Annotated in this window: 204 protein-coding genes, 5 tRNA genes and 6 pseudogenes (2 of these 215 only partly in view); 114 read left to right on the top strand and 101 right to left on the bottom strand. The window is 73.6% G+C overall.

The window, feature by feature from the left end; translation table 11 throughout:
• Positions 1-189, bottom strand: the 5' portion of a protein-coding gene (tatA, locus tag ACQP04_RS05540; protein WP_433505986.1) for a Sec-independent protein translocase subunit TatA. 63 nt of this gene lie to the left of the window's left edge; only the first 189 of its 252 coding nucleotides appear in the window; its start codon is at positions 187-189; its stop codon lies beyond the left edge, outside the window.
• A gap of 258 nt (positions 190-447) precedes the next feature.
• On the opposite strand from tatA, the gene ACQP04_RS05535 reads away from it, so the two are divergent.
• Positions 448-669: a hypothetical protein gene (locus ACQP04_RS05535; protein WP_433505985.1), complete on the top strand. Its 222-nt coding sequence runs from the start codon at positions 448-450 to the stop codon at positions 667-669.
• 227 nt (positions 670-896) lie between these two features.
• Here ACQP04_RS05535 and ACQP04_RS05530 read toward each other — a convergent pair whose 3' ends face one another.
• Positions 897-1,643 (bottom strand): DUF899 domain-containing protein, encoded by a 747-nt coding sequence (locus ACQP04_RS05530; RefSeq protein ID WP_433505984.1) that lies wholly within the window; start codon positions 1,641-1,643, stop codon positions 897-899.
• 115 nt (positions 1,644-1,758) lie between these two features.
• On the opposite strand from ACQP04_RS05530, the gene ACQP04_RS05525 reads away from it, so the two are divergent.
• Positions 1,759-3,426 carry an FAD-binding dehydrogenase gene (locus ACQP04_RS05525; protein WP_433505983.1) on the top strand — a complete coding sequence of 556 codons (1,668 nt, stop codon included), beginning with the start codon at positions 1,759-1,761 and terminating at the stop codon, positions 3,424-3,426.
• 256 nt (positions 3,427-3,682) lie between these two features.
• Here the strand turns inward: ACQP04_RS05525 and ACQP04_RS05520 are convergent, their stop codons facing one another.
• Positions 3,683-4,105: an ATP-binding protein gene (locus ACQP04_RS05520; RefSeq protein WP_433505982.1), complete on the bottom strand. Its 423-nt coding sequence runs from the start codon at positions 4,103-4,105 to the stop codon at positions 3,683-3,685.
• Between the two features lie 196 nt (positions 4,106-4,301).
• Here ACQP04_RS05520 and ACQP04_RS05515 point away from each other — a divergent pair, with 196 nt between their 5' ends.
• Entirely contained in the window at positions 4,302-4,850 is a 549-nt protein-coding gene (locus ACQP04_RS05515) for a GNAT family N-acetyltransferase (protein ID WP_433505981.1), read from the top strand.
• Between the two features lie 14 nt (positions 4,851-4,864).
• Here ACQP04_RS05515 and ACQP04_RS05510 read toward each other — a convergent pair whose 3' ends face one another.
• The gene (locus ACQP04_RS05510; protein ID WP_433505980.1) at positions 4,865-5,464 is read right to left on the bottom strand and encodes a mycothiol-dependent nitroreductase Rv2466c family protein; all 600 of its coding nucleotides are present in this window, start codon (positions 5,462-5,464) and stop codon (positions 4,865-4,867) included.
• An 11-nt stretch (positions 5,465-5,475) separates the two neighbouring features.
• Positions 5,476-6,003, bottom strand: coding sequence for an N-acetyltransferase family protein (locus ACQP04_RS05505; RefSeq protein ID WP_433505979.1), 528 nt, complete (start codon positions 6,001-6,003; stop codon positions 5,476-5,478).
• 159 nt (positions 6,004-6,162) lie between these two features.
• On the opposite strand from ACQP04_RS05505, the gene ACQP04_RS05500 reads away from it, so the two are divergent.
• From ACQP04_RS05500 to ACQP04_RS05490, 3 genes are all read left to right on the top strand, one after another.
• Positions 6,163-7,335 carry a serine hydrolase domain-containing protein gene (locus ACQP04_RS05500; RefSeq protein ID WP_433505978.1) on the top strand — a complete coding sequence of 391 codons (1,173 nt, stop codon included), beginning with the start codon at positions 6,163-6,165 and terminating at the stop codon, positions 7,333-7,335.
• A gap of 61 nt (positions 7,336-7,396) precedes the next feature.
• The gene (locus ACQP04_RS05495; protein WP_433505977.1) at positions 7,397-8,359 is read left to right on the top strand and encodes an alpha/beta hydrolase; all 963 of its coding nucleotides are present in this window, start codon (positions 7,397-7,399) and stop codon (positions 8,357-8,359) included.
• A gap of 64 nt (positions 8,360-8,423) precedes the next feature.
• Entirely contained in the window at positions 8,424-9,479 is a 1,056-nt protein-coding gene (locus ACQP04_RS05490; RefSeq protein ID WP_433505976.1) for a helix-turn-helix domain-containing protein, read from the top strand.
• Positions 9,480-9,483: 4 nt separating this feature from the next.
• On the opposite strand, the gene ACQP04_RS05485 is transcribed toward ACQP04_RS05490, so the two are convergent.
• A complete protein-coding gene (locus tag ACQP04_RS05485) occupies positions 9,484-10,281 on the bottom strand; it encodes a sulfite exporter TauE/SafE family protein (RefSeq protein WP_433505975.1) in 798 nt (265 codons plus the stop codon).
• A 64-nt stretch (positions 10,282-10,345) separates the two neighbouring features.
• On the opposite strand from ACQP04_RS05485, the gene ACQP04_RS05480 reads away from it, so the two are divergent.
• Entirely contained in the window at positions 10,346-10,810 is a 465-nt protein-coding gene (locus ACQP04_RS05480; protein ID WP_433505974.1) for a hypothetical protein, read from the top strand.
• 90 nt (positions 10,811-10,900) lie between these two features.
• Here ACQP04_RS05480 and ACQP04_RS05475 read toward each other — a convergent pair whose 3' ends face one another.
• Positions 10,901-11,368, bottom strand: a complete 468-nt coding sequence (locus ACQP04_RS05475) for a hypothetical protein (RefSeq protein ID WP_433505973.1) — start codon at positions 11,366-11,368, stop codon at positions 10,901-10,903.
• Positions 11,369-13,306: 1,938 nt separating this feature from the next.
• On the opposite strand from ACQP04_RS05475, the gene ACQP04_RS05470 reads away from it, so the two are divergent.
• Entirely contained in the window at positions 13,307-13,945 is a 639-nt protein-coding gene (locus tag ACQP04_RS05470; protein ID WP_433505972.1) for an HNH endonuclease signature motif containing protein, read from the top strand.
• Positions 13,946-14,085: 140 nt separating this feature from the next.
• Here the strand turns inward: ACQP04_RS05470 and ACQP04_RS05465 are convergent, their stop codons facing one another.
• Positions 14,086-14,466, bottom strand: a complete 381-nt coding sequence (locus ACQP04_RS05465; RefSeq protein WP_433505971.1) for an alpha/beta fold hydrolase — start codon at positions 14,464-14,466, stop codon at positions 14,086-14,088.
• A gap of 79 nt (positions 14,467-14,545) precedes the next feature.
• Positions 14,546-15,259: a TIGR00266 family protein gene (locus ACQP04_RS05460; protein WP_433505970.1), complete on the bottom strand. Its 714-nt coding sequence runs from the start codon at positions 15,257-15,259 to the stop codon at positions 14,546-14,548.
• Positions 15,260-15,399: 140 nt separating this feature from the next.
• On the opposite strand from ACQP04_RS05460, the gene ACQP04_RS05455 reads away from it, so the two are divergent.
• Both ACQP04_RS05455 and ACQP04_RS05450 read left to right on the top strand, forming a co-directional pair.
• Positions 15,400-15,828 (top strand): ester cyclase, encoded by a 429-nt coding sequence (locus tag ACQP04_RS05455; RefSeq protein WP_433505969.1) that lies wholly within the window; start codon positions 15,400-15,402, stop codon positions 15,826-15,828.
• Positions 15,829-15,910: 82 nt separating this feature from the next.
• Positions 15,911-16,567 (top strand): maleylpyruvate isomerase family mycothiol-dependent enzyme, encoded by a 657-nt coding sequence (locus ACQP04_RS05450; RefSeq protein ID WP_433505968.1) that lies wholly within the window; start codon positions 15,911-15,913, stop codon positions 16,565-16,567.
• Between the two features lie 132 nt (positions 16,568-16,699).
• Here ACQP04_RS05450 and ACQP04_RS05445 read toward each other — a convergent pair whose 3' ends face one another.
• Positions 16,700-17,341 (bottom strand): LysE family translocator, encoded by a 642-nt coding sequence (locus ACQP04_RS05445; RefSeq protein ID WP_433505967.1) that lies wholly within the window; start codon positions 17,339-17,341, stop codon positions 16,700-16,702.
• Between the two features lie 166 nt (positions 17,342-17,507).
• Here ACQP04_RS05445 and ACQP04_RS05440 point away from each other — a divergent pair, with 166 nt between their 5' ends.
• From ACQP04_RS05440 to ACQP04_RS05430, 3 genes are all read left to right on the top strand, one after another.
• Positions 17,508-17,891, top strand: a complete 384-nt coding sequence (locus ACQP04_RS05440) for a cupin domain-containing protein (protein WP_433505966.1) — start codon at positions 17,508-17,510, stop codon at positions 17,889-17,891.
• A 157-nt stretch (positions 17,892-18,048) separates the two neighbouring features.
• Positions 18,049-19,518, top strand: a complete 1,470-nt coding sequence (gene rox, locus ACQP04_RS05435; protein WP_433505965.1) for a rifampin monooxygenase — start codon at positions 18,049-18,051, stop codon at positions 19,516-19,518.
• The gene (locus tag ACQP04_RS05430; protein ID WP_433505964.1) at positions 19,515-20,057 is read left to right on the top strand and encodes a dihydrofolate reductase family protein; all 543 of its coding nucleotides are present in this window, start codon (positions 19,515-19,517) and stop codon (positions 20,055-20,057) included. Before rox ends, ACQP04_RS05430 begins: the two co-directional genes overlap by 4 nt.
• Before the next feature lie 17 nt (positions 20,058-20,074).
• On the opposite strand, the gene ACQP04_RS05425 is transcribed toward ACQP04_RS05430, so the two are convergent.
• The 4 genes from ACQP04_RS05425 to ACQP04_RS05410 form a co-directional block, all read right to left on the bottom strand.
• Positions 20,075-20,147: transfer RNA gene (locus ACQP04_RS05425), tRNA-Leu, on the bottom strand.
• A gap of 98 nt (positions 20,148-20,245) precedes the next feature.
• Positions 20,246-21,607 carry an NAD(P)/FAD-dependent oxidoreductase gene (locus tag ACQP04_RS05420; protein ID WP_433505963.1) on the bottom strand — a complete coding sequence of 454 codons (1,362 nt, stop codon included), beginning with the start codon at positions 21,605-21,607 and terminating at the stop codon, positions 20,246-20,248.
• 79 nt (positions 21,608-21,686) lie between these two features.
• Entirely contained in the window at positions 21,687-22,400 is a 714-nt protein-coding gene (locus ACQP04_RS05415; RefSeq protein WP_433505962.1) for a uracil-DNA glycosylase, read from the bottom strand.
• Positions 22,401-22,444: 44 nt separating this feature from the next.
• The gene (locus tag ACQP04_RS05410) at positions 22,445-23,389 is read right to left on the bottom strand and encodes an exopolyphosphatase (RefSeq protein ID WP_433505961.1); all 945 of its coding nucleotides are present in this window, start codon (positions 23,387-23,389) and stop codon (positions 22,445-22,447) included.
• Positions 23,390-23,499: 110 nt separating this feature from the next.
• Between ACQP04_RS05410 and ACQP04_RS05405 the strand changes: the two genes are divergently transcribed.
• A complete protein-coding gene (locus ACQP04_RS05405) occupies positions 23,500-25,116 on the top strand; it encodes an acyl-CoA dehydrogenase family protein (protein WP_433505960.1) in 1,617 nt (538 codons plus the stop codon).
• A 42-nt stretch (positions 25,117-25,158) separates the two neighbouring features.
• On the opposite strand, the gene ACQP04_RS05400 is transcribed toward ACQP04_RS05405, so the two are convergent.
• The 3 genes from ACQP04_RS05400 to eno are packed head-to-tail and all read right to left on the bottom strand — an operon-like array spanning position 25,159 to position 27,459.
• Positions 25,159-25,641, bottom strand: coding sequence for a DUF501 domain-containing protein (locus tag ACQP04_RS05400; protein WP_433505959.1), 483 nt, complete (start codon positions 25,639-25,641; stop codon positions 25,159-25,161).
• Positions 25,638-26,165 (bottom strand): FtsB family cell division protein, encoded by a 528-nt coding sequence (locus ACQP04_RS05395; RefSeq protein WP_433505958.1) that lies wholly within the window; start codon positions 26,163-26,165, stop codon positions 25,638-25,640. Before ACQP04_RS05395 ends, ACQP04_RS05400 begins: the two co-directional genes overlap by 4 nt.
• A gap of 4 nt (positions 26,166-26,169) precedes the next feature.
• Positions 26,170-27,459, bottom strand: coding sequence for a phosphopyruvate hydratase (gene eno / locus ACQP04_RS05390; protein WP_037047520.1), 1,290 nt, complete (start codon positions 27,457-27,459; stop codon positions 26,170-26,172).
• A gap of 177 nt (positions 27,460-27,636) precedes the next feature.
• On the opposite strand from eno, the gene ACQP04_RS05385 reads away from it, so the two are divergent.
• The 4 genes from ACQP04_RS05385 (at position 27,637) to efeB (ending at position 31,577) form a co-directional block, all read left to right on the top strand.
• A complete protein-coding gene (locus ACQP04_RS05385; RefSeq protein WP_345383331.1) occupies positions 27,637-28,047 on the top strand; it encodes a tetratricopeptide repeat protein in 411 nt (136 codons plus the stop codon).
• Between the two features lie 202 nt (positions 28,048-28,249).
• Complete coding sequence (gene efeU, locus ACQP04_RS05380; RefSeq protein ID WP_433505957.1) at positions 28,250-29,074, top strand: iron uptake transporter permease EfeU; 825 nt, start codon at positions 28,250-28,252, stop codon at positions 29,072-29,074.
• A 20-nt stretch (positions 29,075-29,094) separates the two neighbouring features.
• A complete protein-coding gene (gene efeO, locus ACQP04_RS05375; protein ID WP_433505956.1) occupies positions 29,095-30,258 on the top strand; it encodes an iron uptake system protein EfeO in 1,164 nt (387 codons plus the stop codon).
• A 92-nt stretch (positions 30,259-30,350) separates the two neighbouring features.
• Positions 30,351-31,577, top strand: coding sequence for an iron uptake transporter deferrochelatase/peroxidase subunit (gene efeB, locus ACQP04_RS05370; protein ID WP_433508303.1), 1,227 nt, complete (start codon positions 30,351-30,353; stop codon positions 31,575-31,577).
• A gap of 178 nt (positions 31,578-31,755) precedes the next feature.
• On the opposite strand, the gene ACQP04_RS05365 is transcribed toward efeB, so the two are convergent.
• From ACQP04_RS05365 to ACQP04_RS05350, 4 genes are all read right to left on the bottom strand, one after another.
• Positions 31,756-32,445 carry a lytic murein transglycosylase gene (locus ACQP04_RS05365; protein WP_433505955.1) on the bottom strand — a complete coding sequence of 230 codons (690 nt, stop codon included), beginning with the start codon at positions 32,443-32,445 and terminating at the stop codon, positions 31,756-31,758.
• Positions 32,446-32,630: 185 nt separating this feature from the next.
• Complete coding sequence (locus ACQP04_RS05360; RefSeq protein WP_433505954.1) at positions 32,631-33,542, bottom strand: MazG family protein; 912 nt, start codon at positions 33,540-33,542, stop codon at positions 32,631-32,633.
• Positions 33,543-33,576: 34 nt separating this feature from the next.
• Entirely contained in the window at positions 33,577-34,488 is a 912-nt protein-coding gene (locus ACQP04_RS05355; RefSeq protein ID WP_433505953.1) for a SurA N-terminal domain-containing protein, read from the bottom strand.
• A gap of 50 nt (positions 34,489-34,538) precedes the next feature.
• The gene (locus tag ACQP04_RS05350) at positions 34,539-35,132 is read right to left on the bottom strand and encodes an RDD family protein (RefSeq protein ID WP_433505952.1); all 594 of its coding nucleotides are present in this window, start codon (positions 35,130-35,132) and stop codon (positions 34,539-34,541) included.
• Between the two features lie 244 nt (positions 35,133-35,376).
• Here ACQP04_RS05350 and ACQP04_RS05345 point away from each other — a divergent pair, with 244 nt between their 5' ends.
• Entirely contained in the window at positions 35,377-36,105 is a 729-nt protein-coding gene (locus ACQP04_RS05345) for a VOC family protein (RefSeq protein ID WP_433505951.1), read from the top strand.
• On the opposite strand, the gene ACQP04_RS05340 is transcribed toward ACQP04_RS05345, so the two are convergent.
• The 9 genes from ACQP04_RS05340 to ACQP04_RS05300 form a co-directional block, all read right to left on the bottom strand.
• Positions 36,102-36,740 (bottom strand): response regulator, encoded by a 639-nt coding sequence (locus ACQP04_RS05340; RefSeq protein WP_433505950.1) that lies wholly within the window; start codon positions 36,738-36,740, stop codon positions 36,102-36,104. The genes ACQP04_RS05345 and ACQP04_RS05340 overlap by 4 nt on opposite strands.
• A complete protein-coding gene (locus tag ACQP04_RS05335) occupies positions 36,722-37,834 on the bottom strand; it encodes a hypothetical protein (RefSeq protein WP_433505949.1) in 1,113 nt (370 codons plus the stop codon). Before ACQP04_RS05335 ends, ACQP04_RS05340 begins: the two co-directional genes overlap by 19 nt.
• The gene (locus ACQP04_RS05330; protein WP_433505948.1) at positions 37,831-38,871 is read right to left on the bottom strand and encodes a sensor histidine kinase; all 1,041 of its coding nucleotides are present in this window, start codon (positions 38,869-38,871) and stop codon (positions 37,831-37,833) included. The genes ACQP04_RS05335 and ACQP04_RS05330 overlap by 4 nt, the downstream gene beginning before the upstream one ends.
• 123 nt (positions 38,872-38,994) lie before the next feature.
• Positions 38,995-42,558 (bottom strand): transcription-repair coupling factor, encoded by a 3,564-nt coding sequence (gene mfd / locus ACQP04_RS05325; protein ID WP_433505947.1) that lies wholly within the window; start codon positions 42,556-42,558, stop codon positions 38,995-38,997.
• A gap of 105 nt (positions 42,559-42,663) precedes the next feature.
• A complete protein-coding gene (locus ACQP04_RS05320; protein ID WP_433505946.1) occupies positions 42,664-46,017 on the bottom strand; it encodes a S41 family peptidase in 3,354 nt (1,117 codons plus the stop codon).
• A gap of 48 nt (positions 46,018-46,065) precedes the next feature.
• Entirely contained in the window at positions 46,066-46,335 is a 270-nt protein-coding gene (locus ACQP04_RS05315; protein ID WP_433505945.1) for a DUF2277 domain-containing protein, read from the bottom strand.
• Positions 46,336-46,380: 45 nt separating this feature from the next.
• The gene (locus ACQP04_RS05310; RefSeq protein WP_433505944.1) at positions 46,381-47,412 is read right to left on the bottom strand and encodes an NAD-dependent epimerase/dehydratase family protein; all 1,032 of its coding nucleotides are present in this window, start codon (positions 47,410-47,412) and stop codon (positions 46,381-46,383) included.
• A 61-nt stretch (positions 47,413-47,473) separates the two neighbouring features.
• The gene (locus tag ACQP04_RS05305; protein ID WP_433505943.1) at positions 47,474-48,145 is read right to left on the bottom strand and encodes a PIG-L deacetylase family protein; all 672 of its coding nucleotides are present in this window, start codon (positions 48,143-48,145) and stop codon (positions 47,474-47,476) included.
• A gap of 127 nt (positions 48,146-48,272) precedes the next feature.
• The gene (locus tag ACQP04_RS05300) at positions 48,273-49,502 is read right to left on the bottom strand and encodes a methyltransferase domain-containing protein (RefSeq protein WP_433505942.1); all 1,230 of its coding nucleotides are present in this window, start codon (positions 49,500-49,502) and stop codon (positions 48,273-48,275) included.
• Positions 49,503-49,668: 166 nt separating this feature from the next.
• On the opposite strand from ACQP04_RS05300, the gene ACQP04_RS05295 reads away from it, so the two are divergent.
• A tRNA-Gln gene (locus ACQP04_RS05295) sits at positions 49,669-49,739 on the top strand.
• Between the two features lie 223 nt (positions 49,740-49,962).
• Here the strand turns inward: ACQP04_RS05295 and ACQP04_RS05290 are convergent.
• Both ACQP04_RS05290 and ACQP04_RS05285 read right to left on the bottom strand, forming a co-directional pair.
• Positions 49,963-50,400 carry an OsmC family peroxiredoxin gene (locus ACQP04_RS05290; protein ID WP_433505941.1) on the bottom strand — a complete coding sequence of 146 codons (438 nt, stop codon included), beginning with the start codon at positions 50,398-50,400 and terminating at the stop codon, positions 49,963-49,965.
• A gap of 113 nt (positions 50,401-50,513) precedes the next feature.
• Positions 50,514-50,954, bottom strand: coding sequence for a L,D-transpeptidase (locus tag ACQP04_RS05285; protein ID WP_433505940.1), 441 nt, complete (start codon positions 50,952-50,954; stop codon positions 50,514-50,516).
• 180 nt (positions 50,955-51,134) lie between these two features.
• Between ACQP04_RS05285 and glmU the strand changes: the two genes are divergently transcribed.
• Together glmU and ACQP04_RS05275 are read left to right on the top strand one after the other, a co-directional pair.
• Positions 51,135-52,631 (top strand): bifunctional UDP-N-acetylglucosamine diphosphorylase/glucosamine-1-phosphate N-acetyltransferase GlmU, encoded by a 1,497-nt coding sequence (gene glmU / locus ACQP04_RS05280; protein WP_433505939.1) that lies wholly within the window; start codon positions 51,135-51,137, stop codon positions 52,629-52,631.
• Between the two features lie 5 nt (positions 52,632-52,636).
• The gene (locus ACQP04_RS05275; RefSeq protein ID WP_433508302.1) at positions 52,637-53,608 is read left to right on the top strand and encodes a ribose-phosphate diphosphokinase; all 972 of its coding nucleotides are present in this window, start codon (positions 52,637-52,639) and stop codon (positions 53,606-53,608) included.
• A 126-nt stretch (positions 53,609-53,734) separates the two neighbouring features.
• Here the strand turns inward: ACQP04_RS05275 and ACQP04_RS05270 are convergent, their stop codons facing one another.
• Complete coding sequence (locus ACQP04_RS05270; protein WP_433505938.1) at positions 53,735-54,382, bottom strand: PadR family transcriptional regulator; 648 nt, start codon at positions 54,380-54,382, stop codon at positions 53,735-53,737.
• A 72-nt stretch (positions 54,383-54,454) separates the two neighbouring features.
• Here ACQP04_RS05270 and ACQP04_RS05265 point away from each other — a divergent pair, with 72 nt between their 5' ends.
• The 4 genes from ACQP04_RS05265 to pth all read left to right on the top strand — a co-directional run bounded on the left by ACQP04_RS05265 (position 54,455) and on the right by pth (position 57,434).
• On the top strand, positions 54,455-54,856 hold the full coding sequence (locus tag ACQP04_RS05265) for a VOC family protein (RefSeq protein ID WP_433505937.1): 402 nt from the start codon (positions 54,455-54,457) through the stop codon (positions 54,854-54,856).
• Positions 54,857-54,872: 16 nt separating this feature from the next.
• Complete coding sequence (locus ACQP04_RS05260) at positions 54,873-55,934, top strand: NAD(P)H-dependent flavin oxidoreductase (RefSeq protein WP_433505936.1); 1,062 nt, start codon at positions 54,873-54,875, stop codon at positions 55,932-55,934.
• Between the two features lie 219 nt (positions 55,935-56,153).
• A complete protein-coding gene (locus ACQP04_RS05255; protein ID WP_433505935.1) occupies positions 56,154-56,834 on the top strand; it encodes a 50S ribosomal protein L25/general stress protein Ctc in 681 nt (226 codons plus the stop codon).
• Positions 56,835-56,837: 3 nt separating this feature from the next.
• Positions 56,838-57,434 carry an aminoacyl-tRNA hydrolase gene (gene pth, locus ACQP04_RS05250; RefSeq protein WP_037047575.1) on the top strand — a complete coding sequence of 199 codons (597 nt, stop codon included), beginning with the start codon at positions 56,838-56,840 and terminating at the stop codon, positions 57,432-57,434.
• A gap of 126 nt (positions 57,435-57,560) precedes the next feature.
• Here the strand turns inward: pth and ACQP04_RS05245 are convergent, their stop codons facing one another.
• Positions 57,561-59,228: a fatty acyl-AMP ligase gene (locus ACQP04_RS05245; protein ID WP_433505934.1), complete on the bottom strand. Its 1,668-nt coding sequence runs from the start codon at positions 59,226-59,228 to the stop codon at positions 57,561-57,563.
• Between the two features lie 49 nt (positions 59,229-59,277).
• Between ACQP04_RS05245 and ACQP04_RS05240 the strand changes: the two genes are divergently transcribed.
• Complete coding sequence (locus tag ACQP04_RS05240) at positions 59,278-60,633, top strand: dipeptidase (protein ID WP_433505933.1); 1,356 nt, start codon at positions 59,278-59,280, stop codon at positions 60,631-60,633.
• Positions 60,634-60,693: 60 nt separating this feature from the next.
• Positions 60,694-63,777 (top strand): BTAD domain-containing putative transcriptional regulator, encoded by a 3,084-nt coding sequence (locus ACQP04_RS05235; RefSeq protein WP_433505932.1) that lies wholly within the window; start codon positions 60,694-60,696, stop codon positions 63,775-63,777.
• Here ACQP04_RS05235 and ACQP04_RS05230 read toward each other — a convergent pair.
• Both ACQP04_RS05230 and ACQP04_RS05225 read right to left on the bottom strand, forming a co-directional pair.
• Positions 63,759-64,589 carry an ABC transporter permease gene (locus tag ACQP04_RS05230; RefSeq protein ID WP_433505931.1) on the bottom strand — a complete coding sequence of 277 codons (831 nt, stop codon included), beginning with the start codon at positions 64,587-64,589 and terminating at the stop codon, positions 63,759-63,761. The genes ACQP04_RS05235 and ACQP04_RS05230 overlap by 19 nt on opposite strands.
• Positions 64,586-65,548 (bottom strand): ATP-binding cassette domain-containing protein, encoded by a 963-nt coding sequence (locus ACQP04_RS05225; RefSeq protein ID WP_433505930.1) that lies wholly within the window; start codon positions 65,546-65,548, stop codon positions 64,586-64,588. Before ACQP04_RS05225 ends, ACQP04_RS05230 begins: the two co-directional genes overlap by 4 nt.
• A 304-nt stretch (positions 65,549-65,852) precedes the next feature.
• Between ACQP04_RS05225 and ACQP04_RS05220 the strand changes: the two genes are divergently transcribed.
• On the top strand, positions 65,853-67,403 hold the full coding sequence (locus tag ACQP04_RS05220; protein WP_433505929.1) for an MFS transporter: 1,551 nt from the start codon (positions 65,853-65,855) through the stop codon (positions 67,401-67,403).
• A 74-nt stretch (positions 67,404-67,477) separates the two neighbouring features.
• Here ACQP04_RS05220 and ACQP04_RS05215 read toward each other — a convergent pair whose 3' ends face one another.
• The 4 genes from ACQP04_RS05215 to rsmA all read right to left on the bottom strand — a co-directional run bounded on the left by ACQP04_RS05215 (position 67,478) and on the right by rsmA (position 72,661).
• Positions 67,478-69,265, bottom strand: coding sequence for an ABC-F family ATP-binding cassette domain-containing protein (locus ACQP04_RS05215; RefSeq protein WP_433505928.1), 1,788 nt, complete (start codon positions 69,263-69,265; stop codon positions 67,478-67,480).
• 10 nt (positions 69,266-69,275) lie between these two features.
• Positions 69,276-70,250 (bottom strand): 4-(cytidine 5'-diphospho)-2-C-methyl-D-erythritol kinase, encoded by a 975-nt coding sequence (locus ACQP04_RS05210; RefSeq protein ID WP_433505927.1) that lies wholly within the window; start codon positions 70,248-70,250, stop codon positions 69,276-69,278.
• A 9-nt stretch (positions 70,251-70,259) separates the two neighbouring features.
• Entirely contained in the window at positions 70,260-71,738 is a 1,479-nt protein-coding gene (locus ACQP04_RS05205; RefSeq protein ID WP_433505926.1) for a DHA2 family efflux MFS transporter permease subunit, read from the bottom strand.
• A 74-nt stretch (positions 71,739-71,812) separates the two neighbouring features.
• Complete coding sequence (gene rsmA / locus ACQP04_RS05200) at positions 71,813-72,661, bottom strand: 16S rRNA (adenine(1518)-N(6)/adenine(1519)-N(6))-dimethyltransferase RsmA (RefSeq protein ID WP_433505925.1); 849 nt, start codon at positions 72,659-72,661, stop codon at positions 71,813-71,815.
• A gap of 43 nt (positions 72,662-72,704) precedes the next feature.
• On the opposite strand from rsmA, the gene ACQP04_RS05195 reads away from it, so the two are divergent.
• The gene (locus ACQP04_RS05195) at positions 72,705-73,385 is read left to right on the top strand and encodes a VOC family protein (protein ID WP_433505924.1); all 681 of its coding nucleotides are present in this window, start codon (positions 72,705-72,707) and stop codon (positions 73,383-73,385) included.
• Positions 73,382-74,038: an HAD-IA family hydrolase gene (locus ACQP04_RS05190; protein WP_037047592.1), complete on the top strand. Its 657-nt coding sequence runs from the start codon at positions 73,382-73,384 to the stop codon at positions 74,036-74,038. Before ACQP04_RS05195 ends, ACQP04_RS05190 begins: the two co-directional genes overlap by 4 nt.
• Positions 74,039-74,116: 78 nt before the next feature.
• On the opposite strand, the gene ACQP04_RS05185 is transcribed toward ACQP04_RS05190, so the two are convergent.
• The 3 genes from ACQP04_RS05185 to metG form a co-directional block, all read right to left on the bottom strand.
• Positions 74,117-76,186: a transglycosylase family protein gene (locus ACQP04_RS05185; RefSeq protein WP_433505923.1), complete on the bottom strand. Its 2,070-nt coding sequence runs from the start codon at positions 76,184-76,186 to the stop codon at positions 74,117-74,119.
• 203 nt (positions 76,187-76,389) lie between these two features.
• Positions 76,390-77,271, bottom strand: coding sequence for a TatD family hydrolase (locus ACQP04_RS05180; RefSeq protein WP_433505922.1), 882 nt, complete (start codon positions 77,269-77,271; stop codon positions 76,390-76,392).
• A gap of 67 nt (positions 77,272-77,338) precedes the next feature.
• Positions 77,339-79,129 carry a methionine--tRNA ligase gene (gene metG / locus ACQP04_RS05175; RefSeq protein WP_433505921.1) on the bottom strand — a complete coding sequence of 597 codons (1,791 nt, stop codon included), beginning with the start codon at positions 79,127-79,129 and terminating at the stop codon, positions 77,339-77,341.
• Between the two features lie 96 nt (positions 79,130-79,225).
• Between metG and ACQP04_RS05170 the strand changes: the two genes are divergently transcribed.
• Positions 79,226-79,816 (top strand): TetR/AcrR family transcriptional regulator, encoded by a 591-nt coding sequence (locus ACQP04_RS05170; RefSeq protein ID WP_433505920.1) that lies wholly within the window; start codon positions 79,226-79,228, stop codon positions 79,814-79,816.
• 133 nt (positions 79,817-79,949) lie between these two features.
• Here the strand turns inward: ACQP04_RS05170 and ACQP04_RS05165 are convergent, their stop codons facing one another.
• A complete protein-coding gene (locus tag ACQP04_RS05165; protein WP_433505919.1) occupies positions 79,950-80,864 on the bottom strand; it encodes an SCO6745 family protein in 915 nt (304 codons plus the stop codon).
• Positions 80,865-81,087: 223 nt separating this feature from the next.
• On the opposite strand from ACQP04_RS05165, the gene ACQP04_RS05160 reads away from it, so the two are divergent.
• Entirely contained in the window at positions 81,088-81,570 is a 483-nt protein-coding gene (locus ACQP04_RS05160; RefSeq protein ID WP_037047604.1) for a cation:proton antiporter regulatory subunit, read from the top strand.
• Positions 81,571-81,573: 3 nt separating this feature from the next.
• A complete protein-coding gene (locus ACQP04_RS05155; protein ID WP_433505918.1) occupies positions 81,574-82,767 on the top strand; it encodes a cation:proton antiporter in 1,194 nt (397 codons plus the stop codon).
• A 40-nt stretch (positions 82,768-82,807) separates the two neighbouring features.
• On the opposite strand, the gene rsmI is transcribed toward ACQP04_RS05155, so the two are convergent.
• Entirely contained in the window at positions 82,808-83,629 is an 822-nt protein-coding gene (gene rsmI, locus ACQP04_RS05150) for a 16S rRNA (cytidine(1402)-2'-O)-methyltransferase (RefSeq protein WP_037047606.1), read from the bottom strand.
• A 75-nt stretch (positions 83,630-83,704) separates the two neighbouring features.
• Here rsmI and ACQP04_RS05145 point away from each other — a divergent pair, with 75 nt between their 5' ends.
• Positions 83,705-85,291: a dolichyl-phosphate-mannose--protein mannosyltransferase gene (locus tag ACQP04_RS05145; protein WP_433505917.1), complete on the top strand. Its 1,587-nt coding sequence runs from the start codon at positions 83,705-83,707 to the stop codon at positions 85,289-85,291.
• Between the two features lie 48 nt (positions 85,292-85,339).
• Here the strand turns inward: ACQP04_RS05145 and ACQP04_RS05140 are convergent, their stop codons facing one another.
• A complete protein-coding gene (locus ACQP04_RS05140) occupies positions 85,340-86,170 on the bottom strand; it encodes an EamA family transporter (RefSeq protein ID WP_433505916.1) in 831 nt (276 codons plus the stop codon).
• Between the two features lie 106 nt (positions 86,171-86,276).
• Here ACQP04_RS05140 and ACQP04_RS05135 point away from each other — a divergent pair, with 106 nt between their 5' ends.
• Positions 86,277-86,891: a helix-turn-helix domain-containing protein gene (locus ACQP04_RS05135; RefSeq protein WP_051737648.1), complete on the top strand. Its 615-nt coding sequence runs from the start codon at positions 86,277-86,279 to the stop codon at positions 86,889-86,891.
• Positions 86,892-86,998: 107 nt separating this feature from the next.
• Here ACQP04_RS05135 and ACQP04_RS05130 read toward each other — a convergent pair whose 3' ends face one another.
• The 6 genes from ACQP04_RS05130 to ACQP04_RS05105 all read right to left on the bottom strand — a co-directional run bounded on the left by ACQP04_RS05130 (position 86,999) and on the right by ACQP04_RS05105 (position 92,345).
• A complete protein-coding gene (locus ACQP04_RS05130; protein ID WP_433505915.1) occupies positions 86,999-87,595 on the bottom strand; it encodes a hypothetical protein in 597 nt (198 codons plus the stop codon).
• Positions 87,596-87,789: 194 nt separating this feature from the next.
• Positions 87,790-87,865: transfer RNA gene (locus tag ACQP04_RS05125), tRNA-Ala, on the bottom strand.
• Between the two features lie 45 nt (positions 87,866-87,910).
• Positions 87,911-89,317, bottom strand: coding sequence for a divisome protein SepX/GlpR (gene sepX / locus ACQP04_RS05120; protein WP_433505914.1), 1,407 nt, complete (start codon positions 89,315-89,317; stop codon positions 87,911-87,913).
• A gap of 239 nt (positions 89,318-89,556) precedes the next feature.
• A complete protein-coding gene (locus tag ACQP04_RS05115; RefSeq protein ID WP_037047617.1) occupies positions 89,557-90,219 on the bottom strand; it encodes a GNAT family N-acetyltransferase in 663 nt (220 codons plus the stop codon).
• Positions 90,220-90,223: 4 nt separating this feature from the next.
• Complete coding sequence (gene glp, locus ACQP04_RS05110) at positions 90,224-91,453, bottom strand: molybdotransferase-like divisome protein Glp (RefSeq protein ID WP_433505913.1); 1,230 nt, start codon at positions 91,451-91,453, stop codon at positions 90,224-90,226.
• A 4-nt stretch (positions 91,454-91,457) separates the two neighbouring features.
• Positions 91,458-92,345, bottom strand: a complete 888-nt coding sequence (locus tag ACQP04_RS05105) for a UTP--glucose-1-phosphate uridylyltransferase (RefSeq protein WP_433505912.1) — start codon at positions 92,343-92,345, stop codon at positions 91,458-91,460.
• 34 nt (positions 92,346-92,379) lie between these two features.
• Between ACQP04_RS05105 and ACQP04_RS05100 the strand changes: the two genes are divergently transcribed.
• The 4 genes from ACQP04_RS05100 (at position 92,380) to mscL (ending at position 94,703) form a co-directional block, all read left to right on the top strand.
• Positions 92,380-93,066 (top strand): 5-formyltetrahydrofolate cyclo-ligase, encoded by a 687-nt coding sequence (locus ACQP04_RS05100; protein WP_433505911.1) that lies wholly within the window; start codon positions 92,380-92,382, stop codon positions 93,064-93,066.
• A 51-nt stretch (positions 93,067-93,117) separates the two neighbouring features.
• Entirely contained in the window at positions 93,118-93,441 is a 324-nt protein-coding gene (locus ACQP04_RS05095; protein WP_433505910.1) for an FmdB family zinc ribbon protein, read from the top strand.
• 97 nt (positions 93,442-93,538) lie between these two features.
• Positions 93,539-94,237, top strand: a complete 699-nt coding sequence (locus ACQP04_RS05090; RefSeq protein WP_433505909.1) for an SAF domain-containing protein — start codon at positions 93,539-93,541, stop codon at positions 94,235-94,237.
• A 46-nt stretch (positions 94,238-94,283) separates the two neighbouring features.
• Positions 94,284-94,703 (top strand): large conductance mechanosensitive channel protein MscL, encoded by a 420-nt coding sequence (gene mscL / locus ACQP04_RS05085; protein WP_433505908.1) that lies wholly within the window; start codon positions 94,284-94,286, stop codon positions 94,701-94,703.
• 27 nt (positions 94,704-94,730) lie between these two features.
• Here mscL and ACQP04_RS05080 read toward each other — a convergent pair whose 3' ends face one another.
• Complete coding sequence (locus tag ACQP04_RS05080) at positions 94,731-94,904, bottom strand: hypothetical protein (protein WP_433505907.1); 174 nt, start codon at positions 94,902-94,904, stop codon at positions 94,731-94,733.
• 91 nt (positions 94,905-94,995) lie between these two features.
• Between ACQP04_RS05080 and ACQP04_RS05075 the strand changes: the two genes are divergently transcribed.
• Positions 94,996-95,511 carry an Rv0909 family putative TA system antitoxin gene (locus ACQP04_RS05075; RefSeq protein ID WP_433505906.1) on the top strand — a complete coding sequence of 172 codons (516 nt, stop codon included), beginning with the start codon at positions 94,996-94,998 and terminating at the stop codon, positions 95,509-95,511.
• Between the two features lie 60 nt (positions 95,512-95,571).
• Here ACQP04_RS05075 and ACQP04_RS05070 read toward each other — a convergent pair whose 3' ends face one another.
• Both ACQP04_RS05070 and ACQP04_RS05065 read right to left on the bottom strand, forming a co-directional pair.
• Positions 95,572-96,063, bottom strand: coding sequence for a MogA/MoaB family molybdenum cofactor biosynthesis protein (locus ACQP04_RS05070; protein ID WP_372463029.1), 492 nt, complete (start codon positions 96,061-96,063; stop codon positions 95,572-95,574).
• Between the two features lie 245 nt (positions 96,064-96,308).
• Positions 96,309-97,631: a S1C family serine protease gene (locus tag ACQP04_RS05065; RefSeq protein WP_433505905.1), complete on the bottom strand. Its 1,323-nt coding sequence runs from the start codon at positions 97,629-97,631 to the stop codon at positions 96,309-96,311.
• A 143-nt stretch (positions 97,632-97,774) separates the two neighbouring features.
• Here ACQP04_RS05065 and ACQP04_RS05060 point away from each other — a divergent pair, with 143 nt between their 5' ends.
• Positions 97,775-98,428 (top strand): ArsR/SmtB family transcription factor, encoded by a 654-nt coding sequence (locus ACQP04_RS05060; protein ID WP_433505904.1) that lies wholly within the window; start codon positions 97,775-97,777, stop codon positions 98,426-98,428.
• A complete protein-coding gene (locus ACQP04_RS05055) occupies positions 98,425-99,081 on the top strand; it encodes an SRPBCC family protein (protein WP_433505903.1) in 657 nt (218 codons plus the stop codon). Before ACQP04_RS05060 ends, ACQP04_RS05055 begins: the two co-directional genes overlap by 4 nt.
• 1 nt (position 99,082) lies before the next feature.
• On the opposite strand, the gene ACQP04_RS05050 is transcribed toward ACQP04_RS05055, so the two are convergent.
• Both ACQP04_RS05050 and ACQP04_RS05045 read right to left on the bottom strand, forming a co-directional pair.
• Complete coding sequence (locus ACQP04_RS05050) at positions 99,083-100,510, bottom strand: sensor histidine kinase (protein WP_433505902.1); 1,428 nt, start codon at positions 100,508-100,510, stop codon at positions 99,083-99,085.
• Positions 100,507-101,205: a response regulator transcription factor gene (locus tag ACQP04_RS05045; RefSeq protein WP_037047633.1), complete on the bottom strand. Its 699-nt coding sequence runs from the start codon at positions 101,203-101,205 to the stop codon at positions 100,507-100,509. Before ACQP04_RS05045 ends, ACQP04_RS05050 begins: the two co-directional genes overlap by 4 nt.
• Positions 101,206-101,458: 253 nt before the next feature.
• Between ACQP04_RS05045 and ACQP04_RS05040 the strand changes: the two are divergent.
• Positions 101,459-102,403: pseudogene (locus tag ACQP04_RS05040) on the top strand (metallophosphoesterase); the annotation flags it as partial.
• 185 nt (positions 102,404-102,588) lie between these two features.
• On the opposite strand, the gene ACQP04_RS05035 reads toward ACQP04_RS05040, so the two are convergent.
• Positions 102,589-103,761, bottom strand: coding sequence for an MFS transporter (locus tag ACQP04_RS05035; RefSeq protein WP_433505901.1), 1,173 nt, complete (start codon positions 103,759-103,761; stop codon positions 102,589-102,591).
• Between the two features lie 131 nt (positions 103,762-103,892).
• On the opposite strand from ACQP04_RS05035, the gene ACQP04_RS05030 reads away from it, so the two are divergent.
• Both ACQP04_RS05030 and ACQP04_RS05025 read left to right on the top strand, forming a co-directional pair.
• Positions 103,893-103,968, top strand: a tRNA-Arg gene (locus ACQP04_RS05030).
• Between the two features lie 90 nt (positions 103,969-104,058).
• A complete protein-coding gene (locus ACQP04_RS05025; protein ID WP_433505900.1) occupies positions 104,059-105,480 on the top strand; it encodes a tyrosine-type recombinase/integrase in 1,422 nt (473 codons plus the stop codon).
• 1,187 nt (positions 105,481-106,667) lie between these two features.
• Here ACQP04_RS05025 and ACQP04_RS05020 read toward each other — a convergent pair.
• On the bottom strand, positions 106,668-108,365 hold the full coding sequence (locus tag ACQP04_RS05020) for an alkaline phosphatase PhoX (protein WP_433505899.1): 1,698 nt from the start codon (positions 108,363-108,365) through the stop codon (positions 106,668-106,670).
• Between the two features lie 6 nt (positions 108,366-108,371).
• Positions 108,372-108,827, bottom strand: coding sequence for an Rv3235 family protein (locus ACQP04_RS05015; RefSeq protein WP_433505898.1), 456 nt, complete (start codon positions 108,825-108,827; stop codon positions 108,372-108,374).
• Between the two features lie 53 nt (positions 108,828-108,880).
• Between ACQP04_RS05015 and ACQP04_RS05010 the strand changes: the two genes are divergently transcribed.
• Positions 108,881-109,432, top strand: a complete 552-nt coding sequence (locus ACQP04_RS05010) for a carbohydrate ABC transporter permease (protein ID WP_433505897.1) — start codon at positions 108,881-108,883, stop codon at positions 109,430-109,432.
• A gap of 15 nt (positions 109,433-109,447) precedes the next feature.
• Positions 109,448-110,329, top strand: coding sequence for a carbohydrate ABC transporter permease (locus ACQP04_RS05005; RefSeq protein WP_433505896.1), 882 nt, complete (start codon positions 109,448-109,450; stop codon positions 110,327-110,329).
• 28 nt (positions 110,330-110,357) lie between these two features.
• Here ACQP04_RS05005 and ACQP04_RS05000 read toward each other — a convergent pair whose 3' ends face one another.
• A complete protein-coding gene (locus ACQP04_RS05000; RefSeq protein WP_433505895.1) occupies positions 110,358-110,567 on the bottom strand; it encodes a hypothetical protein in 210 nt (69 codons plus the stop codon).
• Positions 110,568-110,839: 272 nt separating this feature from the next.
• Here ACQP04_RS05000 and ACQP04_RS04995 point away from each other — a divergent pair, with 272 nt between their 5' ends.
• From ACQP04_RS04995 to ACQP04_RS04975, 5 genes are all read left to right on the top strand, one after another.
• The gene (locus tag ACQP04_RS04995; protein ID WP_433505894.1) at positions 110,840-111,703 is read left to right on the top strand and encodes a thermonuclease family protein; all 864 of its coding nucleotides are present in this window, start codon (positions 110,840-110,842) and stop codon (positions 111,701-111,703) included.
• A gap of 168 nt (positions 111,704-111,871) precedes the next feature.
• A complete protein-coding gene (locus ACQP04_RS04990) occupies positions 111,872-112,315 on the top strand; it encodes a hypothetical protein (protein WP_433505893.1) in 444 nt (147 codons plus the stop codon).
• A 257-nt stretch (positions 112,316-112,572) separates the two neighbouring features.
• Positions 112,573-112,932: a hypothetical protein gene (locus ACQP04_RS04985; protein ID WP_433505892.1), complete on the top strand. Its 360-nt coding sequence runs from the start codon at positions 112,573-112,575 to the stop codon at positions 112,930-112,932.
• Between the two features lie 645 nt (positions 112,933-113,577).
• On the top strand, positions 113,578-113,769 hold the full coding sequence (locus ACQP04_RS04980) for a hypothetical protein (RefSeq protein ID WP_433505891.1): 192 nt from the start codon (positions 113,578-113,580) through the stop codon (positions 113,767-113,769).
• A 182-nt stretch (positions 113,770-113,951) separates the two neighbouring features.
• Positions 113,952-114,545, top strand: a complete 594-nt coding sequence (locus tag ACQP04_RS04975; protein ID WP_433505890.1) for a class I SAM-dependent methyltransferase — start codon at positions 113,952-113,954, stop codon at positions 114,543-114,545.
• Positions 114,546-114,572: 27 nt separating this feature from the next.
• Here the strand turns inward: ACQP04_RS04975 and ppk2 are convergent, their stop codons facing one another.
• Entirely contained in the window at positions 114,573-115,559 is a 987-nt protein-coding gene (gene ppk2 / locus ACQP04_RS04970; RefSeq protein ID WP_433505889.1) for a polyphosphate kinase 2, read from the bottom strand.
• 357 nt (positions 115,560-115,916) lie between these two features.
• On the opposite strand from ppk2, the gene ACQP04_RS04965 reads away from it, so the two are divergent.
• The gene (locus ACQP04_RS04965) at positions 115,917-117,557 is read left to right on the top strand and encodes a GMC family oxidoreductase (RefSeq protein WP_433505888.1); all 1,641 of its coding nucleotides are present in this window, start codon (positions 115,917-115,919) and stop codon (positions 117,555-117,557) included.
• 232 nt (positions 117,558-117,789) lie between these two features.
• A tRNA-OTHER gene (locus ACQP04_RS04960) sits at positions 117,790-117,878 on the top strand.
• 140 nt (positions 117,879-118,018) lie between these two features.
• On the opposite strand, the pseudogene ACQP04_RS04955 reads toward ACQP04_RS04960, so the two are convergent.
• Together ACQP04_RS04955 and ACQP04_RS04950 are read right to left on the bottom strand one after the other, a co-directional pair.
• Positions 118,019-118,198: pseudogene (locus tag ACQP04_RS04955) on the bottom strand (YciI family protein); the annotation flags it as partial.
• A gap of 120 nt (positions 118,199-118,318) precedes the next feature.
• Positions 118,319-119,296, bottom strand: coding sequence for an NAD(P)-dependent oxidoreductase (locus ACQP04_RS04950; protein ID WP_433505887.1), 978 nt, complete (start codon positions 119,294-119,296; stop codon positions 118,319-118,321).
• Positions 119,297-119,662: 366 nt separating this feature from the next.
• Between ACQP04_RS04950 and ACQP04_RS04945 the strand changes: the two genes are divergently transcribed.
• Entirely contained in the window at positions 119,663-119,908 is a 246-nt protein-coding gene (locus ACQP04_RS04945; RefSeq protein ID WP_433505886.1) for a DUF5615 family PIN-like protein, read from the top strand.
• A gap of 183 nt (positions 119,909-120,091) precedes the next feature.
• Here the strand turns inward: ACQP04_RS04945 and ACQP04_RS04940 are convergent, their stop codons facing one another.
• Positions 120,092-120,628 carry a CAP domain-containing protein gene (locus ACQP04_RS04940; protein ID WP_433505885.1) on the bottom strand — a complete coding sequence of 179 codons (537 nt, stop codon included), beginning with the start codon at positions 120,626-120,628 and terminating at the stop codon, positions 120,092-120,094.
• Between the two features lie 604 nt (positions 120,629-121,232).
• On the opposite strand from ACQP04_RS04940, the gene ACQP04_RS04935 reads away from it, so the two are divergent.
• The 3 genes from ACQP04_RS04935 to ACQP04_RS04925 all read left to right on the top strand — a co-directional run bounded on the left by ACQP04_RS04935 (position 121,233) and on the right by ACQP04_RS04925 (position 126,072).
• The gene (locus ACQP04_RS04935; protein ID WP_433505884.1) at positions 121,233-122,888 is read left to right on the top strand and encodes a LuxR C-terminal-related transcriptional regulator; all 1,656 of its coding nucleotides are present in this window, start codon (positions 121,233-121,235) and stop codon (positions 122,886-122,888) included.
• A gap of 94 nt (positions 122,889-122,982) precedes the next feature.
• Entirely contained in the window at positions 122,983-123,846 is an 864-nt protein-coding gene (locus tag ACQP04_RS04930; protein ID WP_433505883.1) for a class I SAM-dependent methyltransferase, read from the top strand.
• A gap of 390 nt (positions 123,847-124,236) precedes the next feature.
• A complete protein-coding gene (locus ACQP04_RS04925) occupies positions 124,237-126,072 on the top strand; it encodes a SpoIIE family protein phosphatase (RefSeq protein ID WP_433505882.1) in 1,836 nt (611 codons plus the stop codon).
• 406 nt (positions 126,073-126,478) lie between these two features.
• Here ACQP04_RS04925 and ACQP04_RS04920 read toward each other — a convergent pair whose 3' ends face one another.
• The 7 genes from ACQP04_RS04920 to ACQP04_RS04890 form a co-directional block, all read right to left on the bottom strand.
• The gene (locus tag ACQP04_RS04920) at positions 126,479-126,808 is read right to left on the bottom strand and encodes a J domain-containing protein (protein WP_433505881.1); all 330 of its coding nucleotides are present in this window, start codon (positions 126,806-126,808) and stop codon (positions 126,479-126,481) included.
• Positions 126,805-127,224: a hypothetical protein gene (locus tag ACQP04_RS04915; protein ID WP_433505880.1), complete on the bottom strand. Its 420-nt coding sequence runs from the start codon at positions 127,222-127,224 to the stop codon at positions 126,805-126,807. Before ACQP04_RS04915 ends, ACQP04_RS04920 begins: the two co-directional genes overlap by 4 nt.
• Before the next feature lie 127 nt (positions 127,225-127,351).
• Entirely contained in the window at positions 127,352-127,783 is a 432-nt protein-coding gene (locus ACQP04_RS04910) for an Hsp20/alpha crystallin family protein (RefSeq protein WP_433505879.1), read from the bottom strand.
• A 946-nt stretch (positions 127,784-128,729) separates the two neighbouring features.
• Complete coding sequence (locus ACQP04_RS04905) at positions 128,730-129,167, bottom strand: SPW repeat domain-containing protein (protein WP_433505878.1); 438 nt, start codon at positions 129,165-129,167, stop codon at positions 128,730-128,732.
• 106 nt (positions 129,168-129,273) lie between these two features.
• A complete protein-coding gene (locus ACQP04_RS04900; RefSeq protein ID WP_433505877.1) occupies positions 129,274-130,194 on the bottom strand; it encodes a DMT family transporter in 921 nt (306 codons plus the stop codon).
• 140 nt (positions 130,195-130,334) lie between these two features.
• Positions 130,335-130,817, bottom strand: coding sequence for an STAS domain-containing protein (locus ACQP04_RS04895; protein ID WP_433505876.1), 483 nt, complete (start codon positions 130,815-130,817; stop codon positions 130,335-130,337).
• Entirely contained in the window at positions 130,817-131,605 is a 789-nt protein-coding gene (locus tag ACQP04_RS04890) for an acetate uptake transporter (RefSeq protein WP_433505875.1), read from the bottom strand. Before ACQP04_RS04890 ends, ACQP04_RS04895 begins: the two co-directional genes overlap by 1 nt.
• A 486-nt stretch (positions 131,606-132,091) precedes the next feature.
• Between ACQP04_RS04890 and ACQP04_RS04885 the strand changes: the two genes are divergently transcribed.
• Positions 132,092-132,415 carry a YrhK family protein gene (locus ACQP04_RS04885; protein ID WP_433505874.1) on the top strand — a complete coding sequence of 108 codons (324 nt, stop codon included), beginning with the start codon at positions 132,092-132,094 and terminating at the stop codon, positions 132,413-132,415.
• Between the two features lie 24 nt (positions 132,416-132,439).
• Here ACQP04_RS04885 and qcrA read toward each other — a convergent pair whose 3' ends face one another.
• From qcrA to qcrB, 3 genes are read right to left on the bottom strand one after another with little or no spacing between them, the layout of a single operon-like run.
• Complete coding sequence (gene qcrA / locus ACQP04_RS04880; RefSeq protein WP_433505873.1) at positions 132,440-133,579, bottom strand: cytochrome bc1 complex Rieske iron-sulfur subunit; 1,140 nt, start codon at positions 133,577-133,579, stop codon at positions 132,440-132,442.
• Positions 133,558-134,349, bottom strand: coding sequence for a cytochrome bc1 complex diheme cytochrome c subunit (qcrC, locus tag ACQP04_RS04875; RefSeq protein WP_433505872.1), 792 nt, complete (start codon positions 134,347-134,349; stop codon positions 133,558-133,560). Before qcrC ends, qcrA begins: the two co-directional genes overlap by 22 nt.
• The gene (gene qcrB, locus ACQP04_RS04870) at positions 134,346-135,803 is read right to left on the bottom strand and encodes a cytochrome bc1 complex cytochrome b subunit (RefSeq protein ID WP_433505871.1); all 1,458 of its coding nucleotides are present in this window, start codon (positions 135,801-135,803) and stop codon (positions 134,346-134,348) included. The genes qcrC and qcrB overlap by 4 nt, the downstream gene beginning before the upstream one ends.
• Before the next feature lie 358 nt (positions 135,804-136,161).
• Here qcrB and ACQP04_RS04865 point away from each other — a divergent pair, with 358 nt between their 5' ends.
• The 10 genes from ACQP04_RS04865 (at position 136,162) to ACQP04_RS04820 (ending at position 147,473) form a co-directional block, all read left to right on the top strand.
• On the top strand, positions 136,162-136,848 hold the full coding sequence (locus tag ACQP04_RS04865; RefSeq protein ID WP_433505870.1) for a cytochrome c oxidase subunit II: 687 nt from the start codon (positions 136,162-136,164) through the stop codon (positions 136,846-136,848).
• Positions 136,845-138,500, top strand: coding sequence for a cytochrome c oxidase subunit I (locus ACQP04_RS04860; protein WP_433505869.1), 1,656 nt, complete (start codon positions 136,845-136,847; stop codon positions 138,498-138,500). The genes ACQP04_RS04865 and ACQP04_RS04860 overlap by 4 nt, the downstream gene beginning before the upstream one ends.
• A complete protein-coding gene (locus ACQP04_RS04855) occupies positions 138,497-139,150 on the top strand; it encodes a hypothetical protein (protein ID WP_433505868.1) in 654 nt (217 codons plus the stop codon). The genes ACQP04_RS04860 and ACQP04_RS04855 overlap by 4 nt, the downstream gene beginning before the upstream one ends.
• The gene (locus ACQP04_RS04850) at positions 139,147-139,614 is read left to right on the top strand and encodes a hypothetical protein (RefSeq protein WP_433505867.1); all 468 of its coding nucleotides are present in this window, start codon (positions 139,147-139,149) and stop codon (positions 139,612-139,614) included. Before ACQP04_RS04855 ends, ACQP04_RS04850 begins: the two co-directional genes overlap by 4 nt.
• A 2-nt stretch (positions 139,615-139,616) precedes the next feature.
• On the top strand, positions 139,617-139,796 hold the full coding sequence (locus tag ACQP04_RS04845; protein ID WP_433505866.1) for a hypothetical protein: 180 nt from the start codon (positions 139,617-139,619) through the stop codon (positions 139,794-139,796).
• 3 nt (positions 139,797-139,799) lie between these two features.
• A complete protein-coding gene (gene fdh, locus ACQP04_RS04840) occupies positions 139,800-143,156 on the top strand; it encodes a formate dehydrogenase (protein ID WP_433505865.1) in 3,357 nt (1,118 codons plus the stop codon).
• A complete protein-coding gene (locus ACQP04_RS04835; RefSeq protein ID WP_433505864.1) occupies positions 143,153-144,085 on the top strand; it encodes a 4Fe-4S dicluster domain-containing protein in 933 nt (310 codons plus the stop codon). The genes fdh and ACQP04_RS04835 overlap by 4 nt, the downstream gene beginning before the upstream one ends.
• Positions 144,082-145,119 (top strand): NrfD/PsrC family molybdoenzyme membrane anchor subunit, encoded by a 1,038-nt coding sequence (gene nrfD, locus ACQP04_RS04830; RefSeq protein ID WP_433505863.1) that lies wholly within the window; start codon positions 144,082-144,084, stop codon positions 145,117-145,119. The genes ACQP04_RS04835 and nrfD overlap by 4 nt, the downstream gene beginning before the upstream one ends.
• 184 nt (positions 145,120-145,303) lie before the next feature.
• Complete coding sequence (locus tag ACQP04_RS04825) at positions 145,304-146,095, top strand: response regulator (RefSeq protein ID WP_433505862.1); 792 nt, start codon at positions 145,304-145,306, stop codon at positions 146,093-146,095.
• Complete coding sequence (locus ACQP04_RS04820) at positions 146,082-147,473, top strand: sensor histidine kinase (RefSeq protein ID WP_433505861.1); 1,392 nt, start codon at positions 146,082-146,084, stop codon at positions 147,471-147,473. The genes ACQP04_RS04825 and ACQP04_RS04820 overlap by 14 nt, the downstream gene beginning before the upstream one ends.
• Positions 147,474-147,801: 328 nt before the next feature.
• Here ACQP04_RS04820 and ACQP04_RS04815 read toward each other — a convergent pair whose 3' ends face one another.
• Both ACQP04_RS04815 and ACQP04_RS04810 read right to left on the bottom strand, forming a co-directional pair.
• A complete protein-coding gene (locus tag ACQP04_RS04815) occupies positions 147,802-148,239 on the bottom strand; it encodes a phage holin family protein (RefSeq protein WP_433505860.1) in 438 nt (145 codons plus the stop codon).
• Positions 148,240-148,426: 187 nt separating this feature from the next.
• Complete coding sequence (locus ACQP04_RS04810) at positions 148,427-149,539, bottom strand: enolase C-terminal domain-like protein (RefSeq protein WP_433505859.1); 1,113 nt, start codon at positions 149,537-149,539, stop codon at positions 148,427-148,429.
• A 182-nt stretch (positions 149,540-149,721) separates the two neighbouring features.
• On the opposite strand from ACQP04_RS04810, the gene ACQP04_RS04805 reads away from it, so the two are divergent.
• From ACQP04_RS04805 to ACQP04_RS04795, 3 genes are read left to right on the top strand one after another with little or no spacing between them, the layout of a single operon-like run.
• Positions 149,722-151,536, top strand: a complete 1,815-nt coding sequence (locus ACQP04_RS04805) for a thiamine pyrophosphate-requiring protein (protein ID WP_433505858.1) — start codon at positions 149,722-149,724, stop codon at positions 151,534-151,536.
• Positions 151,533-154,559, top strand: a complete 3,027-nt coding sequence (locus ACQP04_RS04800) for an FAD-binding and (Fe-S)-binding domain-containing protein (RefSeq protein ID WP_433505857.1) — start codon at positions 151,533-151,535, stop codon at positions 154,557-154,559. The genes ACQP04_RS04805 and ACQP04_RS04800 overlap by 4 nt, the downstream gene beginning before the upstream one ends.
• Positions 154,556-155,572 (top strand): SDR family oxidoreductase, encoded by a 1,017-nt coding sequence (locus tag ACQP04_RS04795; RefSeq protein WP_433505856.1) that lies wholly within the window; start codon positions 154,556-154,558, stop codon positions 155,570-155,572. Before ACQP04_RS04800 ends, ACQP04_RS04795 begins: the two co-directional genes overlap by 4 nt.
• 142 nt (positions 155,573-155,714) lie before the next feature.
• Here ACQP04_RS04795 and ACQP04_RS04790 read toward each other — a convergent pair whose 3' ends face one another.
• Both ACQP04_RS04790 and ACQP04_RS04785 read right to left on the bottom strand, forming a co-directional pair.
• Positions 155,715-157,469 carry a glycoside hydrolase family 15 protein gene (locus tag ACQP04_RS04790; protein ID WP_433505855.1) on the bottom strand — a complete coding sequence of 585 codons (1,755 nt, stop codon included), beginning with the start codon at positions 157,467-157,469 and terminating at the stop codon, positions 155,715-155,717.
• A gap of 144 nt (positions 157,470-157,613) precedes the next feature.
• Positions 157,614-158,969 (bottom strand): N,N-dimethylformamidase beta subunit family domain-containing protein, encoded by a 1,356-nt coding sequence (locus tag ACQP04_RS04785; protein ID WP_433505854.1) that lies wholly within the window; start codon positions 158,967-158,969, stop codon positions 157,614-157,616.
• Between the two features lie 296 nt (positions 158,970-159,265).
• Here ACQP04_RS04785 and ACQP04_RS04780 point away from each other — a divergent pair, with 296 nt between their 5' ends.
• Both ACQP04_RS04780 and ACQP04_RS04775 read left to right on the top strand, forming a co-directional pair.
• Complete coding sequence (locus ACQP04_RS04780) at positions 159,266-160,066, top strand: alpha/beta hydrolase (protein WP_433505853.1); 801 nt, start codon at positions 159,266-159,268, stop codon at positions 160,064-160,066.
• 96 nt (positions 160,067-160,162) lie between these two features.
• A pseudogene (locus tag ACQP04_RS04775) lies at positions 160,163-160,906 on the top strand (DUF998 domain-containing protein); the annotation flags it as partial.
• A 19-nt stretch (positions 160,907-160,925) separates the two neighbouring features.
• Here ACQP04_RS04775 and ACQP04_RS04770 read toward each other — a convergent pair.
• Together ACQP04_RS04770 and ACQP04_RS04765 are read right to left on the bottom strand one after the other, a co-directional pair.
• Complete coding sequence (locus ACQP04_RS04770; RefSeq protein ID WP_433505852.1) at positions 160,926-162,065, bottom strand: CHAD domain-containing protein; 1,140 nt, start codon at positions 162,063-162,065, stop codon at positions 160,926-160,928.
• Positions 162,046-162,462 (bottom strand): CYTH domain-containing protein, encoded by a 417-nt coding sequence (locus ACQP04_RS04765; RefSeq protein ID WP_433505851.1) that lies wholly within the window; start codon positions 162,460-162,462, stop codon positions 162,046-162,048. The genes ACQP04_RS04770 and ACQP04_RS04765 overlap by 20 nt, the downstream gene beginning before the upstream one ends.
• A 137-nt stretch (positions 162,463-162,599) precedes the next feature.
• Here ACQP04_RS04765 and ACQP04_RS04760 point away from each other — a divergent pair, with 137 nt between their 5' ends.
• The gene (locus tag ACQP04_RS04760; RefSeq protein WP_433505850.1) at positions 162,600-162,797 is read left to right on the top strand and encodes a hypothetical protein; all 198 of its coding nucleotides are present in this window, start codon (positions 162,600-162,602) and stop codon (positions 162,795-162,797) included.
• 132 nt (positions 162,798-162,929) lie between these two features.
• Complete coding sequence (locus ACQP04_RS04755; RefSeq protein ID WP_433505849.1) at positions 162,930-164,108, top strand: AI-2E family transporter; 1,179 nt, start codon at positions 162,930-162,932, stop codon at positions 164,106-164,108.
• Positions 164,109-164,234: 126 nt separating this feature from the next.
• Here the strand turns inward: ACQP04_RS04755 and ACQP04_RS04750 are convergent, their stop codons facing one another.
• Positions 164,235-164,930 carry a helix-turn-helix transcriptional regulator gene (locus tag ACQP04_RS04750; RefSeq protein WP_433505848.1) on the bottom strand — a complete coding sequence of 232 codons (696 nt, stop codon included), beginning with the start codon at positions 164,928-164,930 and terminating at the stop codon, positions 164,235-164,237.
• A gap of 92 nt (positions 164,931-165,022) precedes the next feature.
• Here ACQP04_RS04750 and ACQP04_RS04745 point away from each other — a divergent pair, with 92 nt between their 5' ends.
• Together ACQP04_RS04745 and ACQP04_RS04740 are read left to right on the top strand one after the other, a co-directional pair.
• The gene (locus ACQP04_RS04745) at positions 165,023-165,460 is read left to right on the top strand and encodes a hypothetical protein (protein WP_433505847.1); all 438 of its coding nucleotides are present in this window, start codon (positions 165,023-165,025) and stop codon (positions 165,458-165,460) included.
• Positions 165,457-166,734 carry an NAD(P)/FAD-dependent oxidoreductase gene (locus ACQP04_RS04740; RefSeq protein WP_433505846.1) on the top strand — a complete coding sequence of 426 codons (1,278 nt, stop codon included), beginning with the start codon at positions 165,457-165,459 and terminating at the stop codon, positions 166,732-166,734. Before ACQP04_RS04745 ends, ACQP04_RS04740 begins: the two co-directional genes overlap by 4 nt.
• Here ACQP04_RS04740 and ACQP04_RS04735 read toward each other — a convergent pair.
• Both ACQP04_RS04735 and ACQP04_RS04730 read right to left on the bottom strand, forming a co-directional pair.
• Positions 166,724-167,923: a YncE family protein gene (locus ACQP04_RS04735; protein ID WP_433505845.1), complete on the bottom strand. Its 1,200-nt coding sequence runs from the start codon at positions 167,921-167,923 to the stop codon at positions 166,724-166,726. The two genes, ACQP04_RS04740 and ACQP04_RS04735, sit on opposite strands and share 11 nt — an antisense overlap.
• 15 nt (positions 167,924-167,938) lie before the next feature.
• Positions 167,939-168,766: a polysaccharide deacetylase family protein gene (locus ACQP04_RS04730; protein ID WP_433505844.1), complete on the bottom strand. Its 828-nt coding sequence runs from the start codon at positions 168,764-168,766 to the stop codon at positions 167,939-167,941.
• 593 nt (positions 168,767-169,359) lie between these two features.
• Between ACQP04_RS04730 and ACQP04_RS04725 the strand changes: the two genes are divergently transcribed.
• Positions 169,360-169,815, top strand: coding sequence for a GNAT family N-acetyltransferase (locus ACQP04_RS04725; protein ID WP_433505843.1), 456 nt, complete (start codon positions 169,360-169,362; stop codon positions 169,813-169,815).
• 44 nt (positions 169,816-169,859) lie between these two features.
• Here ACQP04_RS04725 and ACQP04_RS04720 read toward each other — a convergent pair whose 3' ends face one another.
• Positions 169,860-170,462 carry a DUF5701 family protein gene (locus ACQP04_RS04720; protein WP_433505842.1) on the bottom strand — a complete coding sequence of 201 codons (603 nt, stop codon included), beginning with the start codon at positions 170,460-170,462 and terminating at the stop codon, positions 169,860-169,862.
• Positions 170,463-170,723: 261 nt separating this feature from the next.
• Between ACQP04_RS04720 and ACQP04_RS04715 the strand changes: the two genes are divergently transcribed.
• The 4 genes from ACQP04_RS04715 to ACQP04_RS04700 are packed head-to-tail and all read left to right on the top strand — an operon-like array spanning position 170,724 to position 177,977.
• Positions 170,724-174,737: a Pls/PosA family non-ribosomal peptide synthetase gene (locus ACQP04_RS04715; protein ID WP_433505841.1), complete on the top strand. Its 4,014-nt coding sequence runs from the start codon at positions 170,724-170,726 to the stop codon at positions 174,735-174,737.
• Positions 174,737-175,384: a BPL-N domain-containing protein gene (locus ACQP04_RS04710; RefSeq protein ID WP_433505840.1), complete on the top strand. Its 648-nt coding sequence runs from the start codon at positions 174,737-174,739 to the stop codon at positions 175,382-175,384. The genes ACQP04_RS04715 and ACQP04_RS04710 overlap by 1 nt, the downstream gene beginning before the upstream one ends.
• Positions 175,381-176,592 carry a heparan-alpha-glucosaminide N-acetyltransferase domain-containing protein gene (locus ACQP04_RS04705; RefSeq protein ID WP_433505839.1) on the top strand — a complete coding sequence of 404 codons (1,212 nt, stop codon included), beginning with the start codon at positions 175,381-175,383 and terminating at the stop codon, positions 176,590-176,592. The genes ACQP04_RS04710 and ACQP04_RS04705 overlap by 4 nt, the downstream gene beginning before the upstream one ends.
• Entirely contained in the window at positions 176,589-177,977 is a 1,389-nt protein-coding gene (locus ACQP04_RS04700; protein WP_433505838.1) for a M1 family aminopeptidase, read from the top strand. The genes ACQP04_RS04705 and ACQP04_RS04700 overlap by 4 nt, the downstream gene beginning before the upstream one ends.
• Before the next feature lie 41 nt (positions 177,978-178,018).
• Here the strand turns inward: ACQP04_RS04700 and ACQP04_RS04695 are convergent, their stop codons facing one another.
• From ACQP04_RS04695 to ACQP04_RS04680, 4 genes and pseudogenes are all read right to left on the bottom strand, one after another.
• On the bottom strand, positions 178,019-178,777 hold the full coding sequence (locus ACQP04_RS04695; protein ID WP_433505837.1) for a ZIP family metal transporter: 759 nt from the start codon (positions 178,775-178,777) through the stop codon (positions 178,019-178,021).
• A 332-nt stretch (positions 178,778-179,109) separates the two neighbouring features.
• Positions 179,110-179,226 carry a hypothetical protein gene (locus ACQP04_RS04690; protein WP_433508301.1) on the bottom strand — a complete coding sequence of 39 codons (117 nt, stop codon included), beginning with the start codon at positions 179,224-179,226 and terminating at the stop codon, positions 179,110-179,112.
• Between the two features lie 26 nt (positions 179,227-179,252).
• A complete protein-coding gene (locus ACQP04_RS04685) occupies positions 179,253-179,387 on the bottom strand; it encodes a hypothetical protein (protein WP_433508531.1) in 135 nt (44 codons plus the stop codon).
• Positions 179,388-179,484: 97 nt separating this feature from the next.
• Positions 179,485-179,664: pseudogene (locus ACQP04_RS04680) on the bottom strand (AAA family ATPase); the annotation flags it as partial.
• 520 nt (positions 179,665-180,184) lie between these two features.
• Between ACQP04_RS04680 and ACQP04_RS04675 the strand changes: the two are divergent.
• The gene (locus ACQP04_RS04675) at positions 180,185-181,777 is read left to right on the top strand and encodes a SpoIIE family protein phosphatase (protein WP_433505836.1); all 1,593 of its coding nucleotides are present in this window, start codon (positions 180,185-180,187) and stop codon (positions 181,775-181,777) included.
• Between the two features lie 294 nt (positions 181,778-182,071).
• Here ACQP04_RS04675 and ACQP04_RS04670 read toward each other — a convergent pair whose 3' ends face one another.
• The 3 genes from ACQP04_RS04670 to ACQP04_RS04660 form a co-directional block, all read right to left on the bottom strand.
• Positions 182,072-182,509 (bottom strand): pyridoxamine 5'-phosphate oxidase family protein, encoded by a 438-nt coding sequence (locus ACQP04_RS04670; protein WP_433505835.1) that lies wholly within the window; start codon positions 182,507-182,509, stop codon positions 182,072-182,074.
• Between the two features lie 332 nt (positions 182,510-182,841).
• On the bottom strand, positions 182,842-183,588 hold the full coding sequence (locus ACQP04_RS04665; protein WP_433505834.1) for a class I SAM-dependent methyltransferase: 747 nt from the start codon (positions 183,586-183,588) through the stop codon (positions 182,842-182,844).
• Between the two features lie 90 nt (positions 183,589-183,678).
• Entirely contained in the window at positions 183,679-183,879 is a 201-nt protein-coding gene (locus ACQP04_RS04660; protein WP_433505833.1) for a cold-shock protein, read from the bottom strand.
• 282 nt (positions 183,880-184,161) lie between these two features.
• Between ACQP04_RS04660 and ACQP04_RS04655 the strand changes: the two genes are divergently transcribed.
• Positions 184,162-184,365 (top strand): cold-shock protein, encoded by a 204-nt coding sequence (locus tag ACQP04_RS04655; RefSeq protein ID WP_037047683.1) that lies wholly within the window; start codon positions 184,162-184,164, stop codon positions 184,363-184,365.
• A gap of 176 nt (positions 184,366-184,541) precedes the next feature.
• Here the strand turns inward: ACQP04_RS04655 and ACQP04_RS04650 are convergent, their stop codons facing one another.
• A complete protein-coding gene (locus ACQP04_RS04650) occupies positions 184,542-185,744 on the bottom strand; it encodes a cytochrome P450 (RefSeq protein ID WP_433505832.1) in 1,203 nt (400 codons plus the stop codon).
• 171 nt (positions 185,745-185,915) lie between these two features.
• Here ACQP04_RS04650 and ACQP04_RS04645 point away from each other — a divergent pair, with 171 nt between their 5' ends.
• A complete protein-coding gene (locus ACQP04_RS04645; protein WP_433505831.1) occupies positions 185,916-187,214 on the top strand; it encodes an aspartate aminotransferase family protein in 1,299 nt (432 codons plus the stop codon).
• Here the strand turns inward: ACQP04_RS04645 and ACQP04_RS04640 are convergent.
• Together ACQP04_RS04640 and ACQP04_RS04635 are read right to left on the bottom strand one after the other, a co-directional pair.
• Entirely contained in the window at positions 187,183-188,199 is a 1,017-nt protein-coding gene (locus ACQP04_RS04640) for a metallophosphoesterase family protein (RefSeq protein ID WP_433505830.1), read from the bottom strand. The two genes, ACQP04_RS04645 and ACQP04_RS04640, sit on opposite strands and share 32 nt — an antisense overlap.
• Positions 188,200-188,235: 36 nt before the next feature.
• Positions 188,236-188,676 (bottom strand): ArsR/SmtB family transcription factor, encoded by a 441-nt coding sequence (locus tag ACQP04_RS04635; protein WP_433505829.1) that lies wholly within the window; start codon positions 188,674-188,676, stop codon positions 188,236-188,238.
• A gap of 266 nt (positions 188,677-188,942) precedes the next feature.
• On the opposite strand from ACQP04_RS04635, the gene ACQP04_RS04630 reads away from it, so the two are divergent.
• The 12 genes and pseudogenes from ACQP04_RS04630 (at position 188,943) to ACQP04_RS04575 (ending at position 201,071) form a co-directional block, all read left to right on the top strand.
• A complete protein-coding gene (locus ACQP04_RS04630; RefSeq protein ID WP_433505828.1) occupies positions 188,943-189,206 on the top strand; it encodes a hypothetical protein in 264 nt (87 codons plus the stop codon).
• A 141-nt stretch (positions 189,207-189,347) separates the two neighbouring features.
• On the top strand, positions 189,348-190,700 hold the full coding sequence (locus ACQP04_RS04625; protein ID WP_433505827.1) for an ammonium transporter: 1,353 nt from the start codon (positions 189,348-189,350) through the stop codon (positions 190,698-190,700).
• Between the two features lie 168 nt (positions 190,701-190,868).
• Positions 190,869-191,393: a dimethylamine monooxygenase subunit DmmA family protein gene (locus tag ACQP04_RS04620; RefSeq protein ID WP_433505826.1), complete on the top strand. Its 525-nt coding sequence runs from the start codon at positions 190,869-190,871 to the stop codon at positions 191,391-191,393.
• 236 nt (positions 191,394-191,629) lie between these two features.
• A pseudogene (locus ACQP04_RS04615) lies at positions 191,630-192,226 on the top strand (PDR/VanB family oxidoreductase); the annotation flags it as partial.
• A gap of 94 nt (positions 192,227-192,320) precedes the next feature.
• Positions 192,321-193,298, top strand: a complete 978-nt coding sequence (locus tag ACQP04_RS04610; RefSeq protein ID WP_433505825.1) for a heme-dependent oxidative N-demethylase family protein — start codon at positions 192,321-192,323, stop codon at positions 193,296-193,298.
• Between the two features lie 104 nt (positions 193,299-193,402).
• Positions 193,403-194,779, top strand: a complete 1,377-nt coding sequence (gene glnT / locus ACQP04_RS04605; RefSeq protein ID WP_433508300.1) for a type III glutamate--ammonia ligase — start codon at positions 193,403-193,405, stop codon at positions 194,777-194,779.
• Positions 194,780-194,808: 29 nt separating this feature from the next.
• Positions 194,809-195,720, top strand: a complete 912-nt coding sequence (locus ACQP04_RS04600) for a glutamine amidotransferase (protein ID WP_433505824.1) — start codon at positions 194,809-194,811, stop codon at positions 195,718-195,720.
• Positions 195,717-196,400: a glutamate synthase gene (locus tag ACQP04_RS04595; protein WP_433505823.1), complete on the top strand. Its 684-nt coding sequence runs from the start codon at positions 195,717-195,719 to the stop codon at positions 196,398-196,400. The genes ACQP04_RS04600 and ACQP04_RS04595 overlap by 4 nt, the downstream gene beginning before the upstream one ends.
• Before the next feature lie 13 nt (positions 196,401-196,413).
• On the top strand, positions 196,414-197,745 hold the full coding sequence (locus ACQP04_RS04590; RefSeq protein ID WP_433505822.1) for an FMN-binding glutamate synthase family protein: 1,332 nt from the start codon (positions 196,414-196,416) through the stop codon (positions 197,743-197,745).
• On the top strand, positions 197,738-198,916 hold the full coding sequence (locus ACQP04_RS04585; RefSeq protein WP_433505821.1) for an NAD(P)/FAD-dependent oxidoreductase: 1,179 nt from the start codon (positions 197,738-197,740) through the stop codon (positions 198,914-198,916). The genes ACQP04_RS04590 and ACQP04_RS04585 overlap by 8 nt, the downstream gene beginning before the upstream one ends.
• A gap of 19 nt (positions 198,917-198,935) precedes the next feature.
• A complete protein-coding gene (locus tag ACQP04_RS04580) occupies positions 198,936-199,613 on the top strand; it encodes a helix-turn-helix domain-containing protein (protein ID WP_433505820.1) in 678 nt (225 codons plus the stop codon).
• 336 nt (positions 199,614-199,949) lie between these two features.
• Positions 199,950-201,071 carry a hypothetical protein gene (locus ACQP04_RS04575; protein ID WP_433505819.1) on the top strand — a complete coding sequence of 374 codons (1,122 nt, stop codon included), beginning with the start codon at positions 199,950-199,952 and terminating at the stop codon, positions 201,069-201,071.
• 21 nt (positions 201,072-201,092) lie between these two features.
• Here ACQP04_RS04575 and ACQP04_RS04570 read toward each other — a convergent pair whose 3' ends face one another.
• Positions 201,093-202,379, bottom strand: coding sequence for an Nramp family divalent metal transporter (locus ACQP04_RS04570; RefSeq protein ID WP_433505818.1), 1,287 nt, complete (start codon positions 202,377-202,379; stop codon positions 201,093-201,095).
• 118 nt (positions 202,380-202,497) lie between these two features.
• Between ACQP04_RS04570 and ACQP04_RS04565 the strand changes: the two genes are divergently transcribed.
• The 7 genes from ACQP04_RS04565 to ACQP04_RS04535 all read left to right on the top strand — a co-directional run bounded on the left by ACQP04_RS04565 (position 202,498) and on the right by ACQP04_RS04535 (position 211,478).
• Complete coding sequence (locus ACQP04_RS04565; protein WP_433505817.1) at positions 202,498-202,860, top strand: DUF1330 domain-containing protein; 363 nt, start codon at positions 202,498-202,500, stop codon at positions 202,858-202,860.
• Positions 202,861-202,964: 104 nt separating this feature from the next.
• Positions 202,965-204,194 (top strand): PP2C family protein-serine/threonine phosphatase, encoded by a 1,230-nt coding sequence (locus ACQP04_RS04560; protein WP_433505816.1) that lies wholly within the window; start codon positions 202,965-202,967, stop codon positions 204,192-204,194.
• Positions 204,195-204,459: 265 nt separating this feature from the next.
• Positions 204,460-204,561, top strand: a complete 102-nt coding sequence (gene kdpF / locus ACQP04_RS04555) for a K(+)-transporting ATPase subunit F (protein WP_037047721.1) — start codon at positions 204,460-204,462, stop codon at positions 204,559-204,561.
• A 1-nt stretch (position 204,562) separates the two neighbouring features.
• Positions 204,563-206,224 (top strand): potassium-transporting ATPase subunit KdpA, encoded by a 1,662-nt coding sequence (gene kdpA / locus ACQP04_RS04550; RefSeq protein WP_433505815.1) that lies wholly within the window; start codon positions 204,563-204,565, stop codon positions 206,222-206,224.
• On the top strand, positions 206,221-208,251 hold the full coding sequence (gene kdpB, locus ACQP04_RS04545; RefSeq protein WP_433505814.1) for a potassium-transporting ATPase subunit KdpB: 2,031 nt from the start codon (positions 206,221-206,223) through the stop codon (positions 208,249-208,251). Before kdpA ends, kdpB begins: the two co-directional genes overlap by 4 nt.
• Before the next feature lies 1 nt (position 208,252).
• Positions 208,253-208,876 carry a K(+)-transporting ATPase subunit C gene (gene kdpC / locus ACQP04_RS04540; protein WP_433505813.1) on the top strand — a complete coding sequence of 208 codons (624 nt, stop codon included), beginning with the start codon at positions 208,253-208,255 and terminating at the stop codon, positions 208,874-208,876.
• 37 nt (positions 208,877-208,913) lie between these two features.
• Complete coding sequence (locus ACQP04_RS04535; RefSeq protein WP_433505812.1) at positions 208,914-211,478, top strand: DUF4118 domain-containing protein; 2,565 nt, start codon at positions 208,914-208,916, stop codon at positions 211,476-211,478.
• Here ACQP04_RS04535 and ACQP04_RS04530 read toward each other — a convergent pair.
• Positions 211,460-214,513, bottom strand: a complete 3,054-nt coding sequence (locus ACQP04_RS04530; RefSeq protein WP_433505811.1) for an ATP-binding protein — start codon at positions 214,511-214,513, stop codon at positions 211,460-211,462. The genes ACQP04_RS04535 and ACQP04_RS04530 overlap by 19 nt on opposite strands.
• Before the next feature lie 173 nt (positions 214,514-214,686).
• On the opposite strand from ACQP04_RS04530, the gene ACQP04_RS04525 reads away from it, so the two are divergent.
• Positions 214,687-216,279: an FAD-dependent monooxygenase gene (locus ACQP04_RS04525; protein WP_433505810.1), complete on the top strand. Its 1,593-nt coding sequence runs from the start codon at positions 214,687-214,689 to the stop codon at positions 216,277-216,279.
• A gap of 7 nt (positions 216,280-216,286) precedes the next feature.
• On the opposite strand, the gene mdlC is transcribed toward ACQP04_RS04525, so the two are convergent.
• A complete protein-coding gene (gene mdlC, locus ACQP04_RS04520; protein WP_433505809.1) occupies positions 216,287-217,888 on the bottom strand; it encodes a benzoylformate decarboxylase in 1,602 nt (533 codons plus the stop codon).
• Between the two features lie 93 nt (positions 217,889-217,981).
• Between mdlC and ACQP04_RS04515 the strand changes: the two are divergent.
• The 3 genes and pseudogenes from ACQP04_RS04515 to ACQP04_RS04505 form a co-directional block, all read left to right on the top strand.
• Positions 217,982-218,032, top strand: a pseudogene (locus ACQP04_RS04515) (hypothetical protein); the annotation flags it as partial.
• Between the two features lie 230 nt (positions 218,033-218,262).
• Positions 218,263-218,670: a LysR substrate-binding domain-containing protein gene (locus tag ACQP04_RS04510; protein ID WP_433505808.1), complete on the top strand. Its 408-nt coding sequence runs from the start codon at positions 218,263-218,265 to the stop codon at positions 218,668-218,670.
• 108 nt (positions 218,671-218,778) lie between these two features.
• Entirely contained in the window at positions 218,779-219,072 is a 294-nt protein-coding gene (locus ACQP04_RS04505; protein WP_433505807.1) for an isoamylase early set domain-containing protein, read from the top strand.
• Between the two features lie 20 nt (positions 219,073-219,092).
• On the opposite strand, the gene ACQP04_RS04500 is transcribed toward ACQP04_RS04505, so the two are convergent.
• Entirely contained in the window at positions 219,093-220,046 is a 954-nt protein-coding gene (locus tag ACQP04_RS04500; protein ID WP_433505806.1) for a glycosyltransferase family 2 protein, read from the bottom strand.
• Positions 220,047-220,417: 371 nt separating this feature from the next.
• Here ACQP04_RS04500 and ACQP04_RS04495 point away from each other — a divergent pair, with 371 nt between their 5' ends.
• The 4 genes from ACQP04_RS04495 (at position 220,418) to ACQP04_RS04480 (ending at position 227,006) form a co-directional block, all read left to right on the top strand.
• Positions 220,418-223,123 (top strand): LuxR C-terminal-related transcriptional regulator, encoded by a 2,706-nt coding sequence (locus tag ACQP04_RS04495; protein ID WP_433505805.1) that lies wholly within the window; start codon positions 220,418-220,420, stop codon positions 223,121-223,123.
• 276 nt (positions 223,124-223,399) lie between these two features.
• Entirely contained in the window at positions 223,400-225,970 is a 2,571-nt protein-coding gene (locus tag ACQP04_RS04490) for a LuxR C-terminal-related transcriptional regulator (RefSeq protein ID WP_433505804.1), read from the top strand.
• Between the two features lie 100 nt (positions 225,971-226,070).
• Positions 226,071-226,307 (top strand): hypothetical protein, encoded by a 237-nt coding sequence (locus ACQP04_RS04485; RefSeq protein WP_433505803.1) that lies wholly within the window; start codon positions 226,071-226,073, stop codon positions 226,305-226,307.
• A 159-nt stretch (positions 226,308-226,466) separates the two neighbouring features.
• Positions 226,467-227,006, top strand: coding sequence for a hypothetical protein (locus ACQP04_RS04480; RefSeq protein ID WP_433505802.1), 540 nt, complete (start codon positions 226,467-226,469; stop codon positions 227,004-227,006).
• 45 nt (positions 227,007-227,051) lie between these two features.
• Here ACQP04_RS04480 and ACQP04_RS04475 read toward each other — a convergent pair whose 3' ends face one another.
• Entirely contained in the window at positions 227,052-227,858 is an 807-nt protein-coding gene (locus ACQP04_RS04475; RefSeq protein WP_433505801.1) for a M48 family metallopeptidase, read from the bottom strand.
• A 155-nt stretch (positions 227,859-228,013) separates the two neighbouring features.
• Positions 228,014-228,425 carry the 3' portion of an SHOCT domain-containing protein gene (locus ACQP04_RS04470; protein ID WP_433505800.1) on the bottom strand. 23 nt of this gene lie beyond the right edge of the window, so only the last 412 of its 435 coding nucleotides appear in the window; the start codon falls outside the window, past its right edge; its stop codon occupies positions 228,014-228,016.

Genomic DNA, 228,425 nt, shown 5'->3' with positions numbered 1-228,425 from the left:
CGTCGGGGCCGGCGGCTGGGCGTTCACCGTGGGTTCGGGGGCGTCGGCGCGCAGCCCGCGCATCTCCCCCTTGAAGATCCGGGCGCTCTGCCCGACCGAGCGGGCCATGGTCGGCAGCCGCTTCGCCCCGAAGAGGAGCAGCAGCACACCGACGAGGATGACGATCTCCCAGCCACCGAGGTTCGGCACGACATGGTCCTTCCGTGTCGCGCGGGCCGGCCGACCCGCGCGGTCCGGCGGCCCGGCCGCGGTCGCCGTCGACCGCGGCCGTCGCGGGCCGCCCTTCTTCCCCGTGCAACGACCCGGACGCGCGGGGGTCACCCCCGTGCCCCGGTCGCGCGACGCCGGGGTGACGGGATCTCCACGGTGCGGCCCGTCGGCGCGCGTCCTAACCTCACGGTCCCGCCCGGGAACGCCCCGGGCACGACCCCCAGGAGCACCGGACCGATGTGGGCCTTCTTCTCCCGCCGCCTGCGGATGTGGCTGATCCTCGCGATCGCCGTCCCGGTCGGCGGCTGGCTGACGGGCAAAGTCGCGGACCTGATCGAGAAACGCCGCGGCCCCAACACCGTGAGCCGCACGCTGAACCAGGCCCGCGGCTGGTTGCAGCGCCGCTCGAAGGGCCCGCTCGGCGCGCGGACCACCGAGAAGGACCGGCCGGCGCGGTAACCGGCCGGCGCGGTAACCGGCCGGCGCGGTAACCGGCCGGCGCGGTAACCGGCCGGCGCGGAGAAGGGGCGCCGCGATCCTCCCGAGGGTCCGGATCGCGGCGCCCGGCAGCGCGTGCTCGCTCCCCAGCAACACGCGGTGTGCCCGTACCTCGTGCGGTGCGGGACCGGCGTTACGCGAATGGACGGGCGTACGTCGAAATGATGACGTCGACGTGATGAGAACGCTCAGCCCGCGAAGCTCGGGCCGGTGCGCCGCGCGGCCGCGGACCGCCCCTTCGGCTCCTCCCACTCCTCCTGCCGCCCGAGGGCGGTGAGGTCCAGGAAGGCGTAGGACCCGCCGGTCCACTCGGCGCCGCGGGCGTACTGCGAGTAGGTGTGGAAGACACGCTCGCCGTCCCGCAGGAAGCAGGACAGGCCGGGCCCCTCGATCGGGAAGTCGCCCTCCACGTAGTAGCCCGTGCCGGCCGCGGCGTGCTCCTCCGCGGTGCGGAAGTTGTACTCGACCGGGGCGACGGCGGGGTCGAGCGTCACGTGGAAGTCGTAGTTGAAGTCGCTGCCGTACGACGAGTACCAGGGGAAGGTCCACCCCTTCTTCGCCTTGTACCGCTCGATCTTCTCGAGGGGCGCGCGCGAGACGTAGGCGAGCGTGGTGTCCCGGACCGCGAGGTGTTCCCGCAGCCCCTCGTTGACCTCGTCGGCGCCCGCGGAGCAGCTCGGGCAGCCGTCCTCCCACTCCGGCTTGAACATGAAGTGCCCGACCAGCAGCTGCAGGCGGCCCTCGAACAGGTCGAGCAGGCCGGCCCGGCCGTCGGGGCCGGTGAACACGTAGTCCTTCTCGACCTCGACCATCGGCAGCCGCCTGCGGTCGGCGCTCAGCGCGTCGCGCGCCCGGGTCAGCTCCTTCTCGCGCTCCAGCAGCGCCAGGCGGGCCGCCCGCCACTCCTCCCGGGTCACGATCTCCGGCAGGGTCATGGGTCTCCTCCTCGGATCGGTGTCACGAGGGTCGACCCCGCGCGTCCCCGTAAGTCATCGGTCATGGCGATTTGTCGGGATTGCCGCCGGGGCCGAGGGGGGCCAGGGTGGGACCGTGAACGTCGACGTGATCGTCGTGGGGGCCGGTCTGGCCGGTCTCGTCGCGACCGCCGAGCTCGCCGCCGCGGGCCGCAAGGTCGTGCTGGTCGACCAGGAGCCGGAGACGAACCTGGGCGGCCAGGCGTTCTGGTCGTTCGGCGGGCTGTTCCTCGTCGACTCCCCCGAGCAGCGCCGGATGGGGATCCGGGACTCGGCCGAGCTGGCCCTGCAGGACTGGCTGGGCAGCGCGGGCTTCGACCGGGAGGTCGACGACCCGGCCGGCGAGGACTTCTGGGCCCGGCAGTGGGCCACCGCCTACGTCGACTTCGCCTCCGGCGAGAAGCGTGCCTGGCTGCACGGCCTCGGCGTGCGCTGGTTCCCGCTGGTCGGCTGGGCCGAGCGGGGCGGCTACCTCGCCGACGGGCACGGCAACTCCGTCCCGCGTTTCCACGTCACCTGGGGCACCGGGCCGGGGCTGGTCGAGCCGTTCGCGACCGCGGTGCGCGACGCCGAGCGCGCCGGCCTGGTCGAGCTGCGGTTCCGGCACCGGGTGGACGCCCTGACCAGCACCGGAGGGGTGGTCGACGGCGTATCCGGCGCCGTGCTCGAGCCGAGCCCGGCCGCACGCGGGGCGGTCAGCTCACGAGTCGAGACCGGGACCTTCGAGCTGAGGGCCCAGGCGGTGATCGTGACCTCGGGCGGGATCGGCGCGAACCACGACCTGGTCCGCGCGAACTGGCCGGCGCGGCTCGGCACGCCGCCGGAGCACATGGTCACCGGCGTCCCCGCGCACGTCGACGGCCGGATGCTCGGCATCACCGAGGCGGCGGGCGGGCGGATCGTCAACCGCGACCGGATGTGGCACTACACCGAGGGCATCCGCAACCACACCCCCGTCTGGGCGGGGCACGGGATCCGGATCCTGCCGGGGCCGTCGTCGATCTGGCTCGACGCGACCGGCCGTCGGCTGCCCGCGCCGTACTTCCCCGGCTTCGACACCCTCGGCACGCTGCAGGCGCTGCGCGCCACCGGTCACGACCACTCCTGGTTCGTGCTGACGCAGAAGATCATCGAGAAGGAGTTCGCGCTCTCTGGCTCGGAGCAGAACCCGGACCTCACCGAGAAGGACGTCCGGGCGACGCTCGGCCGGATCCGGCCCGGCGCTCCCGCGCCCGTCGAGGCGTTCAAGGAGCGCGGCGAGGACTTCGTGGTCGCCACGACGCTCGCCGAGCTGGTCGACGGGATGAACAAGCTGACCACCGAGCCGCTGCTGGACGCGGCCGAGATCGAGCGGCAGATCGTGGCCCGGGACCGCGAGATGACCAACCCGTTCACCAAGGACCTGCAGGTGAGCGCCATCCACAACGCCCGGCGCTACCGCGGCGACCGGCTGGGACGGACGGCGTCCCCGCACCGGATCCTGGATCCGAAGGCGGGCCCGCTGATCGGTGTCAAGCTCCACGTGCTGACCCGCAAGACCCTCGGCGGGCTGCAGACCGACCTGTCCGGCCGGGTGCTCGACATCGCGGGCACGCCGGTGCCCGGACTGTTCGCGGCCGGCGAGGTGGCCGGCTTCGGGGGCGGCGGCGTGCACGGCTACCGCTCGCTCGAGGGCACCTTCCTCGGCGGCTGCCTGTTCAGCGGGCGCGGGGCGGGCCGGTCGGCCGCCCGCGACACCGCCTGAGGGCGGCGCACGAGGGCCGAGAACGGGGGCGCGGCCCGGCCGCCGTCGAGCCGGCCGGGCCGCCTTACCTCCGGGGGTGCGCGCGTAGCTCCCCAGTTGCGCGCGCGAGGCAGATCCGGAGTCGTCGCGGGCGCCGGACCCCCGGCTCCGTGGCGCCGGTACCGAGTCTGGTCCACGGCGATCACGTTTCGGCTACCCCTCCGCGCCGGAACGGAAACGGCGTTGCCAGAAATTCGTCGATCGTCCGGATCGGCTCTCAGGCCAGCTCGAGCGTGGCCCAGACGGTCTTGCCGGTGCGGGTGCGGCGGACGCCCCAGCGCGAGACCGCGTTGACGATGGTCAGGCCCCGGCCGCGGTGCGTGCCGAGCCGTGACTCCCCCACCGTCAGCGGGTCGCCCGCGCCGGCGTCGTCGACCTCGATGCGCATCCGGACCCGGTCGAGCACGGTGACCCGCAGCCGTCGCGGGCCGCCCGCGTGCTCGACGGCGTTGGTCACGAGCTCGGTGCAGACGAGCTCGGCGTCGAGCAGGGTGTCCGTGGGTGCCAGCTGCTCGCGCAGCCAGGCGCGCAGACCGGGCAGGCAGCTGGCGTCCCGGAACGCGGCGACGAGCGAGGCGGGCCGGCCGTCCACGCGACGTCCGGCCACGTCCGTCCTCTCGTTCGCCTCGACCATGGTCATGATGCGGCAGTACCCCGTTCGGCCGTCCTTCACGCGTCCGGTGGAGCACACCCCTCGACCCGGTCGACCGGAGGTGCCTCCGCCCGGTGTCCGACATCCCGTCCGGACCGACGTCGCCGCAAGATCACCATGCCCGTGACCGGCCGGAACGGGGCTCCATCCGGCCGTCGGCGGCGATCTCTGCGAGGGTCGGGGCGTGCAGTGGAGTGCGTGTCGCGAGGGCAGGATCACGGTGGGCGAACACGCGGAGCTCGCGGTCCTGCTCCGCGCGGCCTACGCGCACCTCCCCGAGTTCTTCGGCGGGGTGCGGACGTGGTCCTACGTGCGGCCCGAGGCCCGGGTCATGGGCCGGGACGGCGAGGGCCCCGCCGCGCACGCCGGGGTGCTGCGGCGGTTCCTGCAGGTCGACGGCACCGACCAGCTGACCGCGGTGGTGGGCCTCGTGGCGGTGCGGCCCGGGTTGCAGCGGCAGGGCGTCGGCCTGGCGCTGCTCGACCGGGTGCGCGCCTTCCTCGGCGAGCTGGCGGTGCCCTTCGGCCTCCTCATGTGTGCCGAACACCACGTCGCCTTCTACGAGCGCGGCGGCTGGCGCCGGCTCTCGCCCCGGCGCTCCGTCTACTCGCCGGACGACACCAGGGAGCCGCGCCCCTTCGTCGACGAGATCACCAGGACCACGCTCGTCCTGCCCGTCACCCGGGAGGACTGGCCGGACGGGGAGATCCACTGGAACGGCGCGACGGTCTGACCGGTCGGTAGCGGTCAGTCGAACCGGAGCTCGCCGGAGCGGGTGCGCTTGAGCTCGGAGAAGTACGGGTTGCGGGCCAGGAGGAGCGCCCCGTCGAAGAGGTCGACCGCGTCCTGTCCCCGGGGGATCGCGCTGAGCACGGAGCCGAAGAACGCGACGCCGTCCACGTGGACCGTGGGAGTCCCGACCTCCAGGCCCACGGGCTCCATCCCGGCGTCGTGGCTCTTCCGCACGCAGTCGTCGTACGCGGGGTCGTCGGCGGCGGCGATCAGGTCGGCCGCGTCGAGCTGCGCGAGCGCCTCCCGGATCACCCGGTCCCGGGGCCGCACGCGCTCGACGTGGAACAACCGGCCGAAGGCCTCGTAGTAGCGGCGGAGCCCCGCCTGCCCGAGCCGCTCCTCCACCGCGGCCGCCGCGCGGACCGGCCGCCAGCCGCTGTCGAGGCCCTTCTCCGCCTCGGGGACGCGCCCCTCGCGACCCTCGTTGAGGGCGGCGAGGCTCATGATCCGGACGGTCAGGTCGATCGGCTGCAGCCGCTCGACCTCGGAGATCCAGCCGTAGGTGATCCACGCGAACGGGCAGACCGGGTCGAAGTAGAAGTCGACCGTGTGCACGGTAGCCAGTCTCACACCCGGCGGGCCGTCCCGCCGGTTCTGCGCAGGTCGAGGCTCATCCCGAGCTCTGGCAACACGAAGCCGTCCGGCCGCTCCTCCCGCTGCCGCCGCCCGTCCGGGATCCATCCACGGGCGCGGTAGAAGGCCGCCGCGCGCTCGTTGCCGTCGAGCACCCAGAGCTCGGCCCGCGCGCACCCCTGCCGGGCCAGGTGCTCGACTGCCGCGTTGTGCAGCAGCGTGCCGATCGTGCGTCGCCACTGCGAGGGGGCGATGTACAGGGCCAGGAGCTCGCCGACGTCCGGATCGCCCGGGCGGGGACGGACCGCCACGAACCCGACGACGGCTGCGCCGGGCTCCTCCGCGACCAGCACCGCGGCGCCCGACGAGCCCAGCACCCCGCGCCACATCCGTTCCCGCTCGTCGATCGAGAGCGCGGCGAGGAGCTCCGCGGGCATCAGGCCCTCGTACGCGCTCCGCCACGACTCGACCTGCACGCGCGCGATCGCCCGCGCGTCGGTGACGGTGGCTCGCCGGACCATCCCCCGATCCTGGCGACGGCGGGGCCGCTCCGGCAGTCCCTTCCGACCCGCCGAATGGCGGGCGCCGCACCCGAAGCTGCGCGTGATCGTCGGTACCGCCGGGCGGGCCGGGTCGGCACGATCGACCCGATTCCCCCGACATGACCAACGGAGGTCAGCATGAGTCCTGCCATCGACGGAAGCGGCATCGACCGGGTCCTGCGGGAGGCGGTCGAGTCCGGCGCGGTGCCGCACGTCGCGGCGATCGCCGCGGACCGCGACGGGATCATCTACGAGGGCGGGGCGGGTCCCCGCATCGTCGGCGAGGCCACCGAGGAGGTCTCCACCTCCACCCAGTTCCGGATCATGTCGATGACCAAGATGGTCGCGACGACCGCGGCGCTGCAGCAGGTCGAGCGGGGCGCGCTGGAGCTCGAGGCGCCCGTCGACACCTACTGCCCGGAGTTCGCCGAGATCCAGGTCCTCGAGGGCTTCGACGGCGACACCCCCAAGCTGCGCCCGGCCGGTAGCCGCGCCACCGTGAAGCAGCTGATCACGCACACGTCGGGCCTCGGGTACTGGTTCTGGAACGAGGCGCTCGACAAGTACCAGAAGGTCACGGGCCTGCCGAACGTCCTGGGCGGCGCCGAGGCGTTCAAGGCACCGTTGGTCGCCGACCCCGGCACGCAGTACGTCTACGGGATCAACACGGACTGGCTGGGCAAGGTCGTGGAGGCGGTCGCCGGCCAGGGCCTGGACGTGGTGATCAAGGAGGGCATCACCGGCCCGCTCGGCATGGACGACACGATGTTCCTGCTCGACGACGGCCGCCGCGAGAACTGCGTGACCGTGCACGTCCGGGGTGAGGACGGGAACTGGACCTCGGCCGGCGAGCTGCTGCCGCAGCAGCCGGACTGGTACGCCGGCGGCCACGGCCTCTACTCCACGCCGCGCGACTACATCCGCTTCGAGCGCGCCCTGCTGCGCGGCGGCGAGCTCGACGGCACGCGGATCCTCACCGAGCAGACCGTCGACGCCGCCTTCACCAACCAGATCGGCGACCTGGACTTCCCCGCCGAGATCCCGACGGTCGACCCGCCGATCACCGACGCCCTGCGCGTCGGGCCGGGGTGGAAGTGGGGCCTCGGGCTCCTGCTGAACACCCGGGACGTCCCCGGGGGCCGACGCGCGGGCACCGGGGCGTGGGCGGGGCTGTTCAACACCCACTTCTTCGTCGACCGCGCGTCCGGGGTCTGCGCGTCGATCTACACCAACTCGCTGCCGTTCATCACCGAGAACGAGGCCTGGAAGCTCTACGGGGACTTCGAGTCCGCGCTCTACGCCGCCCTCTGATCCCCGCCCGCCGCGGCCGGTGCGCCGGCCGCGGCGGGCCCGTCCGGCGGAGGTCCCGACGATGACGGCGGTCGCGCGCCCGGAGTTCGACCCCGAGCTGAAGGCCGGCCTGGCCGTGGTCGGCGGGGTCTTCCCGCCGACGATCACGCCCGACCTGATCGCCTTCATGCGGCGCTCGTACGCGTCCCCACCGATCGAGGAAACCCTGCGCGGGCGGGCGATCGAGCGGAGCGAGCACGTGATCGCGGGGCATCGCGGGGACCCGCTCGCCGTGTCCGTGCTGCGGCCGGCCGGGATCGACACACCCCGGCCCGGCGTGCTCTTCGTGCACTCCGGCGGGCTGATGTTCGGCGACCGGTTCAGCGGTGCGGACCTCGTGCTGGACTGGGTCGACGGGCTCGGCGCGGTGCTCGTGACCGTCGAGTACCGGCTGGCGCCCGAGTTCCCCGACCCGTACCCGCGCGAGGACTGCTACGCGGCGCTCGAGTGGGTCGCGGCGAGCGCCGAGGTGCTCGGGATCCGGCGCGACCGGCTGCTGGTCGCGGGCGCCAGCTCCGGCGGCGGCCTCGCAGCGGGGATGGCCCTGGCCTCCCGGGACCGGGGCGGCCCCGCGCTCTGCGGGCAGGTGCTGGACTACCCGATGCTCGACGACCGGGGCGGCACGCCGTCGACCCGGCAGTTCGACGGCGTGGGCGTGTGGGACCGGGTCAGCAACGAGACCGGCTGGACCGCGCTGCTCGGCGAGGCCCGCGGCGGCCCCGGCGTCTCGCCCTACGCCGCGCCCGCCCGGGCCACCGACCTGCGCGGACTGCCGCCGGCGTTCGTCGACGTCGGGGCGGCGGAGATCTTCCGGGACGAGGCGATCGCCTACGCCGACCGGATCTGGGCCGCGGGCGGCGACGCCGAGCTGCACGTCTGGGCGGGCGGCTTCCACGCCTTCGACATCTTCGCCCCGCACACCGCGCTCGCCCGCGGGATGATCCGCACCCGCAACGCCTGGGTGGAGAAGATCCTGGCCGACTGACCCGTACTGACCGGTGACCCGGGCCACTACACTCGGCCCCTCGGAACGACGTCGTGAGGTGGTCGTGCAGGAGCTCCTGGGCCGCATCTCCGCCCTCGACCCCCAGGCCAGCGTGAGCCTGCGGGTGATCGCCTGCTTCGACGAGCTCGTCGTCGGCAACGTCAACACCCGCGGCCTGCTCAGCGCGGCCGCCTCGCTCGCGGGCTGCACGGCGGGGTTCTGCCAGGACCTGCCGCCGAGGGCCGTGCGGGTCACACCCAAGGGCGAGCTCGCCGAGGGGCACGCACTGCCACCAGCGGACTCGTCGATCCGCTGCGACGGCCTCGCGGTGTGGCTCGAGCGCGAGGGACCCGCCCACGCCAACGACTCGATCATCCTCGACCGGCTCGCGCTGGCCGTGCGGATCCGGCACGGGCGGGGCCGGCGGGACGCCGACAACCGGCGCGAGCTGGGCCTGCTGCTCGACCGCTCGGTCCCCGTGGAGGAGCGCCGCACCGCCGCGGCCCGTCTGCACCTCGCGCCGGGGGCGAAGTACCGCGTGCTCGCCGCGCCGCTGTTCGCGGTGTGGGCGGAGCACCCGACCGGCGCCGAGGACGTCGTCGCCACCCCGTACGGCCCGATCCACGCGCTCGTCGTCCCGCAGGACCGGGCACCCGGCAGCGCGAGCCCGTCGGGGATCGGAATCGCGACCACGGTGGAGCACCTGCACCGCTCGTTCCGCACCGCCGTCGTCGCGCTGCGGTTGTGCGCGCCGCCGGCCACGCCCTGCGTCCTCGCCGACCGCTACGGCGGGGTGATCGAGCTGCTCGCCGACGCCCCGCTCGACGCCGACCTCCCGGACGTCGACTCCCTCGACGAGGTCATGGGGCACGCCTGGGGCCCGGCCACGCTCGACGCGCTGGTCCGCGCCGGGTCGGTCCGGCAGGCCGCGCGGCTGGCCGGGGTGCACCACAGCACGCTGCAGACCCGGCTCGACGCGATCACGGACGTCGTCGGGTTCGACCCGTTCGACGGCATCGGCCGCACCCGGCTCGGGATCGCGTACCTGGTGTGGCGGCAGCGCAACTCGCGGGTGCTGGACCTGCCCGCGCCGACCTACACGGCCTCCACGGCGGGCTGACGCGCTAGCCGCGGGCGGCCTGGACGAGGTAGGTCACCGCGAGCCCGATCGCGAGGACCCCGAGCAGCGTGCGCAGCGCCGTCTCCGGGACCCGCGGCTGGAGGCGGGCGCCGAGGTAGCCGCCGATCAGGCCCCCGGCGCCGCAGCACAGCCCGGTGACCCAGGCGGGCCCCACCGGCCCGTCGACGACCAGGGACAGCAGGCCGTAGGTCGCGACGCCGGCCACCGAGGTGAGGAACGTGGCCGCCAGGGCCGCGGGGGCGACCGTCGCGACGGACATGCCGGCTCCCACCAGGATCGGCCCGATCAGCGACCCGCCACCGATGCCGTAGATCCCGCCGACGACCCCGACGACGGCGCCGAGCCCGGTCACTACCGGCCCCCGCAGCTCGCGCGGGGGAGCGGGGCGGTCCCGGATCCGCAGGCACAGCCAGATCCCGATGCCGAGCAGCAGCGCGGCCGCCAGCACGCGGAACACCCGGTCACCGGGCGCGAGGAACACCCGCAGGAGGGTCCCCACGACGACACCCGGCAGCGTCCCGGCGACGAGCCGCCGGGTGAGCGGGCCGCCGAGCGCGCCGGTGCGGTGGTGGCGGAGCAGGGCGCCGGGAGTGGCGACGACGTTGTACAGCAGGTTCGTCGGGGTGACGGCCGGACTGGGCACCCGCAGGAGGTCGAACTGCACCGGGAGCAGGAAGACCGCGCCGGACACCCCGACGGGCGTGGTCACCACGGCGACGACCAGCCCTGCACCGAAGGCGAGCAGCGCCGCGAGCGGGGACACGGGGGGATCCTCGCTCATCGGTGGTCCCGAACTGTCGGTCCTCCTCCGTACGGTCCGGTCCGGACGGACGAGGAGGGCGAAGGTGGAGCAACCGGACCCGGTGATGGCGGAGATCGCGCAGGTGGTCGAGCTGGGGCAGGCCGGCTCGGCGGCGGAGGCGCGAGCGCGGTTCACGCAGCTCTGGGAGCGGTTGGGGCCCCTCGGCGACCCGCTGCACCGGTGCGCGCTCGCGCACCACGCGGCGGACGTGCAGGAGGACCTGGCCGAGGAGCTGCGGTGGGACCTCCGCGCGCTCGCGGCCGCGGACGAGCTGACGGACGAGCGCGCGCAGCAGCACCACCACTCCCTCGCGGTGGCGGGCTTCTACCCGTCGCTCCACCTCAACCTCGCCGACGTCCACCGCCGCCTCGGCGACGCCGGGCGCGCCCGCGATCACCTCGCCCGGGCCGAACGGGCGGTCGACGTCCTCGGCGACGACGGGTACGGCCGGATGATCAGGCAGGGCATCGCCCGGTGCGCCGAGCGCCTTGCCGTGGAAGGACGATGACCGCGGAACCGGGGCAGCTCCGTCAAGGGCCCGGGGCGGTTGCCGGGAGCCGGGGCCCGAGACCGGGGGCGGGGACGGGCGCGCTGCCGATCAGGTGAGCGTGCGGTAGGCGAGGTCGAAGTCGTGCTCCCAGGTCGCGCCGCCGTCGTGCGACTTCTCCCATCGGCCCGTGATCGTCCGCCCGTCGTCGCCGAACGTGCCCGTGTAGCGCTGCGCGAAGTCCAGCGGGGTGAAGTCCGGCCGGTCCCGGAGAAGGGTCCACTCGCCGTCGCGCAACGTCATGCGGTAGACGCGGACCACGCCGCGCGAGTCGAAGTAGTGCTGCACGTACTCGTGCCCGTCGCCCTCCTCGGCCACCGACAGCAGGGCGTGGACGTCCGGCGCCGCCGGATGGTCCGTGGTGGACCGCTGCTGCAGGAACTGCCCGCCCAGCTTCCACGCGAAGGTGAGGGTCCCGCGGATCGGCTCGGGGGTGAAGGTGAACCGCGCCTCGACCGCCCACTCCCCCACCAACGGCTCCAGGCGCTCCAACGCCGCGGTGCGGGTGGCGTCGTCCATCTCGTCTCCTCCTCGGTCCGGGTCCGGGTTCGGGCTCGGAGGAGGGACTCGACGACGCCTCGTTCCTCATCGGCCGAGTCGGGCGCCAGCGACTGTGCGGGTCACCGCCGTAGCGGACGTGCGGCACAGCGGTCGAACGGGCTCCTGATGAGCGCGGGGTGTACGGCGGCAGTGCTCGGAGCGGGTGAACACAGCAAAGCCTGGGCGAAGGGGAGCCCAGCGAGCAGAGGCGGCACCGCTCGGGAACCAGCGGGACAGCGAGCGCCGGAATTGTCAGTGGTCGAATGCATGTTCGGTCCGTGCGGCAGATCGAGCCCCTCCAGGACCTGGCGGACCTCCCGCCGGGCCCGGCGCTCGCCGCTGCGCTGGCCCGGATCGACCCGATGACCCTGCCGCTGCCCGACCGGCTCACCGTGGTCGAGGCCTGGCATCGGCCGCACAGCCACTCCCGGGCCGGGTTGTACCGGGCTTTGGTCGGTCTCGGCACCGACGACCCCACCCAAGCGGGCTGGAGCGAACGGGACTGGTCCGACGAAGTCCGGGCCGCGCCGGCCTGGACCCGCCGCGCCGCACGCCCGCGCCGACGACGCCGTCACCGTTGTCGTCGACCTCCCCTTGGTGTGGGCCGCCCTCGATGCCGGACGGATCGACCCGCCCAAAGCCGCGGTGCTCGCCCAACACCTGACCGGAATGCCCGCCGCGCGGATCGCCCACCTCTGCCGCTCGTGCTGCCCCGTGCACCCCGGGTGGACCACCACCGAGATCTCCCGCCGGCTCCGCCGACTGATCATGGAGATCGATCCCGCGCACTACGAACGGCTCTATCCGCCGGGCCCCCACGCCCGCCGCGGGATCTCCGCGTGCGTCACCGAGGACGGCACCGCCACCATCACCGCCACCGGCCTGGCCCCGGACTCCGCCGACGCCGCGGTAGAGCGCATCGACCGGCTCGCCCCCCGCGTCAAGCGCGCCGGACACTGCGGTGGGCTCGACCAGATCCGGGTCGACCTGTTCATCGGCCTCCTCGGCGGCTCCCTGCACACCCTCACCGACGACCAGATCACCGAAGCCATGCTCGCCAGCCTGACCCGGCCGGCCGAGCCTCCGCGGCGACGGCGCAGCGGGCGCCCGGGCCCGGCACGGGCTCGCACCAGCGGCGGAGGCGCGCCCGCTGACCCAGGAAGGCCACAGTCGGAGGAACCCGACAACGACACGCACAGCCCTCCCGCCGAACTCGCCAACAGAACCACGCAGACAGACGCGCCGGACCGCGCCACCGCGAGCTTTGCCGGCGCCGCGTCCTCCCCTGGAGCGGTGCCTCCGCCGGTCGCTTCGACCGAGCACACCCAGCGGACGGAGCCGGCCGAGCGACCCGAGCCCGGGAAGCCCACGCGACCGACCGAGCCGACCGATCCGACGGAGCCCGCGCGAGCGGCCGCGCCAGCCGATCCGGCTGAGTCCACGCAACCATCCGAGTCGAGCGACTCCGAAGCGCCTGCCCCGATCAAGCCGACTCAGGAACACCCGCCTCTCCCGACCAGGCTGCCCCAGGACGACACGCATGCTCCGACCGAGTCGGCGGAGTCCGACCTGGGGCCATCAAACCGGCCCGGACGGACCGAGGGGCCAGGGACGCCGGCCGGGCCGACTGCATCCAGCGGACCGAGCGGGCCAGGTCAACCGACCGTGAGGCGGCGCGGGGTGCACCTGCAGGTCTCCCTCGCAACCCCCCTCGGGCTCGACGACCGCCCCGCCGAACTCCCCGCCCTCGGAGCCATCCCCGCCTCCCGCGCCCGGGACCTCGTCCGCGTCCAACACCGCGCACCCTGGCGATTCGCCCTCACCGACACCGACGGCCGACTCCTCCGCGCCGGCACACTCCGACGCCGACCCACCGCCGAGGACCTCACACCGCCCCCACCGAGCGAGACATCGCCCGTGCGGCCTCGCCGGTCCCACCCACCGACCCGGCCGCCCCAGGACTGGTCGACCTCCTCGTCCGCCGCACTCCTGCGGAACCTCACCACCGACCCCACCGCGGTCCCGCCCTCCTGGCGGCCGGTCCTCGACGAAATCGCCGCCGCCCGCGGACGCCCGCTCGACGACTCCCCCACCGACCGGTTCCCGCACGCGGCGCTGCGCCGCCATGTCGAGTTCCGCGACCGCACCTGCACCTTCACCGGCTGCCTCGCCCCTGCCCACCACACCGACCTCGACCACACCCGCGACCATGCCCACGGCGGCCCCACCACCGCCGACGACCTCGGACCCGCCTGCCGCCACGACCACGGCCTCAAACAGCGCGGCTGGACCCTCACCCCACCCCAGCCCGGCATCGTCGTCTGGCGCAGCCCCCTCGGCCGCGAATACCGCACCCGAGCCGACCCCCTGCTCCCGCCACCACCGCCGCCGCTCCCCGTCGCCGACGAGGACGACGCCTGTTGCGTCGGCCCGCTCGACGACCTCGACCGATGCGCACCCCCTATCGTCTGGCGCCCCGCCACCGACGACCACGACGACGAACCCCGACCCCCACCCCACCCCGCCACCGACCTCGACGAACCCCCACCCTTCTGACGACCCGCCCCGAGGCACGGGCGGGCCGGCGAACGGCCGTGCCCGCGCGGAAACTCCTGCCCCTCAGGTCGAGCGTGGCCCCGGCGGCGGGAGCTCGCCCCTCAGCCGGTGGACGCCGGGTGTCCGGGTCGACGGGATCGTCAGGCTCCGGGGCGTGCGGACTCGGGCGGCTTCCGGAGAATCGGCCGCAGCACCTCCGCCAGCGCCCGGGGATGGGTGACCTGAGGGACGTGGGCACCTGGGGTCTCGATGAACGGCGCGTCGAGTGTGTCGGCGAACCAGCGCGAGGCCTCGCAGAACCAGTGATGCTCCGAAGCCGGGTCGCAGTTGTCCGCGCCGGCGGCGACCACGCACGGAACCCCGACCTCGGCGAGTTCTGCCTCGCCGGGCAGGTAGCTCATCACATCCGCGAGTTCCAGGCCGAAGAAGACCTCGCCGTTGCCCAGCATCCGGGTGCGCAGGTCGTCGTCGAGCGCCTCGAACACCTCATCACCCGCGACCCAACGGAGGAACTTCTCCATGGCCACAGGCGGGCCGCCCTGTCCACCGCCGGATGGCCGACGACGTGGCGTCCGTTCTCCGTCCGCCCGGGGCCGGGGATCAGCCGTTGTCGGAGGGCGACGGCCGCTCCGGCAGGTAGGGCTGGATCGCGGAAGCGAGCTTCTCGGCCGTCATCGACTGGAGCCAGACGTGTCCCGGGCCGTGGATCTCCGCCAGCATCAGCGAGTCCCCGAACAGCTTGTTCTTCACTCCGCGCACGGAGGTGAACTGGAGCTCCATCCCGGCGCGGTAGAGAGCCAGGTGCCCCGGGTGGATCCACATCGACTGCCCGGCCGGGATGTCGTACTCGGTGATCTCGCCGGCGAGCTGCACCCACGCCACGCCGTCGCCCGCCAGCTTCTGGAACACCACCCCGGCGCCACCGAAGATCCCGGCACCGAGCTTCTTCTGCAGCCCGACCGACACCTCGACCTTCGCGGTGCTGGCCATGTAGGCGCCGGACTGCACCATGAACTCGTCCGCGGCGTCGACGCGCAGCTCCCGGATCGTGCCCGGGAGGTCGGTCGCGAAGGCCACGAACCCGCCCGCCCGCGGGGCGGTGTACTCGGTGAGGAACAGCTGCCCGCCGCCGAGAGCCCGCTTCAGACCGCTCATGAAGCCGCCCCGGCCGCCCGAGCCGAACCGGGTGGACGTCTCGAGGTCGAACCCCGAGGACAGCCAGGCGACGTCCCCGCCCTCGGCGATCACCTGCTCGCCGGGACCCATGGTGATCTCCAGGACGGGCATCGTCGTGCCCATGATCCGGGTCTGCATGGCAGGAACGTAGAGGTGGCGCGCCGGCACCGGAAGGGTCCCGGACGCCCGAGGACAAGGGCCGAACGGCGGCAGCCGGACGCCGATCCGTCGCAGTACCGTGTCCGCCCCGCCCACCGGCCGCTCCCCTCGAGGAGGCCATGTTGACCACGACGACCACGAGCTCGCGCAACGAGACCGCGCTCGCCCGGGCCATCGAGCGCTGGAACGCCGGTGACCTCGAGGGCTACCTGGGGATCTACGCCGACGACATCCGGCTGCACGGCATGTCCCCGGAACCGCTGGACAAGCAGGGCGTGCGCGCGACGTACCAGGCCATGTTCGCGGCCTTCCCGGGGAACCACCTGGAGCTGCACGAGACGTTCAGCGAAGGCGACCGGCTGACCTGCCGGTTCACGCTGACGGGCCGGCACGACGGCGACTACATGGGCATCCCGCCGACGGGGCGCGACATCAGCCTGCCGGGCATCACGATCCTGCACTTCCGCGACGGCCGGTGCGTCGAGCGCTGGGTCTGCGCCGACACCCTCGGGCTGCTCGTCCAGCTCGGGGTCGTCCCGCCGCCCTGACGCCCGCGGGCCCGGCCCGCCGATGAGTTCCGCACCCGCCCGCGGTCTGCCCGTCCGAGAGCCGAGAGTGGGGAGATCGAGCGTGCCCGAGCCCGTCCTGCTGACCACCCGCGACGAGCTGTGGGCCGCCGTCCACGCGGAACGCGCCGCCCTGGCCGAGGACCTCGCCGAGCTCGACGACGACGAGTGGGCGGCGCCGTCGTTGTGCGGCCGCTGGACCGTCGAGGAGGTCGTCGCGCACCTCACCACCGCCGCGAGCACCGGCACGGTCCGGTGGATCACGAGCATCGTCGGCGCGCGATTCGACGCCGACCTCCACAACGCCCGGCGGCTCGCGGAGCACCGCGGCGCCACCCCGGCCGAGACCCTCGCGCGCTTTCGCGCCGTGGTCACCAGCACCCGCGCGGCGTCCGGGCACACGCCCGCGTGGCTCGGCGAGGTCGTCGTGCACGGCCAGGACATCCGCCGGCCTCTCGGGATCCGGCGGATGCCGTCGATCGAGTCCCTCACCGCCGTCGCGACGTTCTACGCGAGCCGGGACTTCACGGTGAACAGCAGGAAGGCGGTCGCCGGTCTCCGGCTGAAGGCCGCCGACGGGCCCTTCGCCCACGGCGACGGGCCCCTGGTCCGCGGTCCCTCTGTCGCGCTGACGATGGCCATGGCCGGGCGCGCGACCTACTGCGACGACCTCGACGGGCCCGGTGTGCCGACGCTGCGCGACCGCTGCCGTCCGCGCTAGCTGGTTCCACGGAGAAGGGCCTCCGCACCGCGACGCTCGTGGTCCTGGCCGGGTCGCAGGCCTCGTCCGGCCACCGACCATGCGCCGGAGCTGTCGTCCCAGGTGCCGGACACGCAGCCCGGCCGCTCGCCGTCAGGACGTCGCCGGGGTGTGCCCCACCGCGGTCCTGACCGCGAACGCACCCAGCAGGCTCCCCGCCACCCACCGCTGGACGGTCATCGCGCGCGGGCGCGCGGCCAGGAACCGGGCGACGGACGCCGCGGCCAGGACGATCAGGGCGTTGACGGTCAGGGCGACAACGATCTGGACTGCGCCGAGCTGCAGGAACTGTCGCCAGGCCGCCCCGCCGGACGGATCGACGAACTGCGGCAGGAGCGCCGCGTACATCAGCGCGATCTTGGGGTTGAGCAGGTTGGTGAGCAGGCCCATGCCGAACAGCCGCCGGTCGGACGCCGGTTCCAGGTCGCGCGCCTCGAACGGGGAGCGGCCGCCCGGCCGCAGCATGCCCCAGGCCAGCCACGCGAGGTACAGCGCGCCGGCGATCTTCACGGTCGTGTACGCGGCGGGGACCGCGGCGAACAGTGCGGACAGCCCGGCCACCGCGGCCAGGAGGTAGCACAGGAACCCCACACCCGTCCCGGCCAGCGAGACGAGTCCGGCACGCCTGCCCTGGGAGATCGCCCGGGAGGCCAGGTAGATCATGTTGGGCCCTGGCGTGACGACCATGCCGAGGGCGATCAGGACGACGCCGACGACGGCGGACGGTTGGATCACGAGCCGAGCCCCTTCCACGGTGCTCCCGCCACACAAGCACCTGCCCCGCGCGATCACCACGGGTTTGCGGGCGGACCCGAGGGGCGGAACGGCGGCTTGACGTGGCCCGACGGGGTGGTAGGCCGGAGAACACCGATCCGGAACACCCCACGTCGGAGGGCACCTCATGACCGAGACTCTGAAGCCGGTGGACCTCACCGTCGTCGACACGACGACCGCGGAGTGGCAGGACTTCCCCGTGCCCGCCATCAACGCCCACCTCGAGCACGTGCCGCTCCTCGACGACCCGGACACGGGGATGATGGTGGTGAAGATGGTCTACCGGGCCGGGTTCACGAACACCTGGCACACCCACCCCTGCGGCCACGGCATCTACGTGCTCGAGGGTGTCCTGAACACGCACCAGGGCGACTTCGGGCCGGGCAGCTTCGTGTGGTTCCCCGAGGGCGGGACCATGCAGCACGGCGCCACCACGGACGCCGACTGCACGTTCCTGTTCATCACGAACAAGCCGTTCGACATCCACCACGTCGCCACGCCCGAGGGCTGACCGGGAGCCCGTCGCTCCACGCCGGACGGACGCACGAGACCGCTGGCGGACCTCCCGCCACTCTCACCGTATAGCGCCCCGGGGGCCTTGCGGCAAGCCCCGGGTCGTGGCCCAGAATCGCCCGCCGAAGCCAGGACCTGCAGGAATCGGGGGATGCATGGCCGACGTGATCATCGTGGGCGGCGGGCCGACGGGCATGATGCTGGCGGCGGAGCTGCGCCTGCACGACGTGGACGTGGTCGTGCTGGAGAAGGAGGCCGAGCAGCCGCCGTTCGTGCGCTCGCTCGGGCTGCACGTGCGCAGCATCGAGGTGATGGACCAGCGCGGGCTGCTGGAGCGGTTCCTGGAGCGCGGGAAGAAGTACGAGGTCGGCGGGTTCTTCGCCGGGATCCCGACGCCGTGGCCGCGGCTGGACACCGCGCACGGCTACGTCCTCGGCGTCCCGCAGACCACCACGGACCGGCTGCTGGAGGAGCACGCCCTCGAGGTCGGCGCCGAGGTCCGGCGCGGCGCCGAGCTCGTCGGACTGGTGCAGGACGCGGACGGGGTCACCGCCGAGCTCGCGGACGGCACCCGGTTGCGCGCCCGGTACCTCGTCGGCTGCGACGGCGGCCGGAGCACCGTCCGGAAGCTGCTCGGCATCGCCTTCCCGGGCGAGCCCTCGACCGTCGAGACGCTGCTGGGCGAGATGGAGGTGACCGCGCGGCCGGAGACCGTGGCCGCGGTGGTGGCGGAGGTCCGGGAGACCGAGAAGCGGTTCGGCCTCGGGCCGGTCGGCGACGGGCGGTACCGGGTCGTGGTGCCCGCGGTCGGGGTGACCGAGGACCGCGCCGTCCGGCCGACCCTCGAGGACTTCCGGCGCCGGTTGCGGGCGGTTGCCGGCACCGACTTCGGCGTCCACTCGCCGCGCTGGCTGTCCCGCTTCGGCAACGCGACCCGGCAGGCCGAGCGGTACCGGGAGGGCCGCGCGTTCCTGGCCGGCGACGCGGCGCACGTCCACCCGCCGACCGGCGGGCAGGGCCTCAACCTCGGCATCCAGGACGCGTTCAACCTCGGCTGGAAGCTCGCGGCAGCGGTCGCGGAGTGGGCGCCGGCGGACCTGCTGGACAGCTACGAGTCCGAGAGGCATCCGGTGGCGACGGCCGTCCTGGACAACACCCGCGCGCAGATGGAGTTGATGTCCACCACGCCCGGGGCGCAGGCCGTGCGCAGGCTCGTCGAGGAGCTGATGGCCTTCGAGGAGGTCAACCGCCACCTGATCGAGAAGATCACCGCCATCGGCATCCGCTACGACTTCGGCGCCGGACCGGACCTGGTCGGCCGCCGGATGCGGGACGTCCAGCTCGAGAAGGGCCGGCTCTACGAGCTGACGCGGGCGGGCCGCGGACTGCTCCTCGACCAGGCCGGCCGGCTCTCGGTCGAGGGCTGGACGGACCGGGTCGACCACGTCGTCGACGTCAGCGAGGAGCTCGACGTGCCCGCGGCGCTGCTGCGGCCCGACGGCCACGTGGCGTGGGTCGGGGAGGACCAGCAGGGCCTGCGCGGCGCCCTGGCCCGGTGGTTCGGCGCCTTCTCTCCCACCGACGCCGATGAGTTCGTGACCTGCTCCGGGTCGTCACCGGCATGAGCGATACGGATCCCGGCCCGGGCAAGGTCGTCGTGAACAGGGCGATGTCCCTGGACGGCTTCATCTCCGGCCCCGACGACGCGATGGACTGGATCTTCGACCACCTGGACAACGACGCGTTTCCCGAGGTCATGCAGGCCACCGGCGCGATGCTGGTCGGCCGCGGCACCCACGAGGTCAGCAAGCGGATGTTCGCCGGAGACACCGACTACGACGGGGGGCCGGTGTTCGTCCTGACGCACCGGCCGCCGGACGAGCCGGAGCACGGGGTCACCTTCCTCACCTGTGACCTCGGGGAGGCCGTCGCCACGGCGCGCGCCGCCGCGGGTGGGAAGAACCTGGAGATCCTCGGAGCCGACCTGGCGAGCCAGTGCCTGCGGCACGGTCTCGTCGACGAGGTCCTGGTGTACGTCCTGCCGGTGCTCCTCGGCGACGGCGTGCGCTTCTCGACCTCGGGGCTCGGCAGGATCGACCTCGACCCGTTCGACAACAGGCAGTCGGGTTCCGTGACGATGCTCCGCTTCCACGTGCGGAAGTAGGTGTGCGCATCGCGGGGTGCCCCCGGTGGGACTCGAACCCACACTGTGACCCTTTTAAGGGGCCTGCCTCTGCCGTTGGGCTACGGGGGCCCGTCCGCAGCCTAACGACGACCCGGCCGGAGAACGCCGACGGCGCCCGCCCCCGGTGAAGGGCGGGCGCCGCCGAGCGCCTGTCGGCCGGTGCCGCGTCAGCTGGCCTTGGCGTCGGCCTCCTGCGCGACCGTCGGGGGCAGCGGGGTCACCGTGCCGCCGGCGATCCGGCTGAACTCCGCCTTCGGCTCGTGGATCTGGCCCAGCGCCACGACCTCGCGCCCCATGAGCAGCGCGGTGGTCCAGTCCATGACGATCCGGAAGCGGCGGTTCCACGTGGGCATGCGGCTCACGTGGTAGGTGCGGTGCATGAACCACGCCGGGAAGCCCTTGAGCTTGATCCCGTAGACCTGGGCGACGCCCTTGTACAGGCCGAGGCTCGCCACCGAGCCGGCGTAGCTGTGCCTGTACTGCTTCATCTCGTACCCGCGCAGGTACGCGACGATGTTGTCCGCCAGCACCTTCGCCTGCCGGACGGCGTGCTGCGCCGACGGGCTGGTGCGCGCGTTCGGGTCGTCCTTGGTGAGGTCGGGGATCGACGCGCAGTCACCCGCGCTGAACACGCCCTTCAGGCCGTCGACCGTGAGGTCGGCCGCGCACTCGACGTGCCCGCGGGGGCCGCGGGGCAGGTCGGTCTGCTCGAGCATCGGGTTCGGCTTGACACCGGCGGTCCAGACGATCGTGTCCGCGTCGAACTCGCTCCCGTCGGACAGGACCACGTGCCCGTCGACCATCGACTCGACGCGGGTCTCGAGCACGACCTCGATGCCGGCGTCGAGCAGGCGGCGCACGGTGTACGCGCCCATCTTCGGGCCGACCTCGGGCATGATCCGGTCCATCGCCTCGACGAGGACCCAGCGCAGGTCGCCCGGCTCGATGCCCTCGTAGTAGCGGGTCGCGTAGCGGGCCATGTCGGCGAGCTCGGCGAGCGCCTCGACGCCCGCGTACCCGCCGCCGACCACGACGAAGGTCAGCAGCCGGCTGCGCAGCTCGGGGTCCGCGGTGGTCGAGGCCGCGTCGAGCCGCGAGAGCACGTGGTTGCGCAGGTAGATGGCCTCGCCGACGGTCTTGAAGGCGATGCCCTGCTCGGGCAGGCCGGGGACCGGCAGGGTCCGGGCGACCGAGCCGGGGGCGACGACGAGGACGTCGTACTCCAGCGTCGTGGTGTGCCCGGCCGCGGTCTGCACCGTGACCCGCTTCTCGGCGTCGGAGACGGCGGTGACCCGGCCGGTCAGCACGCGGCAGCCGCGCAGCACCTTGTGCAGCGGGACCACGACGTGCCGCGGCTCGATCGAGCCGGCCGACGCCTCGGGGAGGAACGGCTGGTAGGTCATGTGGGACTGGGGGTCGATGACCGTGATGTCCGCCTCGCCGCGGCGCAGCTTCTTCTGCAGCCGCAGAGCGGTGTACATGCCGACGTAGCCGCCACCGACCACGACGATTCGTTGAGCGTGCGCCATACCTATATTCGTACCCCGGAGACCTAAGTCGGATACGACGCTCGGGACGTGATCTGGGTCCGACCCGGTGTGAGTTCACCTACAGGCCGGCGGCGCGCGCCGCGGTGGCGAGGACCTCCTCCAGCATCGCCGGGGTCAACTTCCCGGTGAAGGTGTTCTGCTGGCTGACGTGGTAGCTGCCGAACAGGTGCAGCGAGCCGGCCGGCCGCACCGACGCGAGCTCGACGTGTGCGCCGTGGCCGAAGCGCGGCCGCGGCCGCGGGATCGTCCAGCCGTGGTCGGCGAGCACCGGCAGCAGCGCCTGCCAGCCGAAAGCCCCGAGCACGACGACGGCGCGCACCGTCGGGCGGAGCAGCTCGATCTCGGCGTCGAGCCAGGGCCGGCACTCGTCGCGCTCGGCGGGCGTCGGCTTGTTCTCCGGCGGTGCGCACTTCACCGGCGCCGTGATCCGCGTGCCGATCAGCCGCAGCCCGTCGCCCCGGTGCACGGCCGTCGGCTGGTTGGTCAGGCCGACGGCGTGCATCGCCGCGTAGAGGACGTCGCCGGAGCGGTCCCCGGTGAAGATCCGTCCGGTGCGGTTCCCGCCGTGGGCCGCCGGGGCGAGCCCGACGATCAGCAGCCGCGCGTCGGCGGGGCCGAGACCCGGCACCGGCCGGCCCCAGTACTCCCAGTCCCGGAAGGCCGCGCGCTTGTCCCGCGCCACCTTCTCCCGCCACTCGACCAGCCGCGGGCAGGCCCGGCACTCCGTGACCCGGGCGTCGAGGTCGGCGAGCGTCGGCGCGGCCGGCGCCACGAGGCGGGGCCAGCCCGGCCCCGGCGGCCCGCCCGCAGGTTCGCTCAGGCGATCGATCGCGCGATCCCGTCGAGGATGTCGTGCTCGGAGACGACGAGCTTGCCGATGCCGGCCTTCGCGTGCAGCTCGTCCGCCAGCGCCTCGACGACGAGCGCGCCCGCACCGATGACGTCGATCCGGCCTGGGTGCAGGGCCCCGAGCTTCGCCCGCTCCTCGTGCGAGGAGGTGACGAGCATCTGGGCGACCCGGTGCACGTCGTCCCGGGTCAGCGTGGACAGGTGCACGGCCTCGGGGTCGTACTCCGGGAGGTCCTGCGAGATCCCGGAGAGGGTGGTGATCGTGCCGGCCACGCCGACCCAGCACTTCACGCCCTCGACCGGCACCGCCTCGAAGGCCTCGTCGAGGATCTCGCGGGCGAGCGCCCGGGCCTTCTCGACGTCGTCCGGCGCGGGCGGGTCGCCGGGCAGGCACCGCTCGGTGAGCCGGACGCTGCCGACGTCGACGGACCGGGCCGCCGCGACCCCGTCGCCGAGCGTGCCGACGACGACCTCGGTGGAGCCGCCGCCCACGTCCGTGACGACGAACGGGCCGTCGTCCGGGTCGAGGTCGCCGACCGCGCCCTCGAAGGACAGCCGCGCCTCCTCGTCCCCGCTGATCACCTCGGCCTCGACCCCGAGGACGTCCCGGACCATGCCGAAGAAGTCCTCGCGGTTGGTCGCGTCCCGGGTCGCGGAGGTGGCGACCATCCGGACCCGTTCGACGCCCTTGCGGCGGATCGCCGCCGCGTAGTCGACCAGCGCGGCGCGGGTGCGCTCGAGGGCCTCCGGGTCGAGCCGGCGGGTGGCGTCGACGCCCTTGCCGAGCCGCACGATCCGCATCTCGCGGTGAAGGTCGCGCAGGTCCTTCGTGCCGTCGAAGGTCTCGGTGACGTCGGCGATCAGCAGGCGGATCGAGTTGGTCCCGCAGTCGATGGCGGCCACCCGGGACATGCGTGCTCCTGTGGGGTCGACGGTCGTTCCCGCTCACCGTATCGGCAGGCGGGGCGGTCCGGGCGGCCGCGCGCTCCCGGATCCGCCGTCCACGGGGTTACCCTCCGGTAATGACCGTGGCACCGGGCACCGAGCTGGGCACCCACACCGTCGTGAACCAGGTCCCGCCGCTCGACGGATTCGATCCGCTCGCGTGCGACCCGGGCCTGGCCGACGCGCTGCGCCGGGAGGGGGCGGCGCCGGACCTGAAGGCCCTGGCCCTCGCCGTCGGGTCGGCGGAGTACCGCGAGCACGCGCGGCTGGCCAACGAGCACGAGCCGGTGCTGCGCAGCCACGACCGGTACGGGCACCGGATCGACGAGGTGGACTTCCACCCGTCGTGGCACGCCCTGATGCAGCTGTCGGTGGAGCACGGGCTGCACGCGGCCCCGTGGGCGGACGGCTCGCACCTCGCCCGGGCCGCCGGGTTCTACCTGGTCAGCACCCTGGAGCAGGGGCACTGCTGCCCGATCTCGATGACCTACGCGGCCGTCCCGGCGCTGCGCCACTCCCCGGAGCTGGCCGAGCGCTACGAGCCCGGCCTGGCCTCGCGTACCTACGCGCCGGGGCTGGCCCGCCCGGAGACCAAGCCGGGCCTGCTCGCCGGCATGTCGATGACCGAGAAGCAGGGCGGCTCCGACGTCCGCACCGGCACCACGCGCGCCACCCCGAACGCCGACGGCACGTACTCCCTGGTCGGGCACAAGTGGTTCACCTCGGCCCCCATGAACGACCTGTTCCTCACGCTCGCGCAGGCGCCGGGCGGGCTGACCTGCTTCGTCCTGCCCCGCGTGCTGCCCGACGGCACCCGAAACGCCCTGCGCATCCAGCGGCTCAAGGACAAGCTCGGCAACCGCTCGAACGCCTCGGCCGAGCTGGAGTACTCCGGCGCCGTCGGCCGGCGGGTCGGCGACGAGGGCCGGGGCGTCGCGACGATCATCGAGATGGTCTCGATGACGCGTCTGGACTGCGTGCTCGGCGCGGCCGGGACGGTCCGGGCCGCGCTGTCCGAGGCCGCGCACCACGTGGCGCACCGTTCGGCGTTCGGCGCCCTGCTCGCGGACCAGCCGTTGATGCAGGCCGTGGTGGGCGAGCTGGCGGTGGAGTCCGAGGCCGCGACCACGCTCGCGATCCGGCTGGCCGGGGCGGTCGAGCGGGGCGAGACGGCCTTCCTGCGGCTGGCGCTGCCGGCATCGAAGTACCTGGTGTGCAAGCGGACGTCGGCGGTGGTCGCGGAGGCGCTGGAGTGCCTGGGCGGCAACGGCTACGTCGAGGAGTCGCCGATGCCGCGGCTCTACCGGGAGAGCCCGCTGAACTCGATCTGGGAGGGCTCGGGCAACGTCACCGCGCTCGACCTGCTCCGTGCCCTGGCCCGCTCGCCGGAGTCCGCCGACGCGGTGCTCGACGAGATCGCCCTTGCCGCAGGCGTGGACGCGCGGTTCGACCGGGCCGTGGACCAGCTCCGATCGGAGTTCCGGGACCCGGAGCCGCGGCGGGCCCGGCGGCTGGCCGAGCTGCTCGCGCTGTGCCTGCAGGGGTCGCTGCTCCTGCGCACCGCCCCGGCCGAGGTCGCCGACGCCTTCCTGGCCGGCCGCCTGCAGCCCGACGGCCCGTGGCGCACCGCCGGCACCCTGCCCGAGGGCGTCCCCGCGAAGCCGCTGCTGGAGCGCGTCACCCCCGCCCTGTGAGTGCCGATGGTCGTGATGGCGACCATCGTCACTCACGAGGTGTCAGGCGCAGTCGGTGCCGGTCCACCAGTCGCCGAGGAGCTCCAGCGCCTCGTCGCCGAACGGGTTCACGCCGGGGCCCTTGGCCAGGCTGTGCGCCACGTGGACGTGCAGGCACTTCACGCGGCCGGGCATGCCGCCGGCGCTGACGTCCGTGCCCAGCGGCTCGATCGCGTCCCGCTCGGCGAGGTAGGACTCGTGGGCCCGGCGGTAGCGCTCCGCCAGCTCCGGGTCCTCCTCGAGCCGCGCGGTCATCTCCTTCATCAGCCCGGAGGCCTCGAGCGTCCCGATGCGGGAGGCCAGCCGCGGGCAGGTGAGGTAGTAGAGCGTGGGGAACGGCGTGCCGTCGGGCAGCCGCGGCGCGGTCTGCACGACGTTCGGGTGGCCGGACGGGCAGCGCGCCGCGACCAGCCGCATGCCCCGCGGGGCACGCCCGAGCTGCGCCGCGACGGTCTCGCGGTCGACCTCGGAGATGGTCTCGGTCATCGGGGGGCGCCCTCCGTCACGTCGCTCCACAGGGTCCGGTACCAGGGTGTGCCCTTGCGCGCCGCCTCCACGTCGGCGGCCGAGGGCGTGTCCGGCAGCTGCACCACGTAGGGCACCTCGCCGGGCCGGACGTAGCCGAGCCGCGAGCGCGCCTCGGCCGCCACCTCGTCCGGGTTCGACAGCCGCGCCCTCTGTTCCTCCAGCTGCGTGACCTCGGCCGCGAGCGCGCGCTGCTGCTCCTGGACCGCGGCCAGCTCCTGCCGCTGCGCCACGTAGTTGCGCAGCGGCACGGCGACGGTCAGCGCCAGCGCGCACACCACGATCGCGAGGATCGCCGCGCGCCGGGTCGAGGACAGCCCGAGCAGCCCGCTCGTGCGGGCCACCACCGTCCCCGCCCGGCTGCGGGTGCGGGTGAGCTGCGGCTCGCGCACGCGCCGGCCGGCGGGCGCCGGGCGGGCGTGCCCGGCGCCGCCCCGGTCCGCCCGGGCGGCGGCCCGCTCGCGGACCCGCGCCTCACCCGCCACGCGGTCAGGCCCCCGGAGTGAACCGCGGGAAGGCCAGCTCGCCGGCGTAGCGCGCGGCGTCGCCCAGGCTCTCCTCGATGCGGAGCAGCTGGTTGTACTTGGCGACCCGCTCGGACCGCGCGGGCGCGCCCGTCTTGATCTGGCCGCAGCCGGTGGCGACGGCGAGATCGGCGATGGTCACGTCCTCGGTCTCGCCCGAGCGGTGGCTCATCATGCAGCGGTAGCCGTTGTTGTGGGCCAGCGTGACCGCGTCGAGGGTCTCGGACAGCGTGCCGATCTGGTTGACCTTGACCAGCAGCGCGTTGGCGGCCCCGCGGTCGATGCCGTCCTCGAGCCGCTCCGGGTTGGTGACGAACAGGTCGTCGCCCACGAGCTGGACCTTGTCGCCGAGCGACTCGGTCAGCGAGACCCAGCCGTCCCAGTCGTCCTCGGCCAGCGGGTCCTCGATCGAGACGAGCGGGAACGAGTCGACGAGCTCGGCCCACACCTTGGCCAGGTCCGCCGAGGAGAGCTCCTTGCCCTCGTAGCGGTAGACGCCGTCGGAGAAGAACTCGGTGGCGGCCACGTCGAGCGCCAGCACGACGTCCGTGCCCAGGGTGAAGCCCGCCTTGCCGATCGCCGTGGAGATCAGCTCGAGCGCGCCCCGGGTGCCGCCCGCGACGTCCGGCGCGAAGCCGCCCTCGTCGCCGAGCCCGGTGGCCAGGCCCTTCTCCTTCAGCACCGACTTGAGCGCGTGGTAGATCTCCGCACCCCAGCGCAGCGACTCGCGGAAGGACTCCGCGCCGATCGGGGCGACCATGAACTCCTGGACGTCGACCGAGGTGTCCGCGTGGGCGCCGCCGTTGAGGATGTTCATCATCGGCACCGGGAGCACGTGCGCGTTCGGCCCGCCGACGTAGCGGTAGAGCTCGAGGCCCGACGACTCGGCCGCGGCCTTGGCCACCGCCAGCGACACGCCGAGCAGCGCGTTCGCGCCGAGCCGCGACTTGTCCGGGGTGCCGTCGAGGTCGACGAGGCGCTGGTCGACCAGGCGCTGGTCCACCGCGTCCATCCCGGTCAGCTCCGGGCCGATCTCGTCGAGCACGGCCGAGACGGCCTTCTCGACACCCTTGCCGCCGTACCGCTTCGGGTCCCCGTCGCGGAGCTCGACGGCCTCGTGCTCGCCCGTCGACGCCCCGGAGGGGACCGCGGCGCGCTCCAGCGTCCCGTCGTCCAGCGCGACCTCGACCTCGACCGTGGGGTTCCCCCGCGAGTCGAGGATCTCGCGTGCGCCGACCTGCTCGATGACAGCCACCCAATAGCTCCTGTTCTCTCCGGCTCGCCGGAACTCGCGGGTCAGGGTAACCACCGGGCCCCGTGATCAGGGCGGCGAACCGCCGCCGAGCCGCGCACGTCACGCCCCGGTGCGCGCCCGTGGCCGCGTGTCAAGACCTCGCGGATCGCCCGCGCGCGGCCTACCGTAGGAATGACCATGACGAGCCAGCCTGCACCGGGACCCGGTCCGCGCGCCCGCAACCGCGTCTTCGAGGGGTTCCGCCGGGCGGAGCTGCTGCTGGCCGACCGGCGCCCGCTCGACGCGTTGCAGGCCCTGCTCCCCGCCCTGGAGAGCCAGCCCAACGACGCGTCGGTCCACCTGCTCGCGGGTCGCGCCTACCTCGACTCGGCCCAGCTCGCCAAGGCCGAGGAGGCCTTCTGCCGGGTGCTCGAGCTCGACCCGGCGGACCACTACGCCCGCTTCGCGCTCGGCAAGGCGCTGCAGCGGCAGGGCCGGCTGGGCGAGGCCAAGGGCCAGCTGCAGATGGCCACGGTCATGGACCCGCGCCCGGAGTACCAGGAGGCGCTGGGCGAGGTGCGCGCGCGGATCGCCCGCATCACCGAGTAGCTCCGCCTCACGGGCACCGAGGCCGATCACCCGATACGTCACGGTTGTGCCTGATGTTCCGACATCGATCGCAAAACGGACATAAGCCCAGGTCAGACCCCGTCCCCGGCCTACCGCGTCCCCCGTTCGGGAAGCTAGCCTCACCTCGGTCCGCTGAGCCTCACCTCAGCGGAGGCACGCCGACACAGAGGAGACCGGGACGGTGCTGGGCAACGCCCTGATCGGGCTGCGCGAGGGTCTCGAGGCCTCGTTGGTCGTCAGCATCCTCGTCGCCTTCCTCGTCCGCACCGACCGCCGCCACGAGCTGCCGAAGGTGTGGGCGGGCGTCGCGTTCGCGATCCTGGTCAGTGTCGGCGTCACGCTCGGGCTCACGCTGGCCGAGCAGGCCCTCACCTTCGAGGCCTCGGAGGCGCTCGGCGGGTCGCTCTCCATCGTCGCCGTCGCGTTCGTCACCTGGATGATCTTCTGGATGCGGTCGAACGCCCGCGCCCTGAAGTCCGAGCTCGAGGGCAAGCTCGAGGCGGCGATCAGGATGGGCCCGGCCGCCGTCGTCGTGATGGCCACGCTCGCCGTCGGGCGGGAGGGCCTCGAGACGGCCGTGTTCTTCTTCGCCGCGGCGCAGGCCGCCGGCGAGACCGTGCAGCCGCTGGTCGGCTTCCTGATCGGCATCGCGATCTCCGTGGTCATCGCCTACGCGATCTACCGCGGCGCCATGCGGATCAACCTCGCCAAGTTCTTCACGGTCACCGGGTTCTTCCTGATCTTCGTCGCCGCCGGGATCCTGGCCTACGGCGTGCACGACCTGCAGGAGGCCGGGATCCTGCCCGGCCTCACCACCCTCGCCTTCGACGTGAGCGCCGCGATCCCGCCGGACTCGTGGTACGGGACGCTCCTCAAGGGCGTCCTCAACTTCTCCCCGCAGACCACGGTGCTCGAGGCCGTCGTCTGGTGTCTCTACGTCGCCGTCGTCCTGACGCTGTTCCTGTTGCCCCAGCGCACGCGGTCCACCACCGCCGCCACCGCGTGACATCACCGAGGAGAACGCCCATGCCCCGCAGGACCCCGGATCACCGCAGAGCAGGCGCCGCCGTGCTCGCGGCCGGCACCGCCCTGCTGCTCGCCGGCTGCACCAGCACGGCCCAGCCCCCGGCCGCCCAGCAGGGCGGCGGCGGGCCGATCGCGGTGACCGCCAGCGACTCCGCCTGCCAGGTCTCGGCCACCGAGGCGCCTGCCGGCAACATCTCCTTCACCGTGAAGAACACGGGCACGAAGGTCACCGAGTTCTACCTCTACGGCACCGGCGACCGGATCATGGGCGAGGTCGAGAACATCGGCCCGGGACTGTCCCGTGACCTCATCGTCGAGGTGCCCGACGGCGGCAGCTACACCACCGCCTGCAAGCCCGGCATGGTCGGCGACGGCATCCGCGCCCCCTTCACCGTGACCGGTACGGCCCAGCGCTCCACGGACACCGACGCGAAGCTCGCCGAGGCCACCACCGGGTACACGCGCTACGTCACCTCCCAGATCGAGGCGCTCGTCGCCAAGAACAAGGAGTTCACCGCCGCCGTCAAGGCCGGGAACGTGGACCAGGCCAAGGCCCTGTACCCGGTCGCGCGCACCTACTGGGAGCGGGTCGAGCCGGTCGCGGAGTCCTTCGGCGACCTCGACCCGAAGATGGACGGCCGCGAGGACGACGAGCGCGAGCCGGGCGTGGCGTTCACCGGTTACCACCGGCTCGAGAAGGACCTGTGGGTCGACGGCCTGCAGGCCGACTCGGGGCAGATCGCCGACCAGCTCGACGCGGACATCCTCGACCTGCAGAATCGCGTGAAGTCCGTCCAGTTCACCCCCGTCGAGCTCGCCAACGGCGCCAAGGAGCTGCTCGACGAGGTCGCCACCGGCAAGATCACCGGTGAGGAGGACCGCTACTCGCACACGGACCTCTGGGACTTCAAGGCCAACGTCGAGGGCAGCCAGGCCTCCGTCGCGGCGCTGCGCCCCGTGATCGACGAGAAGGACCCGAACCTGGGCCCGACGCTCGACGAGCGCTTCGCCGACGTGGAGAAGCTGCTCGAGGGCTACCGCACCCCGGACGGCGGCTTCGTGCTGTACACGCAGCTGACCCCGGAGGACACCAAGAAGATGGCCGACTCCGTCGACGCGCTCGCCGAGCCGGTCTCCCAGGTCGCAGGAGTCGTCACGTCGTGAGTGCGAGCCGGTCCCCGTCCTCGGCCCCGGAGAGCCCGCCCGTCGGGCCGCCGCCCACCGACCCGCCCGGCGGCGGGAACGGCGGGGGTGGCATGTCCCGGCGCAGGCTGTTCGGCTACGCGGGGGCCGGCGTCGCGCTGGCCGGTGCCGGCGCGGCGATCGGCTACGCCGCCGGGTCGTCCGGCGGCGGGCCGGACCGTCCGGGCGTCGTCCCGTTCCGGGACACGCACCAGGCCGGGATCGTCACACCGGCGCAGGACCGGCTGCACTTCGTGGCGATGGACCTGACCACCACCGACCGCGCCGAGGTCCAGCGGCTGCTGCAGAAGTGGACCACCGCGGCCGAGCGGATGACGGCCGGTCAGGAGGTCACCGAGAACGGCGCGGTCGGGCTGAACAAGTACTCACCGCCCACCGACACCGGCGAGGCCCTCGGGCTGCCGGCCGCGTCGCTCACCCTGACCGTCGGGTTCGGCGCGTCGTTCTTCGAGAAGCTGGGCCTGCAGGACCGGATGCCGTCCGGGCTGGCCCCGCTGCCGGCGTTCACCGGGGACAACCTCGACCCGGCGCGCTCGGGCGGCGACATCTGCCTGCAGGCCTGCGCCGACGACCCGCAGGTCGCGGTGCACGCGATCCGCAACCTCGTGCGGATGGGCTTCGGCACCACGTCGGTCAGGTGGTCGCAGCTCGGGTTCGGCCGCACGTCGTCGACCTCGACGGCGCAGGACACCCCGCGCAACCTCTTCGGCTTCAAGGACGGCACCAACAACCTGAAGGCCGAGGAACCCACCGAGCTCGACGCCAACGTCTGGGTGCAGCCGGGCGACGGGCCGGAGTGGATGACGGGCGGGTCGTACCTGGTCGCGCGCCGGATCCGGATGCACATCGAGATCTGGGACCGCACGTCGCTCGACGAGCAGGAGCAGATCGTCGGGCGGTCGAAGGGCGAGGGGAACCCGCTCAGCGGGCAGAAGGAGTTCGACCTCGCCGACTTCGCGGCCAAGGGCACCGACGGGCAGCCCGCGATCGCGACGGACGCGCACATCCGCCTGGCGTCGGCCGAGACGCAGAACGGCGCGAAGATGCTGCGCCGCGGCTACAACTTCGTCGACGGCTCGGACGGCTCCGGCCACCTCGACGCCGGCCTGTTCTTCCTCGCCTTCGTCCGCAACCCGCAGACCCAGTTCGTGCCGATCCAGCGGGCGTTGGCGAACAAGGACAAGATGATGGAGTACCTGGAGCACAACGGCTCCGCAGTCTTCGCGGTTCCACCCGGGCTGCGGGACGGGGAGTGGTGGGGCCAGGGCCTCTTCGCCTAGCCCGCCCCGCAAGTCGCGCCGTAGCCCCGCGAGTCGGGAGCTCTGATACCGCGAGTCGGGAGCTCTGACACCGCGAGTCGGGAGCTCTGACACCGCGAGTCGGCGATTTCAGGCGACCGAGTTGCACAACTCGCCCCGGCCCCGGCCCCGGCCCCGGCCCCGGCCCCGGCGCCGGCGCTCAGCTCGCCGACGCGTACCGGTCGGCGGCGGCCCAGACGTCCCGCGCGTAGTCGACGGACCGGTTGTAGGCGAGCACGCCCTCCCACCAGCCGTCGCCGGCCGCGGTGTCCCGGTCGGCGGAGCAGAGGTACGCGGCGGCAGCCCGGGCCGCGGCGTCGACGTCCTGCGGGTCCCCCTCGCCGAAGCGGGCCCAGGTACCCGGCAGGAACTGCATCGGACCCACCGCCCGGTCGTGCTCCCGGTCGCCGTCGAGCCGCCCGCCGTCCGTGTCCGGGACCGCGCGGGTGCCGTTCGACCCGTCGAGCCGGATCCCGACGATCGGGGGCGTGGCGACGCCGTCGACGAGCCGCGAGCCGTGGATCCGGCCGTGGTTCGACTCGACCCGCCCGATCCCGGCGAGGGTGTTCCAGGTCAGCCCGCAGTCGGGCGTCCGGTCCCGCTGAGTCTGTTCGGCCGCCGCGTACGCCTGGAGTGCCCGGGCCGGGATGCCCGTGGCCCGGGCGCGCTCGCCCGCCCACGCCGCAGGGTCCGCATCCGACGGTACGGGCGGCGCGGGTGTCACAGGCGTGCCCCGTGCGACGACGCCGTTCCGATCCTGCTCGCGGCCGGACAGCCCGAGCGTCGCGACGCCGAGCACGAGCAGCCCCACGACACCGAGCACCCCGAGGAGGATCGCGAACGGTCGCACGACTCCGACGCTACGGACGGGAACTGAGAGCGGTCTGAGCCCGACCTCCCGGGATGTGCGACTCGGACACCCGAAACTGCCGACTCGCGGTGCGGCAACTCCCGACTCGCGGTGCCAGAACTCCCGACTCGCGGTGCCAGAACTCCCGACTCGCGGTGCCAGAACTCCCGACTCGCGGGGCGGGGTCAGGCGGGCCAGGCGCGGCGCCAGGTCTCCGGGTCGAGGGAGTGGGGGTCGGCGCCCTGGGCGGCGGCGGAGCTCTCCGCGGCCCGGACCCGGTCGGCGAAGGCGCGGGCGGCGGTGCGCAGCTCGGCCTCGGGGTCGGCGCCGTTCAGCTTGGCCTGCGCGACCTGCCGGAACAGCTCCTCCCCCACCCCACCACCGGCGGGCAGCAGGTCCTCGGGGAGCCCGGCCCGGGCGGTGCGGGACACCAGCTTGGCGGCGAGCGCGACGGCCGGCTGCCCCAGCGGCACCCCGTCGACCGAGGAGCTGCGCTGCTTCTCCGCGCGCTTGAGCTCCTCCCAGCGCCCCTCCTGCGCGGTCGCCGTCTCGATCCGTTCGGACCCGGCGAAGACGTGCGGGTGCCGCCCGACGAGCTTGGCCACCAGCCCCCCGGCCACCGCGTCGATGTCGAAGGCGCCCTCGCCCGCCTCCTGCGCGACCCGGGCGTGGAACAGCACCTGGAGCAGGACGTCCCCCAGCTCCTCGCGCATGTCGGCGCGGTCGCCGTCCTCGATCGCCTGGTAGAGCTCGTAGCACTCCTCGACGAGGTACTGCAGCAGCGACTCGTGGGTCTGCTCGGCGTCCCACGGGCAGCCGCCCGGCGAGCGCAGCCGGTCCATGACGGCCACGGCGTCGAGCAGCGCGGCGCCCTCCGGCTCGGGCACCGCGACGGCGCCCGCGGTCGGCTCGCAGGTCAGCAGCACGGCGTCCTCGGGAGGCTCGCCGGCCACGGGCTCGGCCCCGGCCGCCGTCACGACGTCCGCGGGCACCGAGGGGTCCGCGTAGACGGCGGAGGCGGCACGCAGGGCGGGCAGCGCGGCGGCCGGCAGGACTGCGCCGAGCCGCCGGGACAGGACGATCACCGTGGGAGCCACGCCCCCAGTCTCCCCCGGCGCCGGGTGCGCGGGCTCAGCCCCCGGCCGGCCCGATGATGGTGCCGGACTGCTGGCCCTCGGCCACGACCCGCATGCGCACCGGGTCCCACACCCCGAACCGCGGGTTGACCTGGACGTTCCCGGCGTCGGGCTGGGTCAGCCGCTCCCCGATCGACGCCAGCGTGTCCTGGTCGATGGAGGTCGCGGCGGACGGGCCCTCCGCCGACGCGTTCGTGACGCGGTCCGTCACGTGCAGCACCAGCCAGATCCCCTGGCCCGGCGAGGGCTGGAACGCCACGGTCTGCCCGGCGGGGGTGCCGAACAGGACGGTCGTGGCGGTGTCGGGATCGGTCGCGGCGCGGTAGGTCTGGCCGGTCTGCGCGGTGCGCGGGTCGGCCAGCACCTCACGGGCCCGGTCCCCGCCGGCGGCGACAGCACGCGCCTTCTCCTCGGCGTCGGCCTGCGAGGTCGCCGCGACGAGGTCGGCGGTGACGGCCAGCCCGTCGACGTACTTCTCGGCCAGGGCGATCGCGAGCAGCCGGTCCCGGGCCCGCTCGCGCAGGGCGGCGCCCTCGAACAGGCTGCGGTCCAGCTGCAGGGCCGAAGGGTCGGCGAGCAGGGCGTCGACCCGGTCCTCGCCGACCGTGATGCCCTCGCGCGCCGCCGCCGCGGTGACCAGCTCGTGGCTGACCTGCGTGCTCACGACGTACCGCGCGACGTCCGCGTCGGCGATCTCGCCGGTGCTCTGCGCGGAGAGTTCGGCCTTGTGCGCCAGCGCGGTGTCGATCCGGCTCTGGACCTCCGCGAGGCCCACCGACCGGTCCGCCACGATCACCGCCGACCCGACCTGGCTGGGACCGCTGCCGCAGCCCGCGGCCACCGCCCCCACCGCGCACGCGGCGACGATCACTCGGCCGATCCGGCCCGGGCGTCCGATGCTCCGCACGGCCGCCACCTTCTCACGGCCGGACGTGCGGCAGATCACCCCACCCGGATTCACCCCACCCGGACGACGACGGTGTCGCACACCTTGTCGGAGAAGGTCTGGCGCCGCTCGTCCCACAACGGCCAGAGGTAGCCCAGGTACAGCGGCGCCGCGTCGAGGACGTGCGCGAGCTGGCGGGCGAGCGTCGCCCAGAAGCCGAGCGTGCCGCCGTCGCGGGCCCGGACCAGCCGCGTGCCCATCAGCTGCTTGCCGAGGCTCTGCCCGGTGGTGCCCTGCCGGTAGCAGGTGTTCCACAACGCGAAGGCGAAGGCGGCGAGGTAGAAGACGCCGGCGATCCCGAAGACCACTCCGAGATCGTTCGAGATGGCGAGGCCGAGCAGCCCCAGCGAGGCGACGACGCCGGGGATCAGCCCGTCGACCAGCGCCGAGCCCACGCGGGAGCCCCAGGAGGCGTAGTCGGGCCGCGGCGGGACCGGCTGCGGGTAGGCGCCGTACGGCGCCGGGTACTGCGGCGCGTACGGCCCGCCGTAGGGCGGCTGCGCGTACTGCTGGGGCGCGTACTGCTGGGGCGCGTACTGCGGCGCGTACTGCGGCGGCTGCGGCTCCCACGGGGTGTGGGGCGGCTGCGGCGGGGTGACGGTCACGGGTCCTCCGGCGGCTGGGTCGTCGCCGCTTGATCGGCGCGGCAGCCCGCACTCGACCGGCGGGCCACTGCCGTTAGCACCGCTCCGCGGACCACACGGGTGGGTGTCGGGCGATCGCCGGACCCCTACCCGCGCGACCTGACATACCGTCGACCGTGCCCGGTGCCTGCGGTCCACCGCCCCGCAGGTGCCGGGCCCCGCGTCGGTCCCTGCGTTCCGCCGATCCGGCCCGTACGCTGCGGCGATGACGAACCGGCTGGCCAACGTCGTGGTCGACGGCACGGACCCGCGGCGGCTGGCCCGGTTCTGGTCCGAGCTGCTGGGCTGGCCGGTCGCCCACGAGAGCGACGACGAGGTGGACGTCCGGTCCCCGCACGCGCCCTGGACGTTCGACCTGGTCTTCGGGTCGGTGCCGGAGCCGCGGAGCGGGAAGAACCGCATCCACCTCGACCTCGCGAGCAGCTCGCCCGGGCACCAGCTCGAGCTCGTCGAACGGGCCGTCCTGCTCGGCGCCCGGCCCGCCGACGTCGGCCAGTACGCCGTCCCGTGGGTGGTGCTCGCCGATCCCGAGGGCAACGAGTTCTGCGTGCTGGAGCCCCGCGAGGAGTACGCCGAGGCCGGTGCGCTGGCGGCGGTCGTGGTCGACGTCCCGGACCCCTCGGCGGCCGCGGAGTTCTGGTCCGGGGTCGCGGGCCTGCCCGTGGGCCGGGACGACGGCACCGTGGCCGGTCTGCGCCCGCCGCCCGGCCTGCCGTGGCTGGAGTTCCTGCGCTCGACCGCGCCGAAGACCGGCAAGGACCGGCTGCACCTCGACGTCGACCCGGTCGGCGACCAGGCGGCCGCGGTGGCCGAGCTGGAGCGGCGCGGCGCGGCCCGGGTGGACGTCGGGCAGGGCCCGGAGGTGTCCTGGGTGGTCCTGGCCGACCCGTGGGGCGGGGAGTTCTGCGTGCTCCGGTCCGGGGTAACGGGCTAGAGGCCGGCCAGGTCGATGAGTCCGTCCTGCAGGGCGCGGGCCACGAGCGCGGCCTTGGTGGTGGCCGGGCGGCCGGCGTCGGCGTACTTGATCCGCACCCGTCCGATGTAGGTGTCCACGGTCTTCACGGAGAGGTGGAACCGCTGCGCCACCAGCTGCTTCGAGTCGCTCTCGAACCAGGCCAGCAGGACCTCGCGCTCGCGCTCCGACAGCGCCGGGCGGTCCGGCCGTGGGTCCGCGGCCATCGCCCCGCCGAGCACCGGCGGCGTGTAGGGGCGGTCCTGGACCACCGCGCGCAGGGCCGGGATCAGGTGCTCCGGCCCCTCCGCCTTGGTCAGGTAGGTCGCCGCACCCAGCTCCAGGCAGCGCAGGGCGGTGTCGCTGTCGGCGTGCTGCGAGTAGACGACGACGCGGCGGCCGGCGTCGACGAGCCGGGCCAGGTCGCCGAAGGCCGGCGAGCCCGACCCCAGCTGCAGGTCGAGCACCACGGCCTCGGCCGCCGGCTCCTCGAGCGCCACCTCCACCCGGGCTCCCGAGGCCAGCACCCCGATCTCCGGCTCGGCGCGGGCGCACCAGGCGCGCACGCCGTCGACGATCGCCGGGTGATCGTCGACGATCACGATCGAGGGGCCCATCTCGCCTCCACCCATGTCGCACCGTCGGCCTCGACCGTGCTGGTACCCACATCCGCGACGTCCAGCCCCGGTACCCGCGCGGCGCCGTCCGTCACCACCCCGACCACCACCGCCCCGGCGACGCCGGCGAGCGTCACGCGGGCCGCCGCCCGGGCCGCGTGCAGGGCGGCCTCCGCCGTGGCGAGCAGTGCCCCGGCCGCGTCGGCCGGCAGGACGGGCCGCTGCCCCCGCTCCGAGTAGCGCACCACCACGCCGCGCCGCTCCGCGATGTCGATCAGCACGGCGAGCTCGGCGGCCAGCGCGTCGGCGGCGTCGCCCTCCTCCGCGAACATCCGGCGCAGCCGTGCGGCCGCCCGGGCCGCGGCCTGCTGCACCTCGGGATCGGAGGGGGCGAGGGTGCCGTCGCCGATCCCTTGCAGCAGCGGCAGCGCCACCGCGCGGAGCTCGGCGTACCGGGCCTCCCGGTCGGTGTGCACCGTCCGGGCGACCTCCTCGGCCGTGCGCGCCCGCGCCTCCGACTCGGCGGCCTCCGCGGCCTGCCGGGCCACCGTGCGCAGCGCCGACCCCGCGAGCGCGACGGCGAGCTGGAACGACGTGATGCCCACGGCCGTGACCCCGAATGTCACCAGCGTGAGCTGGTCCGTCCGCCCCGTCGCGACCAGCAGCCCGAGCAGGAACAGCAGGTGCACCACGATCAACGCGACGAACCCGCGCAGCCGGGCGCCCGCGAACAACAGCAGCCAGATCCACCCGACGACGCCGTACCCGACGTGCGCCGGCCCGACGACCTGCGCGGGGTCGAGGGCCAGGGCGATCAGGACCGCGAGCGCGAGGACGCCGAGCGCGACCGGCACCCGGGCCCGCGCCCAGAAGCGGTGCCGTGCCACCAGCACGGCGTCGACGGTCGCGACGGCGACGAGCAGCCCCCAGCCGACGGGTGCGACCCACGGCGGGTGGAAGGCCGCCCCGCCGAGCAGCTTCGGCAGGCTGAGCCCGAAGAGGATCACCAGCGTGATCACGGTCTGGGCGATCCGCAGGCCCCGCAGCAGCCGGACCTCGAGATCGCTCGACACCGCGTCGGCGGGGCCGCTCACCGCGGCCACTCCAGCCGCACCTCGGTGCCCTCCCCCGGCGCCGACCGGACGACGGCCCGGCCACCGGCCCCGGCCATCCGCTCGGTCACCGACAGGGCCAGCCCGACCCGGCCGGCGGGAACCCGCGCCGGGTCGAACCCTCGCCCGGCGTCGCTCACGGTCACCCGGACCCGGCCCGCGTCGACCACCGCACCGACCTGGGCGTTCCTCGTCCGCGCGTGCCGGGCGACGTTCTCCAGCGCCTCGGCCACCGCACCGCCCACGGCGCCGGCGGCCGCCTCGGGCAGCCAGAGGTCGCCGGCGGCCCGGAGGTCGACCGGGATCCGGGCGCCCTCGACGGCCCGCCGGACCACGTCCTGCAGGCAGCCGGCGGGCGTGGTTGCGCCGTTCAGCGCGGCTACGTCCCGGGCCACCTGCTCGCGCAGCCACGGCTCCCGGCCGTCGACGCCGCCGAGCCCGACCATGAGCAACGTGCTCGCTGCGGTGTCGTGCACCGTCGCCCAGTGGGCGCGCTGCTCGGCCCGCCGCGCCCGGGCCAGCTCGGCCTCCCGCTCGGCGGCGAACCGGCGCGCCATCCGCTCGTCGGCCACCTCGCCCCCGCGCTGCACCAGCCGTCGGACCAGCCGGGACAGCCCCACCTCGACGGCCGTCCAGATCCCGCCGACGGCGAGCGCCTGCCCGACCGTGACCCCCGGCGCGAGCGCGGCCCCGACCACGAAGGCCACGCACACGGCAGCCGCGGCGAGCGCCCCGGGCAGCGGCCGCACGTGCCACTGCAGCGCGACGACGGCGACCGACGCCACCGGCGACACCCACCCCAGCATGCGCAGCAGCAGCGCCGGGTCGACGAGCAGCGGCTGGGCCAGGCACAGCGCGCACATCACCGCGACGTCGACGACCCAGACCCAGGTCCGCGGCCGGGTCCGCATCAGGTACAGGTAGGCGACGCTCCACCCGAACAACGCGACCGCGACCGCGCCGCAGACCACCGGCCCGGCCGGGGGGTCGGCGAACGGCGCGGCCAGCGCCATCAGCATCCCGACGAGCGCGCAGGGCGAACCGGTCGATGAGGGCCGCTGTCGACATGTCGGGAGGCTGGTCGCAGGGCGCGACCACGCCGTTACATCCCGCTGCTCAGGGGCTGGACTGTCGGGCGTTCCTCAGGCGTTCACCGTGACCGGGGCCGCCAGCTCCTTCACCAGCGCCGTCAGCCAGTCGAGCAGCTCGGTGTCGCGCAGCGCCGCCCCGCCGATCCGGTTGCCCGCGGCCGGCTTCGGCACGGTGACGAGCCGCGCCGCCGCCTTGTACTGCCCCTTGGGGTGCAACCGCTTGAACCGCATCTGCTTCGACTCCGGCAGCTCGACCGGGCCGATCCGGATCTGCGTGCCCGCGACGGCCACCTCGGCGATGCCCAGCTCGCGGCACAGCTGCCGGAACCGGGCGACCGCGAGCAGGTTGAGCACCGGCTGCGGCGGCTCGCCGTACCGGTCCTTCAGCTCGTCGACGATCGCCTCGAGGGCCGCCTCGTCCGCCGCCTCGGCGATCTTGCGGTAGGCCTCCAGGCGCAGCCGCTCGCCGTCGACGTAGTCGTGCGGGACGTGCGCGTCGACCGGCAGGTCCACCCGCACCTCGGCCAGCGGCTCGGGCTCCTCCTCGCCCGGCGCCCCGCCCGCCTGCTTGCGGAAGGCCGCGACGGCCTCGCCGACCAGCCGGATGTACAGGTCGAACCCGACGCCGGCGATGTGGCCGGACTGCTCCGCGCCCAGGATGTTGCCCGCGCCCCGGATCTCCAGGTCCTTCATCGCGACGGCGGCGCCCGAGCCCAGCTCGGAGTGCTGCGCGATCGTGGCGAGCCGGTCGTGCGCGGTCTCGGTGAGCGGGTGCTCCGGCGGGAACAGGAAGTACGCGTACCCGCGCTCGCGGCCACGCCCGACGCGCCCGCGCAGCTGGTGCAGCTGCGAGAGGCCCAGCGTGTCCGACCGCTCGACGATCAGCGTGTTGGCGTTGGAGATGTCCAGGCCGTTCTCGACGATCGTCGTACAGACCAGGACGTCGAACTCCCGGTGCCAGAACGCGTTGACGGTCCGCTCGAGCACGTCCTCGTTCATCTGGCCGTGCGCGACGCCGATCCGCGCCTCCGGCACGAGCTCCTGGATCTTCTTGGCCGCGCGGTCGATCGAGGTGACCCGGTTGTGCACGTAGAACACCTGGCCGTCGCGCAGCAGCTCGCGCCGGATCGCGGCGGCGACCTGCTTGTCGTCGTGCGCGCCGACGTAGGTCAGCGTGGGGTGCCGGTCCTCGGGCGGGGTGGTGATCGTGGACATCTCGCGGATGCCGGCGAGACTCATCTCCAGCGTCCGCGGGATCGGCGTGGCGGAGAGGGTGAGCACGTCGACGTGCGTGCGCAGCGCCGTGATGTGCTCCTTGTGCTCCACGCCGAAGCGCTGCTCCTCGTCGACGATCACCAGACCGAGGTCCTTCCAGCGGATCCCGGTCTGCAGCAGCCGGTGCGTCCCGACGACGACGTCGACGGTCCCCGCGGCCAGCCCCTCGATCGTCTCCTTGGCGTCCCCCGGGTCGGTGAACCGGGACAGGCCCTTCACGGTGACCGGGAAGGCGCGCATCCGGTCGGCGAAGGTCTGCAGGTGCTGGGTCGCCAGCAGCGTGGTCGGCACCAGCACGGCGACCTGCTTGCCGTCCTGCACCGCCTTGAACGCCGCGCGGACGGCGATCTCGGTCTTGCCGAAGCCCACGTCCCCGGAGATCACCCGGTCCATCGGCACCGGGCGCTCCATGTCCCGCTTGACCTCGTCGATCGCGGCGAGCTGGTCCGGCGTCTCGGTGTACGGGAAGGCGTCCTCCAGCTCGCGCTGCCACGGCGTGTCCGACCCGAACGCGTGCCCGGGCGACGACTGCCGCGCCGCATAGAGCTGCACCAGACCGGCGGCGATGTCCCGGACGGCCTTGCGCGCGCGACCCTTGGTCTTGGCCCAGTCCGCTCCGCCGAGCTTGTTGAGCGAGGGCTGCTCGCCACCGACGTACCGGCTGATCTCGTCGAGCGCGTCCGTCGGCACGAAGAGCCGGTCCGCGGGCTGGCCGCGCTTGCTGGAGGCGTACTCCAGGACCAGGTACTCGCGGGTCGCGCCCTGCACGGTGCGTTCGCGCATCTCGACGAACTTGCCGATGCCGTGCTGGTTGTGCACCACGTGGTCGCCCGGCTGCAGCGCCGCGAGGTCCACGGCGTTGCGACGACGGGCGGGCATCTTCCGCGTGGTCGTGTCCAGGCCGGCGCGCGTGCCCGTCAGGTCCGCCTCGGACAGCAGCACCAGGCCGATCTCCGGCGCGGTGAAGCCGTCGGCGATCCGCCCGCAGGTGACCGTGACCAGGCCCTTCTCCGGGGCGTCGGTCAGCTCCTCGAGCAGCGTCGCTGGCACCTCGGCCTCGCCGAGCTGCTCCAGGCTGCGCTGAGCCGTGCCCTGACCCGCGACGACCAGGACCGCCGCCCCGCCCGCCGCCGTGTGCGCGCGGAGGTCGACGAGCGCGCGGTCGGTGTCGCCCCGGTAGGACTCGATCTCGTGCATGCCGGGTACCACGGCGTCGTCGGCCCCGGAGAGCAGCGGCGACAGGCTCACGACGGGCCGGCCGGTGGCGGTGGCGTGCTCGAGGACCGCGGTGAGGTCCCGGTAGGCCGAGGCGCCGACGTCGATCGGGGCCGCGCCCCCGGTCCCCGCGGCGAGCCAGCTCGCCTCCAGGAACTCCTGCCCGGTCCGGACGAGGTCGTGGCTGCGCGTGCGGACGCGCTCGGGGTCGGCGACCAGCACGCGGGAGTGCGCGGGCAGCAGGTCGGTGAGCAGCTGCAGCTCCCCGGCCACGAGGGCCGGGATCAGCGACTCCATGCCCTCGGCCGGGATGCCCTCGGCGAGGTGCTCCAGGAGCTCGCGCAGCTGCGGGTTGTTCTCGTGCTCGCGGGCCAGCGCAGCGGCGCGCTCGCGGACCGGGCCGGTGAGCAGCAGCTCGCGGCAGGCGGGCGCGACGACCTCGGTGACCGCCGGTTCCTCCATCGACCGCTGGTCGGCGACGGAGAAGGCGCGCAGCTCGGAGACCTCGTCGCCCCAGAACTCGATGCGGACGGGGTGGTCGGCGGTCGGCACGAACAGGTCGAGGATGCCGCCGCGGACGGCGAACTCGCCGCGCGCGGTGACCATCTCGACGCGGGTGTAGGCCAGCTCGACCAGCCGCTCCAGCAGCTGCTCGAACTCGTACTCGGTGCCGACCCGCAGCGTGATCGGGTCGAGCGTGCCCAGCCCGGGCGCGATCGGCTGGATCAGGCTGCGCGCGGCCGCCGCGACGAGCCGCGGCGGGTTCTCCGAGCCGAGCGCGCGGAACAGGGTGAGCCGGCGGCCGACGGTGTCGGGGCGCGGCGAGAGCCGCTCGTGCGGCAGGGTCTCCCAGCTCGGCAGCACGGCCACCGCGGCCGGGTCGATCAGCTCGGCCGCGGCCGCGGCCAGCTCCTCGGCCTCGCGGTCGGTCGCGGTGACGGCCAGGACCGTGCCGTCCCCGGCCAGCCCGGCGGCCAGAAAGGGACGCAGCGCGGCGGGACCCTCGACGCGGACCGCGGGCGTGACGGCCGTGCGGGTGTCGACGGTGCGGGCGGCGTCGAGCGCCGCACCCAGACCGGGGTCGGAGAGGGCGGCGGTGAGCAGACCGGACAGGCAGACGGCCACGGGACTCCTCGCGAGAGCATGCGGACAGACCCCTGCCCGGGTCGGGTGCCCGGGCGGGGGTTGTTGAGAGGAGACGATACGCCCGCCCCCTTTCTTCCCCTCCGGTCAGGGGCGCGGCGGCAGCGCGGGCTTGGCCCGGCTCGGGCGGGTCGCGGGGTCGGGCGGGCCCACCGGCGGCCTCGCCTCCAGCGCCTCGAGGGCGATCCGGACCGCCGTCTCGAGCTGCGGGTCGCGGCCGGCCACCCAGTCCTGCGGCCGGACCACGACCTCGACGTCCGGGTCCACGCCGTGGTTCTCCACGGACCAGTGCAGGTCGTCGAACCAGAACGAGTACCGCGGCTGGGTCACCCGGGTGCCGTCGACCAGCGAGTACCGGCTGTCGATGCCGATCACGCCGCCCCAGGTCCGGACGCCGACGACCGGGCCCAGGCCCATCCGCTTGAACGCGGCCGTGACGATGTCGCCGTCCGAGCCGGCGTGCTCGTCGACCACCGCCACGATCGGCCCGCGCGGGGCTCCGTCGGGGTAGGTGGCGGGCGCGCCGTGCCGCACGACGTCCCACCCGATCACCTTGCGTGCCAGCTTCTCGATCACCAGCTGGGACGTGTGCCCGCCGGAGTTGCCGCGGACGTCGAGCACCAGCCCGTCCCGCCGGGCCTCCCGGGCGAAGTCGCGGTGCAGCTGCGCCCAGCCCGACGCGACCATGTCCGGGACGTGCAGGTAGCCGAGCCGGCCGTCGGACCGGTCCGCCACGAACGCCCGCCGGCCCGCGACCCAGTCGTGGTAGCGCAGCGTGGCCTCGGTGCCGAGCGGCCGCGCCACGACCCTCCGCACCTCGCCGGCCGCCGTGCGGATCGTCAGCTCGGTCAGCGTGCCCGCGGTCCCCACGAGCAGCGGGGCCGGGCCGAGCTCCGGGTCGACGGGCCGGCCGCCCACCTCGAGCAGCACGTCGCCGGCCTTGACGTCGACGCCCGGGTCGGACAGCGGGCTGCGCGCGCTCGGCGCCGAGGTCTCGGGCGGGAGCACGCGGGTGATCCGCCAGCCGCCGTCGCCGTCCGGCTCCAGGTCCGCGCCGAGCAGGCCGGGCCGGCCCGTCCAGTCCCCGCCCGGGCCGCGCCCCACCACGTAGGCGTGCGACGAGCCCAGCTCGCCCTGGACCTCGTAGAGCAGGTCGACCAGGTCGTCCGCGCTGCCGACGGCGTCGACCAGCGGCCGGTACCGCTCCAGCTCGGCCGACCAGTCGACGCCGGCCATGTCCTCGATCCAGAAGTGGTCCCGCATCAGCCGGCCCGCCTCGTCGAACATCTGGCGCCACTCGGCGGCCGGGTCGATCGTCACGGAGATCCGCCGGACGTCGATCTCGAACTCGTCCGCGTCGCCCTCCGAGGGCGTCGAGGAGCCCGAGCGGTCCGGGCGCAGCACCCGCAGCGTCTGGCCGTCGCGCACCACGAGCCGGTTGCCGTCGCCGCTGACCGCGTAGCCGTCCGCGGGGTCGGCGATGGTGTCGACCTTGCGCTTCTTCAGGTCGTAGCGCTCCAGGACCGGGCGCGGGTCGTCGCCGCCGTGCCGTCCCTCGCCGAGGACACCGGTGACCGGCACCCACAGCCAGAGCAGGCAGTCCTTGGCGGCGCCGAGCGCGCGGTACCGGCCCTCGGGGACCGGGATCGGGACGACGCGGGCGGTGAGGCCCTCGACGTCGATCACCGTCTCCGGCGGGCCGTCCTTCTTCTCGTCCTTCGCCCCGTCCCCGGCCTCGCCGTCGGCGGCCTTCTCGGCGGCCTTCTCGGCGGCCGCGGCCTCGTCGCTGCTCTCCGGCGCCGGGAGGTCCTCGGGCTCCTCGTCGGCGGCGGAGACGGGACGCCCGTCCGGCCCGGCCCCGAAGGGCGACGGCGTACGCGCGGCGAGCGGCACCAGGAACGGGCGCCACGAGGCCGGGAAGGTCAGGTCGAAGGAGTGCTCGTCGTAGATCGGGTCGAAGCTGCGGCGGGAGAGGAAGGCCAGGTACTTCCCGTCGTCCGTGAACACCGGGTCGGTGTCGACGAACCGCGGCTCGGTGACCGCGACGAGCGTGTCCGGGTGATCGTCGTGCGCGAGCTGCACCAGCATGATCCGGCTGAGCTCGGGCTCCACCGGGTCCTCGTAGGCCAGCCAGCGGCTGTCCGGGGAGAAGGCCAGCCCGGCGATCTCCCCCGCCGCGCCGCGGGCCGGCTCGCGCAGGGCGCCGGTGGCGGTGTCGAGCAGGATGAGCCGGCCGTCGTGCGTGGCCAGCGCGGCGAGCGACCCGTCCGGCGAGGGCTCCAGCTCGAGCACCCGGCCGAGCTCGCCGGAGCCGTAGCGGACCGGCTCGGGTGCGCCGTCGGCGTGCGGGTCGAGCGGGGAGATCGCGACCGCGTCCTCGCCCGTGGCGTCGTCGACCCAGATCGCGCGGTCGTCGCCGAGGGGCTGGGCCATCCGCGCCCGGACCCCCTGCTCGGCGAGCAGCGTGCGCGCCGGGCCGTCGCGGTGGGTGAGGCGGTGCACGGTGCCGCGCACCCCGACGATGCTCGCGCGCCCGGTCCGGTCCGGGTAGGCGCCGTTGACCCAGCGGGCCGTGGTGATCCGGTGCGGCTCGCGGTCGGTCCGCGGCCCGCCGAGGCGGACGTCGAGGCGCCGCGGCCCGGTGTCGCCGGGGTCGAGGGACTCGAGGAGGTACAGCTCGCCCGCGGACTCGTAGACCACGCGGGTCCCGTCCGTGGCCGCGTGCCGGGCGTAGAAGGCGGGCGCGCCCTCGCCGCCGTGGTCGGTGTGGCGGCGCAGGTCGGAGAGCGTCCCGCGGTCGACCGAGTAGAGGTTGCCCCAGCCCTCGTGGTCGGAGAGGAAGGCGATCCGGCCGCCGACCAGCATCGGAGCGTCGAGCTGTCCCTCGAGCTCGGCGAGGATCCGCCGGAACTCGCCGTCGCCCTCGGGGTCCCACCACAGCGTGCCCGCGGTGCCGCCGCGGTAGCGCTTCCACCAGGCCATGTCGCGGGCCATGGTGCGGCCGACGAGCACGCCGGGATCGCCCTGCGCGACCGCCGACACCGGCCCGTAGTCCAGCCGCCGCGGCCGCCCGCCCCTGGCCGGGACCGCGTACGCCCAGGTGTTCGCCCCGGTGTGCTCCCCGATCGCGGAGACCGCCAGCACCTGCCCGTCGGCGCTCCAGCCCGCGAGCCGGGTCCGCATGTCGCCCCAGAACGTGATCCGCCGGGCCGCGCCGCCCTCCGCGTCGGCCACCCGGACCTCCGGCGCCCCGTCCTTCCACGACGTCCAGGCGACCAGCGTGCCGTCCGGCGAGAACCGCGGCCGCGCGGCCGGCACGTCGTCGGCGGTCAGGCGGAGGGCGCGGCCCCCGGTGAGCGGGGCGGTCCAGACGTCGTCCTCGGCGACGAACACGACCGTGTCGCCGGCGAGATGGGGGAAGCGGAGGTAACTGCGGGACACGGCGCCACCGTATCCGCCGGGTCCGACAGGACAGTGGGACCGCGGGTGTCAGCGCGCGTAGCGCTCCTGCGCCCTCGCCCGGGCCCTGGCCGCCTCCACCTCACGGTCCTTCGGCGGGGCGGTCGTCACGAGGTCGTCGAGCAGGCGCCGGGTGACGTGCGCGATCTCCGCCACCGCCCGGTCGAAGGCCTCCTGGTTCGCCTGCGACGGCTTCGCCGACCCGCTGATCTTGCGGACGTACTGCAACGCCGCCGCCTCCACCTCGGCAGTGGTCGCGGGCGGTTCGAAGTTGTGCAGGGTGCGGATGTTGCGGCACATGCGCGCTCTCCCGGGCTCGACGTCGGCACCCGCCGTTGTAGCAGCTCAGGACGCGCGGATCACGTGCATACCCGCGTCGAGCGAACCCTCGGCCTGGCGCGCCTTCAGCACCGCGAGCCGGGTGAACCGGTTCTCGAACGCGTCGCGGGTGAGCCCGCGGGCCCGGTACTCGGTCGCCAGCTGCTGCGCCCCCGCGGGGATCGTCCAGCCCGCCTCGAAGCCCAGCTCCTTGCGCGCCCGCGAGAAGTCGACCCGGTAGGAGCGCGGGTCGTTGCCCGCCTCGCCGGTGATGGCCAGCTCCGCCCCGGGCACCGCCTCGACCACGGCCTGAGCGATCTCGGCGACCGTCCGGTTGTTCTGCTCGGTGCCCACGTTGTAGGCCCGCCCGCGGACGACGTCGGCGGGCGCGGCGAGCGCGGCGACGACGGCGCCTGCGATGTCCTCGGCGTGGGCGAGCGGACGCCACGGGGTGCCGTCGGAGAGGACCTTGACCACGCCCGAGAGGACGGCGTGCCCGGTGAGGTTGTTGAGCACGATGTCGGCCCGCAGCCGCGGCGAGAACCCGAAGGCGGTCGCGTTGCGCATCGACACGGGGACGAAGTCGGCGTCGGCCAGCTCGGCGAGGTCGTCCTCCACCCGGACCTTGGACTCGGCGTAGGGCGTGACCGGCTTGAGCGGCGCGTCCTCGTCGACCAGGTCGTCACCGGACTGGGCGCCGTAGACGGAGCAGGTCGACGCGTAGACGAACCGCCCGACCCCCGCCTCCTTCGCCAGCCGGGCCAGGCGCGTCGAGGCGTGGTGGTTGATGTCGTAGGTGATCTCCGGCGCGAGCGAGCCGAGCGGGTCGTTGGACAACGCCGCCAGGTGCACCACGGCGTCGAACCCGGCGAGCTGATCGACCGTGACGTCGCGGAGGTCGACGGCCAGCCCGGGGACGTCCGGGGTGTCGAGCGAGCCGAGGACGCAGGCGGCGAACAGCCCGCTGTCGAGACCCGTGACGTCGTGACCGGCGCCGGCCAGGATCGGGGCCATCACGGTGCCCAGGTAGCCCTGGTGGCCGGTCAGCAGTACGCGCACTGGTGTCTCCTCGTCGCCGTTCCGCGGTGCACCGGGTGACTCGTCCGCGGCGCGCGGAGCATTAGTCGACCGGGTCGATCCCCGTCAGCGGCGCGACTCCCAGGACCAGCTTCTCGGCGTGGAACGCCTCGGCGTATCGCGCGTGGCACTGCACGCCACGCACCCGGGCGAGGCCGGCGAAGGTCTCGGCGTCGAACCAGGTCCGGTCCCGCTGGCTGCCGTAGTGCTCCAGGAGCTTGGTGATCTTCTCCCGCAGCACGGGTTCGGCGAGCGGCAGGTAGACCGACGGCTGCGCGAGGTCGCTCTCCCACTTGAGGATCTCGTAGCCGAGGGCGAGGTGGTCCCGGAAGACCGTGGGGATGATCTTCGACAGGGTCCGGTGGTCCTGGTGCGCGTCGTGGGCCGTCGGCCCGAGGATCAGGTCCGGCTCCCCCATCGCCCGGACCTCCTCGACCGCCTGCTTCGCGCGCTCCCACCGGACGGGGACGCGGCCGTCGGGCAGGTCGTGCACGATGACCTCGAGCTTCGCCCCGGGGCAGAACGCGGCGAGCGCCTCCCGTTCCTCCTCCTCGCGGAGGGAGGCCCCGCCGGTCAGCACCATGGCGACGACGGAGACACCCGGGTGGGCGCGGCAGAGCTCCAGCAGTGCTCCGCCCGCCCCGATCGCGATGTCGTCGCAGTGGGCTCCGAGCAGGACCAGCCGGTCCAGGCGCTCGGGCAACAGGCTCAGCATCGTCGGGTTCAGCGCTCCTCGCGGACGGGACGGCACCGGACGGGCGCCGCGGTGCGGTCGGTGACGCCCACCAGCATCCCCCGCCGCACCCCGCGCCGACAGGGCCGAACGATCACTCTCGGTGGTCTCAGACGACCTCGAGGGACGGGATCGGGAAGACCAGCCGGCCGCCCCACTCCCGGACGGGCGCGAGCTGCTCGACGAGCTCGTCCCGCAGGTTCCAGGGCAGCACGAGGACGTAGTCCGGCCGGTCGGCCTCGATCCGCTCGGGCGGCAGGACGGGGATCCGCGTTCCCGGGGTGAACCGGCCGTGCTTGTACGGGTTGCGGTCGACGGTGTACGGGAGCAGGTCGGGCCGGATGCCGCAGTAGTTGAGCAGGGTGTTGCCCTTCCCGGGCGCGCCGTACCCGACCACCGACCTGCCCGCGCGCCGGGCCTCGATCAGGAAGGCCACCAGGTCGTCGCGCACGCGCGAGACGGCCTCGGCGAAGCCGGCGTGGCCGTCGACCGTGTGCAGGCCCGCCTTCTCCTCCGCGGCCAGCACCTCGCGCACGCGCTCCGACGGCTCGCCCGCGACGGCGGCCGGCCGGGCCCAGACGCGGATCGACCCGCCGTGGGTGTCCAGGAGCTCGACGTCGACGACCGTCAGCCCGCCCGACGCGAGGGCCCGCTGCGCCGTGAGCAGCGTGTAGTACTGGAAGTGCTCGTGGTAGACGGTGTCGAACTGGGTCCGCTCGACGAGCGTGAGCAGGTGCTGGACCTCGATCGACACCCAGCCGTCGTCGGCGACGAGGGCACGCAGGCCCTCGGTGAACCCGACGACGTCGGGGATGTGGGCGTAGACGTTGTTGAGCGCGACGAGATCCGCCGGACCGTGCTCCGCGCGCACCCGCACCCCGGTCTCCGGGGTGAGGAACGCGGTCAGGGTGGGCACGCCCCGCTCCCGCGCGGCCTCACCCACGTTGCGCGACGGCTCGATCCCCAGGCAGCGGACACCGCGCTCGACGACGTGCTGCAGCAGGTAGCCGTCGTTGCTGGCCACCTCGACGACGAACGAGTCCGACCCGAGTCCGAGCCGCTCGCTCGACGCGTCGACGAACCGCTTCGCGTGCTCCACCCAGGAGGTCGAGTACGACGAGAAGTAGGCGTACTCGGTGAACGTCTCCTCCGGGGTGATCAACGGAGGCAGCTGGGCGAGCAGGCACTCCTCGCACACCCGGACGTGCAGCGGGTAGGTCGGCTCCGGCAGCTCGAGCGCCTCGGCGGTGAGGAACAGCTCGCACGGGGGCGTCGCCCCGAGGTCCAGGAAGCTGCGCAGGTTGCTGGACCCGCACAGCCGGCAACGGAGATCGGTCACGGTTCTGATGCCCCCACGACGACGGCCTGCACGACACGTCCGGGTTCGCCCGCCCCCGTACGACCGTTACCCGGCGGTGCCGCCGTTCGGCCGATCCCCGACGGGGCGGCCGGGCCGGACGCGCCGCCGCAGCCGCTCCGACGGCCCGTGACAGGATGGAGGCCTGTCCGCCGTGGTGTAACGGCAGCACCTCGGATTTTGGTTCCGATGGTCCAGGTTCGAATCCTGGCGGCGGAGCAGGTCCCGTGGTGCGCACCGGCCGACCCCGCACACGCGGAAGGGCGGCCCGCCGGATCGCGGCGGGCCGCCCTTCACCTCGGTCGCGGCCCCGGAGCTCCGGACGGAGCTCAGAGGACGCAGGCGGGCTTCGGCGGGGGTGGCGGCTGGGGCCGTCCGTTCCCCGTGCACCCCGGGCTCGTGGTCGTGCGCATGCCTCGTCCCTCCCGCCCGACGGGCGCGCTCAGTCCAGCGCGGCGTCGAGCGTGATCGTGGTGCCCGTCAGCGCCTTGCTGACCGGGCAGCCGTCCTTGGCGGCCCGGGCGGCCTTCTCGAAGGCGGCGGCGTCCATGCCCGGGACCTCGCCCCGGACGGTGAGCGCGATGCCCGTGATCCGGAACCCGCCGCCCTGGTCCGGTCCGAGCGAGACGTCGGCCTTCACGTCGAGCGACTCGGGCGTGGCGCCCTCCTGCCCGATCAACGCGGAGAGCTGCATCGCGTAGCAGGCGGAGTGGGCCGCGGCGATGAGCTCCTCGGGGCTGGTGGTGCCGCCGGCGTCGTCGGCCGCGCGCTTGGGGAAGCTCACGTCGTAGGTGCCGACCTTGCTGCTGGTCAGCTCGACCTGGCCGGATCCCTGCTCGAGGGTCCCGTTCCAGGCCGTCCGTGCGGTGCGAGTGGGCATTCGGATCTCCCGTCGACGATCGTCCGTCCGGAGGGACCCACCGCGCGCTCCCGGGTACACGGAACCTGACCCCGGGGTCGCCGACCGGTCGGATCGGGACGACGAGCGGACGATCACCGCACCTGGACGGTGTCGCCGACCTGGAGGAAGTCGTAGAAGGCGCGGGCGTCCTCGTGGGCGAGCCGGACGCAACCCGCGGACGGCGTCTGCAGGTTGCCCTCGTGGAACGCGATCCCGCCCTCGGCGAAGAACACCGCGAACGGCATCGGCGCGTCGTTGAACTCCTTGCTGCGGTGCTTGTCGTTCTTCCACTCGACCTCGAAGTCGCCCCGCGGCGTCTCGTGGCCGGGCCCGCCGGGGCTCGTGGCGACGGGGCCGCGGACCACGCGCCCGTCGTCGATCAGCCAGGCCTTCTTGCCCGCGAGGTCCACACACCCGCGCGCCTCGGCGGTGCACGGGGTCCCCTCGACGGGACCGGGTCCCGCGACGGCCTGCCCCTGACCGGCGGCGAGCGTCCCCACCCCGACCAGACCGGCCGCGACCGCACCGCGCACCCGCGGTGAACGAGCCCTGCTGTGCCTTCCCATCTGTCCGCTCGGCACCTTTCATCCCGTTCGACCCGGCCAGGAGCACAACGACCGTGACCTGCCGAGGTAACGAGCCGAATAGTCGGCCCGACAGGCCCGCGTAGGATTCGCCCCGCATCGGGGACCCGACCATCTCGAGGAGCGCCCATGCCCGACCGCCCTTCCGTCCGTCCCACCGCCGCCGTCGTGCTGGCCGCGGGTGAGGGGACCCGGATGCGGTCCGCGACCCCCAAGGTGCTGCACGAGATCGGCGGCCGGAGCCTGCTGGGGCACGCCGTGCACGCGGTCGCGGAGCTGGAGCCCGAGCACCTCACGGTGGTCGTCGGGCACGCCCGCGAGCAGGTCGGCGCCGCGCTCGAGCGCATCGGCGACGAGGTGGCGCGCCGGGTCCTCCCGGCCGTGCAGGAGCAGCAGAACGGCACCGGCGACGCCGTGCGCTGCGGCCTCGCCGCCCTCCCCGGCGAGCTGTCCGGCACCGTCCTCGTGACCTACGGGGACGTGCCGCTGCTCGACGCCACCACGTTCGCCGAGGTCCTGCGCGTGCACGAGACCGCCGGCGCCGCCGTCACGCTGCTCACCACCGATCTCGAGGACCCCACCGGCTACGGCCGGATCGTCCGCGACGCCACGGGGTCGGTGCTGCGGATCGTCGAGCAGAAGGACGCCACGGAGGAGCAGCGGGCGCTCACGGAGATCAACTCCGGCGTCTACGCCTTCGACGCCGCGTTCCTCACCGCCGGGCTCGGCCGGCTCGACACCGCCAACGCCCAGGGCGAGCTCTACCTCACCGACCTGGTCGCGCTCGCGGTCGCGGACGGCCTGCGCGTCGAGGCGGTGCGGGTGGACGACCCGTGGCTGGTCGCGGGCGTCAACGACCGCGTGCAGCTCGCCGCGGTCCGCGCCGAGCTGAACCGGCGGGTGCTGGAGCGGTGGATGCTCGCCGGCGTCACCGTCGTCGACCCGGCCACGACGTGGGTCGACGTCCAGGTCCGGCTGGGGCGGGACGTCGTCGTCGAGCCGGGGACGCAGCTGCGCGGGCACACCACCGTGGGCGACGCGGCGGTCGTCGGCCCGGACACCACGCTCACGGACGTCGAGATCGGCGAGGGCGCCTCGGTGGTCCGGACGCACGGCTCGTCGTCCTGGATCGGGCCCAGCGCCTCCGTCGGCCCCTTCGCCTACCTGCGCCCCGGCGTCCGGCTGGGCGCCGACGGCAAGATCGGCACCTTCGTCGAGGTGAAGAACGCGGAGATCGGCCGCGGCTCCAAGGTGCCGCACCTCACCTACGTGGGCGACGCCACGATCGGCGAGCAGAGCAACATCGGCGCCTCCTCGGTCTTCGTCAACTACGACGGTGTGACCAAGCACCGGACGACCATCGGTTCGCACGTCCGGACCGGATCGGACACGATGTTCATCGCCCCGGTGAGCATCGGCGACGGCGCCTACACGGGCGCCGGCACGGTCGTCCGCGAGGACGTTCCACCGGGGGCGCTGGCGGTGTCGTCCGGGCCACAGCGCACCATCGACGGATGGGTCGTACGGAAGCGACCCGGCACGCCGGCGGCCGAGGCCGCCGAGCGGGCCAGCGACACGGCCGCCCGGGACGCGGCCGAGAGCGGCCGAGGAGGCACAGCGCAGTGAGTGCGATGTCGGGTCAGCCCAAGAAGAACCTGATGTTCTTCTCCGGGAGGGCGCACCCGGAGCTGGCCGAGCAGGTCGCCAAGGAGCTCGACGTCACCGTCACGCCGCAGTCGGCGTACTCCTTCGCGAACGGCGAGATCTTCGTCCGGTTCGAGGAGTCGGTGCGCGGGTGCGACGCGTTCGTCCTGCAGGCGCACAGCGCGCCGATCAACGACGCGATCATGGAGCAGCTGATCATGGTCGACGCGCTCAAGCGCGCCTCGGCCAAGCGGATCACCGTGGTCATGCCGTTCTGGGGCTACGCGCGCCAGGACAAGAAGCACCGCGGCCGGGAGCCGATCTCGGCCCGGCTCATCGCGGACATGTTCAAGACGGCCGGTGCGGACCGGATCATGACGGTCGACCTGCACACCGCCCAGATCCAGGGCTTCTTCGACGGCCCGGTCGACCACCTGTTCGCGCTGCCGGTGCTCGCCGAGCACATCAAGCAGCGGTACTCGGACGCCGACCTCGCCGTGGTCTCCCCGGACTCGGGCCGCGTGCGGCTGGCCGAGCGCTGGGCGGAGACGCTGGGCGGGACACCGCTGGCCTTCATCCACAAGACCCGCGACCCGCTCAAGCCCAACGAGGCCAAGGCGAACCGGGTGGTCGGTGAGATCGAGGGCCGCACCTGCGTGGTCATCGACGACATGATCGACACCGGTGGCACGGTGGCCAAGACCGTCGAGGTGCTGCTGAAGGAGGGCGCGAGGGACGTGATCATCGCGGCCACCCACGGCGTGCTCTCCGGCCCGGCCGTCGAGCGGCTCTCCTCCTGCGGCGCCCGCGAGGTGGTCTTCACCGACACGCTGCCGATCCCGGACGAGAAGCGGTTCCCGACCATGACCGTGCTCTCGATCGCCCCGCTGCTGGCCGAGGCGATCCACCAGGTCTTCGACGACGGCTCGGTCACCAGTCTGTTCGACGGCAACGCGTAGCCGCGCGACATCCTCGGCGGGCGGGAATCCGCCTGCCCGTCCGCCATCGGGAACGGCCCTCCCCCGACGCATCGGGGGACGGCCGTCCGGCCGTTCCGTACCGACGGCACCCCGGACGCACCCTCGTCACCTGGCGCGCTCGTCCGCACCCTCCTCCCCCTCGGGCTCCGCGTGCCGTCGCACTCGTTCCAGGGCTCCGCGGGCCGGCGGCGCCTCGGTCAGGTCCTCGGGCCATCCGTCCACCGTGTCCAGCGCCCACCTCGCCCAGTCCGCGACGGTCCTGTTCAGCTCCGCCTGGAGCACCCCCACCAGGCTGATGACGGGGAGGCGCTCCGCGAACTGGCCGCCGGTGCGCAGGTAGTGGTCCGCCCAGTCGGCGTCCCGCGCCACCCGCTCGCGCGTACCGTCCAGGATCCGGCGCAGGTTGGCGACCAGGACCTCCTTCCCGCCGTGCTCGGCGAAGAACACCTTCACCAGCGCCTCGAACTCCAGTGACGGGAGGGCGCCCGGCTCCGCGAGCCAGGCGCGCAGGGCGTCCCGACCCGCCGGGGTGATCCGGTAGACCGAACGCGGCCGGCTGCCGACCCTCTCCCGGACGACCGAGGCCAGGCCGTGGTCGACGAGCTTGGCGGGTTCCTCGTAGAGCCGCCGCTCCGCCCGCGGCCAGAAGTTCCGCAGGCTGACCTCCATCTGCTTGGCCAGCTCGTAGGTCGTCCAGGGCCGGATCGCGAGGAGTCCCAGGATCGCGTACGAGGTCGTCGACAGGCCCTTCATCCCACTCCCTTGACGCTCATCGGCACCCGACGGATACTGCCATTGTCAGTATAGACGCCGGAGGAGGGTGTCATGCCGGAGTTCGCCGGGGTGTCGCACGTGTCGCTGTCGGTCCGCGACAGGAACACGAGCCGGGACTGGTACCGCGAGGTGCTGGGCTTCGAGCAGTTCGAGGAGTCGCGCACCGCGGAGTACGAGGAGTGGATCCTCGTGCACCCGCGGAACGGGATGGTGCTGTGTCTGCAGCAGCACGGCGCCAACCGGGGCGAGGAGTTCGATCCCACCCGCACGGGAGGCGACCACCTGGGGCTCAAGGTGGACAGGCGCGAGGAGCTCGACGAGTGGTCGGCGTGGTTCCGCGACAACGGGGTCGCCCATGCGCCCGTCGTCGACGAGGTCTACGGCTCGATCCTGACCTTCAAGGATCCGGACCGCTTCCAGCTCGAGATGTTCTACCGGCCGAACCACCCCTGAGTCGAAGGACGGACCCATGGTCTGGACCTGTGACGGGAACACGGTCGACACCCGGTTGACCCGGGAGTACGGCCTCCGGCATCCCTTCGTCGGTGCCGGCATGGGTTTCGTCTCCCACCCGGCGCTGGCCGCGGCGGTGTCAGCGGCCGGCGGCCTGGGCGTGCTCGGGGCCAGCCCCGATCCGCCGGCGAGCCTGCCCGTGATGGTGGCCGAGCTGCGCCGCCTCACCGAGCAGCCCTGGGGCGTCGACCTGATCTGCGCGGAGACCGGGATGGGTCCGGCGTGCACCGACGCGCATGTCGAGGCCTGCGTCGAGCTCGACGTGCCGCTCGTGGTCTTCCACCACGACCCACCGCCCCCGCGCTGGGTCCGGTGGTTGGCCGAGGCCGGAGCCCGGGTCTGGATGCAGGTGTCCTCGCCCGAGCTCGCCGAGGAGGCCGTCGGCCTGGGCGTGACCGGACTCGTGGCCCAGGGCGCGGAGGCCGGGGGCCACAGCCGGGGGACGATCCCGCGGAGCACCCTGGTCCCGATGCTCGCGGAACAGTTCCCGGACCGCCTCCTGCTGGCGGCCGGCGGAATCGCCGACGGGGCCGGGGTCGCCGAGGCCCTGAGGGCCGGCGCGGACGGGGTGTGGGTCGGGACGCGGCTGGTCGCCTCCGTGGAGGCGCGCGCCCACGCCGAGTACAAGCAGCGGCTCGTCGCCGCCACCGGCCCGACCGTCCGCACCACGGCCTTCGGACCGGAGTGGCCGGACGCCGACTACCGGATGCTCCCGACGCGGACGGCGAGCGAGTGGGCCGGGCGCGAGCACGAGATCCCGGACCCGCCGCCCGGGCCGGAGGTCATCGGCCGCACGACGCTGTTCCCGCACAGCGCCCGGCAGCCCTACGTCATGCCGAAGTTCTCCGCCCTCCCGCCGACGCCCGAGACGAGCGGCGACTGGGAGGAGATGGCCTTCCCGGCCGGCGAGGGGGTCGGCGTGGTCCAAGCGATCGAGCCCGCCGGCGAGATCGTCCGGGGCATGATGGCCGAAGCCACCCGCCTGCTCGCTCCGCAGCACGCCGCCTCGCCCGCCTGATCGCCGCCGGGCAGGGCCGTCGCTCGTTCTGCGGCCGGTGTGCCGCGTTCCGCGGACCCCTCCGGCGGGCCGCGAAGCGGCCAGGCGTACTCTTGTCGGCGGTTCCGCGGCGAGGGCGGGTTGTTCGACGAGCCCGCCGTCATCGACGTGTGGTCGGCTCTTCCGCCGCCTCCTCGCCGCGCGCACGCGACATCAGCAGTTCGAGGAGAGAGACCCACCGTGGCCCAGTCCAAGATCGCCGCCGAGACCCGGACCGAGTTCGGCAAGGGCGCCGCGCGGCGCACCCGCAAGGCGGGCAAGATCCCCGCAGTCCTGTACGGGCACGGCACCGACCCGCAGCACCTGACGCTGCCGTCGCTCGAGTTCGCCGCCGTCGTCCGCGAGCAGGGCCGCAACGCCGTGCTCGAGCTGGACATCGTCGGGGGCAGCAGCCAGCTGGCGCTGACCAAGACCGTCACCTTCCACCCGATCCGCCCCTACATCGAGCACGTCGACCTGCTCGTCGTGCAGAAGGGCGAGAAGGTCGTCGTCGAGATTCCGGTGATCATCACCGGCGAGGCCGTGCCGGGCTCCCTGGTCACCCAGGACCTGAACACGATCGAGGTCGAGGCGGACGCCCTGAACATCCCCGAGAACGTCGAGATCTCGGTCGAGGGCGCCGAGGTCGGCACCCAGTTCCTGGCGGGCCAGGTCGCGCTGCCGACGGGTTCCGAGCTGCGCACCGACCCCGAGTACCTGGTCGTCAACGTGGTCGCCGCGCCGACCGCCGAGGACCTCGAGGCCACCGAGGACACCGAGGGCGCCGGCGTGGTCGAGGACGCCCCGGCGACCCCGGCCGACGAGTCCGAGGCCCCGGCCGAGGGCGAGTCCGCCGAGGGCGACGCCTCCGCCGAGAGCTGATCGGTGGCGCCGGCACCGTCCGCCGGCACGGCCCTGGTCGTCGGGCTCGGGAACCCCGGGCCCGGCTACGCCGACACCCGGCACAACGTCGGGTTCGGCGTGGCCGAGTTGCTGGCCGAGCGCGCCGGCGCGCGGTTCTCGCTGCACAAGCGGTCCAACGCCGAGGTCGCCGAGGGCAGGCTCGCGGGCCGCAAGGTCGTGCTGGCCAAGCCGCGGACGTACATGAACGAGTCCGGCGGCCCCGTCGCCGGGCTGGTCCGGTACTTCTCGGTGCCGCCCGAGGAACTCGTCGTGGTCCACGACGACCTCGACCTCGGCTTCGGCGTGATCCGGTTGAAGCGGGGCGGCGGCGAGGGCGGGCACAACGGCCTGCGCTCGATCAGCCGCTCGATCGGTACCAAGGACTACCTGCGGGTCCGGTTCGGCATCGGCCGCCCGCCCGGCCGTCAGGACCCGGCGGACTTCGTGCTCAAGAGGTTCTCCGCGACCGAGCGCAAGGAGCTGGACCTCGCGGTCGACCTGGCCGCCGACGCCGCCGAGGCGCTGCTCGAGCAGGGCCTCGAACCCGCGCAGAACCGCTTCCACGCGCTCTCCGGCTGACCCGACTTGCACCAACGGCACTTTCGTGCGGACCTATCGCACGAAAGTGCCGTTCGTGCATTCACGGGCCGGATGAGTGAGCGGCGCAATCGCTCAGACAAGGTGAGCGAACGCGCCGTTCGCCGGTCAGGGGCGCGATTCGAGCAGGTCGGCGGTGGCGGCCCGGCGCAGCTTGCCCGAGGGCGTCTTGGGCAGGCTGCCGGGCGGGAGCACCTCCACCCGCGCCGGCCGCACCCCCACCGCGGACACCACCCGCGAGGTGACGTCCTTGCGGATCAGCGCGGCCGCGGCCTCGTCGTCGGCCTTGCGGGCCTCGACGGCCACGGCGAAGGACTCGCGCCGCTGCCCCTCACCCGCGAACAGCCGGACGGCCACGGCGTTGCCCGCCCGCACGCCGTCGGCCTCTGCGGCGGCGCGCTCGATGTCGGTCGGGTAGATGTTGCGCCCGCCCATGATGATCACGTCCTTGCGCCGCCCGCACACGACGACCTGGCCGTCCTCGACGACGTAGCCCTCGTCGCCGGTGTCGAACCAGCCCTCCGCGTCCTGCGTCTCGACCGGGCCGTCCACGGTCAGGTAACCCGGCGTCACGGACTCGCCGCGCAGCTGGATCACCCCGACCCCGCGGGTGCCGAGCACCTCCCCGGACTCCCCGACGACGCGCGCCTCGATCCCCGGCAGTGGCGGCCCGAGCAGCGGGAACGCACGGGTCGGCCCCTCGCCGGCGGGCTCGGCCCGGCGCCCGGACTCGAGGGCGTCGGCGTCGATCTCGTCGACGGCCAGCCCCGTCTCGACGGGCGCGAACGCCACCCCGAGTGCCGTCTCCGCCATCCCGTAGGCACACAGCACCGACTCGGGCCGCAGCCCGAACCGCGCCCCGGCGTCGACGAAGGCGCCGACGGCGAGGGGGTCGACGGGCTCGGCGCCGTTGAGCGCGATGCGCAACGACGACAGGTCCAGCTCCTGGTCGGCCCGCGCGAGCTGGCGGGCGAGCACGGCGTAGGCGAAGTTCGGCGCGGCCGTGACGGTGCCGCCGTACTTCGAGATCAGCTCGGCCCACAGCAGCGGCCGGGACAGGAAGTCCACCGGCGTGACCGTGACCAGCTCGAGGGCGGTGACCATCGGGATCGTCAGGAACCCGACCATGCCCATGTCGTGGAAGAGCGGCAGCCACGAGATCATCACGTCCCGCTCGACGTCGAGGCGGGCCGCCTCGCGCATCGCGGTGATGTTGGCGTGCAGGTTGCGGTGTGTGATCCGCACGGCCTTCGGCTCCGCGGTGGACCCGCTGGTGAGCTGCAACAGCGCGGTGTCGTCCTCGGCGGCGGCCTCGGCGTCCGGCGTGACCGCGGCCGGGTCGCCCTGCAGCGCCTCGACCAGCCGGAACGGGATGCCGCGCTCGGTGAGCACGGGGGCGAGTCCGTCGAAGGGCGGACCGAGCAGGACCATGCTCGCGTCGATCATCCGCAGCACGGCGACGGTGTCCTCGGCCCAGTGCATGAGGTCGGTGCGCGCGGTCGGCTGGTGCAGCATCGTGACGCTGCCGCCGGTGAGCCACACCGCCTGCGCGAGCGGGGCGATCGACGCCGGGTCGCCCGCCAGCACGCCGACGGCGCCGCCGCGGGTCAGGGCGGGGGTGTTTCCCTCGGGCCGGCGCAGGGCGTCGGCGATCCCCAGGGCGGTCCCGTGCACCTCGCTCCACGGTCGACGGACGGGGGTGGCGGGCTCGCCGGTCGTCATGCCGCGGGAGGTGTCGGCGGCGGACTCCAGCAACGTCGCGAGGAACCGGGACATGGTGCGCAGCCTAAGGCCCGGACCGGCGGACCCGCGTAGGGTCGGGCCCGTGGCTCACACCCGTGACTCGATCGCCGCGGCCGTCGAGGCCGTGATCCCCGGCGCCCGCTCCGACCTCGAGCGGCTGGTGCGCATCCCCAGCATCTGGGCCGACCCGGCGCACGCCGCCGACACCGAGGCGAGCGCCGCGGCCGTCGCGGAGCTCGCGGGCGCCCTGAACCCCGCGAACCTCCAGATCCTGCGCGCCGAGGGTGGCGCGCCCGCCGTCGTGGCGCAGTGGCCGGCGCCCGAGGGGCAGCCGACCGTGCTGCTCTACGCCCACCACGACGTCCAGCCCACGGGCGGCGACGAGCACTGGACCAGCCCGCCCTTCGAGCCCACCGAGCGGAACGGACGGCTCTACGGCCGCGGCGCCGCGGACGACAAGGCCGGCGTGATGACCCACCTCGCCGTGCTGCGCGCGTACGAGGGGAAGCCGCCCGTCGGCGTCACGCTGTTCATCGAGGGCGAGGAGGAGTCCGGCTCCCCCACGCTGCCGCAGCTGCTGCGCGAGCACCACGAGCTGCTCGCCGCGGACGTCATCGTGATCGCCGACGCCGCCAACCCCGCCGTCGACGTCCCCGCGCTCACCACGAGCCTGCGGGGCCTCGTCGACGTCGTGATCGACGTGTCGCTGCTGGAGCGGCCGCTGCACTCGGGCGTCTTCGGCGGGCCGGTCGGCGACGCGCTCACCGCGCTGACCCACGCCCTCGCGAGCCTGCACGACGAGAAGGGCGAGGTCGCCGTCCCCGGGCTGCACGCGAACACGGGCACGGACGCCGCCGCCCTGGACATCCCGGAGGCGGAGTGGCGCGCCGAGGCCGGCCTGGTGGAGGGGGCCGAGCTGCTGGGTACCGGCACGCTGGCCGAGCGGATCTACCACAAGCCTGCCATCGCCGTCCTCGGGATCGACGCGCCGTCCGTCGCGCAGGCCTCGAACGTGCTGCTCCCCCGCGCCCGCGCCATGGTCAGCATGCGGCTCGCCCCCGGCGAGGACGCCCTGGCCGCGCGGGAGAAGCTCGCCGAGCACCTGCGGGCGCACGCGCCGTGGGGCGCGCAGGTCACGGTCGAGCACGGGTCGGGCGTGGCCGAGCCCTTCTCGCTCGACGCCGACGGCGGCGCCTACGACGCGGCCAAGCGCGCCTTCTCGGAGGCCTACGGCACCGCGACCGTCGAGATGGGCATCGGCGGCAGCATCCCGTTCATCGCCGAGTTCGCCCGCACCTTCCCGGGCGCGGCGGTGCTGGTCACCGGCGTGGGCGACCCGGCGTCGCGCTGGCACGGGATCGACGAGTCCTTGTCGCTGTCGATGTTCGCCACGGGGGCGCGGGCCGAGGCCTTCCTGCTCGACGAGCTCCGCCGCTGACCATCGACTGTCGACGATATATCGCTAGCGCCCGCCCCGCGCGCCCGGCAGACTGAGCCGATGCGGATCGGCGTGCTGGGCCCGGTGGCGGCGTGGGCCGCGTCGGGCGCCGACGTCGCCCCCGCCGGCCTTCGCCTGCGCGGGCTGCTCGCCCGGCTGGCGCTCGCGCCCGGCCGCACCGTCACCGCCGAGACGCTGGTCGACGACCTGTGGGGCACCGGATCCGACTCCGCGCCCGCCTCCGCGAACGCCCTGCAGGCCCTGGTCTCCCGGCTGCGCCGCGCCCTCGGACCCGAGCTGGTCGTGACCGTGCCCGGCGGGTACCGGCTCGACCTGCCGCCCGGGGACGTCGACTGTGTCCGGGCCGCCCAGCGGATCGCCGAGGCCGAGCACGAGCCCGACCCGGAGGCCGCCCGCGAGCTGGTCGGGCAGGCGCTCGCGCTCTGGCGCGGCCCTGCCCTGGCCGACGTCCGCCGGTTGCCCTTCGCCGGCCCCGCCGCCGACCGGCTCGACGGCACACGGGCGGCCGCCGTCGAACGCGCCGCCGGGCTGGACCTGCTGCTCGGGCGCGCGGCCGGCAGCGTGGAGCCGCTGACCGCACTGCTCACCGACCAACCGCTGCGGGAGAGCACCGCCGCCGCACTGGCCCGGGCCCTGCACGCCACCGGCCGCCAGGCCGACGCGCTCGCCGTGCTCGACCGCACCCGCGACCGGCTGGTCGAGGAGCTCGGCGTGGATCCCGGTCCGGAGCTGGCGGGCGCCCGGCTCGACGTGCTGCGCGGGGCGCCCGCGCCGGCCGCACCGGCCCCGCGCCCGTCGCGCCCCGCCCCGCCCCGGCCGCTGACCAGCTTCGTCGGCCGGGAGGCGGACGTCGGACGCTTGCGCGAACTGCTCGGGACCGGGCGGCTCGTCACGCTGGTGGGCCCCGGCGGCGCGGGCAAGACCCGGCTCGCGCGGGAGGCCTGCCCCGAGGGCTCGGTCGCCGAGCTCGCCCCGCTCACCGGTTCCGACCAGCTCGCGGAGACCGTGCTCGCCGCGGTCGGCAGCCCGGAGCTGGTGATCCGCCAGGAGGAGCACCCCGACGCCGTCGAGCGGCTGGTGGCCGCGGTCGGCCGCCGCGATCTCGTCCTGGTCCTGGACAACTGCGAGCACCTGATCGGCGCCTGCGCCGACCTGGCGGGCACGCTGCTCACCCGCTGCCCGGCGGTGCGGATCCTCGCGACCAGCCGCGAGCCGCTGGCGGTGCCCGGGGAACGGCTGCACCCCGTCGAGGCGCTCGACGACGCCGCCGCCGTCCGGCTGTTCGCCGACCGCGCCGAGGCCGTCGCCCCCGGGTTCGACGCCGACGCGCACGCCCCCGCGATCACGGAGATCTGCCGCAGGCTGGACGGCCAGCCGCTCCCGATCGAGCTCGCCGCGGCCCGGCTGCGCGCGCTCAGCCCCGAGGAGATCCTCACCCGGCTCGACGACCGGTTCCGGCTGCTCATTACCGGCGCCCGGACCGTGCTGCCCCGACACCAGACCCTGCGGGCGGTCGTCGACTGGAGCTGGGACCTGCTCGACGACGCCGAACGCGCCCTCGCCCGCCGGCTCGCCGTGTTCTCCGGCGGCGCCACGGCCGACGCCGCGGACCAGGTGTGCGGCGACGGGCTGGACGACCCGTTCACCACGCTCGCCGCGCTCGTCGACAAGTCACTCGTCGTCGCGGTCCCGCAGGCCGGGGCGCCGACCCGCTACCGGATGCTGGAGACCATCCGCGAGTACGCGCGCGAGCGGCTGGCCGCCTCCGGGGAGGAACCGGCGACCGCCGCGCGACACGCGGCCTGGACGGTCGCCCAGGTGGAGCGGGCCGAGCCGGAGCTGCGCGGCCGCGAGCAGCTGCGGTGGCTCGAGGTGCTGCGCGCGGAGGCGGGCAACATCACCGGGGCCTTGCGCCGGGCCGTCGCCGAGCGGGACTCCGCGACCGCGTACCGGCTGGTCGCCGGGATGTTCTGGGCCTGGCTGATCCGTGGCGCCACCGAGGAGTCGATGCGCTGGGTGCGGGCGGTCGGGGACCTCCCGCCCGACCCCGCCCCGATCGAGGTGGTCGCCCGGGTGACCGCGTTCCGGGCGATCGAGGCGCTCGGCCGCGGGGAGATGGTGGAGGCCCAGCGGCACATCACGCGCGCAACCGCACAGGCCGAGCAGGCCCCGCAGCCCCGGCATCCCGCGCTCGACCTGATCGGGCCGATGAGCGCAGCGTTCGCGGTCCAGGACCAGGAACCGCTGACCTCGATCAGCACCACGCACCCGGACCCGTGGGTGCGGGCGTTCGCGCTGGAGATCCGGGCGACGCTGTCCGAGAACGCCGGCCTGATCGACCTCGAGCGCGAGCTGGTGCGCGCGGCACACACCCTGTTCACGCAGGTCGGGGACCGGTTCGGGCTCGGGATGACGCTCACCACGCTCGGCGAGCTGGAGGCGTGGGCGGGCAACGCCGAGGCCGCCGGGACCGCCTTCGAGGAGGCCATCGCGCTGGCGACCGAGCTGGCCAACGACGACGACCTGCCCCAGTACCTCGTCCGCCGCGGCAGCCTCGCGGCGCGGGTGGGCGACCACGCGCTGGCCCGCAAGCTCTACACCGAGGCGCTCGAGATGCTCGACGGGTCCGAGTACTCGTCGCCGGAGATGGTGCGCGTCTCGCTCGCGGAGCTGGACCGCCTGGAGGGCGACCTGGTCGCAGCGCGCGCCCGGCTCGCGGAGATCGACCCGACGGCGGGTGGCGGGATCGCCGTCCCGCAGCGGCGCGCGCACCTGAGCGCGCAGCGCGCCCTGGTCGAGCTGGCGGCGGGCGACCTCGGGCGCACGGCGGAGCATCTCGCCGAGGCCGTCGAGGCCGGGGACGAGAGCCGGGACGGCCCCGTGGTCGGGATGGTCGCCGAGACGGTCGCGCAGCTGGCCATGGCCCGCGGGGACCGCGCGGGGGCCGCCCGGGCGCTGGGCGTCGCCGAGGCCCGCCGCGGCGTCCTCGACCTGGGGGACCCCGCCGTCGTCACGCTGCTGGGGGCGCTCGGCCCGGGGGCGGACGCGCTGCGGCGGGAGGTCGTGGACCTCCCGCCGCAGGACGGGCTGGACCTGCTCCGGGATCAGGTCCGCTTGCGGTAGAGCGTCACCGCGATCGGCGCGAACACCAGCGTGATGCCGGCCGCCCACAGCAGCGCGGTGCCCGCCGGACCCGCGACCGGGCCGCCCAGCAGCAGGCCGCGCACGGCGTCGGCGGTCTTCGACACCGGGTTCACGTCCACCCAGCCCTGCAACCAGCCGGGCATGGTCGACGCCGGCACGAACACGTTGCTGCCGAAGGTGAGCGGCAGCGAGATCAGCGCGCCGAGCCCCTGGACCGAGCGCGGGTCCTTGACCAGCATCGCCAGCGCGGTGAACACCCAGCACAGGGCGAAGGCGAAGGCCATGACCAGCAGCAGCGCCGCCACGATCGCCAGCGGACCGGCCGAGGTGCGGAACCCGAGGATCCCGCCGAACACGAGCATGATCACGCCGGACGTCGCGTAGCGCGCCAGGTCCGCGCCGATCGCGCCGAGCAGCGGGGCGGCCCGGGAGATCGGCAGGCTCCGGAACCGGTCGAAGATCCCGGTGTGCAGGTCGTCGGCCAGGCCGGTGCCGGTGCCGGCCGAGGCGAAGACGACGGTCTGCACCAGCACCCCGGGTAGCGCGAACTGCAGGTAGGCCGAGGTGTCGCCGGCGATCGCGCCGCCGAAGACGTACACGAACAGCAGCAGGAAGATGACCGGCTGCAGGGTGACGTCGATCAGCGCCTCGGGCGAGTGGACCGTCTTGACCAGCCCGCGCCAGGCCAGTGTCGCACCGTGCCGCAGCGTCGACGGCCCGTGCCGGGCTCCGGTCCGTGGCGGGGGTCCGGCGACGGTCGTGGGGACGGGAGCGGTGGCGGTGGTGGTCATGCGGCCTCCTCGGTCGCGGGGCCGGCCTCGGCGGGGCGGCCGGTCAGGGTCAGGAAGACGTCGTCGAGGCTGGGCAGCCGCAGCCCCAGCTCCGCGACGGGAACGGCGGCCTCCTCGAGCCGGGCGCCGAGCCGGTGCAGCAGGGCGGGATCGCCGGACAGGGTCAGCTCGCCGGTCGGGTCGATCGCGGGCGTCTCGGTGGTCAGCCCGCCGAGCAGCGTGGCGACGGCGCCGACGTCGGCGCGGTGCAGCGGCCGCACGTGCAGCAGCTGCCCGCCGACCTCGGCCTTGAGCGAGGCCGGGGTGCCGCTCGCGATGACCTGCCCGCGGTCGAGGACCACGAGGTCCTCGGCGAGCTGGTCGGCCTCCTCCAGGTACTGGGTGGTGAGCAGGACCGTCGTCCCCTCGGCGGCCAGGGCGCGGACGTGCTCCCACACCTCGTTGCGGTGCCGCGGGTCCAGGCCGGTGGTCGGCTCGTCGAGGAACAGCACGTCGGGACGGCCGACGAGGCTGGCCGCGAGGTCCAGCCGCCGGCGCATGCCGCCGGAGTAGGTCTTGACCCGGCGGCCGGCGGCCTCGGCCAGGCCGAACCGCTCGATCAGCTCGTCCGTGCGGCGACGAGCGTCGCGCCGGGACAGGTCGAGCAGGCGCCCGATCAGCCGAAGGTTCTCGACGCCGGACAGGGCGTCGTCGACCGCGGCGTACTGGCCGGTCAGGCCGATCCGCAGCCGGACGGCCGGGGCCTCGGCCACGACGTCGTGGCCGAGCACGGTGGCCCGGCCGCCGTCCGGGCGCAGCAGGGTGGACAGGACGCGGACGGTGGTGGTCTTGCCGGAGCCGTTCGGCCCGAGCAGGCCCAGCACGCTGCCGCGCCGGACCTCCAGGTCGACGCCGGCGAGGGCGGTGGTGGCGCCGAAGGTCTTCACGAGACCCTCGACGCGGATGGCCGGTTCGTTCATGGCCACCACTGTCGGCGGCGGCGCTGCCATCCGGCTGACAGCGGACCGCCGCGCCGTGTCAGCCGGTGCTGGAGCGTGTCGGCGTGGCCGCCCCTCCGATCGCTGCGCCGATCGGCGTATCTCGGGCCGTGACCGACCGGGTTCGTACCGTGACGTCCGGTTTGCCGGCGGGGCCGTGGATCCGGGCCGTTGACCATCGCTGTGACCGCGATTACGGTCCCGCTTAACGATCGTTCGGCAGATGGGTACCCGCCCGTCTCCGCTCCCGGGATGCAGCGCCGCCGAGGGAACGAGGACCTCCACTGTGGATTCGACCGTACGCTCCACCCTGCCCGGAACCGGAGCGGAGGCGTCCGCGCGCCGCCGCTGGGCCTTCCTGATCGACCGCAGGCTCGACCGCTACCCGACCGGTGGCGAGCGCTACGCCCGCCTCGTGCTCGCCGTGGTCGCCACGGTCGTCATCTACTACGAGCAGTACACGCTGGGCGCCGTCTCGACGCTGGTCTCCCAGCAGCTCGGGATGTCGTTCCTGTTCCTCACGACCGGTCTCGCCGTGGCGAACCTGTTGGGCGCCTTCGGATCCCTGGCCGCCGGGCTCGCCGACCGGCTGGGCCGCGCGAACATCGTGGTCTACGGGATGCTGGTGGTCGGCGCGGTCACGGCCTTCGCCGTCACCCAGGTGCAGGACAAGTGGACCTTCATGATCCTGTCGACGATCGTCGCGATCATGGAGGGCATGCTGCTGGTGGCCACGCCGGCGCTGGTCCGCGACTTCAGCCCGCAGATGGGCCGGGCCCGGGCGATGGGCTTCTGGAACGTGGCGCCGCCGGCGGGCTCGCTGCTCGCGTCCGCGGTCGCGGCGCTCACCCTGGGATCGCTCGTCAGCTGGCAGAGCCAGTTCCGCATCGCCGGCATCGCGGGGATCGTCGTCGCGCTGATCGCGCTGGTCTGGATGAAGGAGCTCAACCCGGCGCTGCGCGACCAGGCCGCGGTGTCCGAGGAGGACCGGGAGCTGCTCGAGGCGCGGGCCGCGCGCGGCGAGGTGAACGTGGACCTGGCGCACCCGTGGCGCCAGCTGCTGAAGGTCGACGTGGTGGTCCCGGCAGTCGGGTTCTCGATCGCGCTGCTCTTCTACTACACGATCGTCGGCTTCGCGCCGGTGCTGTTCACGACGGTCTGGGGCTTCGACCTCGCCGCGGCGAACAGCGTGATCGCCTGGGCCTGGGCGTTCAACGTGCTGCTCTCGCTCACCTACGGCGCGCTCGTCGACCGGTTCCTGGTGCGCAAGCCGTGGATCCTCGGCGGCGCGCTGCTGTGCATCGCCATGCAGATCGTGCTGATCACGCTGGTGGGCGGGAAGCCGAGCTACCTCACGCTCGCGATCATCATGGCCGTGCTGGCGACCTCCTGGGCCGGGTTCGCCGTGCCCTGGTACGCGGCCTTCACCGAGACCGTCGAGGCCCGCAACCCGGCGCTCACCGCGACCGGCCTGGCGATCTGGGCGTGGATCATCCGCGTGGTGGTGTTCCTGTCGTTCCTGATCGTGCCGCACGTGGTGACCTCGGCGAACACCCTGGTCGCCGCCGAGCCGTACGTCGCGGAGGCCGAGCGGCTGCAGGCGGCCGGGCAGGCGATCCCGCCGGACCTGGCGGCGAAGCTGGGCGAGATCCAGCAGGCCGCCGCCGTGACGGGCGACCAGTGGCGGCTGTGGATGTGGATCGCGGTGGTGTGCGCGGTGGGGCTGGCCGCCACCGTCCCGCTGCTGCGCGGCCGGTGGAGCGTGAAGAAGGCACGCGCCGACCTCGCCGAGCACGAGCGGCGGCGTGCCGAGGAGCTGGCGGCTCTCCGCGGCTGACGACTCGCATCATGGTTCCATGACGCGCGAGAAAGGCCTCGAAGAGCGCGTCGTGGAACCATGATGCGGACAGGTCAGGCTTCGGCCTTCTCCGCGGCCTCCAGCCACTCCAGCTCGACGGTCTCCCGCTCGGCCTCGACCGACTTCAGCTCGGCGGACAGCTCCATCAGCTTCTGCGGGTCCGTCGCGGCCTCGGCGAGCTTCGTGTGCAGCTGCTCCTCGCGCTTCGTGAGCTGCTCCATCTTCCGCTCGAGCCGCGCGGCCTCCTTTCGGGCGGCGCGCTGCCCGGCCGCGTTCACCGTCGGCGCAGTCTTGGGCGCCGGGGCCGCGGCGGCCTGCGGGGTCTCGGTGGAGGTCCCGGCCGCCTGCCGGCGGCGGAGGTACTCCTCGATGCCGCCGGGCAGGTGGGTGATCCGCCCGTCGCCGAACAGCGCCACCACGGTGTCGCACACCCGCTCGGTCAGATAGCGGTCGTGGCTGACCACCACGAGCGTGCCCGGCCACCCGTCGAGCAGGTCCTCGAGGTTGGTCAGGGTGTCGACGTCGAGATCGTTCGTCGGCTCGTCGAGCAGCAGCACGTTGGGCTCGGCCATGAGCAGCCGGGTGAGCTGCAGCCGGCGCCGCTCACCGCCGGAGAGCCGGCCCACGGGCGTCCACTGGCGGGCGGGCGGGAAGCCCAGCCGCTCGGCGACCTGCGAGGCCGTCATCTCCTCCTTGCCGAAGCGGACGTACTTGGCGACGGCCTCGACCGCCTCCAGCACGCGCATGTCCTTCGGCAGGTCGACGAGGTCCTGGGTGAGCTGCGCGAGCTGCACCGTCTTGCCCTCGACGCGCTTGCCGCCGTCGAGCGGACGCTCCCCGGTCAGCGACCGGAGCAGCGTGGTCTTGCCGGACCCGTTGACCCCGACGATCCCGATCCGGTCCCCCGGCCCGAGCCGCCAGGTCTGGTGGTCCAGCAGGGTCCGGTCGCCGATCGTGACCGTGGCGTCCTCGAGCTCGAGGACGGTGCGGCCGAGCCGGTTCGTGGCGAAGTTCAGCAGCTCCACGCTGTTGCGCGGCGGCGGCACGTCCGCGATCAGGGCCTCGGCGGCCTCGATCCGGTACCGCGGCTTCGACGTCCGCGCGGGCGGCCCGCGCCGCAGCCACGCCAGCTCCTTGCGGGCCAGGTTGCGACGGCGCGCCTCGGCGGCGTCGGCCTGCCGGGCCCGCTCGGCGCGCGCGAACACCCAGTCCTGGTAGCCGCCGAGGTAGCTCTCGACGCGCCCGTTCGCGACCTCCCAGGTCCGGGTGCAGACGGCGTCGAGGAACCAGCGGTCGTGCGTCACGACCACGACACCGCACCGCCGGGACAGCAGGTGCTCGGCCAGCCAGCTGACGCCCTCGACGTCGAGGTGGTTGGTGGGCTCGTCGAGCACGACCAGGTCGGGCTCGCCCAGGAGAGCCCGGGCCAGCGCGACGCGACGCTTCTCGCCACCGGAGAGCCCGTCGACGGTCCGCTCCAGGTCCCGGATGCCGAGGCCACCCAGGACGTCCCGCGCCTTGGCGTCCGAGGCCCACTCGTGGTCGGCGTCGTACTGGCCGAGCACGATGTCCCGGACCCGCGCGCCGGCCGGGAAGTCGTCCCCCTGGGTCAGGTAGGCCAGCTTCAGCCCGCCGAGGCGGGAGACCCGCCCGTCGTCGGGCGCGCGGCGGCCCGCGAGCACCTCGAGCAGGGTGGTCTTGCCGCCGCCGTTCAGGCCGACGACGCCGACCCGCTCGCTGCGCTCGACGCCGAGGGACACGCCGTCGAGCAGCACGCGGGAGGCGTCGCCGGGGACGTGTGCGGAGACGTTCTCCAGGTTGACCAGGTTCTGTCCGGCCATCGGTCCTCTCTCAGGCCCGGGCCGGCGGCCAGGGCGACCCGCTCGGGGCGGGCGGTACGGGTGGGTGCTCGTCCGAGTCGACGACGCGGGCCCCGGGGACGGGCCCGTGCGCGACGCGGACGGTGCGGCAGACGCCGACGCCGGCGAGCTCCGCGGCGACCTCGACCGCCGACTCGGCGTCGGAGCAGAGGAACGCACAGGTGGGGCCGGAGCCGGAGACGATCCCGGCCAGCGCGCCCGCGCTGACTCCTGCCCTCAGGGTACGGCGCAGGTCGGGGGCGAGGCTCACCGCGGCCGCCTGCAGGTCGTTGCCCAGCGAGAGCGCGAGCTGGCGCGGGTCGCCCTGGGCGAGCGCGCCGAGCACCGGCTCGACCGGGCGGTCCGGCGGCTCCTCGTCCCCGCGCAGCCGGTCCAGCTCGGCGAAGACCGTCGGGGTGGACAGCCCGCGCCGGGCCAGCGCGATGACCCAGTGCATCGGGTGTCGCGACAGGACCGGGATGATGCGCTCGCCGCGGCCGGTGCCGAGCGCGGTGCCCCCGTGCAGGGCGAAGGTGACGTCGCTGCCCAGCTCGGCGGCCATGGACGACAGCTCGTCCCGGTTCAGGTCGAGCTTCCACAGCGCCGAGAGCGCGACCAGTGTGCCTGCCGCGTCCGCACTGCCGCCGGCCATGCCGCCGGCGACGGGGATGCCCTTGCGCAGCACGACGCGCACGTCGGGGTCGTGGCCGGAGCGCTGGGCCAGCAGCTCGACGGCCCGCCAGGCCAAGTTGGTGTCGTCGACCGGGACCTCGGAGACACCCTCGCCGTGCACTTCGAGGCCCGGCTCGTCGCTCGCCGACACCGCGACCTCGTCGAACAGGCTCACGGCGTGGAAGACCGTCACGAGGTCGTGGTAGCCGTCCGCGCGCACGCCGCCCACCGCCAGGTGGAGGTTGATCTTCGCGGGCACCCGGACGGTGACCGGAGGACGAACGGCGGAGAGCACCACCCAACCCTACTGACCGCTGCGAACCGGTGACCTGAGGCTGACGGTGAAGGTGAGCACGGCCACCAGCCCCACCAGCAGCACCCCGGCGGGCAGCAGGAGGGCCTGCGCCATCGCGGTGGCGAAGGGTGCGTGGAGGGCGGCCGGGACCGCGGCGATGCTCTCGCCGACCGGGCCGCCCGCCCCGCCGCCCAGGTTGGCCGCGAGACGGGACGCCATGAGCACGGCGATGCCCGCGCTGCCGAGCACGGCGCCGACCTGCCGGGTCGTGTTGTAGACGCCCGCGCCGGCCCCGGCCTGGTCCTGCGGCAGGTTCCGGTTGGCCGTGGTGGCGACCGGACCCCAGACGAACGCGTTGCCGACGCCGAGCAGGGCGATCGGCAGCAGCAGGCGCCAGATCGCCACGCCGGGCTCCATCTCCGCCGCCAGCCAGACCAGCGAGACGGCCCAGGCCGCCATGCCGAAGCCGGCGATCCAGCGCGGGTGCCCCCGGTCGGTGAGCCGGCCGACCCACGGCGCCAGGACCCCGGAGAACACCGCCATGGGGATCAGCAGCAGGGCCGAGCGCGTGGGCGAGAGGCCGAGCACGCCCTGCGCGTAGAACATGATCGGGAACGACATGGCGGTGACCGCGAACCCGACGGTCGTGATCGCGATGTTGGCCAGGCTGAAGTTGCGGTCCCGGAACAGCCGCAGCGACATCAGCGGCTCGGCCCGGTTGCGCGACTGCCAGAACACGAACCCGGCCAGCACCACCAGCCCGGACACGATGAGCGCCCACACGCCCGCGCCCCAGTCGTAGGACTGGCCCTCCTGGATGCCGAAGACCAGCAGGAACATGCCGATCGCGCTGAGCACCACGCCGAGGACGTCGAACCGGTGCACGTGCGTGGGCAGCTCGGGGACCAGCCGCATCGCCATCACGAACCCGACGACCCCCACCGGCACGTTGACGAAGAAGATCCACTCCCAGCCGAGCCCGTCGACCAGGACGCCGCCGAGGATCGGCCCGACGAGCGTGGCGACGCCCGCGACCGCGCCCCACAGGCTCATCGCGCGGCCGCGCTGGTTCGCCGGGAAGGTCCGGGTGATCACGGCCATGGTCTGCGGGGTCATGAACGAGGCGCCGAGCCCCTGGAACACCCGGGCGACGACCAGCGTGGCGATGGACCCGGTGAGCCCGCACCACAGGGACGCGAGCGTGAAGATCGCGAGCCCGACGAGGTACACCCGCCGCGGCCCGAACCGGTCCCCCAGGCGGCCGGTGATGAGCAGCGGCACCGCGTAGGCCAGCAGGTAGGCGCTGGTCACCCACACCACGGCGTCGACGCTCGCGCCGAGGTCGGCCTGGATCGCCGGCGTGGCCACGGTGACGATCGTGGAGTCCACGAGGATCATGAAGAAGCCCAGCACCAGCGCCCACAGCGCCGGCCACGGGCTCGTGGTGGGGGTGGCGCCGGGACGCGTGCCGGACTCGCTGACGGCCATGGTTCTCCTCGGGGAAATCGGATCGCGGTGAAAGCGTAGGCCGCGGCACCGACAGGAACGCGCCGAAATCGGGGTCAGGGCCGCGCGGCGGCGAGGCGGGCGAAGTCCTCGATCCCCAGGGTCTCGGCGCGGGCCATGGGGTCGATCCCCACCGCGCGCAGGGCTCCCTCGGCCGCCGCGGCGGAGCCCGCCCAGCCCGCCAACGCGGGCCGCAGGGCCTTGCGGCGCTGCGCGAACGCGGCGTCGACCAGCGCGAACACCGCGGCGCGGTCGCCGGGCGGGGCCTCGCGGCGGGTGAAGGCGAGCAGCCCCGAGTCGACGTTGGGCACCGGCCAGAACACCGCCCGTGGCACCGGACCGGCGCGGCGGGCCGCCGCGAACCAGGCGAGCTTCACGCTCGGCACCCCGTAGACCTTGCTCCCCGGGCCCGCGGCCAGCCGGTCCACGACCTCCTGCTGCACCATGACCAGCCCCTTCTCCAGGGTCGGCAGGGCGGCGAGCAGGTGGAGCAGGACCGGGACCCCGACGTTGTACGGCAGGTTCGCGACGACCGCGGTCGGCGCGGGGTCCAGCGCCTCGACCTTCATCGCGTCGAGGTTCGTGACGGTCAGGCGGTCCGCCAGCGCGGGCGCGAACTCGGCGGCCGTGCCCGGCAGAGCCGCGGCGAGCGCGGGGTCGATCTCGACCGCGTGCACGTGCGCGGCGGCGGGCAGCAGGGCGAGGGTCAGCGACCCGAGACCGGGACCGACCTCGACGACGACGTCCCCGGGCGTGAGGTCCGCGGCCTTCACGATCCGCCGGACCGTGTTGGGGTCGTGGACGAAGTTCTGCCCGAGCTTCTTCGTCGGCCGGATCCCGAAACGCTCGGCGAGCGCGCGCACCTCGGCCGGGCCCAGCAGCCGGGAGGTGGCGGGGTCGGTCACCGGCTCATCATCCGGGATCGCCCGCACGGGGCAGACTGCGGGGATGCCGAGGTTGCGCTGGCTCACACTGCTCACCGGGGACCCGGAGACGCTCGACGCCCGGATCACCGAGGGCCTGGGGCTGTCCCGCTGCTCCTTCGAGGCCGAACTGGAGGGCTTCGGGGTGTCGAGCGCGATCTACCCCCTGGGCACCGACCGGTTCCTCGAGGTGTGCGTGCCGGTGCGGTCGGGGACGTCGGCCGCGCGCCGGCTGGAACGCGCGGGCGAGGGCCTGTACATGGTGATCCTGCAGGTCGGGGACCTGGACGGGCAGCGGGAGCGGCTCGCGGAGCACGGGATCCGGGTGGTCGCGGAGTTCGACCGGCCGCAGACCCGCGGGCGGTGGGCGTCCCTGCACCTGCACCCCGCCGACACCGGGGCGGCCCTGCTCTCGCTGGACGTCTCGGACCCGCCCGAGGACTTCACCGTCGTCGAGGGGCCGTGGTGGGAGCACGTCCGCACGGACGTCGTGACCGACCTGCTGGGCCTCGAGATCGCCGCTCCCGGCGGGCGATGGGCCGCGGCGACCGGCGCAGGGTTGGACGGCGACACGCTCCGGCTCGAGGACGCCACCATCACCTTCCGCGACGGCTCGACGGCCGTGCTGCTGGCCGGGCCCGAGGACCGCGACCTGCGTCTCGGTGGTGTGGAGTTCCGGGTCCGCCGTAATACAGTTGCATCATGACCGACCTCCCGGCCGTGGTGTTCGACTTCGGCGGCGTGATCACCGCCTCGCCCTTCGAGGCCTTCGCCCGGATCGAGACCGAACGCGGCCTGCCGAAGGACCTCGTCCGGCGGATCAACTCCACGAACCCGGACACCAACGCCTGGGCCCGGTTCGAGCGGGCCGAGATCGACGCCGCGGCGTTCGACGCCGAGTTCGCCGCCGAGGCCCGCGCGCTCGGCCACGACCTGCCCGGCAGCGTCGTGCTGGCCGTGCTGTCCGGGTCCGTCCGGCCGCGGATGGTCGCGGCGATCGACCTGCTCAAGGAGCGGGGCCACAAGCTCGGTTGCATCACCAACAACGTGCCCGCGGGGCACGGCGCGCAGATGTCCGCGACCGAGGAGCGCGCCGCCGAGATCGCCGCGATCATGGCGCGCTTCGAGTACGTCGTGGAGAGCAGCAAGGTCGGGGTGCGCAAGCCCGACCCGGCGATCTACGAGCTGGCCTGCACGGGGCTCGGGGTGCGGCCCGAGGAGTGCGTGTACCTCGACGACCTGGGCATCAACTGCAAGCCCGCCGCCGCCCTGGGCATGCGCGCGATCAAGGTGACCGGTGAGGACCAGGCGCTGTCGGACCTGGAGAAGGCCCTCGACCTCCCGCCCGGCACCTTCTGACCTGCACGAACGGCACTTTCGTGCGGACCTACCGCACGAGAGTGCCGTTCGTGCGGAGCTGGTGCCGCTCGGGCGGAGCTAGCGGGGCAGGCCGAGCTTGCGGGCGCAGGCGGGCCAGGCGCCGTAGCCGCCGCGGGAGTCGCGGACCTTGCTGGCGACGGCGATCTGCTCCTCGCGGCTGGCCTGGTGCGGCAGCGGCGCGTACTGGGCGCCACCGTAGGCGCGCCAGGTGGAGGCGTCGAACTGCACGCCGCCGTAGTAGCCGTTGCCGGTGTTGATGGCCCAGTTCCCGCCGGCCTCGCACTGCGCGAGCCGGTCCCAGACCGCGCCGTCGGCGATCACCGGTACCTCGGGCTGCTCGTCGTTGGTGCCGACCTTGACGATCCGCGGCCGCGGCGGAGTGCTCGCGCCGGCCCGGATCTGCTCGCGGCGGACCTCCTGGCCGTTCTGCACGTACACCCGCATGACGGCCGTCTGCTCGCCGGGAACCCCCGGGTCGACGACCTCGCGCTTGCCGCGGGGCAGCTCCGGGTCCTCGACCTCCTCCACCGGCGGGTCGGTCCGGCGCACCTCGACGACCTCGCCCACGCCGTTGCGCACGAGGTGGATCTGCATGCCGTCGGTGATCTGGGTGTCGCTGCTCGGCACCGACACGTCGTCCGGGCCGAGCGTGACGCCCTTGTCCGCCAGCAGCCCGGCGATCGTGCCGGCGCTGGTGGTGACCTGCTCGGGGGGGTTGGTGCCGTCGGCCAGGGTGACCGTGCGCTGGACCTCGATGCGGACGTTGAGCCCGCCCATCGGGATCTGCGTGGTCGGCGCGAGCGACATCTGGATCGGCTGGACGTTCACGCCCAGGCCCTTGAGGGCCTCGTCGACCGACGACGCCGTGGTCCAGACGTTGCGGGTCTGTCCGCCCTCCGTGAGCGTGAGCATCCGCGCCCGGTTGACGATCACCTGGTCGCCGTCGGCGATCTCGGTGGTCGGCGCGGGCTCCACGCGGTCCTGCGGGTTCGCGGCGATGCCGGCCGCGGCGAGGACGCCGGAGACGTCGTCGGCGTAGGTGTGCAGGACGCGGTCCTGGCCGTCGACGGTCACGGTGACGGCCTTGTCCATCGCCAGCGCGGTCGCACTGCCCGCGGTGAGCGTGAGCAGGGCGGCGAGGGCGACGGCCCGGGCACCGAACCCGGACCTCCGGCCGGTGGAGGCGGGCGGGGCCGCGCGACGGGTCGTGGTCGCGGGCCGGGGGCGGGCGGGCGTGGTGGCCGGCGCGGGGGCGACCGTCAGCGGCTCGGCGGCCGGCGCGGCCTCGGGCTCCGCAGGCGCCGGCGGGGCGACGACGGCGAAGGTCTCGGTCGCCGGCTCGGTGTCGGTCTCGGGCGCGGGGGGCGCGACGACGGCGACCGCGCCCGGGTCGAGCCGCCCCGTCTCCTCCGCCGCGGCGAAGCCGCCGGTGTCGAGCCGCCCGGTGTCGTCGAACGCGGCGAAACGACCGGAGTCCACCCGCCCGGTGTCCTCGAGTGCCGCGAACCGGTCGGGGTCCACCCGACCCGTGTCGTCGAGCGCGGTGGAGGCGCCCGGGTCGAACCGGCCCGTGTCCTGGAGCGACCCGCCGGTGTCGATGCGACGGGTCGCGGTCGGGTCGCCCGCCGGCTCCACCCGCGGCATCCCGCCCGTGGGCGCCTCGTCGAACCAGCTGCCGCCCGCCGGGACGGTGTCCAGCGCGCCGGGACCCACGGGGGCCTCGACCACGGGAGCCACGGGGACCACGGGGACCGCCGCGAACGGGGCGGTGAAGGGCTCGGCCTCGACGTCCTCGGACCGGTCGAGCCAGGCGCCGCCCGCCTGCCCGGGCCGCGTCCGGTCGGATCCCGTCCGCTCGGGCCCCGGCTGCCCGGAACCCGCCTCCTCGGCCTCGGTCCACCACGAGCCCGGCACGTACTCCGCGACCGGGTCGCCCGAGTCGGCGTACCCGCGCAGGTCCTCGGCCAGGTCCGGGCCCTCGTCGCCGCCGTCGTCGTACTCCAGCCAAGGGCCCGGACGCAGGACGGGCGCGTCGGTCGCGACCGGCCGCTCGGCGTGCTCCAGCGACTCGAGTCCCAGGCGGACCCGGACCGCGCGCCGGCGCGCGCGCGCAGATACGTCGACCACTGGCTTCCAGACGCTCGTCGGACCGGGCAGGGGTGGCGAGCGACGGTGACCGGGGCTGGCGGCGTCGGGGAACGCCCGGTCACTCGTCGCTGCACCGGTGCTGGGGAGCGGACCCCTCCCGGCTGGGCGATCACGGAACCGTAACGGGCCGTGCTCGCCCGCCTCGACCCCGACGCGCGCGGCAGCGCCGAACGGTGCGTCCGCTACGCCGAGCGCGGTGCCCGACCGTCGGGCGACGTCACAGTCGCGACGGGCGGCAGGTCGGCGATCCCGAAGACCCGCTCGGCGTTGCGGCCGGTGATCGCGGCGAGCGCATCCGCCTGCACGCCACGGACTTCGGCGAGGCCACGCACCGTCCACGGCAGACAGTAGGGCTCGTTGGCGCGGCCGCGGTGCGGGTGCGGGGTGAGGAACGGGGCGTCCGTCTCGACGAGGAGGTGGTCGTCGTCGGGGATCGTGGCGGCCTCGCGGAGGGCCGCGGCGTTGCGGAAGGTCACCGGCCCGGCGAACGACAGAACGTAACCGGCATCGGCGCACTCGCGGGCCATCACGGCGTCGCCGGAGAAGCAGTGGAAGACCACGGTCTCCGGCGCGCCCTCCTCGCGGAGGATGCGCAGCACGTCGTCGTGCGCGTCCCGGTCGTGGATCATCAACGGCTTGCCGAGCCGCTTGGCGAGGTCGATGTGCCGGCGGAAGGAGGCCTGCTGGGCCGCGGGCGGCGAGTAGTCCCAGTAGTAGTCCAGGCCGGTCTCGCCGACGGCCACCACGCGCGGGTCGGCGGCCAGCCGCTCGATCTCGGCGAACTCCTCGTCCGTGACGGCGGCGGTGCGGGTCGGGTGCAGCGCGACGGCCGCCACGACCCGCTCGTCCCAGTGCGCGGCCCGCACGGCCCACCGGGCGGCGGCGAGGTCGTCGGCCACCGTGACCGCGCGGATGACGCCGACGGCGGCGGCGCGGTCCATCGCGGCGGCGACGTCCTCGGCGGTCTCGCAGCCGCAGGCGTCGAGGTGGGTGTGGGCGTCGACGGTCGGCGCGCCCAGCGGCTCCGGCGGGTCGGGTCGCTCGCGGCGTCCGTGCTGAGTCACCGTTCTCCCAGGTCGGCGGGGGTCGTGCGCGCGGAGTGCCGCTTCAGCGGCACTCCGCGCTCACGGGTCACTTCTGGATCGGCGCCCACTCCGGGCCGGTCTCCCCGAGCTCGGGGGCGAGCTTGGCGAACAGCGGGGTCGGCTTGGCCAGCGGGCGGCCGACCTCGATCGGCCGGGACTCCCACGTCGCCTGCTGCTCGGTGTAGTCCCCGGTGAGGACGGAGTAGTCCGGCCCGTCGCCGAGGTCCTCGACCTGCCGGATCTCCGGCTGCGCCGCCCACACGCCCTCGCCGCCCAGCGCCTCGTGCACCTTCTGCGCGGCGTGCGGCAGGAACGGGGTGAGCAGCGTGTTCGCGTCGGACACCACCTGCAGGGCGGTGTGCAGGATCGTGTCCCGGCGGTCCGGGTCGTCCTTGCGCTTCCACGGCTCCTGGTCGGAGATGTACTTGTTCGCCGCGCCGACGACCCGCATGGCCTCCGTGACCGCCTGCTTGAAGCGGTTGCGCCGCAACAGGTCACCGACAGTGTCGAACCCGGCCCGGGAGGTCGCGAGCAGCGCCGCGTCGGCCTCGGTCGGCGCCGTGGGCTTCGGGATCGCGCCCACGTTCTTGTGCGCCATCGAGACCGAGCGGTTGACGAGGTTGCCCCACTCGTTGGCCAGCTCGAAGTTGATCCGGCGGACGAACTCCTCCCAGGTGAAGTCCGTGTCCTGGTTCTCCGGGCCGGCGACGGCGATGAAGTACCGCAGCGCGTCCGGCCCGAACTCCCGCAGGAAGTCCCCGACGTAGATCACGGTGCCGCGCGAGGTCGAGAACTTCGACCCGCTCATCGTGAGGTACTCCGACGACACGATCTCACTGGGCAGGTTCAACGTGCCGAACGCGCCGGGCTCGCCGCCGTGGTCGCCCTCGCCGTTCTGCCCCAGCAGGATCGCCGGCCACATGACCGAGTGGAAGGTGATGTTGTCCTTGCCCATGAAGTAGTAGCCCTGGGCGGCCGGGTCGGTCCACCACTGCTTCCACGCGTCCGGGTCGGAGCCGCGGCGGGCCCACTCGATGGACGCCGAGAGGTAGCCGATGACGGCGTCGAACCAGACGTAGATCTTCTTGAGCGGGTTGTCCGACCAGCCGTCGAGCGGCACCGGGACGCCCCAGTCGAGGTCGCGGGTGATCGCCCGCGGCTTGAGGTCCTCGATCAGGTTGGCGCTGAACTTGAGCACGTTCGGCCGCCAGTCCGTGCGCGTGGACAGCCAGCGGCCAAGCGACTCCGCGAAGGCGGGCAGGTCGAGGAAGAAGTGCTCGGTCTCGACGAACTTCGGCGTCTCGCCGTTGATCCGCGACCGCGGGTTGATCAGGTCGGCCGGGTCGAGCTGGTTGCCGCAGTTGTCGCACTGGTCGCCGCGCGCGCCGTCGTACCCGCAGATGGGGCAGGTGCCCTCGACGTAGCGGTCCGGCAGCGTGCGCCCCGTCGACGGGCTGATCGCGCCCATCTGCGTCTTCGGGACGATGTACCCGTTCTTGTACAGCGACAGGAACATCTGCTGCGTGACGTCGTAGTGGTTCGACGTCGTGGTCCGGGTGAACAGGTCGTACGACAGGCCGAGGCCCTGCAGGTCCTCGGTGATGACCTTGTTGTACTTGTCGGCGAGCTGCCGCGGGGTCAACCCCTCCGCGTCGGCCTGCACCTGGATCGGGGTGCCGTGCTCGTCCGTGCCGCTGACCATGAGCACCCGGTCGCCCGTCATCCGCCGGAAGCGCGAGAAGACGTCGGAGGGCACACCGAAGCCGGAGACGTGGCCGATGTGCCGCGGACCGTTGGCGTACGGCCACGCCACGGCGGTCAGCACGGAGGAACTCATGTGACCAGCGTATGCCCGGCGGTGAACCGGCTTTCCGCCGCCCACGGGAGGGTGATCCGCGGCCCGCCCGCGCGGCCCGCCGCTACGGTGTCCGGCATGGAGGCCGGGAGCGCCGACGGGTTCGGGGCCGACCACCGCGCCGCGTTCCGGGACGCGGCCCTGCAGCTGTGGGCCGAGGCCGGGTGGGCCGCCGTGACCGTCCCCGCGGTGTGCGCCGCCACCGGGCTCACCGAGGCGGACTTCGCCGCCGGCTACGACTCCCCCGAGGACCTGCTGGGCGAGGTGTTCGACGAGGGCACCGAGGAGCGCACCGCCCTGGTGCTGCGCGCGATGGAGGCGGCCCCCCGGAACCGGATCGCGCAGATCCGGGCCGGGCTCGACGCCCTGGCCGGCTTCTTCGAGCGCGACCCGCGCCAGGTCGTCGCGCTGGCCGAGGCCATCGGCTGCCCGCCGCTGCGCCGGCGCCGGCGGGCCACGACCCAGGGCTTCGCCGCGCTGATCGGCGCCGAGACCAGCACGCTGCCGAACCCGCCCGACCCGCGCGAGGTCCGGGCCGCGGCGCAGTTCTGCATCCCCGGCTTCCACGAGCTGCTGTTCGCCTGGTTCGACCCGGACAGCCCGGTCGATCGCGACCTGGTGGTCGACCACGCCGCCCGGCTCTTCGAGGCCTGCCTGTCCGTCCGGTAACGGCGCGGCCCGGCGCCGCGAACGCCCGTTCGACGCGGACCGCCCGCACGGCCCCGCGGTGGCTCGATCATCCTCGCGCTGATCCACGCGCTGCCGCACGCCACCCCGACCCGATGACCTGCGGAGACGCGCCTCAGCCGGCGAACCGCTTGGCCGGGTCGGGCGGCGCGGCACCGGCGCCGACCAGGGCGTCCGACCAGGCGCACAGCTGCTTGGTCAGGGTGTCGAGCTCTCCGCCGATCGCGTCGACCACGGACTGCTGCATCCGGTCCGTGCGCCGCTCCAGCTCCGCGCGGTACGACAGGCCCGCCTCGGTCAGCCGATCGCCGGCGAGGAGGCCGCGGGCGCGCAGCCGGTCCGCCGCCGCGTCGATCTCCGCGTCGGACCAGCCCCGGGTGACCGTGTAGCTGCGGAAGGCGTACCCGCACCACAGCTCGGTCAGCAGGTTCATCCCGACCGGGTCGAGGCCCTCGACCGCGCAGACCGCCAGGTGCGAGTCGCCGCGGTGCTCGCGCAGCAGGTGGCAGGCGTGGACCAGGCCGGCGAGCGGATCGCCCGGCCAGTGGTCGGCGGTGAGCCCCGTGAACAGCGGCCGGGCGGTGCGGTCGGCCGCGTCGATCCCGCGGCGCAGCAGCGTGACGGCGCCCGCGGCGTCGTCGTCGATGTCGCCGAGCACCCGGCGCAGGGTCCGGCCCGGCGCCTCGATCCGGACCCGGACGACGTCCTCGCGGCTCAGCGCGACCCGCCCGGCCTCGTACTGCGGCGTGATCAGCTCGGGCGTGAACACCCCCAGCGCGACGACGGCCAGCGGGACCGGCGGCGTGCCCAGCGCCGCCGCGCGCTGCCAGACGTAGGCGGCGAAGTAGTCGTCGAGCCCGAGCTCGGCGTACGCCTCCGCGGCCTCGGGCGACCAGATCGACAGGCAGGCCAGCGGCTCGATCGCGTCGCGCAGCGCGCGGGCCGGGCTCGGGCTCGTGGCGGCGGGCGGGAGGGGCCGCGGCTCCGGCGGGACGGCGAAGAACAGGTCGCGCATGGTCGGGTAGTCCACGACGGCTCCGATCCGACGATGGTGGGACGACCGCCGAGTATCGCCGCGTTCGTCCGGTTCGAGCAGTACGCAGAGATGCGTACGTGGGACGGAACCGCAGATCAGCGGGGGCCGTGAGTGCGAACTGCCGTCCCAGGGGCAGTCGGCATTCACGGGTCGGCCCAGGGCCCGCGATCGATCCTCCGCGGCCGGACGTCACGATCGTCCGGGTTACGGTGAGGAGGTGAACGTGGAGGTCACTCCCCTGCCCGGGATCGGCGTGCGCAAGGACTTCGCCCTGCGCAACGGCCGGCGCGTCGGTGTCGTCACCCATCGCGACGGCCAGATCGAGCTGATCCTGTCCAAGTCCGACGACCCGGACGCCTGCCTGGCCGAGCTGCCGCTGACCGCCGAGGAGGCCTCGGCGCTGGCCAACCTGCTCGGCGCGCCGCAGCTCGTGGCGCAGCTCAACGAGGAGCACAAGGATCTTCCCGGGATCCACACCCGGCAGATCCCGGTGGTCGACAACAGCCCGTACGACGGCCGGACCCTGGGCGACACCGCCCTGCGGACCCGGACGAGCGTCTCGGTGGTCGCCGTGATGCGAGCCGGCCAGGCGCACCCGTCGCCCACGCCCGACTTCACCCTGACCGCCGGGGACCTGCTGGTCACCGTCGGCACGTCCGAGGGGCTCGACAACGCCGTCAAGATCCTCAAGAACGGATAGCCCGTGGACCACACCGCGCTCGAACTGATCGAGCTCGGCGCCGTCTTCTTCGGGCTCGGCCTGCTCGGCCGGCTGGCGGGCCGGATCGGCCTCTCCCCCATCCCGCTCTACCTCGTCGGCGGGCTCTGCTTCGGCACCGGCGGGATCTTCCCCCTCGGCGACATCGGCGAGTTCACGTCGCTGGCCAGCGAGGTCGGCGTCGTCCTGCTGCTGTTGCTGCTGGGCCTGGAGTACTCCGCCGCCGAGCTGATGACCGGGCTCAAACGCTCGTGGACCGGCGGGGTGCTCGACATCGTGCTCAACGCCGCGCCCGGCGTGGCGGTCGCGCTGATCCTCGGCTGGGGCCCGGTCGGGGCGATGGTGATGGGCGGCGTCACGTACATCTCGTCGTCCGGGATCGTCGCCAAGGTGCTGTCCGACCTGGGGCGGCTCGGTAACCGGGAGACGCCGGTCGTGCTGTCCATCCTCGTGTTCGAGGACCTGGTCATGGCGGTCTACCTGCCGATCCTCACCGCCCTGCTGATCGGTGTGACGTTCATCGGCGGGCTCGAGGCCGTCGGGATCTCGCTCGCGGTGATCGCCGTCGTGCTGCTGGTGGCGCTGCGCTGGGGCCGCTACGTCTCCGCGGTCGTCGACAGCCCGGACCGCGAGGTCTTCCTGCTCAAGGTGCTCGGCGCGGCGCTGCTCGTGGCCGGGCTCGCCTCGGCACTGCAGGTCTCGGCGGCGGTCGGGGCGTTCCTGCTCGGCATCGCGATCTCCGGGTCCACCGCGCACAACGCCACCCGGCTGCTGGAGCCGCTGCGGGACCTGTTCGCCGCGGTGTTCTTCGTGGTCTTCGGGCTGAACACCGACCCGCGGGCGATCCCGCCGGTGCTCGGCTGGGCGGTGGTGCTGGCCGTCGCCACCTCGGCGACCAAGATCGCGACGGGCTGGTGGGCCGCCCGCCGGCAGGGCATCGGGAAGCTCGGCCGGGCCCGTGCGGGCGCCGCGCTGATCGCCCGCGGGGAGTTCTCGATCGTGATCGCGGGGCTCGCGGTGTCCTACGCCGCGGTGCCGGACCAGCTGGCCGCGCTCGCCACCGCGTACGTGCTGATCATGGCCATCCTCGGCCCGATCGCGGCGAAGTTCGTGGAGCCCGTCGCCCGCTCCCTGCAGCGACGCGCAGCCCCCGCACCCGCACCCAGCGCCGGCAACTGACTCCGTGAGTGGCAACTGCCCCTGGAGCGGCAGTTGCCACTCACGAGGACTGCAGGGTCGCGTTGTAGAGCTCCCGCTTGGGGACGCCGGCGGCCTGCGCCACCGCGGCCACCGCGTCCTTGAGCCGCTCGCCCTCGGCCACCCGCTCCTGCACCGCGGGCACCAGGGACTCGACGGGCGGGGCCTCGGTGGGGGCGGCCCCGGCGAGCACCACGGTGATCTCGCCGCGCACCTCGCCCTGCGCCCACTCCGCCAGCTCGGCGAGCGGGCCCCGGCGGACCTCCTCGTAGGTCTTCGTCAGCTCCCGGCACACCGCGGCGGCCCGGTCCGGGCCCAGCACCTCGACGGCCGCCCGGAGCGTCTCGCCGAGCCGGTGCGGGGACTCGAAGAACACGACGGCGCGGGGCTCGCTCACCAGCTGCGCCAGCCAGCGCGACCGTTCGCCGCCCTTGCGCGGCGCGAAGCCCTCGAAGCAGAACCGGTCGCACGGCAGGCCGGACAGGACCAGCGCGGTCGTCACGGCCGACGGGCCGGGCAGGCAGGTGATCGGCAGGTCCTCCGCCGCGGCGGCCGCCACCAGCCGGTACCCGGGGTCCGACACGGCCGGCATCCCCGCGTCGGTCACGACGAGCACGGTCCGCCCCGCCCGGACGTCGTCGAGCAGGCCGGGCAGCCGGGCCGTCTCCACCGCGTCGTAGTGGCTGAGCACCGTGCCCCGCACCGGGACGTCGAGGGCGGCGGCGAGCGCCCGGAACCGCCGGGTGTCCTCGGCCGCGACGACGTCGGCGGTGGCGATCGCCTCCCGCAGCCGGACAGAGGCGTCCCGGGCGTCGCCCAGCGGGGTGGCGGCGAGAACGAGCATGCCCCTGAGCCTACGATCGGGCCGGTGGAGCCGATCGGGGCGCGGGCCGGAACCGCTGGGGGCTCGAGGAGTTCCGTGCGGACCGACCGGGTGGTGGACGACGGGGAACCCGAGGTCACCGGCGCCGTCACCGTCGGCACGCCGCCGCCGCTGCGGTCCCCGGAGCCGGACCCCGTCGTCCGGCTCGGACCACCGCCGCCCACCGACACCGCCCGCAGCTGGCTGCTCGCGATCACCCTCGCCGTGCTGGGCGGGGTCCTGCGGTTCGCCGGGCTCGGCTACCCCACGGACGCCGGCACGCCCGTCTTCGACGAGAAGCACTACGTGCCGCAGGCCTGGCAGATGCTGCGCAACGGCGGCGTCGAGGACAACCCGGGCTACGAGCTCGTCGCACACCCGCCGCTCGGCAAGCAGCTGATCGCCCTCGGGGAGTGGCTGTTCGGCTACGACTCGGTGGGCTGGCGGGTGGCCGCGGCCTTCTGCGGCACGCTGATGATCCTCATGATCGTGCGGGTCGCGCGGCGGCTCACCCGCTCGACCCTGCTCGGCGGCATCGCCGGGGTGCTGCTGATCTGCGACGGCGTGTCGCACGTGCAGTCCCGGGTCGGGATGCTCGACGTCTTCCAGGCCTTCTTCGTGCTGGCCGCCTTCTGCACGCTCGTCCGGGACCGCGACGACGTCCGGGAGCGGCTCGCGTCCGTCGCCGACCGGATCGGCGACTCCCCGTTCGGCCCGGCGCTGGGGGTGCGCTGGTGGCGGTTGGCCACCGGCGTGCTGCTGGGCCTGGCCTGCGGCGTGAAGTGGTCCGGCCTGTACTGGGTCGCGTTCTTCGGCGTGCTCGTCGTGCTGTCGGACGTGTCGGCACGGCGCGCCGCCGGCGTCGCACGGCCCTGGGTGGGGACCTTGCGCCGCGACCTCGCCCCGGCGCTGTGGGCGCTGCTCGTGGTGCCCGTGCTGACCTACCTGAGCTGCTGGTGGGCCTGGTTCGGCAGCGAGGTCGGGATCGACCGGCACGCCGTGGGCAACCAGGTCGGGACCGGCGGGCCCTGGTCGATCGTGCCCGCGGCGCTCCGCTCGCTCTGGTACTACAGCGGCCACGTGCTGCAGTTCCACGAGAGCCTGGACACCCCGGTGGGTCACCCGCACCCGTGGGAGTCGAAGCCCTGGACCTGGCCGATGGGCCTGCGCCCGATGCTGTACTTCTACGAGTCGAGCCCGTCCGTCGACGGCTGCGACGCCACCGAGTGCACCAGCGCCGTGATGCTGGTCGGCACTCCGGCGCTGTGGTGGCCCGCCATCCCCGTCCTGGCCTGGGGGATCTGGCGCACGGTCACGCGCTCGGACTGGCGCTACGCGGCGGTCCTCGTCGGCTACGCGGCCGGGTTCCTGCCCTGGTTCGTCAACATCGACCGGCAGATGTACTTCTTCTACATGACGCCGGTGGCGCCGTTCCTGGTGCTGGCCACCGTGCTCGTGATGGGCGACATCCTGGGCCGGGCCCGCCGGGCCGGGTCGGAACGACGGCGTACCGGTCTGCTCGTCGTCGGGCTGTGGGTCGGCGCCGTGGTCGCCAACTTCGCCTGGCTCTGGCCCATCCTCGTCGGGCTCCCGATCACGCCCGAGCACTGGCAGGCCGAGCTGTGGCTGCCGTCCTGGCGCTGACCCCGTGCGTGGCAACTGCCCCGAGAGGGACAGTCGCCGGTCACGACCTCAGCCGGCCGCCAGGGTGACGCTCGCGCCCACTGCCAGCACCACGCTCACCAGCTGCACGGCCGTGAGGCGCTCGCGCAGGATCGCCCGGGCCAGCAGCACGACGGCGACCGGGTAGAGCGCCACGATCACCGACGTCACGCCCAGCGCGCCGATCCGGGTGGCGAGCAGGAAGAAGACGTTGGCCGCGGAGTCGAGCACGCCGCTGGTGACCATCAGCCAGAGGCTGCCCGGCCGGCCCGGCCGCCGGATCGCGGTGAGGACCAGCAGCAGCGCCACCGAGGCCATGCGCCCGAAGACCAGCGGCCAGAGGCCCGAGTCGGCCGGGGTGGCGTCGAGGATCACGAAGAACAGACCGAATCCCGCACCGGACGCCAGGCCGAGCAGCACGCCGTTGAGCGCGGCCTTCTCCCGGCGGGAGCCGGTGGTGGCCAGCACGATCGCGACCAGCGCGACCAGCATCCCGACGATCGCCCACGGCCCGGGGCGCTCCCCGCCGAGGATGCCGACCAGCAGCGGCAGCCCGGCCGCGACGACGGCCGAGAGCGGCGCGACCGTGCCCATCGGCCCCACGGCCAGGCCGCGGAAGTACAGCAGGAGTCCGGAGGCGCCCGCGAGCCCAGCCAGGGCGCCGATCCACGCCGCCGGGACGCTCGGGCCGCCGGGGACCAGCAGGAGCCCGGGGAAGAGCGCGATCAGCCCGGCGATCTGGGCGACCACGGTCACGGTGAGGACGGGGGCGCGGCGGGCGGCGAGCCCGCCGGCGAAGTCGGCGAACCCGTAGGTGGCGGCCGAGAGCAGGGCCGAGGGCGCGGCGAAACCGGCGGCCATCAGCGGGGTACAGCGAACTGGACGAGCGCGGACACGACACTGAACTGTACGGACCGATCCGGGGAAGTACAACCGAGTATCCCTCGAAGTACGGCAGAATGGATCGGTGCAGTCCCCCGACGACGTCGCCACCGCGATCGGCCGCAACGTCCGCGCCCTGCGCCAGCAGCGCCGGATGACCATCGACGCGCTCGCCGCCGCGTCCGGGGTCAGCCGCGGCACGGTGATCCAGATCGAGACCGCGCGCGGCAACCCCAGCATCGGCACGCTGGTGCACCTCGCCGAGGCCCTGCGGGTCGGCGTGACCTCCCTGGTCGACGACGACGCCGCACCCCGGGTCGTCGTCCGGCGGGCGGAGCAGGCCGTACCGCTGTGGAGCAGCGAGGCCGGGAGCACCGCGGTGTTCCGGATCGGGACCGACCCGCCCGACGTCGTCGAGCTCTGGGACTGGACCCTCGAGCCGGGCGACGCGTTCGACGGCGAGGCCCACCCCATCGGCACCGCGGAGGTCCTGTCCGTGCTGCACGGCCGGCTCGGGCTGCGGGTCGGGACCACCGAGCACGAGCTCGGCGAGGGCGACACGGTGATGTTCCAGGCGCACGTGCCACACCGCTACTCCGGTGCCGGCAAGGGGCCGGTGCGGTTCACGATGGTCGTGCTGCAGCCGGGCGACGCGGGGCTGGTCCCGCCGACCGCGATCGCCCCCGCCGAGCCGGACTGAGTGAACGGCAACGCTCCCTGGTCGGGTGGGGGACGGTGCCGTTCGGGCAGGCGACGCACGGCACGGACCGAGGTGCACGACCGGGCCCGCGACGACCGCTCCCGAGGTCAACAGCCGTCGAGGCGCAACGGTCGGTGCACCGGGTCGACGGCGAGGGTCATCGGGTTGACCGTCGAGCGGTAGCCGCAGCCCCGGGCCGGGACGACCTCGACGGTCCGGTCGTCCACGAACCGCAGCGCCGCGGGCGGCACGCCCTCGCTCAACCCCACCCACACCGGCGAGTCCTGCAGGAAGGGACCACTGCCCGCACGGGCACGCACCGAGTACGCCGGGCCGTCCGCCGCGAAGGTCCGCGTCTCCACCAGCGCGAGCCGCACCCGGGAGCCCGGCGGGCCCGGGACCTCGCGGATCGTCGCGAGACCGGGCGAGAACACGATCGACGCCCAGGCCAGCACCGCCCACACCGCGATGACCAGCACGCCCGCCGCGGCGATCGCGATCCGCCACCCCGTGCGCCGGGCCTGCAGCACCGCCCACGCCGTGAGCAGCACGATCCCCAGCCCGACCAGCACCCCCGCATACCAGGGTGCGAGCAGCAGGTGGAACGGATCCGCCACGGCGACCGCGGCGAGCAGCGCGACCACCAGCACCACGATCGCGAGGGCGCGGTGCCGGATCCGGCGGGGCGGCGCGGCGGCGGTCATGCCGCCCAGGATGCCCGCCGTGACCCGGCGGCCCGGCACGGCTCCCCGACCGACCCCGGGGACGCCGTCCCGGAGACGCCTTTCCCACGGGCTCCGGAGACGCCGTCTCGGCCGATCACGGGGATGCCTTCCCGACCGACCCCGGAGACGACGACGGCCCGGGCGGAGATCCGCCCGGGCCGAGTCGATGATGGTGGTGGAGCTGAGGGGAATCGAACCCCTGACCTTCTCGATGCGAACGAGACGCGCTACCAACTGCGCTACAGCCCCAGGCCTGCAGGCCTTCCGGCCGTGCAGGAGGAACCATATCAGCCGCTATTCACCGGCTGCACGGCGGTATGCCCCTGCGGGTCCGCGCGGGCCCGCCTCCGTGTCGAGCGGCAGGTCCTCGTCGTCCTCGTCGACGTCGACCAGCTCCGTTCCCGCAGGCAGCGGGGGCGGCGGGGCCGGCTGGAGGCGCGGCAGGGCGGGCTCGAACCCGGCGTCGGCGGAGTCCTCGCCGTCGACCGTGCGGCGCTTGGCGGGGAGCACCCCGACGGGCTCGCCGGTCCCGCGGACCCGGTCCGGCTCGCCGTCGTCGGCGGTCCAGTCCTCGTCCTCCTCGGCGTCGTGCTCGGCGTCGGCCCCGCCGTCGGACTCGTCGTCGTACCCGGGGCCCCCGTCGCGCTCGTCCTCGTGGACCTCCCGCGGTGCGCCGGCGACCTCGCGGCCGCGGCGGGCCCAGTCGTCGAGGGCCGGGTCGTCGCCGGCGGACGCACGGCGGGTGCCGGCCATCCGGGCCGCCCGGCGGGCGCGGATCGCCTCCTCCATGCGCACCTGGCGGCGCAGGTAGACCAGGTAGCCGACGAGCGTGAGGTCGACCAGGCCGTGGACCCACCAGATCGCGGGCAGCACCAGCAGGGCGACGCCCGCCGTGACCACGGCCAGGACCAGCAGCCCGATCACGACCCGCTGACGGAAGGCGTAGCGGGCGCGGGCGGCCAGGGCGGCGGCCTCGGGGTCGAAGCCACCGCGGCCGGGACGGAAGGCGGCCGGCGGGCGCTCCCAGCGCCGCTCCTCGGCCTCCGCGTGATCGCGGGGCTCGTGACGGGCCGGGGCAGTACCTTCGCCGTCGCGGTGCCGGTCCTCCTCGTCCCAGGAGTAGTAGCCCGCGGCGGCGTAGCCCTCCTCCGGGTCGGCGGCGGTCGGGCCGTCGAGGTCGCGCTCGTCGTCGGCGTCGTACTCGGAAGCCTCGTGCCCGGCGGCCTCGTACTCGCGGACGTCGTCCTCGTCGGCCGCGTACCCGTCGCGGTCGCGGTCGTCCTGGTCACGGTCGTCGCGGTCGTCGCGGTCGTCGCGGTCGTCGCGGTCGTCGCGGTCGTCGCGGTCGTCGCGGTCGTCGCGGTCGTCGCGGTCATCGCGGACATCCTGGTCGTCCGCCGCGTCCCGCTCCTCGTGGTCCGCCGGCCCCTCCCGCTCCTCGCGGGCAGCCTCGCGGGCGGCGGGCACACGGGTCTCCGGGCCGGGTCCGGTGCTCGTCGCGAGAGTGCCGGCGGCCCGCTCGTCGTCCGTGTCCATCCCGTACACCTCCAGGGTCCGGTGCCGCACGGGCCGCGCGAGCACCCGGCCGGAGAGCGCGGCCGGACTGGGCCGCACGACCTCCTGCTGACGCCGCGCGACCGCCGGGACGAGGATGAGCAGCCAGATCATCACGAGACCCGCGAAGATCAGCGAGCTGGGCACGGCTGCTTCCTCCCCCCGATCGGCGCAGTCGAGACGCGTCCCCTCCGGCGGCCGGAGCCAAGATCACGCCCGGACACACCACGGTAGTGAGCCCGAACGTGGGATCCGGCGAACGACGCGCCGTCATCACACACGGGATCACTGATTCCCCCGGGACGGTTGTGACGGATGGTGCACCAGTGAGCACTGCCCGCGACGACGCACCGTTCCGGGCGCCCGGCGCCACCCGTCGGGGGAGATCAGGCCCGCGAGGCCCGCCCCTCCGCGACCAGCCGCGCCGCCAGACCACCCGGCGGCAGCTCCTCGACGGTCTGCGCGAAGCAGAGATGGTCCCGCCAGGCCCCGTCGACGTCGAGGTAGCGGCGGAAGAGCCCCTCCTCGCGGAAGCCGAGCTTGGTGAGCACCCGCAGGCTCGGCCCGTTCTCCGGCCGCACGGTCGCCTCGAGGCGGTGCAGCCCCACGGGCCCGAAGCAGTGGTCGACGGCGAGCGCCACGGCCGCCGTCGTGACGCCCTTGTTCGTGACCCGCGCGTCGCACCAGTAGCCGACGTAGGCCGAGAGCAGCGGCTCCCGCACCACGTTGCCGATCATCACCTGGCCGACGAGCCGCCCGTCCAGGGTGATCGCGAACGGCAGCGCGGCCCCGCGCCGGGCGGCCGAGCGCAACAGCCACCAGCGGCCCGGCCACTCCCCCGCCGAGTTGCGCCGCGCCCAGCCGCCCGGGGTGGACGGCTCCCACTGGACGAGGTGCTGCTGGTCGCGGATCCGGATCTCCGACCAGGCCGCGCCGTCCGAGAGCTTGACCGGGCGGAGCTCGACCCGCCCGCCGGAGACCGTCAGCGGTCCGAGCCGCGCCGGCCAGCCGGGGTGACGCCCGGCGTACTCGGGCAGCGTGTGGGCCACCGGGCTACCGGCGTGCGGACAGGAGACTGACGTCGACGCGCTCGTCGACGGTGACGTCCGTGGTCTCCTCGGGCACCGTGATCAGCGCGTTGGCCTCGGCGAGCGTGGCCAGCAGGTGCGTGCCGCCGGTGGCGAGGGGCTGCACGAGGTAGTCCCCCGACGCGACCTCGCGGAGCAGCCGCCCGCGCAGGTAGGAGCGCCGCCCGTGGGGCGACGACACCGGCGAGGTCAGCCGCGCGGCCACCAGCCGGCGGTACGGGTCCGGCATGCCGAGCCCGAGCCGGATCAGCGGCCGGACGAACACCTCGAACAGCACGAGCGCGGTGGCCGGGCTCGACGGGAACAGGAAGGTGGGCACGGCGTCCCGGCCGAGCCGGCCGAACCCCTGCGACGAGCCCGGCGCCATCGCGACCCGGGTCGTGTCGATCTCGCCCAGCCCGGTGAACGCGGCCTTGGCCTCGGCGCCGGCGTTGCCGCCCGCGCCGCCGCACACCACCACGACCTCGCTGAACGGCAGCAGGTCCTCCACCGCCGACCGCAGCTCGCGCGCGTCGCAGCGGACCAGCCGCGGCGGGCGCGGCATCTCGGCGCCGGCCTCGCGGGCGGCGGCCGCGAGCGCGTAGGAGCTGACGTCGGGCACGTGGCCGGCCGAGGCCGGCCGTGAGACGTCGACCAGCTCGTCGCCCATCGAGACCACGGACACCCGCGGGCGCGGGTGGACCAGCACCTTGTCCCGGCCGGCGGCGGCGAGCAGAGCCACCTGGGCCGCGCGGATCACGGCGTCCCGGCGGACGGCGACGTCGCCCGGCTGGATGTCCTCGCCGACCCGGCGCACGTACGCCGCCGAGGGCACACCCCGCGTGACCCGCAGGCGCGCGGAGCCCCCGTCCGTGTGCGCGACCGGCAGGACGGCGTCGGCAAGCGTGGGCAGCGGCGCGCCCGCACTGACCCGGACGGCCTGCCCGGGCTGCAGCCGCAGCGGCTGACGGGAGCCGGCCGGGATCTCCCCGACCACGGGGAGCCCGACGGGCTCGGCCTCGCTGCCGCCCACGACGTCGACGCTGCGTACGGCGTAGCCGTCGATCGCGGCCTGGTCGAACCCGGGCAGGGCGCGGGAGGTGACGACCTCCTCGGCACTACGCAGACCCTGGGCGTCGGAGATCGCCACGCGTACGGGCGCAGGCCGCACCGCGATCTCCAGAACGCGTTTGAGCTGCTCGTCGACACTCCGCACGGCGTCAGTTTTCCAGGCGCTCCCGCAGCCAGGTGCGCAAGGACGCGCCGTAGTCCGGGTGCTGGAGGGCGAAGTCGACGAACGCACGGACGTAGCCGCCCGGGTTGCCGAGGTCGTGCCGCCCGCCCCGGTGGACCACGATGTGGACCGGGTGGCCCTCGTCGATGAGGAGCTGCACCGCGTCCGTGAGCTGGAGCTCGCCGCCGGCGCCGGGCTCGATCCGGCGGAGCGCGTCGAAGATCGCCCGGTCCAGCACGTACCGGCCGGCGGCGGCGAAGGTCGAGGGCGCCTCCTCGGCGGAGGGCTTCTCCACCATGCCGTGCACCTGCTTGACGTCCGGGTCGCCGGTGTCGCTGACGTCGAACACCCCGTAGGGCGAGATCTCCTCCTTCGGGATGTCGAAGGCGCACAGGACGCTGCCGCCCTTCTCGGCGCGCACCTCGATCATCCGGTTGAGGACGCCGGTGGGCAGCACGATGTCGTCCGGCAGCAGGACCGCGATCGCCTGCTCGTCCTCCGCCAGGGCCTGCTCGGCCTGGGCCACCGCGTGCCCGAGCCCCTTGGGCTCGTACTGGTAGACGGTCTTGACCTCGATCAGGCCCGGCGCGCGCTGCACCTTCTCCAGGAGCGCCTCCTTGCCGCGGGCCTCGAGGGTCTTCTCCAGGTCTGGCGCGGCCTCGAAGTACCCGGCGACGGACTCCTTGCCGGGCGAGGTGACGATCAGCAGCTGCTGCGCCCCCGCCTCGGCGGCCTCGGCGGCGATCAGCTCGACGCCCGGGGTGTCGACGACCGGCAGCAGTTCCTTCGGCACGGCCTTGGTCGTCGGGAGGAAACGCGTGCCCAGACCGGCGGCGGGGACGACGGCCGAGCGCAGGACGGAGGGCTGGCTCATCCCGCGAGCCTATCGGCGCGGTTAGCGTGGACGGGTGCTGGAGCGTGAAACGGCCCACGAACCGGGGGTGGACGCGGCCGGGACCCCGGTCGGAGCGACCCCGGGTGACGACGTTCCGGCCCCCGACGTCGCCCGGCGGAAGGACGCGCTGCGCGCCCGGCTGCTGCGGGCCCGGCGCGCGCTCACGCCGGAGCAGCGCGCCGCCGCGGCGGAGGATCTCCGCGGCCACGTCCTGGAGCTCGCGCAGGAGCTGCGCGACGGCCCGGTGTGCGCGTACCTGCCGATCGGCGCCGAACCCGGATCGGTCGCGCTGCTCGACGCGCTGCGCGCGGCCGGCCGCTCGGTGCTGCTGCCGGTGGTCCCGCCCCGGCCCGGGCCGCTGGACTGGGCCGCGTACACCGGCCCGGACTCCCTCGGCCCCGGCCCGCTCGGGCTGCGCGAACCCACCACGCCGCGGCTCGGACCGGCCGTCCTGCGCACGGCGGTGCTGGTCCTGGTGCCCGCGCTGGCCGCGGACCGGGCAGGGCGACGACTGGGCCGGGGCGGCGGCTACTACGACCGCACCCTCGGCGCCGTGCCCGCGGGTGTGCCGGTGGTGGCGCTCCTGCACGACGGCGAGCTGCTCGACGAGGTGCCGGCCGACCCGCACGACCGCCCGGTCACGGGTGTGGTGCTGCCGACTCCCGGGACCGTCCCGACGGGGAACAACGGACGGGACTGACGGGTTATGCTGGCACTCGCTCATACAGAGTGCCAGTTTCCGGAGGATCACGTGCCGACCTACCAGTACGCCTGTACCGCTTGCGACCACCGGTTCGAGGCCGTGCAGTCCTTCTCGGACGACGCGCTGACCGAGTGCCCGGCCTGCGGCGGCAAGCTGCGCAAGGTCTTCTCCTCGGTCGGGATCGTGTTCAAGGGCAGCGGCTTCTACCGGACCGACAGCCGGTCCGGCGCGAGCAGCGTGAGCTCCTCGAGCTCCTCGGACGGCGTGAGCTCCTCCTCGGAGTCCTCGCCCGCGAAGTCGGACTCCGGGTCGGGCTCGAAGTCCGACTCCGGCACATCCTCCACCAGCGCCCCCGCCGCGGCCGCGTCCTGAGCCCTCCGGGGCGGGAGTTGTCCACACCCCGCCCCGTCCATCCACAGACCCGCGATCGGGCCGGGGACCACCGCGTTCCCGGCCTAGCGTCGCGGGCATGGCAGAGCGACGCGCCCGTCCGGGACCGAGCGACACGAGCGGCAGGACGACGGGCGGGACCACCGGCCCGGTCGAGGTCGTGGCGGCCCTCCTCGGCAGGGCGAGCTGGCGCCGCGCGGTCCTGGTCCGCCGGTGCCTCGCAGCCGTGCTCGTGGCCGTCGCCGCCGTGCTCGCCCTGTCCCCCGGCGGCGGCAGCACGACCGAGGTCGTCGTGGCCGCCCGGGACCTCGCGCCGGGCAGCGTGGTCGCCGCGGCGGACCTGACGCGCACGACCTGGCCCGCCGAGCTCGTGCCCGCCGGCGCCGTCGGCGTCGCCGCGGCCGAGGGCCGCGTCCTGGCCGGTGCTCTGCGCGCCGGCGAGCCCCTCACCGATCTCCGCCTGGCGGGCGCCGCCCTGGCCGCGGCCGCCACCGGCATGCCCGACGCCGCCGCGGTTCCCGTCCGCCTGGCCGACCCGGACGTTGCGGCGTTGCTCACACCCGGTGTCCGGGTGGACGTCGTCGCGGCCGCGCCCGAGGGCGGCGAGCCGACCGTGCTGGCCGACTCGGCGGTGGTCCTGACCGTGCTGGAGCCCGGAGGAACGCCCGGCGGGACCGGCGGGCGCGGCCGATCGGCCCTGGTCGCGCTCCCGCGGGAGCTCGCGACCCGGGTGGCGGCTGCCTCGCTCTCCGATCAGGTCGCCGTTACCCTCCGCTGACGGTAGTGATCACGTAAGCCGATCCGTCGGTCACCGGAGGGGAACCGTGCTCAAGGGCTTCAAGGACTTCATCCTGCGCGGCAACGTCGTGGACCTCGCGGTCGCGGTCGTCATCGGCGCCGCGTTCACCGCGATCGTCACGGCGTTCACGGGCAGCATCATCCAGCCGCTGCTCAACGCCATCACGCCGCCGGACGTCCCGGCGCTCGGTGTTCAGCTGCAGGCCGACAAGCCCAGCACCCTGATCAACTTCTCCGAGGTCATCGCGGCGGCGATCAACTTCCTCATCGTCGCGGCGATCGTCTACTTCGTCTTCGTACTGCCGATCCAGACGATCAAGAGCCGCCGCAAGCGGGGCGAGGAGGCGGGTCCCGCGGAGCCGACGGACGTCGAGCTGCTCGCCGAGATCCGGGACCTGCTCAGGTCGCAGGCCAACTCCACCGGCAACGGTCGCCACCAGGCCTGACCCTGCCCTCGCGGCCCCACGGCCCGGCTATCCGTCCTGGTCGTGGTGGGGCGGACGGTTCGCCCGGTACCACTCCTCGTCCTGCTCGCGCCCCCGGTCGGCCGGGCGCGGATCATCGAGCTCGTCCCGCGTCACGTCGGGCATCGTGTCGCCGAAGACCTCCGCGAGCCGGCGACGGACCCGATCCGGCAGTTCCGCCATTCCCCCATGTTGCCAGGCCACATCGGCTCGGTTCGGTGCCACGATGGTCGTGGACGCCGGGTGACCGGGTGGCGAACAGTGGGGGAGACCCATGACCATGCAGGACAAGGCCAAGGAACTGCTCGACAAGGCGAAGCCGGTCCTGGACCAGGCGCAGGAGAAGGTCAAGCCGTACCTGAACCAGGCGCAGGAGAAGGCCGGGCCGTACCTCGACAAGGCCTCCGAGAAGGCGGCGCCGTACGTCGCGAAGGTCAAGGAGAAGGCCGGTCCCTACGCCGAGCAGGCGCGGGAGAAGGCCGGCCCGCTGGTGGAGAAGGCGGCGCAGAAGGTCGACCACGCGACCGGGCACAAGTACAGCGACAAGATCGGCACGGTGAAGGGCAAGGTCGGCGACGCGCTCAAGCCGAGCGGCGCCTCCGGGTCGGCGACGGCCACGGGGAAGGCCGCCCCGACCGCGACCGCAGAGCCGACGACCCCGGCCCCGCCCTCGCCGACGCCCACCGCGGCCACCGGGTCCACGGACGCTACCGACGCTACGAAGTCCGACACCACGAAGCCCGACGCTCCCGGGCCGAAGCCGGGCACCGGTACGACCCCGTCCGTCTGACCACCCGGGCCTGGGCAGGGTCGCCCGGGACCAGGCGCCGCCCTCGAGTGACGGAACGCGTCAGGCGTCGAGGCTCGACAGCTCGCTGATCACGTGCGTGACCAGCGGCGACAGGGTGGCCATGCCGTCCCGCACGGCGGCGCGCGAGGAGGCCAGGTTCACCACGAGGGTGCTGCCGGAGATGCCGACCAGCCCGCGGGAGAGCCCGGCGTCGACGGCACCGGCGGCGAGCCCGGAGGCCCGCAGCGCCTCGGCGATGCCGGGGATGGGACGGTCGAGGACGCCGGCGGTGGCGTCGGCCGTGACGTCCCGCGGCGACACCCCGGTGCCGCCGACGGTGATCACGAGGTCGACGCCGCCGATCACGGCGGTGTTGAGCGCGTTGCGGATCGCGACGGCCTCGCCGGGCACGGTGACCGCACCGTCGACCACGAAGCCGGCCTCCTCGAGCAGCTCCGCGACGAGCGGCCCGGTGCGGTCCTGGGTCTCGCCATGGCTGACCCGGTCGTCCACGATCACCACGAGGGCACGGCCGAGCTGCGGGGTCGCCATCTCCATGCGCTCACCGTAGTGGGCCCGGCACCGGCGGGCGCCACGGGTGGTGGGTTCACTACCCGCCCGGACAGGGCGGGACCGCGCCGGCACTGGGAGGGGGTGCCGGCACCGACGCGGACCCTGTGACCGCGTCGCGGGGCACCACGACACGGACACTTCCATCATGACCCGAAATGCGTCCCGCCCGCCGCTCCCGGACCGGATCTGCGCCGGTTGACACCTCCCAATCGGCCGGTCGGCAGCTAGCTCGGCTCACCCGCGAGGGTGACGGTGACCTGACGGTCCGCGAGCGTGAGTCCGACCTGCTCACCGGGCTCGTGGTCGCGGACCGCCGCGACCAGCTCGTCGCCGTCGGCGATGGGGCGGTCGGCGACCCGGAGCACGACGTCACCGGGATGGAGCCCCGCCTGGGCGGCCGGACCACCGGGTGTGACCTGCCCCACGACGGCGCCGCCGCTCACCGGCTGCCCGACGCCGGTGACCGTGACCCCCAGGACCGCGCGGGTCGCGCGCCCGGTGCGGTTGAGCTCGTCGGCGACGCGCTGCGCCTGGTTGACCGGGATCGAGAACCCGACGCCGATCGAGCCGCCCTGGCTGCCCCCGGTGCTGGCGATGGCCGAGTTGACCCCGACCACGCGGCCCTGCAGGTCGACCAGGGGGCCGCCGGAGTTGCCGGGGTTGATGGGGGCGTCGTGCTGGACGGCGTTGAGCACCGTCGCCTGCCCGCCCTGCTCGCCGCCGACGCTGACCGCCCGGTCGAGCGCGCTGACGATGCCGGTGGTGACCGTGCCGTCGAGGCCGAGCGGCGCACCGATCGCCACGACCTGCTGCCCGACCCGCAGCGACTCGGAGTTCCCCAGCTCCGCCGCGGTGAGCCCGCCGGCGCCGTCGAGCCGGACGAGCGCGAGGTCGGAGCCGGAGTCACGACCGGTGATCCGCCCGGCGAAGGCACGACCGTCCTGCAGCAGGGCGGTGATCGTGCCGCCCGTCGCCGCGGCCGACACCACGTGGTCGTTGGTCAGCACGAGGCCGTCCGGACTGAGCAGGATGCCGGAGCCCTCGTCCTCGCCGGGCCCGCCGCCCTCGACCTTGAGCAGCACGACGCTCGGCAGCACCTTCTCGGCCACCGCCTCGACCGGCGTGAGTTGTGCGGACGCCGGGTCGGCCTGCGGCAGGGGCCGGCCGAGCGCGCCGTCGGACACGCTCTGCCCGGCGAGGGTCCAGCCGATCCAGCCGCCGGCCAGCCCCGCGAGCAGCGCCACGACGACGGCCGCGGCCGCCAGCGGGGCGTAGCGACGCAGACGCCCGGATCTGGCGTCCCGCGACGCCACCGGAGCGGCCTGCACGGGTGGGGGCGGAGGTGCGACCTCGTGCGGCTCGATCAGGGCGTGCCGCCCGGTGTCGGTCAGCGGGTCGGGCACCGGCAGGCCCCGCGGCGGGGTCGGGTCCCCCGGGCCCCCCGGAGGCGGAGGCGCACCCGCGCTCCCGTCGGGGATCTCGTCGGGCGTGCCCGCGGCGGCGTGCCGCCCTCCGGCCTCGTGGCCGGAGCGCTCGTCGTCGGTCATCCGGGTCCGTGCTCCTCGCTCCGACGGGCGCGTCCGCGGCCGCCGCCGCGACAGGGTAGGCGGGAGCACCGCCCGCGCGCCCGGCGAGTCCGACAACAAGTCTGTTCTTGACAACATTTGTTGTCGGTGCGAGCGTGGACACCGTGACGAACGGGAGTGCGGCCGGGACCGCGGTGATCCAGGACGGTGCGGCCGCCGCGGTCGCGCTCGACCCGGTCCGTGCCCGGCTGCTGCGGGCGCTGCGCGAACCCGGCTCGGCCACCTCGCTCGCCGCCGAGCTGGGCCTGACCAGGCAGAAGGTGAACTACCACCTGCGGGCACTCGAGTCGCACGGCCTCGCCGAGCTGGTCGAGGAGCGGCGCAAGGGCAACATGACCGAGCGCGTGCTGCGGGCGACCGCGAGCGCGTACGTCGTGTCCCCGCAGGCCTGGGCGCTGGTCGCGCCGGACCCGGCGCGCGAGCCGGACCGGCTCTCCGCCCAGTGGCTGTTGGCTCTCGCCGCACGGCTGGTCCGCGAGGTCGGCACACTCATCACCCGCGCCGGCCGCAAGCGGGTGGCCACCTTCGCCATCGACGGGGAGGTGCGGTTCGCCACCGCCGCCGACCGGGCGGCGTTCGCCCGCGAGCTCGGCGAGGCCGTGAGCGCCCTCGTCGCCCGCTACCACGACGGGGCCGCACCGGGCGGGCGTCCGCACCGCCTCGTCGTCGCGCTCCATCCCGCCCTGCCGGACGCCGGAACCGCGCCCGGCACCGAGATCGACACCGAGATCACGACACGCACCGAGGAGTCGCCGTGAGCCGCCCGTTCGAGATCCGCCGCGAGGTGGTCCTGCCCGCGAGCCCCGAGGAGGTCTGGCGCGCGATCGCCACGCCGGAGGGGCAGGCCGGGTGGTTCATGTCCTCCGACCCCGAGGAGGCCGGCGCCGAGATCGAGGAGGACGCGCCGAACCGGCTCGTGCAGCGCTTCGGCACCCAGGCGATCGAATACCTCGTCGAGGCGCGCGACGGCAGCAGCACGGTGCTGCGGTTCGTCCACAGCGGCATCGCCGAGGACGACTGGGGCGACGAGTTCGAGACCATGACCGGCTTCGGCTGGGACCTCTACCTCTTCACCCTCGGCGAGTACCTGCACCACTTCCCCGGCCGCCCGGCGGCGTACGTCGAGGCCGAGGCGCCGAACACGCCGGACGCGTGGAAGCGGATCCTCGCCGCCCTCGGCGACCCGGCGGAGGGCGACACCGTCGAGATCCTGGGCGCCTCCGGTGTGGTCGACAAGCGCACCGACCACTACCTCGGCATCCGCACGTCCGACGCCCTGATCCGCTTCCACGAGCGGTCCCTGATCGGGATGCCGGTCGCCGTCGGGGACCACGACTACACCCCGGGCCTCGACGTCGGGGCGAGGACCGCGGAGTGGACGCGCTGGTTCGCCGACACCGTCCAGGGCTGAGTCAGCCGGCGGCGCGCTCCTCCGGCGGCAGGACGTCCCCGCGGCGGCCGGGCAGCCGCAGCGAGAGCAGCGCGCCTCCCTCGGGGGCGCGGCCCGCCCAGGCCGCTCCCCCGTGGCGCACCGCCACCTGCCGCACGATCGCCAGCCCCAACCCGGAGCCCGGCATCGTGCGGGAGGTGTCGGCGCGGTAGAAGCGCTCGAACACGTGCGGCAGGTCGGCCTCGGCGATACCCGGGCCCGAGTCGGCGACCTCGACGACCATCGTCCAGTCGTCGAGCGGCACCATCCGCAGCCGGACGGTCCCGTCGGGCGGGCTCCACTTCACGGCGTTGTCCAGCAGGTTCAGCACGGCCCGCTCGAGCGCGGTGGCGTCGCCGACCAGCGTCCACGGCACCAGGGACACGTCGAAGCGGAGGTCGCCCGCCCGCCGGCGCACCCGCTCCAGGGCACGCTCGACGACGTCGGTCATCTCGACGGGCTCGCGGGGCACGGCCGGGGCGTCCTCCCGGGCCAGCTCGGTGAGGTCGCCGATCAGCTGGGTGAGCTCCTCGACCTGCGCCCGGACGTCGGCCAGCATCTCCTCGCGGTCCTCGGCGGGCAGCGTCGGGGCGCCCGGCCGGTCGGCGGCCGCGAGCAGTTCCAGGTTGGTGCGCAACGACGTCAGCGGGGTGCGGAGCTCGTGGCCCGCGTCGGCGACCAGGCGGCGCTGCTGCTCCTGCGACGCGGCCAGCGCACCGAGCATCTCGTTGAAGCTCTGGGTGAGGCGGGCCAGCTCGTCCGACCCGCTCACCGGGATCGGCCGCAGCTCCCCCGTGGCCGTCACGCGCTCGGCCGCCGCGGTCAGCCGCTGCACCGGTCGAAGCCCCGCCCGGGCGACGGCCACGCCCGCGAACGCGGCGAGCACCACCCCGATGCCGCCGATCACTGGCAGCGCCGTGGCCAGCTCGGACAGCACGGCCTGCGTGGAGTCGAGCTTCTGCGCGATCACCAGGGCCCGGCCCTCGCCGGCCTCGACCGCGACGACCCGGTACCCCGCCGCCGTCCGGAAGCTGTCCTCCTCGTCGCCCCGGGCGACCTGGAGCTCGGCGTCGCTCAGCGGCGGGGCGGAGGCGGGCCCCTCGGCGGACTGCGCGAAACCCGAGCCGTAGACCAGCGCGACGCGGATGTCCCCGGCCCCGAGCACCTCCGGCGGGATCGTCGAGATCAGCTCGGGCTTGGCGAGCTCGCTCTGCGCCGCGGCCGTGGCCCGCTGGTAGAGGTTGTCGTCCAGGGTCTCCAGGATGCTCTGCCGCACGATCAGGAACGCGGCCAGCGACACCAGCACCACGACGCCGGCCGCCACCGCGGCGGCCAGGATCCCGATCCGCGCGCGCAGGCTGACCCGGTCGAGCCGCTCCCGGACCGAGGGCCAGTGCCCGCGCTCGGTCACGGCGGCGTCTCGCGCAGGACGTAGCCCACGCCGCGCACGGTGTGGATCAGCCGCGGCTCGCCCTCGGCCTCGGTCTTGCGCCGCAGGTAGCCGATGTAGACCTCGAGCGCGTTGCCCGTGGTCGGGAAGTCGTAGCCCCAGACCTGCTCGAGGATCTGCGCGCGGGTCAGCACCCGGCGCGGGTGCGAGAGCAGCAGCTCCAGCAGCGAGAACTCGGTGCGGGTCAGGCTGATCGGGCGCTCGCCGCGGCGGACGTCCCGGGTGTCCGGGTCGAGCGAGAGGTCGGAGAACTCCAGCACCTGCGACTGCCCGGCGGCCGCCGCGATGTCGTCGATCGTCCGGCGGCGCAGCAGGGCGCGCAGCCGGGCCAGCAGCTCCTCCAGCGCGAAGGGCTTCGGCAGGTAGTCGTCCGCGCCGGCATCGAGGCCCGCGACCCGGTCCGACACCGCGTCGCGCGCGGTGAGCACGAGGATCGGCAGCTCGTCGCCGGCCGCGCGCATGCGCCGGCAGACCTCCAGGCCGTCCAGCCGGGGCATCATCACGTCGAGCACCATCGCGTCGGGCCGCTGCGCGTCGACGGCCTCGAGCGCGGCCAGCCCGTCGCTCGCGAGATCGACCTGGTAACCGTTGAAGGCCAGCGAGCGGCGCAGCGACTCGCGCACCGCACGGTCGTCGTCGACGACGAGGATTCGCATGGCCGTCAGTCTCGCGCGGCGTACTGAGAAGCATCTGAGAGCCCCCTGTGACACTCGTCCGGTTCCAGTGGCGCCTGATGGATCATCCGTCGCGGTCTCGGCGCCCGAACGGCCCCTGGCTGCGTTGTCGTCAGGCCCGAATACGCCCGGTATGAGGGCCCGGCTCCGCCTTGCCAGACGCCGTCCGGATCACCGAGCCCATCGACGGTGATCCATCAGGCACCCCTTGGGATTCACGCTGTTTCATCCCGGGGTGGTTTTCGCCGCGGGCATCCTCACCCTCCTCGCGCTGACGCACGGGTACCTCTACCTGCGCGCCGTGCGCGACACCGTGCGCTCGCGGCGGGGCCGCCTGATCGGCGCGGCCGTCCTCACCGTGCTCGGGCTCTGCATCGCAGGGGCCTTCCTGATCCGGCGCGTGCTGACGGCCGAGCAGGCCGCACCGCTGAACCACGCCGGCTACCTCTGGTTCGCCCTCGCGCTCTACTCCACGCTGGTGCTGCTGGCCGGCGAGGTGGTGCGGCTGGTGCTGCGCGCCACGGGCCGGTCCAGCCCCGAACGACGACGGTTCCTCGCCCGCGCGTTCGCGGGCACGGCGGGCGTCGTCGCGCTCGGAACCGTGACCTACGGGGCGGTCGAGGCTCGACGGCCGCGGGTGGAGCGGCGCGAGGTCGTGCTCGACCGGCTCGCTCCCGCGTTCGACGGCTTCACGATCGCCGCCGTCTCCGACATCCACCTCGGGCCGCTGGTCGACGGGGCGGACCTGCGCGGGTTCGTGGCCACGGTCAACGCGGCGGGGCCGGACGTCGTCGCCGTCGTCGGGGACCTGGTCGACGGGCCGGTGGCCGATCTCGGCGGCTACGCCGAGCCGCTGCGGGATCTCGTCGCCGACACCTACTTCGTGACCGGCAACCACGAGTACTTCTCCGGCGCGTCGGAGTGGGTCACGTTCCTGCCGACGCTCGGGGTGCGGGTGCTGCGCAACGAGCGGGTGACCCTGCGGCGGGGCGCGGCGGCGCTCGACCTCGCCGGCTGCGACGACCGCACGGCCGCCGCCTCGGGCGTCCCCGGGCACGGTTTCGACCTCGACCGCGCCCTCGCCGGCCGCGACCCCGCGGTGCCGGTCGTGCTGCTCGCCCACCAGCCGGTGATGGTCGACCGGGCCGCGCGGGCGGGGGTCGACCTGCAGATCTCCGGGCACACCCACGGCGGGCAGCTCACCCCGCTCACCCACGTCGCCCTGCTCGACCAGCCTGTGCTCGCCGGTCTGACGAGAATCGGCGGGACCTGGCTCTCCGTCACCCGCGGCCTGGGCTTCTGGGGTCCGCCGGTCCGGGTGGGCTCGCCGCCGGAGATCACGCTGCTGACACTGCGCAGCGCGGGTCAGGCGGCGACCGGCTCCCGCTGGGCGTTCCGCCTCTCCACCATCGCCGAGATCGTCGCGACGCCGAGGCCGGCGAGCGCGAGGAGGGCGGCGACGACGTTGGGCGAGGTCAGCCCGAAGCCCAGCGCGATGGCCACACCGCCCAGCCAGGCACCCAACGCGTTGGCCATGTTGAAGGCGGCGTGCATCGAGCCGGCGGCCATGTGCGGCGCGCCCTCGGCGCCGTCGATGATCCGCAGCTGGGCCGAGGGGATCAGCGAGAAGGTCGTCACGGCGAAGAGGAAGAGCACGATCGCCGCGCTGACGGGGTGGTGCATCGCCGGAACGAGCGCGAGCGCGACCACCGCGTCGGCGGCCAGGACCCCGCGGATCGCGCGCATCGGGTCGATGTCGGCCAGGCGCGCGCCGATGGCGTTGCCGACCGTCATGCCGACGCCGAACATCGCGAGCAGCAGTGTGATCGCGGCGGCCGGGTAGCCGGCGACGTCCGTGAGCATCGGCGCGACGTAGCTGTAGCTGGCGAAGAGTGTCGCCCCGCCGAGGACGGCGATGAGCAGGGTCAGCCAGACAGGGCGCCGGGTCAGAGCGCGCAGCTCGTCGGCCAGCCGCGGGCGGCCGCCCTCGGGCCGGACGTCCGGGACCACGAACCGGATCGCGGCGGCGGCGACCAGGCCGATCACCCCGACGGCCGCGAAGGTCCACCGCCAGCCGACGAGCTGCCCCAGGAGGGTCGAGAGCGGCACGCCGACGATGTTCGCGACCGTCAGTCCCGCGAACATCAGGGCCATCGCGCGGGCGCGGCGGTCCGGCGCCGCGAGCGAGCCTGCGACGATCGCCGCGATGCCGAAGTACGCCCCGTGCGGCAGCCCGGACAGGAACCGCCCCAGCATCACGAGGTGGTAGCCGGGCGCGACGGCGGACAGCAGGTGCGCCCCGCCGTACAGCCCGATCATCACGATCACCGCCCGGCGGCGCGGCAACCGGGTCGCAGCCGCGATGAGCAGCGGCGCCCCGACGACCACCCCGATCGCGTACGCCGACACGAGGTGCCCGGCCTCGGGGATCGACACCTGCAGGTCGCCGGCGACCTCGGGGAGCAGCCCCATCACGGTGAACTCGCCCGTCCCGAGGGCGAACGCCCCCAGCGCCAGCGCGAGCAGCGCGACGCGCACCGACCGCACGGTGACCCCCTTACGCACGTGGAATGCCGAACTGCTCCAGCCTAGGCCCCGAACAGGCATTCCCGGGTGTTCGACGGGTCACCGACGGCCCGCGGGCGGCGCCGTTAGGATGCTGTCCGCAAGCCCTCGTAGCTCAGGGGATAGAGCACCGCTCTCCTAAAGCGGGTGTCGCAGGTTCGAATCCTGCCGGGGGCACCACCTCTGACCAGCGATTCAGCTGGCCCTGAGGTTTTCGACCGCGAGTCGTGGAATCATTCGTGGAATCACTTGCGCCGTAAGATCCCCTGCATGCCGCGTCGCAGCCGCCCCCGGGGGCACATAGAGGAGCTGCCGTCCGGCCACTTCCGGGCGAAGGTGTACGCGGGTACCGATCCGCTGACGCGCAAGCGCCGCTACCTCGTCGAGACGGTGTCCACGGGACTCGAGGCCGAGCGCGCCCTCACCCGCCTGCAGCATCAGGTCGACGAGAACCGGCACCCGAAGTCCTCGATCACGGTCGGCCGCGCAGTGGAGCAGTGGCTCGAGGTGGCCAAGATCGAGCCGACCACGCGGGAGCGCTACGAGGACATCGTCCGCCTGTACATCGCGCCGGTCTTCGGCGAGATGCAGGCGGCCAAGCTCGACGCCGAGATGCTCGAGCGTCTGTACGCGCGACTCCAGCGGTGTCGCGAGCTGTGCAACGGCCGACCGCGGGCCGGCCACACCTGCCGCCCGCTGGCGGCGAGCACCACCCGGAAGGTCCACCAGATTCTTCACACCGCCCTCGGTCGGGCGGTGCGTTGGCGCCACCTGGGCGTCAACCCGGCGGCGGCCGCCGAGCCACCGCCTACCGGGCGGGCGAACCCCGACCCGCCTTCTCCCGCCGAGGCGACGAAGCTGCTGAACGACGCCTGGACGGACCCCGAGTGGGGCATGCTCGTCTGGCTGTCGATGATCATCGGCGCCCGCCGGGGCGAGATCTCCGCCCTGCGCTGGCGCGACATCGACGCCGACCGAGCGACGCTGTGGGTATCCCGCGCCAACTCCGAGACTCGGGCGGGCGGGGTGCGGGAGAAGACGACGAAGACCGGGAGCCGGCGTCGCATCGCCCTCGACCCGCACACCCTCGAGCTGCTCGCCGCGCACCGGAAGCTCTGGCAGGACCGCGTTCAGCTGCTCGGGCTCGAGCTCGGTGAAGACGCCTTCGTCTTCTCCACGACCCCGGACGCCACCCGGCCCTACCCGCCGAGCTCGATCAGTCAGCGCTACCGCCGCATGGCCACCAAGCTCGGTCTGCGCAGCACCCGCCTGCACTCCCTGCGCCACTACGCCGCCACCGAGTTGGTGGCCGCGGGCGTCGACATCCGCACCGTCGCCGGTCGCCTCGGCCACGGCGGCGGCACCACCACACTCAAGATCTACGCCGCGTGGGTCGAGCAGGCCGATCGCTCCGCGGCCACCACCCTGAGCGCGACCGTCCCCCGCCCCGTCCCGACGATCGGTCCGAGCGGCCCCTACGCCTCGATCGCCGACGACCTCCGGCAACAGATCGAGTCGGGACGACTGGCGCCCGGCGCCGAGCTTCCAACGGTCGCCCAGCTCGCCGTCTCCTACGGCGTGGCGGTGGGCACCGCCCACCGAGCGATGGCGAAGCTGAAGCAGGAAGGCCTCATCGACGTCACCCGCGGACCACGCGCGACGGTGGCACGGGCAGCGTCGGAGCCGGCCTGAGTCACCGGCCGTTCAGCGGCGTTCACCGTGTTCAACGCGCGCTGAACCGCCTGTGTACGCCTCACGCGTCAGTTCACACCCTCGCCAGCTACGTGGAGTTGCCGTCGAGGAGTCATGGATGATCTCGCCTCCCGCCCTTCTGCGGCCAAGTTCGTGCCGCAGAAACCGCAGAGCCGCAAAACCCGGCTCGACCGGAATTCTGCGGTTTCTGCGGTTTCTGCGGCAGCAGGTCGACCGCCTCGACCGATCGCCCGCAACCGTCCGGTCTCGTGCGGAAGCGATACGCCCTGTGAGCGTTTCGCTCCTCGTCTGCACGCGGAACGACAGGACGCTGTACGACCTGGGCCCGCTGACACCGATCGCACGGATGCACGACGTCGCTGAACGCCGAGCCCCCGCGTCCTCGACGAGAACACGGGACGAGCGCGTACATCCGACGTCGATGAACAGGCGCGGGGTGCAAATTCGTCCGCTCGACCGCGGCCCTACGCCTAAACCTGGAACCGAGACGCCTCCGCAGAATCCGCACAAACCGCAGAACTCGTAGGACTCCGGGGAAGAGTGGAATTTCGCGGATTCTGCGGATTTCGTGGATCCACTCAGGGCTCCCGGCTTGGGGCATCTGCCGACCGGCGCTTCCGCCCGTCGGGCCTCGCGCGCGATGCTTAGACCATCTTGAGGGGGACAGCGGCGACAGCCCTGTGGGTCACGATGCCTAGGTATGACGCATTTGATCTTGGTAGTTATGTCCGTTTCTGGCTTGGTGCTGCCAAGGACGCTCGGAGTGCGTCCGGGGCCTGTCGATCGGCGGCGTGTCGCTCAAGTCGAGCTTTGCGATCTCTGAGCAGAGAGGGCGCTCGCGTCCTTTTCATCGCGTTCTGCGCGCCATAGATTCGCTGCGAGAAAGCGAGGCCGGCAACAGATCGCCGCGATTGTCACGGCCTCTTCGGGGTCGGAAACAAGTGGCGATTCGCTCGCCTTGGGCTGATTTCGGGCGACCGCGAGCGGCGCGCGTCTTGCGCTTCCGCGTTGAACGCCCCACGGGGGTACGCCTGAACACCGCCCCGCTGTACAGGACCGAACGTTCACCTCGCGCGCGGCCCGAACAGCCTGGCAGCTGACAGGCCGAAGGCCGGGCAGGTTCAGCCCGGCCTTCGGACGTGACCAGAGTGTTGCGGTGCAGGTGGTCAGGCCCCGTTCGACGGTCGCCGCCACGGACCGGTGATGGCGAAGACGTGTCCTGGCGACTGGATGCCGGCGAAGAGCTGCTTCCCGTCCGCGCTGAAGGTCGGGCCGGCGAACTCGTTGCCGTTCAGGTCGTTGCGGGCCATCGCGTACGACTTCCCCTGGTCGGTGACACCGACCAGGTGCTGCACGCCCTCGCCGTCCTCGGCCAGGATCACCCCGCCGTACGGGGAGACGGTGATGTTGTCCGGACCGTCGAAGTTCGTGCCGTCCTGATCCGGCGTCGCGTTCACCGTGAAGATCGTCTTCAGGGTGATCCGCTCCTTGCCGGGCTCGTAGAACCAGATCTGCCCGTCGTGCTCGTTGACGCTGCCGTCCGACGCCCGCGCGTAGCTGGCGACGATGTACGCGCCGCCATCGGCCCACCAGGCGCCCTCGAACTTGCGGCTCCGCGTGATCGCCTCATCGGCGAACTGCTTGCGGGTCGAGGTCGTCGCCGCGAGCCGGTCGGGCACATCGACCCAGTCCACCTTGTACTGGGTACCGGGCGTGGTCGCCTCCGACAGATCCTTGACGTGCGTGCCGCCGCGGCTGCAGCGCATCGCCTGCAGGCTCCCGGCGTTCTCGGCGAGGCCCTTCAGGTTCCACTTGCCACCCTTGAAGCCCTTCGGCGGGATCCAGCGGTAGAGCAGGCCGTGCGGGTCGTTGGCGTCCTCGGTCAGGTAGATGGCCAGCGTCTTCGGATCGACTGCCACGGCCTCGTGGGCGAAGCGTCCGAGGAAGGTGAGCGGGACCGGGCTGTTGCCGACGTTCTCCTGCACCACCGGGCTGACCTCGAAGACGAACCCGTGGTCCTTGGCCAGGACTCCGGAGCCGACCGGCTTGCCTGCCTTGTCTTCGGTCTCCTCACAGGTCAACCAGGTCCCCCAGGGGGTGACCCCACCCGCGCAGTTGTTGTGTGTACCTGCGACGGAGACGTACTCGGCGAGGCGGTCACCAGTAGCGCTCACCTCGATGTTGGTGGTCCCACCTGCGGCGCCCTCGTCGTAGGTGAGACCGGGTCGGTGGGGCACGCGGAAGGCTTCGTCGCCACCGATCTCATGGTTGTTCACCAGCACGGTTCGGTCCTTGACGGTGAACGCCGCGGTGCCGTCGGTGTCGCTGGGCGTGGGCTCGCCGCCGTCGGTCAGGCGGGTGACGCCCGCTTCGGCGACGATCTTGTAGCTGAAGCCCTCGGGGAGTGACAGCAGCTTGCGGGGATCCGCTACCAGCGGCCCGTACCCGGACGCGGCGCGGGTCGGTGCCCCGTAGGCCGGACGGCCCGCGATCGCGTCGATGCTGCCGAACAGGGCGATGCCAAGGCCGACGGCTGCGGAGTTGCGCAGCATCGTTCGTCGGTTCAGGCCGGCCCCGGTCCTGGAAGCGTTCGCGGGGGTGTGGTGGGAAGCGTCAGAGGTGGTCACTGATTCCTCTTTCGGGTGGCGACGGGCCCTGGCAGATAAAGCGATCGAACCGACAAGATCGGGCTTCGTCGGTGAACAGAGCCGAAGATCGACATGAACGCTCTGCAGCAGACATCGCGGACGGAGGCCCTTCGGCGTCCCCTGCTCCCCACCGGGACTCTGCCGCGGTGGGCCAGGACAGCGCGGCAGCTCGATTGCGACGGCCCGAGGGCCGGGCGAGAAGATCTCGCTCGGCACGACCGGTCACAGGATCCGGATCGTCGAGCACACCCACCGGTCCAAACCGACGAGCGTGAACGACGCGGCCAGCGCCCGGCGCCGTCCCCGGAGCCGGACCGAGCCGGCGACCTCCACCGCGCCCTCGTGCGGCTGCAACCAATGGAAGCTCAACAATCGGGCCCCACCGCGCAGCCCGCTGGCCTCGACCGGCACCGCCCGCAGGTAGCGGAGCACCCGCGGGGCGACCAGGTGGGTGAGCTGCTTGGCCGGGCGGCGCTGGTCGAGCACCTCCACCGCCATCGTCGCCGTCCGGTGCGCCTTCCCGACCGCAATGCGGTCGAGCGGAACGTCGGTGACCGAGTCAGCGGGCGGGAGCTCGGCTGGGGCGTTGGCCGGGGCGCGGTGCCCGCAGGTGGGGCACGGGTCGAGGAAGTCCTTCCCGTCGAACACCACCGTGCGCGCCGGGCCCAACCCGAGCACCCGCCGAAGCGTGTTCTCGCTAAGCGTCGCCTGGTGGTCGAGCGTCTGGGACGGTGTTCGCGCCGATGCTCGTGGCGCCGGTCGCCGGCGCCGCGGTGTGGCAGTGGATGCTCGACCCCCGCGGCGGGCTGGTGAACCGGATCCTGGGCACCGACACGAACTGGCTGCAGGAGCCCGGGCCCGCCCAGGCCGCGATCATCGTGATCACCGGCTGGCACGTCCTCGGGTTCGCGACCCTCGTCGTCGCCGCCGGTCTGACCGGCATCGACTCCGAGTACGCCGGGGCCGCCGCGCTCGACGGCGCTAGCCGTTGGGAGACCACCCGCTGGATCACCCTGCCGCTGCTGTCCCCCACGCTGTCGTTCCTGCTGCTCATGACCCTGCTGCTCGCCGCGCAGTGGAGCTTCCCGCTGGTCGACACACTCACCCACGGCGGCCCGTCCGGCGCCACCACGAACGTCTACTACCTGTTGTGGGACTACGCCTTCGGCTCCTTCGACGCCGGTCTCGGCGCCGCCGCGGGCATGCTCTTCTTCCTCGGCTTCGGAGTGGTCGCCCTGCTGCTCGTCCGCCTCACCGACCGGCTGTCCTTCCACGACGCCTGACAACCGGGAGCCCCCGTGACCCTGCTCGAGAAACCCGCACCGGCACCGCCGGACCCCCAGACCGATCCGCTCGACGGCCCAGTGGGCGAGGGGTCCCGGCTGCGCAGCCTGACCGGGCACCTCGTGCTCGGGCTGCTCGGCCTGGCCTGCGTCCTGCCGCTGTACTGGCTCTACGCCACCTCGCTGCGCGCCCCCGAGGACATCTACTCGCTCACCCCGTTCCCGTGGCCGCTGTCCACCGCCGGCTACGCCGAGGCCTGGACCGCGCTCGACGTCCCGCGGCTGCTGGTGAACACCATCGTGATGGCCGCGATGATCGCGCTCGGCCAGCTGCTCACCGGGCTGCTCGCCGACTACGCGTTCGCAGCCTGGGACTTCCGCTTCGCCCGGACGCTCTACCTGCTGTTCGTCGCGACCTGGCTCGTCCCGTTCCAAGTGACGATGCTGCCCAACTACGTCCTGCTCAACCAGCTCGGCACGCTCAACACGATCGCCGGGGTCGTGCTGCCCAACCTCTGCTCCGCCCTCGCCGTGATCATGCTGCGGACACATGTCCGAAGCGTCCCGCGCGAGCTGCTCGAGGCCGCCCGCCTGGACGGCCGCGGCGCCTGGGCGGTCCTGTGGACCGTCGTCGTGCCCAACCTCGGCCCCGCCCTCGCCGCCCTCGGCGTGCTGCTGTTCGTCAACGCCTGGAACGAGTACTTCTGGCCCGCACTCGTCCTGCAGCGCACCAACGCCGTGCTCCAGCTCGGCCTGCGCGGCTTCATGGGCACCGAGGGCAACGACTGGGGTCCGCTCATGGCGACCGCCGGGCTGGCCTGCCTGCCCGTCCTAGTCCTCTATCTCGTCCTGCAGCGCCGCATCGTCGACGGCTTCGTCCGCTCCGGGCTCCGATGATCTCCAAGCCAGTGCGGGGTCGCGGTCCTCAGCGGCGCGGTGAGGCGGTGATCTGGTGCCGCGCGGCCTGCAGGTACCGGGCGACCTCGCCGGTGATCCGATCGGCGTCCCGGCTCAGCACGTCCGACCGCTCGTTGGCGGGCAACGAGGCGTAGGTGACGACGAGATCCTCGAGCCGGCCCAGCAACATCGCGGCCGCCTCGGCCCGCGTCTCCCCCGGAGTCAGTACACGTTCCACTTCTCCAGTTCTCCCGCACGGTCGCCGCCGCGGGCAACCGGCGCGCGGGACGAGTCGATGAACAGCCCGTGACTGCTCGACCTGCTGCTCCGGATGGCGGTCTCGCCCTCGTCCTGCTCGCCGCCGGTCGGCCCAGCGGTACGAGGTGCCCTGACCGTCGTGGCGCGCTGTTCACCAGCCCGAAGAAGCCGTTCCCCGACTCGACGCCTGCGGGGACGACTCTTCGCCCGGCCGGGCTCACCCGGCCCAAAGGATCGGAGGAGGGTGAACCCGTGCCACTGACGCTGATCAAGGGCGGTTTCCGCATCGTCGGCGCCGCCCCGGACGGGGACTCCATCCGCTTCCATCCCGACGACCCCGCCGCCTTCCCCAGAGCAGGAATCCCCGTACGCACCAACGCCACCGGCGGCGCACAGCTGCGGCTGGAGGGCATCGACTCCCTCGAGACCCACTACAGCCCCCGCGTCGGCGGCCTCGGCCAGCTCCACCAGCCGATCCGGCTCGCCGAGCAGGCCGCCGCCCTGCTCCCCCGGCTGCTCGGGTTCACCGAGGTCGAACGCGACGACCAGACCGTCGTCTCGTCCGTCCCAGAGCGGGTGCCGGGCTACATCCTCACCCGCTTCGCCGACAAGTACGGCCGCTGTGTGGCGTTCGCCTTCGGCGGCGACAGCGCCCGCAGCGACCTGGAGTCGGTGTTCGTCCGCCCCGAGGACCTGGCCGGGAGCGCCAACAGCGAGATGCTCGACGCCGGGCTGGCCTATCCGACCTACTACAGCAAGCTCTTCCCCGACCTGCGCGCCGCACTCACCGACGCCTACCGTGGCGCCCGCACGGCCCGCCGCGGGATCTGGGCCGAGGACGTGACCGAGTCCGGGTTCACCGTCACCGGCCTCGAGACGCTCACCGAGCAGGCCGTGATCCTGCCCAAGCTCTTCCGCCGCCTCGTCGACTACCTCGCCCTCGGCGACGGCGACGCCTCGCTCGACGGCTTCCCCGCCTACCTCGCCACCGTCGACGACCGGCTGATCATCGCCAGCACCGCCGCCGTCACGGGCTTCGACAACGTCCTCGACATCCAGGGGCAACAGGTCCGCATGACCCGCCCACCCGAAGACCTGATCTTCATCGAGGCCTGACGGCACCGCCAGGACCTCCTCGACGACGCGCAACGGCCACCGTCCATTGGCCGGACCGAGGGCTTCTCGTCGTCGGCCCCGCCTACCGTCACGCCATGAGCGCGACCGCCCTCGGGCACATCATGCGCGAACGAGCGCCTTTCCGAGGTGGACGGCGCCCTTGCTCGCGTGACCTCCGGTGCCCGTCCTCACGGCGCGCGGGTCCGGATCGCCCTCGACACGCTGCGAACGCGGCTCCACGGCATCCACGAGGGCTGCGACTCGATCGACGCGAAGCGCTGGTCCGAGTACCGGGCCGCGCTCGACGCCGGGGTCGACGAGCTCGACTCCGAGCTCGCCCGGGTCACCGAGCACCACGACCCCGAGGACCTCGACGACCTCCTCTACCCCCACCTCACTCGGCTCGAGCTCGACGGCTGGCGCGTACGCGCGACCCACGGCGCAGGTACGGACGAGCCGGGCTCGGTCTCACTCGACCTCATCGCCTACGCCCACCGGCAGCTCGACTCGCAGCACAGCGATGTCGGCCTGCCGAAGGGCGACCTGGAACGGATCATGGACGCCATCCGCGACAGCGTCCCGCGCGTCGGCGCAACTCCCAAGCTGGGCTGACCGGAATCGGCAGCCCACCCGCGACCGAGCTTCCGGCAGGCGACGCCGAGCTGAACGCTCGGCTACTAGATCGATCGAGGACCTACCGATCTTGGCTCTCAACGGGTGGGCTAGGACCCGGCGACGCGTCGATGAGGCGGGTGGCCGGCGGTGCATCAGTGGCGCCGGCCCGGACGGTGGGGGCACGCGCCGTCGGGCTCCAGTCTCCCGGAGGCACAATGGCTCTCACTCGTCGCGCTCGAATGATGATCAGCACGGTGGCACCCGGCATCCACGCCATCACCGTCGAGGGCACACTCGACGCCTACACCGGTCTCCGCCTGAGGCGGCTCGTCGCCACCCGACTGAAGCTCATCAGCTCCGGCCGTGACCTGACCACCGGGTGTCTGGTGATCGACCTCCGTCTCGTCGACCGGGCTACGAGCCTCGGCCTCGAAGCGGTCATCCAGGCCGGGCGAGACACGAGCCGGACGTCGGCGTCGTTCGCCCTGATCGGGGACCGGACGTTGTTCGAGGTGCTGCCGCCGGAGGACTCAGCGACAGTCACCGCGTTCCCCCGCTACCCCAGCCTCCCCGAGGCCGTACAGGCACTTGCCGCCTCGGGCCAGCACTGCTGAACACCGGCCAGATCGCGCGTGAAGCGCTGATCATCCGGAGCCGGCCACCCCGGCGGCCCGACCAATCCCCGCCGGTCGTCGCACGGTCCGGAGCTCGGCGGGAGGAAATCGTCCTGCCCCATCGGGCGCTGGGCGACGACCGGCCGGGCGACCGCAAGCCCCACGAAGTGCTCGGTGAACCACGCGCTCCAGCACCGGTCCACCCCACGCCGGTCGGGCCGCTGGAGCAGGCCGCGCCAGCCGCATTCGCACGCCGGGACGAGCGCGGTGAACGTACCCTCGGCGCAGCGGCTCACGTTCGTCCAGATGTCTGGAGAGCGCTCCGTTGCGATAGCGACCGGCGATGTAGCCCTCGTGCTCGTCGGTCGCCTCGTCTGCTTCGGGCCCGATGAACAGCATTCGAACATGGTGCGACGACCAGTTGGATGATGCGAGCGGCGTGCGGACTATTCACCGCACTCGTTTGCCAGGGCCACGCGCACGGGTTGCCTCCGCCACCTGCAGTGACGCTCCGCCCACCGCCGTCGTCTGTCTCGCGGCCGTGGTCGCGATCGTCGGGTACGGCCTGTACGTCATCGTCGCCTGACGACTCGGCCAGGTATGCGTAGCTTCGCCGGTCCCGACGCGCGCACTCGGTGCATTGCGGTGAACGTTCGGTTCGAGGACGCTCCAGCGCGCGGCCAGGTCGTCCGGTACGGCTACATGTCCATCCCGCTCCCCAGCCTGTTCTGGACGGACTCGACCTCCGGTCGCGGCACCGTCTACAAACGTGTCGAAGAGCTCCCCGACGTCACCGGGGCCTGGCTCTACCGGGAGTCCGTGCACCGGACCGGGTGAGGGCCATCCGGGATCGTCGGCCATACGCCCGGCCCGCCGGGCAACCATCGGCCACCGTCGTCCCGGCCCTTCTCAGACGCTCCACAGCGGCGGCCGTTGCCGCCGACCTCGTACCCGCTGCACGATCACTCGTGGTCCGCGACCTCGACAGGCCGGCGCGCCGGCGGAAAGCAGCCCACGAGATGAGTACTGCACTCGTCCTGCGCGAGTTCGTTCGCAACCCGCTGCGGATGGCCTCGGTGACACCGAGCTCCCCCGCCCTCGCCGCCACCATGACCGCGCCCGTCCCGAGCAGCGGGGAACCGATCGTCGTGGAACTCGGCCCCGGCACCGGAGCGTTCACCGCCGCCGTGCAACAACGCCTCGGGAGCCGCGGCCGGCACATCGCCATCGACCTCAACCCGCACATGGCCCGGGTCCTAGCCGAGCGGTTCCCTTCGGTCGAGGTCGTCACCGCGGCCGCCGTCGAGCTTCCCGCGGTCCTGGCCGACCGCGGCATCCCGACGGCCGACGCCGTCGTGAGCGGACTGCCCTGGGCGGCCTTCTCGGGGCGCGCCGGAGGACGCCTGATCGAGACCATCGCCGCCACCCTTCATCCGACCGGCGCGTTCACCCAGTTCACCTACACCTGGAGCCGCTGGGCCGCGCCGTCGCGACGCCAACACGACCAGCTCCGGGCCGCCTACGACGAGGTGATCCTCAGCCGCACGATCTGGCGGAACCTCCCGCCGGCACTGACCTACGTGGCCCGCCGTCCCCATCCTCGACGTTCCTGACGACCACCGGTCGGTCCTGCCCCACGTTCAGGTGCGTTCGCTGGCCTCGTAGACCTGTGTCGGCGGGCCGACGACGAGCGGATCCGGCTCCCCCACCGCCTCGGGATCCTTCGTCGGGTAGTCCAGCGTGGACAACACCCAGCTGAGCGCGGCGATCCGGCCGCGACGCTTGTCGTTGCTGCGCACGACCGTCCACGGCGCCTCGGGGGTGTCGGTGCGGGCGAACATCGCCTCCTTGGCGCCGGTGTACTCGTCCCACTTCTCCAACGCGGCGAGATCCACCGGGCTCAGCTTCCACTGGCGCAACGGATCGATCACCCGGATCAGGAAGCGCGTCCGCTGCTCCGCCCGGGAGACCGAGAACCACAGCTTGACCAGGTGGATCCCGTCGTCGACCAGCGACTGTTCCAGGCTCGGCGCCTGCGCCATGAACTCCTCGTACTCCCGGCCGGAGCAGAAACCCATGACCGGCTCCACCACGGCCCGGTTGTACCAGGACCGGTCGAACAACACGATCTCCCCGGCCGCCGGCAACTCGGCGAAGTACCGCTGGAAGTACCACTGCCCGGCCTCACGCGGCGACGGCTTCTCCAGCGCCACCACCCGCGCTCCCCGAGGGTTGAGGTGCTCAGTGAAACGCTTGATCGTGCCGCCCTTGCCGGCGGCGTCGCGGCCCTCGAACAGCACCAGCACCCGCGCGCCGGTGTCCTTGACCCAGGACTGCATCTTCAGCAGCTCGATCTGCAGCGCCCGCTTGCGCGCCCGGTACTCCGCCGGATCGATCCGCTCCGCGTACGGGTAGTCCTGCCGCCAGGTCGTGACCTCGCCCCTGTCACCCGCCAGCAGGATCTCCTCGTCGTCGTCGAGCTCGCGGACGGTGTACCCGTCCAGGTCGTCGAGCAGGTCCGCCGCCTCCAACGCCTCGCGCAACTCGGCGCGGGTGCGCTCGGAACGCCCCGCCCCGTGCGGAGAGCTGCGGAATGAGCCCACGACGCGGTCGAGCGAAGAGGTCATGTCGCGTTCGTAGCCGATGCACCGCGGGCCGAAACCCCGAGAGCCGCCCGATCAGCGGAGCGGGAGCGGCGAGACGATGATCCGGTGACGCGGTCCCCGCTCAGGTCGCGGGCCGTGGGCGCTGCGGGGGACGTCGGTGACGCGGAGAAGGATCTCTCAACAGACCACGACCAGGAGGTCCAGCTCATCGCGGCCTGAGCCGCCAACCATCTCACCGACGAACTGAGCGCCGAACTCTTACACCACGTCCCGGGACTTGACTCGTTGACCGGGGCTACTGCCGCTGGGTAGGGTTGCGGTAGAGGCACCGACGTCCCACGCCCGACGCCTTGGGCGTTCCACACGGGAGTTGGTCCCATGTTCGACTACGTGATTGTCGGCGCCGGTTCGGCCGGCTGTGCGCTGGCGGCGCGCCTCGGCGAGGATCCGGACGTTCGAGTTGCCGTGATCGAGGCGGGGCCGCCGGACGACGAGCCGGTGATCCACATGCCGCTGGCGTTTCGGCAGTTGTGGTTCAGCCGGTTTGAGTGGGGGCTGTGGAGCGAGCGCGAGCCCGGGCTCGACGACCGGCGCGATCTTCTGCCCCGCGGGCGTGTGCTTGGGGGATCGAGTTCGCTGAACACGATGATCTACATGCGCGGCAATCGCCTGGACTACGACGGTTGGGCGGCAGGCGGCTGTCCCGAATGGGGCTATGAGGACCTGTTGCCGTACTTCCGCCGTGCAGAGGACAACGAGCGCGGCGAGGGGTACTACCACGGTGTCGACGGACCGCTGAGCGTGAGCGAGGGCCGCTCGAAGCACCCGTTGGTGGCGGCATCCATTGCAGCGGCGGTGGAGGCCGGGATCGCGCCCAACGACGACCACAACGGCCCGGTCCACGAAGGCGCGGGCTGGTTTCAGTTCACGCAGCGCATGGGCCGGCGGTGCAGCAGCGCGGACGCGTACCTGCACCCGGCGGCCGAACGGGGCAACCTCGACGTGCTCACCGATGCGCTCGCCACGCGCGTGCTGTTCGAGGCTGGCCGTGCGGTCGGCGTGGAGGTTCTGCGGCACAACACGCTTCAGGCCTTTCGCGCCGAGCGCGAGGTGATCGTCTGCGCCGGTGCCTATCACTCACCGCACCTGCTACTGCTGTCGGGCATCGGGCCGGCCGACGAGCTGCGCGCTCTGGGCATCGAGCCGCGGCTGGACCTGCCGGTCGGACGCAACCTCCACGACCACATGATGACCGTGCTCGCCTGGCTCACCGACCGGCCGAGCCTGCGCACCGCGATGACGCCCGAGAACATCGCGCTGTTCGAGCAGGAGGGACGCGGACCGCTGACCTCCGGCTTCGCCGAGGGCGGCGCCTTCATCCGCACCCGACCCGAGCTCCCGGCGCCTGACATCCAGTTCCACTTCACCGGGGGAGCGGTCGCGCGGGAGGCCGCGGACCCGCCCGTCACGCAAGACGGCTTCAGCATCCTGCCCACGCTGCTTGCCCCGACCAGCCGGGGCCGGGTGACCCTGCGCAGCCGGATCGCGCACGTCAAACCGCTCATCCAGCACAACTACCTCACCACCGAGGACGACCAGCGCAGCATGATCGACGGCGTCCGCGTCGCGCTGGACATCGCGGCGCGCCCCGCCCTGCAGCAGCAGCGCCGAGCCGACTTCGCCGTACCGGACTCCGATTCGGACGCCGACATCCTCGCGTTCCTGCGCCGGACCGGCCGCACGCTCTACCACCCGATGGGCACCTGCGCCATGGGCCCCGTCGTCGACGCGCAGCTGCGCGTGCACGGCGTCGATGGCCTGCGCGTCGCCGACGCCTCGATCATCCCGGTTCCGATCCGCGGCAACTGCAACGCCCCCGTGATCACAGTCGCCGAGAAGGCGGCCGACCTCATCCGCGGACTGCCGCGGCTGCCGCGCGCCGCGCAGACCCGGACTGAAGCCGGGCTTGTCGCCGGGGCTGAGCGCGCCTTCGAAAGGAACACGAGATGCTCGCCATAGCCCCCGCGTCCGGAGCAGCGCTGGCGCGTTGAGGCATAGGCGGCAGCGTGAGATGCGCGCTCGCCTCTCGCGTGGGCGGTCGGGCGCTCGTGAGCTGTCCGGCCGCGCCACCGCGACCGTCACCTCGACTGGCCACGGTTGATCGCCTACTAGTGATCGATCACGGCGGCGTGGAATCAAACGTGGTGCGAAATCTCGTCACACACAGCAGTCGGAGGCAACTCCAGTTGGAGTCTCTGCAGGTAGAGAGCCTGCAGCAGGCTTGTGATGCGTCTCGGCGTTCTCCTGAAGCGGGTGTCGCAGGTTCGAATCCTGCCGGGGGCACGATCTCCGCTCACCGCAACGCCGGCTCGGAGTGTCTCCGACCGTGGTGAGCCGCAGGCACTACCGGACGTCGGCGAGCAGGTTCTCGCCGATCGAGAGCGTCCAGCTCTGGATGCTCCACGATCACACCCCGCGCCCCGGAACGGGTCGTGGTCGGCGATCTCGCCGACCCGCTCCGCGGACTCGACGTCGAAAACCAGGAGGCCGCCCGGAGGGCCCGGCTCCCCCAGCGGTCCGGCGACCACCAGCTCCCCGTGATCGGCGAGACCACAGAGGTACTGCCGATGCTCGGGCCGGTGCGCGGTGACGAGCTCGATGTCGTCGGTGTAGCGAGACGAGGGTGAGCAAGGCCATGGTCGGGCTCCTGCCTGGTGAACCGGGGGACGCCCGCCGCCCGTGAGGGCGGTCGGGCGGAGCGTCGTCGGTCGCCCGGTCGCTCAGTCGACCTCGGCACCCAACTCGAGGGCGAGTGCGGTCGGGTCACGCTCACCGGCACCGGCGGTGGAGGCCCGGGCGAAGAGCTTGGCCGCCGTGGCGACGGTCTCCATCGAGAGGTCGAACTCCCCCGCCGTGGCCTCGGCCAGCTTCAGGTCCTTGTGCACCAGGTCGACCATGAACCCGGGCTCGTAGCCGTGGGAGCTCGGCGAGGTGGGGACGACATCCGGCAGCGGGAACCAGTTGCGGAACACCCAGTTGTCGCCGGAGGAGCGGGTCACCACGTCGAAGAGGACCTGGGGGTCGAGACCGAGCTTCTGCGAGAGGACGGCTGCTTCGCACGACGTCACCATGCAGACGCCCATGATCGCATTGTTCACGACCTTCAGCGCCTGGCCGTCGCCGCTCGGGCCGACGTGGACGAATCCACTACTGATGAGCGACTCGAGCTCCGCGGCACCGCCAATGTGACCGCGGCGGCATGCACCAGCACTCCCTCGGCGGAGTGTTCGGGCCGCTCGCGGGCCGGGGACCTCGAAGCCCTCCTGGAGCACCCCGATGCGCAGGCACTTGCACTTGACCTGGCCGTCGGCGGCGACCCGAGCCCGAGGAGCCGACACGACCCTGAGGGCAGGTCGGCCGACCGGCGCGGAGTGCACCGTCGGCGGGTACCACAACCTGGGGCTGGGCCTCGCCGCCGAGCGCACCGCGTCTGCACGACGAGGCCCCCTCCGCTGGAGATTCCCCGATCGTGGGCAACGTGAAGGCCGCAGGCGGTCGAAACGCCGGCCACGGGGACCTCGACCAGTGCATGCCCCGCCAGGCGAACAGCAGCGCCAGAACGCGATCCGCCAGCCCCAGGCGAGGAAGTCCTCCGACGGCCGCGGGCGCCGACGAGGTACTCGCGCATGGCGGTCAGCGGCTTCCCGTACCCGACCTCGCCGTCGGCGAGCACCACCATGTACGAGACGGGCGGCCATCGGAGATCAGCAGCCCCGAACGAGAGTTCACGCCGCGGCAACGCGACGGGCGACGGGGTCATGAGGATCTTCGCAGCTCAACGGCATCGAGTCACCTGAGCGGGCGGCAGACCTCGAGAACAGCCGAACGCCGCGCACGATGCCGTCGACCGACGGCTTCGCGTTGCCCTCTAATGGGAGCTGTCGGGCCAGCTTGTGCCAGGCTCGGCTCCGGTAGGGGCCAGCGGGTCAGCACGCGGATGACGGTGTTCGTGGGTGATGACTGGGCTGAGGATCACCACGATGTGGAACTGCTCGACGACATCGGCAGGCGTCAACACCGCCGCCGCTTGACACCTCTCGCCATGGGATGTCTGAGGCGACGGCATGAGGCTGCTGCTCGACAACAACCTCTCACCCCGTCTCTGCGCCCTCCTCTCCCACGAGGGATGGGACGCGACGCACGTGAGATCGCTCGGCTTGCGAGCCGCGAGCGATCGGACCGTCCTCCTCACCGCTCGAACCGAGAGCAGGGTGCTCGTCAGCGGACACGGACTTCGGCGGGCTACTGGCCGCCGCCCCCGATCCGGACCGAACCGGTGGTCGACACATCAGCTCCGTGCCGCTCGGTAGGGCCCCTGCCGCCTTCGCCCATTCCCCGGGCACGCGACAGCCCCGGACCGTCGTGGGCCGGGGCTGTCAGGTGGATGAACGATTTCGAGATCAGAGCTCGCGTCGCACGAGACCGCCCGCCCGACTACGCAGCCTCTCGTCGACGACGCCAGTCTGGGCTGAAGCGGGCGCGGCCGGCGGCGATCAGCCGCCGAACGTCTGCGTCCAGTAGATCTGGCCGTCGGTCTTGCTGCGCTCGCTGTCGAGGCCGGTCTCGGTGTACGCGCAGTTGAGGATGTTGGCCCGGTGGCCGGGGCTGTTCATCCAGGCGTTGACCGCGGCCTCCGCGGAGCCGTACTGCGCTACGTTCTCGGCCCATTGGTGATAGCCCATACCGCCGAGACGGTCGTTGGGCGAGTTGCCGTTCGCCCCGTCATGCCCCATCCGGTCGCGCCTGGCCTGCACGTCACTCTGCTCACGGGCCGCGGTCTGCAACTTCTCGACCTTCCGCAGCGGCGCGCACCCCGCCTTCGCGCGCTCCTGGTTGATCAATGCGAACGCCTTGTGGTCGCGAATCCTCTCCTTCCGGTTCTCATGGGGGCTTGCCGGGAGAAGAGCCGCGTTCGCGGTAGGCGCCACCGTGGTGGCGGCGACTGCCGGTGACGCCAGGCCGACGAGCATTCCGGCGGCGATGACACCGACCGAAATTCGGGCTGATCTCCGGAGAATGGCAGTAAGCATGGCCCTCCTTGGTTCATTCACCACCGGCCGGTTGCCGGGGCGAAGGGCGACCAGAGTGGGGGCAGGGCCGCTGGGGCAACCAGGGGGTTGTCCCCAGGCCGCGTGAAAACGGACCCCATGGCCCAGCGGGGGAATACCCGACATTCGACTGGGAAAATTCCCTGGTCTGCGCCCCTGCCAAACCGTCACCCCGCCCAGCTGGCGGCCTCCACCTCAGCGAATCCGCGCACAGCGAGGATCGTCTGATCAGAGGACTCGTGGCCGGTCAAAGGACCCGGGTTGCGTGAATCAGAGGCAAGCTCGGTAACGCCCATCAGACGGCGTGAGGCGTGGCCCGGACCGGAAGGCGTCTTCGGTGTCGTCCGGGGTCGACGACGATCTTCCGACTGTATGCAGCACTTCCGCGGCGAGCGCCGGACGCCGGGCCGCCGGCGTCGTCGCCGCCTACCGGATCGACAACCGCATCCGTCCTCACGCCGGCCGGCGTCGATGCCCGCACGCGAGAAACCGCTCGTACAGACGCGACGGAGCCCGGCTGGCTTCACATCGGTCACCCCCGCCACACTGTGGCTCCGCCACCGGTCCTCGACGAACGGCGACAGCGATGAGCACCGTCAGCGCGTTGTCCCGGGCGCGGGCGTCGCTCGCCCGTCGGTCGTGGGGCGAGGCGTACGCGGAGCTGGCGCGGGCCGACGCTGCCGCCCCGCTCGACATCGACGGGCTCGAGATGCTCGCGCTGGCCTCCTATCTGACCGGACGGGACGAGGAGGCCACGCGCGCCTGGACCCGCGCGCACCATCACGCGATGGAGCTCCACGAGCCGCGACGCGCCGCCCGCCAGGCGATCCGGATCGCGTCAGGTCTGATGTTCCGCGGGGAGACGGCTCCTGCGAGGGGATGGTTCGCCCGCGCCGGTCGCGTCCTCCAGGGGCACGAGACTTGCGCTGAGCAGGCCTGGCTGCACACCTGGGACGCCTTCACCCGGATGTGGAGTGGCGACCCGAAGGGCGCTCAGCCGGTGTTCACGGCGGCCGCCGCGGACAGCGGGCCCTTCGACGACCCGGACCTGGTGACGATGTCCCGCCTCGGCGAGGGCATGTGCGTGCTGCTGCAGGGCGCCGTCTCCCGTGGCCTCGTCCTGCTGGACGAGGTCATGGTCGCGGTCACCTCCGGGGAGGTGTCGCCGATCTACGCCGGGATGGCGTACTGCACGGTGATTGCCGGCTGTATCGAGGTCTTCGATCTGCAGCGCGCCCGTCAGTGGACGACGGCGCTGGCCCGCTGGTGCGACGCGCAGCCCGATCTCGTCCCGTATCGGGGGAACTGCCTGGTGCACCGTTGCGAGCTGCTGCAGCTGGAGGGCGCCTGGGCAGACGCCGTGGCCGCCGCCCACAGGGCCTGCGAGCTCCTGTCGGGCCCGATCCGGTGGGACTCGCTGGGCTCGGCCTACTACCAGCTCGCCGAGCTCCACCGGCTGCGCGGCGAGTACGCGGCGGCCGAGAAGACCTACCGCAGGGCGGGTGCCGCCGGGCGTCGCCCCGAACCGGGTCTGGCGCTGCTTCGGCTGGCTCAGGGGCGCATCGACGCCGCGGCCGCCGTTCTGCACCGGGCCCTGGCGGAGACCGAGGAACCACCGGCCCGCTCCCGGCTGCTCGCGGCGTATGTCGACGTCATGATCGCGGCCGGCGATCTCGCGGCGGCCCGGGCCGGGGCCGAGGAGCTGGACCGGACCGCCGAGGTCCTCGACGTCGCCTATCTGCGGGCCGTTGCGGACTCGGCGGCCGGAGCGGTGCTGATCGCCGAGGGGGACGCGCGATCAGCTTTGCGGAGGTTGCGGGTCGCCTCGGCCACGTGGCGCAGGTTCGATGCTCCGTACGAGGCGGCCCGGGCCCAGGTCCTGATCGGGCTGGCGTGCCGGGCGCTGGGCGATCCGGAGACCTCGGCGATGGAGCTGGACGCCGCCAGGAACGTCTTCGCGCAGCTGGGCGCCGAACCGGACGTCGAGCGGCTCGACGGCCTGGTGGGACGGGCTGTCGCCCCGATCCCCGGGGGCCTGACCGCACGCGAACTGCAGGTGTTGACCCTGGTCGCCTCCGGGCGGACCAACCGCGGGATCGGCCGCGAGCTCGGCCTGTCCGAGAAGACGGTGGCCCGCCATGTCCACAACCTGCTGACCAAGCTCGACGTGCCGTCGCGGGCTGCGGCAACCGCCTATGCCTACGAGCACGACCTCATCGAGCACCCCGATACACAGAACTGACCACTCGTTCGGCGCGACGTGAATCGAATGACCGAAGCCCCCGGCTGCTCGCCCGCCTAGCGTCGCCCTCCCCACGTCGGGAAGGGAGCCGGGCATGACCGACCTCGAGCAGACGACCACCGAGCACGCCGCCCCGGTGGAGGCCTGGGACGCGATCGCGGCGCTGTACGACGAGCACGTGGCACCCGGCGAGACCGACCTGGCCGCGGTAGGCCTCCACCTCGCCGGGGTGAAGGCAGGGGACAGGTTTCTCGACGTCGCCGCCGGCCCGGGCGGGCTCGGCCTGCCCGCGGCCCGGCTCGGCGCGTCCGTGCTGGCGACCGACTGGTCTCCCCGGATGATCGAGCGCTTCGAGGCCCGAGCGAGGGCCGAGGGGCTCGACGCCGAGGGCCGGGTGATGGACTGCCGCGCTCTCGCCCTGCCGGACGACAGCTTCGACGTGGCCGGTTCACAGTTCGGCGTGATGCTCGTGCCCGACCAGCCGCAGGCCCTGCGGGAGATGGTCCGGGTCACCAGGCCCGGCGGTCGGGTCTTCCTGATCGCCTACGGCGACCCGGCCGAGTTCGAGGCGCTCCAGTTCTTCCTCGCTGCGGTGCGGGCGGTGGTTCCCGGGTTCGAGGGTCCGGCCGAGGACGAGCCGATCCTCGAGTTCCAGGTCGCGGACCCGTGCGTGATGCGACAGCGACTGATCGACGCCGGGCTGACCGACGTCATCGTCGCCACCGACTCACAGGAGCGGATCGCCGTTCGCTCCGGGCAGGAACTGTGGGACTGGACGATCGGCGGCAACCCGATCCCGAGCATGATCGTCGCCGACCTCTCCGACGAGCAGCGGGCGGACATCGTCCGGGTCCTGGACGGGATGGTCCAGGAGCGCTCCGGCGGCGACGGGGCGGCCGTGCTGACCGCACCCCTCACGATCGGGGTCGGCACCCTCTCATCCGGAACACGGGCGTGAGCATTGAGGCCGATTGCACCCTGGGCGGTCGTTCTCCCGTTCGGGCAGATCGACGGCCCGTCCCCGTGGAAGTGAAGTGGCCGAGGGCACCAGCCGGCTCGGCCACGCGGACTGCGTCCTGCTGGACATGAACCTGCCCGACTCCTCCGGACCGGACTGGCCCGCCTCCTCGAGATCGCCGACCACACCGCCGAACGCCGCCGCCGTCCCTCACCGCAACACCGGCAAACCGTCACCGCCGAGATCGCGATCACGACCGAGGGTGTGAATGCCCCCGAAAGACGTGAGGATCCGTCACGATTGTCGTCCTGAGCGGGGTCGTTCCGTGCTCCTCTCGGCCATACTCGCGGGGCCGCGACCGTCGCGGCGAACAGCAGCACCAGGAGGACGATGGCAGGGCAGGGCGAGGGTTGTCGTGCCCGGGACGCGACGAGCGTCGACGGCAGCGCCGACCTCGGCGCCCCCGATCGGCTCCGCGCCCTGGAACACATCGGCCTGACCGCCGCACCCGACGAGCGGCTCGACGGATTCGCCGCATGGGTGCGCGAGACCCTCGACGTCCCCGTCGCGCTCGTCTCGCTGGTCCAGGCCGACGCGCAGGTCTTCCCGGGGATGACCGGGCTCCCCGAACCGTGGGCCACCAAGCGCTCCACCCCGCTGAGCCACTCGTTCTGCCAGCACGTCGTGCTGACCACCGAACCCCTCGTGATCACCGACGCCCGCGAGCACCCGCTGGTCCGCGACAACCTCGCCGTCCCCGACCTCGACGTCGTCGCCTACGCCGGCATGCCCCTCACCGACACCACCGGGAACGTGCTGGGCTCGCTGTGCGCCATCGACAGCACGCCCCGCGCCTGGACCGACACCGAGCTGACCAGCCTGCGCCGCATCGCCGCGGCCTGCGCCACCGATCTGCGTCTGCGGCTGGCCACCTACGACGCCGGACGGGAAGAGGTCCGCCGGGACCGGCTCGAGGCCGGCCAACAGCGCTCGTTCCACCGCTCGCAGACCCTGCTGCTCGCCTCCCAGGCCTTCACCGACACCACCGACGTCGACGACGTCCTGGTCCGCATCCGCGCGCTGGTCCACACCGAGCTACACCCCGACTACGTCGGCGCCGTCGTCCTCGACGAGCAGCACCGCACCATTCGCCTCGCCGACGACCCGGTCGCCCTCGCCCCCACCCACACCCCCGACCTCGACGCACACCTCCCGTCCGCCCGGGCCATGCGCGAGGCCGCGATCCTGCACTACCCCGACCGCCGGTCCTTCGACGCCGCCAACCCGCCCGCCGCCGCGGCGATCATGCGCCACCTCGGCCTGCACTCCGTGGTCGCCGTGCCGCTGCCCGGCTCCGACGGACCCCTCGGGTCGATCGTGCTCGGCTGGAAGATCCCGAACGTCGTCGAGACCGAGGACCTGCTCACCATCGCCACCATCGGCGGCTACGCCAGCCAGGCCCTGGCCCGCGCCCGCCTGCTGCAGCACCGGACCGGTGTCGCGCACGCGCTGCAGAACGCCATGCTCACCACCCTCCCCGTCGTCGACGGGCTGCGGATGGCCGCCCGCTACGCACCCGCGGACTCCCGGGAGCACGTCGGCGGCGACTGGTACGACGCCGCACCCGTCCCGCACCCCGCCCGCCGCGACCGGCACACCCTGGTGGTGTCCGCCGGCGACATCATCGGACACGCCCTCGACGCCGCCACCGTCATGGGCCAGGTCCGGTCGATGCTGCGCCAGGCCGCGTGGGACCACCCCGCCGATCCACCCTCGGCCGTCCTGCGCTCCTTCGAGGCCGCCAACCACGGCCTGCGCCTCGACGCCGAAGGCACCGCCGTCCTCGCCCGCCTCACCGAGACCGACGACGGCGCCTGGAACCTGACCTGGACCAACGCCGGCCACCCGCCCCCGATCCTGCTGCTCCCCGACGGCACCGCAGAGCTGCTCCACGACCACGACGCCCTGTTCGGCTTCGAGCTCACCTCGGGCACGGGCCGCACCGACCACCACCGCGACATCCCGCCCGGCAGCACCCTGTTCCTCTACACCGACGGACTCGTCGAGCACCGCGGCAGCGACCTCGACGCCGGCACCGACGCCCTCCTGAGCCTGCTCCGACACCTCCACGACCGCCCCGTGCAGGAGCTCGTCGACCTGACCGTGGACACGCTCGCCCCCGACGCGCCCGACGACGTCGTCGCCTTCGCCATCCGCTTCACGTGACCGACGAGGGTGCGTCGACAGGAGTGGGCGGAGCGCGACGGCCTGGCCGTCGCAGTGCAACCTGGCGCTGAGCACCCGACCGGGTCGCCTTGGCACGACCGACCTGCCGCCCTGGCCGCGGACGATCACGTCTCCAGCGACCTGAACAGAACCGGGAATCGGTCGACGCGCGCCGGCGCCCCGCATCCGATCGAGATGCGGGGCGTTCTGTTCCGGACAGCCTTTCGACAGCTCGTCCTCGAGCAGGATGTTGTCGTCGAGCGCTCGGCCTCCGGACGCGACCGGCACACCGGTGGTGACCGCCCACCATGATCGACGCGCAGCGTGGTTCGGGCAGGCCGGCGCCGCGTCTTTCCTGGTGGCCGCTGCCCGAGCGGTCGGTACACGCGCCGCGCTGTCGGGGCGATCAGCGCGGGTCGGGATGGCGCCGGACAGGGCCGACGCGTAGATCTGGCGTGGGCGCCGGGGTGCGCAGGCGAACCCGCACCGGGATGCTGCAGCCGTCGGCGGAGCGGGTCTCGGGGCGGCGCGGATGTTCGGGGGGCCGGTCAGCGGGCTGATCGCGCAAGCGCCGATAGGCGGCGAGGACGGCCGCGAGGCGGTCGCGGTCGGGATGCGGCGCATCGGGGTGGCAGTCCCGCACGGCACGCCGGTAGGCGGCCGTGATCTCCGCGGCAGTGGCGCCGGGGTTCAGCCCGAGCACGGTGTACGGGTCGGGCGGCTGTCCGATGTTCATTGCTGTTCGGTGCTCGTTGCCGTCCGGTGTTCGAGACGACTGCCGGGTGGTGGGGCCGCGCTGAGCTGACTGATCTCGGTGTAGTACTCGCACGCCGCGGTGTGGGCGTTGTCGAGTGCCTGCCGCAGGCCGGCGAGGTCCCGGCAGGCACGGGCCAGATGGGGAGTGCCCGGCTCGCCGTCGGCGTGGCGCACCTGCTCGGCATGTTCGAGGTGGCGGCCGGTGTGCTCGGCCAGCAGCGCGGCCAGATCGGTCAACTCGCCGGTCAGCTGGGTCAGTTGCCAGCCGGAATCGCGTAGCAGGGCCAACGTGGCGGGCCGGGCCGGATCAGCGGCGCGGACCACACGTCGAATACCCCGGACCGCAGCGGACAGCGTGGCCGCGATCGCCGCCGGTCCCCGTCGGCTGCTGCCCAACGTTCGGCCCTCCTCTCGTTCTGCCCGCTCGTTGCCGTGCGGTGAAGGTGCACGGGCGTGGCCTCGCCCGGGCGGTCCAGCCGCCCGGGCGGGGTCGAGCCCGGTCGGGCCGCAGGCTCGTCCGTGCTCAGGCGTTGATCTGCGCGGCCTCGCTCTCGCCGCTGATGGCGATCTTGCGGGGCTTGGCCTGCTCGACGATGGGCACCCGCAGCGTCAGCACACCGGCTTCGTAGCGTGCGGTGATGTTGCCCGTGTCGAGGGTGTCGCCCAGGAACAGCTGGCGGGAGAACACTCCGCGAGGCCGTTCGGACACCTGCATCTCGGCGCCCTCACCGTAGTCGGGGGTGCGTTGGGCCTTGACCGTGAGCACGTTGCGCTCGACGTCGAGGTCGATCGAGTCCGGCGTGACCCCGGGCAGGTCGAACTGCACCACGTACTCGTTGCCGTGCCGGTACGCGTCCATCGGCATCAACGCCGGGCGGGTCGCGGTGCCGTTGTTTCCGAAGAACTGCTGGGTCAGCCGGTCCAGCTCCCGGAACGGGTCGGTCCTCATCAACATCACATGCGCCTCCTTCGCTGCGTGGGTTCACACGAGCCGCTCCGGCGGACCGTGGGCCGGAGGCGGCTCGGTCGTGCTCCAACCCTCTGCCTCAGGTTCTCCGAGGGATCGGGCTCCTTCTTCCCGACACTGTGAAACGGTGGTTCGCCCAGGTCCGGCCCCGGCCGCAGCTGCCGTGGCCGCGGGCCGGACCTGGCGTCCGTCGTTCATGTGCCGGATCACTGCTCGAATGCTCTGGGATCGCGCCTGCGAGGCGCCCCCGGGGCGACGCCCTTCGGAGCCGGGGCTGTGAAGGATGCGCCACGAGACGCAGGGTCCGGGGCCGCTGCAGCTCTCCACTGCCGAGTTCGGCTGCACGGGCTTCTCGGACGTGCGTGAGACACCGATGCCCCGCCCGACGGGCGGTCACCAACGCACCGGGGACCAGGCGCGTCGACGCCACACCACCTGCCTTCCGTTTCCGCGCTGCGTTCTATCGCTGCGTTCTTCTGATCGGTGCGTGCTCCTGAGCGCGAACAGCGTCGGGCGGCGGAGGGGAGCGCTGCCGGCTCCCACCCCGCACCGCCCGCACCACCTCCGCTGATCGGGCAGCACCAGTCTTGCGGTCAGAGGCTCGGCGCCCCGCTCGCCGCGGCCCTGCGACAGGTCGCGGCCCGAGGGGACGCGGTGGGGGGAAGCACGGAGGAAGGCTCCCGAAGTTCGCGGCCATGATCGCGTCGAACTCGGCGCGCAGCCAGGTCTGATCCGCGTAGACCAGCTCGTCGAACTCGCTGGTCACCCGCGCGTGGCTGGTGTTCGGCATGGTCGATTCACTCCCCGGCAGCGTCGTCGTCGACACCAGGTCATGTACCGCGTACTGCAGATATCTATAGCAGTCGGTTGAGGTTCTGTCAAGCTGTGAGTTGAGTTCTTCCCCGCGGGCGTGCTCGAGGCGCCGGCCCGACCGTCACCAGTGCGTGTGGCGTGGCCGCCGCGTCGGCAGGACCGTACCCGCGAAGGAGCAGGTCGCGGCTCCGCTCACCGCCAGGAGGACCACCACGCAACCGAGGAAGAAGTTGTTCACCCAGACCCGCGGGGCCGACTCCTGCAGGTGGAACGCGAACGAGGAGACGATCACCCACACCCCGAGCGCGGCGTTGACCAGTCCGAGGGCGGCGGTCTGCAGCGGCCGGGCGGTCCGGATGCCACCCAGGGCGACCAGTGCCACCCCCACGCCGACCTGGCTCCAGAGGGCCACCGGACCCGCGAGGGGAAGAACGAGCGGGCTGAGCGCCAGCCAGGCCCCGATGAGCACGACCGCGACGCTGCGGGCACGAAGGTCATGAGCGAGTCCGTGAAGGCGCGCCTTGCGGGCACTGCCACCGATCGTGGACCTCTCCGTCATCGTCTCCACGCTCCCTTTCGACCGTCTTCCCTCGAGGGTCGCGCGCAGCGAGCCGATCGGACCTGTCGACAAGCTGACGATCGTTCGGCGGGCGCACACATCGGCGTCAACGACGACGATCAGGCACCGCACCTGTCTCCCGACCTCCGCCGGTGCGGCTTTCCGAGCCGGCCCTCGCGCTCGACGCGTCGGGGTCCAGCAGCGGGGAACGAGCCAGAAGTACCGTTCCCGCGCCGACGAGGAGCGCGCCGGCGAGCGCTGCGACCAAGAACCAGCCCGTACGGCCCTGTTCGCCGAACACCGCCAGGCCCCAGGCCACCGAGACCGCGGGGTTGGTCAGGGTGAACCCGGGTTGCGAGGCGACGAGGGTGCCAGCTTCGAGGGCGTTCTGGAGCACGAAGAACGACGCCGGCCCGACGACCATCACCACGTAGGTCTGCCACGTCGTGAACAGGCCTTCGCCGTGGCCGACAGCGGCCCCCACACCGGCGATCAGCGACGAGTTCAACCCGAACGCCGCGCCGGTGGCCACGCCGAGGAAGGCCGCACGGCGTTGGTGGCGGGCCCGCCGGCCCAGCAGGACCAGAGCCACGACGCCGCCCGCCGTCAGCCCGATCGCCAACGCCCAGGTTCCCGCCGGCACCGCCCCCGGATCGCCGCCGGCCGGCGACAGGCACCCCACGAACACGCCGAGGCCGACCGTCTGCAGGACGATGGCGGTCCAGTCCCGCGAACCCAGGCGCAGGTGGAACATCCACGAGGCCAGCAGCAACGTGAACGGGAGTTCGACGACGAGCAGGGGCTGGACCAGCGCGATCCGCGACAGCGAGATCGACACGGCGTGCAGCACGAAGCCGCTGAGCATGGCCAGGATTCCGCACAGCCAAGCCGGGCGGCGCGCCAGATCCAGGAGCATCCCTGCGGAGAAGGAGCGCGACCGTGGCTCGTCGCGTGCCGCTCGGCGCTGCAGAACCGACGCCGACGCGTTGAGCGCCGCCGCCACGAGCATGAGCACGACGCCGAGCACCCTCGTTCACCTCGATCCTCTCTCGACGAGCCCCTGCCCTGACCCGGCCCGGCAGGTCCTAGTGCGACGTGCCGGCGGCCACTCCCGGGACGGATGTGCGGGCCGGACGGCTCCCCGCCGTCGGCCGTCCGGCCCGCCGCTCACCGGCCGACCCCGTTCCGCCCGCCCCCGCGCGTGTCCGCAACCGGTGCCGGAAGTGCGTGCAGAACGGTCGGGCGTGTGTCGAACAGGGGCAGTACCCCCGCGGCCTGCAGCGGCTGGTGCACCGCGTGATGGCTCGTGCCGACGAGCACCAGGCGCATGTCCCGGCGCCACGTCAGGCGTCGCAGTCGCACCAGCATGCCGAGGGCCGCTGCGGACAACAGCGTCACGTCGTGCAGATCGACGACCACCCGACAGGTCGCCTCGCGGTCCAGTTCGTCGACGATCCGACCTTCGAAGACGTCACAACTCGGGTGATCCACCGCGGCGCGCAGGTGCACCACGAGCACCCCGCGCCGCGGCCTGTCCAGGACCAGGGCCGCAGCCTGCGCGACCGAGCTCGGCGACCCGAGCCGATCCTGCGCGGGGCGCAGTCCGTCCCCCGCGCCCGTCTCCGAGATCACCCCCGCGTGGCCGGGCATCACTGGCCGACCTTCACACCGGGATAACCGGAGGTGTATTCGATCGGCCAGGCGGACGGTGCGCCGACACGGTCCGTGCCGGCGGATCCCTCACCTCGCCGCCCCACCGGCAGGACGATGCGCCCCGTCGACGAAGCCAGCATCAGCGCACTGGCGGTGTACCAGGCGAGGACCGCAGAGGCGACGAGCACGATCGCACCGATCGTGACCAACGGCCGTGCGGTCGCCGTCATCCCGATCGCCAGCAACGTGGATCCGGCGGCCAGGGTCAACAGCACCAGCGCGACGGCGATGTTCTCCGCCAACGCCGCCACGAACCCCGTCCAGGTGACCGCGGCCAGCCCGATGAACCAGAAGCCGAAGGCGACCCGGGCGTCGGTGCTGGTCGCGGTACCGGGGGCGACACCCAGCCCGACGAGCAGGGTGTAGAGCCCGTACCCGATCCAGAATGCGCCCCACGCCCCGTGGATCCCGGTGGCCAGACCGTCGCGGGCGCGGAAGGACCACATCGCGGCCAGCATCTGGGCGACCCCACCGAAGGCGAAGGCGAACGGGAACAACACCAGCGGCGTGGTCGTGTCGTTGCCGAACCAGCCGGCGAGATTCGCCGCGACCATGAACGTCGACACGGCGAACCCGAACAGCCCGAGGATCGAGGGGGCCGCGACCGGCTGCAGGGAGATGGTCGTGTGCTCCCGCCAGAAGCGATGCTCGCCGGCGCTTGCCGGCTCGTCCGCGGGCGACGCGGACCTACCTGTCCGGCCGTCGGCGGTGACGTGCGTGGTCATTGTCGTTCCTCCTCATCGTGCGGTACCCCGGAGCCGTAGGGTGGGACGGCGAGGGAAAATGCCCGTCCGGCTCGTCGCTCCGATGCAGCCCTGGCGATTCTGGGAATGTGCGACGGGTCGGGTGGCCCTTTCAGCTTCGATCCCACTGCGACCTACCCATGGAACGCTTGCGCATGCGCAACTGTTGAGGAGGAGGGCCGGTTGTCAGTCAACCGCAAGGTGTCGGCAGGACCGCGCGCCTGGCCCGCGACAACCCCAGCCGGCAAGGCCTGAAAACGGCCAGGTCCTGGCAGATGTCAGCAAATCGTCAGGCAGCCGGTAGTTGGTCAGTCGGCGAACAGGGAATGGCCCCGGCAGACGCGTGATGGCGGGCGAAGTCGCGATCGACCGCGGCCGAACGCACGGTTGACGGCTGAGCGTGCGCTCCGGCCGTCCTGCGTCCGGCCCATCCGTTCCCGATCCCGCATGACCGGAGGAGATCCACGCATGACGACCACCACGAGCCGGGCCCGGACCTCCCGCGGCCGCTTGTTCGACCCCCGCCGGCCCACCGCCACCGCGCACCACCGCCAGGTGTACGGCCGCTACCAGAAGCTGTACACGGTGGTGGAGTTCCTGGCAGCCGTGGCCTTCGTGGTGGGCAGTGTCTGCTTCTTCTCCGACGAGCTGACCCCGCAGGCCGACTGGTTGTTCCTCATCGGCTCGATCCTGTTCGCCGTGCGTCCGACCGTCGCGGTGATCCGCGAAGCACATCTGGCGCGGATCCCGCTCGACGGCTCCGACAGCACACACGACGTCGGCACGGCGTGACCGAGACGCTCCCGGGGGCTGTGGTCAGTGCGAGCCCCGCCGGATCTCCCAGAAGCCGGGCCCGACCGGATCGGGGAAGTCGCCGCGTGCGACGAAGAACCCGTCGGGGTCGACGGTGATCGGTAGCTGCGGCAGGGGTCGCGCGGCCGGCCCGAAGACCGGGCGGGCCCCTTCGGTGATCTTGAACTGGGACTGGTGGCACGGGCACAGAACGACCTGCAGCTGGGTGTCGTACAGCGAGGCCGGGCAGCCGAGGTGGGTGCAGATCTTGGAGAAGGCGTAGAAGTCGCCGTAGTGCAGGTCCTCCCGGCCGGGCAGCGGCGAGACCGTGGTCCCGGGCGCCAGCCGGATGAGCATGACCGGGTCGTCGGCGGCGGTCTCGGCCTTGTGCAGCGTCTCGATGTCGCCGCGTTCGGTCTCCCGGAACGGCACGACCGTGACCATGGCGTTCGACGCGAGGTCCTCGGGGCGGACCTTCGTGATCTCGGTGGGGTCGCCGGTGGCGATGCGGAGGTAGACGGTCTCGCCGCCGACGGGCTTCCAGCCGGTGGTCCACAGCGGAGCCTCGGCGCCGCGACGCCAGGGGTTGCGGACGAGCCCGCCGACGGCGACCACGCCGCCGAGAAGACCGAGAACCCCGAGCCCGGTGAGCCCGAGGCGGCGGATCAGCGTGCGCCGGCCGAACCCGGTCTCCTCGCCGGCCCGGGCGAAGGACGCAGCGGCGGTGAAGCGGTCCTGCTCCGCCGACGGTCCCTTCTCGAGGTGCTGCACGGCGACCTCGTCGGGGTAGAAACTCTTGACGTAGACGATCACCGCGACGCCGAGGGCACCGACGGCGCCGAAGAAGGTGACGCCGAGCAGCGGCGTGTAGAGCAGGTAGGCGGTGTGCGCGGGTGTCCCCGGCGGGACGTAGCCGGTCGGCCAGAAGAGGTACGCCGCGAGGAACGCCACGGCGAACGACAGCGAGAGCACCAGGAGCAGCGTCACCCGCAGCCGGCTGCGCCGCTCACCCCGGGAATCGGCCGAGCGTGCGGCGGGCTCCCGCGAGACCACGCGGACGTCGTCGAGCGCCTCGCCCAGCTCGACGAGCCGGTCGCGGCTCATCCGTTCCAGCTCGGGCCCGGTGAGCTCGCCGTCGCCGGTCACGAGCGCGCCCCGATCCATGCCGCGACCCCGACCAGGAGCGCGAGGCCGACGCCGAAGGCGATCACGCCCTCGGTCGCGGGCCCGAGCTCACCGAGGGCGTATCCGCCCGGGGCGTTGTTCTGCCCGCGCACCGCCAGTACGTAGGCGATGATGTTCTTCTTCTCCTCCGGGGTGAGCTGGCGGTCGCCGAAGGCCGGCATGGCCATCGGCCCGCTGAGCATCGCGGTGTACATCTGCTCGGGCGTCGCGTCCTGCAGCTGGGGCGGGTAGCGGCCGTCGGCGAGGATGCCGCCGCGACCGGTGAAGTTGTGACAGGAGGCGCAGTTGAGCCGGTACAGCTCGCCGCCGTGCGCGACGTCGTCACCGATGAGCTCGGGCCCGGTCTCGGCCGGGGTCTCCGGTCCCCCGCCGGTGGCCTCGATGTAGGCGCCGAGGGCGGCGAGGTTGGTGCGGCCCTGCGCGGTGCCGGGATCGAACACCGGGGCGGGGTCCTTGCGGTAGCCGCGATCCTCGGCCCGTGCCAGTGGCATGCGGCCGGTGGAGACCTGGAAGTAGACGGCGGCGTCGCCCACGCCGACGAGGCTCGGCCCGCGGTCCGCGGTGCCCTGCAGGTTCGCGCCGTGGCAGCTGATGCAGGCACTCTCGTAGAGCAGGCGGCCCTGCTCGATCTGCGCCTGCCCGGGCTGTGCGCGCGCGGTCTGTGGACCCGGGACGAGCAGCGCGTACCCACCGCCGACGGCGATCAGCGCCGCCACGACGAGCAGGGCGTGCCGCAGCCGCCGCGTCATCGCTGCTCCTCCGCGACCGGCTCGGACGGGGTGACGGGCCGGTGGTCCACCCGCGCGCCGCCGTAGTCAAGCGGGATCGGGCGGCCGGCGTGGTCGGCCCCGCCGGGCGGCCGACGGACCTCGAGGAACACCCCGTCGGGGCGCTCGGTCAGCACGCCGGTGCGGACACCGCGCTCGAGGACGTCGCGGTCGGCCCGTTGCAGGCCCACGCACAGGCGTCGAGTGACGGTGTAGGCCAGCGGCGGCAGCACGATCAGCCCGATACGGCCGGCCCACACCAGGTACTCGAAGGGCAGGTCGAAGCTCGCGGCGATGACGTCCGTGGCGCCGGAGGCGAACAGGATGCCGTAGAAGGTGAGCCCCATCGCGCCGATGCCGGTGCGGACCGGGTTGTCCCGCGGCCGCTGCAGCAGCTGGTGCGGGCCGCGGTCCCCGGTCGCCCGTCGTTCCAGGAAGGGGTAGGCGGCGAGCAGGGCGAACAACAGCAGCGGCAACACGAGCCCGGGCCAGAGCGGCGCAGGCACCGTGTAGGCGCCGAGGTGGATCTCCCAGCGGGGGAACAGCCGCAGCCCGCCGATGAGGAACCCGGCGTACCAGTCGGGCTGGATGTAGGTCGACACCGCTGCCGGGGTGTACGGGCCCCAGAGGAAGACGGGATTGATCTGGAACACCCCGCCGAGCAGGCCGAGCACGGCGAGTACGCACAGGCCGTTCGCAAGGGTGTCGGTGCCGAACCCCGGGACCGCCCGCTCCCCCACCACGTTCGACTCGCGGGCGCCGGGCCCGGGGAACTGGGTGTGCTTCTGGTACCAGACGAGCCCCACGTGCATCGCGATCAGCGCGACGAGCAGGCCCGGGATCAGGAACACGTGGGCGGTGAAGAAGCGGGAGATCCAGATGTCGCCGTCGAACTCCCCGCCGAAGACCATCCAGTGCAGCCACGACCCGACCAGCGGGACCGACAGCAGCAGCCCGGACAGGATCCGCACGCCGAGCCCGGACAGCAGGTCGTCGAGCATCGAGTAGCCGAGGTAGCCCTCGAAGATCCCCAGACCGAGCAGGGCCACCCCGCCGAGCCACGTGAGCTCGCGCGGGCGGCGGAAGGCGCCGGTGAAGAAGTTGCGGCACATGTGCAGCACCATCGCGGCGACGAACAGCAGCGCGGCCCAGTGGTGCAGCTGCCGGACGAACAGGCCGGCCCGGATCTCGAACGACAGGGTCAGCACGGACTCGTAGGCGCGGGACACGAACAGCCCCTGCGCGGGTTCGTAGGGCCCGGAGTAGACGACCTCGGTGGTGTCGGGCACGAAGAACAACGCCAGGTAGACCCCGGACAGGACCAGCACGGCGAAGGAGTAGAGGGCGAACTCGCCCCAGAAGAACGAGTGGTGCTTCGGGAACACGTGCGACGCCTGCCGCCGGGCCGCGCCGGCCAGCCGGAACCGACGATCCACGGCGTTCGCGGCGGTCCTCGTCAAGCTCCGCGCGACCAGCCCCACCCGTCACCTCCTCCACCGCGCCCGGGCCGGCGTATCCCGTCGACGAGCTCGACCTGCGTGTCCCGGAGGGCGGAGCACGGACGGGTGCGGCCCGGTCCGAAGGGTGGAGCGCCGGTGACGCTGCCGCGAGCCGGAGTGTCGGATCGCAAGGTCCTCGCAAGATTGCGGCCCGCGCGGCGTCGCACCCAACCTTGCGGGGACCTTTCGATCGGTCGACACGACCGGCGCCGTGGGCTGCCGCGAGGTACATCTTCGACCGACCGGCCGATCGCCCGGCCGACCCGACGGGACACGACGACGGGAGACACGCTCGGTGGACTACCGCGGGGTGTTCGACAACGTCTTCGGCCTGCAGCTGTGGATCGCCGCGGGCGTGTTCGTCCTGGTCACCGGACTGCTCCTCGGCGCGCTCGTCCTCAACCGGGCGCGGCGGCGGGACAAGCTGCCCTTCGCCCGCTCCGAGCACAACCCGATCGAGCTCGCGTTCGCGGTGGTGCTGGGCGGGGCGGCGGCGTTCCTCGTGTGGCTGAGCCTGTCGACGAACCACCGGCTCGACTACGGCGACACCCGCGCGGTCGCCCGGGACAGCAGCCTGCCCGGTGGGCAACAGCCCGTCCGGATCGACGTGACCGCGTTCCAGTGGTGCTGGGGCGCGAGCTACCCGGGCTCGCCCGCGCGCGTCACCGGTACCTGCGACTCGCCGGCCGACCGGCCGGTGATCGTCGTCCCCCAGGGTCGCCCCGTCGAGTTCGCGCTCACCTCCCGCGACGTCGCGCACGCCTTCTGGATCCCGGAGCTCGCCGTCAAGCGCGACGCCTACCCCGACCACGTCAACACGCTGCTGATGACCTTCCCCGGGACGGGACAGTGGCTCGGGCGGTGCTCGGAGTTCTGCGGCACCTACCACCAGAACATGGACTTCTTCGTCCGCGCCGTCCCTGCCGACCAGTACCGGGCGTTCCTGCAGACCGGCACACTCCCCGCCGGAGCGGCCGCGTGACCGCCACCGAACCACGGGCCTCGCTCGACGCCCCCCAGCCGGCGCCCCGCCGGGTCCGCACGAGCCTGCTGGCGTGGGTCACCAGCACCGACCACAAGCGCATCGGGCTGCTGACCCTGGGCACCGCCGTGGTGCTGCTGGTCGGCATCGGTGCGCTGGCGCTGACCATGCGCGCGCAGCTGGCCCAGCCGCAGATGCAGGTGCTGTCCACCGAGCGCTACGACCAGTTCTTCACCATCCACGGCTCGGGGATGATCTACCTGGTCATGACCCCGTTCGCGATCGGGCTGGGGCTCTACCTGGTGCCCCTGCAGATCGGCGCGCCGAACGTCGCCGCCCCACGCACGACGATGCTGGGCTACTGGCTCTACCTCGGCGGCGCGGTAACCATGCTGTCCGGGTTCGCCACCTCCACCGGCGCCGCCGACCACGGCTGGTACGCCTATCCGCCGCTGGCCGGTACCCGCTACACCCCCGGCCCCGGCGTGGACCTCTGGATCGCCGGCGTCTCGCTCGCCGGGACGGGCATGCTGTTCATGGCCGCCACCGTGCTGTGGACCGCCCTGGTCAAGCGCACCCGTGGGATGACCCTGCTGCGGATGCCCGTGTTCACGTGGTCGACCGTCGCGACCAACCTCATGTGCATCGGGGCGTTCCCGTCCCTGCTGGTCGCCATGGCCATCCTCGCCGCCGGGCGGATCGACCCGGATCTGTTCACGCAGAACACCTGGAACCTCGGCTACCAGCACGTCTTCTGGTTCTTCGGGCACCCCGTCGTCTACGTGATGTTCTTCCCGTTCGTGGGGGCGGTCGCCGAAGTCCTCGCGGTGTTCGGGGCCCGCCGCTACTTCGGCTACCGGATCACCGTCGTGTCGCTGCTGGCCTTCGCGGCGCTGTCGATGAGCGTGTGGGGCCACCACATGTTCACCACCGGCCAGGCCGAGAACGACTACTACTCGCTCACGTCGATCCTGCTGCTCGTCCCGGCCGGACTGGAGTACTTCGGCTTCCTCGCCACCCTCCTCGGCGGCCGGCTGCGTTTCCCCGCCCCGATGCTGTTCGCGGTCGCCTTCGTGCCGCAGTTCCTGATCGGCGGGCTGACCGGGATCATGGTCGCGACGCCGAGCGTGGACTACCAGGTCACCGACTCCTACTTCATCGTCGGGCACTGGCACTACACGCTCGCCGCCGGCAGCCTGTTCGGGTTCTTCGCCGGGTTCTACTACTGGTTCCCCAAGGCGACCGGGCTGCTGCTGCGCGAGCGGCTGGCCAAGGCGCACTTCTGGTTCTGGCTGGCCGGGACCAACGCCACGTTCTTCCCCATGTTCTGGCTGGGGCTGCACGGCATGCCCCGGCGCATCTCCACCTACCTGCCCCAGGACGGGTTCGGCACCGCCAACCTCGTCGCCACCCTCGGCTCGGGCCTGCTCGCCGTCGGCACCGTCCTGTTCGTGGTCGACCTGGTCGTCTCGATCCGTCGGCCCCGGCGCGCGCCCGACGACCCCTGGGGCGGCTTCACCCTGGAATGGGCCACCTCGTCGCCGCCGTCGCCGCAGAACTTCGACCCGGCCCACCCGGTCCCGCCGATCCGCAGCCACGCGCCCCTGCTCGACCTCCGGCAGGACGCCCGCGTCGGGGAGGGCCGGGCATGACCACGGCTCTGTCGACCGGCTCTCCCGCTGCGCGTGACCGGCGCGGCGAGCTGCGTACGAGCCACCTCGTCGTGGGCGCCTGGACCGCCGGCAACGGTGTCCTCGCCGGGATCATGCTCGGGTTCCGCCCGCAGACCCTCTCGATGCTGCTCTGGCTGTTCGACCTGCTGCTGGTCTCCGGTTTCGGGCTCGCGATCGTGGTCGCCCTGCACACCCGGCGGGGCGTCGGCACCACCGTGCGGATGCCGGTGCGCAGCACGGCAGCCGTGCTCACCGCGCTCGGGCTCACCGTGGCCGGCCTGGCGCTGGCCTACGGCTGGCTCTGGCTGCTCGGCGCGATGTACCCGCTGGTCGCCGCGGCGGTTCTCGTGCGCGGCGAGCGCGTCCCCGCCGGCACCCGACCGGAGCCGGCCGCGCTCGACGGCATGCCCCCCGCCCCGAACCCGCGCCCGCAGGTGTACGACGGCACCACCACGGGTGAGGCCGTCCCGGTTCCGGCCGGCCATCCGGTCCGCGCCCTTCCCGACGACTCCGATCCCCCTCCGCCGCCCGCGCCGCCCCGACGCCGCGGCCTCCCGCTCGTGTTCCTCACCGCGGTGCCGGCCGCCGGACGGGCCCTCGTCGACGCGCTCCGCCGGAGGCCGCGATGAGCCCCCTCGCGCACGTGGCCCACATGGCCACGGACGGGCTGCTGGTCTCCGTGCTCGCCCCGCTGCTGCTCCTGCTGCTGCGAGCGCTGGGCGTCGAACCGCCCACGCTGCCCGCGGTCGTGGTGGCGCCGGCGTTCGTGCTGCTCCACGGCATGGTGACCCTGCTGCCCGCGCTCGCCGCGGTCGCGCCGGTGCTGCTGCTCGCCGGGGGCGTGTTGTTCTGGACACCGGTGCTCGGTCGCCGGCGGCTCCCACCGGCCGGCCGCATCGTCTACCTCTTCGCGACCATGCCGGCGCTCGACCTCCCCGGCGTCTGGCTCACCGCCCGCGGCGACGGGCCGGGTGGCATCGCGATGGTGCTGGGGATGCTCCCCATCGGCGTCACCGCCCTGGTGCTGGCGTGGCGATGGATGGTCGACGAGGAACGCCGCGCCGAGACGGTGCCCGGGACGGTGAGGAGCTGAGCATGCCGACCCACCCGCAGGACGAGGGCGTCCCGCCGACGACACAGGGTCTGCTCGGGGTGCCCGTGCACACCCCGACCAGCCGCGAGGCCGTGCAGGCCTGGATCGCCTCCCGGGTCGCGGCCGACGGCGCGATGCGCGCGGCCCAGCACCGCCACGACCAGCAGAACCAGGAGGGGTGAGACGTGGGCGTCACGACATGGATCGAGTCCTGGCCGGTCTACCGGCAGCTCACCGGCGACGACCGGCTGGGCCGCGGACCGGCGGCGAAGAGCCGCGCCAGCGCAGCGTTGCAGCCTCGCATCGGCACCGCCGACCGCGTGGTCAAGTCGGTCTGCCCGTTCTGCGCGGTGGGCTGCGGGCAGAACGTGTACGTCAAGGACGAGCAGGTCGTCCAGATCGAGGGCGACCCCGACTCCCCGATCTCCCGCGGCCGACTGTGCCCGCGCGGCTCGTCGAGCCTGCAGCTGGTCACCGGCGACGCCCGCGAGTACGCGGTCCGCCACCGCCGTCCGGGCGGCACCGAGTGGGAGGACCTGGACCTCGACACGGCGATGGACATGATCGCCGACCGGGTGCTCGAGAGCCGGCGCAAGGGCTGGCAGTGGGAGCACGAGGGCAAGCGGGTCCGGCGGACCACGGGATTCGCCAGCCTCGGCGGGGCGACGCTGGACAACGAGGAGAACTACCTCATCAAGAAGCTGTTCACGGCGCTGGGCGCGATCCAGATCGAGAACCAGGCCCGCATTTGACACTCCGCCACCGTCCCCGGTCTGGGGACCTCGTTCGGTCGCGGCGGCGCCACGACGTTCCAGCAGGACCTGCAGAACTCCGACTGCATCCTCATCGAGGGCTCGAACATGGCCGAGTGCCATCCCGTCGGGTTCCAGTGGGTGATGGAGGCGAAGGCCCGCGGCGCGACGGTGATCCACGTCGACCCGCGCTTCACCCGCACCAGCGCCATGGCCGATCTGCACGTCCCGCTCCGCGCGGGCACCGACATCGCGTTCCTCGGCGGCATCATCAACCACGTCCTGCAGAACGAGAAGTACTTCCGCGACTACGTCGTGGCCTACACCAACGCGTCCACGATCGTCGGCGAGGACTTCCGCGACACCGAGGACCTCGCGGGCGTGTTCTCCGGCCTCGACCGGGAGGACAAGTCCTACGACTTCGAGACCTGGCACTACGAGGGCGGCCTGGTCCAGGCCGCCTCCGGCGAACGCGACCAGGTCGGGTCCGCACGCGTCACCCGGTCCGACAAGGCAGAGTCCGAGCGGACGGGGTCCGACGGTGCCAGGCCGCGGGACCGCAGAGCCGCGTCGAGCGGCGTGAAGCGGGCCGCCCGCGGCGAGGCCCACGGGTCGGGTGGCGCCGGCATCAGCGGCGACTTCGAGACCGACGAGACGCTTCAGCACCCGCGCACGGTGTTCCAGATCCTCAAGCGGCACTTCGCCCGCTACACCCCGCAGCTGGTCGCCGAGACGTGCGGGGTGCCGGAGGAGACGTTCCTGCGGGTGTGCGAGCTGCTCGAGGAGAACTCGACGCCCGAGCGGACCAGCGCGTTCGTGTACTCCGTCGGCTGGACCCACCACACCGTGGGTGTGCAGTACATCCGGACCGCGTCGATCCTGCAGGCCCTGCTGGGCAACATCGGCCGCCCGGGCGGCGGGATCCTGGCCCTGCGCGGCCACGCCAGCATCCAGGGCAGCACGGACATCCCGACGCTGTTCAACATCCTGCCCGGCTACATCCCGATGCCCCATGCGGAGTCCTCGCCGGACCTCAAGACCTTCGTGTCGGCGGAGAAGGCGGAGAAGGGCTACTGGTCCGAGCTCGGCTCCTACCTGGTCAGCCTGCTCAAGTCCTACTGGGGCCCGGCGGCCACGCCCGACAACGACTTCTGCTTCGACTACCTGCCCCGGCTCACCGGCAGCCACAGCTCGTTCGAGACCGTGATGGCCCAGCTCGAGGGCGAGTGCACCGGCTTCTTCGTGCTCGGCGAGAACCCGGCCGTCGGGTCGGCCAACGCGAAGATGCAACGGCTGGCCATGGCCAACCTGGACTGGCTCGTCGTGCGGGACTTCTCCCTGATCGAGTCGGCCACGTGGTGGAAGGACGGCCCGGAGATCGAGACCGGGGAGCTGCGCACCGAGGACATCGGCACCGAGGTGTTCTTCCTGCCCGCCGCCGCGCACACCGAGAAGGACGGCAGCTTCACCAACACCCAGCGGCTGCTGCAGTGGCACCACCAGGCCGTCGAGCCGGTCGGCGACGTCCGCAGCGACCTGTGGTTCCTGTTCCACCTGGGCCGCAGGATCCGGGAGAAGCTCGCCGGCAGCACGGACGAGCGGGACCGCCCGGTGCTCGACCTCACCTGGGACTACCCGACCAAGGGCAGCCTGGACGAGCCGGAGGCCGAGGCCGTGCTCGCCGAGATCAACGGCTGGGACGGCCACGGCACGCCGCTCTCGTCCTACCAGCAGCTGCGCGACGACGGCTCCACCGCCTGCGGGTGCTGGATCTACTGCGGCACCTACGCCGACGGGGTCAACCAGGCCGCACGCCGCAAGCCCGGCAGCGAGCAGGACTGGGTCGCCCACCAGTGGGGCTGGGCCTGGCCGGCCAACCGGCGCATCCTCTACAACCGCGCCTCCGCCGCGCCCGACGGCACGCCCTGGAGCGAGCGCAAGGCCTACCTGTGGTGGGACCCGGACGAGAAGAAATGGGTCGGCCACGACATCCCGGACTTCTCCCCCACCAAGGCCCCCGACCACGTCCCGCCCGCCGACGCCACCGGCGTCGAGGCGCTGTCGGGCACGGACGCGTTCATCATGCAGGCCGACGGCAAGGCCTGGCTCTACGCGCCCGCCGGCCTGACCGACGGGCCGCTCCCGGCGCACTACGAGCCGCAGGAGTCCCCGGTGGCCAACCCGGTCTACCCGGAGCAGCGCAACCCTGCCCGGCAGATCGACTCGGTGGTGCACCCACAGGACCGGTTCCAGCCCAGCGGCGACGAGCCGGGCGCGCAGGTCTTCCCCTACGCGCTCACCACCTACCGGATCGCCGAGCACCACACCGCCGGCGGGATGAGCCGCTGGTCGCCCTACCTGTCCGAGCTCGCCCCGGCGATGTTCTGCGAGGTCTCGCCCGAGCTGGCCCGCGAACGGGGTCTCGAGCACGGCGGCTGGGCCCATGTCGTCACCGCCCGGAACGTGATCGAGGCCAGGGTCATGGTCACCGACCGGATCCCGGCCCTGCGCATCCGCGGCGAGGTGCTGCACCAGGTCGGGCTGCCCTACCACTGGGGCCCCAACGGCCTGGTCACCGGCGACGCCGCCAACGAGCTGACCAGCCTGGTCATGGACCCGAACGTGCACATCATGGAGACCAAGGCGCTGGCCTGTGACATCCGGCCCGGCCGACGTCCACGCGGCCCCGACCGGGTCGCCCTGGTCGAGGGCTACCGCCGGCGAGCCGGCATCACCGAGCGGACCGGTGTGGACGACACCCGGGCCACCAGGACGGGAGGAGCGACATGAGTGCCCCACCGCGGATGGGCTTCTTCACCGACACCTCGGTCTGCATCGGCTGCAAGGCCTGCGAGGTCGCGTGCAAGGAGTGGAACGCCATCCCCGCCGACTTCCCCGAGGGCGGGTTCACCGGCACCTCGCTGGACAACAGCGAGGGGCTCGGCGCGGACACGTGGCGCCACGTCGCCTTCATCGAGCAACGCCGCCCGCTCGCCGCGCAGGACCCCGGCACGCCGCGCACCGAGCCGACCCGGCACGACCTCGCCCGTCTCGACGTGCTGTCCCTGGCCGGCCAGGGCACGTCGAGCCCGCCGGCGCAGGTCCCGGCCGCACCGGTCGAGCCGAGCGGGGCGGGGGAGTTCCGCTGGCTGATGGCCTCGGACGTCTGCAAGCACTGCACCCACGCCGCGTGCCTGGACGTGTGCCCCACCGGATCGCTGTTCCGCACCGAGTTCGGCACCGTCGTGGTCCAGGAGGACATCTGCAACGGCTGCGGCTACTGCATCCCCGCCTGCCCGTACGGGGTGATCGACCAGCGCAAGGACGACGGCCGGGCCTGGAAGTGCACGCTGTGCTACGACCGGCTCGGCGTCGGCGCCGAACCGGCCTGCGCCAAGGCGTGCCCGACCGACTCCATCCAGTTCGGGCCCCTCGACGAGCTGCGCGGGCGTGCCGACGCCCGCCTGGCGCAGCTGCACCGGGCCGGGGTCGACGAGGCCCGGCTCTACGGCCGCGACCCGGACGACGGCGTCGGCGGGGACGGCGCGTTCTTCCTGCTCCTCGACGAGCCGGAGGTCTACGGGCTGCCCCCGGACCCCGTGGTCACCACGCGCGACCTGCCGCGGATGTGGCGCCACGTCGGCATGGCCGCCCTGAGCCTGGTCGGCGGGGTGGCCGCGGCGTTCGCGTCCACGATCGTCACCGGGAGGCGGCGATGAGCGAGTCCGACGTCACCAGGAACGGCGTGCGCGGTGCGCGTCCCGAGCGCGAAGCCACGACCGGCGCCGTCCGCGACGACGGCCGGCAGGGTGGCCGCCGCCGGCGCGACGGCCGGCGGGGTCGGGGCGAGCGGGCGATGGTGCCCGACGCCGAGTTCCGCTCCTACTACGGCCGCCCGGTCCTCAACCCGCCCGTGTGGCAGTCCCGCGACATCGCCGGATACCTGTTCCTGGGCGGGCTGGCCGGGGCGTCGTCGCTGCTGGGTGCCGGGGCGCACGCCACCGGGCGGGCGGAGCTGGCGCGCTCGAGCAAGCTCGCGGCGCTGGGCGCGGGGGCGCTCTCGCTCGCCGCGCTCGTCCACGACCTCGGCCGGCCGCTGCGGTTCCTGCACATGCTGCGCGTGTTCAAGGTGACCTCGCCGATGAGCGTCGGATCCTGGCTGCTGGCCGGGTACGTGCCGCTCGCCGGGGTCGCGGCCGCCACCGCGGTCACCGGGCGGCTGCCCCGCGTCGGGACCGCGGCGACCGCCGGCGCGGCCGCCCTCGGTCCGGCTGTCGCCTCCTACACCGCGGCGCTGGTCAGCGACACCGCCGTGCCGGCCTGGCACGACGGGCACCGCGAGATGCCCTACGTGTTCGTCGGCTCGGCCGCGACCGCCGCCGGTGGGCTCGGGTTGGTCGCCGCTCCCCTGCCCGAGCAGGCCCCGGCCCGCGCGCTCGCGGCACTGGGCGTCGGCACCGAGCTGGTCGCGTTCGAGCTGATGCAGCGGCGGATGGGCATGACCGCGGAGCCCTACTCCAGCGGCACGGGCGGTCGGTACGTCCGGGTCGCGACGCTGCTGGGCGTCGCCGGGCTGGCGGGGGCGCTGCTGGGACGGCGAAATCGAGCCGCCTCCGCCGTGTCCGGGGCGGCTCTCCTGGCCGCCTCCGCCGCGACCCGGTGGGGGATCTTCCACGGCGGCGTCGAGTCGGCGACCGACCCGCGCTACACCGTCGTCCCGCAGCGAGAGCGGCTCTCCACAGGCGCCCGTTGAGGAGGTCGTCACGGAAGATATCGGCCGGTGCGTGCCGCACCCGCTGCACCGAGGCCCTGTCCCGGCTGGTCGCCCTCCTGAACCGGCAGCGCACCTGACGGTTGCCTGACATTTCCGCCGCCGGACGCAGCTGACGTGGCGGTTCCTCGGACGAGACCGTTCGATCAGGGGCACCATGATGTCGATGACTTCGCATCCACGGCCCGGCTCGTCGACGACGACGCACTCCACCGCGCCGTCCCCGTCGACGGCCGGTGTCGCCGAGCCGCGTGACCGGGTGCTCCTGGTCGACGACGACGGCCGGATCCGGCAGGCGCTGTCCCTCGCGCTCGACGACGAGGGCCTCACGGTCGTCACCGCGCCGTCGGGCGAGGACGCACTGCTCAGGCTCTCCCGCGACCGGGTGGACCTGGTGTTGCTGGACCTGATGCTGCCCGGGGTCGACGGGCTCACCGTGTGCCGTCGGCTGCGCGCCCGGGGCGACCTGCCGATCATCATCATCACCGCCCGTTCGGACTCCGCCGACGTCATCGACGGGCTCGAGGCCGGTGCCGACGACTACGTCACCAAACCGATCGTCGCCGGCGAGCTCGCCGCACGGATCCGGGCGCTGCTGCGTCGGCGCCGGCCCGGCGTGCACCCGACGCTCCTGCGGGTCGGCGACGTCGAGATCCGTCCCGAGGAGGACCTCGTGCGGGCCGACCGCGACGGTGCGGCCATCGACATCCACCTCACCCGCACGGAGTTCCGGCTGCTGACCGAGCTCGCGGCGGCCGGCGGGAAGGTCGTGTCCCGCGAGGACCTGCTGCGCCGCGTGTGGGGATACGACTATCTCGGCGACACCCGCCTCCTCGACGTCCACATCCGTCGGCTCCGCTGCAAGATCGAGCCCGACCCGGACCGGCCCACGCTCGTCCTGACGGTGCGGGGGGCGGGTTACCGGGCAGCCGGTGCCGGCCCCGATGACCACGAGTAGTCCCCGGGGACGGCGGGTCCGGCGACCGCGGTTCCCGCTGCGCTGGCGGATCGCGTTCGCCTTCGCCGTCGTGTCCCTCGCCGTGACCGGGCTGCTGGCCGGGGTGACGTGGCATCTCGCGTCCGGCTTCCTGGTGGCCAAACGGGAACAGGGCGCCACCACGCAGGCAGCCGTCGACGTCCGCCTCGTCCAGGACGCGCTGCACACCCCGCTGGCCGGCAGCCCCGACGACCTGCTGACCGGGCTCGCCGGTGGCCGCGACATCACCATCGCCATCCGGGACGGCGGCACCTGGACCACGAGCGGCCGCCCACTCGACCTCGGCGCCCTGCCGGACGAGCTGATCGGGCTGGCCGCCGCCGGCGCACCGGCGCGGCAACGCATCCGCGCAGGCGGCATCCCGGTGCTGGCCATCGCCATGCCCCTGCCCGGTCAGGCCGTCTACGTGGAGCTCGTCCCGCTCGCCGAACTCGACTCCACGCTGCGCTTCCTCAGCATCGTGCTGGTCGCCGGGGTCGGTGTCAGCGGCCTGCTGGGCCTCGGCCTGGGCGGCTGGGCCGGGCACCGGGCGCTGCGTCCGCTGATCGAGCTGCGCGACGCCGCCGCCCGCGTCGCGGCCGGAGACCTCGACGCCCGGCTGCCCGAGCACGGCGACGCCGACCTCGCGCCCCTGGCGGCCACCTTCAACCGCACCGCCGAGGACCTGCAACGCAGGGTGCGCCGCGACGCCCGGTTCGCCGCCGACGTCAGCCACGAGCTGCGGTCGCCGCTGACGACGCTGATCAACGCGGTGGCGGTGCTGCGGCGGCGCCGTTCCGAGCTGCCGCCGACCGCCCAGCAGGCGGTCGACCTGCTCGACGCCGACATCCACCGCTTCCAGAAGATGGTCATCGACCTCCTCGAGATCTCCCGCGACGACACCATCGACCAGCGCGACCTCGAGTGGTGCGACCTCGCCGACGTCGTCCGTCACGCGCTCGCCGAGCGGAAGGGCATCACCGTCGACGTCGACGGCGGCCTGCCCCGGCTGCAGATCGACCGGCGGCGCCTCGACCGGGTCGTCGGCAACCTGCTCGACAACGCCGACCACTACGCCGGCGGCGCCGTCCGCGTCGGCGTGTCCGCCGACGCCACCCGGGCCCGCATCGAGGTCGACGACGCCGGCCCCGGCATCCCCATCGAGCTGCGCCAGGAGGTGTTCGAGCGCTTCGCGCGCGGCGGTACCGCCGGACGTCGCGGAGAGAGCGGAGGCACCGGGCTCGGACTGGCCCTGGTCGCCCGCCACGTGCGCGCCCACCACGGCCGGATCTGGATCGAGGACAGCCCCGCGGGAGGCGCCCGCGTCGTCGTCGAGCTGCCCCGGAGCCCCGAGCCATGAGAGCCGCCGTCCCCCGACACCGCCTCGTCCTCGCCGGTGTGGCCGTCCTCGCCGGACTGGCCGCCGGCTGCGGCGTCAGCACCGAGGACCACCCCGAGCCGATCCACCCGACCGAGATGCCCGTCGCGCCCACCCCCACCGTGACCGTCGTGCCCGACGACCCCGGCCAGGCTCCCCAGGTCGGGCTCGCCCCGACGACCGTGCGGCCCGCGCCGTCCGTTGCGCCGACGCCAGGGGCCACGCCGTCCGACGATGCGTCCCCATCGCCACCGGCGGGATAGAGGATCATCGGGCCCGGCTCGGCTGCTCGCTGTGCCTCGGCAGGCTGCTACTCGGTCCTCCCGCGTGTGGTCTCCCGGGCGGCCTCGCCGGCGGCACCGGCTGCGGCACCCACCGCGGTCCGCATGTCACGGCCGGCACTGCGCCCCGTCTCGGCCAGCTCGTCCCGGGTCTGCCGCAACTGCCGGACCCCCACCGCCCCCAGCGCAGCCGCCCCGCCGCCGAACACCGCGGTCGCGGCGCCCGCCGCCGCGATCGGCGGTAACACGCGATCGAAGGCGCGGACGACCAGGGCTCCGGCCGTGCCTACGGCGAGCAGGCCCAGCACCCCTGCCCCGGCGACCAGCGCACCGGCCGCCCCGGCCGCCCGGGCCCGGCCACCGAGCTCGGTCCGGACCTTGTTCACCTCCTCGCGCACCAGCGCGCGCACGTCGTCCTGCAGTGCCTGGACGGTGCTGCTCGGTGCCGCTTCTTCCCCATCGGCCATGCTCGTCTCCTCGGGTGTAGTCGTTGTCGGGTCCTGCGCTCCGGTTCTCCCGCGGTCTCGTCGGTCCTCCCCTCGTTCGCCTCCGCGTGCCGCGCCGGCGCGGAGCTCCGGTGGTGCCCGTCGGCCGGCGGACCGAAACGGCCCGGGTCGCGCCCGGGCGGCCCCGGTCGGTGTGTCGGCCCGATCGTCACGCCACCCGGTACTTCTCCAGGTCGTCGTCCTTGACCTGCAGCCCGGTACCGGCCCGGGTGTCGTCGGGGCGCAGGACCCCGCCGGGCTCGGGTTCGAGCACACCGTCGAAGGCGATGCGCTCGATGCGGACGTGGTCGTGGAAGTACTCGAGATGCCGCAGGTGCCAGACCGCGGTACCGGCGTGGGCGGAGACCTGCGGCGCGCAGTGCAGCGACAGGTCGATGCTGCGCGCATCGCAGAGGGCCGCGACCCGCAGCAGGGCGCTGAAGCCGCCGCAGCGGGTGACGTCGGCCTGCAGGCAGTCCACGGCGCGCGCATCGAGCATGTGCTGGAAGTAGGGCAGGTCGTAGCCGTACTCCCCCGCGGCGATGTCCATCCCGCCCGGCCCGTGTTCGCGGAGCAGGTGCAGTCCGTCGAGGTCGTCGGAGCTGACCGGCTCCTCCAGCCACCGCACGTCGTGGGCGGCGAGTCGGTGCGCCCAACCGAGGGCCTGCTTGCGGGTGTAGGCGCCGTTGGCGTCGACGAACAGCTCCACGTCGTCGCCGACCGCCCGGCGCGCGACGGCGACGCGGTGGGCGTCCCGGTCGGGACGGCGGCCGATCTTGATCTTCACCCGAGGAATGCCGGCGTCGACCCAGCCGGCGAGCTGTTCGGTCAGCTGTGTGTCGTCGTAGGAGGTGAATCCTCCGCTGCCGTAGATCGGGGTGGCGTCGTGCACGGCCCCGAGCACGGTGCACAGGGGCCGGGCCAGGAGACGGGAGTGCAGGTCCCACAGCGCGATGTCCACCGCCGAGATCGCCTCCGCGACCAGGCCGGGACGGCCGAGGTTGCGCACCGCATGCTGCATCGCCGCCCACGCGGCCGTCGGGGCCAGGGCGTCCCCGCCTCGCACGACCTCGGCGAGCGTGCCGACGACCCGGGTCGCAGCGGGCCCGGCATAGGTGTAGCCGATCCCGGTGCACCCCCCGCCGTGCGCCCGGACGAGGACCAGGGTCGTGGAATCCCAGCTCAGCGTGCCGTCGGACTCGGGGGCGTCGGTGGGAATGGTGTAGGCGGCCGCGTCGAGCTGCTCGACGACAGCGCGCGGCCGGGTCTGCGCCTCTGTCACGGGCTGCGCCTACCCCCGGGGCGCGGCCGCGACCCGCCCCGGACCGGCACCGCGGCGTTTCGTCAGGCAATCGCATGCTCGGGTGGCGATCCCGGCGGACGAGGGACGGGTAGGCGTGGGATGTGAGCGAAGCGCTCGACGCGAACGCACCGAAGACCACGCGACGAGGTGAGGACACCGACATGCCCAAGGTCGCCGACTACGTCCTGCAGCGCCTGACCGAGTGGGGCGTCCACCGCATCTACGGCTACCCCGGCGACGGGATCAACGGGTTCCTGGGCGCGCTGGACCGCGCGGACGGGAACCCGGAGCTGATCCAGCCGCGGCACGAGGAGATGGGCGCGTTCATGGCCGGCGCCCACGCCAAGTTCACCGGCGAGCTGGGCTGCTGCCTGGCGACCTCCGGGGGTGGCGCGATCCACCTGCTCAACGGCCTGTACGACGCCAAGCTCGACCACCAGCCCGTGGTCGCGATCGTCGGGCAGCAGAAGCGGTTCTCCCTCGGGGCGGCGTTCCAGCAGGAGATCGACCCGACGGTGCTGTTCACCGACGTGTCGGAGTTCGTGCAGACCTGCATGCACCCCGCCCAGGCCCGCCAGCTCGTCGACCGCGCCTGCAAGGTCGCACTGTCCAACCGCACCGTCGCCACGATCATCTTCCCGGTCGACGTCCAGGAGGAAGAGGCCCAGCCGTCCCCGCCGCGCACCCACGGCGCGGTGTACACCAGCGTCGGCTGGACCAAGCCGAGGGTGATCCCGCCGCAGACCGAGCTGGAGAAGGCCGCGGAGATCCTCAACGAGGGCTCCAGGGTCGCGATGCTGGTCGGGCAGGGCGCCGCCGCAGCGCAGGACGAGGTGGTCGCCGCCGCCGAGCTGCTCGGCGCCGGGGTGGCCAAGACCCTGCTCGGGCGCGAGGTGCTGCCCGACGATCTGCCCTATGTGACCGGGCCGATCGGGCTGCTCGGCTCCACGGCCAGCTACGAGCTGATGAAGGACGCCGACACCCTGTTCATGATCGGCACCAGCTTCCCCTACGCGGAGTGGCTGCCCGAGGAGGGCCAGGCCAGGGCGGTGGAGATCGACATCGACGGCCGCATGATCGGGGTCCGCTACCCGGTGCAGGCCAACCTGGTCGGCGACTCCCGCGACACCCTGCAGGCCCTGCTGCCGCTGCTGCAGCGCAAGGAGGACCGGTCCTGGCGGGAGAAGATCGAGAAGGAGGTCGAGCAGTGGTGGCGGGTCCTCGACGACCGCGCCCACGAATCGGCCGACCCGCTCAACCCGCAGCTGGTCGCCTACGAGCTCTCCCCCCGGCTGCCCGAGAACGCGATCATCACCACCGACTCCGGGTCGGCCACCAACTGGTGGGCCCAGTACCTGCGCCTCGGGACGGGGATGAAGGCGTCGCTGGCCGGCACTCTGGCCACGATGGGCGCCGGCACCCCGTACGCGATCGCGGCGAAGTTCGCCTATCCCGACCGTCCGGTGATCGCCCTGGTCGGGGACGGGGCGTTCCAGATGAACGGCATGGCCGAGCTGATCACGGTCAAGCGCTACCGGGACGAGCTCACCGCGCACAACCCGACGCTGGTGTTCTGCGTGTTCAACAACCAGGACCTCAACCAGGTGACCTGGGAGCAGCGCGCCGAGTCCGGCGACCCGAAGTTCCTGGGCTCGCAGTGGATCCCCGACGTGCCCTACGCCGAGTTCGCGAAGCTCCTGGGCTTCACCGGTATCCGCGTGGACGACCCGGCCACGCTCGGTGCCGCCTGGGACGAGGTGCTGGCTGCGCCCGGGCCGTGCGTGCTGGAGGTGGTGACCGACCCGGAGATCCCGCCGATCCCGCCGCACATCAAGAAGGAGCTCGGCAAGAAGTCGGCCACCGCGATGCTCAAGGGCGACCCCGAAGAGGCCGGGGTGATCACCAAGGGGGCGAAGCAGAAGATGCACGAGTTCACCGAGTCGGTGAAGGACGCGCTGCCGGGCAGGGACAGATGAGCGCGCCGGCCGAGGTCACCGTCCCCGCCCGCCCCGACCCCCGCTTCGCCACGGGAACGGCCGGCACGGTGACCGTCAACGCCAAGGGGCTGGAGAAGCACCTGCGCCGCCACGTCAGCGGGGAGGTCCGCTTCGACACGACGTCGCTGGCGATGTACGCCAACGACGCGTCGAACTTCCGGCAGGTCCCCATCGGCGTCGTCGTTCCCCGGACGCTCGACGACGTCGTGGAGACGATGAAGGCCTGCCACCGCTACCGCGCGCCGGTGGTCTCCCGCGGCGGCGGCACCAGCCTGTCCGGGGAGACGGTCAACAACGCCGTCGTCGTCGACTTCTCCAAGTACCTCACCCGCGTCGAGCAGGTCGACGCGGCGAACCGGCGGGTCACCACCGAGACCGGGGTGATCAACGAGCAGCTCAACAAGGTCACCGGCGAGTACGGGCTGGTGTTCGGCCCGGACCCGTCGTCGCATTCCCGCTGCACCATCGGCGGCAACATCGGCAACAACTCCTGCGGAATCCACTCGGTGCAGGCCCGCCACTACGGGCCCGGCCCGCGCACCTCCGACAACACCCACGCCCTCGAGGTCGTCACCTACGACGGCGAGCGCTTCTGGGTCGGCGTGGACGAGGAGGACCGGCTCGACGAGATCATCGCCGCCGGCGGGCGCAAGGGCGAGATCTACGCGAAGCTGCGCGACCTGCGCGACCGCTACGCCGAGGACATCCGCGCCGGCTACCCGTCGGTGGACGTGCTGCCGCGGCGGGTGTCGGGCTACAACCTCGACGAGCTGTTGCCGGAGAAGGGGTTCAACGTCGCCCGCGCGCTCGTGGGCACCGAGAGCACCTGCGCGCTCGCGCTGCGCGCGGTCCTGCTCCTCACGCCGGGCCTCTTCCAGCGCACCACGGTGCTGATCCAGTACCCGGAGCTGGCCGAGGCGGCCGGGCACGTTCCCGAGATCATGGCGTGGCGCCCGATCGGGCTCGAGGCCCTCGACGAGCGGCTGATCGAGGACGAGCAGCTGAAGAAGATCAACCTGGAGGGCCTGCACGAGCTGCCCCGGCGCGACGAGGGCGGCGCCTGGCTGATGGTCCAGTTCGGCGCCGACACCACCGAGGAGTCGGTGGGCCGGTGCCGGGAGTTCGTCGACTGGCTGTGCGGGGACGAGGGCTACGCCGAGGACCGCATCCAGGTCGCCAAGAGCGTCCAGGAGGGCGGGAACAGCGAAACCCTCTGGGCCATCCGCGAGGGAGGCCTCGGCTCCACCGCGTTCCCCGCCGACGGCGATCACTGGCCCGGCTGGGAGGACTCCGCGGTCCCGCCGGACAAGGTCGGCGACTACGTGCGCGACCTCGACGCGCTCTACGAGGAACACGGGCTGCACGGGGCGATGTACGGCCACCTCGGCGAGGGCTGCATCCACTCCCGGATCAGCTTCGACCTGCGCACCGCCGAGGGCATCCGCAACTACCGCGCGTTCATGGAGGACGCCGCCGACCTCGTCGCCCGCTACGGCGGCACGCTGTCCGGGGAGCACGGCGACGGGCAGCAGCGCGCCGAGCTGCTGGAGAAGCAGTACGGGCCGCGGCTGATGGCGGCCATGCGGGAGTTCAAGGCCATCTGGGACCCGGACGCGAAGATGAACCCGGGCAAGGTCGTCGACGCCTACCGGATGGACGAGAACCTCAAGCTGGGCACCGGCTACAACCCGTGGCGGCCGACGGTCCGGTTCGCCTACGCGCAGGACGAGGGCGACTTCGCCCACGCCGCGCTGCGCTGCGTCGGGGTCGGCAAGTGCCGCGACCCGGAGCCCGCGCAGACGATGTGCCCGAGCTACCAGGTCACCCGCGAGGAGACCCACACGACCCGCGGGCGGTCCCGGCTGCTGTTCGAGATGCTGCGCGGCGAGGTCATCACCGACGGGTGGCAGTCGAAGGAGGTCGCCGAGGGGCTCGAGCTGTGCCTGGCGTGCAAGGGCTGCACCAGCGACTGCCCGGTCGACGTGGACATGCCCACCTACAAGGCCGAGTTCCGCTACCACCACTACAGGTCCTGGCGGCGGTGGCGGCACCGGCACGCCTATGCCTTCGGGTTCATCGACCAGGTCGCCCGGCTCGCGTCCCGGATGCCCGGACTGGTCAACGCCGTCACCCAGACCCCCGGTCTCGCCCGCCTGGCCAAGCTCGCCGCCGGTATCGACCGGCGCCGTCCGCTGCCCACCTTCGCCCCGCAGACCCTGCAGCAGTGGTTCGCCGGCCGCGGCGGCACCCGCAACCCGCACGGCCGGCGGGTGGTGCTCTTCCCGGACACCTTCACCAACTACCTGCACACCAACGTCGGGGTGGCCTGCGTGGAGGCCGTCGAGGCCGCCGGGTGGCAGGTCGTCATGCCGCAGGTGCACGTCTGTTGTGGGCGGCCGCTCTACGACTACGGGTTCCTCGACGTCGCCGACCGCTACCTGCGGCGCGTCCTCGGGGTGCTGCGCGACGACATCCGGGCCGGCACCCCGATCGTCGGGATGGAACCCAGCTGCCTGGCCGTGTTCAAGGACGAGCTCATCACGATGCGGCCGCACGACGACGACGCGCGACGGCTGGCCGGCAACGCCTTCCACTTCGGCGAGTTCTTCACCCGCTTCGACATCGACCCGCCCCGTCTGGACGGGAAGGCGCTGCTGTGGGGGCACTGCCACCAGCGCGCCACCGGCGGAACGGGCCCCGACCAGCAGGTCCTCGAGCGCATGGGTCTGGAGGTCGAGCCCCTGACCGGCGGTTGCTGCGGCCTCGCCGGCTCGTGGGGCTTCGAGGACGGCAAGTACGACATCTCGCTCGACTGCGGCGAGCAGGCGCTGCTGCCCGCCGTCCGCGCCGCCGACCCGGACACCCTCGTCGTGGCCGACGGGTTCTCCTGCACGACACAGATCGCCGACGCCGGGACCGGGCGCCGCGGAATGCACCTGGCCCAGGTCATGGCCCTCGCCGCCCGGCAAGCCCTGCAGACCACTGCGAGAGGGGACCGATGAGCACCGGAACCGTCGTGATCACCGGTGGTACCGCCGGTGTCGGCCGCGCGGCCGTGCGCGAGTTCGCCGACAACGGCTACGGGGTGGCGATCCTCGCCCGTGGCGCCGCCGGCCTGAAGGCCGCCAGGGAGGACGTCCGGGCCGCCGGCCGCAGCGAGGTGCTCGCCATCCCCACCGACGTCGCGGATCCCGAGGCCGTCGAGCGCGCCGCTCAGCAGGTCGAGGACGAGCTCGGGCCGATCGACGTCTGGGTCAACACCGCCTTCGCCGGGTCGCTCGCCTACTTCTGGGACACCACCGACGAGGAGTACCGGCGGATGACCGAGGTGACCTACTACGGCCAGGTCAACGGCACCCGGGCGGCCCTGGCCCGGATGCGGCCGCGCGACCACGGCGTGATCGTCAACGTCAGCTCGGCCATGGCCTACCGCTCCATCCCGCTGCAGTCCGCCTACTGCGGGGCCAAGCACGCGGTGAAGGGCTTCACCGAGGCGGTCGCCACCGAACTGGCTCACGAGAAGAGCCGCGTCAGGATCTGCATGGTGCAGCTGCCCGGGCTCAACACCCCGCAGTTCAGCTGGAACCTGAACAAGATGCCCGGGCACCCGCGCCCGGTCGCGCCGGTCTACCAGCCCGAACTGGCCGGCCGCGCCATCCGGTTCGTCGCCGAGCACCCCCGCCGCAGCGTCTGGGTGGGGATCTCCACGGCCTACACGATCCTGGGCGAGCGGGTGGCGCCCACCGTGGTCCGCGCCTACCTCGCCCGGACCGGGGTCTCGGGTCAGCAGACGGACGCGAACCTGCCGCGTCACGGCTCGAACGTCTTCGCCCCCCGCGACGACGAGGCCGACCGCGGGGCGCACGGCGCCTTCGACGACGAAGCGCACTCCCGCGACCCCGTGCTGTGGGCCTCCATGAACCGCGGCGCCCTGCTCACCGTCAGCGGGCTCGCTGCGACCGCGGTACTCACCCGCCTACGCCGGCCGCGGCGGGCGCTGCGCCGCCGGTCGTGAGGAGGTGATCGTCCCGCTCTACCCGTGAGGCTCTCCGCAGCGGTCCGACTTCGGTCCATGCCGGATACTCAGGGGCTTCCCACCGGCGCCGGCGGAGAGCTGGTCGGGCTCGCATCGTCAGGAGACCGACAGGCGCGCCGGATCAGTCGGCCAGCCGTACGCAGGCCTCGAGCAGGGCAGCATGGACGAACGCCTGAGGGAGGTTGCCGCGCAGCTGGCGCTGGACCACGTCGTACTCCTCGGAGAACAACCCCGGGGGCCCACACGCCGCGCGGTTGCGCTCGAACCAGCGTGCCGCCTCCACCCGGTGCCCCTGCTGGTGGGTGGCCATGGCCATCCAGAACCCGCACAGGAGGAACGCCCCCTCGGCCTGGTCGAGGGGCCGTCGGTCGTGCCGGAAGCGGTACACGTAGCCGTCCCGCCCCAGCTCCGTTCGCACCGCCTCGAGGGTGGCCACCGATCGCGGGTCGTCGGCCGGCACGGCGCCGCGCAGCGCCGGCAGCACGAGCGCGGCGTCCACCCGTGGATCTGTCGGGGAACGCTGCCAGCGGCCCGACGGATGCAGCGACCCCTTCCCCGTCGCTGCGACGATCCGGTCGGCCAGGGCGTTCCAGGCGGCCGCGTCCGGTGGTGCCGCGGCGGCGGCAGCGACCTGCCGCAAGCCGGCGGCGCAGATGAGCCGGGAATGGGTCCAGGTCTGCGGGTCGATCTCCCAGATCCCCGAACCCGGGTCGTGCCAGCGCTTCTCGATGGCCTCCACGGCCACGGCGATCGCCTGACGCCCCTCGCCGCCGAGGTGGTCGTGTCGGGCAGCCGCCGCGAACAGCAGCAGCGCCTCGCCGAACGCGTCGAGTTGGAACTGATCCCGGACGTGGTTCCCGACGACGTCGATCCCGCCCGGGTATCCGGGCAGGCCGAGAGCCCGTTGGGCCGGCACGGCCTCGCCGGCCGCGGTGTAGGCCGGCATGAGCTCCGGCCCGTCCTGCAGGATCCGGGCAGCGACGAAGTCGGCGGCGTCGTCGAGCAGGGCGTAGGAGCCGGCCGCGGCGACCGCCTGCCCGGCGAAACACTGATCGCGGATCCAGACATAGCGGTAGTCGTAGTCCCGGCCCTGGTCGGCCCGCTCGGGAAGACTCGTCGTGCCCGCTGCGACCATGCCTCCGCCGGCGCTGGTCAGTCCGCGCATCACCGCATAGGCGTGGCGCGCGTCGCGCTCGGCGACGGCCGCACCGAACTCCGGCACCGCCTCCCGCCACGCGGTCTCCGTGGCCGTCCAGAGGGCATCGGGGTCCGGGCAGGCGTCGTGGAGACCCGCGTCGGACAGCTCGAGGACGAGGTCACGATGCTCCCCGGCCGGCACCCGCAGGTCGGCTCGCAGGAGCGCGCCCCCGGCCTGCTGCTCGACCTCCGCCTCCGGCGCGCCGGTCCAGCGCATCCGCAGTGCTCCGCACCGGCCCGTCCACACGCCGTCGCGGGACCGGTGCAGTCCGCTCAACCCGGCGCGGCCGAACTCGGCGGCCGGGTCCAGCAGGACCTGGACGCGTGCCTCACCGCGTACGGCCTCCACCCGGCGCAGCACGACCGCCCGGTGCCGCTCCCCCGGAAAGGCCAAGGCCTCTCGGCACTCGATCACCGTGTCCTGGTCCGTGACCCAGTGCGAGCGCCAGATCAACGACCGGTCCTCGTAGGAGCCGCCCCACACCGAACGCTGCTCCGGGGTGACCGAGTACCTGCCGCGGCCCCCGAGCAACGAGCAGAACACCGCCGATGAGTCCCAGTGGGGCACGCACAACCACGCGATGTCGCCCCGCGGCCCGATCAGTGCGCCCCGTTCGCCGTCGGCGATCAGGGCGTACTCACGCAGGACGTGTGGCTCCGAGGCGGTGGCTGCGGTCATGGACATCCTCCGGCGAATCGCGCTGCGGTCCCGGACTTCTGCTACCCGATGCTGAACCCTGCGAAGTGCTCGCCGGCTTCCACTTCCCTGACGCTTCCGCCCGCCGCACCCCGACGGCACCACGAGGCTGACGAATCGGCGCTGTCACGTGATGCCGAGAGCGCTCAGGTTGTCCTCGGCCGGGTGCGCGGCGCCGGCCGGCCCTGCGGCGAAGGCGGTCAGCAGCCGTGTGGTGATCGTGCCGATCACCGGGGCGCTCGTCCCGCCGCGGCAGGCCGGGTCGAGCCCGCAGATCCAGTACTGGGTCCCCGCGGAGAACACCCCGGCGCCGCTCGGCACCGAGTACCAGGTCGCGTCGGCGAAGTCCGGCCGGCCGCGGCAGGTCACCGGGGAGTGGAACAGCACCTCGATCGGCCGCGGCGTGGGCACCCGCAGGTCGACGCGCTCGTACTCGTTGCCGACGAGGCCGGGCAGCCGCTGCCCGTCCCGCACCAGGCCCGAGAGCAGCCAGCTCCCGGCGTCGGCGACGACGAGATCGGCCTGCGCGGGGTTGCACTGGTAGAAGTTGCCGAGCAGCACGCTCTCCGGCCGGGGGTGGGGCGGGTCGCGCCACTGCGGCGTCGCCTCGAGCGGGTCGCTGCGGCTCGCCGGGTCCTCCTCGTAGGACTTGTAGTCCACTTCGACCCGGTCCGGTCCGAGGGCGCTGTCCTCGAACCGGATGTGCCGGTAGATCTCGTTGCCGCCGAGGAAGGCGAGGTTCACGCCCCGGTCGCGGGCGCCGGTCGCCGTCGCCCGCATCGCCGCGGACCAGTACTCGTCGTGGCCGAGCGTGATCATGGCCCGGGCGCCGTCGAGCAGGTGGGGATCGGCGTGGAGGTCGACGTCGGTGGCATAGCCGAGCGGGAGCCCGGACCGCTCGGCGAACTCCACGAACGGCAGCTCGAAGATGAGGAAGTCGCCGGCGCCCTGCATGTCCTTCGCCTGGTAGGGCCGGTCGAAGGAGACCGCGCGGGAACGGTCGGCGAACCGGCCGGTGCCCGCGGCGTAGAGGCTGTACCCGCCCCACCGGTTGTAGCCCTGCCACGTCGTCACCGCGTTGACCACGACGAGCCGGCCGGTGTTGTCCGGGGTGGCGAGCGTCAGCGGGACGAACTGCTGGGCGCCGTTGTCGGCGTCGAGCCGGAAGAGGTAGTCGCCCGGCGGCCAGCCGGCGGTGTCGACGGTCAGCGTCGGGTTCCACGGCGCCACCACCGTGTTCCGCGGGGCCTGCACAACCGCGTCGGCCTGGCGCCGACCCGGCTGCGGCGGCGAGACCCACACCTGCGCGGCGCCGGTGGGCGGGTAGTCGCCCATCCGGAAGGCCGTGACCGTGTACCGGGCGGCCGTCGTCGAGACGAACAGGTGCACGGGGTCGCCGGGGTGGACGGAGGTGCGGTCCGCGAAGCCCTCGACGGCGTGCTCCGGCCCGGGATGGGTGATCCGCCACTCGACGCCGGGCACGGCGCCGGCGGGCAGGGCGAGCGGCGACCGTGCCGGTGCCGGTGCGGGGAGCGGCCCGGACGCGGTCGGGGCCGGGCCCGACCGGGTTTCCGCCGCCGAGCAACCCGCGAGCAGCAGAGCGGCAAGGACAGCGGCAACGACCCGTCCGACACATCCCGCACGCACGATTCCCCCTCACCGGCAGCGGCCGCCGACCGGGGCCGCGGGCCGCGTCGGCTGCTCCGCGCCGTGAGGCGGGCAGCAGAGGCTACCGGATCGACCACCGCGTCCGCACTGAGCTGCGCGATCCCCGCCCGATGCTCACGACCTGCTGCGCCGGGGAGCCGTCCGGGCACGGCGCCGACGACACCGGGGAGACTGGCCGGGTGCGGAGAGGCATGCGCGTCTCGGAGCTCAGTCGACGCCTCGGGGCGGGTTCGGTGCGTGCGGTCGTGCTGGTCCTGCCCGGCGGAGAGGCCGAGAGCCGGCGGCCCCACCTGTGGTTGGCCGAGGCGTTCCTGTGGCCCCTGGCGGGACGGATCGCCCGGCGGGGGCGCCGGCACGGCCTCGCCGTTCACGTGCTGCGCTACCGCTACCGGGGGTGGAACGGCGAGCGCGCCGACCCGGTCGTCGACGCGTCGTGGGCGCTGGCCGAGGTCCGGCGGCGGTATGGGCCCGTGCCCGTCGGTCTGGTCGGCCATTCCCTCGGCGGCAGGGTGGCGGTCCACGTTGCCGGCGATGCGCGGGTGGCCGGTGTCGTCCTCCTCGGTCCGTGGTTGGAGGAGGCGGATCCGGTGGGACAGCTGAGGGGCCGATCCGTACTGATCATCCACGGGGCTCGCGACCGGCACACCGATCCTGTGATGTCCTACCGGTTCGCGGTGAACGCGCGACGGGTCGGTGCCCGGGTCGCCCGCGTCGAGCTGCCCCGTGCCGGCCATGTGCTCCTGCGGCAGTGGCGGGCGTGGACGACGCTGACGACGGACTTCGTCGGCGCGGCCCTGATCGGTGGCCGGCTCGACCCGGTGATGCTCGGCGCCCTCGAAGCCGTGGGCAGTGGGGGCTTGCGCGTGCACCTGCCACGGCGCCGCGCGCGGGTTCTCCGGCGCCATCGCTGAGGAGCCGGATCCGGGCTGTCGGCGTGTTCCTCCCGACCGGTCGGGTCGGTGGTGCTCCGGCTGGCGCATCGTGCGCTCGGCCACGATCCTGTTCGCATGTCCCGCAGGCCGGCGGGTGGTCGCGCTGCCCAGGTTCCGACGGCGTCATCGCTGCGGCGGTCGTTGTCGGAGCGGCCTCCCGTTGCGGACGGCGACCGGCGGCGACCCGCGCTGCGAGGCCGCCGGCGGCGGACTGTGTGCGCAGGGTGGGTCGGGGTGGCGGGGGCCTGCTGCTACTGCTGGTTCCTGCTCGCTCCTCTGGTGGGCGTACGGCTGGACCCGACCCGGGCGTTCGTCAGCGAGCTGGAGGTGCGTGGTTCACCGGGCAGCGACTGGTTCCGTGCCGCCGACGTCGCCGCCGGCGTCCTGATCGTCGTCCTGGCCGTGGGCGTGTGGGAGTGGCTGCGCCGACCTGGCGGCCGGGGGCCGGCGGGCCCCGTACTCGTGGGCACGGTCGGGGCGGCATCGATCGTGGACGGTGTCAGTCCGATGGCCTGTGCTCCTTCCGTGGACCCGGTCTGCGCGCGGATCGAACAGTCGAGGTCGCTGCTGGGCCAGTTCACGGACGTGCACACCGTGTCCGGCGTCGTCGGGATGATCGCGGCGGCGGCTGCGATGGTCCTTGTCGGGCGCGGGGCCGAGCGCGTGCTGTCCCGACGATGGTCGTGGTGGTTCGGCGTGGCCTGCTGCGTGGCGGTGCTGCTGCTCGGGAGTGCGCTCAGCGCGTTGGCCCTGTTCGGTGGCCCCGGCATCCGCACCGTGGAGCAGGCCCAGCTCCTGGTCGTTGCCGGCTGGCTCGGGGTGGTGTCCGCGATGCTGATCAGGAGCTCGGTCGCAACGGGAATCTCCTCCGTGCACCCATCGCGTGCTGCGGCACCGAGGACGTCATCCGCCGTTCACCTGGCGCGAGCACACTCGCCGGATGGCGCGCGACCGGATGCTCGACGCCCTGCTGACCGTGGCGCTGCTGATCGCCGCGGCCATGACCGGCCTGTGGTTCCTGCTGCCCGCGTGACGGCGCGCCCTCCAGCTTCGCGGGAAGGGTGACCCGCTCCCACGCCGGGACCAGCTCGGCCTCCAGCCGGTCGGCGCGCTCCTGCTCCAGACCGTGCAGCACGCCGAAGGTGAAGCCGTCGGCGCCGTCGAGCCGGGCCCGGCCGCCGAGCTCGCGCAGCACCGGCCGAGCGACGACGGCGTCGTGGTGGTCGCCGAGGCTCGACTGCACGCCCTTGACCCGCTTGCGCAGGCGCGTGGCCTTCTTGCCCAGGGTCTGTTCGGCAGCCTCCAGCACGTAGCAGCCGCTTCGCGGCCTTACGGGCCTCGTGCAGGGACTCGTCACGCTCGCGTCCCGGCGCTGCACCTGCCGCGGCCTCCATGCGACGCGCCGTGCGCCGGTGCGCCTTACGCACGGCCCGGGACAGGTCACGGCTCGACGACGTGGACCTCGCCCCCGTCGTGGGCGGGTCGTGAGCAGGGCGTCGAGCCGCTCCTGCAGCAGCAGGTAACGGTCGCTGTCCAGGGCCGCCACCGCCCGGCGCTGCCCGTCGGCCCGTTCACGGGCGAAGCGCCGGGTCAGCTCGGCCGACACCGGCCCCAGCACGGCCTCGGCCGGCAGGGCGTCGACCGCCTCCTGGAACGGCGCCTCGGTGACCTCGGCGTCGCGGGCCGCCGCCAGTTCGCCACCGAGCCAGCGCAGGTCCCCGACCAGTTCGCGAGTGGCCTCGCGATCCAGCACCCGGCGATACCCCTGGAGGACGCTGCGCACGCGGCGGGCCGAGACCCGCATCCGGTGCACCGCGTCCGGCGTCTCGAGCCGCACCAACGGATCGTGCGCGCGCAGCACGTCGACCTTGTCGGAGACGTAACCGAGCACGACCTGCGCACTCGTGGGCTTGCGCCGCTTGCCCTCGCCGCTGTCCCGGGACCTCGCCGGCAGGCGGTCACCGAGGACCCTGCTCAACTTGGACGGCGCAGCGCCGGCGCCGGGTCACCAGCTTGGCCACCGGGTCCAGGCGGGCCCCACGGGTGTAGACCCTGGTCAGGGCGACCAGCGCCTCCGGCGGACGGGTCCCCTGCCCCAGCGGTCGGCGGATCTCCTCCCGGGTGTCCGCATCGACCGGCAGCTTCAGGTGCCAGCCGGCGTCGTCGCCGCCGACCCGCCGCCGCAGCGTGAGCCCGGCCCGGGCGAGCCGCAGATCCTCCGTGTCGTAGTAGGTCGCGTCCAGCTCGACCTCGTCGTGACGCCCGACGCCGAGTCCGAACGCCGACCCCGGGTCGGGCAGGTCCAGACGATCCGGAGCCTCGAACTTGCGCTCGGTCTCGCGCGTTCCGCCCTGGTCCGCCGTCTTCCCGCCCATGAAACGGCGTTACCCGCCGCGGACAACGCGACACACACCGCGAACGCGGCACGACCACGGCGGGTGCGAGCGGACAGCCTGTCGACTCGGCCAGGTTTGCGTAGCTTCGCCGGTCCCGGCGCCCGCACACTCAACGCATGGCGGTGAACGTTCGGTTCGAGGACGGTCCGGCACGCGGCCAGGTCGTCCGGTACGGCTACATGTCCATCCCGCTCCCCAGCCTGTTCTGGACGGACTCGACCTCCGGGCGCGGCACCGTCTACAAACGCGTCGAAGAGCTCCCCGACGTCACCGGGGCCTGGCGCTACCGGGAGTCCGTGTACCGGGCCGGGTGAGCGGCCGAGCCGTGTGCCCGGTCTCGTCCACTTCGGATGAGGACAACGCGGGCGGTCCCGGCGGATCGTGCTGCGGAGTAGCCGACACCTCGGCCGATTCCGGCAGCCGCTCCGCAGCGAAGGAGACCTGGGATGGCCCAGCCCGGTCCGGGCGACACCGTTGCGGATGCGCCCACCGGCGTGCCGCGGGGCCTCGTGGTCGTGCTGGCCGTGACCGGGCTCCTCGTCAGCACCCTGGCCCTGCAGCAGTTCCGGTCCATCCTGGCCCCGGTGCTGCTGGCACTGGTCCTGGTGATCGGCGTCCACCCGCTGACCGGCATCCTGACCCGGCGAGGCGTCCCCCGGTGGCTCGCCGCCACGATCACCCTCGTCGTGCTGCTGGCCATCATCGTCGGCCTGGCGGCCGCCCTCGCCCTGTCGGTGGCCCGGCTGGGCACCCTGCTCCCGCTCTACCAGGACCGTTTCGTCGCGCTCCTGAACGACCTCCGCGAGTGGCTCGCCGGACTCGGCGTAGGACCGGAGCAGTTCCAGCAGGCGTTGTCCCAGATCTCGTTCGGCCGGATCGCCGGGCTGGTGACCTCGCTGCTGGCCGGACTGGCCGGCACGTTCACCAACCTGCTGTTCCTCATCTTCGTCGTGCTGTTCATGGGCATCGACGCGGTGTCCTTCTCCCGCCGGCTCGAGCAGGTCGGGGGAGAGCGGACCGCCGTCGCCACCGCCCTGGGCGGATTCGCCCACGGGACCCGCAGCTACCTGCTCGTCTCGACGGTGTTCGGCCTGATCGTCGCGGTGGTCGACGCCGTGTTCCTCTGGATCGTCGGGGTGCCGCTGGCCCTGTTGTGGGGCCTGCTCGCCTTCGTCACCAACTACATCCCCAACATCGGCTTCATCATCGGCCTCGTCCCGCCCGCTCTCCTCGGGCTCCTCGAGGGCGGCCCACGGCTGATGCTCACCGTGATCGTGGCCTACTGCGTCATCAACTTCGTCATGCAGTCGCTGATCCAGCCCAAGTTCGTCAGCGACGCGGTGAACCTCTCGCTGACCCTCACCTTCCTGTCGCTGGTGTTCTGGACCTTCGTGATCGGCCCGCTCGGCGCGGTGCTCGCCATCCCGCTCACGCTGCTCGCCAAGGCACTCCTGCTCGACGTCGACCCCCGGACCCGGTGGATGTCCGCCTTCCTGTCCGGTGGCCGGCTCGAACCGGAGGAAGAACCAGGAGACGGCGCTGCGCCCTCGACCGCCCTGTCCGCCGGCGACGGAGCACCCGATCCTCACCGCGGCATCGACGGACCGCCGTCTCCGGCGTCCTGATCGCGAACTTCCTGTTCCTGCCGTACTCCCCTGGTGGTCGTCGACGCTGATCAGCGCCCTCGACATCGTCGTCCGGGCCCTCTCGGTCCATCGACCGGAGGACGCACACGGCTGACGCGTCGCCGCTCAGGCCGAGGCCTCCTCGGTCATCGTCACGCAGCACCGCTCGGGTGCCGGATCCAGCCGGACCTGCACCCCCGGACACCCGAACTCCTCGAGGAAGGCGGCGATCAGGCTCAGGTTCATCCCGCACACCAGTGCGGTGTGCTCGCGGGCGAGCGCGTGGAAGGGGCAGTTCCCGAGCACCGTCACGGCCCCGTCCTGCCGGGGCTCGTACCCGTACCGGCCGAGGGCGGCGGCGACGTCACCTGACGTCGGTGCGGCCGGAGCCCATCGTTGCCGAGCCTCTGCGCCCAACCGGTGTCCGGCCGCCGTCGCGGCATCCCGGACGGCGTCGAGTACCGGCGTCGCGTTCCGGGCTGCCGCGTCGACGCCCTCGGCCAGGATCTGCCCCACCAGGTCGTACTGCCGCTGTGGGAGCGTGACCGCGACCTGCCGCGCCGAGCGCCGGTAGAGCTTGGTGGGGCGGCCCGCGCCGGGTCCCCGACGGCCCGACAGCCGGCGGAACTCCGTGTCGAGGAGCCCCTCCTCGACGAGCTTGTCGAGGTGGAACTTGGCGGTGTGCCGGGCGAGTCCGACGCCCTCGGCCGCCCCGTCCCGGCTCACCGGCTCCGGCTGCGCCACCACGTACAGGTACAACGCTCGGCGTGCGGGCTCGGCGAGCGCGCTCACGCCGCTGACCTGCGAGATGAAGTCCTCCACCCGGCAACCCCTTCTAACGGACACAGTCATTGACTCAACAGCGTCGTGCTTCTAACGTCCACGATAGCGTCCTTTAGATCTCGGGAGGGGTCATGGCCACTCAGCACGTCCCGTCCACTCGCGGCTCGCTGGTCTCGGTGCCGGCCGCGCGGCAGGCCTACTGGTTGCTGCGCACCGTGTTCACCGTGGCGCCGATCCTCTTCGGGCTGGACAAGTTCGTCGGGCTGCTCACCGACTGGGACCGCTACCTCGCCCCGCAGATCGACGGCCTGCTCCCCGGCACCGCGCACCAGGCGATGCTCGCGGTGGGAGTGGTGGAGATCCTCGCCGGCATCCTGGTCGCCGTGCTCCCGCGCGTCGGCGGGTACGTGGTCGGGCTCTGGCTCGCCGGGATCATCGTGAATCTGCTGTTGGTGGGCGACTACTTCGACATCGCCCTGCGTGACTTCGGGCTGCTCGTGGGCGCGCTGGCCCTGGCCCGCCTGGCTGCCGCGTTCGACCGGCCCGCACCCTGGGCGCGCCGGCGATGAGCGGCCCGCGCACCGTCGTGATCGTCGGCGCCGGACTGGCCGGCGCGAGGGCGGCCGAGGCCCTGCGCAGCGGAGGCTTCGACGGTCGGATCACGCTCGTCGGCGCCGAAGCGCACCGGCCCTACGAACGGCCGCCGCTGTCCAAGGACTACCTGCAGGGTCGCGCCGACCGCGCATCCCTGGACGTGCGACCGGCCCAATGGTACCTCGACAACCGCATCGAGCTGCAGCTCGACACCCTCGTGACCAAGATCCACCGCCACGCCCACGAGCTCGAGACCGCCGGCGGGACCTGGTTGCCCTACGACACGCTGCTGCTCACCACCGGCGCGCGACCGCGCCGGCTCCCGGTACCCGGGGCCCGACTGCCCGGCGTGCAGTACCTGCGCACCGTCGACGACAGCCGGCGGCTGCGCTCCGCGCTCACACCCGGGTCCCGCGTCGTGATCATCGGAGGCGGCTGGATCGGGCTCGAGACCGCCGCGGCCGCCCGTGCTGCCGGCGCCGAGGTGACCGTCCTCGAACACGCGGCCCGACCCCTGCTGTCCGTCCTCGGGCCGGACCTGGCCGGAGTCTTCGCGGACCTGCACACCGAGCACGGTGTGCAACTGCGGTGCGAGGTCACCGTCACCGCCGTCCGCCCGGCCGAGGGAGCGCCGGCACGGGCGGGCGGGGTCGTCCTCGCCGACGGGACCGAGATCGACGCCGACCTCGTCGTGGTCGGGATCGGGGTCGAGCCGGAGGTCGAGCTCGCCCGGTCCTGCGGCCTCGACGTCGACGACGGAATCCTGGTCGACGCCCACCTGGTCTCCTCCGACCGCGACATCCTCGCCGCGGGAGACGTCGCCAACGCCTTCCACCCGCTGCTGGGCAGGCGGATACGGGTCGAGCACTGGGCGAACGCGCTGCACCAGCCCGTCGTCGCCGCGCGGACGATCCTCGGCGAGGACGCCGCCTACGACCGGCTGCCGTACTTCTTCACCGACCAGTACGAGCTCGGCATGGAGTACACCGGCTGGGTCGACCCGGAGCAGGACCACGACGTCGTCGTCCGGGGCGACCTCGCACGACGCGAGTTCGTCGCCTTCTGGATCCGGCAGGGCCGCCTCGCCGCGGCCATGAACGTCAACGTCTGGGACGTCACCGAGACCCTCGGCGGTCTGATCCGTGAAGGCTTCCCGGTCGACCCCGCGGCGCTCGCCGATCCCGCGGTGCCCCTCGATCAGGTGGCCGGTGGACGAACCGCGAGCCGCAGCCCCGGCGTCACCGCGTGATCCCGGTGTGGCCGAGCGAGTAGCGCCCGGGCTGGGGCCACACGCACAGCCCGTGCGGGCCGTCGCCGACCGCGATCTTCCGGATCAGGCTGCCGTCGGTGGTCGAGAGGACGTAGACGGCCCGGTCGTAGCGGCCGGACAGCCACAGCTGGCTGCCGTCGGCGGTCACGTTGCCCATGTCCGGGCTGCCGCCACCCGGGATCGTCCATTTCGTGACGGGCGCGCCGGTGTAGGCGTCGAGCACGCTGACCGAGCCCTCGTGCCGGTTGGTGACGAACAGCCGCGTCGCGTCCCGCGACAGGTACAGCCCGTGCGCCCCGTGCCCGGTCGGGATCTCCCGGACGACGTGGGTGGCGGCCCCGTCGAGCACCCAGACCCCGTTCTGGTCGGAGTCGGCGATGTAGAACACCGAGCCGTCCGGGGCCAGCTTGATGTCCTGCGGGCCCATGCGCCGGTTGCGCGTCGGCATGTCGATCATCCGCAGGACCGACCGGTGCGCCACGTCGACGACCGCCACCCGGCCGTCGAACTCGCAGGTGAACACGGCGGTCCGGCCGTCCGGGGTGAAGTCGGCGTGGTCGATGCCCGCGCAGTCCGGGGTCGGCAGCTCGCCCTGCTGGACCCAGGTGTGCGGGTCGTAGAACACCAGCCGCTTCTGCGCCTCGGCGACCGAGATCGCCGAGGCGCCGTCCGGGGTGAAGTACATGTTGTACGGGTCCTGCACCGGGATCGCCGCGCCCGGCTTCCCGGTCACCGGGTCGAAGGGCACGACCTTGCTCGTGGTGTCGTCGGTGGCATAGAGCGTGCGCATGTCCCACGAGGGCACGACGTGCTGCAGCTCCCCGCCCAGCCGGTAGGTCCCGACGACGGCGAAGGTGGCCGGGTCGATCACCCGGACCTCGCCGGACTTGGTGTGCGGCACGTACACCAACGGCGTCGCGGCCTTCGCCGCGTCGGCGAGCATGTTCGCCCCGGCGTCGGCGTACACGTCGTGCGCGTCGGGCACCGGCGGCATCCCCGGCAGCCCGTCCATCGCCGCCACCGGCGCCGGGGCCGCGGACCCGGCCGGGGGCGCCGTCGGGGGCGCGGCCGGGGGCGCCGTCGCCGTCCCGCCGCTCCCGCTGCACCCGCCGAGCACGACCGTCGCCGCCAGCACCGCCGCCGTCGCGATGCGCCGACGAACGTTCACCCGGACCACCCCACTTCAGCCGAACAGTCGTGTCGCCGTGACCGGGGTGAGCCCCCTGCCGGCGAGGTCGTCGAGAAGCCCCGGCAGGGCGGCCAGGGTCCCCGGGTGCCCCAGGTGCAGGCTGACGACGCTGCCGGCGGTCGCAGCCGCCACGTTGCGGCGGATCGCCGCGGACCCCGGGTCGGTGACGTCCCGGGAGTCCACGTCATAGGACAGCACGGTCGGATAACCCGCCGCCGCGGCCAGGGCCCGCACCGCGGGCGTGGCGTGCTGGGCCTGCGACGGGCGGAAGAACGCGCCCGGGCCGCCGATCGCCGCCGCGATCCGGTCACGGCAGCGCTCGATCTCGACCCGGGCGTCGCGCTCGTCCATCGCGTCGATGTCGCGATGCGACCAGGTGTGGTTGCCCAGCTCGTGCCCCAGGTCGGTGACCATCCCTGCGGCGTCCGGGTACTGCTGCAGCCAGGTCCCCACCGCCAGCACGGTCACCGCGGCGCCGCGGTCGTGCAGGGTGCCCAGCACCCGCCGCGCGAGGTCGGGATCCCCGGCGCCGTGGAAGGTCAGGGCGACCTCGGGCCGCCCGCTCGTGGCCCGGTCGACCTCGCCGGTCGGCGGGCGCGCCGCCGACGTCGTGGCGGCGGCCGTCGTCGTCGAAGCGGCGCGGGCCGACGGCCGGCCCCCGCTCTGCGGCGCCGCGCACGCCGCGGCCAGGGGCAGGACCACCGCGGCCCGCAGCACGGCCCGCCGGCTGGTTCCGAGCCCGTCGCCCCGATCCACCTCGCCGCCCCCCGGACCGCCCACGGCGGCACGACGGTCCGGCACACCCTGAGCCCTGCGCTGCACAGCCGCGACCGTAAGCGGCGCCGGGCGAGCACGCGGTGAACCGCCACGGACGACACTCCCTTTCGTCCCTTCGCGTGCGGTTTTCCCGAGCCGGACGCGAGCAGCAGGGCCGGCTCGACCGTCGAGGTCCGCACACGGCCCCGGACCGGGTGGGTCCGAGACTTTCCTCAGAATGCGGACCGGAACATGACGAGCCACGAAATGAGGGTGACGAGCACGATCACGGCGAGCACCCGCAGGAACACGACGGTCACCGCCGAAATCTCCGACGTAGGCAGACGAGGCCACAACCGGCCCGGGGGCAGAAAGCAGTTCTGTGCTGATTCTGGTTCACGGTCCCTGCGTTTTCTCTGCACGAGGGACGGATCGGGCGACCGACCCGATTGCCTTGCCGCCCGGACGCCCGCGGCGCTAGCGTCGCCGGGCTCTCCTGTGGTCACCCCTGGCGCCGATGCCCCGACGACGAGTGGAGTACGCCTGCGTTGTCCGACGACGAACCGACCGGCTCCCTCGACTCCTCCGCCGAGCCTCCCGCGACGTGGGAGCGGGCACGGACCGAAGTCCGACCACTGACGCTCGACCAGGTCACGACCTTGATCGAGACTCCCGAGCGGTTCCCGCAGCGCTACGGCCTGTCCGTGGCCGACGGCTACCTGGCCTTCCCGGAGGCGCTGGCGTTCACGCGGGAGGGACTCGCGGCCGGCGCCGTGCCCGAGTGGTCCAGCCACCTGATCGTCGACCCGGACGCCGCCGAGGTGGTGGGGCTCGGCGGGTACACCGGCCCGCCGGCCGACGGCGTCGTGGAGATCGGGTACAGCGTGGCCCCCGGTCGCCGCGGCCGCGGACACGCCACGGCGGCCGCGCGCGCCTGGATCGCGACGGCCCGTGCCCACGGGGCGGTCCGGATGATCGCCCACACCCTCGCCGAGGAGGGACCCTCGACCGCGGTCCTGCGCCGGTGCGGCTTCACCCGGGTCGCGCAGGTGGAGGACCCGGAGGAGGGACCCGTCTGGCGGTGGGAGCTCCCGCTCGCCGTCGAGGACCGCTGATCACCGGCCGCCGGCGTGCGGAGCGGGAGCTTCGGGGCGGGCGCTCATGTGGTGCGGGTCGTCGCGGAGGCGAAGCCCAGCCACGTGTGGCGGTTGTTCCACCAGCACCACCCCACCTTGGGTGCGTCCCGCCTCTCCTTGCCGTCCCGGCCGGTGCCGTTGGAGATCCACACGGCAGGGGTGCGGGCGTCGAACCTCCCGCCGGGCTTGCGCAGGCGCGAGCCGATGGTCATGAAGCAGACGTTGCGCTGCAGCACTTCCGGGTCCTGCAGTACCCACTGCACGCCCTCGGTGAGCAGGAGCGGGGTCCGGCCCGTGCCGGCGAACTCGGTCGCGGCCTCCTCCGGGCTCCGGTTCGCCAGGTGGTCGCCGCGATCCAGGCCCTCCACCAGATAGACCGGCGCATCCGGGACCTCGACGGTCGGGGCGAAGTCGTCCACGTCCGTCATGTCGGCGACCACGAACCCCTCCTTGTCGCCGCGCCGCAGCAGGGGCGTGAGCGCGGAGGGTGTCGCTCCCGCGACGACCACCAGGCCGGGTCGGTCCGGTAAGGCCTTCGCGGCGATCCGGAGTTCCTCGGGGGTGAGCGGCGTGGTGGCGCCGAGGGAGACGAGTCGGTCGACCTGGTCGTGCAGGGACGGCAGCACAGGACCTCCGCGGATCGGCAATGGCACGGGCTCAACGCCTGTCCGGTCCGTCCTGTTCCCCGGCGGAGGTGGAGAGGGCACCCCGGCCGGACGTAGAGCCGATCAGGGGAACCGACGTATGCCTGTCCGGCCCAGGCCGATCGCGCAGCGTGACGAAGATGGCCGTCACAGGTCACGGAAGTGTTACCGGTGCGATCTGCGGGGTAGGCCCGACATTCGTCTCCCCGCAAGGCCGAAGTCCCAGAAAGAGGAACGCTCCCCGTGTCGTTGGCCCCCTCCCCGGCCCGTCGTGCGCCCGATGCCCTCGGCGACCGTCCTGGCCCGTCGTGGTCCCGTCTGCACCACGTCTTCGAGACCGCCGCCCGTCGCTCGCCCGGCGCCGTGGCCGTCGACGACCACGGCGAGCTGCTGACCTACGCCGAACTCGACGCCCGTGCCGACGGACTCGCGCACCTGCTCCGTGAGAGCGGCGTGGGCTCGGGTGGCCGTGTCGGCCTGCTGCTCGAGCGCTCCTGGCGGGCCTACGCCGCGCTGCTGGCGGTGCTCAAGGCCGGTGCCGCGTTCGTGCCGGTCGACCCGGCGTCGCCCGCGGACCGGGTCGCCTACATCGCCGACGACGCGGGCCTGGACCTGCTGGTCACGACGTCGGACCTCGCCCCCGGTCTGCGGGTCCGGGAGCTCTGCCTGGACACGGTGCCTCTGCCCCCGGCCGAGGGACCGCCGCCGGTCGGCGACGTCGAGGGCGCCGCCGACCCGACCTGCTACGTGATCTACACGTCCGGCTCCAGCGGCCGGCCGAAGGGCGTGGAGGTCGCGCACTCCAGCATCGTGAACTTCCTTCGCGTGGTGCCCGGCGTGTACGACGTCCGGCCCGGCGACCGCGTCTACCAGGGCATGACGATCTCCTTCGACTTCTCGATCGAGGAGATCTGGCCGACCTTCGCCGTCGGCGCGACCCTCGTCGTCGGCCCGAACGACGAGCGGCGCCTCGGGCCCGAACTCGCCGACTTCCTCGACCGCACCGGCGTGACGGTCCTCTACGCGGTGCCGACCCTGCTGGCCACGATCCCCCGCGACCTCCCGGCCGTGCGGGGACTGATGGTCGGGGGCGAGGCCTGCCCCGCCCACCTCGTGGAGCGCTGGGCGCGGCCGGGACGCCGGATGCTGAACACCTACGGGCCCACCGAGGCCACGGTGACCGCGACCTGGGGCGAGCTGCTGCCCGGGCGTCCGGTGACGATCGGCCGGCCCCTGCCGACCTACACCGTCCACATCCTCGACGAGGACCTGCGCGAGGTCGTGGGCGACGCCGCGGGCGAGATCTGCATCGGCGGACCGGGCGTGGCGCGCGGGTACGTCGGGATGCCGGAGAAGACCGCCGACCGGTTCGTCGAGTTCCACGGCGAGCGGATCTACCGCACCGGCGACCTCGGGTGCTGGGACGGGGCCGGCGAGATCGTCTACCTCGGCCGGGCCGACGACGAGGTGAAGATCCGCGGGCACCGGGTCGACCTGGGCGAGATCGACAGCGTGCTGCTCGGCGACCCCGCGGTGGGCAGCGCCGTGGCCGCGATGGTCGACGACGAGCTCGTGGCCTACGTGACCACGGACCGTCCCGACGGCGGCCTGCGGGAGCGGCTGCACGCGCGGCTGCGGGAGCGGGTGCCGGACTACATGGTCCCGGGCCACCTGGAGGTGCTGCCCGAGCTGCCGACCATGCCGAGCGGCAAGGTCGACCGCAAGCGGCTGCCGCCGCCCACCTCGCCCCGGCTCGTCGCGCTGACGGGCGCGGTGGTGCCGCCGGCGACGGCGGCCGAGGAACGGGTGCGCGACGCCTGGGCCGAGGCCTGCGGGATCGACCCGGCCCAGCTGTCCGTCACCGCCGACTTCTTCGCCGAGCTCGGCGGCCACTCGCTGCTCGCGGCCACCGCCGTCTCGCTGATGCGCGAGCGCGGGATGGCGACGGTCGCGGTGCGGGATCTGTACGAGAACCCGACGGTGCGCGGGCTCGCGGCCACCCTGCCGGACGTCACCGCCACCACGCGTGCCGAGCCGGAGAAGACCACGCCGGTCCGTTACGGGCTGGCCGGCACCGTGCAGGCGGGCGTGCTCTACGCGCTGCTGATGCTGCTCGCCGCCCCCGTCGCCGGGATCTACGTGGCCGAGGACGGCCAGGTCTCGCTCGGGGTGCTGACCGCGATCGCACTCACCGCGACCGCGGTCTACCTCGCGACCCGCTGGGCGCTCGCCCCGCTCGGGATCCGACTGCTCGGGCGCGGGGTGCGGCCGGGCCGGTACCGGCTGTGGGGCCGGGTGCACCTCCGGCTGTGGGCGACGGACCTGCTGCTGTCCTTCACCCCGCTGCCGGTGCTGAGCGGGTCGGCGCTCATGCCGGGCTTCCTGCGCCAGCTCGGCGCCCGGGTCGGACCGGACGCGCACGTCGGAACGGCCTCGCTCTCGTTGCCCCGGCTGATCGACCTCGGCGACGACGCGAGCATCGGGTACGGCGCGGCCCTGCGCCCGTGGGTCGTCGAGGACGGCCGGGTGGTGGTCGGGCCGGTCCGCGTCGCGGCCGGGGCGTTCGTCGGCGCCGGGGCGCTCCTGCAACCGGGTGCGGTCGTCGGCACCGGCGCGGTGCTGGGAGAGCAGGCGCTGCTGGCCGGTGAGGTGCCGGCCGGGCAGCGGTGGTCCGGCTCCCCGGCCGCTCCCGACCCCGATCGGCGCGCGGACGCCGCGGTGGCCGAACTCGCCACGCAGCCACCGGCCCAACCCTGGGGCGCGGCCGGGCGGCTCGGCACGCTCGCCGGTCTCGCGCTGCTCGACCTGCTGCCGATTCTCATGCTGGTCCCGACCCTGCTGCTCGTCTGGGGCGCGCTGCTGCAGTTCGGACAGTCCGTCGGACTGCTCGCGGCGCTGTGCGTCGGGCCGGTGTTCGTGGCCACGGTCTGCCTGACGATCGCCGCCACCCGCCAGGCGGTGCTGCCGACCACCCCGACCGGGATCCATCCCGCCCGCTCGACCCTCGGCGTGCGCAAGTGGGTCGCCGACAAGCTGCTCGAGATGAGCCTGGAGATGACCAACTCGCTCTACGCCACCCTCTACACCGTGCCGTGGCTGCGCGCGCTGGGCGCCCGCGTCGGGCCCGGTGCCGAGGTGTCGACCGTCGCGCACGTCGATCCCGACCTGCTCACCCTGGGCCGCGAGAGCTTCGTCGCCGACATGGCGAGCGCGGGCGGGGCGACGTTCCACCGCGGCTGGGTCTCCTTCCGGACCACCCACGTCGGCGAGCGGGCGTTCGTCGGGAACGCGGCGCTGCTGCCGCCGGGGTCGCGGCTCGGCGCCGGGTCCCTGGTCGGGGTGCAGACCGTGCCGCCGCCGGCCGGCGTGCCGGCGGACAGCGCCTGGCTCGGCTCACCCGCGATGCACCTGCCCGCCCGGCAGGACAGCGGCGACTTCGCCGAGGGGCTGACCTTCCGGCCGTCGCGCCGGCGGGTGGCCGAGCGGCTGGGGATCGAGTTCCTGCGGATCTGCCTGCCCTCGTCGCTCATCGCGGTGGCGGTCTACCTGTATCTGCTGGCGCTGTCCACGATCGCCGCGGTGGGGGCGCCGCTGTGGGCGGCGGTGGTGGTCGCGCCGCTGCTGGCGGTGCTGTTCGGGGTGCTGGTCACCGGTACGGTCGCAGCGGTGAAGTGGCTCGCCGTCGGGACGTACCGGCCGCGGGTGGAACCGTTGTGGAGCCGGTTCGTGCGGCGGTCGGAGTTCGTCACCGGGTTGTACGAGGCCGCCGCGGTCCCGGCGATGCTGCAGCTCTTTCGCGGCACCCCGCTGCTGCCGCCCGCGTTGCGCCTGCTCGGTGCGCGGATCGGTCGCCGCACCCACCTCGCCACGACCTATCTCACCGAGTTCGACCTGGTCGACATCGGCGACGACGCCGCGATCGGCCGGGACGCCTCGTTGCAGACCCATCTCTTCGAGGACCGCGTGATGAAGATGTCCACGGTGCGGATCGGCGCGGGCGCCACCGTCGGGGACCGGGCCGTCGTGCTCTACGACGCCACGGTCGGGGCGGGGACCGCGCTCGAGCCGCTGTCGCTGGTCATGAAGGGCGAGTCGCTGCCCCCGCACACCCGCTGGCGGGGCATCCCCGCCCAGGGCGTGGCCGAGGATCCCCTCCCGGACCCGGTCACCGAGCCCGTCCCGCACGTCGGCCCGGCGCCGGCCCGGCACCGCCGGGCTCGGCACCGCCGCGGGGCGCACCGGGATCTGGCCGCCTGATGCGGGCCCTGGTCTACCGCGGCCGCGCCTCCCGTCCCGCCGGGTGCGCCGAGGCCGTGGGCGCGCTGCTGGAACGGCACGGCCTACAGGTCCGGTTCGTGAGCAGGCGGCAGCTCACCCCCGAGGTGCTCGCCGCCGCCGACGTCTACGCCCAGCCCGGCGGCGGCACCCTCGCCACCGCCTGGCGGCACCTGCAGCGACGCCGCTCGACGATCCGCGACTACGTCGCCGGCGGCGGTCGCTACCTGGGCTTCTGCCTCGGCGGCTACCTGGCGGGCGCGACCCCCGGGTTCGCCCTGCTGCCCGGCGACACCGACCGCTACGCCGGCTCCCCCGGCGCCGCGACCGGCGACCCGGGCGACCTCGTCCTGCCCGTCTCGTGGCGCGGCCGTCCGCGCCCCGTCTTCTTCCAGGACGGCCCGCTGTTCCTCCTCGACCAGGACGCCGGCGTCGACGTCGAGGTCCTCGCCCGCTACCCGGAGGGCGGCGTCGCCGCGCTGGCCTGCCCGTTCGGCACGGGCCGGGTCGCCGTCACCGGCCCGCACCCCGAGGCCGGGCCGGACTGGTTCACCGACGCCGGCCTGCCCGTCCCCGACCCGCTGCCCACCGACCTCGGGCACGACCTGATCGACGAGGTGCTCGCATGACCGCCACCGCTCCCGCACCGGTGACGGGCCCGCAGCGGCCCACCGGAGCGGGCCCGTCGCGCCTGCTCGGCATGGACGCCGCCCGTGGCGTCGCCGTGTTGGGCATGATGGCCGTCCACTCGCTCTACGACACCACCTCGGACGGCGCCCCGACCGCGACGTACCTGGTCACCGCCGGGCGGTCGGCGGCGGTCTTCGCCGTGCTCGCCGGGGTCGGCATCGCCTTCACCACCGCTCGCCGGCGGGTCGCGTGGGGCGGCGAGGGCCGGTCCGCCGCGGCCTCGCTGGCCGCCCGCGCCGCCGTCGTCGGGCTGATCGGGCTCGCCCTGGGCTGGGGCTCAGCGGAGATCGCGGCGAACATCCTCCCGTACTACGCGCTGATGTTCCTGCTCGCGATCCCGCTGGTGTTCCTCCCGACCCGCGCGCTGGTCGCGGTCGCGACGCTGCTCGCGGTGGGGATGCCGGTGCTGAGCCAGTGGGTCCGACCCGGCCTGCCCGCCCCGTCGCCGGAGAACCCGACCGTGGCGCAGCTGGTCACCGACCCGCTCGGGCTGCTCTCCGAGCTGGCCCTCACCGGGTACTACCCGGCGTTGCCCTGGCTGGCGTATCTCGCCGTCGGGATCGCCGTCGGCCGGCTGCGGCTCACCGACACCCGCGTGGCGCTGTGGTCGGCCGCCGGCGGGACGGCGCTCGCGGTGGCGGCCACGCTCGTCTCCCGGTGGCTGATGAACCCCCTCGGCGGCGAGGCCGCGATCGCCGCCGCGACCCCGCGCGACCTGCTCGCGACCGCGCCGACGGTCGCGGACTTCGTCGCCGTGTCCCCGGAGGGCACCACTCCGACGACGACGTGGTGGTGGCTCGGAACGGACGCCCCGCACTCGGGGACGCCACTGGACCTGGCTCAGACCATCGGCTCCGCCCTCGCGGTGCTCGGCGTGATGCTCCTCCTCGGTCGCCTGGCGAACCCACTCGTACGGGCCGTGCTGCGGCCGCTCGCCGCGGTCGGGGCGCTCACCCTCACCGTGTACACGCTGCACGTGGTGTTCCTGAACTCGCCGCTCGACACGTTCGACGCCCTCCCGGGCTACCTCGTGCAGGTCGCGGTGGCGGCCCTCGGCGCGGTCGCCTGGCGACGCGCCGTCGGCCGCGGCCCGCTCGAGTCGCTCGTCCGGGTGGTGGCGCGGGCCGCGGGACGTGCCGCCGCGTGATCCCGACGAGGATCCGGGCCGTGGGGCTCGGCGTGCTGCTCGTGATGCTGCTCGCCGGATGCACCGCCTCGGTCCCGGACGGCCCCGGGGACTGGCCCGCCCCGCCGGCGGACCGGCCCGTCGTCGACGTCGCCTTCGACATGGCGCCCGACCTCGCGTCCGCGACCGGCACCGAGACCGTCCGGTTCACCCCGGATCGGCAGGTCTGCGAGCTGGTCTTCCGGAACTGGCCGAACAAACCCACGGCCGCCCGGGACGGTAGCGCCCTGGAGATCACCGGCGCCCGGGTCGGCGACACCGCGCTCGCGCCACAGATCGCGCCCGACCCGACCCTGGTCACCCTCCCGCTGCCGGCCTGCGTGCCGGCGGGCACCGCGATCACCGCGGACCTGACCTTCCGGCTGACGCTCGGGAAGGACTCGGGCGAGCGCGTCGGCTACTCACCGGCGACCGGCACGGCCTGGTTCGGCACCGCGTTCCCGCTGCTGGCCTGGGTGCGCGGGGAGGGCTGGGTCCGCGATGCCGCGGTCGACCTCTACGGCGAGGCCGCGACCAGCGAGGACGCCGCGCTGACGCTCTCCGTCACGGCCGCGGACGGCCAGGAGGTCGTGGCCACGGGGACCGCGACGGGCACCGCGTCCCCGGCGCCGGGCCACGTCACGCACCGGTTCACGGCCGAGGCCGTGCGCGACGCCGCCGTGTCCGTGGGCGCCTACGCCGTGACCACCCGCGAGGTCCGCGGCGTGCGCGTGCACGTCGCGACCCCGCGCTCGGGCAGCCGCGCCACCGGCGACGAGTGGATCGACGAGCTGGACCTCGCCCTGGAGAGGCACGGCACGCTGCTCGGCGCCTACCCGTACACCGACCTGACCGCGACGATCGTGCCCACCCAGACCGACGGCGTCGAGTTCCCCATGGCGCTGCAGTTCGCCGACGACCGCCGCGCCGAGATCCCGGGCCTGGTCGCCCACGAGCTCGCCCACCAGTGGTTCTACTCGCTGGTCGGCAACGACCAGGCCCGCGACCCGTGGCTCGACGAGGCCTTCGCGACCTGGGCACAGGCGCTGGCCACCGGGCAGGAGGACCGCTACCGGCTCGACCGGATCCCCCGCGGGCTGCGCGGGCGCACCGGCGAGCCCATGGAGTACTGGGCCCGGACGGGCGACTTCACCCGCTACGTCCGCGGGGTCTACGACCAGGGCGCCGCGGCCCTGCTCGAGGCCCGCCGCCACGCCGGGGCCGATCGGTTCGACGCCGCGGTCCGCGCGTACCTGCAGGACAACGCCCACCGCGTCGCCGGGCCGGCCGACGCGGCCACCGCCTTCCGCGACGTCCCCGAGGCGCTCGAGGCCCTCCGCGACGCGGGTGCCCTCCCCGCGGGCTGAGGGTGCGTCACGGCACCGGAGACGGAGGCGCTGACGTCGGGTCAGCTTCCGCCGGCCGAGTGCACCGCGAGGGCGGTCAGGAAGCCCAGCGCGGTGATCAGTCCGGTCAGCACGTGGGCGCGGTCGAACGCCTCGGGGATCATCGTGTCGGCCAGCATCGCGAGGATCGCCCCGGCGGCCACCGCGGTGATCGCCGCGACGACCGTCGGCGACACCCCGTCGAGCGCGACGTAGCCGATGAGCGCGGCCAGCCCGCTCGCCAGCGCGATGCCGATCCACACGCCGAAGACGTACCGGGCGGGCCGGCCCGCCCGCTTCATCCCGGCCGCGCTCGACAATCCCTCGGGCACGTTGGAGATGAAGATCGCGGCCAGCACGGCCGGGCTGACGGCACCACCGGTCAGCAGGGTGAGACCGAGGACCACCGACTCCGGGACACCGTCGAGCAGGGCACCGACGGCGATCGCGGCCCCACTGCCCGACTGCTCCTGCTCGGAGGGTTGCTGGTCGCCCGAGCGCTTGCGGTGCCGGGCGCCGTGTCGGTCGAGCGCCGCGTTGGCCAGGACGTACACGACCGCGCCGCCGAGGAAGCCCACCGTGGTCGGAACGATCCCACCCTGCCGGACGGCCTCGTCGACCAGCTCGAACGCCAGCGCGGAGATCAACACTCCGGCGCCGAAGGCCATGATCCCGGCGACCACCTTCGGCGGCACCCGGACCCACCACGCCACCGCCGCACCGAGCACCAGAGCTCCTCCTGCGAGCAACCCCCACAAGCCGGCCAAGAGCCAGGTCGGCACGTGCTCCCCCTCCGTCGCGGTTCACCTCTCGGCGGTTCGTACCCGGCCGGGTCCGGGGCAACCGCGGCCACGCACCGGTGATCGGGTCCGCCGTGCGTGGGACGGGCCGCAGCATGCTCACCGGGTCCACGGTCTTCGCTGCGTCGGAGCGCAGCCCGGCCAGGATGTCGATGTACCGCGACCAGCCAGGACTCCGGCGACCGTGCCACCGCGCGCTGGTCCGCGCTGAGCACGTCGACGCTGCGGTGCAGGACCTCGCCCAGCATCCGGGGCGAGCTCGTGCCCAGCGGCGGTCGGCAGCCCTCCATGTGGGTCGAGGACGACCCGGGCCCCTACGCGTAGGTGACGCCGAGGGTGCGGGCGGCGGCCGCGGCCTCGTTCCGGGAGTGCACACCGAGCTTGCCCAGGATCGCCGAGACGTGGTGGTCGGCGGGCCTGGTCGAGATCACCAGGCGGGCGGCGATCTCGGCGTTCGTCAGTCCGTCGGCGCGAGCACGTCGAGCCGGCGTGTGGTGAGCCCGCCCGGGTTGGTTTGGGTGTCGGGCCGGCGTCCCCGCGGGACGTGGCTGACGCCCGCGTCGCGCAGGCGGGCGCGGACCAGGTCGGCCACGGCCCGCGCGTCGGGCCGGTCGAACAGGTCCAGGGCCGCCCGCGGCGAAGACCTCGTGCTGGTCCGCCGAGCCGCGCAACAGCCCGGGCAGCGCCGGGGCCAGCGACCCGGCGACGTCGCGGAGCGGACCGAGCGGGCGTGGCGTGCTGAGCGAGTCGCACATACCCCACAGACCGGTGATCTCCGCCCGGACGCGCTCCACGAAGGCCCGCAGCAGGATCGTCTTGCCGATCCCGGCCTCCCCCGTCACGAGCACGACCGACCCACGACGCCGCACCGCCTAACGCGCACGATCGACGAGCAGGTTCATGGGCGGGCCGCGCTCCAGGAGAACCATTGGCCGAGTGTGGCAGCTCACACTCCGGGCCAGCTCGACCGAACGGCCTACGGGACCAGGGCTGCTCGAGGGCGTGCAGGCCTGCGTCTGGTCGGGCGGGTTCTGTGGCCGGTCACCGGCTGCTCGTCCGTGTCCCTGTCACCACCGCACCGGCCGAGGAGCACACCGCCGCTCCTGCGGAGGGCACCTGGGGCAGGGCCCCTCGCACCTGCCAGCCCGATCGCACGCTGCTTGACGACCGGGCCGCGGCAGGCCCGCCCCCTCGACCGGGCCCCCCGACGGAGACCCGCAGAGCGGGTCTCGCACACCGAAGATCGCCGTGATCATGCTTGCTGTTACAACAAGCTCACCCCCGGTCACGATGCTGAACCGGGCTGCAGCCGGCAGGGCGAGCGAGCCGAGGGCGCGGGGCGCTGCGTGACGAGTGCCCGACGCCTAGAGTGCGCCGCATGAGGGCGTCGTGAGCGAGACCGTGGCCGGCGCCGCGACCGGCCCGGACGCGCCCGGCTCGTCCACCCCGCGGGTGCTGCTCGTCGAGGACGACGACGGCGACGCCTTCCTCGTGGAGGAACTACTGGCCGAGGTCGGCGAGATCCCCGACCTCACCCGCGTCAGCAGCATCGCCGAGGCCACCGGCCGGCTCGGCCACGCGGACTGCGTCCTGCTGGACATGAACCTGCCCGACTCCTCCGGACTGGACGGACTGGCCCGCCTCCTCGAGATCGCCGACCACCCCGCCGTCGTCGTACTCACCGGCGACCTCGACGAGACCCGCGGCCGGGCCGCCGTCGCCGCAGGCGCCGAGGACTACCTGATCAAGGGCAAGGTCGACGGGCGGCTACTCACCCGAGCGGTGCAGTACGCGGTCGAACGCCGCCGCGCCGACCGGCTCACCCGCCAGCTGCACGAGGCCCGGGCCCAGGAACGGGAGAACCGCCGGCTCGGCCGGGGCCTGCTGCCCACCGCGCTGCTGCGCGACCCCACCCTGACCGTCACCACCCGCTACCAACCCGGCGAGAGACGACTACTGCTCGGCGGCGACTTCTACGACGCCATCGAGACCGCCGACGGCACCCTCCACGTCATCATCGGCGACGTCAGCGGGCACGGCCCCGACGAGGCCGCCATCGGCGTCAGCCTCCGCATCGCGTGGCGCACACTCATCCTCGCCGGCATGCCCGCCGCGCACGTCCTCCCGATCCTGGACCAGGTCCTGGTCACCGAGCGCCACGACACCATCCTCTTCACCACCGTCGCGATGGTCTCCGTGGCGCCCGACCGCAGCCACATCGACCTCTACCTCGCCGGACACCCACCACCACTGCTCATCGACGGGATCACCCCCCGCCCCCTGCCCGATCACGCCCTCGGCGTCCCGCTCGGCGTGCGGCTGGGCACGACCTGGCCGTCCATCCGCGTCCCGTTACCCGCGGACTGGGCGCTGCTGCTCTACACCGACGGGCTCGTCGAGGCCCGCGACCACGACGGGGAGGTGCTCTGGACCGACGGCCTGCTCGACCTGCTCGCACACCCGCTCCACACCACCGGCCCCACCTGGGACGCCCGACCCGACGACCTGCTCGACGCGCTCCTGGCCGCAGTCGACCGACGGGCCCCACTACGCGGCGACGACCTCGCCGTCGCGCTGATCACCCACACCCCGGCCGAAGCGAGGCACCGAGCGCAGTGGGCCTACGACCCGACCCCCGGGGCCAGCATCCGCGTCCGCCGCGACCTCCTCGCCTTCCTCGACGATCGCGACATCGACGACGACACGACCGACGACGCCCTGCTCGTCGCCAGCGAACTGGCCAGCAACGCCGTCGACCACGCCCGAACCCCCTTCCGCGTGACCGCCACCCTCGACGGGCGCTCACTGCACCTGGAAGTCACCGACGGCTCCCCCGCCGAGCCCCGACTGCAGGTCCTCGACGTCCACGCGCCACGCGGACGAGGCCTGCAGATGGTCGACACCGTGGCCACGGAATGGACCGTCCGCCACCACGACACCGGCAAGACCGTCGCCGCCGAGATCGCGATCACGACCGACTGAGCCGGCTCCGACCCGGACGGTGCGGGCGCACCCTGTTCCGCTACCGACGGACTCGTCGAGCACCGCGGTAGCGATATCGACGCCGGCGGCGACGCCCTCCTGGACCTGCTGCGCCGCAACCACGACCGCCCGTCGAGGACCTCGTCGACCTGGCCGTGGACGGCCCGCCCCGGACGCGCCCGACGACGTCGTCGTGGTCGCCATTCGCTTCACGTGACCGACGGCGGCTGCGTCGACAGGAGCGGGCGGAGCGCGACGGCCCGGCCGTCGCAGGTCGAGCGGCCGCGCGGCGACCTAGTCCGGGCTTCGTCGCACCCGGCGGCCGTTCAACCGGCTGAGCACGATGCCGATCGTGTACTCGTCGTGGTCGGGCAGCCAGGGCCGGGGCACGTGGCGGTCGAGGTCGGCGAGCCGATCGGGATCGGTCACCTCGTACGCCTGGCCGACACCGAGGACGCTCCAGCCCGACAGGTCGTCGAAGTCGATGGCGTCGACCTGGAGGGCGAAGACCGCGCCCTTGGACGCGGCTGCGGCCTTCGTCCGGCTGCCGGTGCGGAAGAAGACCTCCTCGCCGGCCAGCACGTACGTCACGGGATGCGCGGCGGGCAACGCGTTCTCGGTGTAGATCACCCGACCGACGTCGGTGACCGTCAGCAGCCGCAGACACTCGGCGCGGTCGATGACGTCGAACCCGCTCGTCGGTGTGGCTGCGAACAGGGGAGTGTCCGGCACGCCGGAGATTGTCCGGTCCGGAGGCCGGTACCGGCCTGGGACCTCAGGCCTCACGAAGTCCCGAACCGGTCATGGAGGGCGAACCGGACGTACCGACGCCCACGTCAGGACGGTCCGCAGACCAGCCGAGTTGCTCGAGTGCTCGAACGCGACTCCCGAGGTGATCCCCCGAGGCCGACGTCGCGAGCGTCTCCCTCCGCCGACCCGACGGCATGCTCGACGCCCCCGTGACCACCGACCCGGTCGGTGTGCGGTTCGACGAGCTGCAGAACGAGCTCGACGAAGGTCGGCGGTCGAAGGGTCGACAGACGTTCACCCGAGAACCCGACCGCTCAGGACGGCGCCCCGACCGTGCGGGCGGTCGTGACGGGCGAGCTGCCCGTCGTGGGCGCCGTAGTGGCGTGCCGACGGAGCCGGTGCAGGCTCACCTCGGGGTGGCCGGTCCCGGTCGTGCTGACGGTCGACCACCGCCCGCACCCGGCGAGGAAATCGCGCGCAGGCGGACGTCCCTGATCGGAGAGCCAGACCTCGCCCGAGCCGAGGACGAGCCGGGGCAGCAGCGCACCGAGGGCGTCGAGTCCGTCGTGGAGGTAGAGCACGTCGGCGGCCAGGACGAGGTCCCACGGGGCACCCGCGATCGCCGACCACGGATCCGACCAGTCGCACTGCGCCACGTCGAGCCGGAGGCCGTTGCGACGGGCATTGTGGGCCGCGAAGGCCAAGGCGCCGGGCGCACGGTCGGTGGCCAGGACCCGGGCCCCGCCCTGCGCGGCGGCGAGGCTCGGCAGGGCCAGGCCGCAGCCGAGCTCGAGCACGCGCGCACCACTGACGTCCGCGCGCGCCACCGCGTCCGCGAGCTCGATCCCGCTCGGCCACGGCTGCGCCCAGTACGGCGGCTCCGTCCCGCCCCAGCCGAAGTTCTGCTCGTAGATCTGCTCGAGCGCGTCCCGGGGGTGGACGAGCTCGATCCGACCGGTCGGCAGGTCGACGGCGCTGTGGCTGACCCCGACCAGGCCGGAGGGTGCACCGGCTCCGGGGACGTCGCCGTACAGACTGAATCCGCTTGCGGCGGAGGGCATGCAATCCTCGGATCTCTCGCGGGGGTGACCCGCGTTCGGGTTGCGGCACCGGCGATGCCGCTCGTTACCGCGCCTCCCGGCGCGGATCGGTCAGAGTCGGTAGACGCCGGACACCACGAGCCCGGAGTCCGACTCGTGGAGGTCGAACTCCACGCGGTCGCGCGCGTGCAGGCTCTGGCTCCCGCCGCCGTCGATCTGGACGCGACGCACGGGAACCTCCCTGCCGTCGTCGAGAACGATGAGGCCGGTGCCCCGCTCGGGGTCGAACCAGCTGACGATCCCGGTTGCCATGTCCGGCTCCCACGCCCCGGCTGTGACGACTCATCGGGCGACCCGGGCGACGCGCCTCGACAACTGCTGAGGTTCCGACCCTACGCGCCTCCCCCCACCGGGGCGCGCCGCGCAGTAGGGTGCACTCGGTCGTTCGGTTTTCGAGGTCCGTGTCTTGCACGCTCACGGAGACACAGCGATGGGCCGCGGTCCCGTCCTCACGGTGACGGCGGGACCCGCCCATCAGGATCGGCCGGGGGCCCCGCACACAGCGAAGGCCCAGGACCTGCGAGGAGCAGTGACATGCCACAGGGCACCGTGAAGTGGTTCAACAGCGAGAAGGGCTTCGGATTCATCGAGCAGGACGGCGGCGGCGCGGACGTCTTCGTCCACTACTCCGAGATCGACAGCACCGGCTACCGCAGCCTCGACGAGGGCCAGCGGGTGGAGTTCGAGATCGGGCAGGGCAAGAAGGGGCCACAGGCCAACGGCGTCCGCGTCATCTGACCGCAGCACGCGACCGGAGCCCGTCGCCCCCTCGGGGGAGGCGGGCTCCCGCCGTCTCCGCTCCTCACGCCTCGTGGTTCCGCAGCCAGGCGACGTGACGGTGGGGGCGCTCGCCGCAGTCGCCTGGTGAGCGCGCACGCGCCGCTGTGTCGGACGAGCGCCGCCTCGGATGACCGTCACACGTCCCAGGTGACCGGGAGGCTCGTGACCCCGTAGATGTCCGCGGTCTCCGGGCGCAGGCCGACCTCGTCGGGCGGCACGGCCAGGCGCAACGTGGGGAAGCGGTCGAACAGTGCGGGGAACGCGACCCGCATCTCGACGCGGGCCAGCTGCTGCCCCAGGCACTGGTGGATGCCGTGGCCGAAGGCCAGGTGCGCGCCGTCCCGCCGCCGGAGGTCCAGCACGTGGGGATCGGCGAAGCGCTCGGGGTCACGGTTGGCGGTGCTGTACGAGGCGATCACCGTCGTCCCGGCCTCGATGGTCCGGCCGCCCAGCTCGACGTCCTCCAGCGCCGTCCTCATGAACGTCTTGGCGACGCTCAGGTACCGCAACAGCTCCTCCACGGCCCCGTCGACGAGCGTGGGATCGGCGCGCAGCGCGGACAGCTGCGCCGGGTTGCGCAGCAGCGCGAAGGTGCCCAGCGCCAGCATGTTGGCGGTGGTGTCGAGCCCGGCCGCCAGCAGGACCAGGCTCATCCCCTTCAGCTCCTCGTCGGTCAGGTCGCTGTCGGTCAGGTCGCTGAGCAGGTCGTCGGTCGGGTTCGCGCGCTTGGCGGCCACCAGCTCCGCGAGGTACTCCTGGGTCGCGGTGTAGGCCGCGATCAGGTCCTCGTCGCTGGTCTCCCCGCTCATGAACGACTCGACCTGCTCCTGGAAGGATCCCCGGTCCTCGTACGGCACCCCCAGCAGCTCGCAGATCACGACTGCGGGGATGGGCGTGGCGAACGCGCTCACCAGGTCCGTCGGCGGCCCCGCCTTCTCCATCGCGTCCAGGTGGTCGGCGGTGATCTGCTCGACGCGCTCGGTGAGCAGCCGCATCCGCCGCACGGTGAACCTGCCCACCAGCGGTTTGCGGTAGCGCCCGTGCCGTGGCTCGTCCATGAGGAGGAACTCGCCGGGCGGCGCCGGCGGAATGTCCATGCCGGTGACGTCGACCAGCGGGTGGCGCATGAGCTCCTTGCGCGAGCTGAACCGCGGATCGGCCAGGACCGCTCTGACCAGGTCGAACCCGGTGACCAGCCAGCCGGGCTCCCCGCCGGGGAAGGTGTAGCGGCTGATCGGGCCGTGCTCGCGGGCCTCGAGCAGCTCGGGGGGCGGGTCGAAGGGACAGCCGGCCGGACGGGTGGTCGGGAAGGTCGTGAGGGTGTGGTCGACGGTCATTGCTCTCCTCGGCCTGACCTGTGCGGGAGCCCGGCGCCCACCGCGTCGACGCAGAGCCTCGGACCTGCCGGTTTCACGGCGCCTTCATCACCGCTGCACCCGCGGCCGGAGGTTCCACGCACGGAAAGGCGTGATGGACGCGTGCGCGGCGACTTCGTAGCGTCGGGGTGCATGGAGGCCGACAGCACCGCGAACCTGATCCACTACCTGGGGTACGGCTCCTTCAGCTCCGGGATCGTCGACCACGCCCGGGGCAGCCGGGTGGTCACCGAGGACGGGCGCGAGCTCCTCGACTTCACCTCCGGACAGATGAGCGCGATCCTCGGACACTCCCACCCGGAGATCGTCGCCACCGTCCGCGAGCAGGTCGGCAGGCTCGACCACCTCTACAGCGGCATGCTCAGCCGCCCGGTCCTCGACCTCGCCCGTCGCCTGGCGGACACGCTGCCCGCGCCGCTGGAGAAGGCGATGTTCCTGTCGACCGGGGCGGAGGCGAACGAGGCCGCGCTCCGGATGGCCAAGCTCGTCACCGGTCGTCACGAGGTCGTGTCCTTCGCCCGCTCCTGGCACGGGATGACCGGCGGTGCCGCCGCCGCCACCTACAGCGCCGGGCGGGTCGGCTACGGACCGGGCGCTCCGGGCAACTTCGCGCTGCCCGTCCCGGACCGGTTCCGCCCGCCTCTCGTCGACGCGGACGGGAACCTCGACTGGCGCCGCCAGCTCGACCTCGGCTTCGACCTCATCGACGCCCAGTCCGTCGGCAGCCTCGCCGCCTGCCTCGTCGAGCCCGTCCTCAGCTCCGGCGGGGTCGTCGACCTCCCACCCGGCCACCTCGCGGCATTGCGCGACAAGTGCCACGAGCGCGGGATGCTGCTGATTCTCGACGAGGCCCAGACCGGCCTGTGCCGCACCGGCGACTGGTACGCCTTCCAGCGCGACGGCGTGGTCCCCGACATCCTCACCCTTTCCAAGACCCTCGGCGCCGGGCTGCCGCTGTCCGCGGTGCTGACCAGCGCCGAGATCGAGGAGCGGGCCCACGAGCGCGGCTTCCTCTTCCTCACCACGCACGGCAACGACCCGCTGCCCGCCGCCGTCGGGAACACGGTGCTCGACGTGCTCGGCCGGGACCGGCTCGACCTGCGCGCCCGCGAGCTCGGGGACCGCCTGCGTAGCGGGTTGGACGAGCTGGCGTCCCGGCACAAGGTGGTCGGCGACGTCCGCGGGCGGGGTCTCCTCGTAGGGCTGGAGCTGGTCGACGACGAGGTCTGGGGCGACGCCGACCGGCTCGGGGCCGCGGTCACCCGCCGGTGCGCCGAGCTCGGCCTGCACATGAACATCGTCCAGCTGCCGGGCATGGGTGGAACCTTCCGCATCGCCCCACCGCTGACCTGCACCGAGGCCGAGATCGACCGGGGCGTGGAGATCCTCGACGCCGCCCTCACCGACACCCGGAGCGGCGCGACAGGGTGACGCCGTCGCGGGCGGCGTGCTCGACGGTCAGCCAGGTGCCGTCCTGGATGCGGGTGGCGTAGTTGTCGTGGGCGGGTGAACCGGACGGCCAGCTGCGCAGGAAGTCGGCCCACCAGCGGTCGTGGTCGTAGCGGACGGGCAGGGCGTCGACCCGCAGCCCGTCGAGGGTGCTGCCGTAGAGGCTGTCGTCGGGCGGTTGCGGATCGGCCGACAGCCGGGTGACGACGCCGACGTGGCTGCCGGCGAAGTTCGGCAGGCCGGCGCAGCCGTTGTTCACGACGACGCTGCGGCGGCCGGCGTGCGGGACGACCTGGGCGTAGGGCAGGCCGGTGTGGGTGCAGCACAGTGCGTCGACCCCGGCCCGGCGGCACCAGTCGGCCACCTGGTCCGCGGTCGTCGTCGGACCGGTGAAGCCCGTCCTGGCGCGGGCCTCCTCGTCCGGTGGGTCGAGGGCTTCGAGCGCCAGCCGCCACCCGGCCAGGCTCTCCGGGTCGCCGTGCACGATCCCGACCCGGCGGTCCCCGACGGCCACGGTGAGGTGCCGGGGCAGCGCGGCGAGGCGGTCCCGGACACCGGTGTCCGCCGGTCCGGAACTCGCGCGCAGTCGTTCGACGACGAGGTTGGAGTTCGTGACGATCGCGTCCGGGACGTAGTCCGGGTAGTCGCACCCGCAGCCGACGGAGTCGTCGCCCGCGACCAGCGCGTACTCGACGTTGCCCTGGACGGCGTGGTGGGGGCGGACCCCGGCCTCCACCGCCCGGAACCGATCGGCGTCGACGTCGAGATAGTGGAGGTCCCCGTTGAACACGATCTCCGGAGGGACCGGCTCGGCGGCGGCACGGGCCAGGACCGCGTCCAGGGCGTACGGGTTGCCGTAGAGCCCGCCGACCACGTGGAGGGTCGTGCAGGCGAAGGCGGGAGGTTCGGCAAGGTCCTCGGGCCGGTAGCGGTAGGCCACCGGGCAGACCCGTCCCGGGGCGGGCACGGCTACACCGGGGCGTCGGAGGTCGTCATGACGGACTCACGCCGGGACGTCCGTCGGCTCGCCGGCCGGGTCGACGGCGGGGTCGACGGCGGGGTCGACGGCGGGGTCGACGGCGGGGTCGACGGCGGGGTCGACGGCGGGGTCGTCGCCGAGCATCCGCAGTGTGCCGGGCGAGACGCGGTAGCAGATCCACGTCCCGCGGCGGTCACCACTGATCAGCCCGGCCTCCGTGAGGACCTTGAGGTGGTGGCTGATCGTCGGCCCCGTCAGGTCGAACACTCCGGTCAGCTCACACACGCACGCCTCGCCGCCCTCGTGGGAGGCGATGAGCGACAGCAGCCGCAGCCGGACCGGGTCGCCGAGGGTCTTGAACGCCCGGGCGAGGTCCACCGCGCGCCGGGCGAGGGGCTCGCTGGTCAGCGGGCTGCAGCAGGCCGGCACACCCGGTCCGACGACCGGCAGGTCCTGCGTCGACATGCACCTATCTTGACCGTCTTCGAATCAGAGTGCAACGCTGTCTCGATATTCGTCGAATCAAGGAGGCCGCCCCGGCTACGCCAACTTCGCCGTCGCCGACCGCCTGACTCGCCGACGATCGAGGAGGGGACGACTTCACCCGGGCCGAGGGATGCGGCATCGTCGTCGAACGACGAGGGTGCGCACGCGACCGAGCACCTCGGCGGTGCGAGCCCGGCCTGGCGCCCTCGCGCCGGAACCCTGCCGGCCACGGGAAGGTGGAGATCGTGGACGACGTCGTCGTGCTGACCGTCGTGTCCAGCCGCTCCGAGGCGGACCTGCTCGTCGGGCTGCTGCGCAGCGGCGGGCTGTGGGCCGCGGTGTCCGCCGACGACGCCGGGGGCCAGGAACCCCAACTCCAGCTCCAGGGTGTCCGCGTGCTCGTCGCCGCCTCCGACGAGGCCCCGGCCCGGCAGCTCCTCGCAGCTACCGCCACCCCGGACGAGGACCCGGACGTGCCGGGCGATCCCGAGCGCTCCCCGCACCGTTAGCGCGGCCGCTCTCCCACCCTCGTCGGAAACACAACCGACACAACCGGAGACGCTGCCCGTCACAACCACGCTGTTTCCTCTGGTTCGACTCAGGTTCACGACGCGAGACATCATCTCGTGCCCACCGCGCGAGGAGCCGCGATGGACGCAGCAAGTACGGCTTGGATCCTGGCCGCCACCATGGGCGTGAGCCTCATGGTCCCCGGGCTGGCCCTGTTCTACGGCGGCATGGTGGGGGCGCGCAGCATCCTCAACGTCGTCATGATGACCTTCGGCGCGGTCGCCCTCACCGCGTTCGTCTGGACGCTGTTCGGCTACTCCGCCGTCTTCGGGAACTCCTACGGCGGCGCCGGCCTGCTCGGCGACGTCACCGCGCACCTCGGCCTGGGCGACCTGATCGCCGAGGACCCGAACGCGACGCTGCCGCCCGCGCTCGTCGCGGTCTTCCAGGCACTGTTCGCGGCGATCACGGTCGCGATCATCTGCGGCGCCGTGGTGGACCGGGTCCGCTTCGGCTCGTGGCTGGTGTTCTGCGCGGTCTGGGTGACGCTGGTCTACCTGCCGATCGCGCACTGGGTGTTCGCGTTCGACTCCGCCAACGGCAGCCTGCTCGGCGGCTGGATCGCCAACAGGCTGGGCGCGATCGACTTCGCCGGCGGCACGGCGGTGCACATCAACTCCGGCATCGCCGCGCTCGCGATCATCCTGGTGCTGGGCAGGCGGCTCGGGTGGCCGCGCCAGCCCCGCCCGAACAACGTCCCGTTCACCGCGCTCGGCGGCGGGATCCTGTGGTTCGGCTGGTTCGGCTTCAACGGCGGCTCCGCCCTGGCCGCGGGCAACAGCGCGTCGGTCGTGCTGCTCACCACCTTCAACGCCGCCTGCGCCGCGATGCTGGGCTGGCTGGCCGTCGAGCGGATCATGGACAAGCACGCGACCACCCTCGGCGGGATCTCCGGCGTCGTCGCCGGGCTCGTCGCCATCACCCCGGCCTGCGGCGCGGTGTCCCCGCTCGGCGCCCTGGCGATCGGCCTGCTGGCCGGCGTGGTCTGTGCCTTCGCCATCCGCCTCAAGTACCGGCTGGGCTACGACGACAGCCTCGACGTCGTCGGCGTCCACCTGGTCGGCGGTGTCCTCGGCACCCTGCTCATCGGCTTTCTCGCCGACCCGGACGCCCCCAACGGCGCCGCCGGTCTGTTCTACGGCGGCGGGTTCTCCGTCCTCGGCATCCAGGCCGTCGCGGTGGTGGCCGTGCTCGCCTACTCCTTCGCCGTGACGTGGGTGATCGCGAAGGTCATCGACCTCACCCTGGGGCTGCGCCTCTCGCGCGAGGTGGAGACCGAGGGCGTCGACATCCGGGTGCACGGCGAGCAGGCCTACGACCTCGACGGCCACGTGCACGCCCCGGCCGCGGACCTCGCCACCCGCGAGCACGAGGTCGTCGCCTCCGCCGAGGCCGCCCTCGCCACCGACGGGCCGGCCCCGGCCCGCGACTGACCCCCCGACACGGACGAAGGGACACGGCATGACCACCGTCGAAGGCGCGATCACGAAGGTCGAGAAGGGTTACGAGGACCTGCCCTCGATGAACGAGCCGGGCCACCGCAGCTTCGCGCCCTGACCTGCCCACCCCGCGCCGCTTCCCCTCGAGAGGAGAACGGACCCATGGGTTCCGCGCACACCAGCGTCCCGCGCTGGCCGACCTCCGACCCGGGCCTCGACCGGACCGGGCGGAGCTACGCGATCCTCTCGTTCGGCCCGGACGCCCGGCCGACGGCCGAGGGGTGGCACCGCCAGGTCACCGACCTCGGTCGTCCGGTCTGGGCCCGGCACGGCGACGCGGCCGACGAGGTCCTGGCCGAGCTCGCCGAACGGGTGGAGGCGGCGCGGGTGGGCTGGCGGCTGATGCTCGCCGGCCCCCAGGCCGACGTGCTCGCCGCCCGGGCCGTCGCGACCCGCGGGGGCCTGCTCGACGCGGAGATCACCCTCATGGTCACCGACGACCGGCACCGCCGCGTGTGGTGCTCGCACTGCGGCACCACCACGCTCGCCGAGGTCGCGACCGGGGACGTGACCGGCTGCTCGGGCTGCGGCCGCTCGCTGCTGGTCTACCACCACGTGTCCCGCCGCAACGCCGCCTACCTGGGGTTCATGGTCGACGCCGGGGCGATCGACCGGGAGGACGGGTGACCACCCTGGCCCTGGTCGTCGGCCACAGCGAGGAGATCGCTCCCGGCATCCGGGAGCTCGCCTTCTCCCGGACCGACGGCGACGTGCTGCCGGCCCACCCGGCGGGCAGCCACGTCGTCGTCGAGTGCGGCGAGGGGCGGCGCAACGCCTACTCGCTCACCAACCCGGGCGCCGACCCCCGCGAGTACCGGATCGCGGTACTGCACAAGCCCGACGGGGCGGGCGGCTCGAGCCACATGCACTCGCTGCGCGTCGGCGACACGGTCACGGTGTCCCGCCCGCGCAGCGCCTTCGCCCCGGTCGGCACCGCCCGCCGGCACCTGCTCGTCGCCGGCGGGATCGGGATCACCCCGATGCTGGCGCACGCCCGCGACGCCGTGCGGTGGGACCGGGACGTCGAACTGATCTACGTGCACCGGCCCGGGAGCGAGGTGTTCAGCGCCGAGCTGGCCGCGCTGCTCGGCGACCGCCTCGCCGAGACGACGGACGAGGACGAGTTCGGGCGCCTGCTCGACAAGGCCCTCACCGGCCAGCCGATCGGCACGCACCTCTACGTCTGCGGGCCCGGCCCGCTGATGGACCGCGTCCTCGCCGACGCCGCCGCAGCCGGCTGGCCGCCGGAGCGGTTGCACCTCGAGCGGTTCGTGCCCGCCGCACAGGACCCGGGCCGCGAGTTCGTGGCCCGGCTCGCCCGGTCCGGCCGCGACGTCCGCGTCCCCTCCGGCCGGAGCCTGCTCGACGCCCTCCACGAGGCCGGGGTGGCCGTGCCGAACATGTGCCGGCAGGGCGTCTGCGGCGAGTGCAAGGTCCCCGTCCTGGTCGGTAGGCCGCTGCACCGCGACGAGTTCCTCGCCGACGACGAGCGCGGCACGGCGGTGATATGTGCTGCGTGTCCCGCAGCGAGACCGAGACCCTGGAGATCGACCTGTGACCCTGTCCGTCAGTCCACGGCTCGCGACCTTCCCGTTCCCCTTCCGCGCGGACAGCTACCGGTACTCGACCAACGTCGAGCCGGCGCGGGTCCCGGTGCAGACCGAGGCCGGGAGCTGGGGCGCGGGAATCCTCCACCTCGACGACGACTACGCCGCCGAACTGACCGAACGACGGCGGATCCTCGGGGCGGACCCGTCCCGCCTGCAGGTCCTGCCGCACATGCGCCCGGCGGCCTGGGACGCGCTCCTGACCGTGCTGCGCGAACTGCACGCGCAGCACCCCGGGTCGATGTCGCTCGAGCAGGACGGTCCGACCTTCGTCTGGCGCAACGCCCTGCTCGGCGTCGAACAACGCTTCACCGAGCGCGCGGACGACAGCCTGCCCGGCGGCCCGCTCGGCTTCCTCGGCAGCCAGATCCAGGACGACGTCGTGCTGCTCGACCAGCGCGAGGGGTCGCTGTGGGCCGACGCGGGCGTCGTCACCTTCGCCGCCGACTGGTCGCTGGGCTTCGACGTCGGCATGCGCTTCCTCGAGGTCCACGGCCCGGTCCCCCGCATCCACGAGGACGGGATCATCTCGCGGGCCGAACGCTTCCTCATGCGCCTGCAGCCCGGCGAGGAGTACCGCCGCACGAACTGGAGCATGTCCGTCGACCGCCGGCTCGACCAGTCGACCGAGGTCTACCCCGAGTGGGGACCGGGCCGGCGGGCGATCGTCGACGCCGGGCCCGCCGAGCTCGCGCGGCGCCTGCACCTGCGCGTGGAGGTGCAGCACCTGATCCGGCTCGGCGCCTCCGGCGCGATCATGTTCCTGATCCGCACCTACCTCGTCGCGCTCGACGAGCTCGCCCCGGTACCCGTGTGGCGGGAGCGGCTCGGTCGCGTCCTGGCCGAGCTGCCCGAGGACATGGCGGACTACAAGGGCCTCGTCCGCTACCGCGACGCCGCCGCCCGCTGGCTGCTCGACACCTGACGGCGCGTCGCGCCCGCCGCGCCGGCGGGCGTGTTCGCAGGTCTTCCAAGTTTCCCCAACAGAGACTATGTTTCTCAGTGCGACACGACGAAGGGACCACCACGATGGCCTCCGACACCTCCACCCTCCCCCGCACCGAGCCCGCCCCGGCGACGCCGGCGCCCGCAGTGACGACGCCGTCGCTGGCCGAGCGCGCACAGGCCGACGGGGTGCGGTTCCTGCTGGCGCTGTTCGTCGACCTGACCGGCAAGCCGTGCGCCAAGCTGGTGCCGGTCGAGGCCGCCGACGAGCTGCAGCACGAGGGCGTCGGGTTCGCCGGGTACGCGGTCGGGGCGATCGGGCAGCAGCCCTGCGACCCGGACCTGATCGCGATCCCCGACCTGGACAGCTACACCCCGCTGCCCTGGGTGCGCGAGGGCCTGGCGCTGGTGCACTGCGACCCGCACGTCGAGGGCCGGCCGTGGCACTTCGCACCGCGGGTCATCCTCAAGAAGCTCTTGGCCGAGGCGAAGGCGCAGGACCTGGAGCTGTTCGCCGGGGCCGAGGTCGAGTACTTCCTCGTCCGTCGCGACGCCGACGGCACCCTCGCCCCCGCCGACAGCAAGGACGTCGAGGCCCGGCCCTGTTACGACGCCCGCGGCCTGACCCGGATGTACGACCACCTCACCGGCATCTCCGCGGCGATGAACGCGCTGGGCTGGGGCAACTACGCCAACGACCACGAGGACGCCAACGGCCAGTTCGAGCAGAACTTCGCCTACGCCGACGCCCTCACCACCGCCGACCGCGTCATCACCGCCCGCTACCTGATCTCGGTGCTGGCCGAGCAGCGCGGGATGACCGCGACGTTCATGCCCAAGCCCTTCGCCGACCGCACCGGCTCCGGTATGCACCTGCACCTGTCGCTGTGGCGCGACGGCGAGCCCCGGTTCCCGGACGCCGACGACGCGCGCGGCTTCGGGCTCTCCGAGCTCGCCTACCGCTTCCTCGGCGGCATCCTCGACCACGCGCCCGGGATGCAGGCGGTGCTCGCGCCCACGGTGAACTCCTACAAGCGCACCGGCGCCACCTCGACCCGGTCCGGCGCGACCTGGTCCCCGCGCCGGGCCACGTACGGCGGCAACGACCGCACCCACTTCGTGCGGATCCCCGACCACCACCGCATCGAGCTGCGTGGCGGCGACGGGTCGGCCAACCCCTACCTCGCCCTCGCCGCCGCCCTCGCCGCCGGTCTCGACGGCATCGCACGGGACGTCGACCCCGGCGCACCGGGCGCGGACGGGGTCGTGCGCCCCGAGCTGCCGCCGACGCTGCTGCACGCCGTCGAGGCACTGGACGCCGACCCGGTCGTCACCGCCGGGCTCGACGCCGCCGGACCCGGGGTCGCGGAGTACTTCGCCGCGCTCAAGCGCGAGGAGTTCTTCGACTGGCACGGCACGGTCGGCTCCTGGGAGCACGACCGCTATCTCACCGCCTTCTGACCCTTCACCCACGAGAGAGGAGACGGCCCGTGTGCGGGATCGTCGGACTCCACCTGCGCGACCCCGAGCTGTACCCGCAGCTCGGCCGCCTGCTGGAGACCATGCTGTGCCAGGTCGTCGAGCGCGGGCCCGACTCGGCCGGCGTCGCCGTCTACGGCGACCGCCGCCGCTGCCCCGAGGGCCACGCCGCGGTGTCGGTCCTGGTCCCCGTAGGCACCGACTTCGGTGTACTGGGTCTTCCCGAACTGCTCGTCACCGAGGCCGGCGACACCACCGTCCTCGCCGCCCCGGTCTCCCCCGACGCGCTGGTCGCCGCGGTGCGCACCGCGTTGCCCGACGCCACCGTGGTCGGCTCGGGCACCGACCTGACCGTCTACAAGGGAACCGGCCACCCGCGCGCCCTCGCCGAGACCTACGACCTCGCCGACGCGCAGGGATGGCAGGGCCTGGCGCACACCCGGATGGCCACCGAGTCCGCGGTGACCCCCGAGGGCTGCCACCCGTTCTCGGTCGGCCCGGACCAGTGCCTGGTGCACAACGGGTCCTTCGCCAACCACGCCACGATCCGCCGCGAGCTGATCGCGGCCGGGCACGTGTTCGACTCGGAGAACGACTCCGAGGTCGGCGCCCGGTTCGTCGCCGACCGGCTGGCCCGGGGCGAGGACCTGGACAAGGCGCTGCGGCTGGTGTGCGAGCGGTTCGACGGCTTCTACACCCTGCTCGTGACCAGCGCGGACGGGTTCGCCGTGGTCCGCGACGCCATCGCCTGCAAGCCGGCGATCATCGCCGAGACCGATGCATACGTCGCCATGGCCTCGGAGTTCCGGGCGCTGGCCGACCTGCCCGGGATCTCCGACGCCCGGATCTACGAGCCCGAGCCCGAGCGCGTCTACCACTGGCAGCGCCCGGTTCCACTGCAGCGTCAAGGAGTGACCGCGTGACCAGCACGCTCGAGACGACCGTCGTCGACCTCGCCACCACCTCGGTCCGCGAGCTCAACGCCGAACTGCACGCCCCCAGGGCGACCCACTACTCCGTCGAGCACCCGCAGGGCGCGCACGCCGTCGCCGCCGGTGTGGCCACCCCGATCACCGTCGACGTCCGCGGGCACGCCGGCTACTACGCCGCCGGCATGAACGACGGCGGCACGATCACCGTGCACGGCAACGCCGGCACCGGCGTCGCCGAGAACATGATGTCCGGCACCGTGCGGGTCGCCGGCGACGCCTCGCAGTCCGCGGGCGCGACCGCCCACGGCGGGCTGCTGGTCGTCGAGGGCTCGGCGTCGATGCGGTGCGGGATCTCGATGAAGGGCGTGGACATCGTCGTCGGCGGCGACATCGGCCCGATGTCGGCGTTCATGGCCCAGGCCGGACGGCTCGTCGTCTGCGGGAACGCCGGCGCCGACCTCGGCGACTCGATCTACGAGGCACGCCTCTACGTCCGTGGCACCGTCGGCTCCCTCGGCGCGGACTGCGTCGAGAAGGAGATGCGCGCGGAGCACCTCGCCGAGCTCGCCGAGCTGCTCACCGCCGCCGGGATGCCGCACGACCCGGCCGAGTTCCGCCGCTACGGCTCCGCCCGCCGGCTCTACCACTTCGCCGCGCACAACACGTACTGAGGAAGACGACGCGATGATCGACCCTGCCCAGACGAATCCGGCACTGCGCGAGTCGGCCACCTTCGACCGCGCCACGATCGCCGGTATCCAGCGCGCCGCCGCGACCGGCGTCTACGACATCCGCGGCTGGGGCGCCAAGCGCGCCCTGCCGCACTTCGACGACCTGCTGTTCCTCGGCGCCTCGATGTCCCGGTACCCGCTGGAGGGCTACCGGGAGCGCTGCGACACCGACGTGGTCCTCGGCGACCGCAACGCCAAGTACCCGCTGCACCTCGCGATCCCGGTGACCATCGCCGGGATGTCCTTCGGCGCGCTGTCCGCCCAGGCCAAGGAGGCGCTCGGGCGCGGCGCGTCGGAGGTGGGCACCTCGACCACCACCGGCGACGGCGGCATGACCCCCGAGGAGCGCGGCCAGTCCAAGCACCTCGTCTACCAGTACCTGCCCTCGCGGTACGGGATGAACCCGACCGACCTGCGCAGGGCCGACGCCATCGAGATCGTCCTCGGCCAGGGCGCCAAGCCCGGCGGCGGCGGGATGCTGCTGGGGCAGAAGATCTCCGACCGGGTCGCCGGGATGCGCACGCTGCCCGCGGGCATCGACCAGCGCTCCGCCTGCCGGCACCCCGACTGGACCGGCCCGGACGACCTCGCCATCAAGATCCTCGAGCTGCGCGAGATCACCGACTGGGAGAAGCCGGTCTACGTCAAGGTCGGCGCCTCCCGCACGTACTACGACGTGAAGCTCGCCGTCGCGGCCGGCGCGGACGTGGTCGTCGTCGACGGGATGCAGGGCGGCACCGCCGCCACCCAGGACGTGTTCATCGAGAACGTCGGAATCCCCACTCTCGCCGCGATCCCGCAGGCCGTGCAGGCCCTGCAGGAGCTCGGGCTGCACCGCGAGGTCCAGCTGATCGTCTCCGGCGGGATCCGCACCGGCGCCGACGTCGCCAAGGCCATGGCTCTCGGGGCGGACGCCGTCGCGATCGGCACCGCCGCCCTGATCGCGTTGGGCGACAACGACCCCAAGTACTCGGAGGAGTACCGCAAGCTCGGCTCGGAGGCCGGCTTCTACGACGACTTCCAGGACGGTCGCGACCCCGCCGGCATCTCCACCCAGGACCCCGAGCTGGCCGCCCGGCTCGACCCGGTCGAGGGCGGCAAGCGGCTGGCCAACTACCTGCGGGTGCTCACCATGGAGGCCCAGACCATCGCCCGCGCCTGCGGCAAGGCGCACCTGCAGCACCTCGAGCCGGAGGACCTCGTCGCCCTGACGATCGAGGCCGCCGCCATGGCCCGCGTCCCGCTGGCCGGGACGAGCTGGATCCCGGGGAGCACCCGTGCCTGAGGTCGTGATCGTCGGCGGCGGGCTGGAGGGCTGCGCCACCGCCTGGACCCTGACCCAGCGCGGGGTCACCGACGTCGTCATCGTCGAGCGGGACACCGTCGGCTCCGGCGGCACCGGCAAGTCCTCCGGGGTCGTGCGCTGCCACTACGGCGTCTCCTCCCTCGCCGCCATGGCCACCCGGGCCCTGGAGGTGTTCGAGAACGCCGCCGAGATCCTCGGCGAGGACGTCGGCTTCCACCAGACCGGCTACGTCGTCGGCGTCGGACCGGAGAACGTCGACGCCCTGCACGCCTCGACGGCCGACCAACGGGCCGTCGGGGTCCGTACCGAGGACATCGACAAGGCCGAGGTCCAGAAGCTCTGGCCGGTCGCCGACCTCGACCCGTTCGCCGCCTTCGCCTGGGAGGCGCGCGGCGGCTACGGCGACGCCTACCAGACCGCCCAGGCCTTCGCCGCCGCCGCCCGACGGGCCGGGGTGCAGCTGCGCCAGGGCACCACCGTCACGGAGATCCTCGCCTCCGGCGAGAAGGCCACCGGGGTCCGCCTGGCCGGCGGCTCGACGATCGAGGCCGGCGCCGTCGTCCTCGCGGCGGGGCCCTGGTCGGTGCCGTTGCTGGCCGCGCACGGGATCGACCTCCCGATCACCGTGCACCGCGAGCAGATCGTGCTCATCGACCCGGGCCAGGACCTCGGCCGCGTGCCGGTCTTCTCGGACCTGGTGTCGCTGCAGTACGTCCGGCCCGAGAGCGGCGGGGAGATCCTCTTCGGCAACTCCGACCTCGCCGAGCTCGAGCCCGCCGACCCGGACCACTATTCGAACCAGGCGACCGAGGCGTTCCTCGACCTCACCGTCGACAAGGTCGGCACCCGGTTCCCCGGGCTGGACAACGCCTCGATCGCCTCGACCTACGCCGGGTGCTACGACGTCACCCCGGACTTCAACCCGGCCATCTCGGAGACCCCGGTCGCCGGGTTGATCGTCGCCGCCGGCTTCTCCGGGCACGGGTTCAAGATCTCGCCGTCGGTGGGCCGGCTGGTCGCCGACCTCGTCGTCGACGGCAAGAGCAGCCACCCCGACGTCCCCGAGTACGACTTCCGCCTCTCCCGGTTCGCCGAGGGTGCCCTGCTCCGCAGCCCCCACCCGTACGTCGGTGCCGGCGAGATGCGCTGACGACGGCGAGGAAGAACGGATGTGCGTGCAGATGCCGGCCGGGTCGACCGACGCGGTGTCGGTCGACCACGGGCCGGCGACCCGTGAGGTCGTCCGGCCCCGGGCGGTCGAGGGCCGGCTGGAACGCGCGATCGGGGCCGAGGTGCGGCGGATCCGCAGCGCCTCGGGCGCGACGCTGGCGGAGATGTCGATCAGGACGGGCATCTCGAAGCCCATGCTGTCGAAGATCGAGAACGCGCAGACCTCGTGCAGCCTCACCACGCTCGCCCGGCTGGCCGACGCCCTCGAGGTCCCGGTGACCTCGTTCTTCCGCCAGGCGGACACACCCCGGGAGGCCGTGTTCACGCCGGCGGGTTCGGGCGCCCGGATCGTCGCCCGGGGCACCCGGGTCGGGCACGACTACACCCTGCTCGGGGCGTTGCGCGGCCCGCACAAGCGGATGGAGGCACACCTCGTCACGCTGACCGAGCGCAGCGAGGAGTTCCCGCTGTTCCAGCACCCCGGCACCGAGCTGCTCTACATGCTCGAGGGCGAGATGGTCTACGGGCACGGGGACTCCAGCTACACCATGCGCAGCGGCGACGCGCTGCAGCTCGACGGCGAAGGCGCCCACGGACCCCGTGAGCTCCTCGAACTCCCCATCCGGTTCCTGTCCGTGGTGGCCTACGGCGACCTGGGGCCGCAGGCCGACGACTGAGACCGCGCGACACCCGCGCGGCACGGTGGCGGAACGGACCGAGCCGGTCGACGGACCCGGTCATCCCCCCAGCCGACAGCCACCCGGTCGCGGGATGCCTGCGCACGGCCCTCACCGAGGAGTGGCAGCACCGCCTCTACGCCGAGCGGGATCTCGACGTCCTGGAAGGACGGCTCACGCAGTAGAACCGCTCGGCCTCGCTGCCTCCCTGGCTCCGCTTCCCGCGACGTCCAACCCCTGGCCGGACCGAGCCGCTCGTCCGGACGGACGATTCCCCGGCCCACGGCAGGCGCGGCAGGGTGGCGGTGGACGGATGCCTCGCCGAGGAGGGGACGCATGACGCTCTACACCGACATCCCGACCCGTGCCGAGATCGACGCGCTCTGGCAGGTCGACGCCCACGCCGCCGCGTCGATCTATCTGGAGACCGCGCCCGAGTCGTCGGGGGAGGCGGAGCGGATCGCCTACAAGAACGGGGTCCGGGAGGCGCTGACGCAGCTCGATGGCGCGGACAAGGAGGATCTCGCGGGGCTCGCGGAACAGCTGGGCGTCCTGGAGGACGAGGACTCCGACGAGTTCTGGCGGCACCAGGCCCGCAGCCTCGCGGTGTTCGCCACGTCGACCTCGCTGCGCAGCTTCCGGCTGCCCAACCGGCTCACGCCGGCCGCCGTCGGCGGGACCCGGTTCTTCGTCAAGCCGCTGCTGCGCGCCGTGACCTTCCCGCAGACCGCGTTCGTGCTGGCGCTCGCCCAGGGTTCGGTCCGGTTGCTGGAGACCGTGCCCGACGCCGCACCCCGCGAGGTGCGCGTGCCGGACATGCCCACGGACGTGGCGAGCGCGGTCGGCAAGTCGTCGATCAAGGACCGGGCGCCGGTCCGCCGGGTGCAGGGCACGGAGGGGCAGAAGCTGCGGATGGCGCAGTTCTCCCGGCAGGTCGACGGCGCGCTGCGCGAGGTGTTGCCCGGGCACGGCGTGCCGCTGGTGCTCGCCGCGACCGAGCCGCTCGACAGCATCTTCCGCGCCCACTGCCGCTACCCGGACCTGGTGCCGCACAGCGTGGCGGGCAACCCCGAGGGCCGCGGCGACGGCGAGCTGGTCGCCGAGGCCCGCACCATCCTCGACGGCTGGTACGCCGACCGGCTGGAGGAGGAGAAGCGGACCTTCGCCGACCGCGGCCGGCAGGGCCGCACCTCGACCGACGTCGCGGAGCTGGCCCGCTTCGCGACCCGCGGCGCCGTGGACACGCTGTTCGTCGACATCGACGCGCGCCTTCCCGGGGAGGTCGACGAGCTCGGCGAGGTGACCTTCGCGGACTCGGACACGGGCTACTCGGGCGGCGTCGTCGGCGAGATCGCCCGCCGGGCCTGGCTCTCCGGTGCCCGACTGCTGGCCGTCCGGCACGAGGACGTGCCCGGCGGCGGGGACGTCGCAGGGGTGCTCCGGTACGCCCCGACGTGAGATCGGGAACCCCGGTCGCGGTCAGGCCGTCGCGAAGTCGACCAGCAGGAACAGGTTCAGCGCGATGATCAGCGCTGCGACCACGACGGCCGCGGCCGTGGTCAGCCGTCGGTTGACCAGCGGGCCCATGAGGTCGCGGTCGCGGGTGAACAGCACCAGCGGCACCAGCGCGAACGGGATCCCGAACGACAGCACGACCTGGGACCACACCAGGGCCTCGGTGGGCTGCACGCCGACCCCGAGCACCACCAGGGCGGGGGCCAGGGTCAGCGCGCGGCGCAGGAGCAGCGGGATGTGCCGGCGCAGGAAGCCCTGCATGATCACCTGCCCGGCGTAGGTGCCGACACCCGAGGAGGCGAAGCCGGAGGCCAGCAGCGCGATCGCGAAGGCGAGGGCCGCCCATCGGTCGACGGTGACCTCGAGCCCGGAGAAGACGCCGTCGAGGGTGTCCGCCCCGGAGAGCGTCGAGCCGGCGAACACGGCGGCGGCGATGAGCAGCATCGACGCGTTGATCAGCCCGGCGGTGCCCATGCCGATCAGGACGTCGAGCTTCGTGGTGCGCAGGACGAACCGCTGCTGGTCGGGCCCCTCCGTGCGGGGGCGGCGTTGGACGAGCGCCGAGTGCAGGTAGATCACGTGCGGCATCACGGTCGCGCCCAGGATCCCCGTCGCGAGCAGGAGGCTGTCGGTGCCGGCGAACTGCGGCACCAGCCCGCGCGCGGCGTCGGCTCCGTCGACGTCCACCCGGAACAGCGTCGCGAACAGGCCCACGAGCACGACCACGAACAGCACGACGATCGCGCGTTCGAACGGCCGGTGCCCGCGGCTCTGCAGGGCGAGCAATGCGAACGCGGCTGCTCCGGTGATCAGCCCGCCGGTGAACAGCGGGATCCCGAACAGCAGCTGCAGGGCGATCGCCCCGCCGAGCACCTCGGCGAGGTCCGTGGCCACGGCGACCGCCTCCGCCTGGACCCACATGCCCCAGCTCACCGGCCGCGGGAACCGCTCGCGGCAGAGCTCGGCCAGGTTCCGCCCGGTCGCCAACCCGAGCTTGGCCGACAACGTCTGCACCAGCATGGCCAGCAGGTTCGCCCCGACGATCACCCACAGCAGCAGGTAGCCGTACTGCGAGCCGGCCGCGAAGTTCGTCGCGAAGTTGCCGGGGTCGACGTAGGCGATCGCGGCGACGAACGCCGGGCCGGCGACCATCAACCGGGCCCGTGCACCGCCACCCCGCAGACGCTGCGCAGCCGGGTCGCCGGTCAGCCGGGGGACCGACGCGGCGGAGCGGCCGGGTGCAGAGCGCATGACGCGCACGGTAGACAAGCCTAACGACGGGCGGTAGCCGCTGTTCCATCCTGAGACGGCGCCCGACGTCCGGACCCACCTCGCGCACCGCGCTCCTCGCGCGTGGCAGTCTGCGCCCATGGCGATCGATCCCACCGGTGCGGACATGAAGGCGTTCCTCGGCGCGGCCCCGGACGAGCCGGTCACGATGCTCAACCTGCTGCGCTTCGCCGAGGGCGGGCGGGCCCGCTACGACGAGTACATCGCCCATTTCCGGCGCACATCGGAGCGGTTCGGCGCGCAGGTCGTCTACTACGGGTACGGCGACGCGCCGGTCGTGGCCGAGCAGGGCCAGGACTGGGACGCGGTGCTGCTCGTGCACTACCCGAGCCGCCGCGCCTTCTCGGACATGGTCCGCGACCCCGAGTACCAGCAGGGCACCCACCTGCGGACGGAGGCGCTGGTCGAGGCGGTCCTGCAGCCGACGACCCCCGCCCCCTGACCGGTCCGGTCGCGGGCGCCGTCCGGCCGTCGACTTCCCGGTTGTTCCGGGGACGGCGGGATACCCCGGGCGGGACCACCGGTCTATCGCCAGGAGGAGCGCGGATGGTGAAGGGCTGGACGCCGCGGCTGGAGGTGCGGCAGCTGCTGGAGGCGGTCGAGGCGGCCGCGCCGATGGACGCGGTCGACGAGGTCGCCGACCAGCTGGCCGGGATGTTCCGGGCCCGGCGGGTCGCCTTCCTCATCGCCGACATGAGCGGGCGCGCGGTCGTCCGGCTCACCCGCGACCGGGACGGGAGCGCCGGGACGGACGGCGACGGCGCGGAGAAGATCCCGCTCGCGGGCACCGTCTACGACCACGTGCTGCAGGCGCAGGAGCCCACGGTCGAGGAGGACGACGGGGACGTCCGCGTCGTCGTGCCGGTGACCGAGCGGGGCGACGCCGTCGGTGTCCTCGAGATGACCCTGCCCGACCGACCCACCCCGGAGGTCCTCACCGAGCTCGCCTTCGCCGGCCACGTCCTCGCGTACATCGTCGTGGTCGGCCGGCGCTTCACCGACCTCTACACCTGGGGCCAGCGCACCACCCGGCTCTCCGTCGCCGCCGAGATCCAGCACCGGCTCCTGCCCGACGCCTACACCTGCGAGGCCAGCCAGTTCACCCTCGCCGGCTGGCTGGAGCCGTCGGCGCGGATGGCCGGGGACACCTTCGACTACGTCCTCGACCGGCACAGCCTGCAGCTGTCGATCACCGACGCCGTCGGCCACGGCCTGGAGGCGGCCATGCTGGCCACGCTGGCCGTGAACAGCCTGCGGAACAGCCGCCGTGCCGGCGCGTCGTTCGCCGAGCAGGCCCGCGCCCTCAACCACGACCTCGTCCGAAACACCGCGACCGGCGAGCTGGTCACCGGCCAGAGCGTGCGGATCGACCTGGAGACCGAACACGCGGAGATCATCAACGCCGGTCACCCGCTCCCGGTGCGGCTGCGGCACGGGAGCGCCGAGACCGTCCCGCTCGACGTCGATGTCCCGTTCGGGATCGACCCGAACTGGGAGTACCGCGTCCAGGAGCTCGACCTCGAGCCCGGGGACCGGCTCCTGTTCGTCACCGACGGGATGATCGAGCGCGACGCCGCGGACCTGGAGCTGGGTGACCTGCTGGCCAAGCTGGGCACCGCGCACCCGCGCGAGGTCGTGCAGGCGCTGGGTGCGGCCGTCCTCGCCGCCACGGACGGCGACCTGCGGGACGACGCGACCGTGCTGTGCCTGGACTGGCACGGCGGCCCGCCCCGGCGCCGCGACAGCACCGGCGGCGCCCGTTCAGACCCGCCGTAGGCACCGGACGAGCCAGGACAGCCCACCGGTGTGACACGCGTCTCCGGATCGTCAAGATCGCGTCAAGATCGGGCGGCGGGGCGTCAAGGCCCCGTTCGGGCCGCTGCCGGGCGCTCCCGCCGGTCCGAGACTCGCCGTCGGCGTCGCCGGAGGGTCCGGCGGCCGTGGTGTCGAGGAGTTGCCCGGTGGCCGATGTGCTCTCCGCACTGCTGCTGGTCGGCGGGTTCGCCGTCCTGGTGCTGTGCCTGCGTGGTCTGGAGCGGCTGTGAGTACCGCCGACCTCGTGACGAACGTGGTGGGCGGGGTCGTGGCGCTCGCGCTGCTCGTCCACCTCGTCGTCGCCCTGCTGCGGCCGGAGAGGTTCTGACGTGGACGACACCCTCGCGGGCCTCCTCCAGGTGGTGCTCCTGCTGGTCCTGCTCGCGGCCTGCTACGCCCCGTTCGGGGACTACATGGCCCGGGTCTTCACGAGCGAGCGGGACTGGCGGGTCGAGTCGGCGCTCTACCGGCTGGTCCGGGTCGACGCGACGAGCGGACAGCGCTGGCCGACCTACGCCGCCGGCGTGCTCGGCTTCTCGTTCGTCTCGATCGTGCTGGTCCACCTGCTGCAACGGCTCCAGCCGCTGCTGCCGATGTCCTTCGGTCGCGGCGCCGTCGACCCGGCGATGGCGCTGAACACCGCGATCTCGTTCGTGACCAACACGAACTGGCAGTCCTACGTCCCGGAGCAGGTGCTCGGCGACACCGTGCAGATGGCCGGGCTGACCGTGCAGAACGTCGTGTCGGCCGCGGTCGGCCTGGCCGTGACCGTCGCGCTGGTCCGCGGCCTGGTCCGGTCCGGGACGGACCGGCTCGGCAACTTCTGGGTGGACCTGACCCGCGGCGTCGTCCGGATCCTGCTGCCCTTCGCCTTCGTCGGGGCGATCCTGCTGATCGCATCGGGCGTGACGATGTCGCTGCGGTCGGGCGTGGACGTCATCGGCGTCGACGGGACCGCACACACCGTGCCGATGGCGCCGACGGCCTCGCAGGAGGCGATCAAGGTGCTGGGCACGAACGGCGGCGGGATCTACAACGCCAACTCGGCGCACCCGTTCGAGAACCCCGACGGCCTCTCGAACCTGCTCGAGATCTTCCTGATGCTCGTCATCCCCGTCTGCCTGACCCGCACCTTCGGCACGATGGTCGGCAACCGCCGCCAGGGCACCGTGCTGCTCTCGGTGACGGGCGTCCTGTGGGCGGCCATGCTCGCCGTGGCGTGGTTCGCCGAGACCCACCCGAACGGCCCCGCCGCGCTGGCCGCGGGTGGCGCGCTCGAGGGCAAGGAGGTGCGGTTCGGCATCCCGTCGAGCGTGCTGTTCGGGGTCTCCACCACCGGCACCTCGACCGGTGCGGTGAACTCGCTGCACGACAGCTACACCGGCGGTGGCGGTGGCGTGGTCCTGCTGAACATGCTGTTCGGCGAGGTCGCACCGGGCGGGGTCGGCGCAGGGCTGTACGGGATCCTGGTGCTGGCGATCGTCGCCGTGTTCCTCGCGGGCCTGATGGTCGGCCGCACCCCGGAGTACCTGGGCAAGAAGCTCGGCCGCCGCGAGGTGACCGCGGCCGTGGTCGCCATCCTGACGATGCCCACGCTCGTGCTCGTCGGCGCCGGTCTGGCGATCGCCCTGCCCGGCACCCTCGACGCGCTGAACAACGACGGCGCGCACGGCTTCTCCGAGGTCCTCTACGCCTACGCCAGCGCCGCCAACAACAACGGCTCCGCGTTCGCGGGTCTCACCGTGACCGGCGACTTCTTCCAGACGACGCTGGGCCTGGCGATGCTGTTCGGCCGGTTCGTGCCGATCCTCGCGGTGCTCGCGCTGGCCGGCTCGCTCGCACAGCAGCGCCGCGTCGAGGCGGGCGCCGGCACGCTCGCGACGGACGAGCCGCTCTTCGCCGTCCTCGTCGGCGGCACGATCGTGCTGGTCGCCGCCCTCACCTTCTTCCCCGCGCTCGCGCTGGGGCCCCTCGCGGAGGCACTCGCATGACCACCCCCACCCTCGAACGCATTCCGGCGCGGGCCGCCGCCCCCGGCGGACCGGTCAAGGCCGGCGCGTTCCGCCCCGCGCAGCTGTGGGCCTCCCTGCCCGACGCGCTGCGCAAGCTCCATCCCCGCGCCCAGCTGCGCAACCCCGTCATGTTCGTCGTCTGGGTCGGCTCCGTGCTGGTCACGCTGGACGCGGTCTGGCAGCCGTCGCTGTTCGGCTGGCTGATCGCCGTCTGGCTGTGGTTCACGGTCCTGTTCGCCGGCCTCGCCGAGGCCGTCGCGGAGGGCCGCGGCAAGGCGCAGGCCGCGACGCTGCGGAAGACCAAGCGGGACACCACGGCCCGCCTCGTCGACGGCCGGGTCGTCGGTGCGACCGAGCTCTCGATCGGCGACCGGGTCGTCGTCGAGGCCGGCGAGACCATCCCCGGCGACGGGGACGTCGTCGAGGGCATCGCGACCGTCGACGAGTCGGCGATCACCGGCGAGTCCGCCCCGGTCGTTCGCGAGGCGGGCGGGGACCGGTCCAGCGTCACCGGCGGCACGACCGTGCTGTCCGACCGGATCGTCGTGGAGATCACGACGACGCCGGGCGAGTCCTTCGTCGACCGGATGATCGCGCTGGTCGAGGGCGCCTCCCGGCAGAAGACGCCCAACGAGATCGCCCTGACGATCCTGCTGGCCGCGCTGACGATCATCTTCCTGCTCGCCGTCGTGGCCCTGCAGCCGATGAGCGCGTACGCGGGCGGCCCGCAGTCGGTCGTGGTACTGGTCGCGCTCCTGGTCTGCCTCATCCCGACGACGATCGGCGCCCTGCTCTCGGCGATCGGCATCGCGGGCATGGACCGGCTGGTGCAGCGCAACGTGCTGGCCAGGTCCGGACGGGCCGTCGAGGCCGCGGGCGACATCGACACCCTGCTGCTGGACAAGACCGGCACCATCACCTTCGGCAACCGGCAGGCCACCGAGCTGATCCCGGTCGGCGGGGCGTCGACGCAGGAACTGGCGGAGGCGGCACGGCTCTCCAGCCTCGCCGACCAGACCCCGGAGGGGCGCAGCGTCGTCGACCTCTGCGCCCGGGGGTACGGCCTCCCCGCCGAGTCCTCGGCCGACGAGGCACGCGCCGAGTTCGTGCCGTTCACCGCGCAGACCCGGACGTCCGGACTGGACATCGGCGGACGGCGGATCCGGAAGGGTGCCGCGGCGAGCATGCCCGGGGCCGACGAGGTGCGGGAGATCGTGGACCGCATCTCGGACGAGGGCGGCACCCCGCTCGTCGTCGCCGACGGCGACCGGGTGCTCGGCGTGATCCGGCTGTCCGACGTGGTCAAGCCCGGCGTCGCGGCCCGCTTCGCCGAGCTGCGGGCGATGGGCATCCGGACGGTCATGGTCACGGGCGACAACCCGCGGACCGCCCGCGCGATCGCGGCCGAGGCGGGCGTCGACGACCACCTCGCCGAGGCCACGCCCGAGGACAAGATGGCCTACATCCGCACGGAGCAGGAGGGCGGGCGGCTCGTCGCCATGACCGGCGACGGCACCAACGACGCTCCCGCGCTCGCGCAGGCGGACGTCGGCGTCGCGATGAACACGGGCACGGCCGCGGCCAAGGAGGCCGGCAACATGGTCGACCTCGACTCCGACCCGACGAAGCTCCTCGAGATCGTGGAGATCGGCAAGCAGCTGCTGATCACCCGCGGGGCGCTGACCACCTTCTCCGTGGCCAACGACCTGGCGAAGTACTTCGCGATCCTGCCCGCGATGTTCGCCGCGCTGTACCCGTCGCTCGGGCTGCTGAACGTCATGGGGCTGCACTCGCCGCAGTCGGCGATCCTGTCCGCGGTGATCTTCAACGCCCTGGTCATCATCGTGCTGATCCCGCTGGCCCTGCGCGGCGTGCGGTACCGGCCGAGCTCGGCGTCGGCCCTGCTGCGCCGCAACCTGCTGATCTACGGTCTCGGCGGCGTCGTCACGCCGTTCGTCGGCATCTTCCTCGTCGACCTGGTCGTCCGACTCGTCCCGGGGATGTGACGTGCTCTCCACACTGCGCAGGCAGACCGGCACCGGACTGCGCCTGCTGATCGTCCTCACCGTCCTGTGCGGGGTCGCGTACCCGCTCGCCGTCTGGGGGGTCTCGCGGCTGCCCGGGCTGTCCGGCCATGCCGAGGGCTCCCTGATCACGCAGGGCGGCGCCGTCGTCGGGTCCTCGCTGATCGGCGTCGACCCCGTGCCGGCGGATCCCGCCGCGGACCCGTACTTCCACACGCGGCCGTCGGCCTCGGCGGAGGGCGTCCTCGGCCCGGCGGACACCACCACCTCCGGCGGCTCGAACAAGGCCGGCGACTCCGCCGAGCTCCTCGACACGGTGGCGCAGCGCCGCGCGCTGATCGCCGGGCGGGAGGGCGTCGCGCCCGAGGCCGTGCCGACCGATGCCGTGACCGCCTCGGCATCCGGGCTCGACCCCGACATCAGTCCGGCCTACGCCGCGCTGCAGGTCGACCGCGTCGCCCGGGTGACCGGCCTCCCGGCCGAGCGGGTCCGGGACCTGGTCGTGCGGGCCACGGACGGGCGCATACTCGGGTTCCTGGGCGAGCCGACCGTGAACGTCACCGAGCTCAACCTGGCGGTCGCCGCCGCGCAGCGGTCCGGCGGGTGAGCGGGGTGATCGGGTCTCGCACGAACGGGGTGGGGTCATGACCGGCGGGCCGGCGGCAGGAGGAACGGTGCAGCACCGTGGTGAGCTGCGGATCCACCTGGGCGCGGCACCCGGCGTCGGCAAGACCTACGCCATGCTCTGCGAGGCCCACCGCCGCGCCGGACGGGGTACGGACGTCGTCGTCGGGCTCGTGGAGACCCACGGCCGCGCGAGGACCGCCGAGCTCCTCGACGGCCTGGAGGTCCTCCCCCGGCGGCCCACCCGGTTCGGCGGCGAGCTCGACGTGGAGGCGGTGCTCGCCCGCCGGCCGGAGGTCGTCCTGGTCGACGAGCTGGCCCACACCAACGCCCCGGGCTCGCCCAACGGAAAGCGCTGGCAGGACATCGAGGAGGTCCTCGCCGCCGGGATCGACGTGCTGTCCACGGTCAACGTCCAGCACCTCGAGTCCCTCAACGACGTCGTCGAGAAGATCACCGGGGTCCGGCAGCGGGAGACCGTGCCCGACGAGTTCGTGCGCCGCGCCGACCAGATCGAGCTGGTCGACATCACCCCCGAGGCGCTGCGCCGGCGGCTCGCCCACGGCAACGTCTACGCCGCCGAGAAGGTCGACGCCGCGCTGGCCAACTACTTCCAGGTCGGCAACCTGATCGCGCTGCGCGAGCTGGCCCTGCTCTGGGTGGCCGACGAGGTCGACACCGCACTGCAGCGCCACCGCACCGAGCAGCGGATCTCCGAGACCTGGGAGACCCGCGAGCGCGTGGTCGTGGCCCTGACCGGCGGCCCCGAGTCGGAGACCGTGCTGCGCCGGGCCACCCGGATCGCGAAGCGGGCCGGCCAGGCCGACCTGCTCGCCGTGCACGTGCTCCGCGGGGACGGCCTCGCCGGCGCACCGGTCGGGGCCACCGGCGCGCTGCGGACGCTGGCCGACGACGTCGGCGCCAGCTTCCACACCGTGGTCGGCGACAGCGGGGCCGGGGGCGTCACCGACGCCCTCCTCGAGTTCGCCCGCGGGGTGAACGCCACCCAGCTCGTGCTGGGCACCTCGCGGCGTTCGCGCGTGGCCCGGCTGTTCGACGCCGGGATCGGCGCCCGCGTGATCCAGGAGTCCGGCTCGATCGACGTCCACATCGTCACCCACGCCTCCGCCGGCGGCTCGGTGCTGCGCGTGCCCCGGCTGCACAGCGCCGTTCCGCTCGACCGGCGCGTCCTCGGCTGGGTGGTGGCGGTGCTCGGGCCGGCCGCCGCGACGCTGGTCGGCGCGTCCCTGTACGAGATCGTCGGGCTGTCGACGGACGTGGTGCTGTTCTTCCTGGCCACGGTGGTCGCCGCGCTGATCGGCGGGCTCGGACCCGCGCTGCTCGCCGCCCTGCTCGGCGGCCTGCTGCTGAACTTCTTCCTCACCCCGCCGCTGTACTCGCTGACCATCTCCGAGCCGGAGAACGCGATCACCGTGGTGGCGATGCTGATCGTCGCGGTGCTGGTCGCGCTGGTCGTGGACCGGGCGGCGAGGCGCGGCGAGCAGGCCGCGCGCGCCCGGACCGAGGCGGCGCTGCTGGCATCGTTCGCCCGGACCGTGCTGACCCGCGCCGATCCGTTGCCCCGGCTGCTGGAGAAGGTCCGGGAGGCGTTCGGGCTGCGCTGTGTCGCCCTCCTCGAGCACGACGGCGGCGAGTGGCGGCGGGTCGCGACGTCCGGTCCGCCGGAGTGCGGCCGGCCCGAGGACGCCGACGTGGACGTCGCCGTCGAGCCCGGGCTGCACCTGGTCGGCACCGGCCGGTCGCTGCCCGCCCACGACCGGCGGCTCCTGGAGACCGTCGGCGGGCAGGCCCTGCTCGCGCTGCGCAGCCAGCGTGCCGGGGAGGAGGCGCTGCGGGCACAACGGCGCGCCGAGATCAACGAGACGCGCGGCGCCCTGCTCTCCGCGGTCGGTCACGACCTGCGTAGCCCGCTGACCTCCATCAAGGCCGCGGTCGGCAGCCTGCGCGACCCGCTGCTCCGGCTGTCCGGCACGGACCGGGCCGAGCTGCTCGAGACGGTCGAGGAGTCGGCGGACCGGCTGACCGGCCTCGTCGACAACCTCCTCGATTCCTCCCGGCTCGCCTCCGGCGCGGTCGAGCCGCTGCTGGAACGGATCGGCTACGACGAGTCCGCGGCCCGGGCCCTGCTCGGCGTGCCGGACGCGGCCCGGGTCCGCCTCGAGATCCCGGGCGACCTGCCCGACGTGACCGCGGACGTGGGGCTGCTGGAACGGGTCGTCGCGAACCTGGTCGACAACGCGCTGCGCCACGGCGGCGGCGCCCCGGTCGTCCTGCGGGCCAGCGCCCACGAGGGCCGCGCGGAGCTGCGGGTGGTCGACTCCGGGCCCGGGGTGCCGAAGAAGCAGCAGGAGAAGTTGTTCGCGCCCTTCCAGCGGCTCGGCGACCGGCGGGCGGCGAACGGGGTCGGGCTCGGGCTGTCCGTGGCGCGCGGGCTGACCGAGGTCATGGGCGGCACCCTCAGCGCCGAGGACACCCCCGGCGGCGGGCTCACCGTCGTCGTGTCGCTGCCCGTCGCGGTGCTCGGCCGGGGGCGGCCGGAGCGCCTCTACACCAGGTCCCGGTAGGCCTCGGCGAGCGCGCGCGCCTCCGCGCGCAGGTCGTCGCGGTCCAGGCCCGCGTACTCCGCCACCGCCTCGGCGTACGCGGGCGCCGCCGCGGCCGTGGCCAACGCCCGGGTGGCCGCGCTGGACATCGTCGGCTGGTACTCGCGCAGGTAGTGGAACCGCTCGGCGATCGCGACGAGCCACACCCCCCGCACGGGCCGGCCCCGCTCCACCTCGACGAGCCCCAACGCGAGCAGCAGCGTCCCGCAGATCGGGTCCGGGACGCCGCTCGCGAGCAGGGCGTCGAGCGCGCCGGGCAGGCTCCCGGCGATCTCCCCGACGTCGTCAAGGCGGTGGTGGCGCACGTGCGCGACCACGGCCACGGCCCGCAACGACCATGCGTAGGGCAGCAGCCAGGAGGCGCAGGTGCGCACGTCGAGCACCTCGGTCGCCCGGCGCCACATCGCCAGGCCGGTGTCCGTCTCCCCCTTGGCCAGGGCGAGCTCCGCCCGCGCGGCCAGGTGGAACACCACCGCGTCGGGGGTGTCGGCCGGTGGGCCGGCGGCGGTGAGGGCCCGTTCGGCGTCGCCGGTCGCCCCCAGCCCGAGCTGCGCGACGACGATGCCCGGCCGCAGGCCCATCGGGTCCCCCTCGACCCCGAGCGCCGCGAGGGCCTCGCCCGCCGCGGCCAGCTCCGCCAGCGCCTCGCCGTGCCGCTCCAGCTGCAGGCACAGCTCGGCGAGCCGGCCGTGGACGAAGGTGTGCAGCCACGGCAACCGGGCGGGCAGCCGGGCGGACATCTCCCGCGCGGTCGCGTACGCGGTCGGCATGTCGCCCTGGGCCTCGCGGACGTAACCGGCCACCCCGAGCGCGACGAGGGCGACCAGCGGGCGGGGGTCCCGGCACAGGGCGCCCAACGCGGCCGCGTCGGGCAGCACGGTCAGGACCTCGTGGAGCGCGCCGATCGCAGTGTCCGCCGGACCCGGCGGCAGCCGCCGCAGGATGGCCAGCGGGCGGACCGCGGCCGCCGGATCGAGGAGCAGGCACACCGCCAGGTGCTGCACCACGCCCTGCCGCAGGGCGGCGCGGCCGGCCTCGTCCGTGGGCCGGTACCGCGACAACGCCGGCAGGGTCTCCTCCCCCGCCGCCAGCAGGCGTTGCGTCCCGGACTCCACCGTCCACAACGCCCCGAGCGCCGCGACGACCGCGGCGAGCGCGGCCCGGTCGCCGTGCTCCCGGGCGAGGCGCAGCACGTGCAGCAGGTTCTCCTGCTCCGCCCGGATCGCGGCGCGCGCGGGCCGCGGATCCGCGCCGAACGGGGCCTCGTGCACGGACTCCGCGACACGCCGGCCCCAGCCGACGACCCGGGCGGTGACCAGCGCGTCCTCCCCGGCCTCGGCCCGCCGGGCGGCGCAGAACTCGCGGACGGTCTCGAGCATCCGATAGCGGCCCGCCGCGTCGGGCGGCCGCACCAGGGACTGCCCGACGAGCGCCTCCAGCAGGTCGATCCGGTCGCCGGCGAGCAGGCCGGCGGCGGTGTCGCCCGTGAACCCGCCCGGCAGCGCGGACAGCGTGCGCAGTGCGGCCCGGGCCTCGTCGTCGAGCAGGTTCCAGCTCCAGCCGACCACCGCCTCCAGGGTGCGGTGCCGCGGCGGCCGGTCCCGCCCGGTGCCGCGCAGGAGCGCGAACCGGTCGTCGAGCCTGCGGTGGATCTCCGCCACCGGCAGGGCGCGGACGCGCGCCGCCGCCAGCTCCACGGCCAACGGCAGCCCCTCGAGCCGGGCGCACAGCGCCTCCACCTCGGCGGCCGGGAGGTCGACGTCCGGCCGCGCCGCGCGGGCGCGCTGGGTGAACAGCGCGACGGTGACCGCCGGATCGAGCTGGGGCAGCGGGTGGACCGACTCCGAGGACAGGTCCAGCGACGCCCGGCTCGTGGCCAGCACCCGCAGGTCCCGGGTCCGCGCCACCAGGGCGTGCACCAGGTCCGCGGCGGCGTCGAGCACGTGCTCGCAGTTGTCCAGCACCAGCAGGGCCGGCCCCGACCCCAGCGCCTCCGCCACCGCACTCGCCGCGTCCGGGGCCGCCCCGGCCAGCGGACCGACCTGGACGGCCGTGGCCACCTCGGCGGCGACGTCGGCCCCCGCCCGGACGCCGGCCAGCGACACCACCTGCACCGTGCGCTGCTCGGCCCGGGCCGCCACCGCGTGCGCGAGCCGGGTCTTCCCGAGACCGCCCGGCCCGAGCACCGTCACCACGCGAGAGGTGCGCAGCAGAGCGAGGACCGCCTCGACGTCGCCGTCGCGGCCGAGCAGGGCGTTGGGTTCGGCGAGGATCCCGTGACGCCGGGCCGGCGCCGACTCGGCCAGCAACGCCGCGTGCTGCGCCCGCAGCGCGGCACCCGGGTCGGCGCCGAGCTCCTCGGCGAGGTCACGGCGGTAGTCCTCGTACCGCGCCAGCGCCGCCGCCGGGCCGCGCACCCGCGCCTCGCTGCGCAGCAGCTCCACCAGTAGTTCCTCGTCGCGTGCGGCGTCGGCCGCCAGCTCCTCGAGCGGACCGAGCGCCTCCGCGGCCCGCCCCAGCCGCGACAGCGCCAGCGCCCTGCCCCGCCGTAGCACCGCGAGGGTCGTCCGGCGCGCGGCCCGGAGCGCGGCGAGCGGACCCGCCCCCGTCGGGTCCCCCGGGTTCGGCCAGAGCGCCAGCCCGGCCTCCGCCGCGGCGAGCGCGGTCACCGGATCCGTGGCACGCCCGACCTGGTCGGCATGCCGCACCAACGCCGACGCGTCCACGTCGGCGGGGGCCAGAGCCAGGCGGTAGCCGGTCGGCGTCGTCGCGATCAGGTCCGGCCCGACCCGGGCGCGCACCCGCGAGACGACCACCTGCAGCGCCTTCGCCGGGTCCGCCGGCGGATCGTCCGGCCACAGCTCGGCGACCAGCCGCCCGGTCGAGCACCCGGCGGCGAGGTCCGCGGCCAGCGCGGCGAGCAGGGCGGCGGGCCGCTCGCCCGCCAGCACCGCACCGTCCACGGCGACCTGCGGGAGCAGGGTCAGCCGGGGCACCGCCCCACCGTAGCGACCGGCGCCGGCCGGCCCGCACGGTGCTGATCCGCATGCCAGCCGACCGCTGATCTGGGGAAGACACCCTTCAAGGCGGATTGAAGGGCGTTTGGAGCCGGCCCGGGCATCGTGGCACTGCGACAGCGAGCGGCAGGGCCGGACGACAGGAGATGACCATGGACACGACCGACGTGGTGCTGGTGGTCGGCGCCGGCCCGGTGGGCCTCACGACCGCCTGCCAGCTTGCCCGCCAGGGCGTGCCGGTCCGCATCGTCGACGCCCTCGAGCAGCCGACCACGGAGTCGCGCGCGGTGGGCGTGCACGCCCGCAGCATGGAGATGCTCGCCGCCCTGGGCGTCCTGCCCCGGCTGGAGGTCCGCGGCCGGCGGATCGACGCCCTCGAGATCCTCGACGGCCGCACCGGCGCGACCCGCACGAACCTCGACGTCACCGGCGTCCCCAGCCGCCACCCGTACGTCCTCGACGTCCCCCAGCCCGACACCGAGGCCGTCCTGGCCGACCGGGCCGCCGAGCTCGGCGTCGTCGTCGAGCGCGGCGTCACGCTCACCGCCCTGACCCAGGACGCCGACGGGGTCGACGTCACCCTGCGCACCCGCGACGGGGAGGAGACCGCCCGCGTCGGCTGGGTGGTCGGCGCCGACGGCGGCCACAGCTCCACCCGCACCCTCGCCGGCGCGAAGCTGGAGGGCGGCTTCCACGGACAGCACTTCGCCATGGCCGACGTCGACATCGACACCGCGTGGGCCCCCGACACCATCCGCATGTTCCAGCACCCCGACGGCATGGGGATCCTGTTCCCGCTGGCCGGGACGCGCGCCCGGATCATGTTCTTCGTCGACGACCCGGGGTCCGGCGCCCCCGACCCCACACTCGCACAGATCCAGGCCCTCGCCGACGCGCGCATGGGCCGCAAGGTGACGGTGCGCGACCCGCGCTGGCTGACCTACTTCGAGGTCCACCACGCCCAGGTCCCCCGGTACCGGCTCGGGCGCGTGCTGCTCGCCGGCGACGCCGCGCACATCCACAGCCCCGCCGGCGCGCAGGGCATGAACACCGGCATCCAGGACGCCGCCAACCTCGCCTGGAAGCTCGCCCTCGTCGCCCGGCACCGGGCGGACGCCGCGCTGCTCGACAGCTACCACGACGAGCGCCACCCGGTCGGCGCGATGGTCGTCCGGACCACCACCACGCTGACGAACGTCGGCACCGCCTCGGGCCCGGAGGCCGCCGTCCGCGACGTCGCGATGGTCGTCGTCGGCCACCTCCCCCGGGTCGCCGGCACCGGCGCCGCGACGCTGGCCGAGACGACGATCGGCTACCGCGACAGCACCCTCGCGGTGCACCGCGGCCACCACCGCCACGGCGCCGCGCGGGCGGGCGAGCACGCCCCGGACCCCGACGGTCTGCTCCGCCCCGACGGCAGCCCGGTGACCGTCGAGGGCCTGCTCGGCCGGCCCGGCATGGTGCTGCTGGTCCGCACCGGGGAAGCGGCCACGGTCGACGAGCTGCGCGGCGTCCTCGGCGACCTCGGCACGGTGGTCCGCGTCGTGTCCGACGCCGGGGCGGCCGGGGAGTGCGTCCTCGACCCGGACGACGTGCTCGGCAGGGCCTACGGCCTGGGGTCCGAGGGCCTCGCCCTGATCCGCCCCGACGGCTACCTCGGCCTGGTCGCGGACCAGGCGGACGCCGCCGCCCTCCGCGCCTACCTCGCCGACACGCTGCGCATCGGACAGCCGTCGACCGTCTGACGCGGGATCAGCGCGGACCGCCCTCCTCGTCGAGGTCGGCCGTGACGACCTCGATCAACGACGGGCCGTCCGCGCTCAGCGCGTCCTTCAGGGCCACGACGAACGCGGCGCCGTCGGACACCGAGCGGGCCGGGACGCCGTAGCCCCGGGCGAGGGCGGTGAAGTCGATGCCCGGCACGTCCATGCCGGGGGTCTCGCCGGTGCCCAGCACCTCGCCGAACCAGCGCAGCGCCCCGTACGTGCCGTTCTTCAGCACGAGGATCACCACCGGGATGCGGTAGCGCGCCGCGGTCCACAGGGCGGTGATCCCGTAGTTCGCCGAGCCGTCGCCGATGACGCCGACGACCTGCCGGTCGGGCCGCCCGAGCTGGGCCCCGACCGCGGCGGGCAGCCCGAAGCCCAGCCCGCCGGACGCGGGGAACAGGTAGCTGCCCGGCTCGCACAGGTCCATCTGGGACCAGAACGAGGCGGCGGTCGAGGTCGACTCGACGACGTAGAGAGCGTCGTCGGGGGCGTGCTCGCGCAGCAGGGCGAAGAGCTCGTCGGGGTGCACCGAGTGGGGCGACGTGCGGGGTGCGGGGAACGGGGGCAGGGCCGGCAGCGGCGGGCGCGCGGCGACGGCGACCCCGTCCGCGAGCGCGGCGAGGGCCGGCCCGACCGGGGCGACGACGGCGTCGCCGAACGGCGCGCGGGCCGCCTCCTTCGGGTCCTCGGTGATCTGCACCAGCCGCGTGCCCTCCGGCAGGTACCGCCCGGGCAGGTACTGGTGGTAGCGGAACACCGGCGCACCCACGACCAGCACCAGGTCGTGGCCCTCGAAGGCCGCGGAGACCTCGCGGACGGCGGCCGGCAGCACACCCCGGAACGCCGGGTGGCGCGTCGGGAACGGGCAGCGCGGCGCCGACGGGGCGATCCACACCGGGGCGCGCAACGCCTCGGCCAGCCGCACCGCGTCGGCGTTGGCGCCGGCCGCGTCGACCTGCGGGCCGAGGACCAGCAGCGGGTTCTGCGCCCCGTCGAGTAGCGCGACGAGCTCGGTGACCTGCTCCTGGCTCAGCGACGCGCCCCCGCGCACGGTCCGGCCGGGCAGGAGCTCGCTGTCGGGGTCGGCGTCGGCGGCCCAGTCGTCGTAGGGCACCGAGACGTAGACCGGACCGCGGGCCGGCAGCAGCGCGGTGTGCACCGCCTGGTCGACGGTGCGCGGCACGTCCTGGGCGCAGGCGGGCTCGCTGCTCCACTTCACCAGCGGCTGGGGCAGGGCCGTCGCGTCGACGTTGGCCAGCATGACCTCCTGCCCGATCGTCGAGCGGACCTGCTGACCGGCGGTCAGCACGAGCGGGCTGTGCGAGTAGACCGCGTTGGTCAGCCCGCCCATCGCGTTGCCGGAGCCGGAGGCGGCGTGCAGGTTCACGAACGCGGGGCCGCCCGTGGCGAGGGCGAACCCGTCGGCCATCGACACCACGGCGCCCTCGTGCAGCCCGAGCACGTAGGTGAAGTCCTCGGGCATGTGCGCCAGGAAGGGGAGCTCGTTGGAGCCGGGGTTCCCGAAGATCGTCGTCAGTCCCTGGGCCCGCAGGATCCGGTAGGTCACCTCGGCGACCGTGGCCATGTTCCGCCTGCCTCTCCGCCACCTGCTCCGGTGACGCGACCACGGTAGGAAGACGGGCCTCCATGCGCCAGCGTCACCCGGGCCGCCGAGCGGCTGCACGCCACGCAGCCCTCGGTCAGCCACGCCCTCGGCCGGCTGCGGCGGCAGTTCGCCGACCCGCTGTTCGTCCGCACGGCCGCCGGCCTCGAGCCGACCGACCTGGCCCGGCGCCTCTACCCCGACGTCCGCGTGGGGCTCGAGGTCATCGACTCCGCGGTCACCGACGCGAGCACCTTCGACCCGGCCACCTCGACCCGCACCTTCCGGCTCCTCGCGACCGACCTGGGCGAGGTCGATGCACCCCGCGCCTGCCCGACCGCGACCTGCGGCGCGACGTGCTGTTCCACGAGCAGTACGTCGGCCTGTGCGGCATCGCCCACCCCCGCCTCGGGCCCAGCCCCGCCCTCGACGACGTCCTCGCCGAACGGCACCTCGTCGTCGACTCCACCGCCGGGCACGTCCAGGCCGGGCAGGCCCTCACCGCGGTCGGGCACGACTGCGAGATCGGCGTCCGGGTGTCCCGGTTCGCCGCGCTGCCCCGCCTGCTCGAACGGACCTCGCTGCTCGCCGTCGTGCCCGGCACCGTGGCCGACTGGTTCGTCCGCGCCGCCGACGTGCGCACCTTCGCGCTGCCCTTCGACACCCCGCAGGTCGAGGTCGCGCTCTACCGCTCCCGGCGCAACCCGCCCTCGCCGGGGGTGGAATGGCTCAGGGGGTTGATCCGCGACGTGCTGGCGCGCTGAGCCGTCCGGCGCGGACACGGGATGTTCACCGCCGACGCGTGTGTCGCTCGCGCCGCCGCGCCGCCGGCCTCCCTAGGGTTCTCCTGGTCGTTCTGCTCGGGAGGTCGGATGCTCAGGCGCGCACCGCTGTTCGGCGGCAAGAATCGGGTCACGTTCAGCCTGCCCGCCCACGAACCGGCGGGGCCGGTCAGTGTGGTGGGCGACTTCAACGCCTGGGAGCCGGGCCGCCACGAGATGGTCCGCCGGCGCAACGGGACCCGCAGCGTGTCGGTCGTGCTCCCGCCCGGCGAGCACCGCTTCCGCTACCTCGCCACGGACGGGGTCTGGCTCGACGACGACACCGCGGACTTCGTCGACGCCGGCGGCAGCTGGGTCCGCGTGCAGCCGCGCGAGCGCCGGTAGCCGTCCCGGCGCCGCTCAGCTCAGGCGAGGAGAGCCGCCGCGCGGGCGGCGCTGCTGTAGACCCCGGCCCGGACGCCGTTGCGGGTGGCGCGCATCCGGGCCCGGCCCGCGGCGCCGCTCCGGTGCCAGCCCAGCAGCGCCTGGCCCCAGCGGGTGCGGGCCAGCCGGGCGGTGCCGGCGGTCAGCGCGACCTCGGCCCAGCGGCCGGCGACGTCGTCGAACCCGTCCCGGTAGGCGAAGACCGCGGGCTGGACGTAGGCGAGACCCGAGGGCAGCCGCGTCATCATCGGCGCGTACTCGGCCAGCAAGGTGTCGAGTGCGTCGTAGCGGGCGGTGCGGTCGGCACTGATGCTGCCGGTCCGCATCAGGCGCATGTCCACGTGGTAGCGCCGAATTCCCCAGAACAGCGGGGCCGACGACCGGGTGCCGATCCGCAGCCACATTTCCTGGTCCACGGCGCTCGTGAGGCCCGTGTCGAACACCCCGACCTCGTCGAAACAGCTGCGCCGCACCAGCAGCGAACTGCCGTTGTGCGCGGGATTGTTCTCCGCGAGGAAACGGTCCATGTCGCACGCGCCCGCCGGCTGCCATCGCGGGCCGACCACCCGGCCGCTCTCCAGCATCACGCGGGTGTGGCAGAAGGTCGCGCCGACCCGCCCGCCGACGGTCTCCATCACCTGCAGCTGACGCCGCAGGAACTCCGGGTGCCAGCGGTCGTCGCCGTCGAGGAACGCGACGAACGGCGCGGACGTCTCGACGATGCCGAGGTTGCGCGCAGCGCCGGACCCGGCGTTGGCGGTGGAGATCACCCGGATCCGCGGGTCCCGGGCGGCACGGGCGCGGACGATCTCCGCGGTGTCGTCGGTGGATCCGTCGTCGATCACGACGTACTCGAACCGACCCTCGGTCTGTCGCCGCACGGAGTCGACGGCCTCCCCGATCCACGGGCCGACGTTGTAGGCGGGCGTGATCACGGAAACCATCGGACCGCGTGACGGGAGCGAAGAGCTCATGACGGCTCCAACGATCCGATACGTCGCGCAACGTTCCCCCGGAGGGTGGAATCGCGGCGGCGGAGAAAGGTGCTCACGACGCGGAGGTGAACGCCGGTCGGCGGAGAAAGGGCGCGGAGTCGAATGCGCGCCGCTCGGCCCGGAGCGGGCCTGCTGGAGCAGCCGGAATTCATTCTCCCGTAGGCCGACTGCAGCCGTACGGCCCACTGTCCGGGGTCGTCCCCCTCGCAGGATGACGCGGTCTCCTCCCCCGACGCGCACGATCGATCGCTCGGTGGGCCGTCCCGGGGCGGTGCCGGAGGACGGCCGGTCCGACCGACTGTGGAGGCGACGTGGCGATCGTTCCCGAGACCAAGATCTCCGTCCCCCCACTCCCGAAGGACACCGTGCGCCGGCCGCTGTTGCGCCGCGAGCTCGATGCGGTCCACGACGTCGGACTCGTGTGCGCGCCGGCCGGGTACGGCAAGACCCTGCTGCTCGCCGAGTGGGCCGAGGCCGGGCGGCCGTCGACCGACACCGCGTGGGTGCACCTCGACGGCGACGACGACGACCCGCGCCTGTTCTGGGGCGCCCTGCTGGCCGCCCTGGTCCGGTGCCCCACCGTGCCGGCGGGCGCGACCGTGCGCACCGGCCCGGACGGCCGGGGCTGGGACCTGTCGGCGGCCGGCCGGCCCGAGTTCGGGGCCGCGGTCGTGGCGGCGCTCGGCGAGCTCGACCGCCCGGTCCGCCTGGTGCTCGACGACGTTCACGAGCTGAGCGCGCCCGAGGTCCTCCACGACGTCGCCCGGCTCCTGCGCCACCGCCCCGGCACGGTGCCGGTGGTCCTGGCCGGTAGGTGGGACCCACCGGTCGGGCTGCAGCGCCTCCGGCCCCAGGGCCGCCTCGTCGAGCTCCGGACCGACCGCCTGCGCCTCGACCGGGACGAGGCGGAGGCGCTCCTGCGGCGGGTCGGGGTCCAGCTCCACGCCGAGCAGCTCGACCGCCTGTACGGCCAGACGGACGGCTGGCCGGTCGGGCTGCGGTTCGCCGCCACGGCGCTGCAGGCGTCGCCGGACGTCGAGGGCTTCCTGGCGAGGTTCTCCGGCGTCGACCGGGTGGTCGCCGACTACCTCGTCGGCGAGGTGCTCAGCGGGCTGCCCGCGTCGTCGATCGAGCTGCTCCGCCGCACCAGCGTCTCCGACGACGTCCCGGTGGCGCTCGCCGTCGAGCTGTCCGGCCGCGAGGACGCCGGGCACGTCCTCGCCGAGCTCGAGTCCAGGACCGCCCTGGTCCGCCAGCGCGGCCGGACGCTGGAGACGTACCGGGTGCAGCCGCTGATCCGCAGCTACCTGCGCGGCGATCTCCAGCGGCGCAGCCCGCGGGTCGCCGGGGACCTGCATTCCGTGGCAGCCCGCTGGTGGCTCGGGCAGGACCATCCGGCGGCGGCCCTGACGCACGCCGCGCTGGCCGAGGACCCGGCCCTGCTCGTCGAGGTGGTCCGCCGCGTCGCCGTCCCGCTCCTGGTCACCGGCCAGCACCGCGCGCTGCGGCGGGCGCTCCGGAGGGCGGGGGACGCCGTCGTGGCCGCCGATCCGTCCCTGTCGGTGGTGGCCGCGCTGGCGGCCCACCAGTCCGGTGACCGCCCCGCGGGCGTCGCGGCCGCGCGGCAGGCCCGCCGGCGGTGGCCACCGGAGCCGTCGGCGCAGCTCGCCACCCTGGGCACGACCGCGGACCGGCTCGGCGGGCTGCCCCGGATCGTGGTCCGGGAGGCCCCGCCCGCAGAGAACGACGGACCTCCGCTCGACGAGGCGGCCGAGCTGTTGTCGCACGTCGCGGACTGTGCGGCCCGGGTGCGTGAGCGGGAGGGCGCCGCGGACGTCCGGCCCGTCCGGCGCACGCTCGACGAGCTGCTGGTCCGGGCCCGCCGCACGGGCCGGGACCACCTCCTGCTGCAGTGCCGCGCGACGGCGGCCGCGGCGGCCGCCGCGGACCGGGACGTGCACGCGATGCGCGAGCACGCCGAACACGCCGACGCCCTCGCCGGAGCCCGCGGGTGGACGGCCTCGCCCGCGGCGCTCGACGCCCTCGTGCTGCTCGCCCACGCCACACTCCTCGCCGCCGACCCGGAGCGCGTCCTGCACCGGGTCGTCGACGCCCTGCCCCGCGCCGAGACCGCGGAACCGCGGCTCCGGTTTGCCCTGCAGGTCCTGCGGGGGGCCGCCCTCGCCGACAGCGGCGACGGTCCCGCCGGTCTGGAGGCGCTCCAGCACGCCCGGGTCGTGCTCGGGGACCACGACGCCGACCAGGTCGAGATCGCGCTCGCGGCCACGGCGGAGTTCGACATCGCGCTCCGGCTCGGGCACCACGCCGCGGCCGCCGCCGTGCACGGCTGGTTCGCCGGGCGCTTCGGGACCGCCGGCGAGGCCGTGCTCATGCGCGCGCGGGCCGACGTGCTCGGCGGCCGCGTCGAGCAGGCCCGCGCGACCCTGCGCGGCCTCCTCGACGGCGGCCCGCCGGCCGTGCTGCCGGTCACCGTGGTGGAGGCCCACCTCCTGTGCAGTGAGCTCGCGCTCCGCGCGGGGGACCGGTTCGCCGCGGCCCTGGCCCTGCGGGACGCCGTCGGACTGGCCGAACCGCATGACCTGCTCCGGCCGTTCGTCCAGGCCCGTCCCGCGGTGCGCCGGCTGCTGGCCCAGCAGTACGGCACCCTCGAGGTCGCACACACCCTGCCGGGCCGGGCCCTGGTGCTCGCGCCGCCGGACGGCGAGCGACTCGACGCCGCGCTCAGCGTCCGTGAGCAGGCCGTGCTCGAGCTGCTGCCGTCCCTGGAGTCGCTCGAGGAGATCGCCGCCGACCTCACCGTCTCGGTCAACACGCTGAAGACGCACGTCCGGTCGATCTACGGCAAGCTCGGCGTCGGCAACCGCCGCGACGCCGTCGTCGTGGGCTACGAGCACGGCCTGATCCACCGCACCGTCTCCCCGCCGCGGCGGGGGACGGTACGCACGGGGCGGCACGTCCCCGGCCGTGCGGGAGGAGCGACGAGGAAGACCGGGTGAGGCACGAGATCCGCCCGGGGCCACGGAAGCGACACTGGGGACTTTCGCCACTTCGCCCGACTCCCTCGATCTGCGAGGGTCCCCTGTAGTGCAGCCCGGACACCCTGGGTGGGATCAGGCCCGCCCCGACGCGGACGACCCGCGTCGGCAGGGAACCGGTCAGGTGGACGCGAGGAGCACATGGCCCGGCGCCGGTCGGTCAGGCTGAGGAGGGCGATCGGCCCGCCGGCCGAGCCCCACCGGTCGATCCTCCCGGTTCCTGTCGCTGGTGGCCTCGTGCGACGTCCCCGGCTGCACGACCTGCTCGACGCCGCCGTGGCCGCTCCGGCGACCCTCGTGGCCGCGGCCGCCGGGTGGGGCAAGACCGTGCTGCTCGGGTCGTGGATCGAGGCGGGCGCCGGCGACCGGGCCGTGGCGTGGGTGACCCTCGACGCCGACCAGGACGCTCCGCAACCCTTCTGGCGGGCGGTCGCGGCGGCGCTCGTCGAGGCGACGGGCGGAGACACGGCCGACACCCTCCGTCCGGTCGTCGCCGGCGGTGTGGAGACGGAGTACCTGCCGGCCGCCGTCGCGGAGGCGCTCCGGGACGTGCCGGCCCCCGTCGCCCTGATCCTGGACAACTACCACGAGATCGGCTCGGCCGAGGTGCACGCGGGGCTCCTCCGCCTCGTCGAGCGGCCGGTCCCGAACCTGTCGATCGTGGTGGCCACCCGCAGGGACCCACCCTGGCCGCTGCAACGGCTGCGTGTGGCCGACCTCCTCCGCGACGTCCGTGCCACCGATCTCGCCTTCCGCTCGGACGAGGCCACGGAGCTGTTCGCCCGCCTCGACGTGGACCTCACCGCCGTCCAGGTCGAGCGGCTCCTGGACCGGACCGAGGGATGGGCGGCGGGGCTGCGGCTCGCCGCCCTGCACCTGCACGACCGGTCGGACGTCGACGCCGCGGTCGACGCCTTCTCCGGCGACGACCACAGCGTCGCGGGGTACCTGCTGACCGAGGTGCTCGACCAGCAGGCGCCCGAGCTGATGACCTTCCTCACCGCCGTCAGCGTCGTCGACCTCGTGTGCGCGGATCTCGCCCGCGTGCTCACCGGCCGGTCCGATGCGGGCCGGGTCCTGGCCGACCTCGCGGCGTCCCACCTCTTCGTGCGCGAGGCGGACCGTCCGGGACGCTGGTTCCGGCTGCACCGGCTCGTCCTCGACATCCTCCGCGCGCGCACGATCCCCGCGCGCGAGCGCCGGGACCTGCACCGCCGGGCCACCGAGTGGTTCCGCGGGCACGACATGCCGCTCGAGGCCATCCGCTCGGCCGTGACCGGCGGTCTGTGGCGGCTGGCGGCCGACCTCACGGGCGTCCACGCGATGGCGCTCGTGATGGGTGGCGACGGCGCGCTGCTCGAACACGTGCTCGAGCGGGTCCCGAGCGCCGTCGCGGGGGCGTACCCGGAGCTCGCGGCCGGGCTGGCCGGGGCACGCATCGCGCAGGGCAGCGGGCTCGACGTGGCCCGGCTCCTCGAGGCGGCCGGCACCGCACCGGACGGGCTGCCGGACGACCGCCGACGGCGTGCCGAGGTGATCCGGCAGATGAGCGCCGGCGGCCTCGGACGGCTCCTCGGCGACTGGGCCGCGGTGCAGGCGGCCTACCGCCGGGTGCCGCACGAGTCCGGTGTGCTCGCGACGCTCGGGATGGCCGGCACGGAGATCGTGCCGGTCGTGGCCCACAGCAACCTCGGCACGGCCGCGCTCTGGACCGGCGACCTCGACGCCGCGGAACGCCATCTGAGCGCGGCCGCCGGCGCGGCGGTACCCGGCGTCGTCCTGGCGCAGCTGAACGCCGCGTCCTACCGGGCCCTCCTGCGGGCCGAGCGCGGCGAGCTCGACGCCGCCGAGGCGGAGGCGCACAAGACCCTCGCCGCCGCGGCCGCCGCCGGCCTGGAGCGCGCGGTGCAGGTCGCCGCAGCCCACCTCGCCCTCGTGCGGGTGGCCCTGGACCGGGGCGATCGCGCGGGCGCCGACGAGCAGCTGGCCCGGCTGCCGGAGTCGGAGAACATGAGCGCCGAACCGCACGTCCGGCTCGCGACCGCGCTCCTGGCCGCGGAACGGCGCGCGACCTCCGGGGACCACGAGTCCGCGTTGGCGGTGCTCCGGACCGGACTCGACGCGGAGGCCGACCGCGCCCCGCCGATCCTGCTCGAACGGGCCGAGCTCCTGGAGGCCTCGCTCGTCGGGCGCACGAGCGACCCGGAGCGCACCCTCGCCCTGCTCGACCGGGCCGGCCCGCCGAGGACGCCCGAGGGCCTGGTGACCGCGGCACTGCTCCGGCTCCGACTCGGGGACGTCCGCACCGCCCGGCGGTACCGCGCCTGGCTGGGCGACCCCCTGACGGTCCGGCTCCGCGTCCAGGTCCTCCTCCTCGACGCCCTGCTCGCTGCGGCGGCCGACGACGAGGACCGCGCCCGGGACCGGTGCGAGGACGCCCTGGACATCGCCCTCCCCTGCGGGCTGCGCGGTCCGTTCCTCGCCGAGGGGGCGGACCTGCGCCCCGTGCTGCAGGCGTGTCTCGAGCGCGGTACGGCCGCTCCCGGGTTCGTGCTCGACCTGCTCGGACGGCTCGCCGCTCGGCCGGAGGACACCGGCGGGGTCCGGCCGCTCGCGGACCCGCCGACCGAGCGCGAGCGGACGGTTCTGCGCTACCTCAGCAGCAGCCTGAGCAACGCCGAGATCGCCGCGGAGCTCTACGTCTCGGTCAGCACGGTGAAGTCCCATCAGCGCGCCCTGTACCGCAAGCTCGGGGCGACGGGCAGGCGCGACGCCGTCCGCCGGGCCCGGCTGCTGGGGCTGCTCTGAGAAGTCGGCCGGTCCGGGGGGCGCGCTCATCCCGTGCGGATGGTGTGCCGTCCCGCCGGCACCGGCATCGTCGACCCGTCGACCGCTGGAGGAGGTCACAGTGAGCTGCGAGTACTCGGTGCGCGTGCGGGGACGTCTCAGCCCGGCCCTCCTGGCCGCGCTGGACCCGCTCCGCCCGGCCCATCCCACGGAGACCGAGCTGCGCGCCCGGGTCGACGACCAGGCCGAGCTGCAGGAACTGCTCGCCCGGCTGCAGGATCTGGGGATCGAGCTGGTCGGGCTGCAGCGGATCCCGGCCGGCCCGCAGCGTGGATCACGAGGCGGACCACAGCGCTGACCACGGTGCCGGCGCCGGCGGTGCCCGCGCGGCCCCACGGGCCACGACCACCCGTCCGGGATGACCACTCGCCGTCCCGGCGCACCGACACTCGTCCCCGTCGGACGGGTTCACGTCGGATGGGTTCACGAGATTCCGCTCCCGGAGGTCGGAGGCGTCATGGTGCACATGCTCGGCGGACCGGAGGCACGCCCGGGCCGGATCGCCCTCCGCGTCGCGGCGGCGGCCCTCGGCATCGCGGCCGTCGCAGGGTGCTCGGCGCAGCCGCCCGCACCGCCGTCGGCGCCGCCCGCACCGCCCGCGACGACCTCGGCGCCCGCGACGACGGGGTACTCGCCCGAGCTCTGCGCGGCCGCCGCGGAGTTCCAGACCGCGGCCAACGCGATCGTCCGGATCGACGCGACGAAGGTCGGCACGGAGGGCGTCAAGGCCGCGCTGCAGGACCTCGCCGACGCGGGGCGGAACCTGGCCGCCGCGGCGGGCGCGCAGTTCGGCCCCCAGGTCGACGCCCTCGAGCAGGCGCTCGCCGCGCTCCAGACGACCATCGCCGGCATCACGGACCAGGCGAGCCTGTCGGCGAAGCTGGGGGCGCTCGCCGCGTCCGTCGCCCAGGTCGAGGCCGCGGCGGCCCCGATCGTCGACAGCGTACGGACGGGCTGTCCAGGGGTGCCGACGGTCCAGACCCCTCCGACGTCGTGAGCCGCACGGCGGGCCGCCGTCCTCGCGACGGCCCGCCGCGGCGCGTCACCCGGCCCGGCCGTCCGCCTCCGCGCCCCCGACGACGAGCCCGCGCCGGCCGCTGTGGGCGGCCGCGTGTGGCCCGTCCGATCTCGGACGACGCCCCGGACCGGGGCGCACCAGACCCAGGCTGTGGAGCCGTTCCAGCCGCCGAACCGTGTAGGGGTGGGAGCGCGGCAGCTGCGCGAGCCCGACCCAGAATCCCCGCAGCTCCTGGCCCTGCCGGAGCAGCGCGGGAATGTCGACGTGCCGCTCGGTGTGGCGGCCCGAGGCGAGCAGGATCAGCCCCGTCGCCCCGTCCGGCTCCAGGTACGCGCCGTGCCGGTCGCACGAGTACTCCCGCAGCCGGGACAGCGCCGGCCCGAGCAGCGGGATGCGCTGCGAGTAGGCGACGGCGAGCTGGTACCAGAGCGCGACGTGGTGCAGGCGGACGTGCCCGAGCTCGTGGCCGAGGATGAACCGCAGGCCCTCGCGGTTCCCCTCGTGGAGGTGGGCGAACAGCTCGTTGGAGAGCACGACGTAGTCGTGCCCCGTGGCCTGGGCGGCGAAGGCGTTGAGGGCGCCGTTGCCGTCGGCCAGGAAGATGTCCGGCCGCCGCCGCAGGCCGAACCGCGCCGCAAGGTCCGCCGCGGTGTGGTACAGCTCGGGGTACTGCTCCGGCGACAGCTGCATGGCCGTGCCCCGGGTCGAGACCCGCTGCGTCTCGCGGACCACGACCAGGGCGGGCACCAGCAGCAACAGGCCGAACAGGGCGGCCCGGATGCCGTTCGCCCACGCCGTGTCCTGCAGCGTCGGCGGGACGAACGGCAGCACAGGGCGACCCGGACGATCGCGACGACGATCGCGACGTTCAGGACCACCATGAACACGAAGAACGGGAGCTCGGCCGGGTGCCGTAGCCGGTTCGGTGGCGGTGCGGCCGGGCCTCGGACCTCACGTGCGTGGCACCTCGCCGGCGCCGCCGCCGGTCAGTGCGCCGGCTCACCGAGCGACCGGCCGAGGGCCTTGGCCTTCAGGGACTCGTACTCGGTCTGGGTGATCGCGCCCTGGTCGAGCAGGCGCTTCGCCTCGGCGATCTGCGTGGTGGGCCCGCCGGCGTCGCCGTTCGCGGTGGCGATCCGGCGCACGTCGCGCTCGTAGGCGGCGCGGACCGCGGCGGCGTCCGCCTGCCGGCGGTCGCCCATCTTGCGGCCCTCCGCGATCAGGTACACGAGCGAGCCGAGGATCGGCAGGACGATGATCAGCACCGTCCAGCCGGCCTTGCCCCAGCCGCCGATGTCGTCGCGCCGGAAGATGTCGCCGAAGATCACGAAGATCATCCAGAACCACAGGACGAAGCCGAAGAACACGAGCATCGTCCAGAACAGGTCGAGCAACGGG

It is taken from the genome of Pseudonocardia halophobica (genome assembly GCF_050948485.1).
Classification (GTDB): Bacteria; Actinomycetota; Actinomycetes; order Mycobacteriales; family Pseudonocardiaceae; genus Pseudonocardia; species Pseudonocardia halophobica.
This window is presented reverse-complemented; position numbering and strand designations above follow the sequence as displayed.

Coding starts and splice junctions, on each gene's coding strand:
- ACQP04_RS05535 (WP_433505985.1), top strand. CDS start 448: ATGTGGGCCTTCTTCTCCCGCCGCCTGCGGATGTGGCTGATCCTCGCG.
- ACQP04_RS05530 (WP_433505984.1), bottom strand. CDS start 1,643: ATGACCCTGCCGGAGATCGTGACCCGGGAGGAGTGGCGGGCGGCCCGC.
- ACQP04_RS05520 (WP_433505982.1), bottom strand. CDS start 4,105: ATGACCATGGTCGAGGCGAACGAGAGGACGGACGTGGCCGGACGTCGC.
- ACQP04_RS05505 (WP_433505979.1), bottom strand. CDS start 6,003: ATGGTCCGGCGAGCCACCGTCACCGACGCGCGGGCGATCGCGCGCGTG.
- ACQP04_RS05500 (WP_433505978.1), top strand. CDS start 6,163: ATGAGTCCTGCCATCGACGGAAGCGGCATCGACCGGGTCCTGCGGGAG.
- ACQP04_RS05495 (WP_433505977.1), top strand. CDS start 7,397: ATGACGGCGGTCGCGCGCCCGGAGTTCGACCCCGAGCTGAAGGCCGGC.
- ACQP04_RS05485 (WP_433505975.1), bottom strand. CDS start 10,281: ATGAGCGAGGATCCCCCCGTGTCCCCGCTCGCGGCGCTGCTCGCCTTC.
- ACQP04_RS05475 (WP_433505973.1), bottom strand. CDS start 11,368: ATGGACGACGCCACCCGCACCGCGGCGTTGGAGCGCCTGGAGCCGTTG.
- ACQP04_RS05465 (WP_433505971.1), bottom strand. CDS start 14,466: ATGGAGAAGTTCCTCCGTTGGGTCGCGGGTGATGAGGTGTTCGAGGCG.
- ACQP04_RS05460 (WP_433505970.1), bottom strand. CDS start 15,259: ATGCAGACCCGGATCATGGGCACGACGATGCCCGTCCTGGAGATCACC.
- ACQP04_RS05455 (WP_433505969.1), top strand. CDS start 15,400: ATGTTGACCACGACGACCACGAGCTCGCGCAACGAGACCGCGCTCGCC.
- ACQP04_RS05440 (WP_433505966.1), top strand. CDS start 17,508: ATGACCGAGACTCTGAAGCCGGTGGACCTCACCGTCGTCGACACGACG.
- rox (WP_433505965.1), top strand. CDS start 18,049: ATGGCCGACGTGATCATCGTGGGCGGCGGGCCGACGGGCATGATGCTG.
- ACQP04_RS05430 (WP_433505964.1), top strand. CDS start 19,515: ATGAGCGATACGGATCCCGGCCCGGGCAAGGTCGTCGTGAACAGGGCG.
- ACQP04_RS05420 (WP_433505963.1), bottom strand. CDS start 21,607: ATGGCGCACGCTCAACGAATCGTCGTGGTCGGTGGCGGCTACGTCGGC.
- ACQP04_RS05410 (WP_433505961.1), bottom strand. CDS start 23,389: ATGTCCCGGGTGGCCGCCATCGACTGCGGGACCAACTCGATCCGCCTG.
- ACQP04_RS05405 (WP_433505960.1), top strand. CDS start 23,500: ATGACCGTGGCACCGGGCACCGAGCTGGGCACCCACACCGTCGTGAAC.
- ACQP04_RS05400 (WP_433505959.1), bottom strand. CDS start 25,641: ATGACCGAGACCATCTCCGAGGTCGACCGCGAGACCGTCGCGGCGCAG.
- ACQP04_RS05385 (WP_345383331.1), top strand. CDS start 27,637: ATGACGAGCCAGCCTGCACCGGGACCCGGTCCGCGCGCCCGCAACCGC.
- efeO (WP_433505956.1), top strand. CDS start 29,095: ATGCCCCGCAGGACCCCGGATCACCGCAGAGCAGGCGCCGCCGTGCTC.
- efeB (WP_433508303.1), top strand. CDS start 30,351: ATGTCCCGGCGCAGGCTGTTCGGCTACGCGGGGGCCGGCGTCGCGCTG.
- ACQP04_RS05345 (WP_433505951.1), top strand. CDS start 35,377: ATGACGAACCGGCTGGCCAACGTCGTGGTCGACGGCACGGACCCGCGG.
- ACQP04_RS05340 (WP_433505950.1), bottom strand. CDS start 36,740: ATGGGCCCCTCGATCGTGATCGTCGACGATCACCCGGCGATCGTCGAC.
- ACQP04_RS05330 (WP_433505948.1), bottom strand. CDS start 38,871: ATGCTGATGGCGCTGGCCGCGCCGTTCGCCGACCCCCCGGCCGGGCCG.
- ACQP04_RS05315 (WP_433505945.1), bottom strand. CDS start 46,335: ATGTGCCGCAACATCCGCACCCTGCACAACTTCGAACCGCCCGCGACC.
- ACQP04_RS05305 (WP_433505943.1), bottom strand. CDS start 48,145: ATGCTGAGCCTGTTGCCCGAGCGCCTGGACCGGCTGGTCCTGCTCGGA.
- ACQP04_RS05290 (WP_433505941.1), bottom strand. CDS start 50,400: ATGCCCACTCGCACCGCACGGACGGCCTGGAACGGGACCCTCGAGCAG.
- glmU (WP_433505939.1), top strand. CDS start 51,135: ATGCCCGACCGCCCTTCCGTCCGTCCCACCGCCGCCGTCGTGCTGGCC.
- ACQP04_RS05275 (WP_433508302.1), top strand. CDS start 52,637: ATGTCGGGTCAGCCCAAGAAGAACCTGATGTTCTTCTCCGGGAGGGCG.
- ACQP04_RS05270 (WP_433505938.1), bottom strand. CDS start 54,382: ATGAAGGGCCTGTCGACGACCTCGTACGCGATCCTGGGACTCCTCGCG.
- ACQP04_RS05265 (WP_433505937.1), top strand. CDS start 54,455: ATGCCGGAGTTCGCCGGGGTGTCGCACGTGTCGCTGTCGGTCCGCGAC.
- ACQP04_RS05260 (WP_433505936.1), top strand. CDS start 54,873: ATGGTCTGGACCTGTGACGGGAACACGGTCGACACCCGGTTGACCCGG.
- ACQP04_RS05245 (WP_433505934.1), bottom strand. CDS start 59,228: ATGTCCCGGTTCCTCGCGACGTTGCTGGAGTCCGCCGCCGACACCTCC.
- ACQP04_RS05235 (WP_433505932.1), top strand. CDS start 60,694: ATGCGGATCGGCGTGCTGGGCCCGGTGGCGGCGTGGGCCGCGTCGGGC.
- ACQP04_RS05230 (WP_433505931.1), bottom strand. CDS start 64,589: ATGACCACCACCGCCACCGCTCCCGTCCCCACGACCGTCGCCGGACCC.
- ACQP04_RS05225 (WP_433505930.1), bottom strand. CDS start 65,548: ATGAACGAACCGGCCATCCGCGTCGAGGGTCTCGTGAAGACCTTCGGC.
- ACQP04_RS05215 (WP_433505928.1), bottom strand. CDS start 69,265: ATGGCCGGACAGAACCTGGTCAACCTGGAGAACGTCTCCGCACACGTC.
- ACQP04_RS05205 (WP_433505926.1), bottom strand. CDS start 71,738: ATGGCCGTCAGCGAGTCCGGCACGCGTCCCGGCGCCACCCCCACCACG.
- ACQP04_RS05195 (WP_433505924.1), top strand. CDS start 72,705: ATGCCGAGGTTGCGCTGGCTCACACTGCTCACCGGGGACCCGGAGACG.
- ACQP04_RS05190 (WP_037047592.1), top strand. CDS start 73,382: ATGACCGACCTCCCGGCCGTGGTGTTCGACTTCGGCGGCGTGATCACC.
- metG (WP_433505921.1), bottom strand. CDS start 79,129: ATGAGTTCCTCCGTGCTGACCGCCGTGGCGTGGCCGTACGCCAACGGT.
- ACQP04_RS05170 (WP_433505920.1), top strand. CDS start 79,226: ATGGAGGCCGGGAGCGCCGACGGGTTCGGGGCCGACCACCGCGCCGCG.
- rsmI (WP_037047606.1), bottom strand. CDS start 83,629: ATGCTCGTTCTCGCCGCCACCCCGCTGGGCGACGCCCGGGACGCCTCT.
- ACQP04_RS05140 (WP_433505916.1), bottom strand. CDS start 86,170: ATGGCCGCCGGTTTCGCCGCGCCCTCGGCCCTGCTCTCGGCCGCCACC.
- ACQP04_RS05130 (WP_433505915.1), bottom strand. CDS start 87,595: ATGACCGCCGCCGCGCCGCCCCGCCGGATCCGGCACCGCGCCCTCGCG.
- ACQP04_RS05105 (WP_433505912.1), bottom strand. CDS start 92,345: ATGAGCCAGCCCTCCGTCCTGCGCTCGGCCGTCGTCCCCGCCGCCGGT.
- ACQP04_RS05090 (WP_433505909.1), top strand. CDS start 93,539: ATGGCAGAGCGACGCGCCCGTCCGGGACCGAGCGACACGAGCGGCAGG.
- ACQP04_RS05080 (WP_433505907.1), bottom strand. CDS start 94,904: ATGGCGGAACTGCCGGATCGGGTCCGTCGCCGGCTCGCGGAGGTCTTC.
- ACQP04_RS05075 (WP_433505906.1), top strand. CDS start 94,996: ATGACCATGCAGGACAAGGCCAAGGAACTGCTCGACAAGGCGAAGCCG.
- ACQP04_RS05070 (WP_372463029.1), bottom strand. CDS start 96,063: ATGGCGACCCCGCAGCTCGGCCGTGCCCTCGTGGTGATCGTGGACGAC.
- ACQP04_RS05065 (WP_433505905.1), bottom strand. CDS start 97,631: ATGACCGACGACGAGCGCTCCGGCCACGAGGCCGGAGGGCGGCACGCC.
- ACQP04_RS05045 (WP_037047633.1), bottom strand. CDS start 101,205: ATGCGAATCCTCGTCGTCGACGACGACCGTGCGGTGCGCGAGTCGCTG.
- ACQP04_RS05025 (WP_433505900.1), top strand. CDS start 104,059: ATGCCGCGTCGCAGCCGCCCCCGGGGGCACATAGAGGAGCTGCCGTCC.
- ACQP04_RS04975 (WP_433505890.1), top strand. CDS start 113,952: ATGAGTACTGCACTCGTCCTGCGCGAGTTCGTTCGCAACCCGCTGCGG.
- ppk2 (WP_433505889.1), bottom strand. CDS start 115,559: ATGACCTCTTCGCTCGACCGCGTCGTGGGCTCATTCCGCAGCTCTCCG.
- ACQP04_RS04965 (WP_433505888.1), top strand. CDS start 115,917: ATGTTCGACTACGTGATTGTCGGCGCCGGTTCGGCCGGCTGTGCGCTG.
- ACQP04_RS04950 (WP_433505887.1), bottom strand. CDS start 119,296: ATGGCCGCCCGTCTCGTACATGGTGGTGCTCGCCGACGGCGAGGTCGG.
- ACQP04_RS04945 (WP_433505886.1), top strand. CDS start 119,663: ATGAGGCTGCTGCTCGACAACAACCTCTCACCCCGTCTCTGCGCCCTC.
- ACQP04_RS04940 (WP_433505885.1), bottom strand. CDS start 120,628: ATGCTTACTGCCATTCTCCGGAGATCAGCCCGAATTTCGGTCGGTGTC.
- ACQP04_RS04935 (WP_433505884.1), top strand. CDS start 121,233: ATGAGCACCGTCAGCGCGTTGTCCCGGGCGCGGGCGTCGCTCGCCCGT.
- ACQP04_RS04930 (WP_433505883.1), top strand. CDS start 122,983: ATGACCGACCTCGAGCAGACGACCACCGAGCACGCCGCCCCGGTGGAG.
- ACQP04_RS04925 (WP_433505882.1), top strand. CDS start 124,237: ATGGCAGGGCAGGGCGAGGGTTGTCGTGCCCGGGACGCGACGAGCGTC.
- ACQP04_RS04920 (WP_433505881.1), bottom strand. CDS start 126,808: ATGAACATCGGACAGCCGCCCGACCCGTACACCGTGCTCGGGCTGAAC.
- ACQP04_RS04910 (WP_433505879.1), bottom strand. CDS start 127,783: ATGTTGATGAGGACCGACCCGTTCCGGGAGCTGGACCGGCTGACCCAG.
- ACQP04_RS04905 (WP_433505878.1), bottom strand. CDS start 129,167: ATGACGGAGAGGTCCACGATCGGTGGCAGTGCCCGCAAGGCGCGCCTT.
- ACQP04_RS04895 (WP_433505876.1), bottom strand. CDS start 130,817: ATGCCCGGCCACGCGGGGGTGATCTCGGAGACGGGCGCGGGGGACGGA.
- ACQP04_RS04890 (WP_433505875.1), bottom strand. CDS start 131,605: ATGACCACGCACGTCACCGCCGACGGCCGGACAGGTAGGTCCGCGTCG.
- ACQP04_RS04885 (WP_433505874.1), top strand. CDS start 132,092: ATGACGACCACCACGAGCCGGGCCCGGACCTCCCGCGGCCGCTTGTTC.
- qcrA (WP_433505873.1), bottom strand. CDS start 133,579: ATGGATCGGGGCGCGCTCGTGACCGGCGACGGCGAGCTCACCGGGCCC.
- qcrC (WP_433505872.1), bottom strand. CDS start 134,349: ATGACGCGGCGGCTGCGGCACGCCCTGCTCGTCGTGGCGGCGCTGATC.
- ACQP04_RS04855 (WP_433505868.1), top strand. CDS start 138,497: ATGACCACGGCTCTGTCGACCGGCTCTCCCGCTGCGCGTGACCGGCGC.
- ACQP04_RS04850 (WP_433505867.1), top strand. CDS start 139,147: ATGAGCCCCCTCGCGCACGTGGCCCACATGGCCACGGACGGGCTGCTG.
- ACQP04_RS04845 (WP_433505866.1), top strand. CDS start 139,617: ATGCCGACCCACCCGCAGGACGAGGGCGTCCCGCCGACGACACAGGGT.
- ACQP04_RS04835 (WP_433505864.1), top strand. CDS start 143,153: ATGAGTGCCCCACCGCGGATGGGCTTCTTCACCGACACCTCGGTCTGC.
- nrfD (WP_433505863.1), top strand. CDS start 144,082: ATGAGCGAGTCCGACGTCACCAGGAACGGCGTGCGCGGTGCGCGTCCC.
- ACQP04_RS04825 (WP_433505862.1), top strand. CDS start 145,304: ATGACTTCGCATCCACGGCCCGGCTCGTCGACGACGACGCACTCCACC.
- ACQP04_RS04820 (WP_433505861.1), top strand. CDS start 146,082: ATGACCACGAGTAGTCCCCGGGGACGGCGGGTCCGGCGACCGCGGTTC.
- ACQP04_RS04815 (WP_433505860.1), bottom strand. CDS start 148,239: ATGGCCGATGGGGAAGAAGCGGCACCGAGCAGCACCGTCCAGGCACTG.
- ACQP04_RS04805 (WP_433505858.1), top strand. CDS start 149,722: ATGCCCAAGGTCGCCGACTACGTCCTGCAGCGCCTGACCGAGTGGGGC.
- ACQP04_RS04800 (WP_433505857.1), top strand. CDS start 151,533: ATGAGCGCGCCGGCCGAGGTCACCGTCCCCGCCCGCCCCGACCCCCGC.
- ACQP04_RS04795 (WP_433505856.1), top strand. CDS start 154,556: ATGAGCACCGGAACCGTCGTGATCACCGGTGGTACCGCCGGTGTCGGC.
- ACQP04_RS04790 (WP_433505855.1), bottom strand. CDS start 157,469: ATGACCGCAGCCACCGCCTCGGAGCCACACGTCCTGCGTGAGTACGCC.
- ACQP04_RS04780 (WP_433505853.1), top strand. CDS start 159,266: ATGCTCACGACCTGCTGCGCCGGGGAGCCGTCCGGGCACGGCGCCGAC.
- ACQP04_RS04765 (WP_433505851.1), bottom strand. CDS start 162,462: ATGGGCGGGAAGACGGCGGACCAGGGCGGAACGCGCGAGACCGAGCGC.
- ACQP04_RS04760 (WP_433505850.1), top strand. CDS start 162,600: ATGGCGGTGAACGTTCGGTTCGAGGACGGTCCGGCACGCGGCCAGGTC.
- ACQP04_RS04755 (WP_433505849.1), top strand. CDS start 162,930: ATGGCCCAGCCCGGTCCGGGCGACACCGTTGCGGATGCGCCCACCGGC.
- ACQP04_RS04745 (WP_433505847.1), top strand. CDS start 165,023: ATGGCCACTCAGCACGTCCCGTCCACTCGCGGCTCGCTGGTCTCGGTG.
- ACQP04_RS04740 (WP_433505846.1), top strand. CDS start 165,457: ATGAGCGGCCCGCGCACCGTCGTGATCGTCGGCGCCGGACTGGCCGGC.
- ACQP04_RS04710 (WP_433505840.1), top strand. CDS start 174,737: ATGCGGGCCCTGGTCTACCGCGGCCGCGCCTCCCGTCCCGCCGGGTGC.
- ACQP04_RS04705 (WP_433505839.1), top strand. CDS start 175,381: ATGACCGCCACCGCTCCCGCACCGGTGACGGGCCCGCAGCGGCCCACC.
- ACQP04_RS04665 (WP_433505834.1), bottom strand. CDS start 183,588: ATGCCCTCCGCCGCAAGCGGATTCAGTCTGTACGGCGACGTCCCCGGA.
- ACQP04_RS04660 (WP_433505833.1), bottom strand. CDS start 183,879: ATGGCAACCGGGATCGTCAGCTGGTTCGACCCCGAGCGGGGCACCGGC.
- ACQP04_RS04655 (WP_037047683.1), top strand. CDS start 184,162: ATGCCACAGGGCACCGTGAAGTGGTTCAACAGCGAGAAGGGCTTCGGA.
- ACQP04_RS04650 (WP_433505832.1), bottom strand. CDS start 185,744: ATGACCGTCGACCACACCCTCACGACCTTCCCGACCACCCGTCCGGCC.
- ACQP04_RS04645 (WP_433505831.1), top strand. CDS start 185,916: ATGGAGGCCGACAGCACCGCGAACCTGATCCACTACCTGGGGTACGGC.
- ACQP04_RS04635 (WP_433505829.1), bottom strand. CDS start 188,676: ATGTCGACGCAGGACCTGCCGGTCGTCGGACCGGGTGTGCCGGCCTGC.
- ACQP04_RS04625 (WP_433505827.1), top strand. CDS start 189,348: ATGGACGCAGCAAGTACGGCTTGGATCCTGGCCGCCACCATGGGCGTG.
- ACQP04_RS04620 (WP_433505826.1), top strand. CDS start 190,869: ATGGGTTCCGCGCACACCAGCGTCCCGCGCTGGCCGACCTCCGACCCG.
- glnT (WP_433508300.1), top strand. CDS start 193,403: ATGGCCTCCGACACCTCCACCCTCCCCCGCACCGAGCCCGCCCCGGCG.
- ACQP04_RS04590 (WP_433505822.1), top strand. CDS start 196,414: ATGATCGACCCTGCCCAGACGAATCCGGCACTGCGCGAGTCGGCCACC.
- ACQP04_RS04580 (WP_433505820.1), top strand. CDS start 198,936: ATGTGCGTGCAGATGCCGGCCGGGTCGACCGACGCGGTGTCGGTCGAC.
- ACQP04_RS04575 (WP_433505819.1), top strand. CDS start 199,950: ATGACGCTCTACACCGACATCCCGACCCGTGCCGAGATCGACGCGCTC.
- ACQP04_RS04570 (WP_433505818.1), bottom strand. CDS start 202,379: ATGCGCTCTGCACCCGGCCGCTCCGCCGCGTCGGTCCCCCGGCTGACC.
- ACQP04_RS04565 (WP_433505817.1), top strand. CDS start 202,498: ATGGCGATCGATCCCACCGGTGCGGACATGAAGGCGTTCCTCGGCGCG.
- ACQP04_RS04560 (WP_433505816.1), top strand. CDS start 202,965: ATGGTGAAGGGCTGGACGCCGCGGCTGGAGGTGCGGCAGCTGCTGGAG.
- kdpB (WP_433505814.1), top strand. CDS start 206,221: ATGACCACCCCCACCCTCGAACGCATTCCGGCGCGGGCCGCCGCCCCC.
- ACQP04_RS04535 (WP_433505812.1), top strand. CDS start 208,914: ATGACCGGCGGGCCGGCGGCAGGAGGAACGGTGCAGCACCGTGGTGAG.
- ACQP04_RS04525 (WP_433505810.1), top strand. CDS start 214,687: ATGGACACGACCGACGTGGTGCTGGTGGTCGGCGCCGGCCCGGTGGGC.
- mdlC (WP_433505809.1), bottom strand. CDS start 217,888: ATGGCCACGGTCGCCGAGGTGACCTACCGGATCCTGCGGGCCCAGGGA.
- ACQP04_RS04505 (WP_433505807.1), top strand. CDS start 218,779: ATGCTCAGGCGCGCACCGCTGTTCGGCGGCAAGAATCGGGTCACGTTC.
- ACQP04_RS04480 (WP_433505802.1), top strand. CDS start 226,467: ATGGTGCACATGCTCGGCGGACCGGAGGCACGCCCGGGCCGGATCGCC.